The 230,686-nt window shown below is 46.0% G+C and carries 213 protein-coding genes, 2 tRNA genes and 1 pseudogene (1 of these 216 running past the window's edge); 105 read left to right on the forward strand and 111 right to left on the reverse strand.

Annotation, left to right across the window (positions count from 1 at the left end; all coding sequences use genetic code 11):
- Positions 1–136: 136 nt before the first annotated feature.
- The 5 genes from CWM47_RS02965 to CWM47_RS02985 all read right to left on the reverse strand — a co-directional run bounded on the left by CWM47_RS02965 (position 137) and on the right by CWM47_RS02985 (position 5,692).
- Positions 137–556 (reverse strand): DoxX family protein, encoded by a 420-nt coding sequence (locus CWM47_RS02965; protein WP_100986287.1) that lies wholly within the window; start codon positions 554–556, stop codon positions 137–139.
- 392 nt (positions 557–948) lie between these two features.
- Positions 949–1,227 carry a hypothetical protein gene (locus CWM47_RS02970; protein ID WP_100986288.1) on the reverse strand — a complete coding sequence of 93 codons (279 nt, stop codon included), beginning with the start codon at positions 1,225–1,227 and terminating at the stop codon, positions 949–951.
- Between the two features lie 166 nt (positions 1,228–1,393).
- Positions 1,394–1,810 carry a BLUF domain-containing protein gene (locus tag CWM47_RS02975; RefSeq protein ID WP_100986289.1) on the reverse strand — a complete coding sequence of 139 codons (417 nt, stop codon included), beginning with the start codon at positions 1,808–1,810 and terminating at the stop codon, positions 1,394–1,396.
- 396 nt (positions 1,811–2,206) lie between these two features.
- Positions 2,207–4,531 (reverse strand): FdhF/YdeP family oxidoreductase, encoded by a 2,325-nt coding sequence (locus tag CWM47_RS02980; RefSeq protein ID WP_100986290.1) that lies wholly within the window; start codon positions 4,529–4,531, stop codon positions 2,207–2,209.
- An 84-nt stretch (positions 4,532–4,615) separates the two neighbouring features.
- Positions 4,616–5,692 carry an App1 family protein gene (locus CWM47_RS02985; protein WP_100986291.1) on the reverse strand — a complete coding sequence of 359 codons (1,077 nt, stop codon included), beginning with the start codon at positions 5,690–5,692 and terminating at the stop codon, positions 4,616–4,618.
- 144 nt (positions 5,693–5,836) lie between these two features.
- Here CWM47_RS02985 and CWM47_RS02990 point away from each other — a divergent pair, with 144 nt between their 5' ends.
- Positions 5,837–6,709, forward strand: coding sequence for a diacylglycerol/lipid kinase family protein (locus CWM47_RS02990; RefSeq protein WP_100986292.1), 873 nt, complete (start codon positions 5,837–5,839; stop codon positions 6,707–6,709).
- A gap of 47 nt (positions 6,710–6,756) precedes the next feature.
- Here the strand turns inward: CWM47_RS02990 and nudK are convergent, their stop codons facing one another.
- Positions 6,757–7,347, reverse strand: coding sequence for a GDP-mannose pyrophosphatase NudK (gene nudK, locus CWM47_RS02995; protein WP_100986293.1), 591 nt, complete (start codon positions 7,345–7,347; stop codon positions 6,757–6,759).
- A gap of 53 nt (positions 7,348–7,400) precedes the next feature.
- Here nudK and CWM47_RS03000 point away from each other — a divergent pair, with 53 nt between their 5' ends.
- From CWM47_RS03000 to CWM47_RS03040, 9 genes and pseudogenes are all read left to right on the forward strand, one after another.
- On the forward strand, positions 7,401–8,153 hold the full coding sequence (locus tag CWM47_RS03000) for a DeoR/GlpR family DNA-binding transcription regulator (RefSeq protein WP_100986294.1): 753 nt from the start codon (positions 7,401–7,403) through the stop codon (positions 8,151–8,153).
- A 3-nt stretch (positions 8,154–8,156) separates the two neighbouring features.
- Positions 8,157–11,996 (forward strand): hydantoinase B/oxoprolinase family protein, encoded by a 3,840-nt coding sequence (locus CWM47_RS03005; RefSeq protein ID WP_100986295.1) that lies wholly within the window; start codon positions 8,157–8,159, stop codon positions 11,994–11,996.
- Between the two features lie 160 nt (positions 11,997–12,156).
- On the forward strand, positions 12,157–12,573 hold the full coding sequence (locus CWM47_RS03010; RefSeq protein WP_100986296.1) for a lysozyme inhibitor LprI family protein: 417 nt from the start codon (positions 12,157–12,159) through the stop codon (positions 12,571–12,573).
- 40 nt (positions 12,574–12,613) lie between these two features.
- Positions 12,614–13,093 (forward strand): helix-turn-helix domain-containing protein, encoded by a 480-nt coding sequence (locus CWM47_RS03015; protein ID WP_100986297.1) that lies wholly within the window; start codon positions 12,614–12,616, stop codon positions 13,091–13,093.
- Between the two features lie 11 nt (positions 13,094–13,104).
- Positions 13,105–13,586 (forward strand): annotated as a pseudogene (locus CWM47_RS40160) (transposase).
- 102 nt (positions 13,587–13,688) lie between these two features.
- On the forward strand, positions 13,689–13,991 hold the full coding sequence (locus CWM47_RS03025) for a hypothetical protein (RefSeq protein WP_157815886.1): 303 nt from the start codon (positions 13,689–13,691) through the stop codon (positions 13,989–13,991).
- A 202-nt stretch (positions 13,992–14,193) separates the two neighbouring features.
- Positions 14,194–15,621 carry a hypothetical protein gene (locus tag CWM47_RS03030; RefSeq protein ID WP_100986300.1) on the forward strand — a complete coding sequence of 476 codons (1,428 nt, stop codon included), beginning with the start codon at positions 14,194–14,196 and terminating at the stop codon, positions 15,619–15,621.
- 308 nt (positions 15,622–15,929) lie between these two features.
- A complete protein-coding gene (locus CWM47_RS03035; protein ID WP_100986301.1) occupies positions 15,930–16,667 on the forward strand; it encodes a hypothetical protein in 738 nt (245 codons plus the stop codon).
- A 14-nt stretch (positions 16,668–16,681) separates the two neighbouring features.
- Positions 16,682–17,272, forward strand: a complete 591-nt coding sequence (locus CWM47_RS03040) for a hypothetical protein (RefSeq protein ID WP_100986302.1) — start codon at positions 16,682–16,684, stop codon at positions 17,270–17,272.
- A gap of 514 nt (positions 17,273–17,786) precedes the next feature.
- Here CWM47_RS03040 and CWM47_RS03045 read toward each other — a convergent pair.
- Both CWM47_RS03045 and CWM47_RS03050 read right to left on the reverse strand, forming a co-directional pair.
- On the reverse strand, positions 17,787–18,566 hold the full coding sequence (locus CWM47_RS03045; RefSeq protein WP_100986303.1) for a UPF0489 family protein: 780 nt from the start codon (positions 18,564–18,566) through the stop codon (positions 17,787–17,789).
- Positions 18,567–18,676: 110 nt separating this feature from the next.
- Positions 18,677–19,390 carry a hypothetical protein gene (locus CWM47_RS03050; protein WP_100986304.1) on the reverse strand — a complete coding sequence of 238 codons (714 nt, stop codon included), beginning with the start codon at positions 19,388–19,390 and terminating at the stop codon, positions 18,677–18,679.
- 820 nt (positions 19,391–20,210) lie between these two features.
- On the opposite strand from CWM47_RS03050, the gene CWM47_RS03055 reads away from it, so the two are divergent.
- From CWM47_RS03055 to CWM47_RS39055, 8 genes are all read left to right on the forward strand, one after another.
- Positions 20,211–21,134 (forward strand): M12 family metallopeptidase, encoded by a 924-nt coding sequence (locus CWM47_RS03055; protein ID WP_100986305.1) that lies wholly within the window; start codon positions 20,211–20,213, stop codon positions 21,132–21,134.
- 134 nt (positions 21,135–21,268) lie between these two features.
- Positions 21,269–22,192 (forward strand): M48 family metalloprotease, encoded by a 924-nt coding sequence (locus CWM47_RS03060; RefSeq protein ID WP_100986306.1) that lies wholly within the window; start codon positions 21,269–21,271, stop codon positions 22,190–22,192.
- Between the two features lie 27 nt (positions 22,193–22,219).
- Complete coding sequence (locus tag CWM47_RS03065; protein ID WP_100986307.1) at positions 22,220–22,921, forward strand: hypothetical protein; 702 nt, start codon at positions 22,220–22,222, stop codon at positions 22,919–22,921.
- Between the two features lie 172 nt (positions 22,922–23,093).
- A complete protein-coding gene (locus CWM47_RS37970; RefSeq protein ID WP_157815888.1) occupies positions 23,094–24,470 on the forward strand; it encodes a pYEATS domain-containing protein in 1,377 nt (458 codons plus the stop codon).
- Between the two features lie 620 nt (positions 24,471–25,090).
- Entirely contained in the window at positions 25,091–26,113 is a 1,023-nt protein-coding gene (locus CWM47_RS03075; RefSeq protein ID WP_240625684.1) for a DUF3871 family protein, read from the forward strand.
- 469 nt (positions 26,114–26,582) lie between these two features.
- Positions 26,583–29,732, forward strand: a complete 3,150-nt coding sequence (locus CWM47_RS03080; RefSeq protein ID WP_100986309.1) for a TrlF family AAA-like ATPase — start codon at positions 26,583–26,585, stop codon at positions 29,730–29,732.
- A 274-nt stretch (positions 29,733–30,006) separates the two neighbouring features.
- Entirely contained in the window at positions 30,007–32,661 is a 2,655-nt protein-coding gene (locus tag CWM47_RS03085) for a metallophosphoesterase (protein WP_100986310.1), read from the forward strand.
- Between the two features lie 480 nt (positions 32,662–33,141).
- Entirely contained in the window at positions 33,142–35,358 is a 2,217-nt protein-coding gene (locus CWM47_RS39055; protein ID WP_100986311.1) for a nucleoside hydrolase-like domain-containing protein, read from the forward strand.
- 296 nt (positions 35,359–35,654) lie between these two features.
- On the opposite strand, the gene CWM47_RS03095 is transcribed toward CWM47_RS39055, so the two are convergent.
- The 3 genes from CWM47_RS03095 to CWM47_RS03105 form a co-directional block, all read right to left on the reverse strand.
- Complete coding sequence (locus tag CWM47_RS03095; protein WP_100986312.1) at positions 35,655–37,088, reverse strand: TolC family protein; 1,434 nt, start codon at positions 37,086–37,088, stop codon at positions 35,655–35,657.
- Positions 37,078–40,284 (reverse strand): efflux RND transporter permease subunit, encoded by a 3,207-nt coding sequence (locus CWM47_RS03100; protein WP_100986313.1) that lies wholly within the window; start codon positions 40,282–40,284, stop codon positions 37,078–37,080. Before CWM47_RS03100 ends, CWM47_RS03095 begins: the two co-directional genes overlap by 11 nt.
- 177 nt (positions 40,285–40,461) lie before the next feature.
- On the reverse strand, positions 40,462–41,544 hold the full coding sequence (locus tag CWM47_RS03105; protein ID WP_100986314.1) for an efflux RND transporter periplasmic adaptor subunit: 1,083 nt from the start codon (positions 41,542–41,544) through the stop codon (positions 40,462–40,464).
- A 449-nt stretch (positions 41,545–41,993) separates the two neighbouring features.
- On the opposite strand from CWM47_RS03105, the gene CWM47_RS03110 reads away from it, so the two are divergent.
- The 3 genes from CWM47_RS03110 (at position 41,994) to CWM47_RS03120 (ending at position 49,642) form a co-directional block, all read left to right on the forward strand.
- Positions 41,994–42,695 carry a response regulator transcription factor gene (locus CWM47_RS03110; protein WP_100993711.1) on the forward strand — a complete coding sequence of 234 codons (702 nt, stop codon included), beginning with the start codon at positions 41,994–41,996 and terminating at the stop codon, positions 42,693–42,695.
- A gap of 560 nt (positions 42,696–43,255) precedes the next feature.
- The gene (locus CWM47_RS03115) at positions 43,256–46,636 is read left to right on the forward strand and encodes a carbohydrate-binding protein (RefSeq protein WP_100986315.1); all 3,381 of its coding nucleotides are present in this window, start codon (positions 43,256–43,258) and stop codon (positions 46,634–46,636) included.
- A gap of 288 nt (positions 46,637–46,924) precedes the next feature.
- On the forward strand, positions 46,925–49,642 hold the full coding sequence (locus CWM47_RS03120) for a carboxypeptidase-like regulatory domain-containing protein (protein WP_100986316.1): 2,718 nt from the start codon (positions 46,925–46,927) through the stop codon (positions 49,640–49,642).
- Between the two features lie 100 nt (positions 49,643–49,742).
- Here the strand turns inward: CWM47_RS03120 and CWM47_RS39060 are convergent, their stop codons facing one another.
- The 10 genes from CWM47_RS39060 to CWM47_RS03170 form a co-directional block, all read right to left on the reverse strand.
- Entirely contained in the window at positions 49,743–49,955 is a 213-nt protein-coding gene (locus CWM47_RS39060) for a GDCCVxC domain-containing (seleno)protein (RefSeq protein ID WP_100986317.1), read from the reverse strand.
- A 20-nt stretch (positions 49,956–49,975) separates the two neighbouring features.
- A complete protein-coding gene (locus tag CWM47_RS03130) occupies positions 49,976–50,479 on the reverse strand; it encodes a DUF6691 family protein (protein ID WP_100986318.1) in 504 nt (167 codons plus the stop codon).
- 3 nt (positions 50,480–50,482) lie between these two features.
- The gene (locus CWM47_RS03135; RefSeq protein WP_100986319.1) at positions 50,483–51,055 is read right to left on the reverse strand and encodes a YeeE/YedE family protein; all 573 of its coding nucleotides are present in this window, start codon (positions 51,053–51,055) and stop codon (positions 50,483–50,485) included.
- Between the two features lie 177 nt (positions 51,056–51,232).
- A complete protein-coding gene (locus tag CWM47_RS03140; protein ID WP_100986320.1) occupies positions 51,233–51,433 on the reverse strand; it encodes a DUF6132 family protein in 201 nt (66 codons plus the stop codon).
- The gene (locus CWM47_RS03145; protein ID WP_100986321.1) at positions 51,417–51,653 is read right to left on the reverse strand and encodes a hypothetical protein; all 237 of its coding nucleotides are present in this window, start codon (positions 51,651–51,653) and stop codon (positions 51,417–51,419) included. Before CWM47_RS03145 ends, CWM47_RS03140 begins: the two co-directional genes overlap by 17 nt.
- A gap of 138 nt (positions 51,654–51,791) precedes the next feature.
- The gene (locus CWM47_RS03150) at positions 51,792–52,427 is read right to left on the reverse strand and encodes a Crp/Fnr family transcriptional regulator (RefSeq protein ID WP_100986322.1); all 636 of its coding nucleotides are present in this window, start codon (positions 52,425–52,427) and stop codon (positions 51,792–51,794) included.
- Positions 52,424–53,554, reverse strand: a complete 1,131-nt coding sequence (locus CWM47_RS03155) for an Ig-like domain-containing protein (RefSeq protein WP_240625685.1) — start codon at positions 53,552–53,554, stop codon at positions 52,424–52,426. Before CWM47_RS03155 ends, CWM47_RS03150 begins: the two co-directional genes overlap by 4 nt.
- Complete coding sequence (locus tag CWM47_RS03160) at positions 53,538–54,650, reverse strand: hypothetical protein (RefSeq protein WP_100986323.1); 1,113 nt, start codon at positions 54,648–54,650, stop codon at positions 53,538–53,540. Before CWM47_RS03160 ends, CWM47_RS03155 begins: the two co-directional genes overlap by 17 nt.
- Before the next feature lie 206 nt (positions 54,651–54,856).
- A complete protein-coding gene (locus tag CWM47_RS03165) occupies positions 54,857–55,456 on the reverse strand; it encodes a YceI family protein (RefSeq protein ID WP_100986324.1) in 600 nt (199 codons plus the stop codon).
- A 112-nt stretch (positions 55,457–55,568) separates the two neighbouring features.
- Entirely contained in the window at positions 55,569–58,181 is a 2,613-nt protein-coding gene (locus CWM47_RS03170; RefSeq protein ID WP_100986325.1) for an outer membrane beta-barrel protein, read from the reverse strand.
- A 254-nt stretch (positions 58,182–58,435) separates the two neighbouring features.
- Between CWM47_RS03170 and CWM47_RS03175 the strand changes: the two genes are divergently transcribed.
- From CWM47_RS03175 to CWM47_RS03185, 3 genes are all read left to right on the forward strand, one after another.
- Positions 58,436–59,503 (forward strand): sensor histidine kinase, encoded by a 1,068-nt coding sequence (locus tag CWM47_RS03175; RefSeq protein WP_100986326.1) that lies wholly within the window; start codon positions 58,436–58,438, stop codon positions 59,501–59,503.
- Positions 59,500–60,264 carry a LytR/AlgR family response regulator transcription factor gene (locus CWM47_RS03180; protein WP_100986327.1) on the forward strand — a complete coding sequence of 255 codons (765 nt, stop codon included), beginning with the start codon at positions 59,500–59,502 and terminating at the stop codon, positions 60,262–60,264. Before CWM47_RS03175 ends, CWM47_RS03180 begins: the two co-directional genes overlap by 4 nt.
- Before the next feature lie 88 nt (positions 60,265–60,352).
- Positions 60,353–61,585, forward strand: a complete 1,233-nt coding sequence (locus tag CWM47_RS03185) for a TlpA family protein disulfide reductase (RefSeq protein ID WP_100986328.1) — start codon at positions 60,353–60,355, stop codon at positions 61,583–61,585.
- A 99-nt stretch (positions 61,586–61,684) separates the two neighbouring features.
- Here CWM47_RS03185 and CWM47_RS03190 read toward each other — a convergent pair whose 3' ends face one another.
- On the reverse strand, positions 61,685–61,906 hold the full coding sequence (locus tag CWM47_RS03190) for a VF530 family protein (RefSeq protein ID WP_100993713.1): 222 nt from the start codon (positions 61,904–61,906) through the stop codon (positions 61,685–61,687).
- Positions 61,907–62,331: 425 nt separating this feature from the next.
- Here CWM47_RS03190 and CWM47_RS03195 point away from each other — a divergent pair, with 425 nt between their 5' ends.
- A complete protein-coding gene (locus CWM47_RS03195; RefSeq protein ID WP_100986329.1) occupies positions 62,332–64,971 on the forward strand; it encodes an MGH1-like glycoside hydrolase domain-containing protein in 2,640 nt (879 codons plus the stop codon).
- A 138-nt stretch (positions 64,972–65,109) separates the two neighbouring features.
- On the opposite strand, the gene CWM47_RS03200 is transcribed toward CWM47_RS03195, so the two are convergent.
- Positions 65,110–66,246 carry a glycerate kinase gene (locus CWM47_RS03200; RefSeq protein WP_100986330.1) on the reverse strand — a complete coding sequence of 379 codons (1,137 nt, stop codon included), beginning with the start codon at positions 66,244–66,246 and terminating at the stop codon, positions 65,110–65,112.
- 74 nt (positions 66,247–66,320) lie between these two features.
- Here CWM47_RS03200 and CWM47_RS03205 point away from each other — a divergent pair, with 74 nt between their 5' ends.
- Positions 66,321–67,343, forward strand: a complete 1,023-nt coding sequence (locus CWM47_RS03205; RefSeq protein ID WP_100986331.1) for a Gfo/Idh/MocA family protein — start codon at positions 66,321–66,323, stop codon at positions 67,341–67,343.
- A 65-nt stretch (positions 67,344–67,408) separates the two neighbouring features.
- Here the strand turns inward: CWM47_RS03205 and CWM47_RS03210 are convergent, their stop codons facing one another.
- Positions 67,409–68,734: an ABC1 kinase family protein gene (locus tag CWM47_RS03210; RefSeq protein WP_100986332.1), complete on the reverse strand. Its 1,326-nt coding sequence runs from the start codon at positions 68,732–68,734 to the stop codon at positions 67,409–67,411.
- Between the two features lie 97 nt (positions 68,735–68,831).
- Entirely contained in the window at positions 68,832–69,488 is a 657-nt protein-coding gene (locus CWM47_RS03215) for a TetR/AcrR family transcriptional regulator (protein ID WP_100986333.1), read from the reverse strand.
- 144 nt (positions 69,489–69,632) lie between these two features.
- Here CWM47_RS03215 and CWM47_RS03220 point away from each other — a divergent pair, with 144 nt between their 5' ends.
- Both CWM47_RS03220 and CWM47_RS03225 read left to right on the forward strand, forming a co-directional pair.
- Positions 69,633–70,160 (forward strand): hypothetical protein, encoded by a 528-nt coding sequence (locus tag CWM47_RS03220; RefSeq protein WP_100986334.1) that lies wholly within the window; start codon positions 69,633–69,635, stop codon positions 70,158–70,160.
- A 165-nt stretch (positions 70,161–70,325) separates the two neighbouring features.
- On the forward strand, positions 70,326–71,771 hold the full coding sequence (locus CWM47_RS03225) for a hypothetical protein (protein WP_100993714.1): 1,446 nt from the start codon (positions 70,326–70,328) through the stop codon (positions 71,769–71,771).
- Between the two features lie 102 nt (positions 71,772–71,873).
- Here CWM47_RS03225 and CWM47_RS03230 read toward each other — a convergent pair whose 3' ends face one another.
- Entirely contained in the window at positions 71,874–73,370 is a 1,497-nt protein-coding gene (locus CWM47_RS03230; RefSeq protein WP_100986335.1) for a glycine--tRNA ligase, read from the reverse strand.
- Between the two features lie 90 nt (positions 73,371–73,460).
- On the opposite strand from CWM47_RS03230, the gene CWM47_RS03235 reads away from it, so the two are divergent.
- The 4 genes from CWM47_RS03235 (at position 73,461) to CWM47_RS03250 (ending at position 77,343) form a co-directional block, all read left to right on the forward strand.
- The gene (locus CWM47_RS03235) at positions 73,461–74,762 is read left to right on the forward strand and encodes an AAA family ATPase (RefSeq protein WP_100986336.1); all 1,302 of its coding nucleotides are present in this window, start codon (positions 73,461–73,463) and stop codon (positions 74,760–74,762) included.
- Positions 74,762–75,238: a hypothetical protein gene (locus tag CWM47_RS03240; protein ID WP_100986337.1), complete on the forward strand. Its 477-nt coding sequence runs from the start codon at positions 74,762–74,764 to the stop codon at positions 75,236–75,238. The genes CWM47_RS03235 and CWM47_RS03240 overlap by 1 nt, the downstream gene beginning before the upstream one ends.
- A gap of 43 nt (positions 75,239–75,281) precedes the next feature.
- Positions 75,282–76,271, forward strand: coding sequence for a helix-hairpin-helix domain-containing protein (locus CWM47_RS03245; RefSeq protein WP_100986338.1), 990 nt, complete (start codon positions 75,282–75,284; stop codon positions 76,269–76,271).
- Positions 76,272–76,506: 235 nt separating this feature from the next.
- Positions 76,507–77,343 carry a polysaccharide deacetylase family protein gene (locus tag CWM47_RS03250; protein ID WP_100986339.1) on the forward strand — a complete coding sequence of 279 codons (837 nt, stop codon included), beginning with the start codon at positions 76,507–76,509 and terminating at the stop codon, positions 77,341–77,343.
- A gap of 116 nt (positions 77,344–77,459) precedes the next feature.
- Here the strand turns inward: CWM47_RS03250 and rlmD are convergent, their stop codons facing one another.
- On the reverse strand, positions 77,460–78,905 hold the full coding sequence (gene rlmD / locus CWM47_RS03255; RefSeq protein WP_100986340.1) for a 23S rRNA (uracil(1939)-C(5))-methyltransferase RlmD: 1,446 nt from the start codon (positions 78,903–78,905) through the stop codon (positions 77,460–77,462).
- 68 nt (positions 78,906–78,973) lie between these two features.
- Here rlmD and CWM47_RS03260 point away from each other — a divergent pair, with 68 nt between their 5' ends.
- Positions 78,974–81,229 carry a T9SS type B sorting domain-containing protein gene (locus CWM47_RS03260; protein ID WP_100986341.1) on the forward strand — a complete coding sequence of 752 codons (2,256 nt, stop codon included), beginning with the start codon at positions 78,974–78,976 and terminating at the stop codon, positions 81,227–81,229.
- Positions 81,230–81,307: 78 nt separating this feature from the next.
- Complete coding sequence (locus CWM47_RS03265) at positions 81,308–82,117, forward strand: SDR family oxidoreductase (protein ID WP_100986342.1); 810 nt, start codon at positions 81,308–81,310, stop codon at positions 82,115–82,117.
- 85 nt (positions 82,118–82,202) lie between these two features.
- Here the strand turns inward: CWM47_RS03265 and CWM47_RS03270 are convergent, their stop codons facing one another.
- Positions 82,203–82,946, reverse strand: coding sequence for a tetratricopeptide repeat protein (locus tag CWM47_RS03270; RefSeq protein WP_100986343.1), 744 nt, complete (start codon positions 82,944–82,946; stop codon positions 82,203–82,205).
- Between the two features lie 54 nt (positions 82,947–83,000).
- Between CWM47_RS03270 and CWM47_RS03275 the strand changes: the two genes are divergently transcribed.
- Positions 83,001–83,073, forward strand: a tRNA-Lys gene (locus CWM47_RS03275).
- A gap of 48 nt (positions 83,074–83,121) precedes the next feature.
- On the opposite strand, the gene CWM47_RS03280 is transcribed toward CWM47_RS03275, so the two are convergent.
- Positions 83,122–83,532 carry a DUF3127 domain-containing protein gene (locus CWM47_RS03280; RefSeq protein ID WP_100986344.1) on the reverse strand — a complete coding sequence of 137 codons (411 nt, stop codon included), beginning with the start codon at positions 83,530–83,532 and terminating at the stop codon, positions 83,122–83,124.
- Positions 83,533–83,703: 171 nt separating this feature from the next.
- On the opposite strand from CWM47_RS03280, the gene CWM47_RS03285 reads away from it, so the two are divergent.
- A tRNA-Leu gene (locus CWM47_RS03285) sits at positions 83,704–83,785 on the forward strand.
- An 83-nt stretch (positions 83,786–83,868) separates the two neighbouring features.
- Positions 83,869–84,147: a hypothetical protein gene (locus tag CWM47_RS03290; RefSeq protein ID WP_100986345.1), complete on the forward strand. Its 279-nt coding sequence runs from the start codon at positions 83,869–83,871 to the stop codon at positions 84,145–84,147.
- Between the two features lie 59 nt (positions 84,148–84,206).
- Here the strand turns inward: CWM47_RS03290 and CWM47_RS03295 are convergent, their stop codons facing one another.
- From CWM47_RS03295 to CWM47_RS03325, 7 genes are read right to left on the reverse strand one after another with little or no spacing between them, the layout of a single operon-like run.
- On the reverse strand, positions 84,207–85,661 hold the full coding sequence (locus tag CWM47_RS03295; RefSeq protein WP_100986346.1) for a hypothetical protein: 1,455 nt from the start codon (positions 85,659–85,661) through the stop codon (positions 84,207–84,209).
- A 9-nt stretch (positions 85,662–85,670) separates the two neighbouring features.
- Positions 85,671–87,233: a hypothetical protein gene (locus CWM47_RS03300; protein ID WP_100986347.1), complete on the reverse strand. Its 1,563-nt coding sequence runs from the start codon at positions 87,231–87,233 to the stop codon at positions 85,671–85,673.
- A 2-nt stretch (positions 87,234–87,235) separates the two neighbouring features.
- Positions 87,236–88,711, reverse strand: coding sequence for a hypothetical protein (locus tag CWM47_RS03305; RefSeq protein ID WP_100986348.1), 1,476 nt, complete (start codon positions 88,709–88,711; stop codon positions 87,236–87,238).
- Complete coding sequence (locus tag CWM47_RS03310) at positions 88,712–89,881, reverse strand: hypothetical protein (protein ID WP_100986349.1); 1,170 nt, start codon at positions 89,879–89,881, stop codon at positions 88,712–88,714.
- On the reverse strand, positions 89,878–91,785 hold the full coding sequence (locus tag CWM47_RS03315; RefSeq protein WP_100986350.1) for a hypothetical protein: 1,908 nt from the start codon (positions 91,783–91,785) through the stop codon (positions 89,878–89,880). The genes CWM47_RS03310 and CWM47_RS03315 overlap by 4 nt, the downstream gene beginning before the upstream one ends.
- A complete protein-coding gene (locus tag CWM47_RS03320) occupies positions 91,767–92,420 on the reverse strand; it encodes a hypothetical protein (RefSeq protein ID WP_100986351.1) in 654 nt (217 codons plus the stop codon). The genes CWM47_RS03315 and CWM47_RS03320 overlap by 19 nt, the downstream gene beginning before the upstream one ends.
- A gap of 48 nt (positions 92,421–92,468) precedes the next feature.
- On the reverse strand, positions 92,469–96,923 hold the full coding sequence (locus tag CWM47_RS03325; protein WP_100986352.1) for a tape measure protein: 4,455 nt from the start codon (positions 96,921–96,923) through the stop codon (positions 92,469–92,471).
- Between the two features lie 236 nt (positions 96,924–97,159).
- Here CWM47_RS03325 and CWM47_RS03330 point away from each other — a divergent pair, with 236 nt between their 5' ends.
- Positions 97,160–97,804: a hypothetical protein gene (locus CWM47_RS03330; RefSeq protein WP_100986353.1), complete on the forward strand. Its 645-nt coding sequence runs from the start codon at positions 97,160–97,162 to the stop codon at positions 97,802–97,804.
- Positions 97,805–98,141: 337 nt separating this feature from the next.
- On the opposite strand, the gene CWM47_RS03335 is transcribed toward CWM47_RS03330, so the two are convergent.
- The 4 genes from CWM47_RS03335 to CWM47_RS03340 form a co-directional block, all read right to left on the reverse strand.
- Positions 98,142–99,938: a hypothetical protein gene (locus tag CWM47_RS03335; RefSeq protein ID WP_100986354.1), complete on the reverse strand. Its 1,797-nt coding sequence runs from the start codon at positions 99,936–99,938 to the stop codon at positions 98,142–98,144.
- Between the two features lie 121 nt (positions 99,939–100,059).
- Positions 100,060–100,221: a hypothetical protein gene (locus CWM47_RS37975; RefSeq protein WP_157815889.1), complete on the reverse strand. Its 162-nt coding sequence runs from the start codon at positions 100,219–100,221 to the stop codon at positions 100,060–100,062.
- A 1-nt stretch (position 100,222) separates the two neighbouring features.
- Positions 100,223–100,378: a hypothetical protein gene (locus tag CWM47_RS37980; RefSeq protein ID WP_157815890.1), complete on the reverse strand. Its 156-nt coding sequence runs from the start codon at positions 100,376–100,378 to the stop codon at positions 100,223–100,225.
- Between the two features lie 59 nt (positions 100,379–100,437).
- Entirely contained in the window at positions 100,438–100,938 is a 501-nt protein-coding gene (locus CWM47_RS03340; RefSeq protein WP_100986355.1) for a hypothetical protein, read from the reverse strand.
- A gap of 129 nt (positions 100,939–101,067) precedes the next feature.
- Here CWM47_RS03340 and CWM47_RS03345 point away from each other — a divergent pair, with 129 nt between their 5' ends.
- On the forward strand, positions 101,068–101,277 hold the full coding sequence (locus CWM47_RS03345; protein ID WP_100986356.1) for a hypothetical protein: 210 nt from the start codon (positions 101,068–101,070) through the stop codon (positions 101,275–101,277).
- Positions 101,278–101,291: 14 nt separating this feature from the next.
- On the opposite strand, the gene CWM47_RS03350 is transcribed toward CWM47_RS03345, so the two are convergent.
- From CWM47_RS03350 to CWM47_RS03395, 10 genes are read right to left on the reverse strand one after another with little or no spacing between them, the layout of a single operon-like run.
- Entirely contained in the window at positions 101,292–104,783 is a 3,492-nt protein-coding gene (locus CWM47_RS03350) for a RodZ family helix-turn-helix domain-containing protein (RefSeq protein ID WP_100986357.1), read from the reverse strand.
- A 53-nt stretch (positions 104,784–104,836) separates the two neighbouring features.
- Positions 104,837–105,337 (reverse strand): phage tail tube protein, encoded by a 501-nt coding sequence (locus tag CWM47_RS03355; protein WP_100986358.1) that lies wholly within the window; start codon positions 105,335–105,337, stop codon positions 104,837–104,839.
- A 15-nt stretch (positions 105,338–105,352) separates the two neighbouring features.
- On the reverse strand, positions 105,353–105,760 hold the full coding sequence (locus CWM47_RS03360; protein ID WP_100986359.1) for a hypothetical protein: 408 nt from the start codon (positions 105,758–105,760) through the stop codon (positions 105,353–105,355).
- Complete coding sequence (locus CWM47_RS03365) at positions 105,757–106,254, reverse strand: hypothetical protein (protein WP_100986360.1); 498 nt, start codon at positions 106,252–106,254, stop codon at positions 105,757–105,759. The genes CWM47_RS03360 and CWM47_RS03365 overlap by 4 nt, the downstream gene beginning before the upstream one ends.
- Complete coding sequence (locus CWM47_RS03370; protein ID WP_100986361.1) at positions 106,245–106,568, reverse strand: hypothetical protein; 324 nt, start codon at positions 106,566–106,568, stop codon at positions 106,245–106,247. The genes CWM47_RS03365 and CWM47_RS03370 overlap by 10 nt, the downstream gene beginning before the upstream one ends.
- Complete coding sequence (locus tag CWM47_RS03375) at positions 106,562–106,882, reverse strand: DUF6706 family protein (RefSeq protein WP_100986362.1); 321 nt, start codon at positions 106,880–106,882, stop codon at positions 106,562–106,564. Before CWM47_RS03375 ends, CWM47_RS03370 begins: the two co-directional genes overlap by 7 nt.
- A gap of 27 nt (positions 106,883–106,909) precedes the next feature.
- Complete coding sequence (locus CWM47_RS03380) at positions 106,910–107,119, reverse strand: hypothetical protein (protein WP_100986363.1); 210 nt, start codon at positions 107,117–107,119, stop codon at positions 106,910–106,912.
- Complete coding sequence (locus CWM47_RS03385) at positions 107,119–108,201, reverse strand: major capsid protein (RefSeq protein ID WP_100986364.1); 1,083 nt, start codon at positions 108,199–108,201, stop codon at positions 107,119–107,121. Before CWM47_RS03385 ends, CWM47_RS03380 begins: the two co-directional genes overlap by 1 nt.
- Positions 108,201–108,599 (reverse strand): hypothetical protein, encoded by a 399-nt coding sequence (locus tag CWM47_RS03390; RefSeq protein ID WP_100986365.1) that lies wholly within the window; start codon positions 108,597–108,599, stop codon positions 108,201–108,203. Before CWM47_RS03390 ends, CWM47_RS03385 begins: the two co-directional genes overlap by 1 nt.
- Before the next feature lie 3 nt (positions 108,600–108,602).
- On the reverse strand, positions 108,603–109,247 hold the full coding sequence (locus tag CWM47_RS03395; RefSeq protein WP_100986366.1) for a hypothetical protein: 645 nt from the start codon (positions 109,245–109,247) through the stop codon (positions 108,603–108,605).
- Between the two features lie 306 nt (positions 109,248–109,553).
- Between CWM47_RS03395 and CWM47_RS03400 the strand changes: the two genes are divergently transcribed.
- The 12 genes from CWM47_RS03400 (at position 109,554) to CWM47_RS03455 (ending at position 118,826) form a co-directional block, all read left to right on the forward strand.
- Entirely contained in the window at positions 109,554–109,823 is a 270-nt protein-coding gene (locus CWM47_RS03400; RefSeq protein WP_100986367.1) for a hypothetical protein, read from the forward strand.
- Positions 109,824–109,827: 4 nt separating this feature from the next.
- Entirely contained in the window at positions 109,828–110,628 is an 801-nt protein-coding gene (locus CWM47_RS03405) for a hypothetical protein (RefSeq protein WP_100986368.1), read from the forward strand.
- Positions 110,628–110,996 carry a hypothetical protein gene (locus tag CWM47_RS03410; protein WP_100986369.1) on the forward strand — a complete coding sequence of 123 codons (369 nt, stop codon included), beginning with the start codon at positions 110,628–110,630 and terminating at the stop codon, positions 110,994–110,996. The genes CWM47_RS03405 and CWM47_RS03410 overlap by 1 nt, the downstream gene beginning before the upstream one ends.
- Entirely contained in the window at positions 110,993–111,583 is a 591-nt protein-coding gene (locus tag CWM47_RS03415; RefSeq protein WP_100986370.1) for a hypothetical protein, read from the forward strand. The genes CWM47_RS03410 and CWM47_RS03415 overlap by 4 nt, the downstream gene beginning before the upstream one ends.
- A 5-nt stretch (positions 111,584–111,588) precedes the next feature.
- Positions 111,589–111,981, forward strand: coding sequence for a hypothetical protein (locus tag CWM47_RS03420; protein WP_100986371.1), 393 nt, complete (start codon positions 111,589–111,591; stop codon positions 111,979–111,981).
- 3 nt (positions 111,982–111,984) lie between these two features.
- The gene (locus CWM47_RS03425) at positions 111,985–112,473 is read left to right on the forward strand and encodes a D-Ala-D-Ala carboxypeptidase family metallohydrolase (protein ID WP_100986372.1); all 489 of its coding nucleotides are present in this window, start codon (positions 111,985–111,987) and stop codon (positions 112,471–112,473) included.
- A gap of 18 nt (positions 112,474–112,491) precedes the next feature.
- Complete coding sequence (locus CWM47_RS03430) at positions 112,492–112,908, forward strand: hypothetical protein (RefSeq protein WP_100986373.1); 417 nt, start codon at positions 112,492–112,494, stop codon at positions 112,906–112,908.
- Between the two features lie 13 nt (positions 112,909–112,921).
- A complete protein-coding gene (locus tag CWM47_RS03435) occupies positions 112,922–113,677 on the forward strand; it encodes a terminase small subunit (protein WP_100986374.1) in 756 nt (251 codons plus the stop codon).
- Positions 113,677–115,263 (forward strand): hypothetical protein, encoded by a 1,587-nt coding sequence (locus tag CWM47_RS03440; RefSeq protein WP_206170600.1) that lies wholly within the window; start codon positions 113,677–113,679, stop codon positions 115,261–115,263. The genes CWM47_RS03435 and CWM47_RS03440 overlap by 1 nt, the downstream gene beginning before the upstream one ends.
- Before the next feature lie 12 nt (positions 115,264–115,275).
- Positions 115,276–116,727 carry a phage portal protein gene (locus CWM47_RS03445; RefSeq protein WP_100986375.1) on the forward strand — a complete coding sequence of 484 codons (1,452 nt, stop codon included), beginning with the start codon at positions 115,276–115,278 and terminating at the stop codon, positions 116,725–116,727.
- Complete coding sequence (locus CWM47_RS03450) at positions 116,727–116,927, forward strand: hypothetical protein (RefSeq protein ID WP_100986376.1); 201 nt, start codon at positions 116,727–116,729, stop codon at positions 116,925–116,927. Before CWM47_RS03445 ends, CWM47_RS03450 begins: the two co-directional genes overlap by 1 nt.
- Before the next feature lie 282 nt (positions 116,928–117,209).
- Complete coding sequence (locus tag CWM47_RS03455) at positions 117,210–118,826, forward strand: ADP-ribosyltransferase (protein ID WP_100986377.1); 1,617 nt, start codon at positions 117,210–117,212, stop codon at positions 118,824–118,826.
- Here CWM47_RS03455 and CWM47_RS03460 read toward each other — a convergent pair.
- The 5 genes from CWM47_RS03460 to CWM47_RS03480 form a co-directional block, all read right to left on the reverse strand.
- Positions 118,812–119,003 (reverse strand): hypothetical protein, encoded by a 192-nt coding sequence (locus CWM47_RS03460; RefSeq protein WP_100986378.1) that lies wholly within the window; start codon positions 119,001–119,003, stop codon positions 118,812–118,814. The two genes, CWM47_RS03455 and CWM47_RS03460, sit on opposite strands and share 15 nt — an antisense overlap.
- 77 nt (positions 119,004–119,080) lie before the next feature.
- Complete coding sequence (locus tag CWM47_RS03465) at positions 119,081–119,350, reverse strand: hypothetical protein (RefSeq protein ID WP_100986379.1); 270 nt, start codon at positions 119,348–119,350, stop codon at positions 119,081–119,083.
- 7 nt (positions 119,351–119,357) lie between these two features.
- Complete coding sequence (locus tag CWM47_RS03470) at positions 119,358–120,203, reverse strand: toll/interleukin-1 receptor domain-containing protein (protein WP_100986380.1); 846 nt, start codon at positions 120,201–120,203, stop codon at positions 119,358–119,360.
- Between the two features lie 35 nt (positions 120,204–120,238).
- Complete coding sequence (locus tag CWM47_RS03475; protein WP_100986381.1) at positions 120,239–120,493, reverse strand: hypothetical protein; 255 nt, start codon at positions 120,491–120,493, stop codon at positions 120,239–120,241.
- A gap of 93 nt (positions 120,494–120,586) precedes the next feature.
- Entirely contained in the window at positions 120,587–120,805 is a 219-nt protein-coding gene (locus tag CWM47_RS03480) for a helix-turn-helix domain-containing protein (RefSeq protein ID WP_157815891.1), read from the reverse strand.
- A 50-nt stretch (positions 120,806–120,855) separates the two neighbouring features.
- Here CWM47_RS03480 and CWM47_RS03485 point away from each other — a divergent pair, with 50 nt between their 5' ends.
- Positions 120,856–121,215: a GIY-YIG nuclease family protein gene (locus CWM47_RS03485; RefSeq protein ID WP_100986383.1), complete on the forward strand. Its 360-nt coding sequence runs from the start codon at positions 120,856–120,858 to the stop codon at positions 121,213–121,215.
- Between the two features lie 207 nt (positions 121,216–121,422).
- Here the strand turns inward: CWM47_RS03485 and CWM47_RS03490 are convergent, their stop codons facing one another.
- The 3 genes from CWM47_RS03490 to CWM47_RS03500 all read right to left on the reverse strand — a co-directional run bounded on the left by CWM47_RS03490 (position 121,423) and on the right by CWM47_RS03500 (position 124,263).
- The gene (locus CWM47_RS03490; protein ID WP_100986384.1) at positions 121,423–122,406 is read right to left on the reverse strand and encodes a hypothetical protein; all 984 of its coding nucleotides are present in this window, start codon (positions 122,404–122,406) and stop codon (positions 121,423–121,425) included.
- 127 nt (positions 122,407–122,533) lie between these two features.
- Complete coding sequence (locus CWM47_RS03495) at positions 122,534–123,814, reverse strand: Y-family DNA polymerase (protein ID WP_100986385.1); 1,281 nt, start codon at positions 123,812–123,814, stop codon at positions 122,534–122,536.
- A 2-nt stretch (positions 123,815–123,816) separates the two neighbouring features.
- On the reverse strand, positions 123,817–124,263 hold the full coding sequence (locus tag CWM47_RS03500; RefSeq protein ID WP_100986386.1) for a LexA family protein: 447 nt from the start codon (positions 124,261–124,263) through the stop codon (positions 123,817–123,819).
- 99 nt (positions 124,264–124,362) lie between these two features.
- Between CWM47_RS03500 and CWM47_RS03505 the strand changes: the two genes are divergently transcribed.
- Entirely contained in the window at positions 124,363–124,569 is a 207-nt protein-coding gene (locus CWM47_RS03505; protein ID WP_100986387.1) for a hypothetical protein, read from the forward strand.
- A gap of 90 nt (positions 124,570–124,659) precedes the next feature.
- A complete protein-coding gene (locus CWM47_RS03510; protein ID WP_100986388.1) occupies positions 124,660–125,757 on the forward strand; it encodes a T9SS type A sorting domain-containing protein in 1,098 nt (365 codons plus the stop codon).
- Positions 125,758–125,900: 143 nt separating this feature from the next.
- Here CWM47_RS03510 and CWM47_RS03515 read toward each other — a convergent pair whose 3' ends face one another.
- From CWM47_RS03515 to CWM47_RS03535, 6 genes are all read right to left on the reverse strand, one after another.
- On the reverse strand, positions 125,901–127,718 hold the full coding sequence (locus CWM47_RS03515; protein WP_100986389.1) for an ATP-dependent nuclease: 1,818 nt from the start codon (positions 127,716–127,718) through the stop codon (positions 125,901–125,903).
- 296 nt (positions 127,719–128,014) lie between these two features.
- The gene (locus CWM47_RS03520; RefSeq protein WP_100986390.1) at positions 128,015–128,215 is read right to left on the reverse strand and encodes a hypothetical protein; all 201 of its coding nucleotides are present in this window, start codon (positions 128,213–128,215) and stop codon (positions 128,015–128,017) included.
- A gap of 21 nt (positions 128,216–128,236) precedes the next feature.
- Positions 128,237–128,686: a YopX family protein gene (locus CWM47_RS03525; RefSeq protein ID WP_100986391.1), complete on the reverse strand. Its 450-nt coding sequence runs from the start codon at positions 128,684–128,686 to the stop codon at positions 128,237–128,239.
- Entirely contained in the window at positions 128,683–128,856 is a 174-nt protein-coding gene (locus CWM47_RS37985) for a hypothetical protein (RefSeq protein ID WP_157815892.1), read from the reverse strand. The genes CWM47_RS03525 and CWM47_RS37985 overlap by 4 nt, the downstream gene beginning before the upstream one ends.
- Entirely contained in the window at positions 128,853–129,320 is a 468-nt protein-coding gene (locus tag CWM47_RS03530; RefSeq protein ID WP_100986392.1) for a hypothetical protein, read from the reverse strand. Before CWM47_RS03530 ends, CWM47_RS37985 begins: the two co-directional genes overlap by 4 nt.
- Positions 129,317–129,562: a hypothetical protein gene (locus tag CWM47_RS03535; protein WP_100986393.1), complete on the reverse strand. Its 246-nt coding sequence runs from the start codon at positions 129,560–129,562 to the stop codon at positions 129,317–129,319. Before CWM47_RS03535 ends, CWM47_RS03530 begins: the two co-directional genes overlap by 4 nt.
- Positions 129,563–129,629: 67 nt before the next feature.
- Between CWM47_RS03535 and CWM47_RS37990 the strand changes: the two genes are divergently transcribed.
- Positions 129,630–129,788, forward strand: coding sequence for a hypothetical protein (locus tag CWM47_RS37990; protein WP_157815893.1), 159 nt, complete (start codon positions 129,630–129,632; stop codon positions 129,786–129,788).
- Between the two features lie 98 nt (positions 129,789–129,886).
- Here the strand turns inward: CWM47_RS37990 and CWM47_RS03540 are convergent, their stop codons facing one another.
- Genes CWM47_RS03540 through CWM47_RS03550 form a run of 3 tightly spaced genes read right to left on the reverse strand, consistent with a single transcriptional unit; the run spans position 129,887 to position 131,906 of the window.
- The gene (locus CWM47_RS03540; RefSeq protein WP_100986394.1) at positions 129,887–130,417 is read right to left on the reverse strand and encodes a hypothetical protein; all 531 of its coding nucleotides are present in this window, start codon (positions 130,415–130,417) and stop codon (positions 129,887–129,889) included.
- Positions 130,418–130,441: 24 nt separating this feature from the next.
- The gene (locus CWM47_RS03545; RefSeq protein WP_100986395.1) at positions 130,442–131,170 is read right to left on the reverse strand and encodes a hypothetical protein; all 729 of its coding nucleotides are present in this window, start codon (positions 131,168–131,170) and stop codon (positions 130,442–130,444) included.
- On the reverse strand, positions 131,139–131,906 hold the full coding sequence (locus CWM47_RS03550) for a hypothetical protein (RefSeq protein WP_170069400.1): 768 nt from the start codon (positions 131,904–131,906) through the stop codon (positions 131,139–131,141). Before CWM47_RS03550 ends, CWM47_RS03545 begins: the two co-directional genes overlap by 32 nt.
- 48 nt (positions 131,907–131,954) lie before the next feature.
- On the opposite strand from CWM47_RS03550, the gene CWM47_RS38730 reads away from it, so the two are divergent.
- The gene (locus tag CWM47_RS38730; RefSeq protein ID WP_170069401.1) at positions 131,955–132,098 is read left to right on the forward strand and encodes a hypothetical protein; all 144 of its coding nucleotides are present in this window, start codon (positions 131,955–131,957) and stop codon (positions 132,096–132,098) included.
- Positions 132,099–132,303: 205 nt separating this feature from the next.
- Here the strand turns inward: CWM47_RS38730 and CWM47_RS03555 are convergent, their stop codons facing one another.
- The 7 genes from CWM47_RS03555 to CWM47_RS03580 all read right to left on the reverse strand — a co-directional run bounded on the left by CWM47_RS03555 (position 132,304) and on the right by CWM47_RS03580 (position 135,266).
- A complete protein-coding gene (locus tag CWM47_RS03555; RefSeq protein WP_100986397.1) occupies positions 132,304–132,630 on the reverse strand; it encodes an HU family DNA-binding protein in 327 nt (108 codons plus the stop codon).
- 25 nt (positions 132,631–132,655) lie between these two features.
- Positions 132,656–133,390: a hypothetical protein gene (locus CWM47_RS03560; protein WP_100986398.1), complete on the reverse strand. Its 735-nt coding sequence runs from the start codon at positions 133,388–133,390 to the stop codon at positions 132,656–132,658.
- A 28-nt stretch (positions 133,391–133,418) separates the two neighbouring features.
- Complete coding sequence (locus CWM47_RS03565) at positions 133,419–133,781, reverse strand: hypothetical protein (RefSeq protein WP_100986399.1); 363 nt, start codon at positions 133,779–133,781, stop codon at positions 133,419–133,421.
- 134 nt (positions 133,782–133,915) lie between these two features.
- On the reverse strand, positions 133,916–134,377 hold the full coding sequence (locus tag CWM47_RS03570) for a hypothetical protein (protein WP_157815895.1): 462 nt from the start codon (positions 134,375–134,377) through the stop codon (positions 133,916–133,918).
- 48 nt (positions 134,378–134,425) lie between these two features.
- Positions 134,426–134,758, reverse strand: coding sequence for a hypothetical protein (locus tag CWM47_RS03575; protein ID WP_100986401.1), 333 nt, complete (start codon positions 134,756–134,758; stop codon positions 134,426–134,428).
- The gene (locus CWM47_RS37995; protein ID WP_157815896.1) at positions 134,758–134,934 is read right to left on the reverse strand and encodes a hypothetical protein; all 177 of its coding nucleotides are present in this window, start codon (positions 134,932–134,934) and stop codon (positions 134,758–134,760) included. Before CWM47_RS37995 ends, CWM47_RS03575 begins: the two co-directional genes overlap by 1 nt.
- On the reverse strand, positions 134,931–135,266 hold the full coding sequence (locus CWM47_RS03580; RefSeq protein ID WP_100986402.1) for a hypothetical protein: 336 nt from the start codon (positions 135,264–135,266) through the stop codon (positions 134,931–134,933). Before CWM47_RS03580 ends, CWM47_RS37995 begins: the two co-directional genes overlap by 4 nt.
- 145 nt (positions 135,267–135,411) lie before the next feature.
- Between CWM47_RS03580 and CWM47_RS38000 the strand changes: the two genes are divergently transcribed.
- Entirely contained in the window at positions 135,412–135,567 is a 156-nt protein-coding gene (locus CWM47_RS38000; RefSeq protein WP_157815897.1) for a hypothetical protein, read from the forward strand.
- Here CWM47_RS38000 and CWM47_RS03585 read toward each other — a convergent pair.
- From CWM47_RS03585 to CWM47_RS03595, 4 genes are read right to left on the reverse strand one after another with little or no spacing between them, the layout of a single operon-like run.
- Entirely contained in the window at positions 135,564–135,836 is a 273-nt protein-coding gene (locus CWM47_RS03585) for a helix-turn-helix domain-containing protein (RefSeq protein WP_100986403.1), read from the reverse strand. The genes CWM47_RS38000 and CWM47_RS03585 overlap by 4 nt on opposite strands.
- The gene (locus CWM47_RS38005; RefSeq protein ID WP_157815898.1) at positions 135,833–136,009 is read right to left on the reverse strand and encodes a hypothetical protein; all 177 of its coding nucleotides are present in this window, start codon (positions 136,007–136,009) and stop codon (positions 135,833–135,835) included. The genes CWM47_RS03585 and CWM47_RS38005 overlap by 4 nt, the downstream gene beginning before the upstream one ends.
- Positions 136,006–136,767, reverse strand: a complete 762-nt coding sequence (locus CWM47_RS03590) for a phage antirepressor KilAC domain-containing protein (RefSeq protein WP_100986404.1) — start codon at positions 136,765–136,767, stop codon at positions 136,006–136,008. The genes CWM47_RS38005 and CWM47_RS03590 overlap by 4 nt, the downstream gene beginning before the upstream one ends.
- A gap of 2 nt (positions 136,768–136,769) precedes the next feature.
- Positions 136,770–137,012, reverse strand: a complete 243-nt coding sequence (locus CWM47_RS03595; protein WP_100986405.1) for a hypothetical protein — start codon at positions 137,010–137,012, stop codon at positions 136,770–136,772.
- Positions 137,013–137,122: 110 nt separating this feature from the next.
- On the opposite strand from CWM47_RS03595, the gene CWM47_RS03600 reads away from it, so the two are divergent.
- From CWM47_RS03600 to CWM47_RS03630, 7 genes are all read left to right on the forward strand, one after another.
- Positions 137,123–137,818, forward strand: coding sequence for an XRE family transcriptional regulator (locus CWM47_RS03600; protein WP_100986406.1), 696 nt, complete (start codon positions 137,123–137,125; stop codon positions 137,816–137,818).
- 43 nt (positions 137,819–137,861) lie between these two features.
- Positions 137,862–138,395: a DUF4468 domain-containing protein gene (locus tag CWM47_RS03605; RefSeq protein WP_100986407.1), complete on the forward strand. Its 534-nt coding sequence runs from the start codon at positions 137,862–137,864 to the stop codon at positions 138,393–138,395.
- A 48-nt stretch (positions 138,396–138,443) separates the two neighbouring features.
- A complete protein-coding gene (locus CWM47_RS03610) occupies positions 138,444–139,280 on the forward strand; it encodes a hypothetical protein (protein WP_100986408.1) in 837 nt (278 codons plus the stop codon).
- 121 nt (positions 139,281–139,401) lie between these two features.
- Positions 139,402–139,914 carry a hypothetical protein gene (locus CWM47_RS03615; RefSeq protein WP_100986409.1) on the forward strand — a complete coding sequence of 171 codons (513 nt, stop codon included), beginning with the start codon at positions 139,402–139,404 and terminating at the stop codon, positions 139,912–139,914.
- Between the two features lie 50 nt (positions 139,915–139,964).
- Entirely contained in the window at positions 139,965–140,231 is a 267-nt protein-coding gene (locus tag CWM47_RS03620) for a hypothetical protein (protein ID WP_100986410.1), read from the forward strand.
- A gap of 204 nt (positions 140,232–140,435) precedes the next feature.
- Entirely contained in the window at positions 140,436–140,912 is a 477-nt protein-coding gene (locus CWM47_RS03625; RefSeq protein ID WP_100986411.1) for a hypothetical protein, read from the forward strand.
- A gap of 2 nt (positions 140,913–140,914) precedes the next feature.
- Complete coding sequence (locus tag CWM47_RS03630; RefSeq protein WP_100986412.1) at positions 140,915–141,841, forward strand: hypothetical protein; 927 nt, start codon at positions 140,915–140,917, stop codon at positions 141,839–141,841.
- A 6-nt stretch (positions 141,842–141,847) separates the two neighbouring features.
- Here CWM47_RS03630 and CWM47_RS03635 read toward each other — a convergent pair whose 3' ends face one another.
- The 4 genes from CWM47_RS03635 to CWM47_RS03655 all read right to left on the reverse strand — a co-directional run bounded on the left by CWM47_RS03635 (position 141,848) and on the right by CWM47_RS03655 (position 146,122).
- A complete protein-coding gene (locus CWM47_RS03635; protein WP_100986413.1) occupies positions 141,848–143,170 on the reverse strand; it encodes a site-specific integrase in 1,323 nt (440 codons plus the stop codon).
- Between the two features lie 431 nt (positions 143,171–143,601).
- Positions 143,602–144,033, reverse strand: a complete 432-nt coding sequence (locus tag CWM47_RS03640) for a hypothetical protein (RefSeq protein WP_100986414.1) — start codon at positions 144,031–144,033, stop codon at positions 143,602–143,604.
- Between the two features lie 118 nt (positions 144,034–144,151).
- Complete coding sequence (locus CWM47_RS03645) at positions 144,152–144,568, reverse strand: hypothetical protein (RefSeq protein WP_100986415.1); 417 nt, start codon at positions 144,566–144,568, stop codon at positions 144,152–144,154.
- Positions 144,569–145,141: 573 nt separating this feature from the next.
- Positions 145,142–146,122 carry a helix-turn-helix transcriptional regulator gene (locus CWM47_RS03655; protein ID WP_100986417.1) on the reverse strand — a complete coding sequence of 327 codons (981 nt, stop codon included), beginning with the start codon at positions 146,120–146,122 and terminating at the stop codon, positions 145,142–145,144.
- Positions 146,123–146,275: 153 nt separating this feature from the next.
- On the opposite strand from CWM47_RS03655, the gene CWM47_RS03660 reads away from it, so the two are divergent.
- From CWM47_RS03660 to CWM47_RS03675, 4 genes are all read left to right on the forward strand, one after another.
- Positions 146,276–146,635: a DoxX family protein gene (locus tag CWM47_RS03660; protein WP_100986418.1), complete on the forward strand. Its 360-nt coding sequence runs from the start codon at positions 146,276–146,278 to the stop codon at positions 146,633–146,635.
- 60 nt (positions 146,636–146,695) lie between these two features.
- On the forward strand, positions 146,696–147,067 hold the full coding sequence (locus CWM47_RS03665) for an antibiotic biosynthesis monooxygenase family protein (RefSeq protein WP_100986419.1): 372 nt from the start codon (positions 146,696–146,698) through the stop codon (positions 147,065–147,067).
- A gap of 45 nt (positions 147,068–147,112) precedes the next feature.
- Positions 147,113–148,030, forward strand: coding sequence for an NmrA family NAD(P)-binding protein (locus CWM47_RS03670; protein ID WP_100986420.1), 918 nt, complete (start codon positions 147,113–147,115; stop codon positions 148,028–148,030).
- A gap of 401 nt (positions 148,031–148,431) precedes the next feature.
- Positions 148,432–149,700 (forward strand): LamG-like jellyroll fold domain-containing protein, encoded by a 1,269-nt coding sequence (locus tag CWM47_RS03675; protein ID WP_100986421.1) that lies wholly within the window; start codon positions 148,432–148,434, stop codon positions 149,698–149,700.
- 81 nt (positions 149,701–149,781) lie between these two features.
- Here CWM47_RS03675 and CWM47_RS03680 read toward each other — a convergent pair whose 3' ends face one another.
- Together CWM47_RS03680 and CWM47_RS03685 are read right to left on the reverse strand one after the other, a co-directional pair.
- A complete protein-coding gene (locus tag CWM47_RS03680; RefSeq protein WP_100986422.1) occupies positions 149,782–150,207 on the reverse strand; it encodes a YybH family protein in 426 nt (141 codons plus the stop codon).
- A gap of 29 nt (positions 150,208–150,236) precedes the next feature.
- Positions 150,237–150,635 carry a VOC family protein gene (locus tag CWM47_RS03685; protein ID WP_100986423.1) on the reverse strand — a complete coding sequence of 133 codons (399 nt, stop codon included), beginning with the start codon at positions 150,633–150,635 and terminating at the stop codon, positions 150,237–150,239.
- Between the two features lie 1,609 nt (positions 150,636–152,244).
- Here CWM47_RS03685 and CWM47_RS03695 point away from each other — a divergent pair.
- From CWM47_RS03695 to CWM47_RS03710, 4 genes are all read left to right on the forward strand, one after another.
- Positions 152,245–155,451 (forward strand): SusC/RagA family TonB-linked outer membrane protein, encoded by a 3,207-nt coding sequence (locus CWM47_RS03695; RefSeq protein ID WP_240625686.1) that lies wholly within the window; start codon positions 152,245–152,247, stop codon positions 155,449–155,451.
- A gap of 30 nt (positions 155,452–155,481) precedes the next feature.
- On the forward strand, positions 155,482–157,257 hold the full coding sequence (locus tag CWM47_RS03700; RefSeq protein ID WP_100986426.1) for a RagB/SusD family nutrient uptake outer membrane protein: 1,776 nt from the start codon (positions 155,482–155,484) through the stop codon (positions 157,255–157,257).
- Between the two features lie 404 nt (positions 157,258–157,661).
- Positions 157,662–157,940: a DUF7710 domain-containing protein gene (locus tag CWM47_RS40615; RefSeq protein WP_100986427.1), complete on the forward strand. Its 279-nt coding sequence runs from the start codon at positions 157,662–157,664 to the stop codon at positions 157,938–157,940.
- A 36-nt stretch (positions 157,941–157,976) separates the two neighbouring features.
- Positions 157,977–158,375 carry a cytidine deaminase gene (locus CWM47_RS03710; RefSeq protein WP_100986428.1) on the forward strand — a complete coding sequence of 133 codons (399 nt, stop codon included), beginning with the start codon at positions 157,977–157,979 and terminating at the stop codon, positions 158,373–158,375.
- 116 nt (positions 158,376–158,491) lie between these two features.
- Here CWM47_RS03710 and CWM47_RS03715 read toward each other — a convergent pair whose 3' ends face one another.
- From CWM47_RS03715 to CWM47_RS03735, 5 genes are all read right to left on the reverse strand, one after another.
- The gene (locus tag CWM47_RS03715) at positions 158,492–159,466 is read right to left on the reverse strand and encodes a YihY/virulence factor BrkB family protein (RefSeq protein ID WP_240626008.1); all 975 of its coding nucleotides are present in this window, start codon (positions 159,464–159,466) and stop codon (positions 158,492–158,494) included.
- Between the two features lie 480 nt (positions 159,467–159,946).
- A complete protein-coding gene (locus CWM47_RS03720) occupies positions 159,947–160,783 on the reverse strand; it encodes an aminotransferase class IV (RefSeq protein WP_100986430.1) in 837 nt (278 codons plus the stop codon).
- 129 nt (positions 160,784–160,912) lie between these two features.
- Positions 160,913–161,341 (reverse strand): nuclear transport factor 2 family protein, encoded by a 429-nt coding sequence (locus CWM47_RS03725; RefSeq protein WP_240625687.1) that lies wholly within the window; start codon positions 161,339–161,341, stop codon positions 160,913–160,915.
- A 272-nt stretch (positions 161,342–161,613) separates the two neighbouring features.
- Positions 161,614–161,979, reverse strand: a complete 366-nt coding sequence (locus tag CWM47_RS03730; protein ID WP_100986431.1) for a nuclear transport factor 2 family protein — start codon at positions 161,977–161,979, stop codon at positions 161,614–161,616.
- Between the two features lie 162 nt (positions 161,980–162,141).
- On the reverse strand, positions 162,142–162,735 hold the full coding sequence (locus CWM47_RS03735) for a Crp/Fnr family transcriptional regulator (protein ID WP_100986432.1): 594 nt from the start codon (positions 162,733–162,735) through the stop codon (positions 162,142–162,144).
- A gap of 226 nt (positions 162,736–162,961) precedes the next feature.
- On the opposite strand from CWM47_RS03735, the gene CWM47_RS03740 reads away from it, so the two are divergent.
- From CWM47_RS03740 to CWM47_RS03755, 4 genes are all read left to right on the forward strand, one after another.
- The gene (locus tag CWM47_RS03740) at positions 162,962–163,558 is read left to right on the forward strand and encodes an NADPH-dependent F420 reductase (protein ID WP_100986433.1); all 597 of its coding nucleotides are present in this window, start codon (positions 162,962–162,964) and stop codon (positions 163,556–163,558) included.
- Positions 163,559–163,785: 227 nt separating this feature from the next.
- Entirely contained in the window at positions 163,786–164,826 is a 1,041-nt protein-coding gene (locus tag CWM47_RS03745; protein WP_100986434.1) for an alpha/beta hydrolase family protein, read from the forward strand.
- 24 nt (positions 164,827–164,850) lie between these two features.
- Positions 164,851–165,708: an alpha/beta hydrolase gene (locus CWM47_RS03750; RefSeq protein WP_100986435.1), complete on the forward strand. Its 858-nt coding sequence runs from the start codon at positions 164,851–164,853 to the stop codon at positions 165,706–165,708.
- 189 nt (positions 165,709–165,897) lie between these two features.
- Entirely contained in the window at positions 165,898–166,290 is a 393-nt protein-coding gene (locus CWM47_RS03755) for a barstar family protein (protein WP_100986436.1), read from the forward strand.
- A gap of 29 nt (positions 166,291–166,319) precedes the next feature.
- Here CWM47_RS03755 and CWM47_RS03760 read toward each other — a convergent pair whose 3' ends face one another.
- Positions 166,320–167,312, reverse strand: coding sequence for a hypothetical protein (locus CWM47_RS03760; RefSeq protein ID WP_100986437.1), 993 nt, complete (start codon positions 167,310–167,312; stop codon positions 166,320–166,322).
- A gap of 274 nt (positions 167,313–167,586) precedes the next feature.
- Here CWM47_RS03760 and CWM47_RS03765 point away from each other — a divergent pair, with 274 nt between their 5' ends.
- Entirely contained in the window at positions 167,587–168,249 is a 663-nt protein-coding gene (locus CWM47_RS03765) for a hypothetical protein (protein ID WP_100986438.1), read from the forward strand.
- Between the two features lie 183 nt (positions 168,250–168,432).
- The gene (locus tag CWM47_RS03770) at positions 168,433–170,358 is read left to right on the forward strand and encodes a glycoside hydrolase family 97 protein (protein ID WP_100986439.1); all 1,926 of its coding nucleotides are present in this window, start codon (positions 168,433–168,435) and stop codon (positions 170,356–170,358) included.
- 101 nt (positions 170,359–170,459) lie between these two features.
- Here the strand turns inward: CWM47_RS03770 and CWM47_RS03775 are convergent, their stop codons facing one another.
- Entirely contained in the window at positions 170,460–171,791 is a 1,332-nt protein-coding gene (locus tag CWM47_RS03775) for a DUF2254 domain-containing protein (RefSeq protein WP_100986440.1), read from the reverse strand.
- Positions 171,792–172,062: 271 nt separating this feature from the next.
- Between CWM47_RS03775 and treS the strand changes: the two genes are divergently transcribed.
- On the forward strand, positions 172,063–175,428 hold the full coding sequence (treS, locus tag CWM47_RS03780; RefSeq protein ID WP_100986441.1) for a maltose alpha-D-glucosyltransferase: 3,366 nt from the start codon (positions 172,063–172,065) through the stop codon (positions 175,426–175,428).
- A 352-nt stretch (positions 175,429–175,780) separates the two neighbouring features.
- Here the strand turns inward: treS and CWM47_RS03790 are convergent, their stop codons facing one another.
- Together CWM47_RS03790 and CWM47_RS03795 are read right to left on the reverse strand one after the other, a co-directional pair.
- Complete coding sequence (locus CWM47_RS03790; RefSeq protein ID WP_100986443.1) at positions 175,781–176,212, reverse strand: DUF1810 domain-containing protein; 432 nt, start codon at positions 176,210–176,212, stop codon at positions 175,781–175,783.
- A gap of 45 nt (positions 176,213–176,257) precedes the next feature.
- Positions 176,258–177,586 carry a rhamnogalacturonidase gene (locus CWM47_RS03795; protein WP_100986444.1) on the reverse strand — a complete coding sequence of 443 codons (1,329 nt, stop codon included), beginning with the start codon at positions 177,584–177,586 and terminating at the stop codon, positions 176,258–176,260.
- 201 nt (positions 177,587–177,787) lie between these two features.
- Here CWM47_RS03795 and CWM47_RS03800 point away from each other — a divergent pair, with 201 nt between their 5' ends.
- The 5 genes from CWM47_RS03800 to CWM47_RS03820 all read left to right on the forward strand — a co-directional run bounded on the left by CWM47_RS03800 (position 177,788) and on the right by CWM47_RS03820 (position 187,409).
- Positions 177,788–178,174 (forward strand): DUF983 domain-containing protein, encoded by a 387-nt coding sequence (locus tag CWM47_RS03800; protein ID WP_100986445.1) that lies wholly within the window; start codon positions 177,788–177,790, stop codon positions 178,172–178,174.
- Between the two features lie 538 nt (positions 178,175–178,712).
- Complete coding sequence (locus CWM47_RS03805) at positions 178,713–179,453, forward strand: response regulator (RefSeq protein WP_100986446.1); 741 nt, start codon at positions 178,713–178,715, stop codon at positions 179,451–179,453.
- A gap of 36 nt (positions 179,454–179,489) precedes the next feature.
- Complete coding sequence (locus CWM47_RS03810) at positions 179,490–182,891, forward strand: PAS domain S-box protein (RefSeq protein ID WP_100986447.1); 3,402 nt, start codon at positions 179,490–179,492, stop codon at positions 182,889–182,891.
- A gap of 56 nt (positions 182,892–182,947) precedes the next feature.
- Positions 182,948–184,048, forward strand: a complete 1,101-nt coding sequence (locus CWM47_RS03815; RefSeq protein ID WP_100986448.1) for a hybrid sensor histidine kinase/response regulator — start codon at positions 182,948–182,950, stop codon at positions 184,046–184,048.
- Positions 184,049–184,625: 577 nt separating this feature from the next.
- Positions 184,626–187,409 (forward strand): PAS domain S-box protein, encoded by a 2,784-nt coding sequence (locus tag CWM47_RS03820; protein ID WP_170069402.1) that lies wholly within the window; start codon positions 184,626–184,628, stop codon positions 187,407–187,409.
- Between the two features lie 479 nt (positions 187,410–187,888).
- Here CWM47_RS03820 and CWM47_RS03825 read toward each other — a convergent pair whose 3' ends face one another.
- Together CWM47_RS03825 and CWM47_RS03830 are read right to left on the reverse strand one after the other, a co-directional pair.
- A complete protein-coding gene (locus CWM47_RS03825) occupies positions 187,889–190,021 on the reverse strand; it encodes a M3 family metallopeptidase (protein WP_394341979.1) in 2,133 nt (710 codons plus the stop codon).
- 152 nt (positions 190,022–190,173) lie between these two features.
- On the reverse strand, positions 190,174–190,680 hold the full coding sequence (locus tag CWM47_RS03830) for a hypothetical protein (protein ID WP_100986450.1): 507 nt from the start codon (positions 190,678–190,680) through the stop codon (positions 190,174–190,176).
- A 197-nt stretch (positions 190,681–190,877) separates the two neighbouring features.
- On the opposite strand from CWM47_RS03830, the gene CWM47_RS03835 reads away from it, so the two are divergent.
- Entirely contained in the window at positions 190,878–191,798 is a 921-nt protein-coding gene (locus CWM47_RS03835; protein WP_100986451.1) for a bestrophin family protein, read from the forward strand.
- A gap of 121 nt (positions 191,799–191,919) precedes the next feature.
- Here the strand turns inward: CWM47_RS03835 and CWM47_RS03840 are convergent, their stop codons facing one another.
- Positions 191,920–193,191, reverse strand: coding sequence for a dicarboxylate/amino acid:cation symporter (locus CWM47_RS03840; protein ID WP_100986452.1), 1,272 nt, complete (start codon positions 193,189–193,191; stop codon positions 191,920–191,922).
- 136 nt (positions 193,192–193,327) lie between these two features.
- Positions 193,328–193,855, reverse strand: coding sequence for an acyl-CoA thioesterase (locus CWM47_RS03845; RefSeq protein WP_100986453.1), 528 nt, complete (start codon positions 193,853–193,855; stop codon positions 193,328–193,330).
- A 229-nt stretch (positions 193,856–194,084) separates the two neighbouring features.
- Here CWM47_RS03845 and CWM47_RS03850 point away from each other — a divergent pair, with 229 nt between their 5' ends.
- Genes CWM47_RS03850 through CWM47_RS03860 form a run of 3 tightly spaced genes read left to right on the forward strand, consistent with a single transcriptional unit; the run spans position 194,085 to position 195,956 of the window.
- On the forward strand, positions 194,085–194,534 hold the full coding sequence (locus tag CWM47_RS03850; protein ID WP_100986454.1) for a DUF2147 domain-containing protein: 450 nt from the start codon (positions 194,085–194,087) through the stop codon (positions 194,532–194,534).
- 42 nt (positions 194,535–194,576) lie between these two features.
- Positions 194,577–195,713, forward strand: a complete 1,137-nt coding sequence (locus CWM47_RS03855; RefSeq protein ID WP_100986455.1) for a flavin-containing monooxygenase — start codon at positions 194,577–194,579, stop codon at positions 195,711–195,713.
- Positions 195,714–195,770: 57 nt separating this feature from the next.
- Complete coding sequence (locus CWM47_RS03860) at positions 195,771–195,956, forward strand: CsbD family protein (RefSeq protein ID WP_100986456.1); 186 nt, start codon at positions 195,771–195,773, stop codon at positions 195,954–195,956.
- Between the two features lie 79 nt (positions 195,957–196,035).
- Here CWM47_RS03860 and CWM47_RS03865 read toward each other — a convergent pair whose 3' ends face one another.
- The 3 genes from CWM47_RS03865 to CWM47_RS38010 all read right to left on the reverse strand — a co-directional run bounded on the left by CWM47_RS03865 (position 196,036) and on the right by CWM47_RS38010 (position 198,518).
- Positions 196,036–197,379: a Gfo/Idh/MocA family protein gene (locus CWM47_RS03865; RefSeq protein WP_100986457.1), complete on the reverse strand. Its 1,344-nt coding sequence runs from the start codon at positions 197,377–197,379 to the stop codon at positions 196,036–196,038.
- Positions 197,380–197,482: 103 nt separating this feature from the next.
- A complete protein-coding gene (locus tag CWM47_RS03870; RefSeq protein WP_100986458.1) occupies positions 197,483–198,346 on the reverse strand; it encodes a sugar phosphate isomerase/epimerase family protein in 864 nt (287 codons plus the stop codon).
- A 28-nt stretch (positions 198,347–198,374) separates the two neighbouring features.
- Positions 198,375–198,518 (reverse strand): hypothetical protein, encoded by a 144-nt coding sequence (locus tag CWM47_RS38010; protein WP_157815899.1) that lies wholly within the window; start codon positions 198,516–198,518, stop codon positions 198,375–198,377.
- 101 nt (positions 198,519–198,619) lie between these two features.
- Here CWM47_RS38010 and CWM47_RS03875 point away from each other — a divergent pair, with 101 nt between their 5' ends.
- From CWM47_RS03875 to CWM47_RS03915, 9 genes are all read left to right on the forward strand, one after another.
- Positions 198,620–199,936, forward strand: a complete 1,317-nt coding sequence (locus CWM47_RS03875) for a TolC family protein (protein WP_100986459.1) — start codon at positions 198,620–198,622, stop codon at positions 199,934–199,936.
- An 83-nt stretch (positions 199,937–200,019) separates the two neighbouring features.
- On the forward strand, positions 200,020–201,117 hold the full coding sequence (locus tag CWM47_RS03880) for an efflux RND transporter periplasmic adaptor subunit (protein WP_100986460.1): 1,098 nt from the start codon (positions 200,020–200,022) through the stop codon (positions 201,115–201,117).
- Positions 201,118–201,181: 64 nt separating this feature from the next.
- Entirely contained in the window at positions 201,182–202,432 is a 1,251-nt protein-coding gene (locus CWM47_RS03885; RefSeq protein ID WP_100986461.1) for an ABC transporter permease, read from the forward strand.
- Between the two features lie 105 nt (positions 202,433–202,537).
- Complete coding sequence (locus CWM47_RS03890; RefSeq protein ID WP_100986462.1) at positions 202,538–203,230, forward strand: ABC transporter ATP-binding protein; 693 nt, start codon at positions 202,538–202,540, stop codon at positions 203,228–203,230.
- The gene (locus CWM47_RS03895; protein WP_100986463.1) at positions 203,211–204,236 is read left to right on the forward strand and encodes a sensor histidine kinase; all 1,026 of its coding nucleotides are present in this window, start codon (positions 203,211–203,213) and stop codon (positions 204,234–204,236) included. Before CWM47_RS03890 ends, CWM47_RS03895 begins: the two co-directional genes overlap by 20 nt.
- Positions 204,237–204,252: 16 nt before the next feature.
- On the forward strand, positions 204,253–205,041 hold the full coding sequence (locus tag CWM47_RS03900) for a LytR/AlgR family response regulator transcription factor (protein WP_100986464.1): 789 nt from the start codon (positions 204,253–204,255) through the stop codon (positions 205,039–205,041).
- 118 nt (positions 205,042–205,159) lie between these two features.
- Complete coding sequence (locus tag CWM47_RS03905) at positions 205,160–207,961, forward strand: M16 family metallopeptidase (RefSeq protein WP_100986465.1); 2,802 nt, start codon at positions 205,160–205,162, stop codon at positions 207,959–207,961.
- 183 nt (positions 207,962–208,144) lie between these two features.
- Positions 208,145–209,575, forward strand: a complete 1,431-nt coding sequence (locus tag CWM47_RS03910) for a leucine-rich repeat domain-containing protein (RefSeq protein WP_100986466.1) — start codon at positions 208,145–208,147, stop codon at positions 209,573–209,575.
- Positions 209,576–209,693: 118 nt separating this feature from the next.
- Positions 209,694–210,614 (forward strand): EamA family transporter, encoded by a 921-nt coding sequence (locus CWM47_RS03915; RefSeq protein WP_100986467.1) that lies wholly within the window; start codon positions 209,694–209,696, stop codon positions 210,612–210,614.
- Positions 210,615–210,700: 86 nt separating this feature from the next.
- Here CWM47_RS03915 and CWM47_RS03920 read toward each other — a convergent pair whose 3' ends face one another.
- From CWM47_RS03920 to CWM47_RS03930, 3 genes are all read right to left on the reverse strand, one after another.
- Positions 210,701–211,468, reverse strand: a complete 768-nt coding sequence (locus CWM47_RS03920) for an SDR family NAD(P)-dependent oxidoreductase (RefSeq protein WP_100986468.1) — start codon at positions 211,466–211,468, stop codon at positions 210,701–210,703.
- Between the two features lie 35 nt (positions 211,469–211,503).
- The gene (locus tag CWM47_RS03925) at positions 211,504–211,884 is read right to left on the reverse strand and encodes a VOC family protein (protein WP_100986469.1); all 381 of its coding nucleotides are present in this window, start codon (positions 211,882–211,884) and stop codon (positions 211,504–211,506) included.
- 93 nt (positions 211,885–211,977) lie between these two features.
- Positions 211,978–213,684, reverse strand: a complete 1,707-nt coding sequence (locus CWM47_RS03930) for an IlvD/Edd family dehydratase (RefSeq protein ID WP_100986470.1) — start codon at positions 213,682–213,684, stop codon at positions 211,978–211,980.
- 110 nt (positions 213,685–213,794) lie between these two features.
- Between CWM47_RS03930 and CWM47_RS03935 the strand changes: the two genes are divergently transcribed.
- On the forward strand, positions 213,795–215,228 hold the full coding sequence (locus CWM47_RS03935; protein ID WP_157815900.1) for a serine hydrolase: 1,434 nt from the start codon (positions 213,795–213,797) through the stop codon (positions 215,226–215,228).
- 9 nt (positions 215,229–215,237) lie between these two features.
- On the opposite strand, the gene CWM47_RS03940 is transcribed toward CWM47_RS03935, so the two are convergent.
- Both CWM47_RS03940 and CWM47_RS03945 read right to left on the reverse strand, forming a co-directional pair.
- Positions 215,238–216,719, reverse strand: a complete 1,482-nt coding sequence (locus tag CWM47_RS03940; protein ID WP_100986472.1) for a serine hydrolase domain-containing protein — start codon at positions 216,717–216,719, stop codon at positions 215,238–215,240.
- 105 nt (positions 216,720–216,824) lie between these two features.
- Complete coding sequence (locus tag CWM47_RS03945) at positions 216,825–218,051, reverse strand: serine hydrolase domain-containing protein (protein ID WP_100986473.1); 1,227 nt, start codon at positions 218,049–218,051, stop codon at positions 216,825–216,827.
- Between the two features lie 429 nt (positions 218,052–218,480).
- On the opposite strand from CWM47_RS03945, the gene CWM47_RS03950 reads away from it, so the two are divergent.
- The gene (locus CWM47_RS03950) at positions 218,481–219,341 is read left to right on the forward strand and encodes a lytic transglycosylase domain-containing protein (RefSeq protein WP_240625689.1); all 861 of its coding nucleotides are present in this window, start codon (positions 218,481–218,483) and stop codon (positions 219,339–219,341) included.
- Positions 219,342–219,478: 137 nt separating this feature from the next.
- On the opposite strand, the gene CWM47_RS03955 is transcribed toward CWM47_RS03950, so the two are convergent.
- Entirely contained in the window at positions 219,479–220,330 is an 852-nt protein-coding gene (locus CWM47_RS03955; protein WP_100986474.1) for a CvfB family protein, read from the reverse strand.
- 291 nt (positions 220,331–220,621) lie between these two features.
- Between CWM47_RS03955 and CWM47_RS03960 the strand changes: the two genes are divergently transcribed.
- The 3 genes from CWM47_RS03960 (at position 220,622) to CWM47_RS03970 (ending at position 223,426) form a co-directional block, all read left to right on the forward strand.
- Positions 220,622–221,437, forward strand: coding sequence for an MlaE family ABC transporter permease (locus CWM47_RS03960; protein WP_100986475.1), 816 nt, complete (start codon positions 220,622–220,624; stop codon positions 221,435–221,437).
- An 83-nt stretch (positions 221,438–221,520) separates the two neighbouring features.
- Entirely contained in the window at positions 221,521–222,276 is a 756-nt protein-coding gene (locus CWM47_RS03965) for an ABC transporter ATP-binding protein (protein WP_100986476.1), read from the forward strand.
- A 121-nt stretch (positions 222,277–222,397) separates the two neighbouring features.
- The gene (locus CWM47_RS03970; RefSeq protein WP_100986477.1) at positions 222,398–223,426 is read left to right on the forward strand and encodes an MlaD family protein; all 1,029 of its coding nucleotides are present in this window, start codon (positions 222,398–222,400) and stop codon (positions 223,424–223,426) included.
- A 2-nt stretch (positions 223,427–223,428) separates the two neighbouring features.
- Here the strand turns inward: CWM47_RS03970 and CWM47_RS03975 are convergent, their stop codons facing one another.
- The 3 genes from CWM47_RS03975 to CWM47_RS03985 form a co-directional block, all read right to left on the reverse strand.
- Positions 223,429–224,448 carry an MBL fold metallo-hydrolase gene (locus CWM47_RS03975; RefSeq protein ID WP_394341980.1) on the reverse strand — a complete coding sequence of 340 codons (1,020 nt, stop codon included), beginning with the start codon at positions 224,446–224,448 and terminating at the stop codon, positions 223,429–223,431.
- A 74-nt stretch (positions 224,449–224,522) separates the two neighbouring features.
- A complete protein-coding gene (locus CWM47_RS03980) occupies positions 224,523–225,014 on the reverse strand; it encodes a methylated-DNA--[protein]-cysteine S-methyltransferase (protein ID WP_100986479.1) in 492 nt (163 codons plus the stop codon).
- A gap of 132 nt (positions 225,015–225,146) precedes the next feature.
- Entirely contained in the window at positions 225,147–226,382 is a 1,236-nt protein-coding gene (locus tag CWM47_RS03985; protein WP_100986480.1) for a PQQ-dependent sugar dehydrogenase, read from the reverse strand.
- 294 nt (positions 226,383–226,676) lie between these two features.
- On the opposite strand from CWM47_RS03985, the gene CWM47_RS03990 reads away from it, so the two are divergent.
- The 3 genes from CWM47_RS03990 to CWM47_RS04000 all read left to right on the forward strand — a co-directional run bounded on the left by CWM47_RS03990 (position 226,677) and on the right by CWM47_RS04000 (position 229,501).
- Positions 226,677–227,522, forward strand: a complete 846-nt coding sequence (locus CWM47_RS03990) for a serine O-acetyltransferase (protein WP_100986481.1) — start codon at positions 226,677–226,679, stop codon at positions 227,520–227,522.
- A gap of 98 nt (positions 227,523–227,620) precedes the next feature.
- The gene (gene cysK / locus CWM47_RS03995) at positions 227,621–228,529 is read left to right on the forward strand and encodes a cysteine synthase A (protein ID WP_100986482.1); all 909 of its coding nucleotides are present in this window, start codon (positions 227,621–227,623) and stop codon (positions 228,527–228,529) included.
- Between the two features lie 102 nt (positions 228,530–228,631).
- Positions 228,632–229,501, forward strand: a complete 870-nt coding sequence (locus tag CWM47_RS04000) for a YitT family protein (protein WP_100986483.1) — start codon at positions 228,632–228,634, stop codon at positions 229,499–229,501.
- Between the two features lie 56 nt (positions 229,502–229,557).
- Here the strand turns inward: CWM47_RS04000 and CWM47_RS04005 are convergent, their stop codons facing one another.
- Together CWM47_RS04005 and CWM47_RS04010 are read right to left on the reverse strand one after the other, a co-directional pair.
- A complete protein-coding gene (locus CWM47_RS04005) occupies positions 229,558–230,151 on the reverse strand; it encodes a TetR/AcrR family transcriptional regulator (protein ID WP_100986484.1) in 594 nt (197 codons plus the stop codon).
- 223 nt (positions 230,152–230,374) lie between these two features.
- Positions 230,375–230,686 carry the 3' portion of an SAM-dependent methyltransferase gene (locus CWM47_RS04010; RefSeq protein WP_100986485.1) on the reverse strand. Its footprint extends 456 nt past the window's final position, so only the last 312 of its 768 coding nucleotides appear in the window; its start codon lies beyond the right edge, outside the window; it ends in the stop codon at positions 230,375–230,377.

Here is a 230,686-nt window from a genome sequence, read left to right on the forward strand (position 1 = left end):
ACGAAAATCGATTTCTTACTTTACTATCTTTATATAAAGTTACAAAACCGCTCGTGAATACATGCAAATTAGCTCTATAGCCACGGTTTGCATGTATTCACGAGCGGTTTGCGAATCTGGCAGGTACTTTCTTTCTTTACAGAGATCGAATAGGTGTGTTTACCGAAGCATTTGGTTGGTCTAATGCAGCTTTGGCTGCCAGCTTTTTATGATAAAAGACATACGAGCCAGCGCCAACAAGAATGATAACCAGCATGGGTAGCCAGTCGCTGGGGGCTTTGCCGATGCTGTAGACGGAATAGGTTGCGCCCAGCAAATCGAAAAATAAGCCCGCATACGCCCACTCCTTAATGCGTGGATATCCCGGAATCAGTATGGCAAATACACCCAGCAGTTTGGCAATGCCCATAAATGGAATCAGATAGGTTGGATACCCCATTTCCCTGAATCCCTGAACCGCCATCGGAACAACCATAATATCGGGTATGGCCGATCCCAGCATAGCGAAAGCAAATAGACCCGTGAAGATCCAGTACCAGACGTTTATCTTTTTCATGGTTTCATTGGTAGGGGTTACAGACTAATTTTTGCCGTAATAAATCAAGCAGTTAGTGAACGAACAGAACAAATTTACCGCTCTTAACGAACATTAATGAGGTATAAACAAGGCAATATACGGGGTGATTTACGACATTTTCCAGAGACATGTATAGACACGGCCGGGCAAAAAATACCCGTACCCGCTTACCTATAGGCAATAAGCGGGTACGGTACAAGGCAACTACTATGAAAAACTAACCAGACTACTTACCAGATGGCTAACTCTTATCGTCAGTATAATTTAGATATGAATTAAGGAAAGCACAAGAACAGTATAAGCACGGTAAAAAAACAAAAACAGCTATCTGGTAACTACCTTAAAATGAACAGTATAAACACTAAACCTACTTATGACAAATCGCTTAATTTGATATGATCCACATACATCATTAACCGGTCTGAACAGCCAGCCCCATCGGTAAACGAACCTACGTAATAGGGCTCCCACTGTGCTCCTTCGCCCCGGCCAGCAGGCCAGCTATAATAAATCTCAACAAAGTGGTCGCCCCAGTAATAGAGCCTGAAAAGATGGCCCATACTTAGTCGTTCTGCCACAAAACGCCCTTTAATTGGGATTAGTACGACTTTTTCTGGGATAGAAAATTGGTTGAACTGAGACATGTTCATCACGACAAAATGTTAAAAGGTTAAAACTTGTTACATGTACGGATAATAGGGTATCGTCTGACCAAATCACGAACCGATTCAGTCTGTTGAAAACTTTTAAATGCCAGTGTTTCTGTCAGGTAGATAATGCCTGCTGAGTGAATAGCCAGGCGGTATTGGCTTCGTATTAGTTTCGGTAATTATTTTTATAAAAAAGCTGTACCAGTGCCAGTATTATATTGTCTTTATGGGGTATCTGTAACGATGGATTATCATTAAACGGAATCAGCTTTTTCAAGTGGTCAAACTGAATCGTTGTTGACGTTTTATACCCCATAAACCAATCCGGGAAATACCTTTTTTTGACTGGATTGGCGTACAGCTGAATCAAGTGCTTGTGTCGACTATCCCGGCTAATGGTTTCATAAGCATTTTTCACGTTTTCTTCCTTCCCTTCCAATACCTCAATGACACTACCATTGAAGTATAGTAAAACACCGGTAATGCCCAACGCCCGATTGTTTTTTTTGCTTTCATGCATGATATGGAGCAACTCGTCATTGTGCACTAGAAACGAACTGAGGTAAACAATGCAATAGTCCATCAGGCTGCTTTATCGGGTGATTGATAGACCAAAAATATCGCCACCCCTGCCATGTTAACGTGATGGCCATCAGACAATAGTATGACTAGCGTCATATATAATCAAGCCAAACACAATATGTATGTGCCTGTAACGAATGTATTTATACGTAAAACAAGATTAAATTCTTCAAATAGATAAAAATTAAAGCTCTTTGCTCTATAATTAATTTATCCTTTGGTCACTTAAAGTTATTTTATTTATAATAGTAACAACCTAATCGTTGATTTCTAAACACATTGACAAATTTTTATAAACTTATCGTTTCATCATTTACTAATCTTAAACTCCAACTAGTCAAGCTGTCCGGATGCTTCCTTGTTCTCACACATGTTTTAGTACTCAAGCTGCTTTTCGTTATTGATCAACAGTTTGCCTGGAATCCTCCATTACTGCCGGGGTTACTCGAATGACAATCGACTTTGAGGTGGGCGTGTTGCTTTTTTCGGCTATCGAATCAATGGGCACCAGCACGTTTGTTTCGGGGAAGTAGGCAGCCGCACAACCGACCGGAATATCGTACGGAACGATAATGAATTTATGAGCCGTACGCTGTTTTCCGTTGTAGTGACTGTGCAGATCCACGACCTGTTTTTCTTTAAAGCCCAGATTGGCTACATCGTTCGGGTGCATAAATACCACCCGCCGTTCATTGTAAACACCTCGATAGCGGTCGTCATTTCCATACACGGTTGTATTGAACTGGTCATGACTCCGAATGGTCATCAACAGCAATTCGCCGGTTTCCAGATCGTGATGGTTGGGCGTGTTTAGTGTAAAATGCGCCTTGCCGTCGTTCGTCTTGAACTCCCGAACGCGCGGCCCGTTGGGAATATAAAATCCGCCCGGTTTGCGCACCTGCTCGTTGTAGTTGTCGAAACCCGGTATTGTCTGTTCGATAAGGTCGCGGATGCGATCGTACTTGGCAACAAGACTATCCCAATCTACACGATCAGCTTTGACACCCAGGGTTACTTTTGCTAGTCCACCAATAATTGCAATTTCGCTTTTCAGGCTGTTAGACACGGAGTCTACAACCCCATGCGACTGGGCGACAACACCCGTGGTACTCTCACAACTCACAAACTGAACGCCGGTGGCTTGTATGTCGCGGTCGGTGCGACCCAGGCAGGGCAGAATCAGCGCCGTTTCGCCATGATGCAGATGGCTTCGGTTTAGCTTGGTCGATACATGTACCGTTAGTTTACAATTCTTCAGCGCATCGGCGGTATAATTTGTATCCGAAACGGCCATAGCAAAATTACCACCCAGGCCAAAAAACACCTTTGCCTTTCCCTCATGCATGGCCTTTACGGCGGCCACTGCGTCAAACCCATGGTTGCGGGGTGGCTCGAAGTTGAACACTTTTTTAAGGGAATCAAGAAACTCCGGTTTAGGTTTTTCCCAGACACCCATCGTACGATCGCCCTGTACGTTGCTGTGCCCGCGAATAGGACTGGCTCCTCCCCCTTCAATGCCAATACTGCCTTTGAGCAAGAGTAAATTAATAACCTCATTGATCGTTTCGACAGAATTGCGGTGCTGGGTCAGGCCCATTGCCCAGCAAATAATCAACTTGGGCGTAAATTTGAACAAATCGACCGCTTCCCGAATCTGAGCAACCGTCAGGCCGCATTGAGCCGCCAGGTCGTTTAGTTCAAACTGATCCAGACTTTTTACAAATGCGTCATAGCCGGATGTGTATTGCTGAATGAACGACTGATCCAGCACCTTGCCGGGGTTCTTGGTCTCCTCTTCCAGCAGTATTTTGCACATGGCTTTCACAAGCGCGAGATCGGAGTTGATGCGCACCTGCAAAAATACATCCGTCATTTTCTGAGCCCCGAACAGCATATCGCGAGGACTTTGGGGGTCCCTAAAGGCCAGTAGGCCCGCTTCATGCAACGGATTTACGGCAATGATCTTGGCCCCATTCCGTTTAGCTTCTTCTAAAGGCGTTAACATGCGGGGGGAGTTGGTACCGGGATTCTGCCCCATAATCATGATCACATCGGCCTTTTCATAGTCTTCATATTTGACCGATGCCTTTCCCAACCCAATCGATTCAGCAAGGGCCACGCTGGTCGATTCGTGGCACATATTCGAACAGTCGGGCATGTTGTTTGTGCCAAACATCCGGACGAATAACTGATACAGGAAAGCGGCTTCGTTGCTAGTTCGGCCAGAGGTATAAAAAATGGCTTCGTCGGGCGAATCCAGCGCGTTGAGCTGGTTGGCAATAAGCTGAAAGGCATCGTCCCACGAAATAGGCTCATAATGTATCTCGCCGGGTTTCAGGATCAGCGGCTGCGTGAGTCGCCCCTGCTGACTCAGCCATAGATCAGGCTTCTGGAGCAACTCATTTACCGAATAGCGTTGGAACAAAACCGGTGATGCGGTATGACTGGTCATTACTTCATCGGCAACAGCTTTGGCTCCGCTTTCGCAGTATTCAGCAATTCGGGAGCGGTGGCCATCCGGGTCAGGCCAGGCACAGGAGGGACAGTCGAATCCATCCTTCTGATTCATATTGATCAGTGCTTTCCAACCGCGAGCGGCATCTGTCCCCTGAAGAACTTGCTTAAACGATTTAAGGATAGCGGGCAAGCCAGCAGCTTCTGTATAAGGTTCGTCGACTTCGAGTTTGCCGGTCAGTTGTTCCGGGGGCGTATTCTGGTTCATAGGCAGGCAAAAACAGGTTCCGGCTGTTTCATTTAACTCGACGTTATCGTTATAAAGAAACAGCCGGAACCTGTTTCGGTCTTGTCATCTGCCCACCAGCCCAATAGCAATTGAATGTTTCCGGGCGTCGGCACTATGAACGAAGTAGCAGGAAGCAACTCCCTGTTCCTCTATTTGTGCCATTAAACTCTGCGTTCGGACTTTATGTTCGATGTGAATTTGCCGTATATATACACACCGGATTTGTTGAGAATATTGCCGGACAATAGACTCATAAATGATCGGATCTTCCTGCGAATCGTCGCCAAGCAAAATAAACTGACGAGTTGGGTAGGTGTCAATAATCTGCACAATCCGGTCGAACTTCGTATGGTGCTTCCCTTTGCCCGTTTTCAGCACTTGCGACAATCGCTTAAGTTTGCTCAGGCGGTATACGCCATCGGGAAGCCCATTTTTTTGCGAGAACTCCAGAATGTAATCATACAGATTCCATTCACTACTCGACACGTAGAAAAACGGATTGGACACATGCAACCCATTATCGGCTTCGGCAAGCATTTTATAATGCGCAACAACGCCGTCGAAGGGCATGCGGCTGTGGGCGTTTTCGGTCAGTAAAACCAGGAGTCGTTTCGTAATCGTGGCCGAATGTGAAACCAGGAAAGTATCATCAATATCTGATATACACATGTACCGCGTTGGGTGTGGTATCAGCACATGGCCTTCGCCCTCAGCCAATACCGCTTCGGGTGTAAGGGTTTGCGATATAAGTTGAACAAGCACCCGATGCCATCCGGGCGACAATGAGCTAGCCAGCGGCAATTCGACCTGAAAACATCCATCGTTATCAGCAAGAACCTCCATCACCTGCTCTCCATACCGTACCCGAACCAACGCTTTTGCATAAGGGCGCACCAAAAACAGGCGAATGACAGCCAGCAGATTGACAAAATCAATATCCCGGTATTTTCGCCGGGGCAGGGCACTCCGGCGAAAAACATGCCCATACACTTTTAGGTGTTCATCGTTCCCAAAACCACGATAAACTTTCACCACTGGCCTGTCTGTCAGTCGCAGGAATTTCAAAAAATAGAACTTCACCTTAGCCTTCAGGCTTATTTTTCGCTCATCGGGAAAAGGGGGTTGACCAAACTCCTTCATATTACTTGAAACTTACCTTTTGATTCGTAGTTAGTAAGATATTCGTTGTTTTTGGTGCTCAGACAGTGTTAGTTAATAGCATTGCTAATGTCTTTGCCGACAAACGCTTACTCGGTACCTATTAACCTGTAATTCACTCATAAGTTGATATTTTTATTTGCAATTAACCCAGTTTCGGGTGGCAATGATAAAACTAGTTGGGAAGAGGGTATCCGCAATCACTTTGCAGACACACCTCATGTCATTCATCTGTTCCACCTCAACGGCAAAACAGATGATACTACGATTCGGCAGCAAATTGAGGAACACAAACCCGACCGTGTAGTGGCTGTTGGGGGCGACGGAACGATTAAACTCGTGGCAACTGCCCTCCTGAACACAACTATTCCACTTGGTGTATTACCGGCAGGTTCGGCCAATGGCATGGCTCGCGAACTGGGTATCCCCCCCGACGTGGAAGGCAGTCTGGCTTTGCTGACCGATGGCGTTCCCAGAGCAACAGACATTATCTCCATCAATGAGGGGGACATTTGTTTACATCTGAGCGATATAGGACTTAATGCGCAACTGGTCAGGTATTATGAGCGAAATAATTTGCGGGGCAAGTTAGGCTACCTGCGGGGGGTCGTGAAAGTGCTACATAAACGGCGATTAATGCGTATATCAATTACTGTAGGCGATGAGTGCGTACAGCGTGTTGCGTTTATGGTTGTGCTGGCAAATGCCCGGATGTATGGCACAGGGGCCGTTATTAATCCCGAGGGAAACCCTTTCGATGGCCAATTCGAAGTCGTGATTTTCAGGCGCTTATCTTTTTGGGAAATCATTAAACTTTTCTGGCGGTACCGACCCTTTGACCCCCGGAAAATTGAAATTTATCCGGCTACATCCGTAACAATTGAGACGCACCGCCGAGCCTATTTTCAGGTAGATGGCGAATATCGTGGACGGATTACAACCTTGAAAGCCGAGGTCAAGCCAGGGGCGGTACAAATCCTGGTTCCTGAGGAAAAGTGATATGTTTCCTCATAACCAGGCAACTCCGTTCCAACGGTAACAGGTTCTCAAGGGTGCGCCAACTGCCTCAATCTCAAATACTGCAATAGCATGATCGTTTTGCCGTCCATAATTTCGCCCCGGTCAATCATCGCCATTGCCTGACGAACAGACAGTTCCAGGATGTCAATTTCTTCTTCGTCGATACCGCCCCCGACATGGCGTTCGGTATCTGCGGAGTATTCGGCTACATAGAAAAATAACTTTTCTGTAACCGAGCCGGGACTCATATACGCTTCCATTACTTTTTCTACCGATTGAATCCGGTAGCCGGTTTCCTCTTCCGTTTCCCGCCGAATGGCATCATCGGGGTCTTCGTCATCCAGCAGACCCGCGCAGGTTTCGATCAACATACCCGTTGGATTCCCATTCACAAAAGTGGGCAGGCGAAATTGTCTTGTCAGGATAACTGTATCTGTTTTAGGATTGTGCAGCAAAATCGTTGCGCCGTTTCCTCGGTCGTAAGCTTCACGTTGCTGGCTCGTCCATTCGCCATTTTTACCCAGATAGTTGAACGTAAACCGCTTGAGGACGTACCAATTGTTCGACAGTAATTTCTCTTCCGTTATTTCTACACGTTCGGTATATTCAGAAAACATTTGTTCGATATTGTTTAAATTTGTTTATTTTTGAGCAAAAGAACTTAATTCTCATGAATTTCCAACACAGGAAGCAGATTATTTTACAAACGGTCGATGAGCAGGGTTCTGTTGACGTGCATGAACTTGCCGAAATTCTACAAACATCAGAGATGACCGTCCGGCGCGATTTAGTACAACTGGCCGCTTCTGGGTTACTTTTCCGGACGCGCGGTGGCGCCATGAAAGTGAGCCTGGCAACCGACCAATTCCGGTTTGAAAACAAAGCAGCTGTCAATGCCGAACGAAAGGATTACATCTGCCAACTGGCCGCCCAGGAGATTCAGGAAGGCGACATTATTTTTATGGACTGCGGCAGTACCTTGTTTAGACTGTGTCAGTTCATCCGCAACAAGCGCATAACCGTTATCACGAACTCGCTGCCGGTGGTAGCTGAGTTGATGTCGTCTGAGGTAACTGTCAATTTGGTGGGTGGCGAAGTTGATAAAGAACGACAGGCGATTCACGGTTTAATGGCCGAAGAACACATAGCCCGCTACCGGGCCAACCGGGCGTTTATGGGTGTTGATGGTATTTCTCTTGAACACGGCCTGAGTGCAAACAGCGAAAAGGAAGCTAGTATAGCTATGGCCATTGCCCTTCAAACAGATAAAGTTTACCTTCTCTGCGATTCCTCGAAATTAGAAACCAACAAATACCTCTATTTTGCGCCCCTAAGCCTGTTTGATATATTAATTACCGATAAAGAAGCCAAGCCGGATGTAATAGCGGCTTATCGACAGGCGGGTATCACGCTGATTAATTAACCCATGTACCAAATCTGGATTGATACCGGTGGCACCTTTACGGATGGCCTTGCCCAATACCCTGATGGCACCATAAACCGCGCCAAAGTTCTGAGCAGTAGCCGACTGCGTGGACAGTTGATAAATGGAAAACTCATTGCTCCCTGGCTTAGTGCCCCCATTTTCGATGGCTATCAACTCCGTGTCATCGGCACGGGAGAGACATATCTAATCACTTCACTAGGTTCAGATGGCATCCTCACGCTCGACCGGCCTTACACAACCAACACCGATACTGTTACAGTCGAGCTATTTACTGGCGAAGAAGCGCCTGTTTTAGCCACTCGCCTGTTAACGAAAACGCCCTTAAACCAGCCATTTCCACCTTTAGAAATGCGACTTGGCACCACTAAAGGCACTAACGCCCTACTCGAACGAAAAGGCGGTTGTGTGGCCTTACTCGTAACAAAAGGCTTTAAAGACTTACTCAAAATCGGGACACAGCAACGACCCGATCTTTTTCAATTAGCCATTCCCCCCGCCGAAGTCCTCTATGATTCCGTTCTGGAAGTCGATGAGCGGATGGCAGCCGATGGTCAGATTTTGAAACCGCTATCAGACCAAACCCTAACGAACCTGGTTGAGCAACTTCAGCAAAGCAAGCCCGATGCCGTAGCCATTTCGCTCCTGAACGCGTACAGAAACCCGGCGCATGAACGGAAGTTATATGCGGCTCTACACGCAGCCGGGTTTGCCTATATTACCCTCTCAACCAGCGTATCGACAGCACCGCAGTATGTGTCGCGCACGCAAACCGCAGTAGTCGATGCTTACCTGACACCCGTTATGCGGTTGTATCTGGACAATGTGCAGCAGCAACTTGGGGGCAGTCCCGTACGCGTCATGACCAGTTCGGGCGGACTGGTTCGGGCGGATCTGTTCCAACCGAAAGACAGCTTATTAAGCGGTCCGGCAGGGGGCGTAATTGGCGCAGTCACTGTATCCGACAGCATCTTGCTGTCGCCGTTAGCTACCACCGACAACAAGATGCTGTCGGATACATCAGGCATCTTAACCCTCGATATGGGCGGCACCAGTACTGATGTTGCTAGAATCCACGGCGGTGGGCTAGATTACCGTTTCTCTACGAAAATTGGCCCCTTCGATTTGCAACTCCCATCACTCGCCATTGAAACCGTTGCGGCCGGGGGTGGGTCGATCTGCTGGTTCGATGGCAAGCAATTACGGGTTGGTCCGCACAGTGCGGGGGCAAGTCCGGGCCCGGCCTGTTATGGCGCTAAAAATACCGCCACTGGCAAACCACGGTTAACCATCACCGACGTCAATTTGCTGCTGGGCAAACTTCACCCGAAACAGTTTGGCATTCCTATTTTCCCAAAGGAAGCCAAGACAGCTTTGACGGAAATCGTAACGCAAATCGAATCGACAGGTGCGATTGCTTCACCAATTGACGTGTTGCGCGGCTTCGAGCATATCGCCAACGAGATTATGGCGGGGGCAATCCGGAAAATTTCGGTAGCGCGTGGGTTCGATCCAAAGGAATATACCCTGCTTGTCTTTGGTGGTGCCGGTGGTCTGCATGGATGCGCCATTGCCCGATTGCTGGGCATGGAACGGCTCTTGCTGCCCTTCGATGGCGGGTTGTTAAGTGCGTATGGCATCGGCCAGGCGCAAATTGAGCGGATGGCCGCCCAAACAATTTTACAGCCTTTATCGGTAATTGACGGTAAACTTGCCGATATACGCCAAACTTTAATAGACTCGGCCACCACAAATCTTCGGCAGGATGTTGACGAAGGCATTTCCATCAAGACCAAATCCGTCTCTGTATTTCTGCGCCTGTCGGGTCAGGAAGCGACTATTGATGTGCCGTTTAGTAATCGGTTAGCGGAGGATTTCGAGCAAACGTACAAACACCTCTACGGTCATTTTCCCAGCGATGCCAATGGTCAACCGCGTTCTATCGAGGTTGAAAGTATACGCGTGCTGGTGAGTACATTTTCCGACGAATTGCCCCTAAGTGATTCACCAGTAAGCCACCGACACGCGGTACCCGCATTTGAAACAGATGCTTATCCGGTTTACGACTGGACACAAATGCAGGAAGGCGATACCTTTCGTGGCCCCGCTTTACTCCTGAATACAACCTCGTCGGCCTTCATTGAACCCGGCTGGCGGCTGGTCGTACAGGCGAACAAAAACGCTCTGGTGGATTATATTGCTGATATCGAGGAAGTGGGCGAAACGCAGGCGAACGAGGTCATTCAACTCGAACTATTCACGCAGCGATTCCGGGCTATTGCTGAGGAGATGGGTGCTCAGTTACAACGCACCGCCTTTTCGGTGAATGTGAAAGAGCGGCTCGATTTCTCCTGTGCGCTGCTCGATGCCAACGCCGAGCTGGTCGCCAATGCACCCCACATCCCCGTCCATCTTGGTAGTCTGGGCGTTTGTGCACGGCTGGTTCTGGCTAAAATAGCCATCGGGCCGGGTGACGTCGTGATCACCAATCACCCGAAATATGGGGGTTCTCATTTACCGGACGTGACCTTGCTTAGCGGTGTTTTTACGAAAGAAGAAATGGGTAAAGATCCCCAGTTGATCGGCTATGTCATCAACCGGGCACACCACGCCGAAATTGGCGGTAAAGTGCCAGGATCAATGCCCCCCGACGCCGTTTCGCTTGTGGAAGAAGGCGTCGTACTGGAACCGATGTATGTCGTAAAAGCTGGTGAATTTTTATGGAAAAGTACGGAAAACAACGTTGGGCTATCCACTTATTTCACCGATGCCCCCTACCCGACCCGCGCTCTGGTCGAAAACCAGGCCGATATTGAGGCTGCGCTGGCATCGCTAAAAGCAGGCGAAACTGCCCTTCGTTCACTCGCTCGTCAACATGGTTTATCAACCGTGAAGCATTACATGGCGAGGTTGCAGCAGTCAGCCAATGAGGCCATTCTATCGGTATTGAAACCGCTCAACGGCCAAACGTTTTCTGCTGAAGAATCCCTTGACGATGGTCATACGATTCGCGTAAACCTTTCGATTTCAAATAGCCGATTGACGATTGATTTTTCGGGAACGTCGGGCGTTCATCCCAATAATTTAAACGCAAACGTGTCGATTCTCTATAGTGCGGTGCTGTATGTGCTTCGGCTCTGGTGCGGAAAAGAAATTCCTCTGAATGAGGGCCTAATGGCTCCTGTTGATCTGATTTTACCCGAATCGTCCTTCCTAAACCCAATTTTCCCGGAGGACACGTCTGCCTGCCCGGCTGTTGTGGGAGGCAATACGGAAGTGAGTCAGCGGCTGGTCGATACCTTGTTGAAAGCACTCGGGCTGGCAGCCTGTAGCCAGGGAACGATGAATAATTTTCTGTTCGGCAGATCGGCCGTGAATTCAACGAGCTTCGGTTATTACGAAACAATAGGCGGTGGTGCAGGGGCAACAATGGGTGCCAATGGCCGCTCGGCAGTGCATCAGCACATGACCAATACGAAACTCACTGACCCCGAAGAATTGGAACGTCGCTACCCGGTGCGGCTGCATGAGTTCAGCATCCGCAGTGGTTCTGGCGGAGCCGGACAGTGGCGCGGGGGTGATGGCATTGTGCGCGAAATAGAGTTTCTGGAGCCAGTTCAGGCCACACTTCTCAGTCAGCACCGGGTGGTTGCTCCCTATGGGCTGGATGGTGGTGAGCCGGGAGCAGTGGGTCAGCAAACCTTGGTTCATGTTGATGGTCATGAAGAAACGCTACCCGGTATTTTCACCAGAGCCATGCAAACAGGCGAACGCATCCGAATAGAAACGCCGGGGGGTGGGGGTGCTGGCAAACTAGCGTAGCGTGGACGTCTCGTCCGCACAGCCGTAGGCTAAATTAAGATTACTTTTTTAGCCTTCAGCTGTGCAGACGAAACGTCCAACGCTACGACCGACCATCCAAGCACGAGCACCGCGTATTTATAAGTCCATTAGTTATAACTAATTTTTTATCCATACTCACATGAAAGTACTTTTTAAACTACATAAGATTCTCACTGTCTGTCTTTTTTTGACGTTCACTACCATTTCGCTTGGCCAAACACAGTCAGCAATGAACAGTGCTCAGGCGCAGACATTTCAACAGGCTGATAAAGCCTTCAATGTAGTTTATCAGAAGATTTTGAAGCAATACAGCACAGATAAGGAATTCATAAAAAACTTAAAAACAGCGCAACGAATCTGGGTTCAGTTTCGGGATGCCGACGTAAAAATGAAGTACTCCGACCGACCGACCGGGTATTATGGCAGTATGCAGTCCTTTTGTGAGTCAAGCTACCGTACCGAACTCACCCAACAGCGAACCAAAACGTTAACCATCTGGCTAACGGGTATTGAGGAGGGTGACACCTGTGCAGGATCCGTAAAAACGAAGGACTAAGTAATCACGCAAATTTAACTTTCATTTATTAACTTGCAGTATGAGCCGACCAAAACGCTGCATCTCCTTGTCTGACACCGAGAAACTTACTTTACAGGAAGCCATCAAAAACCACCCTAAGTACGAGTTTAGACGGGCTTGTCAAGCATTACTTTGGAGTCATAAAGGCTTCTCGGCCAAAGAGGTAGCAGGCCACACCGAAGTCTCCCAGCATTCGGTTGGCAAGTGGCTTTCTGCCTGGCAAGAACTGGGTTTGGTCGGGCTCATGCGCCAAAAAGGGCAAGGCAGAAAACCCATTCTGAACTTGACCAACAGCCTTCATCAGCAAGCCTTGAGTCGAGCCGTTACGGCTCATTATCAGGATGCCGAGCGGATTAAAGCCGATCTACAAACGGCTTTAGGCCAGTCCATGAGCCGTGATACAGTGAAACGATTTCTAAAAAAAATGACTACCACTGGCGACGCATCCGACGTACAACCAAACCCAAACAAAATGCCCAAGCTTATGCTGATGGGCTAAGTCGGTGGCAAATGCTCCTAACCCTGTGGGTGTGTGGACTGATCGAGCTATACTTTGCGGACGAAACGGGCATTACTCTTCAACCCTATGTACCTTACGGTTGGCAAAAGAAGGGGCATCAGGTGCAGATTATGTGCCGTACAAAGAGTAAGCGCCTGAATCTGTTTGGCTTGATGCGACTAGACAATCATTTGACGGTGTATTATTGGATAATGGTCCAATTCATCGCTGTCAGGCTGTTTACGACCAACAGGCCAACTGGGAAGAGCAGGACATGTACCTATTCTTTTTGCCGACTTACAGTCCGCACCTGAATCCGATCGAAATTCTGTGGCGGTTCCTAAAGTATCGGTGGTTGCAGAAGCTCCATTACAGTTCATGGAGTCGTCTGAAAAAGGCCGTTTTTGCTATCATTCGTTTATTTGGTCAAGAATATCGGATCTGTTTTGACGGGTTAGTGAATCGAAATAAAGTGAAGTTTAATTCTGCGTGATTACTTAATTACTTACCTACAGCAATTAAAGATCAAACGTACATTCTAAAATTTAATGATAATCTAGTGTTTACTAATACTGACGCGCGTATGCCTGTGAGTATGTTATCTTCAAAAAGACAATCACTTAATCAAAAGGAGTGGCTTCCGCGAGCGATTGAGCTTAAAGCGACTGGTATGGCCCTAATACCAATTTCTAAACAATTAATAGATGAAGGACATACTAATTGTGGTAAGTCAATTGTGGGTATAGAGTTGAGTAAGCATTACGCCACGCAGCAAGACAAGGGGAATAAACCTTTGTTTACGATTGATGACATAGACTTTGATGCGCTCAATGAATATAATGAGGACGATGAGGACTTCGAGGATATACACGCCTTCTTAGCTACCAAAGATCAATAGATTTTCTAGTTTAATTTTTGTCCATCCATCCATACATGCTATAGATATGGATGGAAACTTGATTGCTTACCAAAAGATGTATATGCAATCACAAAAGAGAAATAATAGCTAATGATAAGTATCGCATAACTTATGTTGACTATAAAATAAGTATAAAATATTCTTGCATATTTCATATATTTTTCGTAACTTTATAATAGTTATGAACATTAGTAAATCAATTTGTATTCCTATTAATTTGGACTTAAAGGAACTTATATTACAAAATCCTCCCCGTTTCAGTTATAGTATTGACACCTTTAAATACATCATAGATCTAATTTTAGAGCTTCCTTCATGGAACAATGAATTATTTGAAACAAATGAAATACCATACGTACCAATACATGCAATCACTCTTCAGAAAACAGTTTGGAATTATGACGAGTATTTTCGTTATCTATTAAATACCGGAATCTTAGAGTGTGATAACTACTATTTGCCTAAGGTTAAGTCAAAAGGTTATCGTCTTACATCCGTTTATCGTACTAAACTGAAGGAGGAACGTATCACAGCACCTAAACTTCTCAGTCGAATCAAACAAATCACCAAGCAGCGAAACGCTAATGCATTTGAACTGTATCCAAATCTTACAGGCTGGTTTGAAGGTTTGGAAATTAATGCTACTGCGGCAGTTCAATATTTAGAAGGCTTATATATACAGGATGTTGAGAGTGATAGAGGATCAACCGAAATGGCTAATATTCGATATGCAGCTAGGAATAGTATGGTTAGTCGAATTTCTAATAAGAATTTTCTTTACGCAGTAGACAATTGTGGCCATCGCTTTCACACATGCCTTACCAATCTGAAGAGTGAATTAAGGTCTTATTTGTCCTATAAAGGACATCCATTAGTGTCAATAGATATTAGTAACTCTCAACCCTATTTAGCAGGGTCTTTATTGAATCATCATTTTTATGAACCAGTTGCGGATGATTGTAGAATCAATTTGTTCAATCTTCCTTCAAACCTAATAAAGGAGATAAACCCATTAATACGAATAATAAAGCAATTTAATTTATCTTCTTCTTTTACTTCTCTATGTTCTGGGGGTGGCCCCTTCCCTATGCTAGTGAAATCAACAGATGATAAGCAAATACCAGACATTTTATTATACCTAGATTTAGTTCAATCAGGGAAGTTTTATGAATACATGCAGGAGCTTACCAAACGCTCACAAAGTCAAGATAAAAGTAAATTATCAAGAAAAGAGATCAAGGAAATGTGTATGACAGTATTTTTTGCTAATCCTAATGATCAGAATAAGTACTTCAAGCTGCAACGTGATTCATTCAGCTCATTGTTTCCAACTGTATATAATATTTTCAATATAATAAAGTCTCGTCAATACAATACGCTAGCTATTTTATTACAAAGTATTGAATCCGAATTAGTTTTGAATAAAATTTGTACTCGAATAACGAATGAGCGACCCGATCTACCCATATTTACAATTCACGATTCTATTTGCACAACAATTGGTAATGAAGGATACATTGAAGCAATCATGAATGAGGAGCTATATAATGCAGTTGGAATGAAACCACATTTTAAGAAAGAATATTGGGTCAATAATATAATATCATAGCATGCTGTGATAGCATTTAAAGCTATCACAGCATGCTATGTCAATAAAATGCATATATTTGCTCAACAACAACATATAGTGTCTTAAATGCCCTAAAAACGACTTATAACAATATATCATATTATTAGCGTTGAGCTTTTCATCCTGCCAGCCGAAACCTGAGAAATTTCAAACAGAGCAGGGAAGCGAAGTCTCAACGTCTACGGTCACACGTAGACGTTGCTTCGTTTTGCTTTGTAGGCTTCTCAGGGCCTCGGCTGGCAAACAAGTGACGTTCTACGTGTTTTTCTTTTTTACCATACTAAAAAATGGCTCATATCAACAATATAACATATGAGAAAAAAGCTAAGTCTCTTTGGCAACTTACAGAAAGAATGCGTTCTGTTTTATTTAAGGATGGAGAAGATAAATTTGAAGAGTCACTAGCACCTAATCGTCTTTACAATATAGATATATTCAATAACAGTAAAATAGAACATCATATTGAAAGTGATATATTATTAGCTATTTTAATTTATAAAGTATTAAAGGAAAAAAGTGTATTAAATAGCCAAAAAATAATAGATTTTTACTTTGAAATTCTCTGCAATTCTATAATAGATAATGTAACAATACTAAGTACCACAGCATTTGCAAAAAGTACTATAGCTGCAAGTACTGATATAGATTTAATATTTGCGTTAAATAAAATCAAAGCTAAGGGACGAGTTCTAAAAAAAGATACCCCTACTAATCAGAAAATCGACATATATACACCAGCGATCAAGACACTACGAGATATTGAAGTTTGTAAAAGAATACCCTTAGTTCGAAATGACTTAGCTTCATTTATTAATGAACGCTTAAAGTCATATTCCATAGAATTAAACTCCTTATTTAAAAAATCAGCTTATCCTTTTGTAATTTTTTGTTTTTTATATGAAAATCCACTTTCAGAGGTATATGTAGAAGTTTCGGATTTTTGGCAAGTTCATAAATTAGCTAGAACCATTAAAAATATTCATTCAGTGCTAGAATTAGAAGTACCTGATATTTGTGAGTCATAACTAATAATTAACTAATGAGCATGAATTTATATTTTTTTTATATTGGCTTCTTAGTAATTATTGTTATTCTAAGGTTAGCTTACAACATCTCAAAAGAATCAAATCATAAAAATGATTTGCCGAGATTAAAGCTTCAAACTCCTATTAATACAGCTATAATTGATGAGAATCTAGATTTAGTTATTGGAAAAATGTATGATGTAAAAAAGAACGGAATCTATTTATGGACATTCAGCAAGAAGATTACAGGAGAATGTATTAAATGTATTTCTTTAGTTTTAGTATTTAATACAGAAAAAGTCATTAAAGCTGAGTATGATGCTATACTCGAATTAGGAGGGGTTGGTGATCGTGAAATATTTACCAATATATCAAATCAAGAGTTTAATAAAGATTCGCCCGACATAACTTCTTACAATTTGAATGGAAAAAATGTAAATGCTCGTTTCAGAATAGAAAAAGGCTCGTATCTAGAAATTGATGGTTATATTACCACCTATGGTTTAAGTCTGAATATTATATATAGTGTTGTTGATTATATTCAAGGCGATATTAATAAAACGATGATGTATGAAAATGCAAATTTCGAGTTTATTGAAGTTTAAATTCTACAGTTTTATACAAATAGGCATCAAATCTGATTACAGTCATTAGATTTGATGATTTAAATACTTTTATTTAGTGACTATTACTCCTAAATATCATATACGTATGTTTTAACTCCCTGGTGTTAGAAATACGTCTATTACCCTCTAAGTCTCTTCCACACCGTTTGTTTATAAAAAGCAAAACCAATATCCTAAAAATTACACAGATTGTAAATTTTGCAAAGCTTACAATTTAATTTTTAAGCGCAAATGTCCTAATTATTAAAATAAATTTATTTTAATATCATACCCCTACCTACTAATACTTAAGGCTTTCTTAATCCTATATCCTTTCAATCAGAGAAAAACTGTTTCAACACGCCAATAACCAAAATTAACTTGAATATACTTATACGCTAATTTATGATCAAACTAAACTGTAAAGACTTACATTTCCTTAAATCTCATATAGCTATAGCTTACAAATGTATTAGATATAAAAGCACTAAAATTGATATTAATATAAAAATCTTTATTTATTACTGTCAACATATTGCATAATTGTTGGTATAAGGTCATCAGAAGTTGTTGGCGTGAAAGCAGGGGATTGTGTTAAACAAATGAAATCATAATTGCCAGAACTATGAAAATTATTATATATTATCTGTTTAAAAGGAACGCAAGGCTCTAAATGTAGAGGAACACTTTCTTTGGCCGCCTTTATTAAATCTCCATAGAATATTAGCGTCTTCATTTGAGAAGGACTGTAACTTTTTAACTCTAAAGAGTTACTAGAAAAATCGAAATCTTTAAAGAAGAATCGTGGCAAGTCATTGAACCAGGCTTCATGATTAATATAATTAATAGTTGAAATCCAACGGCACGCAATTGCAAATGAGAGAAAATTACCCGAGGTCAATCGCTTACTTTTACTCCGAATTTTTGGATAGTATCTCTTAAGGAGCGGCTGATTAAGAATATATGAAGATATATGGTAAAAGCTAAAATCTCCATAACCTAAATCTGCATGTGCATCAACGTGATCAATTGAAAATTGAAGTTCGAAGTTATGCTTCTCCTGTAAGGATCTAAGAAAGTAAAATAATTCATCATGATGAGTGAATAAATTACCAGGGATTTTCTCATTAGGGTTTAGCCCACAATTATTTTCCAGGAAATCTTTTACTTGTTTCTTTTCCCATGGAATGAATTTAGTTTTGTTCAACCTTCTTTTACCTTTTAACTTTTTATCTGTAGCCCTTTCATTGATAAAGAAATCAAGGTCAAGATCTAAAATTTTTAATTCTATCATAACTATTTAAAAAAAGGCTAATATGCAAATTTTATAAACGTTACAAAGTATAATTGAAAAACGAATTCAAGAGCAATAATTGTACGATTATTTAAGTAAAAATGTAAATTCTACTTTACAGAAAGTATATTGCGAAATTGGCTTTGAAGATTTGACAAAATAGGAGGTATAACTTCTTGAGTTTTTTTTCTAACCTCATCAAGTAAACCTTTTTTAATTAAAAACTCTGTATTGCCGTAGTTCTTACTGTCAAGGTAATCCCAGTGTACGTCTCTGTAAAGATTACTAAGATTGTCAATATCTACACATATTGATTCACTAAAAAATATTCTGTTATCAGTAAAGAACTCAATAAATGCGTTAAAATCTTTTGTAGCCTTATTTATTCGCTCTTGCTCCTCCTTTTCAGAATCTGATACAACAAACTTCATAAGTGCGGTCATATCATTAAAAGATCGATTTAACCTAGAAATGAGTTTGTACAATTCGGCGATAACCAGACTTTGCTTTTCATAAAGCTTTGAAGTTTTTAAATTGATAAGATTTAGCTCACTTTTATGAGTTTCTAGTAGTCTATTCAAGTTATTCTTATAAACTTCTGTTTTTTCTGCTAATTCATTCCTGTACATTTCAAGCTGTTTATTAAGATCTAATCTATTATTTTCTAAAGATTTACTTAGTTCTAATTTTTTAACCTCAATAGCTTCTCCAAAAAAGTAAACGATGAGCTGTCTACCAAGAAAAATGACAATCAATAATACAACCGCTACAGGTACAGTACTTACTCCTAACTCTGCTAGGAATGGAATCCATCTAAAATCCATTTTAAATATGTTTAATTACAAATATATAACAATTATTAATTCTAGGCCATAAATTTAGAAGCAAAAAAATTGGTTTTGATATCGACTTAATTAGTTACAGTCATTATCTTAAATCCGTTTTCTGTTGGATTTTAACGTAACGAGCTTTTAGTTGGCTTACGCGTCGTCAGGTGAACGAGTAGTAAACATTGCGTATAGCTATAGACTTAAGTAAATCTGATAACTGATAGTCTTTTTTCCAAAAACTGTATGCCTCTAGTCTTATATATGTCTATATAAGACTCCCCGGTTTTAATTACCTCCCTAGCCCTAATTTTTACATTCATCTACCCCCTCTGTTTATTAGGCAGAAAATGAGCTTTTTTAAAATTGCATAGATTGTAAACTTTGCAAAGTTTACAATTAGATGTTTAGTGCACAATCTGCTAGGCTGCTGAAGCTAATTATTTGAATTTCAAGCTCTTATTTCCAATTTCTGAAGCTCTGTCAAAGCTATTGTCTTTGGGCTAGTGTAAAATTGATCTAGCGTGCTGGTGGTTACTTCAAAGATTTCCCTTTAATCCATATTGAGCGTATCAAAGCTATTTTTATAATGGTGGCTTAGTAAACAGAACAAATTTAGATCTGATTGTCGATTGAGGTCAATTTTATAAGTGCTGGTTATTCCATATCAAGGTAGGGTGAATAACTAAGTTAAATTTTTTACTTTCATTATTTGTAACTGGATGCTAACAAATGAATTTTGATTTCCAAAACGGGAATTTTCCCGTTTTTTAGCAGGTTGCATTATGCGATATTGCGGTGAAATTATCAATCAGCTATGAACAAATTATTAATCTCTTATTTGCTATTCCTATTTGCATGTTCAAATAAAAGGGAAGGCCAAGAAAATAGTTCCATAGACTCTGTTGTCAGTTTATCATCCGTTCATAGTAAAGGAGATTCTATACATGACGAAGCGGACGATGTGACTAATAATTTTTATGAAGGGTACTTAATGGAGAACCCAACTGAAGATTCAATAAAAATATTACTTAATGGAGATCCTGACACTACAATATTATACGGACAAAAATATAAGGGGCAATTTTTGTTTGAAGGAGATATTCTAATTGACTACCCCGATACGAATGCAATGGGCTTGGCTGAAGGAATTACTACTATGAGTCGAAAGTGGTCAAAGCCGAATGGCGTTCTGACTATCCCTTATGAAATAGCTCCAAACTTCCCTGATCCTGACAGAACTAAGCAAGCAATGGATATGTGGTCAAAAGAGGTAGGTGTTGTTTTTAGAAAAAGAAAAAGTACAGACCCTCATTCTATATTTTTTGTAGAGACATCTGAAGGCTGTTTTGTAAACCAAGTAGGAAGATCAGGCGGAGAACAGCCTGTTAGCCTTTCATCCGAATGCAAGGTAGGTAACATAGCTCATGAAATTGGCCATATTTTAGGGCTGTTTCATGAGCAGTCGCGCTCTGACAGGGATAAATATGTAGAAATTGATCCAAAACAAGCAGGAGGACGAGCTTCTCAGTACAAATTCGCAAAGGACACAGACCCAAATGGCCGTCCAATGGATATGGGTAATTATGATTTCAATTCTATTATGCACTATCCCGAGAGAAGTTATTTTCGCGTTAAACAACCTTATCGAGTTAAACTCAATTTCGGCATTCCTGGACAGAGAGACAGTTTAAGTCAAGGCGATATTAAAGCAATTAAAGCGATGTATTCACTCCCATGAAATTACTATTATTTACCTTATCGTGCTTATTTGTGTCAATTTGTTTAAGAGGGCAAGATAACTGTTCACGGTTACAATTTTGTAGTCATGCATCCTCAGATATTACAACTAATAGAGTACGAACTTATTTAAATATGCCCTCTCGCAGCGATTTGATACAAAATGTAAATAATGCACAAAAAATTGTCAATAGAATTCTTTGCCTTGCTAAATCATCTTCTGTAGCTATAGCTGTTAGAGCTGCTCCATGTCCAAACGCAATTGCTGTTAACTGTGCTGATAAAAAGTATATACTGTTTAGTACAGACTATTTAGAGCAAGTTATGAATTCAGCCGATAGTAGTGTAATATATGGAATTTTTGCCCATGAGGTTGGGCATCTCATCAGGGGCGACGCCTGGCTTGGGGGAAATAGGAAGCATGAAGCCGAGTTAAATGCGGATAAATTTGCGGGCCATATAATGGGACTAGTAAATTTCCCAAAGCAAGTTGCAATTTCTACATTAACTAATGTGAATGTGGACTCTACTAAAACACATCCTGCAAAAGTAAAGCGCGAATTAAAGATTGAAGAGGGGTGGATTAATGGACAAGCGAATCGTAAAAAAATTGATACTACTTCATTAGAGTACATTATGGCCTGTAAATTAGATTCAGACAGCCCATTTAGAATTAGTTATGGATCACTTATTGAGTCTAAGAATAGCCATAAACTTTACCAAGTGCAATGTGCTATTCAAGGCGATAGCGGTAAGTTGAAAACGATTAAAAGTATTACGTACTTTCTTCACCCTTACTATTTTGAGGAAAATTCGTTGAGATATGAAGGTAATCAAGTATTACCGTTAGAAATTTGGGGATCGTTCGAATTAAGAGCATCTGTAGTTTGTGTAGAGGATGGGGTTACCAATGAGTATTTATTAGGAGAAACCATACTTGTTATTGATAAAAAAACAGGCAAAAGGGTAACAAAATTAGATATCACCGATGTATATGCTGATGATATCGCTACTGATAGTAGAAGAGAAAAAAAAGTTCGGCTAATGCCACATAATTAGTATTCACATTCAAAATAAATCAAAACAATGTTCAAAACATTTTCCTTTGTTATAGTAGTAAGCCTTTTAACTTTAAGCTGTAAGAATGACTCAGATCAAGAACCTACAGAGCAGGAAGCGCAGGCTACTTTTGATGCTATAAAAGCAGATCCTTTATTAGGTTCAGTGCCTAAATTTAAGGAAAGCATAAATGATTCGGATTCGTCACAACTTGCTCACCTCGTAAATGAAGCAGCTCCAGTTTGTTCTGCTCCACAAAGCATTAGTAGCCTAAATAGTGGAACAGATTTCAAGGTCTACAAATTTGACAAAGATTTAGCGGCTAGTGCAACAGCTATGGGATTTACTGGCAGCATCGGAAAGAAAGAGATGGTATTTATCGAAGACTATATCCGATACAGTTTCGTAAACTGTGCTGGTAAACGGGTTAAAATGGGTATAGGATTAAGATGCTTTATTCATGTGAAAAGCCTCAGGGGAAAACTTGCAACAACATCATTACCTTCAGTCGCAGCAAGTGTTGAATTAGGTAGGGCTAATGCATCTTTTGAACTTAAAGCTTTGGGATTCGGCATTGATGGTGATGTATTAGCAGATGGCCTACAATCCTCAGCCGGAGAATATAATGTTGACAATTTTGGGAAACTTGCCGTTACTTTCAATAACACTCTCAAACTACTTAAATCAGGCAGTAATCTTAATATTAGCCCTGTTGAATTGCCCGAATAAATAATATTGCACACATGTTTGAAAATTCGGTAAGATCAGATTCTCGGTAATTAGGAATTAACCGTAACATACTAGTTTCAATTTTAACTGAGATGTGCCCAAGTAGTCATACTAATTTTACTTAGCTTGTAAGATTAGTGTGACTACTTAATAGTACTTAATATTCTTATCTATGAGAAAGCTATTTCTCCTCATGACTTGCATTTTAGCACCGATTTATGTGGCTGGGCAAGGATATTGCGATAGATTAGAGTTCTGTAGTCATTCTTCATCAGATATGACATTTGAGCAAGTGAAAAGTTTTTTTAGCGACAACGTTGCTAAGCCTTCAATAGAATCTGGTCGAAGGATATACAATCTAGGATCCTCTACAGAGTCAAGGACTCCTCCATCACCACATTTAGTTTCGAAAAAAGAGCATAGAAAGCAACCCCTTGACCCAAATGGAGCGGCCCCTGTACGTGGAGCTATTTCTGAGAATTCTATACTAAATATTCCTTCCCAAAACCGTATTTTAGAAAATATTAATACTGCACAAAGGATTGTAAATCGAATATTATGCTTGACCAACAATCCTGACATCAAAATAAATGTGAATACACATAGGAATTGTCAAAACGCAGTCGCAGTTCATTGTATAGAAGGAGATTATATTTTTTATAGTACAACTTATTTAGAAAAATTAATGAGTTCCGCAGATAGTAATATAGTATATGGAATTTTTGCGCATGAGGTTGGGCATCTTATAAGAGGAGATGCTTGGATTGGAAAAGAAAAAAGGCACCAAGCCGAGCTTAACGCCGACAAATTCGCGGGGCATATAATGGGTCTGATGAATTTACCACAGGAAATAGCTATCGCGTCGTTAAACGACGTTGATGTAAATATTACCAAAACACATCCTGCAAAAATTAAACGTGAAGCAATAATTGTTAAAGGGTGGTTAGAAGGGCAGGCAAATCGTAAAAAAATTAACTCTGCTTCAGTAGCTTATCTTATGGAGTGTAAATCAGATGATGATAGTCCTTTTAGAATATACTATCTAATGCAAGGTAAATCTGAACAAAAGACAGGTTTTTATAATATTGCATGTCAAATTGTGGGCACTCCTGAAAAACTAAGAACTATAAAAAAAGTTACATATTATTTACATCCTTCTTCTTTCGAGAAGAATTCAGTAAAGTACAAAGGTAATCAAGTCCTATCCTTGGAAATATGGGGATCTTTTGAACTTAGAGCATCAGTTGTTTGTGAGGAAGATGGTATTGTAAACGAGTACCAGTTGCAAGAAAATTTAGCTATTACAGATGGAAAAGGTAGATCAGTAGATAAAGGATTTGTGCCAGATGTGTATATCGATAATATTGATTTCATGGATAAAAAAGAAGCTAAAATTTCTTTGGTGCCTTTAGTGAAGGAGGTTAACTTTCCCTCTAAGCTCCTCCGCCCTTCAAAGAGATCAAGAATTAAATCAAAACCAGAAATGTCACCAAACGAGGAAAATATTTTTGTGGATCCTACAAATACTAAACCGCCTAAAGATTTATGAGTGGATATTCTTAAAAATAGAAAAAAATGGAAAGTCACTACTCAGACTATAGAGGCTGTAGCTACAGATGTAATTGAACTCAATTACTGTCATTGAAGCTGATGAAACATAGACTTATTTTCGATTACGTTTTTACCAAGTACTATATATGTTTATTCGAAACTACTTGGTTTTGATAAATTCCATGTCCTTAAAACTGTAGTTACCTACACCTATCGGTTTGCTGACAGAAAATACAATATTTTAAAGTTGTTTAGATTGCAAAATTTGTAAACCTCACAAATTTATCTTCCCCAAGTACGCTGTGTATTTATAGATGCCTCCCCAGTATTAATTACTCGCCCCACATTAACATTGACCTCCTATCCCCCCCGTCAGTTTATAGGCAGAAAAATTCAATGGTTCAAATTTAGCCATGTAAGCTTTTTTTTGAATGCAATATAAAACACTGTTTTTCGACGGTCTTCTAGTTAGCAGTAAATTTACTCTGTTTATGACATTATAGCATTTTATTCTTTCTGTTTAACTGGAAGATAGATATTGCTATAGGTTTTAATCAAAATGACTAGAGGTTAAACGGTCATACTAATTCATTTTTCACATTTTAACCCCTTTCAATCATGTTGTCAATAACAGATTATGAGATCCAGCCTTCTAGATGGCAAATCCCTGAGATGGATGAACCCTTAAAAGCAACAGTAATTAACGAAGCTCCTTCAAGTGAAGGAGCTTTTATTTTGGCTAATACATTACCAACTTCCTTGAAGGAAATTCAAGAGCATCACATTATTCCTGTTTACAGTAAGGATAATGAGCCATTGATTAGTCATTGTGACTTTATTGAAGCAGCTGTTGAGACAGTCCAAAGGCTTTTTCCATTTGAGACAATTTTAAATCCAGCTATTCGCATATCACATCCTATTAAAGGCAGGATTCCATCAGCTCGTAACAAGCCAGCTAAAGACCTTGAGGATTGGGAAAAGACGCTTTATTATGAGCGAGCAGCTTTCGCTATTGAAATTCCATCGCTTAATGAAACGATTGACGGTAATACATTATCACTGACGATTGGTGGTGTTAAAGCTTATAACCTCGATAGTTTACACCAGAAGAAAGGAGTTGACGAGCATTTCAAGCTTTTTATTGGTTTTCAGAATAAGGTCTGTACGAATCTATGTGTTTGGTCAGATGGCTATGTATCAGATTTACGGGTGAAGTCTATTGATCAGTTGACCAAAGCCATTATAGATTTAGTCGTTCGCTATCAAGCTGAGAAACAATTACAAGCCTTATCACAGCTAACAGATTATTACCTTACTGAACATCAATTCGCTCAATTTATTGGGCGCTGCCGTCTTTATCAATATCTACCACAAGTTCAAAGAAGTGAGATACAACTATTGTTGATGGGAGATCAACAGGTAAGTTGTATAGCCCGTGATTATTATAGAGATCAATCGTTTTGTCGAATGCCTGATGGGACAATAAACTTGTGGAGATTGTATAATCTTTTTACAGGAGCTATCAAAAGTAGTTACATAGACACTTACTTAGATCGGAATGTCAATAGCTTCGCACTTGTAAATGGTCTTTTACAAAGCTTGCAAGGTTTGCAAACTCCACAAAACTGGTTTTTAAATTAAACTATTTTACAAAGGCTCTGAATACCAAAATTTAGAGCCTTTGTTATTTTTTATGTAACACAATTGATCATTAATTTATAAGGGAATCACGTATTTTTGATTAATAACCGTATATAATCAATTTATGGATCCTTTTTTTGTTGCTGATTTTCTTAGTTGATATTGGCATAAGCAACTAACAATCAATCTCTTAATAAATGATTGTATGTTATTGTTGCACAGTAGTATTAATTATTTGTGTTATATGTATGTTTGTAAATATCAAATTAAGTACCCCTAGATGATTTGTAATCGAAAACAAACATCTCAGACACATAATTTCATATAACAATATAAACTTATTCAATGCACTCAATCTGCACTTGTTTTACTCTTCATAGCGATAGTGTAAAAATTAATGCATTTCAAGTGAACCCATTGAATGTGATACATTAGTTAATAAATTCAATATAAAATTACACCTACAATAATGTCTTCTGAAAAGCTAGGCTCTATATGGAGAAAATGGGATCTTCATGTGCATACACCTTTTTCATCTTTAAACAACGGTTTTGGCACAAATTGGGATTTATATGTCAAAGCATTGTTCCAAAAAGCCATAGCAAACGATATATATGCAATAGGAATAACAGATTATTTTACTGTAGATGGTTACAAAAAAATTAAAACAGAGTATTTAGATGACTCTGAAAAAATGAAATCTTTATTAACCGACGAAGAAATTTCTAGAATAAAAGAAATAATAATACTACCAAATGTCGAGTTTCGTCTTGATATTTTAATTACAGATAAAAATAATAAAACCAGTAGAGTAAATTTTCACGTAATATTTTCTGAAGAAGTACCCATATACCAAATAGAAGAAAACTTTTTACACAATATAGATTTCATAGTAGAAGGCCAACCGCAAGGTTTAGATCAAAAACGTAAGCTTAAAGTGATTAATTTAATTGAACTTGGGCAAAGTTTAAAAAAACAGCATAGCAAATTTACGCAATCTTCACTAATAGTTGGCATGACAAACGCTAGTGTAAATTCATCACAGATATGTGAACTGTTAGATAATAATTTATTTAAAGATAAATATCTATTAGCTATACCTAGTGATGAGGATTTAAATCGTATAACATGGGATGGACAAGGCCACAACACAAGAAAAAATTTAATTCAAAAATCAGATTGTCTCATGACATCTAATGCCAATTCTATCGAATGGGGATTAGGCAAAAAACATAAAGATGTGCAATCATATATAGATGAATTTAAATCGATAAAGCCATCTATTTGGGGAAGTGATTCTCATGACTTTGACGAATTATTTCATAAAAATAAGGATAGATATCTATGGATAAAATCAAGTTTAAGTTTTGACGGATTAAAGCAAATTAAACATGAACCAAAAAGGGTTTATATAGGTATAGAACCAGAAAGCAAAAGGCACATTGATTTAAATCCATCATTATATATCGAAAGATTATCAATAAAGAAAACTTCTAATTTACCATCAAACGAGGAGTGGTTTAATAATCTTGATATTACATTAAATCCTGGTTTGGTTGCCATAATTGGAAATAAAGGTAGTGGTAAGAGTGCTATTGCTGATATAATTGGTTTGTGTGGTAATACAAAAAATGTTAAGAATTTTTCTTTCTTGACTGACCAACGTTTCAACATGCCGCCTGAAAGAAAGTCACAGTACTTCGAGGCTACAATGATGTGGCGAGATAAAATAGAAAATAAGTTCTCGCTATCACACAAAGCTAGTGAGTTTGAAAATGAACGAGTAAAATATCTACCGCAAAGCTTTCTCGAAAAACTTTGCTTAGGTGAAACTGAAAAAGAATTATTTGAGAATGAACTAAGAAAAATCATTTTCTCTAGATTACCAATCGAGAAGAAATTAGGCAAAAGCTCTTTAAATGAAATAATCACTTTCAAATCTGAAATTCATAGACAAGCAATTGAGCAAACTAAGGGAGAACTAAATTTATTAAATAAAAGAATAATCGAATTTGAAGCCCAAAATCAATCTGAATATAAACAAAGAATTTATGAAGATATAAATGCTGTTAATAAAAAATTAATTGCTTTATATGAAAAAATGCCAGTTGAGCCTCGTTCTAACTTAGATAAAATAAAAAATACAATTAAAACAGATGCTACACAACAATTAGAGTCACAAAGAGTAATACTTGAAAGTATTGAATTGCTGATTAATAATATTATACAAGAGAAGGAAAGTATTTTCATTGAGGTTCAAGAGCTACAAAATTCAATTAAATTTTTTAAGTCTTTTAAAATACAAACAGATAGATTAATATCCCCACAAATTAATTTGTTAAAGGGCTATTCTATTGATATTGGTGATGTATTTAATTATAATGTCAATACATCACCAATTGAAGAAATTTTGATTTTTAAAAAAAGAAGGTTAGAAGAAATAAATTATCTAATTAAGCCTAACGCTTCTTTTTTCAACAACTATAATGATAAAATTTATTTAGACCCCTTAGAAATAGAAAAGCCAACTAGTTTATACAAAATTAAACAAGATATCGAGAGTTATATTTCTGACCTACAATCAGAGTTGGACTTACCAGCCAAGGAATACCAACTATATTTGAGTAAGTATAATACATGGCAGCAAGAAATAGATATTTTAAACATTGAAGCAAACCTACTTGAAAAGCGAAGAGAATATGTTGATATAATACTTCCTCAAGCTTTAGCTAGTCATTATAAGGATAGAGTTGAACTTCTTACGAATTTATTTTACCAAAAACAAGAAATAATAAAAATATATAAAGAATTATTTGAACCCGTAACATCATTCAAAAGTGAATACCATTCACAACTTAAGAACTATAAAATAGATTTTGATGCAAATTTTAGTATCAATCAGTTTATCGAAAAATTTGAAAGCTATATTAATTTTGGCAAGTCTGGCAGTTTTTTTGGAAGAGATCAAGGTCTAAAAAAACTTAATCAGATATTGGATAGCTATGATTTAAACTGCGTAGATGGCTTGATATCATTTTTAGATGATTTAATCAAAAACTTTTTGATTGATCATAGAACAGAGGATTTCATTCCCAAATCCATCAGTTCTCAGCTTAAACAAAATGTCAGGATAGAAGATTTTTATGATTTTATATTTAATTTAGAATACTTAAATCCTAAATTTCAATTAAAATTAGGTGACAAGGAAATAGAATCTCTTTCACCAGGTGAAAGAGAAGCTCTATTGTTAATTTTTTACCTTTTGTTAGATAATGATAAAATACCACTTATAATAGATCAACCTGAAGAGAACCTAGATAATCAGAGCATATATTCAATTTTAGTACCTTTCATTCAGGAAGCGAAAGAGCGTAGGCAGGTTATACTGATAACCCACAATCCAAACTTAGCAGTCGTTTGTGATGCAGACCAAATTATACATGTGAAAATAGATAAATATTATAAGCATACGATTTCATGCACAACAGGTTCTATTGAGAATCAGAGCATAAATCAATTATTAATTGAAGTCCTCGAAGGTACTTTCCCTGCATTTGACATAAGAAATCAACGCTATAATATCACTAGATCACGTATGCTATTCAATTATTTAACTTAAATTGTTTGCTATAACTTGTCTCGAAGTCTTTTTTTACAGTGTATTAATTCTAATTGCTAGTGAATTATTTAACAATAAGTACACTATATCTAATAAGAAACAAATCATTGAGCATAGCTCCAAATATTGGAGCTAAATTGTAAACTTAAAATTAAACGTAAACTTGTTTGATATCCTTTGACAAAAGATATTCAATTGGATATTTTATCACATGAGATATCAATAAATTAAATTAATTATTGTTAAAGGAAATAAAATTAAAGTCAAACCTAAAATGAGAATTATCCAACTTTCTGATATTCACTTGTCTAGTAGCAATATAGCTGAATTGCGCAATTATTATTTAGAAGCTTTAATAAATGATTTAGATAAATTTCATAACGATAAACCAATTGATATTATTTTATTAACTGGCGATCTTGTGGATAAAGGAGGTGAAAAACTAGGTGATTCTCCTTACGAAATTTTTAAGGAAATTTTTATAGATAAAATTCAATCTAAATTCAATTTAAACAATAATCAAATATTATTCATTCCAGGCAATCACGATATACAGCAGGAGCATATTGACGACGATATCGAATTTGCTTTGACAGCAAAATTAACTAAGGAATTAGCGAATGAAAGACTTAAACAGCAAAGAGATAAGATTATAATTACAAATAAAAGAGTAGAAAAATTTAAAGAGTTTGAAAAATCATTTCATAAAGATAGAGTTGATTACATCTTTTCATATAACGAATCTTTAGCAATATTTGAATCAGATGGACTAAAAGTTGGATTCGCTCTTATCAATGATTCGTGGAGATGTTCTCCATCGCTTAAAAAAGAAAACCATTTTATAGGAACAGATCAGCTTTTTAATTCTAAATCCATTTTTGAACAGAATAGTACATTAATTAATATAGCAGTATTCCATCACCCACTTGATTCATTTAATAACGACGAATTAGAGAGTATTAATAATATATTACAAAATCAAAAATTTGATATTGCTTTTTTTGGGCACATTCATCAAAACAATTATCAGGTTATTAAATCTTCTACAGGCGGTTTATTAATGATTAATGGCAGATCAGCTTTTAATAATTCAAATGAATTACAATCTAAATATCAACCTGGATACAATATTTTCGATTTAGATATTAATAGTAAAAGGTATACATTATATGCTAGGAAATTCATACTTTCTGGATTTAGATTTGAAAAAGACGTTGATTCACTACCAAATGGACAAAAATCTGGTGTTCTAGGACAATCATCTTACCATTTACTAAATAATGAAACTCAACAATATGATGTAAATCTACCAAGTGCTTACAGTGCAGATGTAACTAAAATAGTTACACTTTTGATTGGTGATTCTTTATATCCCAAAAAGTATATTTTCGTAAGAGAGTTAATTCAAAACTCTGTTGATGCATGTAACAGAATCAAAGGAAAATATCCAAGCTTAACGCCTAAAATTATTGTTCATATAAATTTTCAGGAAAACTCCTTTGAGATAATTGATGAAGGAGATGGCATGAATAAGAGAGTGTTAAGAGAAAATTTTGCAATAATTGGGAAAAGTATTAGTCAAGAATTTAACCAGGGGCTTAATCAGAACAATTTAATATCTCAGTTCGGAATAGGCTTTATAAGCACCTTTATTGTAGCAAAAAGTATATATATTAGAACTGAAAGCGAGGAAGATGGTTTGATAAATTTTGAAATTGAAAACGTTTTTGAAGGATTCACTTATAATCCCTTACCGACTTGGGAAGCAATAAGACCAAAGAACACAGGAACATCAATTAAAGTATTTTTAAAACCTAATTTTTTCGCTGCACAAGGATTACAAGATGTTACACAATATTGTAGACACATATCAAATTTAGAATATTACTTTAATGGTCAACCACAATCACGATATGAATCTTGGAATACAGAGGGTGGAAAATATTTTTTCAATTTAGATGATTTAAGGTATACATGTAGAATATCTCTCGGAACTCAATCCAATAATTTTATAGCATCAAATGCTGGTTTTTATATTAACACCAATTCAACACAGTTATTACCACCTTATTTTCCGTCAAATATTAGTGGTGAAGTTAATTTCACTCCTAGATCTATTGATTTTGATTTATCTAGGACTAATATTATGGAATCTGCAAAATCAATTGATTTTAGAAGAACAATTTCTGTTACTGTCAAAAAACTTTTTAGAGAAGCTATTGATTCAAAAGATACCGAACTACTTCCATCAATATTAATATATTTACAATACTATTTAGCTTATTTTGATATTAATTTCCACACAATGAATCAATCTTATTTAGACTTTTATTCAAAAAAAGAATTAATACAAATATGTTGTGAATCATTAACTTTTGAATATAAATATTCATTTAAAAGTTTAAAAGATATATTAGTTTTATTGAATCACTATGGAATTAATACTATTTATATTAACACTGATAATGGGCTAAATGAATTAATATCAGTTTACTCGAAATATTTAAATGGTATCGGTAATTTCATTTTTCGCCCACTTGATGTGGTTGCTCCGTTTTTGAATAACTCTCAAAATTTCAATACATTTCAATCCATGCAAGTTATTGCACTTGAGTATGGAATGCAATGTATAAACATCGGAAGTATTGTTCATCAAGAAATTGATAAAATACTTATTAGAGCTGAAATAGTTCCGAAAAAATTGTCAATTTGTATAGATAAAATTAAAGATACAAATTCTATTGAAGTTAAATTTGCTCAATTTGGTACAGATTTTAAACTTCTTCTGATTTCATATCAAATTTATTATATAAATTTCGATCATCCATCATTCCAAAGCTTACTAATTAATATTGAAGGATATTCAGATGAAACCATAGATATATATGTCCATGGAATACTTGAACTTAACTTAGGCTTAAGAATTTAGATCTTTAATGTGTAAATATTAATGCAAATCAGCGTTATTATCCACAATGCTTTTTTGGAATTAGGCGGAAATAACTTAAATATATGTTATCTTTTAATTAATCTGTATTAAAGTTCAACCATAGTGTTTAGCTCATAAATAACAGCTAAACCTTCTACTATTTGGTTCGAGTTTTCAACTGTTGGGACTACTAAAAGTTAAAAAAGCCCGCAAATCATATTGATCTGCGGGCTTTTTGTTTTACTGTTACTCAGGTAGCCGCCGTTTGGCGCATATACAAAATAAGAAACAACTAAAGCATTTGATCGGCATTCGTTGCGAAGTATATATTGAGAAGTAGATCTCTTTTATTAGGGCTATTATCGGGATGAAAAGAAGTGCTCGTCTTCTAGCAATGTGCTTTCTTATCTTTCATAGTCTCTATATTGGCTGACTTTTACCCCTACTCTGGCCTTCAATGGTTTTAATGAGAAATCGACTATGAAAAACGTGCTACTGGGTTTCCTGCTGGCCCTGTTTCCCTTCACACTTATTGCTCAGAAACCCGTGCCGGTCAAACCGCGCATTCTTATTAGCACCGATATTGGCGGCACAGACCCCGACGATAATCAGTCAATGACCCATTTCCTGATGTACTGTAACCGGTTTGAAACAGAAGGACTTGTTTCATCTCCCTCCTATGGTTATGGTACGAAGCAGCATATTCTGAACATGATTGACCTCTACAAGAGCGATCTTCCCAAACTGAGCCAACATCAGAACAACTATCCTAAACCTGATGCCTTGCGGGCCGTGTGTAAACAGGGGCGACAGGGTGCGGCTCCCTTTAAAGGCTATACCACAGCCACCGAAGGGTCGGACTGGATCATACACTGTGCCCATAAAAAAAGCGAACAGCCTTTGTGGGTGCTTGTTTGGGGTGGGTTGGAAGATCTGGCACAGGCGCTGCACGACGACTCTTCGATCCAGACCAAAATCAAGGTTTACTGGATTGGTGGACCTAATAAAAAGTGGAGTGCAAATGCCTATGCGTATATCGCACAGAACTTTCCGAACCTGTGGTTTATCGAAGCGAATGGATCGTACAACGGCTTCTTTTCGACGAATGGCTTACCTGATAGCCTCAGTAACAGCAACTATTACGACCGATATATACGCGCTGCCGGTCAGTTGGGGAAAGATTTCAAGAACTATTATAAGGGCAATATCAAGATGGGCGACACCCCTTCATTGCTCTATATGATGGATGGCAATCCAAACGACCCGCTCAAAGAAAGCTGGGGCGGTAGTTTTGAAAAAATTAACCACAGTCCACGAACCCGGTTTACCCGCAACACCACACTTGCCGATACAGTCGGTGTATATTCGGTAATGGAGTTTCACCTCAAAGGGCCCAAAATCAATATTCGGGCTGATTCTGCCTGCATTACAATGACCGTTCAGGCCCAGATTGGTGAGCAGAAATGGCCGGGTTATTACCTGGGCAATGGCAACTACGCAATCAAGTATGTTCCCAAACAGACTGAAACACTGACCTATACGATCAGCTCACCGATTCCAGGCTTCCCTCCACAGAGCGGTAAATTTGTTGTAAACAACACCTGGCCGGGCAAACGCAGTACCAATGATTTTGTGTTAGGTACGCACTGGTACTCCGATCGGAAAGACTTATCGCTTTTTGATGACAGACAACAAGGCGGCAAAACGGTACTCAAATGGCGTAGTGCCGTGTTGCTGGACTGGGCAAGGCGTTGGGCATGGTTGTATGATGCCCAACTTAAACCAACTGGTGGCCGGGATACGTCATTTACCGTAAAAGGCTCTTACCTGCGTGAAAAGAAAAATTACCCAGACATCAGCCTGGCCGATTCAACGTTGCCAGCGGGAATCCGTGTTGACAAAGCGATTACATACAGCAAACCCATTGCAGGAAGAGAACTTAAACTTGATGTCTTTGCACAGCCCGTTGTTTCCGGAAAAGCTCGTCCGGCTATTGTCATGATTCACGGGGGAGGCTGGCGTTCGGGCGATCGGTCGCATAATAACACGCTGGCTGGTCAACTGGCCGCCAAAGGTTTTGTGGCCGTTCCGGTCGAATACCGCTTGTCAACAGAAGCCTTATACCCGGCCGCTGTACATGATATTAAAGCGGCCATTCGCTGGGTGCAGGCCAATGCGAAGAAATACGGCGTTGACCCCAACCGAATGGTCGTACTGGGTTTTTCGGCAGGGGGACAGTTGGCCGCGCTGGTAGGCACCACCAACGGGCAGGCAACATTTGACGGGACAGGCGGTAACGCTCGTTATTCGAGCGCTGTACAGGCTATTGTCGATATTGACGGGGTATTGGCGTTTATCCATCCGGAATCGGGCGAAGGCGATGACTCGAAGTCGATATCGGCAGCTACCTACTGGTTCGGCTATTCCAAAACGAAGCGGCCCGATTTATGGCAGGAAGCATCAGCACTTAACCATATTGACAAGCATACGCCCCCAATTTTATTCCTGAATAGTTCTGTTGAACGTATGCACGGCGGACGCGACGATTTGATAAAAAAACTCAATAATTTCGGTATCTATTCCGAGGTACACACCTTTCCCGATGCACCCCATACATTCATGTTTTTTAACCCCTGGTTTACACCAACCCTGACGTATATCACAAATTTCCTGAACAAGGTCCTGCCTGCAAAATAAATGGTCTATGATGGCTCAGCAGTGAATTATTGAAGCTGTTTTAGGGTATGTTTCCGAACGAGCTTTTGTCATCCCGACGAAGGAGGGATCTTCGGTAGTAGTGTTTTTTGTTCCTACCGAAGATCCCTCCTTCCTCGGGATGACAAAAACCACTTATTACCAACTCATTTATGAAAGTTTAAACAGCTTCGTAGAGAAATGAGCCTTAATTGATCATTTTCCTATTCAACTAATGCAGTCAGCCCCAAATTCAGTGAATTTGGGGCTGACTGCATTTTCCTTATATGTTCACGTAGTTACCGCCAACCGCCACCCAAAGCCCGGTACGTATTAACCTGGGCATTTAGTTGCTGCACTCTGGTATCGATCAGTTCCATTCTGGCTTCCAGCACATCGCGCTGGGTGAGCAGAACTTCCATATAATCGGCTCTGGCAGAGGTAAATAACTTGAGCGATATACCGGTCGACTGCGTCAATGCCTGTACCTGGTTGTTTTTCTGGACGTACTTTTGACTCAGGTTATCCATGTTAGACAACTGATTGGCCACCTCGATATACGCATTCAGCACCGTTTTTTCGTAGTTATAAACAGCCTGTATTTGCTTTGAATTGGCGCTTTTATAGGCTGCCGTGATAGCATTCTTATTAACCACCGGCCCGGCAATACCCCCTAACAGCGAAGCAGCCAATGATTCAGGCGCGTTTAGCAGATACAGCGGATTGTAAGACATGAATCCTAAAAAGGCCGAGATATTAAGCGAAGGGTAAAAATTTGCCCTGGCCACGATTACATCCAGTTTGGCAGCTTCCAGGTTTAATTCAGCCTGTTTAATGTCTGGCCGATTCGCTAATAACTGCGTTGGCAGACCTGGGTTAACTTTAGTAGGGGTTAACTCGCCAAAACCCTGCGAATTCCGTTGGACATGTTGCGGGAACCGACCCACCAGAAAGTTAATCCGGTTTTCCGTTTCAACAATACGCTGCTGAATTTCAAATTGAAGACTTTGCGTTTTGTATACTTCGGCCTCAAACCGGCGAACGGCCAGTTCGGTTACTTTGGCGGCCTCTTTCTCCTGCTTTGTAATATTCAGGGCGTTATTCAGTATGACAATATTATTCTGAATAATACTCAGTTGGTTATCATACGCCATCAACTCGTAATAGTTAGTGGCGATTTCGGCGACCAGATTCGTAACCTGGAAGTTTTTTCCTTCAATAGAGGCCAGATAACTGTATACAGCTGATTTTTTAGAGTTCCGCAGCTTGCGCCAGATATCCACCTCCCAACTGACAGTTGGACCAAAATACAGATTTGGCAAAATAGTAGGTGTTTTTACACCCGGTCTTATTTCCGTGTAATCATCAGCGGCTCCCTGGCTGGTGTAACGCGACACCTTGTCGATCCCAGCCCCCCCGCCAAGACTAACGAAGGGTTTATAGGCCCCCGCTCTGGCTAACACCTCATTATTGGAAACCTGAATTTCCTGTAACGTGATATTCAGCTCCTGGTTGTTATACAAAGCCGAGTCAATAAGGGTAGCCAGATTGGAATCGGTAAAATAGGCCCTCCAGGTAGCTTGTGCCGAGTTTGTTGAGTCCTGCGAGTTGTAGAAACTCACAGGGACTGATTTATTCTCTGTTTTCTGAACCAGGCGCGGCACGTTGCAGGCGGCATTAAGCCCCACCATCAGCGTGATACCAGCCCAATTAATGATTTTTCTATTGCTCATCGACTTCAATTTCTTCTGGTTGTGGAAAAATATCAACTGAGTGAACCAGATTTTCGGTTAGCGAATCAGCTTCTTCGTCTTTAATCATCTTCCGACCATCTGCCAGACTACCAAATATGTAGTACAGTCCGGGGATGATGATGACCCCGAAAATGGTACCGAACAACATACCACCCATGGCAGAGGCACCAATGGTACGGTTACCGATAGCGCCTGCACCCGATGCACTGATCAACGGAATCAGACCGGCCACGAAGGCGAACGAGGTCATCAGGATCGGACGGAAACGAACTCTGGCCCCTTCAATAGCTGCATTCAGGATCGTATCACCCTGTTGTCGCTTTTGAACGGCAAACTCCACGATCAGTACGGCATTTTTACCCAACAGACCTACCAGCATAATAAGACCGATCTGGGCATAGATGTTGTTTTCCAGCCCCATCAGCTTCAGTAGCAGGAACGACCCGAATATCCCAACCGGTAACGAGAACACTACGGCCAGCGGAATGATGAAACTTTCGTACTGGGCGGCAAGCACCATGTAAACGAAGGCCAACACGATCAGGAACACATACAGCGATTCGTTTCCGCGAATGGATTCGTCATACGACAAGCCTTCGAAAGCGATATCGTAACCTCTTGGCAGAGTTTTTTTGGCAACTTCCCGGATGGCCTGAATAGCATCTGCCGTCGTATATCCTTTAGCCGGTAGGCCCTGAATAGCCGCTGAGTTGTACAAATTGAATCGGGTAATTTCGTTTGGTCCCTGTCCTTTTTTAAGCCTCATGAAGGCCGAATAAGGCACCATTTCTCCCGCGTCGTTTTTAACAAACAGCTTTAGAAGATCAGATGGGAGCCTCCTGAATTTAGGATCGGCCTGCACATACACTTTAAAAAACTGGTTATACTTTGTGAACCCCTGTTCGTAAGTACTACCAATCATGATGTTCAGGTTATCCATCGCTTTCCCGATAGACACGCCTTTTTGCATGGCCAGGTTATTGTCGATCTCCAGTTCGTATTGCGGATAGTTCGCGGCAAAGAAGGTAAACAAGCCGGTTAGCTCTTTACGTTTGCCCAAATTTTGCATGAACTCCTTGTTGATCTTATCGAACTCACGGTAGTCCGTATCGGTCGTTTTGTCCAGCAAGCGCATGGAAAAACCGCCCGATGTACCAAAGCCTGGGATAGCCGGTGGTTCGAAAAATTCAACGACCGCGCCAAGACCTCTCGTTTTTCCTTCCAGTTCTTCCATGATCTCCTTCACGTTCTTGTCACGATCTCCCCAGGGCTTGAGGTTGATCAGACACGTACCGGCATTGGACCCACGACCTTCGGTCATGATCTCGTAACCAGCCAGAGAAGATACCGATTCGATACCCGGAACTTCTTCGCAAATTTTCTGAAGCCGTCGGGAAACCTCGTTCGTTTTTTCGAGGGTAGAGCCCGGTGGCGTCTGGATGATGGCGTAAATCGTACTCTGATCTTCGTTCGGAATAAAGCCTGCCGGTAAAATTTTATTCACCAGTACTATTCCCGCGCAAAAGCCAATTAAGATGGCGAACGTAACAAATCGACGGCTGACAATTAATTTCAACAAGCCCACATACCAGCCGGTCATTGTATCGAAACCCTGGTTGAACTTATCCAGCGTTCGGGTTAATACGTTTTTCTTTGGCGGATGTCCATTATGATTTTTCAGCAACATGGCGCACAAAACAGGCGTCAGTGTCAGGGCGATCAGGGCCGAAATCACAATGGAGCTAGCCATCGTAATCGAGAACTGGCGATAGAATGTACCAACCGGTCCCGACATGAAGGAAATCGGCAGGAACACCGATACCATCACCAGGGTAATGGCGATAATGGCCCCGCTAATCTCACCAAGCACTTTTCGAACCGCATTAAACGGGGTTATATGCGGCTCCTCTTCCATTTTGGCATGGACGGCCTCCACCACCACAATCGCATCATCGACCACAATACCAATGGCCAGCACCAGGGCAAAGAGCGTAATTAAGTTGATGGAGAGCCCAAACGCCTGGATGACAAAGAACGCTCCGACCAGCGATACCGGAACCGCGAGAATCGGAATGAGCGTAGAACGCCAGTCGCCCAGAAAGATGAATACAACGAAGGCTACCAGAAAAAACGCATCCCGCAACGTATCAATTACCTGCTCGATCGAGGCATCCAGGAAGTTAGAAACGTCATAGCTGATCTTATAATCAACCCCCGGAGGAAAGGAAGTTTTCATAACTTCCAGCTTCTTCTTCACCTCTTCAATAACATCGCTGGCATTACTGCCGTAGTTCTGCCGCAAGACAATAGCCGCCGACGGGTGACCATCCAGATTAGAATAAATATCAAAGAACTCACTACCCAGTTCCACTCGGGCTATGTCCCTTAAGTGGATGCTTTCCCCTTGTGCATTAGCCCGGATAATGATTCCTTCATACTCTTCCGGTTTGTTGTACCGGCCTTTATACGTAAGCACATATTCCAGCGATTGGGCTGCTATTCCGGAACTTTGACCGATCCGGCCTGGTCGACCAATGATACTCTGCTCGCCAACGGCAGTCATCACTTCCTCCACGGAGATGTTGTAGGCCCGCATGCGTTCAGGGTCCAACCAAAGACGCATAGCATATCGCCGACTACCTAATATTTGCGCTCTGGCTATTCCTTTTGTCCGTTGGATTTCGGGGATCATTTTAACCGTAGCGTAGTTGAACAGGAATTTTTCGTCAATACTCTTTTGCTCGGAGTACAAGTTGACGTACATCAACATACTGGGCTGTACAGGCGAAATGATAACCCCTTCTCGCTGAACCAGTTCAGGCAAAAGCGGCATAACCTGATCCACCCTTGTTTTTACCCGGATAACGGCAACATTGGGGTCGGTACCCGGTTCAAAAATAATACGGAGGGTGGCTTCACCGGCACTTGTAGCATCGGTGGCAATATACCGCATATCCTGAACGCCATTGATGGCCTGTTCCAGCGTAATAAGCGTAGATTTTACTAGTACATCGGCACTGGCTCCGGGATAAGCAATGAATATATTTACCGTCGTCGGAGCAATATCGGGAAACTGCGATATAGGTAACTTTGTGATAGCCAGTACCCCGATAAAGACAATCATGACCGATATCACGATAGCGAATACAGGTCTGCGTATGAATTTACTGAACATATCTTAATTGAAATGAATAATGAATGACTTAAAATGAATTAAAAATGTAGAATGAAGAATGCATAATACATGAAGCGAAATGCATGTATGATAAATAAGAGACTGATTTACAGAGTAAAACTATTATTCACTCTACATTCTACAATATTCATTCTACACTCTCCATTATTCATTCTTTTACTCAGCGTATAGCCCTAAATTCGAGATAACAGAATCAGGTTTTGCGAACTTGTAATGTATTTTTTCGTTTTCACGCACCTGACGTAAGCCTTCCAGCAAGATCTTGTCATCTTTAGTCAGACCGGAGCGAACAACGAAAATGTGCGGCATCTCTGCGGCTATCGTTATTTCTCTTGATCTTATCTTGTTATCCTTGTCCACTATGTAGACATACTTCTTTTCAAGCACCTCGAACGTGGCTTTTTGAGGAATAATCAGGGCGTTCTTAAGCGGCAATGTCATTTGAATATTGCCCGTTTCGCCGTGCCGTAATAGTCCGCTTGGATTTGGAAAAGTGGCCCGGAACGCAATGTTCCCCGTTTCGTTGTTGAAATCGGCTTCAATAGTTTGAACTACACCCGGATGGCCATAAACCCGCTGATTGGCCATGAGCAGGTTTACGCTACTCATGTTTTCTTCCTGCATATGGGTTTTGTAATTCAGGTACTCAGCTTCTGGCACGTTGAAATACACCCACATTTTACTGTTGTCGGAGAGCGTGGTCAACAAGTCGCCTTCATTAACAAGGCTTCCCAACCGGACCTGAAAGTGGTCCATGATCCCGTCGAAGGGCGCTCTTACCTCTGTGAAGCCAAGGTGTATCTGAGCAACAGATACTTCTGCTTTTGCTTTATCCAGCTTGGCTTTGGCCAGAGCTAATTCGTTTTTCGAAACGATATTACTATCGGCCAGTAATTTTGTGTTTTTGAATTCGACGTCAACGTAATTGGCTTCGGCCTGGGCTTTCAGTAGTTCAGCCTGATACTGTATAGGCAGAATTTGAAACATAAGCTGCCCTTTTTTGACGTACTGCCCTTCGTCCACGAAAATTTTCTGCAGATACCCCTTTTCCAGTGCTCTTATTTCGATGTGCTGGATAGACCGAATTTGAGATACGTAATCATTTGTGATTGTGGTATCTTTTTTCAGTGGGCTGGTCACCAAATAGTTGACTTCTTCTTCCTTCTCTTCTTGTTTTTCAGCACAGCTTGTCAGGCCTAAGATGGCGCACAAGCTTACGAGCATCAGCAATCTATTCATAACTATCCTATTTTTTATACGAAACCAATTTGGGCGGTATGCCATAAATCACGCTTAATTTATACTCAGGTTATTGGCGCCTTCGTCGCATTGAAGAAGGCCTTGCTGGTCAGAAAGAAGTCGAAGAGCTTAGTCGCCAATGGGCTTAGGATTTATTAATACAAAGGTATTTTACCCATAGGCGGGGTACATTAAAAAAAACTTAAGGACCGATTAGAAATTCTTTAAACAATTAGATTTATAGGATAATACCGGGGATTATACATGTTTTCGCAAATTTCATATCATTTACATTGTACTATTTTAACAATAAATTGTTAAAAGATCAGTCTTAATAAGGCCAAATTAAAGGCCCATGAAATCAATATTAAAAGTGGATTAGAACTTTTTAATAGGTTTAAATGAAAGGCTTAAGTTGAGTAATTTGGCAGTGCTTAAACGTTATGATCATGCGAATTTTAATTGTTGATGAAGATATAAAACTGGCATACTCTCTAAAACACAGCCTTAAAGAGTATGGCTTTAGAGTATCCATAGCGCTGGATGGGGCCACCGCTCGTAAGCAGGTCGAGTTTGGTGGTGTCAATCTGGTTATACTGGAAACTAATTTGTCAGATATGAGCGGCTATGAGCTATGTCGTGACATCCGCGCTCATAATCATCAGCTCCCAATAATTATCCTTACCACTTACGGAACGATTGAACATAAACTGGCCGGTTTTGACGCCGGGTCGGATGACTATATTGTCAAGCCTTTTGAGTTCAGGGAGTTGCTGGTCCGGATTAAAGCTAGTATCAAGCGCAGTTATCAATCCTATGAGCCTGGTTTAGGTGAGTCAACACTGTTAACAATGGCCGACTTAACACTGGATTTACGAACAAAGACTGTAAATCGGGCCGGTAATAAACAGATCAGTGTGACACCCCGTGAGTTTGCTATTCTGGAGTATTTCTTGCGCAATCAGGGAACGGTACTGAGCCGCGAAGAAATCGCAGAGAATGTATGGGATATGCCTATCGATGCAGGTGCCAATCTGCTTAATGTATATATTAATTCGTTACGTAAAAAAATTGACAAGGATCACGATATAAAACTAATTCACACCAGAAAGGGAATTGGTTTTGTAATGAAAGAATATACAAATGTCTGAATTTTTACTGGTCTACAGTCTGTGTGAAAAAATCCCTAAACTATTCACGCAGGAATAAAAGTAAATTTTATCCACAGAGGCACAAAGGGCACAGAGATCTAATAATCCGATAGTCGACTATCGGATTATTAGATCTCTGTGCCCTTTGTGCCTCTGTGGATAAAATTTTACTTAGCGCCCTAATTTAACACGTTGACTCGGTGAGCCAAGCAAATCCTATTTAAGATGATGCATTACACTAAGTAAGGCACTTGAGATTGTTATAGCTTGATTTTCGGGAAGTGTGCTATAGTCTACGTAGAACTCTCCCAGAAGGCGATTCTGCCTAAAGTTTAAGTAACTGCTTATTGACAGTTAAATTACCTGTTTCACCAATTACTTGATAATCAAATTCATCGCATTGATTTTCTCATCAAAAGAATAGTTAGTAAAAGAACTAAACAATTTTTAAACCAATATAATAAATTTTAAATACATAAATATACCATTAAATTGAAAAATAGGTAGATAATTTGTTATAATTTTACAGTTTAAGTAACAAACCCTTCACCGTAACCTGTATGATTAAAAGTCTATTTTCTATTCTACTGATAGCTTTTTTCTTACCCAGCTATGGGCAACGAGTCCTTGTCGGGAAGTTTGAGGCAGAGAGTTTTATAGCCAAACAGGGCGTAAGTACAGAAATAACAGCCGATACTGATGGAGGTATGGATGTTGGCTGGATTGCCGACAACGGCTGGATGGATTATGCCGTTCAGGCCCCAGTTGCCGGGTACTATACATTCAACTTTCGGCTGGCAAACGGCTTTAGCGATAATGCCACGCTACAGTTGAGAGCGGCCAACGGAACCGTATTCGCCCAGATTCTTGTGCCGCGCACGGGGGGTATGCAGAGCTGGAAAACTGTAGGCGTAACCGCCTTGCTTCCTGCCGGTACGCAGACCCTCCGATTGTTTGCTCTGAAAGGCGTTTTTAGTATCAACTGGTTCAATGTGCGGGGACCCAAAGCATTGCCGGGCCGGATTCAGGCAGAAGACTATGACGCTATTAACGATGTTCGCCCCGAAACCACGCTCGATATTGACGGTGGGCAGGATATGGGCAATATCGACGATGGCGATTGGCTGGACTTTAATGTTAACCTTGCCACGGCAGGCACATATACAGTCAATTTTCGAGTGGCCAACAACTACGGCAACGGACTGATCGAGTTCAGAAATTCCGCCGGTGCCACGCTGGGTCAGGTAGGCATTCCCCGAACATATGGCTGGCAAAACTGGACAACGGTTAGCCTGACAACCAATCTGTCAGCGGGAAACCAGTTGTTGCGGATAGTTGCCGTCCGAGGTGCGTTTAACTTCAACTGGTTCGAAGTTGTACGGCCCGCTCCTCCATTGCCTAAACCAGTTCTCACGTTTGCGGATTTAGCTGCTAAAACGGCGGGCGATGCCTCATTCAATCTGGCAGCTACAAGTACAAACACTCAAACGCCCATTACGTTTACCTCATCCAATCCACAGATTGTTTCGGTTTCGAACACCAATGGGGTATGGAAAGCAACGCCCCTTGCGGTGGGCTCGGCTACAATTACGGCCTCGCAGGTGGCCAGCACAACCTATGCAGCCGCCGACAATGTGACCCGTACGCAGGTTGTTCAGGCCGTTCCCTCTGTGGTGCTGGGCAGCAAAATTACCCTCGACCCCAAGCGGTGGTATCAGCTAACGAATGCCACCTACGGTCTGGATCAACTGTTTGATGGGGTAACCAACGTAAATGTTCTGACGGGCTGGGGAAAAGTGCTGGACAACTATGACGCCTATTACCCCCTGCTCAACGGCGAAAAAATGACCCTAGAAAGCATTAAGTTCTTCGACTTCGAGGGTATTTTCAAAGATAAACCAATGACCCTGTCGGTCATTACCGATACGTGGCAGCGAATTCCTATTGCGACCTTCACCGGGGAGATTTATAACGGCTGGGTAGGCCCTTATCCCGGCCGTACACTGGCAGGAAATGCGTTGTTTAAACTGGATGCTTCGGTTTCCAATATCCGGTATCTGGTATTGACCATCCAGAGCGGTATGCCCACAGAAATGGAGTTGTATGGCTCCTATACCCCTCCTACCGCAGTAGCAACGCCCATTCCGAAAAAAGCCATTAAGCTACGGGATATGTTCGGAGTCAACGCCTTCGAGTGGAATTTTGAGGATGGAAATTCGCCCTGGCAGATCAATGAGCCGAAGATGAACATGGTCAAAAGCTTTGCCGGTATTCGGCATTATATGGATTGGAGCAAACTCGAATCAGCGCCGGGTGTGTATTCCTATAATCCAACTATTTCGGGTGGCTGGGATTACGATGCGATGTACCAGCGGTGCAAAGACGCCAATATAGATGTTCTGGCCTGCCTGAAAACACTACCTACGTATATGGTCGACACTTATCCCACCGATCAGCGAGATTACGAGAATGTGCCGGTTCGATACGGGAAAGATTTCGCCAATCCGCTGTCATATATCGAACAGGCCAAAGTCGGTTTTCAGTATGCAGCCCGTTATGGCCGAAACACCGCCGTAAACCCGGCTTTATTGAGCGTTAACCAGACACCCCGATGGACAAACGACCGGGTCAATACCATTAAAATCGGTCTGGGATTAATCAAGTATATCGAATGTGATAACGAACGCGACAAGTGGTGGAAAGGCCGCAAAGGCTACCAGACGGCCCGGGAGTACGCAGCCAATTTATCGGCGTTTTACGATGGCCATAAAAATACAATGGGACCGGGCGTTGGGGTGAGAAATGCCGATCCCACCATGAAAGTTGTGATTGCAGGCCTGGTAAGCGGCCCGGAATATGTGCGGGCTATGATCGACTGGTGCAGGGAATTTCGGGGGTATAAGCCTGATGGCACCGTTAATTTATGCTGGGACATCATTAACTTTCACATATATGTAACAGACGATGCCAGTCTGTCGCAAACAGGCTCGGCAACCCGGGGTGCAGCCCCGGAGGTAACAACGGACAATTTGAGACTAACGTCGTTCGTACAAATGGCCCACGATTATGCCTATGATATGCCCGTCTGGATTACCGAAGCAGGCTATGACGTGGCACAGACCAGCCCGTTAAAAGCCATTCCGATTGGTACCAAAACGGCCTTGCAAACCCAGGGCGACTGGATTTTACGCATGTGCCTGTTTAGTGCCCGCTTAGGCATAGAAAAGCTGTTTTATTATGAGATGTATGACGACAATTCGGCTGGTGGTCGCTTTGGTTCATCCGGTTTGGTTGAGTCAAGTCCAACGCTGGCCCGCCGACCCGCTGCCGATTATATGTATCAAACCGCGAAACTGTTTGGCGACTATGTGTACAAGGAAACGATTAATAAGGACCCCATTGTTGATCGTTATGAAGCCAATGGCAAGTCAGTTTATGCCATCGTAGTCCCTGATGAGAAAGGCCGAACAGCCCCTTATACCCTCAGCTTACCGACAGGATCAACCGCCCGAATCTACCGCCCGAAATCGGGTGCTGATGACATGGCTGTGGAAGAGGTGCCCATTTCAGGTGGTAAAATCACCCTCACCGCAACAGAAACACCCCTGTTTGTTATGGCTGTACCGGTTTCAGGAGCGCGCGAAGCCACTGAACTCCCTGAAAGTGCAGAAAACCCAAGCCTGCACACAGCCCTAACCGTTTATCCTAACCCGGCGTCGAACAGTTTTACGGTTACCGTCAATAATAAGAGTTTGGCCGATCTGGAGTTGACGCTCTTCGATGCGAACTTGGGTAGGCTGCATAAGCAATTAACTATCCAGAAAAACGATCAGATTATGTCACATTCCGTCGACCTGTCTGAGTTGCCAATGGGGACCTATATCATTGAATTTAAACAGGGAATGGAACGTGAATTCCGTAAACTGGTGAAGGAGAACTAGCGTTCCTTCGAATAGCCCTTCTCAGACTCCTTTTTTCAACCACCTGCTATTCTATTACAATAAGGTTTTTTAACCACAGAGACACAAAGAGCACAGAGGTTTTAGGGTGAAGAGTAACCCCTGAATCTCTGTGCTCTTTGTGTCTCTGTGGTTAAAACAGTTTAGTTAGGTAGAACACTATCGAAACTTCAAATTGGCTCATGCAGGCAAAATTAAATTCTGCAAGATGGGTCAATCGTCCGATTCGCTGGAAATTGGCGTATATTTCTCTAGGGAAATTGTTCTGATATGAAGCTGTGTACGTTAATTTTTCTATTCGCTGGCATTGCCACCTGTCTATTTGGGCAAACAGGTAAACTTTCGGGTCGCGTACTCGATGCGAAGACGCTACAGCCACTCCCCTTCACCAACGTGTACATAAACAATACAACCATTGGTACGTCGGCCAATGCATCCGGTGAATTTACGCTGGTTAACCTGCCCGTTGGCACCACCGAAATCGTCTTCTCATTTCTTGGCTATATTCCGCAAAAGCAAAAGATTATTGTAAGTGAAAAGACCATTAGTACAATCACTATTCAGCTAACTCCTGATGCGCAACAGGTATCAGAAGTACAGGTAAAAGCGGGTCGGGATAAAGCCTGGGAAAAACAACTTAGGCGTTTCGAGCGGGTTTTTCTGGGCAATACGTCCAGTTGCAAAATTCTTAATTCGTGGGTATTGAATTTTACAGAAGAAGCTAATTCCATTACGGCCAACGCATCGCTTCCGCTGGAAATTGAAAACCGTCTGCTAGGCTATAAACTCTTCTTCCAATTGAAAAAATTTGGCTCCTCCAGCACTGGTTTTTTCATTGTAGGTGATGTACGGTTCACAGAATTAGAAACCGCCGATGCATCAACAGCTTTAAGCTGGACGAAAAATCGGGAACAGGCTTATCGTGGGTCTGTAAAGCATTTAATGAAATCAATACTCGATAAACAAATAGCCAGACAGGGTTTTTCAGTATATCGGGATAAAATAAACGGAAAACTCCATAACACGAACTTTACTATTGATCTTCAGCAAAACCTTATTCCTTATGATACAACGGCCATCGTTACGGCCAGTTCAAGCGTAAATGAATACCGAATTTCCATGAAAGAAAAAATGGAAGTGATTTATACAAATGACTTTACGCAAACCAGTTTTTATACAGACTTGCCCAATCCTGTTAGCTGGCTCGATGCAACAAATGGCTATGTGCTGGTCAACAAAGAAGGCACCCTGCTCAACCCAACCCAGGTCATCATAGCGGGCACGATGGCCGATGCTCGTGTTGCCAGTATGCTGCCGCTCGATTACAAACCGGGTAGCCGAATCGTTATCCAGTCTCCAACCAGCTTATTGGCAAAAAAGCTACAGGAAAAAGTATACCTGCACACCGACAAGCCCTATTACTACCCTGGCGACAATATCTGGTTCAGTGCCTACATGACCTACCGAACGCCCGGTTTGATGGATACACTTAGTAAAGTACTTTATGTAGACTTAATTAACGTGTCTCGAAAAACGAGCAAGCAACTTATCCTTAAACTCGATAGCGGAAGGTCGGCCAGTGCGTTCAAACTACCCACAACAATAGCCCCCGGTAATTATATTCTGAGAGCCTATACGCAGTGGATGAGAAACTACGGAATAGACCAGTTTTTTTATAAACCAATTAGCATTCTACCGCTTGATCAGGGTGTCGTTTCCACTTCGTCTAAAGCTATTTCAGATGCTGTACTAAAAATTTCATTTGATAAAGATATTTATAAAAAAAGAGACAAAGTAAATATGGTTTTCAGCCTTGATTCAACTGAGCAAACTGATATAATGAAAGGCACTTTTTCGGTATCGGTAGTTGATGAAACAGTCGCCAGCCCGTTCGGCGAATCAACATCCATAAAAAGCAATTTTGAATTACCTGATTTATCGCAAAACACACCCCCTCAACTCAACTTTCCTATCGAAACCGGCATTACCATTCAGGGTGTTTACCAGGATAAAAAAGGGAAAGGAAAGAAAACAACATTCACGTTACTACCCGAAAATCTTGGCGGTATTTATCCGGTAACTACAGGATCTGTTGGCCAATTCTCATTGACAAATTTATCCATCTACGATAGTACAAAATTTGTTGTTCAGCCAGCAGATGGCAAGATTCGACTATTCGGGAATGATGTACCCGAATTACCCGAAAACTTACCGGCATTTTCGTTACCGCAGACACCCCTAAAAACACCCCATGTTGTTTATTCACTGGACAGCCTTCAGGCAAAAATACTGGAGGCCGTTACGGTATCGGCAAAGAAAATAGTCAAGTATGAAAGTTCGTATGGGCAACCCGACCAGATAATTACAGGAGAAAGCATAGAAAGTTATGCTACCATTGCCGAAGCCATTGCGGCTAAATTGCCTTCGTATAAACTAATTTATGATCAAACGAACTGGTATCTGATCTGGGCCAGAGCCAGTGTGCCAACCAGCACCGATATACGCACTGGCTCTTCGCTGGCTTCGCATGAGCCTACTTTGTATGTCAATAATGTACTGGTAGTTGGGGAAACCACAGGCGACAGGCTGATGCAGTTAAACCCAAGTCTCATCGACCATATAGAATTGAACGGAATGATAACGTCCAATCAGGGGGCAAACGGCTCAAGCGGCCTTATCAATGTATTCACCAAACGAACTTCAGAAGTCAATTCGAAGCCCTTATCGGTCCTAAAAGTTCGGGGATTCGATCGTGAAGTGCCCTTCATTTCTGTCAATTATGAGCGTTTGACACCTACTACCGACATCCAGGATTATCGCTCAACATTATACTGGAATCCCCGTATTAATCTAACCTCTACCCTGCCTTCTGCTGCGCTTTCCTTTTTCACATCCGACCAGACAGGCACTTACCGCGTGGTTGTAGAGGGTATTACCAACAAAGGTAATGCGATCCGATCAGAGGCCAGAATCAGTGTAATAAACTGACTAGCAGAGCATTGAAAAAAAAGCTCAGCTCTTTCTATTTCCAGCGTTGAACCATCTGTACCTTAGGCATGAACGCGGTATGTCCAACGCTTTTGCCATGTCAGCAACAGGTCGCGCCCGAAACCTGCTTCGGAGGGCAGGGCACAGTACCGTAGCTACAAAATACACAGCAATCGCCGTTAATAGGCCTGAGAACGCTATGACAGGATTGGCACTCATAGAAATACATACAGGCGTCTGTGGGCATATTTTCTGTATGGCTGGCTTTGCAAACCGGACAGGTAAGGATAGAGCTAGTAAGAATTGTGCTCATTGATTAATGCCATAAATGAGTCAATCGGGTAATTGCTTTTCAAAATAGCCGTACAACCAGGTACCCGCCACAGCACTCAGTAGCGTAATCAGCACTACGAGATAGCCACTGCCAATTTGAGCAAATAAAGGCCCCGGACAAGCCCCGGTAATTGCCCAGCCAAGCCCAAAAAGCAACCCGCCGTAGATTTGCCCTTTATGGAATTTTTTCGGCGCAATCACAACCGTTTCTCCCTGCAAGGTTTTGATATTGAATCGCTTGATCATAAATATCGAGAGCATACCCACGGCGATTGCACTTCCGATAACCCCATACATATGAAAGGAATCGAAACGAAACATTTCCTGTATACGAAACCACGAAATGATTTCGGCCTTCACAAACACTACGCCAAAAGCTACGCCCACCAGCATGTATTTCAGGTTGCCTGACCAGCTTTCGGCTTTCTTCATTTCGTTGGGCGCGTCGCAAACAAACGGTTGTTCGTCCACCCCGGAATCTGATTTACCTGTTAAGTTTGACATAGATCAGACAAGTTTAAAAATGAGCGGAAGCAGCAGGTGCGTCATCACGAATCCACCAATCATGAAACAGATGGTAGCCAGTAGCGATGGCCATTGCAGATTCGATATTCCCATAATCGAGTGGCCCGATGTGCAACCGCCCGCCCAACGGGTACCAAATCCGACAAGGAAACCTCCGATCACGAAGAAAAACAATCCCTTACGTGTGAAAATATTGGCCGGAGCGAACAAATCAGCGGGCATCAGTCCTGAAAAATCCTGAATACCAAACGCTTTTAAGGCACTTACTGTAGCTGGAGCGACCTCGATTTGATTAGGGTTTTGCAGAAAATGAGTCGCCAGAAAACCCCCTAATAATATACCTGTCACAAAAAAAAGATTCCACGCTTCGCGCTTCCAGTTGTAATTAAAATAGGAGATATTCAGCGGCAGGCAAGCGGCACAGATATGCCGTAATGACGAAGAAATACCAAACGATTTATTACCGATCAGCAACAGCGTCGGTACGGTCAATCCAATAAGTGGTCCGGCAACATACCAGGGCCAGGGTTGACGGATGATTTCAAGAAAGGACATATAAAATTTTAGAACTGATTATCGGTTGGTTTTTTGGATACTGTGTTTTCTTTTTTGCTTTATCCAAAAGACTCGCTGATTGGTAAGTATATTAACTTTCAATGCTACCTCATCAGTTCCAAAATCAACTCACGGTACAGGGCTTTACCCATCATCAATAAAAACGATACAACGTCTTCACGTCTGTTTCGAGAATGAAGCGGCCAGATCGGCTACCAGATAGCCCATTAACATGCCGTAGGGAATCATGGTTTGCCAGTTGGATTTAATGGGGCAGGTTCCTGAAACACAGCCAATCTCTTTCCAATAGAAAAATGCGATAACGGCACCTGCCAGCGCCCCCAAAATACCCCACTTGTAATTACTTAACCTCTTCATAGTCAATTTCGTCTACACGAGAATCCTCTTTCATTTTCCCAATTTTAGGGCTGCATCCGCCAGCTCCACAACCGGTATTCAGGAGTACCTGCAGCACGAAAAAACCACCCAGCAACCCTATCAATGGCTGGTGGTTCATAAACGACTGATACAGTATAATACCGCCCATAAACAGGCGAAGAATACGCATAAAGCCCCAGGGTTCGAGTAATGCTTTCATAGGGTATATAAACAATTTTTTACTATCTCCTCATTGATGATTTTCATGTCCTGATTCCATAAGTAGAGATAAGTAGTGGGTAAAAGTAGCCTGCCTCAACATACCTTTCTGTGACTAAAGTTACAGAGGCTTCAGGCGTTAAAGCATTTCGATTTTGTTCCGCATGAGTTGAATTTTTCCCTCCTTCTCCAGTTGCTTGAGCAGCCGGGAAATAACTTCACGGGATGTTGCCATTTCCTGAGCAATCTCCTCGTGAGTAATTGTCAGTTTACGACACTGGCAACTTTCGACTTTCTTGTGCAGATAAGTCAATAAGCGCTCATCCAGCTTATGAAAGATGACCTCGTCAATAGTTGCCAGCAGGTTGTCGAATCGTTTTTGGTAGGTTTGAAAGACAAACTGTTTCCAGGACGAGAAACGGCATATCCATTCGTCAATCTTCTCAACCGGAATGGCAATGAGTTCTGTTTCTTCCTCAACCACGGCCGTAATTTCGCTCTGTTTACTCCCCAGACAGCAGGTTAGGGACATAGCACAGGTGTCGAGTTCTCCCAAATAATACAAGAGCGCTTCCCGACCTTCTTTATCAGGTCGCATAATTTTTACCGACCCATTCAGGATAAATGGCACAGATCGGATGTATTCACCGGGCCGAATCAAATAGGCACCCATCGGCACTTTCTTGTATTGCCCGTATTTGATCAGTTCATCCAACAGGGCTAATTCAAATTTTCCCGTCAGTATTTTTTGTAAATAATCGGTTGTGATGTTCACGGTGGTGTATTAAGAACAGAAAAGTGGATGTCTATAAATGGTTCCGCTGTCAGGCTACCATCGTTTCGGGTTAAATCGCGGTCGAAAGGACGATTCAGGTTATTACCCGCCAAGTCCTCCAACCTACTCTCAATTCGCAATATGTAGGTTCCTGACGTCCAGCCCCCGGCGGGTGTAAAGTTAGCCTTCCTTTCTTCATCTTGCAGTTGCCATTTACCTTTAACAACGCTCCCCTTTTCGGTAAATACATGCAGCGTTTCGGTCAACATACCATGATCAAAGGGCTCACCAAAGGATACGTCAAGCGGTTTTAGCCTGTTTAACGGAGCATGTACTTTCCATTTTACAGGCTTTGGCGACAGGCTATCCCTTGCAGTTGTCACGAATACTTTTGTTGTAGATTTCCTTAAAGTTGCCCCCTGTTGATCAGGCCAGGCGTCAGAAACAACAATCTGGTAGTGATTGCCCGCCTGTAAAGGAGTGCCAAGTTTTTTATTTGGCTGCAAATCGCGTTTGATTCGGCCAGGGTCCAGCCAGAGCGTAAGTATCGTACGTTCTGCATTCCAAAGTTCAGGCTGGAGATTCAAAAAGACGCCGGGCAGCGTATCAGCTTCATTTTTTACTAAGGAAACGTACTTCTGTGATTGCCCTTCCCGCATGGGTCGGGAAAAATACAGGTAGATCTTCAGTTGGTTTTCGGGTAGAGAATCCTGCAACGGATAGATGGCCAGCAATTCTGGTTTGTCATCAGCCTCAAGTGTCGGAATGCTCGTATCACCCACTCGTTTGCCGTTCAACCACACACTATACTGTAGCCCGCGCGTAAAAGGGATTAGTGGTGTGAAAATGACTTCGTCGCTTTCCTGCCGAAAGCTCCCCAGTATTGCCGTCTCTCTGTTGGCTAAACGAACCGAAAGCTGTTGACCCATAGAATTGGCCGAAATCGGGCCTAAAAGCTGACCGGGAATAGACAGGGCAACCGCTCGTTTTTCATGCCAACGAATTTTGATCCCCGTTTCCTCTGGCGATGAGCAGGCGACGGTTAGGAGGTAGACAAAAAAAATCAGGCCGTACGACGCGCACGACCTGATTTTTTCGAGCGATAGACTCTTATAGGTATCGGTCATTTGAAGTCCATAAATCTAAACTACCATCCGAGCGACGTTGTAACAAGACCATGCGGCTGTCGTCCAGTTTGTCAAGCTGAATTACGTTTGTCAGGGGCAAAGACACAAAATCCACACCAGCCGTAGCAAAGTTTTCTACTACGGGCGTCGTGAGCGAACCCTGATATGCTTCCAGATTCTTGAAGCGCACCTTGAAGACCGGGCGGCTTGAGTTCGACATGACCAGAAAGGATTCGTCTCCTTTCTTCATCGTGACCATGTCCAGCGGTTGGTTTCCACTTCCCATCTCGGCAACAGTCCGGCCTTTCACATGGCTTCCGGCTTTCAACTCATCGAGCGGGAACAATACCAATGGTGTGCAGGTATAGCTGGCCAACAGGTATTTTTTGCCGTTTATTACGGTTGTTGTAAAGGTCTTGATGGGGGCCATCGTTTCGTATTTGCCGTGGGCTGCATGGTAAATTTCGAGCGATGCCTGATCCTGAGCGTTCGTAAAGGGGAACGGAATACTCCGGAAAGTCGAGCCAAATTCCTGATTCGATAAGCCACTTACCATAACTTTTCCATTGGCATAGCCCATGTCGGAAATAGCCGCTATGCGTAAGGATTCACCCCGCCGATCTTTGGCGTCTTCAGCAGGCGCATTGGTCAGCGCGAGGGTCGAGAAGGGAATGGCATCCAGCGAAACAGCGGTAATTTTGTTCCCCTCAATTTTGAGTAAAACCGGGGTGCCATCACTATGTTGAACGGCGCAATAGACATTTTTCGATCTCGGATTTACCGCAATATCCTGAATCGTTATATTCTTAACCTCTGTTCCTAAAAGGGCCGCAATTTTCTGATCAATATTTTTGATCTCAACCGGTGCCGATTTTTCGACCTGTACGGCGTCTTTAGTATCAATGGCAAAAACCGTAGCGCTCAATCCATCGCCAATAAACAGAACTCCGTCAGGGCCGAACGTCAATGCATTTATGGATTTAATGGCGGGTTTCCCCGTAACAAACCCATACTGATTTTTAATGGGGCGGGTAGTTGTCGCCAGCAGAATAAGCCCGGCTAAAGCAACCGCGAGTATTGAATAAGCTTTTTTCATGTTTGTAAAAATTAGTGTTTCATGAATCCGTTGACTAGAGAGGCAATGTACACATAACCCCCTATTTTTCAATCTGTTTCGATCGGATTTTTAACTATCCCTGTACCGGCTAGCCATTTATTTACATATGGGCTGTAGGACTAAAAAACAATAAATCCCCTAACCGGATAATACATCAGTCAGGGGATTATAAATCGGTTGGTTAGTTACTTCTTTTCTGCTAATGCGGCATCCTGCCTGGTAAACTCGCCATTAACTTTAAGTTCGATCTCATCGCTGACAACCACAACCGGGATTGTACCCACGCTGAAGTCAGACCGCTTAATTGTACCGCTCGCTTTAAAACCAGCTTTTTCCTGTTCTTTACCACCCATACCTTTCATCGCTACCGGACCAGCCATAACAACATTCAGGGTAACTGGTTTCGTTACGCCGTGCATGGTCAAGTCGCCAACTAGTTTGTATTGCTTTCCTTCGACTTTTTTAAACGATGTGCTCTTGAATGTCAACGCTGGAAATTTGGCAGCATCAAAAAAATCAGGGCTTTTGAGGTGTCCATCCCGACGTTCGTTGTCAGTATTGATGCTGTTTACATCAGCAGAAAGTTCGAAAACTGCATCTGATAAATCCGCTTTGGACGAGGTGATTTTGGCATCGAATGTTTTGAAGTTACCATCAACATCCGACAGTAAATTGTGGGTAAGGGTAAACCCAACCCGCGAGTGGGCTTTGTCGACCGACCATGTCTGGGCGTAGGTTGCAGATAATGTGAACAGGCTTACAATGGCTACAAATAATGTTTTCATGCGTAAATAGATAGTTAAGTGAATGAAAAAGGAAACTGAATTAAACGGATTAAAAAGAAGGGTACGTATTAGACTAGTCTGCTGACCTAGTTCAATACATGGCTTACTAAACTTATCTTGGTCGGGCAGCCGGTGGCGCGGCCTGTTGATCGCCACCGCCCTCGCCTTTCACGTCGTCGTTACTCACCGACTTTGCCTTCCGACGCTGTTCTTCAAAAGTCATTTTACCGATGCGGTATGAGAATGTTAGTTTAACATTTGAGTTATACAGATGATTAACATTCACCTGCGTCAGCAACGGAGAGTTTAGGGTTGTGCGCATGGTTACACCATTCCCGGCGAAGTTCTCGGCCGCCAGGCCGATACTGCCGCGCTTATTGGCAATGTCTTTTCTAACTCCCACCGAGTACATGTAAAAACTCCCCATCGTGCCCTGTAACTGTGGATTTGGTCCCCGGAAGAAGCTGAATACCTGAGCGCTCCAGCCTTTATCCAACTGTAATTGGCTCATCAAACGTCCGCCTATGCTAACCCCGGAATTGCTGATCGTAATCGACTTGCCATCCGCGCCCGGCGTCAATCCCTGCATGTACATGTAGTAGCCATCAATACCTCCATTAACACTCCATTTCGATGTTATGCTGGTATTAAAGAACACATTGGCCCCAACTGTCCGCTGAATACCAATATTCTGGAAGGTTGTAATGATACTGCCCGATGGGAAGCCCGACAGTGTATCAGCAGGAATTCGGATCTGGCTGATGGCGTTATTGGTCAATCGGCCAAATACTGCCGCATTCAGGTAGGTTTTCTTGATGGTTGAGCTAATGCTCAGTTCCATATTATCGGTTAGTTCGGGGCTCAGTGTTGGATTCCCCACGTTGATATTCTGCGGGTTAGCCGCATTCGGGTTCGGGTTCAACTGTTGCAAACCCGGCCGTTGAATCCGGCGGTTGTAGGCAGCTTTCAGGGTGCTTTTGTTCAGCGTTTTTGACACGTTGATACTCGGCACCAGATTGCCATAATTCGGAATAGCCAACGGAGTTGTCTCATTTGCCTTAGCCGAAATGGTTGTTCGCTCATAGCGTGTACCCACCTTAAAGGTGAATTTACTTGGCGTTACGTAGGTATAGGATATATAGCCCGCAGCGATATTCTGGCTGTAGGCAAGTGATCCCGATGGATTCGTTGGATCGAAAACTAACTCTCCGGTGCTGCCCGCTACCTGATACTGATAATGGCTGTCCACCTGCCGCATGATGGCTTTCCCGCCAAATTCCAGCAATTGGTTTTTACGAAGGGGTGTCTGGTAATCGGTTTGAAACGTTAGTTCTTGGTTCGTGTTATTGTTCAGATTCCGCTGACGACCCGTCAATTCGCCTGTTTGCCCTAATATATCCGCATAAAAATTATTCGTCAATCCCGTACGGCTGAACTGCGTCGAGATACTCCACTCCTGTTGAGGCTTGAAGGTGCGGATATAATCGAGGTTCATATCGACCGAATTGGAAAGGTCTTTTCGATTCACATCCCGGTTGGTCATGCTCAACAGCGCTTCGTTGGCATAGGTATTGGTTAACTGCGTTTGCTGTTGAATGAAATTCCGGCTGCCGTACCGAATGTTGGCCGACAGCGACTGGTTTTTCGCCAGGTCGTAGTCGAACCCCATGGTGTACTGGCCAAAAATTGGCTTGTCGAAAGCTGTACCTATTTGGCTGGTACGCAGGGCAGTTGTTCCTGTCATTGTTGTTTGATCTAGCGTAGAGGAGGCTCGGTTGTACATGGCCCGTCCAAAACCACCAAGGGTAATGCCGAGTTTACCCTGCCGATACGATCCATTTAAACCCAGGTTGGAGGCACGAAGGCCAACGCCCGCATCGACGTTGAGTGTCAGGCCGTGCAGTGTATTTTTCTTGGTCACGATGTTGATAATACCGGCGGCACCTTCGGCGTCGTACTTGGCCGATGGGCTGGTGATCACCTCCACCGATTTAATCATGTCGGCGGGCAGTTGTTTCAGCGCGTCGGCTACGTTGGCCGCCACAATCGTAGACGGCTTGTTGTTAATCAACACCCGAATATTCTGGCTGCCCCGCAGGCTAACGTTCCCATCCAGATCGACCGACAGCATCGGCACGCGCTTCAGCACATCGGACGCATCGCCCCCTTTGGCTGTCATGTCTTTATCGGCGTTGAAAACGAGCCGATCAACTTTTTCCTCGATAAGCGCGGCCTGCCCCGTTACGGTCACTTCGCCCAGCAGCCGAATATCGGCCGGAATTTTGACCGAGCCCATATTCAGGTCGGTTCCCTTGACAACGGTGAACGGTTGTGAGTCTTTGTTTTTATAGCCAATAAATGAGTATTGAAGGCGAAAATCGCCCGGAGCCAGCTTACCCAGCGTGAAGTGCCCTTTAACATCGGTAGTCGTACCGTCGATGGGCTTATTGGTTTTCGTGCTGATAAGCGCAATGGTTGCAAACTCAACCGGTTTGCCGGTTGTTGAATCCACCAGAATACCGGAAACTTTGCCGTTTCCTTTTGGCGCATCTTCGGTAACACCCGTAAATTCAGCTTTTTTGCGTCCGTTGTCCTGCCCGCCAAAGCCACCTGGACCACCGGGACCACCACCAGGAGGGCCAAATTGAGCCGATGCAGTCTTGGTGTGTGTCAAACCACTCCAGAGCCCAATCGTGAGTAAAAGAAGTATAAATTGCTTAGTCATTGTCGGTTGTCATGCTAATGAACAGGTCAAAGCAACACCTATTCCAGTAGGCATAAAAATAGAATAGACCGTAGGGGTATAAACGTCGATAGAGAGCCCTTTTTTGCCGATAGAACCACAATCGTGTTAAGCGAAGGGGTTCCGACTCATTCTATCGACTGGATAATCCCCGCTATCGGCAAATTCGGGCTAACCGACGATTGACAGCCGAGATATCTGATATTTGATGTAAACTTGTCGTGTTTCAACTCAGTATGGCTACTCCCCGATTTCCACGCCGATATGTTACCCTACTCAGTCATGTACTTGGCTGGGGTTTGCTGGGCTATCTGCTTTTTTTCTTCCAGTCTTTCAGCAACGAAATCCGAATGCCCACTTTATTCTGGGTTCGGCAAAGTATTTTTTTTAGTATGATGGTAGGGATATTCTACCTGAATTCGCAGATTCTGGTGCCCAAATTGCTGCTACAGGATCAAACCAGCCGTTACCTGACTACCCTCCTCGGTGTCATTCTTTGTATACTGCTAATTCTATGGGGCATTGAAACCTCGCTCAACTTACCAATACTGATTCACAGGGCTTTTCATCCGGACGGTAAAGGTCAACCTAAATTTTATGGCTGGATTCAGCCGAATGTATTCACGATGCTGCTGGTATTGGGCATCAGCACTAGCCTTACACTGCTGCAGAAATGGCAGACTGATACCAATCTCCGGCTGGCGCTGGAACAAGCCAAAACGACCTCTGAACTGTCGTTTCTGAGAGCGCAGATCAATCCGCATTTCTTTTTCAATACACTGAATAACATCTATGCCCTTACGTTGCTCGACGTGGAGACGGCCCGTGAAGCCCTTCACCGGCTCTCTCGCATGATGCGCTACGTGCTTTATGATACCCAAACAAGTACAACTTTACTGAGCAAAGAACTGGCGTTTGTCAATGATTATATTCAGCTTATGCAACTGCGGTTAACAGACAAAGTTACTGTTACGCTCACCCCGCCCAACCCTCTGAACGACAGACCCATTGCCCCAATGATTCTGCTTCCTTTCGTAGAAAACGCCTTCAAACATGGGGTGAGTGCGCTGCATCCGAGCCAGATTCATATTGCTATTCAGCAACAGCAGAACCAGTTACTCCTCAATGTTCGGAATACCCTTTTTCTGGACAAAACGCCCTCTCTCGAAGCGGGAAACGGCATTGGACTAACGAACACCCGCCGACGGCTCGACCTGCTTTATCCTGGCCAGTATGCCCTACAAATCAATGAGCATACTGCCGATGGCGAATATCAGGTAAAACTAACCCTCGATCTGTCATGACACTTTCCTGCATTGCCGTCGATGATGAACCACTCGCATTGGGGCTGGTTTGTGCTTTTATCGATAAAACACCTTTCCTGAAGCTGGCTGGTCGATATAGCAGTGCTGTAGAGGCTTTACAGGGTTTGTTGTCTGGGCCTGCCGTTGATGTTATTTTTCTGGATATCCAGATGCCCGACCTTACGGGACTCGAACTGGCTCGTGTACTGGAACGGAGTAATCGGGGCGCACACACGACCCGCATTGTGTTCACAACGGCTTTCGATCAATTCGCCCTGGACGGTTTTCGCGTCGATGCCTTGGATTATTTATTAAAGCCTTTTAATTACGAAGAGTTTTTACGGGCAGCCAGTAAAGCGCGTCAGTATTTCGATCTGGTTCACCGGGTCGACAGTACACCGGTAGCAGTTCAGTTACCTGCCCCAGCCGAGGTCGTCGACGATTACTTATTTTTGAAAGTTGAGTACCAGTTAGTTCGCATTGCCTACAAGGATATTCTTTACATTGAGGGACTTAAAGATTACGTCAAACTCTATCGACAAAGCGACCCTGATAAGCCTCTGTTGTCGTTAACAAGCCTGAAATCCCTCGAAGAAAAATTACCATCCAATCAGTTTATGCGGGTACACCGATCGTTTATTGTCGCGTTGAACAGCATTAACGCCTTCACCCGTAACTCTGTGCAAATCAGGTCAGCCCTGATTCCCGTCAGTGACCAGTACAAGGATGTTTTTGGGCAGTTTATCAGCCGCTGGCTATAAGGATTAAAACCGCACTGGCTGATTTTTCGGTTTGGAACGATGTTTGCCCGTTGTATGCATTAGTTTACTTCCTTACACGAATCCGTCTATGAAACTTTTCCGTTATACGCTGTTGCTCTGTCTTTTAGGGCTTGGACAGGTATTCGCACAGTCGATCTATCAGGGGCCGCAGGCCGACGCTATATTTACAACAGCGACCGAAAAAGCATTTCTGACCGATTTCAACGCGAAATTCAAGACCGATTTTGACGCTACCGGTCAATATGCCAAACTCAATAACACAGGTCTGGACGCTTGGGAAATGAGCCTTTTCGACGCCCGAAAAGCGCAGTCTGCCTTTTTTGAAGGATATCCACAGGCTGATCAATTTTCTGAACAGTTTAAACAGTATATCCAAGCCTGCATCCGCTGGAATTTCTGGCATCTGCTGCTAGCCTACCCTATTCTTCGGGGCAATACACAAACTGCCCAGGCGAGCCTGATGTCGCTGCCGTCTGTTATGGTCGAGGAATTGAGTAGCCTTAATGTAAATGATGAATCGGCATTGCTGGCTGAGTCATACCAGAACTTCCTGTTTTTTTACGTTACCTACTTCAATTCTAAAGCCCGGAATTTTGTAAAATATACCCCAACCGACATCCAGGCCAGCCTGCCCGACAAAGCAGCTTACGCACGTCAACACCTGACAGGGAAACCTTATCAATATGCGCTGGCCAGGGTGCTGGCCGAAAACTGCGATAAGGCGCCCCCTTCTTCGGTTCGAAAAGTATTTGATTTATTGAGCAAAACGCCTGCTGCTGAAAGATATGTGACGGCTGTCAAAGCCCGTTGTGGTGAGGTGATGGCCCGCAAAGACGAACCCATTGTGGCAGCTGCTAAAAAGAGAGAAATTAGTCCTAATACTTTTTCCTTTGCTAATCAAAACGGAGACCAAATTACGTTCGATGACTTTAAAGGGAAAGTTGTGTACCTCGATGTATGGGCCAGTTGGTGTGGACCCTGCCGGGCCGAGTTTCCGTTTTCCAAACAGCTTCAGGAACGCCTGACAGCGAAACAAAAAGAGAAGATCGTTTTTCTGTACCTATCCATCGACGAGACTGAGGAAGTTTGGAAACGTGCCTTTGCGACACTTCAGCTAACGGGCGAGCAGGGCTGGTCGAAAGGGGGATGGCGATCCAGAGTCGTGCAATATTTTGGCATACAGGGCATACCCCGTTACCTGTTGATCAACAAAAACGGGAAAGTTGTTGATGAGAATGCCAAACGCCCCAGCCAGACAGATGCCGTCCTGCAGGATATACTAAAGCTGGTGGCTGAGTAACTAATAGAACACAAATGGAACACGGATTTTTATGATCCTTATGATTAAAAATGATCAAATCTAACTGTTATCATAAAGATCATAAAAACCCGTGTTCTTTTAGTGACGGTCCAACATCTGCATATATAATTCTTCGACCTGTTTACGAGCCCAATCGGTTTTGCGCAGAAACGTCAGGCTCGATTTAATACTGGGATTGCTCACGAAGCAATTAATCTTAATTTTCTGCCCCAACTGCTCCCATCCATAGTGATCAACCAGTTCGTTTAGGATCGTTTCGAGTGTTTTTCCGTGCAGTGGATTATTTGGTTGTGGGTTCATGCTACAAAAATCGGCAATAAAGCCATCGACTGTATTATACAATTGATAAGACTCTTGCATAAAACAACTCCGATCTGGCAAACATCCCCCAAAAAGAGGTGCTGAATATCACTGTATATTAATGACTTAGGCGGTTAGTGCCAGAACAAAATTTTGTTTAATGTGACATACCGGAAAAGTCCGCAGTCTAACCTATTAACGGGAAATTAAACTTTTTTTATTTTTTAATATGATTTGGCAACATACCACTAGCAACCGAAGTTATTATGTGTTAAATGCCAAATTGACAAAAGAATTGATCTAGTAAGTTGAACAAGTCCAGTAGATTTTTGCCATAAATACTCGGTGTGCATACTATCTTTGATTGTTTTTAGCACTCACTTGATCATCCTACCTACCGTAATAGCTGATATTTACTGATTATTATGCCTACTGCTGAACGCGAACGTATTTACGAACGAGCCGACAATAAAGGTTGGAAAAAATGGGGCCCTTACCTTTCCGACCGCGCCTGGGGCACTGTTCGGGAAGATTACAGTCCATATGGTGATGCCTGGAATTTCGTTAGCCACGATATGGCCCGTTCCCGCGCTTACCGCTGGGGTGATGAAGGTATCGGGGGCATTTCAGATAACAAAGGCCACATCTGTTTTGCCCTGGCTTTCTGGAATCACAAAGACAATATCCTGAAAGAGAGGCTCTTTGGCCTCAACGGACCCGAAGGCAATCATGGCGAAGACGTGAAAGAACTGTACTATTATTTAGACAGTACGCCCACGCACTCATACATGAAAATGCTGTATAAATACCCGCAGCAGGAATTTCCTTACAACCGGCTGGTTATCGAATCCACCCGAAGAGGACGGCAAGAACCCGAGTTTGAGTTGACTGATACGGGCATTTTTGACCAGGATGAATATTTCGACATATTCATCGAATATGCCAAAGACTCTCAAAACGATTGGCTGGTGAAGATTACGGCGCATAACCGTTCAGCCGTTGATGCTCCTTTGACTTTGCTGCCCACTATCTGGTTCCGCAATACCTGGTCCTGGGGCTATGAGCAATACAACTCCCGCCCCATGCTCAATGGGATTGCCAATAACCAGATAGAGGTGAACCACAAGCAGTTGGGTAAGTATAAGCTCTACTGTGAAGAGGCAGATGCACTGCTTTTCTGCGACAATGATACGAACTCCGAACGGCTGTATGGCAGGCCCAATGCGTCGAAATACACTAAAGACGGAATCAATAACTTCATTGTATCAGGTGGCAAAAAGGGCTTTATCAACCCGAATCAGATTGGCACCAAAGCCTCAGCCCAATATAGCCGGAATGTATCGGCGGGAGAGAGTGTAAGTATTCGGCTGCGGTTCAGTGAGCAAACTACCCTGTCGCAACCCTTCGCCGATTTTGACAAAATCTGGGACAATCGCCTTTCTGACGCCGATGCGTTTTATGCTGACCTACAAAAGAATGTGCTCGATGCCGAGTTACGGGCCATTCAGCGCCAGGCCTACGCGGGCATGCTTTGGAGCAAGCAGTTCTATTATTACAACGTAAATGAATGGCTGAAGGGCGACCCTAAAATGCCGGTGCCATTTCAGGGTCGTGTCTATGCGCGGAATGAAAACTGGCGGCATATGTATACGGCAAACATCCTGTCGATGCCTGACAAATGGGAGTACCCCTGGTTTGCGGCCTGGGATCTGGCGTTCCATACGCTGACGCTGGCACGGCTCGATGCGCACTTCGCCAAACGGCAGCTTGCGGTTATTTTACGTGAGTATTATATGCACCCAAATGGCCAGATTCCGGCTTACGAGTGGAATTTCAGCGACGTTAATCCGCCCGTTCATGCCTGGGCAACCTGGAAAGTATACGAAATAGATAAGGAGCAGAACGGCGTTGGCGATGTCAATTTCCTGGAACGGGTATTCCATAAACTGCTGCTGAACTTTACGTGGTGGGTAAACCGCAAAGACGTATCCGGCAACAACATCTTTGGTGGTGGCTTCCTCGGCCTTGATAATATCGGGGTATTCGACCGGAGTCAACCGCTGCCTATGGGTGGGCGCATTGAACAGGCTGACGGTACAGGCTGGATGGCCATGTACACGCTGAATATGCTGCGGATTGCGTGCGAGATTTCGCTCACGCGGCCTTCTTATCAGGATATGGCCAGCAAGTTCTTTGAGCACTTTTTGCACATTGCCTCGGCCATGAACAACCTTGGTAAGCAGAATATCAGCCTGTGGGACGAGGTAGACCAGTTCTACTATGATGTGCTGCACATGCCCGATCACAACGCCCGTTTGCTGAAAATTCGCTCGATGGTGGGTCTCATCCCACTTTTTGCCGTGGAGATTCTGGACGAATCACTGCTGTCGCAACTGCCTGATTTTAAACGCCGTGTTGAGTGGGTACTCACAAACCGCCCTGATCTGGCTTCGCTGGTTTCACGCTGGCACGAGCCGGGTAAAGGCGAAACACACCTGCTGAGCTTGCTGCGTGGCCACAGGATGAAAATGATTCTGAAACGTATGTTCGACGAAACCGAGTTTTTGTCGGATTACGGCATTCGAGCTTTATCGAAATACCACGAAAAAACGCCCTATCAGTTTGAGCTGAACAGCGAAATTTTTCAGGTTCGTTACGTAGCCGCCGAGTCGGAGATGAGTATGTTTGGGGGTAACTCAAACTGGCGCGGTCCAATCTGGTTTCCGGTCAACTTCCTGCTCATTGATTCTCTATTGAAGTTTTACCAATACTACGGCGATGATTTCGAGGTTGAATACCCAACCAACTCTGGTCAAATCATGAGCGTAAAAGAAGCCACATTGCTCGTTATTCAACGGCTTCTGAATATTTTCCAGCGTGACAAATCGGGGCGGGTTGCGGCTTTTGGTGCTGACAAAAAAATGCAGGACGACCCCCATTTCCAGGGGTTGTATCTCTTCTATGAATATTTCAACGGCGACAATGGCATGGGACTCGGTGCCAATCACCAAACAGGGTGGACGGGTCTGGTTGCCGATCTGATCGAGTATCTCTATAAATACTAAACCCAGCCGCAGGCGTTAGCGGCAGGTATTGAGAAGTAATAACAGGAAGCCGGACTCGTTAGTCCGGCTTCTTTTTTCTCTTTACATCGGCTAAATCTTTTAATAAAATAATGATGGGAGAAGTCCTATAAACAGCTATTACATGGTATTATGCCAGATAGTCGAAACCGTCCGTATGAGTTGAAAGGTCATCTGTTTTACATAATCGGCGGCATTCGCGATGGCGTCGTCTAAACTAGCCGGGCCAGGCATAATAGAAAATGCGCTGGTCAACCCTAAGGTAATTAACTCATCCGGTGTTAGTTGCAGCGATCCGCACAAAGCAATTACAGGGACGCGCTGCTCATTTGCCAGGCGTGTAATACCCGCAATAAGTTTACCCTGCAACGTCTGATTATCGATTCGCCCCTCCCCCGTTAGTACAAGATCGGCGCCAGCCATTTTTTCGGCAAGTTGGGTATGCTTGATTAACAGGTTCACACCTTCGGTCAGGTGGGCATTTAAGAACAAAACGGTTCCGGCACCTAATCCCCCCGCAGCTCCGGCACCGGGCATCATGGCCAGATTGAGGCCAAATTGTTTATGAATCAACTCAGCCAAATGCGTCATTCCTGCATCCAGAACGGGCAAATCGTCAGGTTTTGCTCCTTTTTGTGGCCCATAAATAAACGTTGCACCCTGTTGGCCAACTAGCGGGTTCGTAACATCACAGGCGACGTCAACCACGCCAGCCCAGGGAGACTCAGGCGGCAGTATGGACCGAATGTCCGATAAATTTCCGCCACACGGGCGCATTTCCCGGTCCGATTCGTCCATAAACCGCCAGCCCAACGCAGCCGCCATGCCCGTTCCGGCATCGTTGGTAGCACTGCCGCCAATACCAAGAACAATATGATTAACACCCTGATTTATTGCCTGTTGCATCAACTCACCAGTACCAAATGTATTGGTCTGAAACGGATTATAATCTGATGGATGAAGGAGCCGCAATCCCGATGCCTGCGCCATTTCGATATAAGCCGTTGTCCCGTCGCCCGAAATTCCATAACCCGCGTCAACCGGTCGACCAATCGGATCCTGAACGGTAGTGGTATACCAATTTCCTCCTGTAACCTGTGTTAACACTTCGGCGGTACCTTCTCCCCCATCCGCCATCGGCACCGCGATCACCTCTGCCGTTGGGTTTGCCAACCGGATGCCTTCGGTCATGGCGGCACACACTACCGAAGCCGTCAACGAACCTTTAAATTTATCAGGAGCCAGTAAAATCTTCATCGGTAAAAAATTGTGTCTATTTGGGTAAGTGAGTAAGTTGTCAGCGAATTAGATTTACTGCCATCTCTCTTCCTATGACCCTACTGAAAGCTGCCATCATTGGCGGGGGCAATATTGCCGATAATAACCACATTCCTGCACTAATCCAGTTGACGGAACAAGTAAAGCTTGTAGCGGTGTGCAGTCGCGATTTGACGAAAGCCCGCGCTCTAGCCGACAAACATGATATTGCACATGCATTTGACAGCACCAGCGAAATGTACCATCAATGTACACCCGATCTGGTTATTATCTGCACGCCCAATAACCTGCATTACCCGCAAACGATGGAAGCGCTGAACCATAACTGCCACGTTTTCTGCGAAAAACCACCGGCTATATCCGCCCAAAACGCCCGCGACATGTCAACGCTGGCCGCTCAAAAGGGCTTGACGTTAGCTTATAATTTTCAACTCCGGCAAACGAGCGAGTGGAGTTTACTAACACGCTGCCAGAGTGATGGTCTTTTAGGCAACATTTACCATATAAAAGCCCATTTTCTTCGTCGGCGGGGCATTCCGGGATGGGGATACTTTACTGACAAGGGCATGCAGGGTGGTGGGGCATTAATGGACCTGGGAGTTCATGTGCTCGATCTGGCTCTGTGCGCACTGGGCTATCCTGCACCCGATCAGGTAATTGGCAATACGTATGATTTTATTGGCAAAACCGGCGGTAAAGGACTGATGGGTGCGTGGAATCCGGAAGCGTTTGGGGTTGAAGATGCCGCGATGGCTTATCTGACCTTTCCGAATAAAGCATCAATCATGCTCTCGGCATCCTTTGCGCTGAATACACAGGTCGATAAAGACCGGAATCTGGAAATCTTTGGCAGCAAAGGAGGTGTCAAACTTTTCCCTTTTTCCTTGCACACAGAACTGGCAGGTGAATTAGCCGATGTTCAATTCCCGTATCTGGAGGAAGTCGACATACAACTGAAAAATACCTCGGCTTTTCTGGACGCCTGTCAGGGCAAACCATCGAACGTGTGTACCGCCGAGCAAGGAGCGATTTTACAGGAAATTGTTGAGCGAATTTATCAATCGGCAGAAAAGTAAGCTGCTATAAATGGCTTAATGTAGCGTGTAGTGCGGTTGGCCACCCGCGCTACACGCTACAAAATCTAAACCACTAATTTTGCTGAACGAAGCCACTCGGGCTTGGTGGTCACAACGTTGGCTTTCAGTTCGTTCAGCATAGCGTAGAGTCCGTAATAGGTGCGGTTTACATATAAACCATCCTGCGAACCCCGCGCTACTTTTGAGTTTTTCAGCTCCTGCACATTTGCTAGTCCTTCAGCAAATGCATAAACCCGACTAAAGTAACTATCATCGCCAAAGTCGAATGATTCAACGGCAAACGGCTCAGCAAGCATCCGGGTCATGTCAATGAACAAGTCGGAGAAAAACTTGCGTTCTTTCGGCGAATCGGCATCGGTCAGGAATTCCAGATTCTCGAAAATTTCTTCGGTCAGGACAGCGTCTTCCAGCGTATCGGGGTTAACAAGCCGGAAATAATTATCATAATAAAAATCAGGAATGACTTTTACACAGCCAAAGTCAATTACGCCCATGGTGCCATCGGCCCGCATCAGGAAGTTGCCCGGATGTGGATCGGCGTGAACTTGCCGGAGGGTATGAATCTGAAAATCATAGAAGTCCCATAGGGCTTGTCCAATCAGGTTTCGAACCTCCTGTGAGGGGTTCGTTTTCATGAACTCTTTCAGGTGCATACCTTCGAGCCAGTCCATTGTCAGGATACGTTTCGACGATAACTCCGGATAATATTTCGGGAATACAAGGCCAGGAATGTGCGCACAAGCTTCCGAAATTTCGATGGACCTCTTTAGTTCGAGATCATAGTCGGTTTCTTCCAGTAACTTCGATTCCACCTCGCCCATGTAGCGATCAATGTCACGCTCGTTGAGCTTCAACAGACGAACAGCCAATGGTTTGGCAATTTTCAAGTCCGAACTCACGGCATCGGCTACGCCCGGATACTGTACTTTAACGGCCAGCTTTTTCCCGTCTTTATAGGCCTGATGCACCTGGCCAATACTCGCAGCATTGACGGCCTCGATAGTAAACGAATCGAACAACTGCGAAGGTGTTTTACCGAAATACGTTTTGAAGGTCTTGACAACCAGCGGACCCGACAACGGTGGTGCTGAATACTGCGCCATTGTGAACTTATCGGAGTAGGCTATCGGTAACAAGCCCCTGTCCATACTGAGCATCTGGGCCATTTTCAAGGCAGAACCCTTTAATTCGCTCAATGCATCATAAATATCGGCGGCATTATCCTTGTGGAGTTCATCTCTCGACAAATTCGGATCAAGTAATTTCTTGCTGTAATGCTTGATGTAATTACCCCCAACTTTTACCCCAGCCTTCATGAACTGACTGGCACGCGCAACTTTACCTGTTGGAACGGATGTTTGAATCTTCATTTGTGATGAGTGATTGAGTGAATAGTGATTGAGTAAATAGCTCGCAAAAATCAATTGCTATTCGTTCAACCACAGCGACAGCGAACCGCAACTTCGCCTACTTATTTTGATACATGAATTTGGCGAAATCAAATAGGGTATCCAGCGGGGAACGACCGATGAGATCGAAGGCCGTGTTTACTGATTTTTCAATTGCAGAGTCAGTTTTCTCGAAATTTTTACTCACGTCACGTACCCAGAAATCAAGCAAATAGAGTGTTTGTCCCCACAATGCATTCGGGTAACGGTCGGTTATAAACGGGCGGGGTTCAACTTCTTTACTCTCCCGGCCTTCGGCCAGCAAATCGCGGGCATAATCAAAAAACTCGTCCTTGAAGGCAGTTAAAACAGGTATTTGAGGAGTCATTGCCCGCAAGCCTTTCCCCCGACTATCTGCCTTGAATCGTCCATAACTGTAGACCACAAAACTGCGTTGGGATTTGAGTAACTCGATCCAGGTGTAATAGAAGGCCAATAACTTTTCCCGAACTGAGTAACTCTGATACGTTTCATCGGCATCAACGGTGGCTTTGGCGTCTGTAAAAAACGTCAGCCATATATCAGCTTCAATAGCATCGAATGATGTGTAGTGGGTGTAGAAGTCAGCCTCGGCTATTTTCAGTTTCTTGGCAAACTGGAACACTGAGGTGGGTTGTTTACCGTTTTCAAGTACGTACTCCGTGTACGCTTTGCGAATTTTTTCGAGCATTTCCATACACAAAGACAACGGCAGGTGTAACAAAAAAGTTTAAGGTCTTTACACATCTAAAAGCCCGATAACTTCCTGTATTTTTGTCTTACTTAAGCGATCAATAAAAAAATTAAACTGAGTACAAACAACTGTTTTACTGTAACTGTCATGAATAAACTAACAATGTGGTTCTGTTGTCTTTGCCTGCTCATCAGCATTCATAGTTTTGGCCAATACGGTGGCATGGGTGGTGGCGGTTATGGTGGAATGGGCGGCCGTCGAATGGGTGGCGGTATGGGACAAAACATGCCGAGTACCCCTACAAAAGCATCCATACCGAACATAGCCGGTGATATGGCCCAAAAAGAAACCAAATGGCTTAAAGAAAATCTGGAGTTAACAAAAGAACAGGCTAAAGCGGTGAAACAGCTCAACAACGAGTATGCCAGCCAGCAACAGGATGCCGTGAAGGATATTATCGGTACGGGTGGTGGCCGCCCATCGCCCGAGACGATCAAACAGGTGAAAGACGTGATGTTGATGTTTAACGAAGAAAAAGAAGAAAAGCTAAAGCCAATTCTTACGCCTGAACAATGGACACTGTATCAATCCAAAAAGGGGGATATGCAAAAAGAAATTGGTGGCTGGCGCCCCCTGGCACCGAAGACAGATTCGCTGACTAAGGCGGTCAATTAGTCCTGATAATTGCCAGGAGGGATCGCTTCAGTCGATTAGTATTTCAGTTCCACGATAAATTTTCGGTCATGGTTTAAGTCCCGATACTGAGCTTTTACGTAGATGTAGTTGTACGAATGTGCTTATGATTAAGCCATCCTAACTCTCATCTAGCCCGTTATGCTCATGAAACGCTTATGCACTGTCTTCTTTTTACTGGTAATTGGATCAATTGCCAGTCTGGCTCAGCCAGCCCGCAACACCGCTCAGGCTATTCAATACATTAAATTAGCGAATACACTTAGGGCCGTCGACAAATCAGATGAGTCGATAAGCCTCCTTAAACGGGCTATGCCAGCCGTTAAATCGTCCAATTTGTATTGGGAAGCTGTCACGAACGAAATGCTGGGGCTCTCTTACAGCGATTTGCGCGACAGCACCACGGCCCTGCACTATTTGGAGATAGCCCGCGATCAATATTTAAAGCTCAAATTTGTGGCCAGTGCCTGGGGCGTAAACGAGGTAGCTCGAAGCCTGGCCAACAAAAATTTGTATGCGGGTATACAAATCGGCACGTCGTCCATCAAACTCGCTATTCTTAAAACGCAGTACGAAACAGATTTCTACGAGAAAGAAATCAAATCGACGGTCGACATTGCCAATCCATCGGTTACCTTGTTCGCTGATGCATCCGGGTCGTTTCGGCCGAGTCAGGACGCCTTGAAAGTATGCCTGGATTCGATTCAACGCTACAATATTCCCAACGAACGTGTCTTTATCGTACTGAGTAATGACGTTCGGGAGGAGCTTGCCCGCAACCCGGAGAATAGCAAGAGGCTATACGATCAACTGGCAAGGGTGCTGCCCAACAGCAATCTTAAAATCGATACAACATTAACCGCCAGCCGGGAGGCTGAGTTGTTCACGATTGGCGCTATTCCCCGTAAAGTCTGGCCCACAACCTCGGCGCTGGACATCGGCAACAATAGTACGCTGGGTGGTTATTTTGATCCAGGTACCGGTCCGAACAACAAAACGTTTCATGGTATAGATATACCTGTTGGCCTTAACTCGCTGGTTAGCCAGATCGAGAATAAGCGCTCACTTAACATGGATGCGTTCAAGCGGGAAGCACAGCGGGTTATCAAATCCATTGCAGACAGCGAACTTCCTGCCCGGGTTGGTACCAGCAATCAGGGACTTCAACAACGCAAAACAGTGGGTGTGGGTGGCGACATAGCCTGGGCCCTCGTAACGTACTTACACCCTGAGCGGGCGGGTGTAACTGCCGTAGCTATCACAATGGATGATGTAGAACGCTTTAAAAAGATGGCATTAAGTGATTACAGGGAACTCACAAAACCCAGCTTGAATGCCATAGCAAACCCCGCAATTCGGGCTCACGCTGAACAGGATATTGCTACAATTCAGAATCAACTAAATGAGAAACAGCTCATTGCTGGAGCCTTGTGGCTTGAATCGATTATGAAAGCCTATACATCCTCGGCTTCGCCAAAACGTTTTGTGTTTGTTCGAAATGCGGATGTTGGCTGGGTAACCGGTAAGTTTCTGGAAACTATCAATTTTGAGTACGAATCAACGATTGCCAAAGGTTCTTTATATACACGGTAAAAACATACATAAGGATCGATACAACAACAGCCATCCCGCATTCTAGGTAATTGCCTAAAATGCGGGATGGCTGTTGTTTGTCTTTATAGTCGTTTACCGGTTTTACATCTTTTCCAAAACCCGCTCCATCGAAACTTCCTGGCCAATCATGGCTTTTAGCTCGGCAATTGGAATACGAATTTGCTCGGTTGTATCGCGATAGCGAACCGTAACGGTATTGTCTTCCAGGGTTTGATAATCCACAGCGATACAGAACGGTGTACCGATCAAATCCTGCCGGGTATAGCGTTTGCCGATGGCGTCGCGCTCTTGGTACACCACCCGGAACTCCGATCGGAGACTCTTCACAATTTCTTCTGCTTTTTCGGGCAATCCGTCTTTGCGAACAAGCGGGAATACGGCCGCTTTGATCGGTGCCAGTGCCGGATGCAGTTTCAGATACGTCCGTTCTTTTTGCTGATCCCCCTCCCCTACGGTCTCTTTGGTAAACGCGTTGCAGAACACCGCCAAAAACAGACGGTCGGCCCCAACGGATGTTTCGACCACATACGGAATGTAATTCCCATAAGGCTTGCCCGTGGCGGGGTCAATATCATTATCGAAATACTGCTGTTTTTTGCGGCTAAGTTCCTGATGCGCTTTCAGGTCAAAATCGGTGCGGGAGTGAATCCCTTCCATTTCGCGGAAACCAAACGGAAATTTGTACTCAATATCCACGGCGGCATTGGCATAGTGCGCCAGTTTTTCGTGGATGTGGAATTTGAGTTTATCGGCAGGTAAACCAACAGCCTGGTGGAACTTCATCCGGGCATCGCGCCAGGTTTCATACCACTGCATTTCGGTGCCGGGGCGCACAAAAAACTGCATCTCCATTTGTTCGAATTCGCGCATCCGGAACGTAAACTGCCGGGCAACGATCTCATTCCGGAACGCTTTACCAATTTGGGCAATACCAAATGGAATCTTCATCCGTCCGGTTTTCTGCACATTCAGAAAGTTAACAAAAATACCCTGCGCCGTTTCGGGGCGAAGGTAAATAAGGCTGCTGTCTTCGGCCAGAGAGCCAACCTGCGTCGAGAACATCAGGTTAAACTGGCGCACTTCGGTCCAGTTATCCGTACCCGAAACGGGGTCTTTGATCCCCTCGGCAATGATCAGGTTGCGAACACCTTCGAGGTCATTATTGCCTAGCAAACGGCCCATTTCCTGCAACAGTGCTGTACTTTTAGCTTCGTCACCTGCGTTGGCATAGGCTTCGGCTTTAAGCTCCAGAAGCTGGTCGGCGCGGTATCGTTTTTTGGAATCGCGGTTGTCGATCATCGGATCGTTGAACGAGTCCACGTGCCCTGATGCTTTCCACGTCAGCGGGTGCATAAAGATCGACGCATCAATCCCGACAACATTGTCGTGGAGTTGGGTCATGGCCTTCCACCACAGCGATTTTAGGTTATTTTTCAGTTCAACACCATTCTGACCGTAATCATACACAGCCTGCAGGCCATCGTAGATTTCGGAAGATGGGAAAACGAAGCCATACTCTTTGGCGTGGGAGATAATATCTTGTAAAGTTGTTTCCGGGGAAATTTTCTGCTCTATCATAATCAGCTACTGATACCGCAAAGATAGCGTTTGCGACGAAAATCCCTGAAAATGGCTAACTTTCGGCAGTGACTTTATTGACTGACAACTATGCTTATCAACTCGCTCGCCTTAAAGAATTTTAAATGTTTCGAAGAACTCGACGTAAAATTTGCACCCATTACGCTCTTAACTGGAGCAAATAGCAGTGGTAAGAGTTCGTTGATCAATGCGATTCTGGCAGTGTTGCAAACGGAGCAATTTCCGTTTTACCTATCTCCGAATGGAAAGTATGTAAATATGGGCAGTTTTGAAGAGATAGTATTTAATAAAGATTCTAGTAAAAATATATTGTTAGAATTTCATTTACAGTCTCGTCAGCTTAATAGATTATATTTTAACACTATTTGGAAAAACGACGATAATGGATTACCTACTTTACAAAATTTGGACATAAAAAATAAGCGTTTAGAATTATCTATTAGACTAAAGAGTGAAAGATATTTTATCAATATGACTTTACTTAAGGATAAACTTTTTTCGGAAAATTTATTAATTAAGTCAATAAAAAATATATCTAAGAATGAGTTTTCAATATCTAAAGAAGGTAATTTAGTTTTTAATGATGTAGAGTTTTCTTCGGCAGATAAAATGATCAAAAATTTTATTTTACCTGTCTTAGATATTTTCCGTTCTGTCAATATAGGGGGTATAGGAGTATCCTCGATCGCTTTAGGGTATCACTTGTTTAACTACATAGGATCTTTTCGTTTACCACCAGAAAGGACTTATTATCAGAAAGCAAAAGCCCAAGAGAAAATTGATCCTGATGGTAATAACTATATTGATCAAATTATAGAATGGGAAGAAACAAGTCCTGAGAAATTAATAGAACTAACTGAAGTGATGCAAAAAATAGAGCTTTTCACTGAAATTAGGTCCAATAAGAGCAAGGGGGGACGTTTTGAGCTAAATGTAAAGATTTCTTCAAAATCTAGTTATACTCCATTGTCAGACGTAGGATTTGGAATTAGCCAATTTTTACCAATTATAGTAGCTGATTTACAATTACCTAGAAACTCCTGCCTCGCTATTTCCCAGCCAGAAATTCACCTCCATCCTAAAATTCAAGCTCAGTTTGGCAATTACTTAGCGAATCAAATTAACCGAACTGAAAAGCAATATATTGTTGAAACGCATAGCGAGTACTTGCTTAATAGAATACGCCTTTTATTAGTTACTGGTGAATTAAAACCAAATCAAGTGAGAGTACTTTATTTTGAGAACGATGGAGTAAAAAGCACTGCTCATGATGTAGAGTTCGCTACCGATGGGCAAATTAAAGGAGCGCCACAGGGATTCTTTGATACCTATGGAATTGATGTAATGGACATTGCCATGAATGCACACTAATGGAAAATCCCACCGCAGAAGAATTAGAAAAAATCTTAAAAACTGATCTGTTTGTTGATACCAACGTCGCAAAGAACTTTAAAAATCCACTTGACCCGGAGTATAAAAAACTACTTCAATGGCTGAGAACAATTGGCTGCTGGGTAGTTTCAAAAAAATTACTGGTCGAATATGGCCGAAGTAATCAAAACATCGCTGTTTTGACCGACTTATTACAACGCCAGGGGCGACTCAAAGTCATTGACAACGAATCCCATAATAAACTGATTTTCACAAAGCTTACAGAAAGACGTCTGACTTGTAACGCAGAAGATCGTTGGCACTTGAAAACAATTTTACTTTCACATCGTAAAATCGCTATCGTTATCGACGTGGCTTTGCGCAATGATATTAATAATCATCCGATTCTTGAAGGCATAAAACCTCAAGCCGTGGCCCGGCCAGAGGAGATCGACTATCAAAACTACACAATTTAGCCACATATAGTTACCTGATTAGACCACTCTACGTCTAAGGGGCATGTTTGCACGCCTTCACGCCCTCATCCGTGATTATTTCGGATTTTCGCATAAAGAGACTAGAGGTTTTCTCGTCCTTATTTTTCTGACGGTACTCTGTTTATTGATTCCGTTTGTATACCGGTTCATTATCCCCAGTCCCCCCGTCGATACGTCTGTAACCGACCTGCGCAAACTCGATAGTCTTGTGGCGTTGATGCAGGCAGAAGAAGCCAAACAGCTTCAGTTTGGTGATCGCTTAGGTAAGGAGAAGACAACTGCCGAACGGTTCAGCGAGCCTAAACTATTTAATTTTGACCCCAATACGGTTAGCGTGGCGGGTTGGCAACAATTGGGACTGCCTAAATGGATGGCCGAACGTATTGAAAAATACCGCAGCAAAGGTGGCCAGTTCCGCCGGAAAGAGGATCTGCTCAAAATCTATGACTTTCCACCCGACCTATACGATCAACTCGAACCGTATATTACACTGAAAGAAACGCCCCGATCGAGCCAGTTTAACGATAATCGTTTTGGATCAAACAAATCTTACCCGAACGAACCCTATAAAGTCAATGACCGGCCTGTCTACCCGGAACGACCCGCCAAACCCGTCCTCCAACCATTTGATATTAACACGGCCGATACGACTCAATTGATCGCCCTCAAGGGCATTGGCGCCACCCTAGCCGGGCGCATCGTTAAATTTCGGGATGCGATGGGCGGTTTCATTTCGACAGACCAGTTTCACGAGATTTACGGCCTCGACTCCCTTGCGCTTTACGAATTGCAGAAATTTGGCAAAATCCGGTCGGCGGTGCACAAGATTCCCGTGAACACGGCTTCGGCAGAGGAACTGGATCGGCACCCGTTTTTATCCCGTAAGGAAGCACAGATCATTGTCAATTACCGCGAACAACATGGCGCTTACACGTCGGCAGAATCCTTGAAACCAATCCGGATTCTGGATGCAAAAACAATTGAGAAAATTGCCCCTTATCTGGAATTTTAGAGGTCTATTTCCTGACGTTAGAACACTGATTTTTTAGGGTCAGGACAAGTAGGATATGCTATTTTAAGTATTTACGAAAAAAGGTCCAAAGACAAAAAAGATTCACAGCAAAGTCTCCTTTTGCTCTTAAAAATTATTTTTAATCATAAAAATCTGCGTTCCATTGGATTAAAGTATTGGTAAATTGAAAGCCGCATTTGCTTAATTTAAACTGGCTAATGGCGTTCAGAAATACATGACAAACTTCCTTAAAAATTCAATTGGGCTTTACCTGAGTTTATTGCTCTGCTTTTCAGGACGAAGCATGGCGCAACAATCCATCGTATGGCCAAACGGCGCAAAAGCTGCGATTTGCCTTACCTACGATGACGCCATGAGCAGTCAGCTTGAACAGGCCGTTCCCGTTCTTAATGCGCTCAACTTAAAAGGCACCTTCTTCCTAAACTCTGTTGGCGATGATCGAATGGCCGATCAATGGCGGCAAGCAGCGTTAAAAGGGCATGAACTGGCAAATCACACCTTATTTCACCCCTGTCTGGCGGCAAAAGGATGGAAAGCTGCCTGGGCATTAGACAACTATACCTTCGATCGTGTTTTAAAAGAAGTTCAATCCATGAATACACAGTTGTATTTACTGGATGGCAAGAAGACCCAACGCACGTTTGCCTTCCCTTGCGGAGATACTACTGCCGGGGGCGTTTCATATCTGGATACGCTACGTCGGTCGGGGATGGTGAGTTATGGGCGTATGGTAGGTGATGCGAATTCAGTCGTTACAGATTTCGCATCGCTTGACCTATTGCAAGTGCCCTCAATGGCTGTTCAGCCCACGAACACCGCTGCCGATTTAATTGCTTATGCCGAGAAAACTGCCCAGAAAGGCGGCCTAGGCATTTACCTGTTTCATGGCGTTGGTAGCCAATGGATTGCCGTATCGGCTTCGGAGCACAAAAAGCTTGTAAAGTACTTGGCCGGCAAAAAGCAAACGTATTGGGTAACGACCTTTCAGGAAGCGATGGACTATGTTTCCAAATGGAAGAAAAGTCATCCGTCTGCAGTTGGCACTAAATAACGTGCATACTAACCGTCTACCTAAGCAATTCTGCTTGTTCTCAAAAACTAGTGCCCCGCAGAAACGGACCGTCTCTGCGGGGCACTAGTTTTTCGTAAAAAATCGAGGATATAAGCCTACCGCTTCGTCAACACCACAACGTTTTCGACGTGGTGTGTGTGGGGAAACATATCGACGGGCTGCACACTCGTTACCGTATAGCCTTCATCTAATATACCTAGATCGCGGGCCTGCGTGGCCGTGTTACAACTTACATAGACAATTCGTTGGGGAGCCGCTTTAAGCAGTTGGCGCGTTACGGCCTCATCCATACCAGCACGGGGCGGATCGGTAATAACAACATCCGGGCGACCATGCTTCTCAAAAAAGTCATCGGTTAGAATGTCTTTCATGTCACCCGCTACAAAGGTCGTGTTGGTAATTCCATTCACCTCGGCATTAACACGGGCATCGGCCACCGACGCTTCTACATATTCTACCCCCACAACGTGCTTGGCCAGACGAGCCACGAAAAGAGCGATAGTCCCGGTTCCGGTATAAAGATCATAGACCCGCTCCTGCCCTGTTAGTCCGGCAAACTCCCGTGCCACTTTATACAGGTTATACGCCTGTTGCGCATTGGTTTGGTAGAACGACTTCGGCCCGACCCGAAAGGTTAGCAATTGGTCGTTACCAGCGTCCATCTGCTCCTCTATATACCCCTTACCGGCCCAATTGACAACTTCCTGGTCCTGATAGCTGTCGTTTTTCTTGGTGTTCAGAATGTAATTCAGCGATGTAATCTGCGGGAACGCAACCAGCAAATGGTTCATCAGGGCATCCAGCAACTCCGGGTTGTCCTGAGCCACCTGCAACGTTACCATTACCTGCTGCGTAGTATCGGCAGTGCGGATAATAAGCGTCCGCAGATAGCCGGTATGCAATTTTAGATTATACAGCGTGACACCGTTCTGAAAAACAAACTCATTCACGGCCAGCCGGATAGCGTTAGATGGGTCGGGCTGGAGATAGCAGTGGTTAATGGGCAGCACCTTATCGAAACGACCCGGTACGTGAAAGCCCACTGCCCGCTGATCCATCGGCTCGTCGGTTCGCACTTCAGTCGAAGTCAGCCAGCGACCTTCGGCGCAGGTAAATTCCAGTTTATTACGATAATACCGGGTAGGGCTGGCCGCAAGTATAGGCAGAATAGCTGGCAACCCTACTTTACCGATACGCGTCAGGTGGTCAACGACCTGCTGCTGTTTAAAGCCCAGTTGTTCAGGATACTGAATATGTTGCCACTTGCAGCCGCCACAGGTACCAAAGTGTTCGCAAAAAGGCTCCGTTCGCAAGGGAGACCACTCCTGAACGCGCTCGGCAACGGCTTCGCGGTATTGCTTTTTGGTATTGGTAATGCGTAGATCGACCACATCGCCCGGTGCCACGCCCGGCCCGCCGGTGGGATTTTCAACAAAAATGACACCATCCTCAGTACGCACTATGCACTTCCCTTCGGCGGCAACGGCATCAATACGAACGCCAGCCAACCGTTCGGGTATTTTATGAATCTTCCTACGCATAAGTCCTAAAAAACCGCTAATTTAAGCAGTCGTTTTCGGACAGACCCTATACTCAACTGATTCTGCTTATGCCGAACCTGTACCGTTCCTTTTTTCTACCTCTCTTTTCGATCATCATCTTTCTGGCAATGAGTCAGTTGGCTCACGCAACACATATTGTTGGGGGCGAACTCGAACTGCGTTATCTTGGCACTCAGGGGCAATACACGCATCGCATCAATCTTAACCTCTACTTCGATGTCGTTAACGGAAATCCGGGCGCTGATGATGGCTTAGTATCTGTTGGTATTTTCGCGAAACGCACCAATCAACTTATCGGGTATGTTGTACTTAATCGCATCGGCAGCGAATACATAGCCTATACTAAACCTGCTTGTACGAATGCGAGTTTGAGTACACGGCTTATTCGGCATAGTATAGACCTGACGCTCGATCCCAACGTTTTCAACGATGCTGGCGGGTACTATATGACCTGGGAACGGTGTTGCCGCAACGGCACAATCACTAATATTGAAGCACCGGCAGCTGCCGGGTCAACATTTTATCTGGAATTTCCTGCGGTCGTGAGCGGCCAGACCCGCTTTGTCAATTCATCGCCCGTATTCACCATTCCAAAAGGCGATTACGCCTGTATTGGTCAACCTTTCACGCTGGATTTCAGTGCTAAAGATTCTGATGGGGACAGCCTGACATACGCTCTTGTGACTCCATATAACGGTTTTAGCACATCGGCAACCCCAAATCCCGGCGCAGTCACACTTAACTCCACGCCTTATTTTATATCCGGGCCTTATCCGCTTGTTCGCTGGAAAAGCGGCATTTCTACAGCTAATGAAATACCGGGAACGGTGCCCTTACAAGTTAATGCCCGTTCGGGTTTACTTAACGTGACACCTAACCAGGCGGGCCTTTTCGTCTTCTCGGTTGAAGTAACAGAATATAGGGCTAAAAAGGCAATTGGACGTGTGCGACGTGATTATCAGGTGTTGGTGCTGGATTGCCCTAAAAACAATGCGCCAAATCTTCTCTTTAAGCCCGACGGACAAAAAGAATTTTACAAACAGGGAACCGTATTAACGATTGCCGAAAAAGACACGAACTGCCTTAGTTTGTTCATCACCGATATTGACCCGAATCAACGCATTACGGTTACCAACATGAGTGGTTCGCTACCCGGTCTCACGCTTGCCCCCGGCAATCTGCTCACTCGAACCAGTCACGATACCCTTCAAGTCAAGTTCTGTTTCGGGCGGTGCGTTGGTGGAAACGGCACCCCCATAACACTACTTATTCGAGCTACTGACGACGGCTGTCCACAGGGGTTAAGCGACACGATAAGCGTGCGGCTGAATATCATTCCATCACCGAATAACAAACCACTGGCGGGCACCGATTTGCCAACCAACAAAGCCAGCGTTTCGGTGGGGGCATCGCTCACATTCAATGCCTTCGGAAAAGACATTGACAATGATAACATAACTATTCAGGCAGTTGGCAGAGGGTTTACACTCGCACAGGCAGGCATGAGTTTTGGTTCGGCATCGGGCATAGGTACGGTGTCACAACCCTTTACCTGGAAACCAACCTGCACGCAGGCAACGAGGGCTGAATACCTGGTCGATTTTATCGTGACTGATACTCGCTGCAATCGAAACCTGCGCGATACTGTTACGGTAAATCTGGCGGCAATCGGCCTGCCCAGCCAACCACCCACAGTTCGAACAACGCTTGCTCAACAGGTAGTTGAGTTAGTGGTTAGCCCAGGTGACTCTGCTGGACGCACTCAGTTCGACGTGTTGGGTAACGATCCGGACCGCGATACCCTAAAGCTAACCGCTATTGGACAAGGGTTCGATGTTAAAGCTGCGGGTATGACATTCACCGATAAATTTGGTCTGCCCACCCTGGAATCACCATTTGCCTGGAAGCCAACCTGTGAGTTGATGGCGGGTAAATTAGAAGCAACCTTCGTCGTGGATTTTGTAGCTGATGACCGCTCCTGCCAACCAAATCATGCCGCTGTAACAACCGTCACGTTCCACGTAAAAAACCCGTCCTTTAATGCTGACATTAAGGTTCCGAATATTTTTACGCCCAACGGTGATGGATTCAACGATTATTTTGCGGTCAGGAACTTGCCCGAAAATACCTGCGACGAACAGTTTAACTCTATTGAGGTAACAAATCGCTGGGGCCAAACGGTGTATAAATCATCAGATCCTAAATTTCGCTGGTACGGCACCGATGCTGCTGTTGGTACCTATTATTACCTGCTGATAACGTCAAAGCGAACAGTTAAAGGCACCGTTACATTAATGCGGTAATTGCCGGTTGAACGAACGCAGTTGCTACGTTTAACTAGCGGCAACTGCGACTAATTCTTTATCTTCGCGGTTGCAATTATGAAAGATAAAGTAGTTCTCATTACCGGTGCTTCGTCGGGAATTGGTCGTGCCTTAGCCTTTGCCTTTGGGCTCGAAGGGGCAACCGTTGTTATTTGTGGCCGTAAAGCCGATGCCCTTCAGGCAGTCAGTAACGAATTGCGTCAGGCAGGTATCCATGTTCTCGCTCTAACTGCCGACGTCAGCGTTGAAGCTAATGTTAAGACACTGATCGAACAAACTGTTACCAGTTTCGGGAAAATTGATATTTTAATCAATAACGCAGGGGTGTCCCATCGCTCTATGCTAATTGACACGGAGCCAGTCGTTATTCAAAAAGTGATGGACATCAATTTCATGGGTACCGTGTATGCAACCCGCTATGCCCTGCCCTATATTCAGCTTGCCAAAGGGTCCATTGTTGGTATTTCATCCATCGCGGGTTACAGGGGGCTACCCGTTCGAAGTGGATATTCGGCCTCGAAGTTTGCCATGAATGGGTTTCTGGAAGCGGTTCGGACGGAGTTACTACACACGGGTGTCCATGTACTCACAGCCTGTCCGGGATTTACAGCATCCAATATTCGTTTCTCAGCCCTTGATGCCCATGGGCAAGCCAAGGGCGAAACGATGCGCGATGAGGGTAATATGATGACGGCTGAAGAATGTGCCGACCACATTTTAAAGGCGGTAAAAAATCGCAAACGCGAACTTGTCTTGACAACCCAGGGCAAGATTACAGTTTTTCTCAACAAGTGGCTCCCTACGTTAATGGACAAACTCGTCTACAATACCCTGGCAAAGGAAAAAGACTCACCACTTAAACAATGAGTGAATGAACGGATGAGTGATTGGGTGAATGACCAAGTAGCTATTTAAGCCGTTAAAAAGCCTATATTCTTACAACAGTCTGCTTCTAAATTATCCAGACACTATCTCTCCTGATAAAATAGAGGTTATTGTGCCAGAGAACCCGCAGATAGATATCCTCTGTACCCAGGATGCTAACTTTATTACCCTTGCCAATAATTTCGGCAACGGGAGCCGCTGCCGAAGGGTCGGTACGAAGCAGCACACGGTCGTGGTTGATAATACCCGACTGTATTCCTTCCGGGAGGTTGGTAAAGATGAACAACATCAGTAGATACATAAATACCACCCATTTTTGTCGGGCCAATATTGCCTGTTTCCTAAGCGATTTGAGTATAAGAACGGTAAACACATACACCGCAGGAAGCATCAGAAACAAAAGAAAATAGAGACCATATTTCCGATAGAAAAGGTAGAAATAATTTAGGTCGTCAGTTTCGTAACCACTCAGGTTATTGGCCCGAGCGATGTCGTTCATTCGTCGCAACACAACATCGTCGGGGTGGCGTTCAAAATATACGTCCAGGTAATAAAGTAGCCGGGGTACATCATTTTGTTTTTCATAAGCACTGGCAAGTTTTAACAGCATTGGATCGGTGGCAGTATGGCCCTCGGCTAATGCGTCTTCAAAGATTCTTGCTGCTTTAAGCTGATCACCAGCCGAAAATAGCGAATCGGCTCGCCGAAGGGAGTCGGATGAAACTATCTGTGCCTCAGCGAGTCCTGACAAAAAATAAAAAAATAGGCTTATTTTAAGAGGAATGGCTTGGAATGAACGGAATAAGGCCATAATTTTGCACCACAATTAAGAACAATGACCCATAAAGGGGCTCAAAGTTCACCCGATTTGGTAGCTCAGCTGGTAGAGCAATACACTTTTAATGTATGGGTCCTGGGTTCGAATCCCAGCCGGATCACGTAATGAAAAAAGCCGCTGTTAGCGGCTTTTTTCATGTTAACCCTACTTAGAAAGGAAGGTCATTACTTTCTTCTTCAAAAGCAGAGTTGAACGACATTGCAGCCGGTTGACTCGACTGCGCCGGACGCGACTGTTGTGCTGGTGCCGACCGGGGGGCAGCAGGTGCAGAACCGCCTTCACCTTCCCCTAATTCGATACGAAACGCCCGCAGTTCGGTGTACCAGCGATCATTATATTCGCGTGACTCAGCGCTGAACGTTGCTTTGAGTGTATCACCGGTTGCATATTGTTTTAAATCTGCAACTTTATCACCCCAGGCCGTCAGACATACTTTTTTGGGGTATGATGCATCCAGTGTTTCAATAACAAATTCCTGCTTACTCCAGGGGCCTTTCTGGCTTTGACCCGATACTTCGGGCAGTACTTTTATAAGTTTTCCGACTAATTCCAGTGCCATACTACTTGGACTTTTAAACGTGATTTAGAAAGATAAAAGTACGAAAATTTGCCCGTTTTTGGGCCATACTTTACCAAAAAACTAAAAGTTTCTCAGCGGCATTTGGCATAATATGACAAGATCGCTATCTTTGCACCCGGATTCAACGGCATGACCGTAGATACAGTAAATGGCCATGTGGTGAAATTGGTAGACACGCCATCTTGAGGGGGTGGTGCTGCAAGGCTTGGGAGTTCGAATCTCCCCATGGTCACACAAAGAATAAAGCAACGCACTGTATATCAATTGATTACAGTGCGTTTTTGGTTTTCTTACTGCAACCTTACTGCAACACACATGCTGCGTCCTGAATCAGAGGCCATTAACAAACGGTTTTTTGAGGCCATTGATGAGCTCGTAAAACGGCGCATCATTCGGGGCAAAAAAACCTTTGCCACGCGCTACGAACTGAACTGGGGAAATTTCTACAAACTTCGGAAAAACCCGGCCATGGGCTTCGAACTTTGTTTTCTGACCTGGCTGGTGCGGGACTTTGGCATCTCGTCCCAGTGGTTACTAACGGGTGAAGGCGAGATGTTTGCCAAACGAGTGGTTAATCAAAAAAGCCCGGTCTGATGAAAAGACCGGGCTTTTTTGATCAATTTATTGACGAACGCAATGAAGCCAATCGATCATTAAATGGTTTCATTATAAAGATACAGCTTGCTCCCCTGGGCCGATAACTGAATCTGTTTACCCGGCAGAGGCTCCAGGGTGATCGTCTTTTTGCTGTTTTTAGGCCGACTAGGATCGAACACCCACACATCGAGCGCTGAGCCTTTTACCCGGTACATGGCATCAGCCCGGCCGCGTCTGCCGTTGACCGAATAGGCCCCATCATTGGCCGAAGCATGCTCCAGAATCGTGGTACCATCGGTTTTAGGATCGACCCAACCCGATCCTTCTTCCTGATAGCGGCAGTAGCGCCAGGGTTCACCTGCGGTTCTGGTGCAGAGCGAATAATAATAAGCCGCTTCAGGACCCGCATCATGCCAGCGCATGGGCTCATCAGGATAGCCATCAGCCGTCTCCGGAGCCGGAGTGCCATTCACAAAAGGCATCCAGGTTGAATTGGAATCACCCGATCGCATGCTCATCGGATCAACCCCGTAGTGCGTCCGCTCGTCGAAGGGCAGATACCCGATCGTGCGACAGAACCCGATACAGAAGACGTTACCAACTAAATAATCATAGTCGATTTGCGGATGCTTGTTGAAGGTTCTTACGGTACCCACATTGCCGATGCGCCGATCGACATAGTAACCATTGTGCTGAAAGCCATCGTTGCCATTCAGCCCCTCGATGTGCGGCCACATCACAAAAATCAGCTTCGCCGGTGGTATGCCGGGTGTGGCTCCCATACCGAGCGCCATCACCTCGGCCGCAAACGCTTTGTTATAATACCGACTGGCGTAGTTGATCTGATCAGCGTAATGCTTGATGATTGCCCCAACGCCTTCGGGTTCTCTGGTCGTGAAGTAATCACAACTGGCACGGGCGGCAGAGACACTGGCAATTTTGGCTTTGAAGAACGGATCGTTTGGGGCCTTGTTGCTACCATCGCCGGTCTGGTACTGCCAGGGGTCGCCATTATAGACGTCCCAGGCTCCATACGTACCGTAGTTACGATAGGGCAAACCAGCCCCGTTGTTTGCGGCCGCATACATGGCCCGGCGCTTATTATAAAACCAGCGAAACTGAATCAGGTGGTGATCCGAACTACCCCAGGGATTGCCCTCATAAATTTCGTTGGCCTCCGCATAACATAAAGGAAGCGTCATGGCTACATTTTCACAGTCCTGCTGGGTAAGTTGCGAAATAGCCTGTCCACTGGTGGCGGGTGATTTGCCCGAATTGCCCCAGATGCTGGAGTGAATCCAGTTAATCTGTTTTTCGTTACTAGCCGCCGTGTCCATGACTGCATTGACACTGGCTTTGCCGACAATACTGTCAGAGGTAATATCAGTACGTTTGCGTACGGCAAAATGCTGTTTTCCCTCGGGCAGGGTAAAATTGGGCGCTTCTTTCTGCGCCCTGGCGATCCAGAAATCAGTTGGCGTCAGCCAGGAAGGTCTTGTTGCGAGGCTCATAGATAACAATTAGTTGGCTACCGGCGCGGGGCCGATGGTTATGTTTGTCCAGCCTTTGCCGGTCCAGTTAATGCCGTCGTTGGGATTGATGTTGTTGGGCACAATGGCCACCATTACACCCACGTCATCGCCGGGATTAAAGTCGTAACCAGTCGGAAGGCTCGTGCTTGGCTGCTGACCCGAAATCCAGTAGTAGAGTGTAGAGCCCGAGGGTACCGATGGCGTCGCCAGGTTGGCGATCCGGGCTTTGCCCGATGACCACTGCACCGAAGGGGTCAGCAGACCCGCTCCACCCGATACAATTTGCTGAGCAGCGATGCTGGCGCTACCCGAGCCGGGTGTTACCGGCGGGTTGGTTTCCACAACTGGGTAGATCTGGGTTCTGGCTGTAGTTTGACTGGCTCCACCGGGAACGTTTACACTGATCTCCTGAAAAGCCGAATCGGCCTGGCCTTTGGCTTTGAATTTAAAGGTGACTACGTCGCCCGCCACCGAGTTCACACTGCTGCTATGGGTGTAGTTTTTTGCATCGCCCGTGATGCGCATATTCTCAGTATGTTGCGCATAAGGAAAGCCGAATGCCTGGGATTTACTGAAAAGAATCAGGTCATCACTGTTCGATACGTTAAACCAGACATACACCTTGTTTTCGCCCCAGGGATCGCCAGCGCGTGTCCGGATCCAGCGGGCATCCATAGCAATCACGGCTCCCGAAACCGCTGGGGGTGGCGTGACTACAGGCGGGGTGTCTGAAAGCGTGATAACCTGGTAGTCGGTGTCTGCATTGGCAATGGTCAGGCTGCCATACTTGGTTTTGCCCAGGTGCTCCAGCTTGAAAACGTGCAACCCTTTGGCCGGGCCCGTTGCACTATCGTAGCGATACCTCGTCTCTAGATTCGCCACATTGGCGCCGAAATAGCGCATCTGTTCGCGGCTGGCGTGACCAGTCGTATCCGTATCGGTCAGGAGGGGAAGCGTTGTTTCGCCCGCATCGGGACCCGAAAAGACCGTAATTTTATCATCGGCTGGATTGTAGCGAGCCACCAGGTACGGGGTAGCCGTCGTAACAACGACCGTAAATGTTTTACTGGCCGTGCGGTTATCGGACTGAATAAGCTTAAGCGTAACCGTAAAGCTGGCCGTTCCGGGGGGTGGTGTGCCACGCAGGGAGAGTTTGTTATCGGAAACCGACACACTCGGAATCAGCCACGAGGGGATGCCCCCGCTGTAGTCGATACCGACAATCGTTTTGCCATTATCAGCCGTGCCCACCTCGTTATAGTACAGACTTATCGAGTATTCGGCACTGGCAACAGCGCCAGGCAAACTAGCGAGTGTCCAGACCGGATCGTGTCCGTCCGGCGGTGTTACCACACCGCAATCGGTGGAGAGGTCAGCAATATTGCCGGTGTAGCGGCCAAAGCCTGATCGGCGGGGTGATTCGATATCGTCCACGTTGAGGATCACCTCCGCTGGCACGATATAATAGACGAACTGGCTGCCCTGATCGGTAGTGGTCAGTACTGGCTCTGAAGCTAGTCTGTTTAGTTTGATAACAATAGTTCTGGCCATAGCTAGTTGCGTCTTACGTTACCGGTGATCGTGTTGTTACTGCCCTGATTGAGTACCCCGCCGTTCACCGTATCGGTGTAGGAATTTCCACCCAGGCCCGAGGTCGTATTATTAATGACCGTACTGTAAGTGGTGCCGGGTCCCAGCCAGATGGCCTGTTCAACACCGGATGGCTTCATCGAAAACAGATTCGAACTGATCTGCATGTCCAGGTTGAGCCCGAAGCTGGCCACGATGCCGTAGACCGTTCCCGAGCCTACCCGGAAGTACTGGTTGTTATGAATCTGCACTTGGGCCACGTTGTAGAGGTTGGTGCCAATGGTGGTGCTGATGCTGTTTAAATAAATGATGTTATCGCTCAGGCCGATCTGCACGTAATTCTCGATGGCCACCCCGAAATCAATGGCGTTGATGTGGCACTGGGTGAGCTGGATACCGGGCGGTACGTAACTGTTCAGTGGTATAGTACTCGTCGCGTCAAGGCCTTTGGAGACGCCCACGAAATCACACCCCCGCAGTTTTACCCCTTCAATGCCCGGCTGCGAAGCGCTGACGATGCTCACCCCTGTTTTGGCATCGTATACCTTCACATTGTCCAGGGTCGGACTGACCGCGGCCAGGGAAGAGGTATAATACGAGCCAATGAATTTGCTTTGCCCGTTGCCACGCATGATGTTATCCTTCTGCACGAACTCCAGGGGATTCTGACACCAGATGCCAAACTTCCATTCGTGGGCAGGCGAGAACCGCGAGATGGTCACCCCCGTCACGGAGCCGAGTTTCTGGGCATATCCCCCCCGCAGTTTGATAGCGGCCCCAGTCGTCATGTCCACGCCGGCAATCAGCGTCAGGTCCCGGATATCGACGATACCGCCCCCGGCGGCATTGGATGTAAAAACGAGCAGATTCTTATCCGCATTCATGCGTATGGCGGCTGAGGGCGATTGGCCCCGGATGCGCATGGAACCGGTGTTGATAACCGCTAAGCTGTCATTGGCTTCATACAGGCCGTTGGGTACCAGCAACGGTACGTTGCTCGACAGCGCCCGTCGTAATGCGTCCGTATCATCCAGATTATCGTTCGGAATGGCGCCAAACTGGGTGATGGGCACTTCGCCGTTATGCACCAGCTTAAAGCGCATGTTACTGGCCGTCACCAGCACCGTGCCTCCATTGTCGGGCGTTGACGTATCGGTTGGGTCATAGACGAACGTCCCCTGCCGGTATTTGTCCGTCAGGTTAATCGAGACAGGCATAGCCAGGCTACTGTTAGCGCGAAGACTCGTTAGACTCATGTAGGGCGTTATGGCTACGGGAGTGGCCGTGCCGGTTTTGCCCCGTTCGGTCAGAATGCCGTCGGCTCGCCTACCCAGGTTATAGATGCCCGTAGCGCCCGAATTTTTGGGGCTTGGTCCTAACTGAGCCAATCCGGGCAGGGCGGTAAGCAGTAGGAGAATATGGAGTAAATAGCGGCTCATCTAGGAAGCGAGGTTACGTTTTTGAAGGTGTAGTTGACCGGTGAAATCACTGGCCCCGGTGATGGTGAAGCCGGTCGTACCGGTAAAGACAATACTCATATAGTCGAAGGCATTGCGGTACTCCGAATCGGTCAGCACCGGGTAAATCAGATTGCCCGAAACTTGCAAATTATGCGACTGCATGACCCCGATCATGGACGGTGTAATGTCGATATCCTGATAGGTCAGAGCCTCTCCCGACGGCGGAGCCGCGTCGTAGCAGTAAATACCCAGTACGGGCCGCGAATCCCCATCCATGCCATTTGAATAATCAATACTGTCCAGGTAGGCAGTCAGGCTGGGGAGGATGTAGGCAAAGACCTGATCCCGGCTAACCAGCACCAGTTTACTCTCGCCCGTATTGACATCCGTCTGGGGGGCAAACAAACCCGTGATGGAACCGGTATTAGCCAATAGCCGGGATAAGCTCACGTCCTGAAACAAGGCCTTCGCCTGACCGGCGAGCAGCTTTTTTATACCCTGCACGATAAAGTCTTCGCGCAGAAAACCCGCGACACGGCCCGCATCGTCAGAAAAACCAGCCAGCCCGTCCGAGCGGATTCCGGCAAAGAATTTGGTGACGATATTGGAAAATACGTCGGTCCACTGGGCGTAATAACCACCGGTGGCACCCGTGTTCCCCCGCCAGATCAGGTTGTTGCCGGCTCCGCTTATCAGAAGGTTCATGGCCGCTTCCAGATTAATCAGTTCCGATAGGCGAATGGCCAGCCCCGCTTTGACAGCGCCGAGTTGGGACGGATGGTCGGCCGTATCGACGGCGGCTTCCCAGGTAAGCTGCAAGAGTGATTTTCCCGTACTCGTATTAACGCTGCCTTCATTTCCTCCAACTGATCCATCCGGTGTTGCCGAAATAACCGATCCGCTGGGCAAAATCTCTAAAGCGGCTGCCAGCTCGGATTCTAGCGAACCGGGTTCGTAAGCAGTTATAGCAGCATTGCGGGCATAAAGCCAGTAGAGTACACCCGTTTGCAGCTCACTGCCCGACGGATCGGTGGTAAAGGCCAGATCCGCGGTCCAGTCTTGCCAGGCACTGAACACGCCATTTTGTTCGAGTCGGTATTGCCAGCCGGGGCCGCTTGCGGTGCCTCTGGGAACAATCGTGTAGTTCATCCGGGTAGAAAGGGTTTTTTGCGACCGATGCCCGAAATGCGGCCGATCAGTGTCTGAACGTCCAGGGTGCCCTGGCCGGGGGTGCCCTGATAGATATCCACCAGCAGCTGATGCCGCACCGGATTGTTATGCGCCAGGTTCATAAAACCCGTTGGCAGGGCCGTGGCCGTCAGCGTATAGGTCATTGCATGGGCAATGGGTCTGATCTGATCAGCAATTGATTTTGCCACGTCCTGCGGCAAACTGGCCGGACTGCTGGCGGGAGCCGTGGGGTCATTGAGCCCGCCGGTTGAAATCAACGTTTTGATTTTGGCCTGCTGCGAGAGCACCCGTTGCACTCTATTGACCTTTCGGATATCGCCCAGCGTGAGCGTGTACTTATATGGCATGAGCACGTCGCGGGTGAAGGCCGTTATTCTGGCCAGCCGGTCGATGTTCAGATCGGTATCCACCAGCCGGATGGCATCGCCCACGGTAAAGAAATTGGGCGGATTATCCAGCGGAACGGGACCAAAATCATTGGCTTTTCCCTTCAAATACAGCTCATCGATTGTCAGAGCATATTCGATCGAGGGCGCTCCGTTTTCGGCCAGCCAGGCCTGGCCCGCTGCGAGCAGTTTCTCCTCAGCCGCCGTCACGTAGGAATCGGGCATGAGCAGATCAATCAGCGTGTAGGTGTCACCGACACTGATTTTGAACGGCGAGGCGGGATCGGTTGCCGGGAAAACCAAGCCGTTTTCGTCGGTGTATGCCTCTAGTTGCAGAATGAAGTTGTTGGTAAAATACTTGATCAGATAGAAGCTATAGCCCGCCAGTTGCCCGGTCAGAAACGAGACTTTAGGCTTTACGCCTGGTATCTGGTATTTGAAGACGGGCTTGGGGTTGCCAGCAGAATCAATTACCACATGATCGACTTCGAACGGATCAAAGCCGATGCCGAGGCTAGTGAATGCCAGCGAATCAACTACTTCGGCCACCGTTCCGCTAAACGTGGGGTAAATATCTTCAAAGACAACGGTGCCTTCGATTAGTCCATACTGAGCAATTGCCGCCGAATCATCTACATACGAATCCCAGGGCGATGCTGTAGGCGATGGGTTGGCGTTGGGAAGTTGGAGCCGCGTTGCAAAGTTCCGATAGCCAGCGGGCAGATTCTTACTACCCCCAAATACGTAGGCCCGGGTGAAAAACGGTGTCTTATCAACGGGCCGGCGGGTGAGCTCATAGAGGCCATTGCCCTGTCCATACTGATACACATCAGACTTAATACTACCAGCAGGGCCGATAGAAAGGATCCGGTTTGGCGCATCATTGGGCCTGTATTCAATACTGAACTCAGTGCCATACTCATCGCACAAGCGTTGTAGCACGGTCAGGCAATTCTCATTCTCGAACGAAAGGGTTTTTACGGCCGTGAGCGTGCCATCGACCGGCTGGCCCGGAACGCCCGTCTGGGTGCTTTCTCCCGGCACCGTCACAGACCCCAGCCCCCAGGCTCCCGAGAACACCCGGACCATGTTGGCAAAGAGCACCTGCGCAAAAAAAGCCAGATTACCCGTCAGACTGAACGTACTGCTCAGGGCATTGCCCAGCACATCCGTATCGAAGAACATTACCCGGATCAGGTGATACTGCGGCCCTTCCAGCACCACCGTGTAGCTGAACTGATGCTCGCCGTGTTTGGTCTCGGAAGGCAGGGTGTTGATGGTGTAGAGCTGGCCGAAAATGGGCAGCGTATCACCAATACCGATATCGAGCACAGCGGTCGAATCAAGCTCCAGCGTGAGCGTATCGCCGGTCAATAGATCCACCCGCTGCTCACCGTCCGATAGGCCGCGAAGCGCAGTCAGACTTAATAAGGGTAGCTGGGTACCATCCGGTTTTCTTAGTACAAGCGGGGCCATAGGTCAGTCAGGTTGGTTTTTTCTTGGACGCTCATGCGCTCGAGTTCTCCCGATATGATCAGGTAGTATTTGGCCGTTCCGGAACCGCCATACGAATGGGTCAGGGTTTGATTGGTTCCCTGCATCTGGGTTTTAGTCCCGTCTCCCCAGTAGAGGGTAATGGGCGTTGGGGCCGTCAGGCGAATGCTGGCGGTGGAGTTGCCCGTACCAATCAGTACATACTTGACCGGCTGGGGCTCGATCAGACTAAGGGTAAACTCGCCCACCATGGCCCCGTCCCGCCACTCTTTTTTAACCGACAAATTTCCTTTGGCGTAGACCTCAAACACCAGGGGTTTGCCCGTAACGGGAGTGAGCTTGAGCCGCTGGGTGTTTGAGCGGACCAGTTCAGTCAAAAGGCTGTTGAACTGGGTAATGAAACTATCGGCACTGGGCGCTACCATCCAGCTCTCGAGGGTAATGGTTCTGGCCTGAAAGCGGGGGCGTGAGAGGTCCACTACTTCCCCATGTGCATCCGGCCAGTCGACACGGAACGGATCCTTTAGCTCCAGCCCGTCCACAACACCCGATGAGCGGGTCACATGAATGCCCAGTTGAGAAAAAGGAACCGCGTTAATTGAATAATTTAAGTCCATCAAACACTATCTTTATACTTATATTATAAGCACTTACAAGCCAAAAATTTATAATGGTGTACCGCCAATTCCCCGCGTCGGGTCGTTGGCAATCTGCTGAAGTCGTTTATCTATCGATTTCAGGTAATCGGTATTGTCGGCAGTACGGCCAGTATTTTTCTCAATGCCCGACAGAACGATCAGGGATTGACGAATGGCTGCATTGGTATCGGCATCGATGATGCGCATGGCGTTAAACTGGCCCTCGAGTACATTCGCCGTCGATTCACTAATTCCGGCGATAGCATTCGAGACCGAATTGGGATTCTTCGAAGCTGAACTGCCCGATGTCGGCTTCAACACATCCAGTCCCGAGGCTTTGGCCGCATCCTGAAACTGTTGAAGCCACTGGTTAAAGAGGTCCAGCGCACCTTTGGAATTGTCGGTAAACTTCTGAAAGTCATCAATCACGTTCCCATCGCCCCCGTCAGCGACGTTAAGCGATTTGGTCAGATCGGCTTCAAGCTGGGTAAAGAGGCCATTGAAGGCTTTGGAAAACAGCATCTTGGTCACCAGATCTTCCAGAATCGAGCTGACCGAATCACGGAACGCTGCGGCTGCATCGGTGCCATCCTCAAAGGCGCCCACCAGTGAATCACGCAGTTTATCGCCCAGCCCCGAAGCCAGATCTGATACAATGCCCTTAATGGCCTGCCGGGCCTCATCCATCTGCTTCTGCCAGTCGATGGTCGACTGAAGAAGCTGCTTGGTCTGATCGTCGACTAAACCCTGATCGATCAGGGTCTGGGCCAGACTGGTGTTGAGCGTATCGACCCCATCGGCCGTTTTCTGAATCAGGTTTGGGTACAGATTAAGCAGCGAGGAGAACTCGTCAACCTTTTTGTTCGAGCTAAAAAAGCCAGCGATGCCGCCCACAATGCCGCCCACAATCGCACCTACTGCAGCGCCAGCTGGCCCACCAATGGCACCAATGGCCGCGCCCGTAGCGGCTCCCGACCCTACAGTTTTCAGGAATGTACTCGAATCGAAATAGCCCTGAAGGCCCGCTTTGGCTTTGCCCTGATTGAGCTTTTTCAGACTCTCCTGATACTTGAGCTGGGCATCATCGAACTGTTTAAAGGCGTCCGTTAATTCACCCGTATAATCTTTTACGAAGATATTCTCCCTCGCTTTGGCCTGGGTACCCAGCTGCTGGTTTAACAACAGATTGTACTGCTGCTGTTGGGCAATGACCGCATTGTAATAATCCAGTTCGGCTTTTTTGCGCTGGGAAGCGGCCGTGGTGATGGCGCTAAACAAGCCGATCACCCCCTGAATGGCATTACTATAGAGTTCGGACTTTTCGATGCCCTTTTTAAACGAATCGGCAATCAGGCCCACGTTTGACGAAAGGGCTACCAGGGCTTCACCGGCCTGGGCCGCATCGCCCCCCATACTGATCAGACTCTGACCGAACTGATTAATGACCGACGCATACTGATTGACTATGGCAATATCACCCTCGCTGAACTGCTTTTGCAGGGCGTTGAGCTCTTTCTGAGCCTTTTTAAAGGCTTCACTGTTTTCTCCAAATAAGGTTCTGGCGCTTTCAACGACGGCCTTCTGGTTATCGATCTGGATTTTTAGGCCCTTTCGACCCTCTTCCAGAATGACTTTGGTAGTCGTTTTGTAGGCCTCCGTTTCTTCCAGTTTTCGCTGTTGAAACTCCTGAAGCGCCTGTTTTTCAGCGGTGTTAATGACGCCCAGCGCGGTCAGGTAAGCCGCTCCGCGTTTGTCTGCATACTGCTTATCCAGCGCTACCCGCTTATCGGCAAAATCGCGCTGAATGGCCAGTTGCTGCTGACCCGAGGAGGCATAAGACGTCAGGAACTGATCCAGCTGCTGACGCAGTTGCTGCTCGACCTGAACGGTCTCTTCGGCCAGCTGGCGACGGATGTCAAAGTCGTCTTTGGAGAGCGGCTTGGTTTTATTTAGCTCATCCTGGCGCTTTTTAAGCTCGATCAGATACTGTGATAAACTGCCCGCTTCAGTCTGGGCGGTGCGTAAACTCTCATTAAAGCGATCAATACTGGATTTTTTGCCCGTTACCTGATCCCGCTCATCGATCAGGGCCGATAGGTTCAGCGCACTTTTCTCATCGAGTTTGCCCGATTTGCCCCTCGCTTCAAGTTTTTGAATCTGGGTATTCAAATAATCGACGTACGACTGGCCGGATTTTAGTAACCCCGCAAACTGGGCATCCGCCGCCTGCTGGCCATAGGCCGAAACCCACTTGGTATAGAGCTCATACTTGGCTCGTTTGTCACTCAGCTCCTCATCGAAGGATTTAAGGGCAGTGGCTTTTCTGGCCAGCTCCAGTTGATTCTCCGCATTGAGCTTAATGGCATTCTGCCGGGCAATCTCAGCCGTATTGTCCTTGGGCGTTTTGCCCAGGACCGTATCGACTTTCTTGATGATATTCTCCCAGTAGGTCACCGAGCCATAGGGGCCCACCTTATCGGCATTGCGGGCCGCTTTTTTCTCCTCCGCCGTTAGAACACCACTGAGCTTTCGGTGCTGAGCTTCGAGTTTGTCAATATCGGCCCGAATTTTGGCGTTCTGGGCATCGGAATTAGCGGTCGACAACGACTCTTTTTTGAGTTTGATCTCCTCACCCAGCTGCTCAATAGTTTTGCCCTGAACGGCCTGTACTTTGGTTTCGCCGGCGGTGAGTTCAGCCAGCTGCTTTTTATAGTCGTTCAGACTACCCTCGGCTATTTTATAGCCAAAGCTTAATTTGTCTAAACCTGCCATCAACCGCTCCTGCCGGGCGATGTTGGCTTCAATTTCGGCTTTTGAGTTGGTGCCAGCGTAGATATTTGACAGCGCCTGTTCGACCTGCCCCACCACCTGATCGGCTTCCCGTTTGGTTTTCTGAGCCGCTTCCAAATTCTTCCGGGCCAGTACCAACGGCGAGTCCGCCGTAAGCCCCATACCGATTTGTTGCCGCCCCGTTTTACCCTGATTGGCAATCAGATCATCTTCCGCTTTTTTGAGTTTTTCGGCCGCTTCGGTTTGCTGATCGTAGGCTTCTTTGGCTTTATTCTGACCCGACTCCAGCTGGATTTTCTTGCGCAGCGAGATTAGGTACTGATTGACCGCACTGGTCAGATCAACCGTTTTAGCCCGCTGAAAGTCAAGTCCCGCCACCACATCGGGAGCTACCGATTTTAATTTCTCGTAAGCTATTAACCGCTCCGATTCAGCAACGTTCTGATTGCGAATCACCCCGATCAGAGTTTTAATCTCCCCGCGCTGTTTGTTGAAATTCGAGATGGCTTCTTTGCCCGAATCTGCTAGAATCTCCTGGGATGACTTGAGCTTTTTGGTCTCATCCTCAAACAGCACCACGTAGGTGACCAGGGCGGCCAGGGCCGTGCCGACCAGCACGTACGGATTGGCCAGCATCGTGGCGTTCAGGGCCGCCTGGGCCCGTGACAGCAGTGAGGTGGAGGCAGCTAAGCGTAATTGGGTTGCAGTGAGCGTCGTTCCTGACAGACTGGCCAGCCCCTGCTGAAGGGCCATCGTTTGGGTAAAAATCAGGTTGGCCCGCTGGGCGGTAGACACTAGCAACAAAGCCGCCCGGTAGGAGCCGTAGACCGTCACGCCCACCTTCAGAATATCAATGATATCCTGATAATGCGTAACCACATCGGTCGCCGTGTTGAGCAGATTGGCAATAATGCCTTCGTTCTTCTTGCCAATCTCATTGAGCACAGCATCGTAGGCATCCCCCAGCTTTTCTTTCAGTCCCAGTAAACTCTTGCTTTGGGCGTCGAGGGTTCCGGCAAAAATACCGGAGCCCGATGTCATGCCTTCGATGGCCTTTTTAACCTCGGCAAAACCGACCTTTCCATTTTCGACCAGGGCCCGCACCTTGTCTTCGGCAACCCCAAACTGTTTGGCCAGCTGCGCAATGAGCGGAATACCTGACCCAACGAACTGATTCAGATCCTGAGCAAACAGCCGTCCCTGGGTTTTGGTCGTCCCGTAGAGGTAGGTGAGCCGCTCCAGAGGCAGGCCCAGTCCGGCGGATATATCGCCCAGGCGTTTTAGGGCCGGAATGATTTCGTTTACCGAAAAACCGTAGGCGAGCAGTTGTTTCTGACCCTGACCAATATCCCGAAGCGAGAAGGGCGAGGTAGCCGCAAAGGCCACCCCTTCTTTTAAAAAGGCATCCGCTTTGCTCTTGGAGCGAAGCATGGTCGTAAAGGCTATTTCCAGCTGCTGGAATTCACCCCGGACCTTTATAATCTGTTCGGGAAGGCCCGAAAGGGCCTGAAACGAGAAATAGCCGGCGGCTAATTGGCCTAAACGCTTAAAGGAATCATCTATCTTGGCACTTTCACGAGCGACGGTATTTGAAAATCCAAGCACCTTCCTTTCAGATTGCTCAAGCCAAGCCCGAAAGTTTACATCATTGATACTGGCATTGAATGAAAGTGCTCCATCAACTGAATTCATTTCGACCTTGCCTTAAAAGTGCTTATAATTTAAGCATTAAAGGTAATAAAAACCTTTTATTAATAGATAGCGTCAAGAAGGGCACTGAGCAATTGACTATCAATTCATTAAAGAAAAATATAGTCAAAAATTATGTTGCTCAGACGAATAGCAATACCGACTAAGTACTTATCTTAAGTCAATTTTTATCCAGCCAATAGATTTAGACGATTAATAAACACCTTAAAACATTGGATATGCAATACTCTGTTTTTACGCACGGGACGGCTGTTGAAGCAGAAAACCTTTCTGTTCTGACAGGATTTGTGAAAGTTGGCTGGGGAACGGTAATTTCATTGAAAGAACCGCCTAAAAGTACAGTTGGTAATCTTGACGTTAGAGATATGCAGGGTCCGGGAACTTGGTTTCATATACCCCTGACGTCTACCTTAACGACCTTTGGGCGATCGAATCCTTACTTGGTTAGCGTCACCCTATTAATCGAAACAAAATACTGTCGTATAACAGACATACATGTTTACGATGGGGCCGAGATTGTTGAGGAATTTGGCGGTACTTCCGGAGATCTTTCCCAGTCAAGAAACAGTAAGGACATAAACCCAGACAGTCCTCTTGCGATACCGGAAACATTTAGCAATACCAAAATACTGGTAAGGCCCCATAAACTCTTTTCCGCCATTGGCATATCATTTTTTGCGACTTCGTTCGAAGATGACTATAAAGATGAGAATGGAATAAAATTTAGAGGTCGTTATCCCCAGGCGACCTTGATCGTTTCGGGTGCTGGTGCTCAGTATATGGTGGCAGACCCTCTTAAAATACCGTTGTCTGACAGAATAGCAAAAGCTTTCGATTCTATAGTACGTGTATTTAAACCCTAGAATATAGGACTTAAGGCCTAATAATCAATTGATTTCTGTTTTACCATTACCTCATTAAAAACTCACCAATAAAGCGTTTGCAACTAGGCCATGTAATAGTACTGGTTAATACATAGTTTAAGTGCCTTATAATGTTTGCCTACAGCCGCAACCTACTTGGTTGCGGCTGTTTTTTTTATTCCGGTACGTACTGCCAAAGATAGCTGTCGCGTGAAGTTTTTGGGTAAAATCGCCGGGTTTTGCCGTCCCACTATTGGCCATTACAGGCATTCATTATTGATGTTTTCCCTAGCTCCAATACCTTACTTGCCCACTTATAATATACAGAAATTTTATTTCATTTCTTTTTCCTAGCAGCCACTATGTATTCAATTATCGGTATATCAAAGCTAAGTGTTACAAAGGTATTTTCTCTTTTATAAAGGTTTGTGTTAAACGGCCGGGCTAACCCCAGATTGAAACCTAAACCGTTAAAAAAGGTAAGCCCTACATTGGCACCTATAAAGCCAGATGAAAAATTACTATCTGTCCTTAAATTAGCCACGTTATACAGTACGCCCGATGCATATATACTGAAATACATGTCAGCGATAAGCGGCTCTTTTCTTGGAATTAATGTTGTATAATACGTTCCCCAAAATCTATAGGTTTCCCCAGGCTGGAAAGAATTAACATATTTCCAATCAGCAACTTTGACCCTAAGGCCAATCTTTTCAGACGCTAAATATATATTTTTAAGGTTTGTTTTATTTTCACTTAATTGATTATTATATAAAAACAAACCATCATTTATACCGATATTGAAATAGGGCCTTGGTACTAAGGCCAGATGACCAATACTGCTTTTTCTAGCTATATTATTATATTTTTGATCTAGTGCCTGAATTAGAGACTCTATGTCTACATACAATACACCACTTTCACTTGGTGTGGCTTCCTTATACTCAATTAAGGTATAATCTAAGGTAAAGTTAATAACATTAGCTGCTGTATTATTTAAATCAGTTTGTCTGAGTAAACTGATTAGGTTGATTAATAGCTGTTTGTAGTTATCATATTGTTTTTTATCTAACTTATTTATATCAAATCCATCACTCTCTAATCCACTTACTAAGATATATATACGGCTAATATAGAAAGCGAAGTTATTGAGCTCGCCTATCTTACCGGTGAAGATTTGAGCAGTTAACTCTTCCATATTTTTAAAAAGACCTATATACTCTGGTGTAGCCTTAATATTTGTTTCTTTTTCATCAGTGTTATAAAGCCGCTTAAACTTACTATCTGATTTCCACCAACTTTTAAAATTGTCTTCATTTCTTAAACTAGAAACAAATAATTTTTTATCAGTAAAGGTTTTACTGGCTCTCAAGTAATCAAAAGAAAAATCTATTAAGAAATTTATCAAATATTGTTTAGTGAATGCTTTATTCGATAAAGATTTGTTCTTATTACTAATTACTTCTTTCTGCTGTTGAATCTGTGATTGCTGCTGTTGATACTGCACTTGCTGCTGCTCCACTTGATTTTTATTAGCCTCATTTGTTTTAGCAGGATCCTTTTTTATCTGATTAAATTGTTCATTTAAGAATTCAGATGAGGCTAATGAAAAATTTATATTTTTATTTGTTTCAACAAGTAACAAATCACTTATGACTAATTTTTCATTAGTTGGTATTTTTTGGTCATTATCAATTTTTGCAATTATTTGTAAATTATCAATAAAGTCTACATGGTCTGGATTTTTTGGATCCCCATACTTTTCTAGCAAAGCCGCTGTATAGCTATATACTAAGGCAAATTCTATTAAACTATTCGTTGTTTTTTGAGTAATTATTTTTTTATTCTTCTCCAAGGTCAAATTTCGCATTGTATTATATATGTAGTAATATAATACGAAGTTCTTTTCTTTATCACTAGACTTGATGAAATTATTTATAATAAGATTTTTAAAAATCCTTATCTGTACCTCTTCTTGTTTTGCAGCAATTATATCAGATAAGATTTCGGTATTAATTGTACCTTTTGTGAAACCAAATCCATTACTACTATACTCAAGTTTTTGACTAAAACACTTTTCATTAATCATGAAAGTAAAAAGCAAAAAGGCAAACAAGATGGTAGAGGTTCGCATAATTAATAATTTGACTTAAATGAAAATATGAGAATTGTTCAGTGCTGCAACCTACCAAGTTGTAAAAATTTAAAAAACGGGGAAATCACCCTTTATTAGTTGAAAATATTATATATGGTATTTATTGGCCCAGCCGTTTGAAGCTCTCATCGATGCGCGAGGTTTCCCGGACGACAATACTGGAAAAGCCCAGCACGCGCCGTTCGGCCTGATCCAGCCAGGTGCGAAAGTTGACATCATTGATTCCTGCGTCAAAAAATAGAGAGCCGTCGGACGTTTGCATGCTATACGGGTAAATTCTTTAAAATCCTCTCAGCCACTTCTTTGGTCAGCGGCTGCTCGGCCTGCTCATCGGTCTTCTCCTTTTTTTTGCTGGCTTCATACCCCGGCGCATCGATCATCATGCGTTCCAATAGCCCCCACCGAATGCCCCAGTGCAAATACTGCCAGCTCCAGTGGTAGTGGGCGCAGATGCTGCCCCGGGTGCCGAAGGGGCTTTTCAGGCCCGTGGTTTTGCCGGAGTCTCTATCCGTACCGGCATTGTCGTCCGTTCCTTTGCGGACATCAATCGAATAGAGTTGATAAAATCCCCGATATTGCTCAAACTGTTAATGACCAGTACCAGCCTCAGCAGCGTCTGGGGCGTCAGGTGCCACAGTAAGTAGCGACTCAACAGGCCCGTGCACAGCCTGATTCTCCACTGACTGTTCAGAATGGCCATGGCCACGATGCGGGCGCAGCGGGTTACGTGCGCACGGGTCAGGTGTTTGGTCTCGCTCAGCCAGTCGGCTGCCAACCGCTCTTCGCTTAGGTCCAGGTGAATAAATTCCGCACTGAGCCTATCAAGCGTACCCAGATAAGGCTGTTGAAGCAGAAAACTCCGATCAGGCTTGCCAATATACCGCAGTAGGCTCCGTTTGGGCACCGAGAAGCGCATGCCCCGTTCGATCAACACATCCAGTTCCTGCTTTTCGGCCACTCGCTCATCAAAAGATTGCATAATTAGTAGGGTAGGCAGGTGACCTTTATGGCCATTTGCATTCTAAAAAGTATACTGTTACAAAAACTGATCTTCATACTGTTACTTATACTGATCTTGTTACTGTTGTTACTGTTGTTATTTTAATGGATGAACTGGAATTCCGACTGGGTGGAGCTGGTCGGAATTTTTCTTTGGCGGGCTGACCGGATTGACCCACCGGACGGCGGCCTCACCCAGCTGACGCTTCATCTCAAAAAAGGAGCAGATAGCTTCCCCGAAGGTGTCAAACCGGTAAGTCTGCGTGCATCCGTCAATCTGGATTTGGTAGGGATACTCAGCGTTCCACATGATCATTAGAAGCTAATCCAGTACTAATTGGTAATGGTTAAAGTTGACGCTTTTGCTGTATTCGGTATGGCCGAATCGCTGTTGGTACCCGTCGTCAGTTGAATTGGCCGGGTAATCGTGGTATGATAACTGCCGGTGTTGAGCGTGTAGGGCACGGTTACATTCCGGGTCGTATTGTTCATGAAGATACTGCCCAGAATAAACGGGGTATTATCATCCACGTAGCTGCTTCCGGTGTTATGAAACACGAGGTAGGCGTTAAAACTTTCCGGAAAGTTCTCGTCCTGAATCACCGGCTTGTTGGTCGGCACGTTCCCGTTCAGCGTATTTCTGACGACTCGCAGGTTCGTTGAAATCGTACCCCAACTCGTTGTTACCCCGTGCTGGATGGCCTGAAGACCAATGCTGGCTCCATTGACCAGATCGGTTTCCGCCGAAACCGTGTTATCATTGATATTCAAATTGATGACCGGCGTAAACTTTCGTTTGGTCGCGCTTAGTACTTCCTCAATGGCGGTAATGTCAATCGCGCCCGAATTGGTCAGTACATTGTTGGCTATATCGCCCCCGTACTGCGGAGCGTGGTACATCGTAATCCCTCTGGCTTCATTGTCGAAGCTATTGTTAACAATGGCATAGTTCTCCAGGCCCCAGTTAAAAATCGCATACGTAGACGTTCCATCCGGCACAATCGCCCACGGACTACTAACGGTTAACACGGTAGCAGTTCGACTGGTAATCGTTCGCCACTGCCCAAACCCCGTACCCTTTATAATCATGACGACCGGAGCCTGATCAAACGTTGTCGGCCAGGCTTTGGTCGCATCCGTTAGTGTCGTGGTGGTCGCGCTACCCACGGTCCCCTGATCAAAATCCGGGTTCGTCGGCTGTTCGGCAAGGATGGCTTCCCCATCATTCAGGTTTCGGGGTACCGTGCCGTTGGTCGTTTTGAATGCGTTCCGGGCAATGTAGGCACCTTTGACGTTATTAATAATGACCTTGTGAACGTCGTCGGTGGTATTGATTTTGCCAATCGACAGGTCCCGGTCAAACACGTTGTTTTCCAGAAACACATTTTTCGCTTTGTCAGCGTAAATGTGCATCGTCATACAACGAATGGTTGTACCAATAACACTCAGGTAATTGGTTGACGCGTTGCGGATGGCTCCGTGCAGGATCGTATTCGGGCCGTTAACCAGCGTACTGTTTTTGACAATGATTCGGCTGGAGTTGTTAAACTCAAACCCATCCTGTTTGCCCTGATTCCAAACGACATCTTTTATAAAAAAGGTTTGACCATTGACCAGCCCGGCACTAAACCCACTGGTTGCCGTGCTCAGGTTTGTCAGGGTCAGGTTGTATAAACCCGCATTGGATTTACTCCCATCAAAGTAGACGACCTTACTAATACTGGTTCCAGCCCCGCCATACTGAAGGATTGTACCCGCCGTACTGGTCCCCATCAAGACCACATTGGCAGGCATATCAACCCCCGCGAACGGACTACCGGTGGCCGTAAGGCTATAGACGCCATCGGGCAACACCAGACACCCGCCCCCGGCACTACTTCGCGTATTTAAGGCCGAATTTAAGGCCGATAAAAAGCCGGTTTGCTGGGCATTGAAACCAGTAAGGGTAGTCGAATTGGCACCGGTACAGACCGGGAAGCGGTTCGAAAAACCAATTCCTAAACCGAAATTGTCGGTTGTACCCACAATGGCAGTGACACCGGTAGCCGTATTACCCGTTTCATCTATAACCTGAGTTTCGGCTAGTGACCCCCCGACACCATTGGACACAAATACACTGTACGTTTGCCCTACTGTAATGGCTAGAGGGCACGTTACATTGATTTTGTAGGGGTCTGATCCGGTAGCTACATACGTACCGTTTAGGCTGACCCCATTCGTTTGCGAGACAAACCGGATGGTTGGGGTATAACCCGGAACAATCAGGTTTCTGCCCTTGATTGCTAACGGCCCACCCGCATAAATGTCAGGCGAGTTGAAATTTGTGGCTCTGGCCCGGTTTATATGGCGGCTGTAAGATTTGCCTGTTCCTGACTTAATAAAGAACGTATAAACGGCATTGGCAGGCAAGGCCGGAAATCCCGGCAGCCTGACCTTCACGAAGTTGGTCGTCTGGCTGACAATGGGTAGGCTAAAGTACGGGGTTTGGTCATTTAGTGATGCCTGTACCGTGACATTCGCCGGAAAGGCACCCTGTATACTGACTTCTTCACCGGGCAGGGCCGTTTCATTATGCCAGAATATTTGTAAGGCCGAATTGAGCGTCAGGCTGGCCGTTGACGTTGGCAAGGCGCCGATCAGCGAGTTGGTAAGCAACTGATTCGTATAGTACTGGGTAGCTAACGTATTAACCGTATCGACTGCAGCACCAGTCGGTGCCGCTACGGTTGTTACACCGATCACCCGACCTTTGGAATCCCGGACTACCGACGTAATCATCTGCCCTATTCCACCTACGGTACCAGCCGTACCTACATCGCTAAGAGCCGCATCGGGCAAAGGACCCGTATGATTGGCCCGGTTTTTCAGGTTGGCGTCCGTATCGTTGGCTGTAGCGCCACTGGCAATAGTACCCAGCTTGGTTTTCTCGCTGGCTGTATAGGCTTTATTATTCGTTCCATCAGGTACAACGTCCTGATTCAAGGTGCCCAGCGTTTTATCCCCTTTCAGGTACTGTGCCGAGGTGCCTGTTGGCAGGGCTGGCTCTTTGCCAGCGACAATACCTAGATCAGCTGTTCGGTTGCTGTTATAGGTGCTAGCCGGCAAGGCCGATGCCGCCGTAGCCGTGGCACTATTGGCCGTGCTCAGGGCGGTGTTGGCAGTTGATTGGGCGGAGGTAGTTGCCGCCTGATCAGTCGTCCGATTGGTCGAATAGGTTGATGCAGGCAGGGCCGCACTGGCTACGGCGGTCGCACTGTTAGCCGCGGTTAGTGCCGTATTGGCGGTGTTTTGCGCATTCGTGGTCGCGGCCTGATCCGTGGACCGATTGGCCGTGTAGGTGCTGGCAGGCAAGGCGTTACTGGCCGTTACCTGCGCAGTTGCCACGGCCGTGCTCAGGCTATTCGCTTTGGTGGTCAAGGTGTTGAACCGTGGGTCGGTATAGGCTCTTGATGCCACCACAGCGGTATCCACCGTAGCCGTACCCGATGAGGGAGATACCGTCGTGGCGACCAAATAGGCCAGTACTGTTGCCTCAACAGTGGTACCGTAGGGCGTTCCGGACTGATTGAGCAGTTTGGCTGGTGGGTAATAGTCGGCCGTGCCGTAAATTTCGACCGTTACCAAAGAACTGGTAAATGCCCGAACCGACACCGCTGAAGCGGAATACTGCTCGGGCTTATTGCCCAGCGAATCGGTCCGCAAGATGTTATCGCCCACCCGGTAGAGCCGGACGGCTCTGGGCTGAATGCGCTGGGCGGTGGCGGCCAGACTACCCAGCAGAAAGACAAACGTAAACAGGAACTGTCGATGAAAAAAAGGGCGCATGGCAGTGTAAAAATAGGCATCCGGTAGGTTTTACGATACCGGATGCTGGTGGATTATTCTCCGAACTGAATGACACCCACACCCGTTTTGGTGGGTTTAAGGGCCGTAATGGTCACCGCAATCACAAACAGGTTGGTGCGCGATAATTCACCGTCCAGTTTGGCCGTGACTGACCCCCGGGGAATGATAATAATGAGTCCATCGGCGGGGGTGATCTTGACCGTTTTCTCAATGGTCGGCAGTGTATCAGGCCGGTTCCAGATCTTGTTGGGCGAAGTGCCCGCAGCGGTGCCACCGAACAATTTGGCCATCGTGTCCGTATCGGGGTTGGCAATCGAGAAGGTCAGGGTGATATCACCCGCTTTACTCTTCTCATAAACGGCCGCATCCTGCTCTTCGACAAAGAACTGGGTTTTTGTTGGATCGGCTTCATTGAGCTTGCCTGTGCCTTCGAGCGTGAGGCCATACTGGGTCAGACCCGTGGTACCGGGCCCGCCGTCACTGGCCACATCGGCAAATTCAATCTTGGCAATACCTATCGTGTATTTTCCCATGATCAGGAATGATGTTTAAGATGGAAAGAATTGAAAATCAACGCGGACGTTGATGTAATGCATGGGAATTTCCTCCGCCGGAATGATGGTGATACTACCCAGGGTGAAGCTGTGCGTCTGGGTGAAGGACTCGCTAAGTATCGTAGCCGCCTGCCCTTCGAGGTACTCCAGTCGGGCCGTATCAGGCACTGGCTGAGAATTCCCGCCAACGGTGATCAGCAGATCAGGCACGTAGATATTGACATTCGCCGTACCCAGCTGCACCTGTGACCCGTTTACGGGTAACCCGTTAATGACGATATCTTCCAGCGTCGACCCGTTGGGCCTGCTCATCTTGTAGAGCGAGCCGGTGACTAAACCGGTCAGGGCTGTAACTGACACATGAGCGTAGAGGATGGAGACCATTGTCGAAGGCGTTTTCATCGAGCCTGTGCGTCTAGTTTTAAGCTTCTCAGCAGTTTAGGCAGTTCGGTTTTGGCCTCCTGCTCGGCACTGGTGAGTACATCCAGCCCCCGACTCTCCACCGACACCGCGTAGTTCATGCCCGCTACCACAATCAAGACGTACCCCTGGGCATATTCTGCGGCCAGTCGTTTGGCCATGGCCAGTCCCGCAACAGCTCCCGAAAGACCGCCCCTGGTGGAGCGGAATTTGCGGTTGCCTTTTACGGCTACGGTGATCTGGGCGGTGGGCCTGAAATTCGAGCGGACCACCACGCCGTATTTCAGGACGAGGTAGCCGATGGAGTTTCTCAGGTTTCCCGTCTGATCGCGGTAGGTGTTGGTCGAGCGGCCAATGTTTACGCACTGCTCCCCCAGATAAAACAGGGTATTCAGCACCGCTTTTTCCCAAGTCTGTAGCTTTTTTTGAATCACCGAATGAATGTCATTCCGGGAAAAATTAGGCGTTAGACCCATAGCCTGGAGTGGAGCTGGCCTTTGGAAAACCGCTTGACCCTTCCCGACACGCGAACCGTATTGCCCTCCCGAACCTCGATGGGTGTTCCCTCAGATAAAACCGGGCAATAGGTCGGCAGCTGAATCAGGGACGCAAATTCCGTGACCGTTGAATCCTCGAGCGTTAGGGTCTGACCCGCTGCGCTCTCCTCATCCCGACAGGGAGCGGTGTTGACCCAGACGGAGCTACTGGCCAGAAAGTTACCATTGGCATCTTTAATGGCCCCGCCCGACTGGGTTTGCACCCACAGACTATATGGATACTGTTTTACCATAGATTCGATCGGTCAACAACCGATGGTTCACTGGTGGCAGTCAGTCCCAGATCAGATCGAAGTTGGTTGCAGTACACCTGCACAGCCGATCGATCCCACTTGAGGCTCATGCCTCCTTCCGTTACATCCGGCATGGCCAGCAGATCAGTCAGCACCGAGAGAAGAGCCGTTTTGACCGCTGCCGACTGCGCTTTGCTGTAGGTGTCCGGCCCGTTGAGGTCTTGATCAACTAAAAGCGTGTCCAGGCGAACGGGGGTTAGCTCAATCGAGTAGACGGCGAGTCTGTCGGTGATGGTCTCTGAAATGCTGGCCATGACGAGGTAGAAAAAGGGAGTTAAGGCTTACTGGGCTGGTGGCGGAGTTTGCTCGGCTGGTTTTTCGATCTCTATCAGCCCACCCGCTTCGAGTTTGGCCAGCCGGTCAGCGTTAAAGTCACTGACGTCATCGCCTACCTCGTAGACCACATCGAAGTTGTTGATGCAGCGAAACTCAGCGATCACCGTGGCTTTGGGGCCTGGGGCCCCTTCCGTTTTTTTGTCTTGTTTAGCCATTATGCCTGAACTGTTTTGGTGTCGAGCGAATAGATTTGATCGACGTTCACAATAACCGGTACCACGCGTGCCTGCGAGCTGGTAAATTCAGCCAGCGGGTCATTCTTGCCAAATTTTGACACCAGAATGTAGTTGCCTGACTTCTGGTAGGTCACGCCCGAAACGGGACGATTCTCCTCCGCCAATCGGGCGTAGGTAAGCGTACCTACCTGCTCGCTGTTGAGAAAGACCATCATGCCATCCTGCCAGGGTTTAATGGGCGTCTGCACACCGTTTTTCTCATAGCGGACCGTACGATCGACCACTGTGAACGTGCACCCATAGCGGGTCGAGAAGAACTTTGTCATCTGATCCCGGTCCAGTGAAGGAACGTTGGTGCCCGTGAAGCCTGCCGAGAAGGCAAACAGATCCTTGATCTGTTTGGCATTCGAGAGGTAATTTAGCGCCGTCGAATCCAGCATGATGTTGGTGATGACGTTGCCATCCGCTTTGGCTTTAGCCAGTACCCGCTTGATATCGTCGTCGGGCGTAGCGGTTGTAGCCGATGACCACAGGACCGCTACGCCGAATTTATTGGCCGTGTAGTAGCCGAAATCAACCCGGATACCCGTTCCGACATTCTCGGTATCTTCAATCAGGGTTACCCCAGTTGACAGACCACGTAAAAACATTTCTTCATTCCGCTCATCGATACCGCCGATCACTTTTACAACATCGTTGAAGAGTTTAGCCACGATCTGGGCGTCGGTTGCCCCCTGGGCAATGAGCGTGTCGAGGTCTGTCAGCTGCTTCTCGTTGAGTTGCAACTTCATACCCAGTTTGGGAATATCGCCACTGAAACGGCTGATCGAATCGCGCTTTTTAAGCGGCAAAGCCGAATCCATGGCAACCACATCGGCGGCTACCAGCGTGTTCTGGGTGTTGATCGATTCCCATTTACCGGTAACGCTCAGATCCTCCGTCAGCATCGTCTTATGCAGATAGGTAGGCCCGTTGGTCGAATTGTTAAGCGTTGCCGTGGTGCGCAGTACGATGCCTGGAAAGTACTTGGCTACCCACTGGAGAAAGAGTGACTGTTCCATTAATCAGCGCGGAATAAAATGAGTGGAAGCGCTGCTTTCACAGCCGTCAGAATCGTAGCGATGTCCATGGGCGTAGCCGATGGATTCACGGTTCCCCGGACCATAATGGCCGCCATGGGCCGTTTGGTCGTGACCGTTGCGACTAAAATGCCGGCATAGACGTGGCCGGTGGGCAGGGCCTGATAGGCCGTTGCCCCGGTGTTGACGGGCATGGGCTTGAAATTGCCCGTACTCGTCTCCTGAATGATGACGTGCCCTGCCTGGATGACCTCGGCCTGGGTATAGGAGGTGACATCCAGTGAGCGACCGCCCTCAATGGTTTCCAGATTCTTTTTGATAACGATCGACTCGTTACCGGTCAGAATCTGCGAACCCGTATTGGTGAGGTTTGTGTACATAACTTACTTAGACTTAGCGTTTGGCAAAAGAATTGACATGGCACTGTCCAGCTCCTGATCGGTAGCTGTTTTACCTGTAGCTGTACTCGAAGCCACAATCGGCCGCCGATTCAGAGATAAACTCGTATTGGCTTCCTCCTGAATAAATTCCGCCGAGTCCGTCTTGACACCTTCCAGAAACGAGGTAAAATCCTCATCCTTGTCAAACTTCATTAAGCCGAAGTTCTTCAGGATCATGTTCTTGAATTTGTCAGGGGCGTCCTTGAGGGCTGTTTCCAGTTGTGATTTGCGCGTGTCGGCTGATTTGCCCATCTCGATTGCCGCGATCTTAGCCGACAGAGTATTGTTCTGTTCGATAAGTGCTTTGGCCCACGCTGGGGTATCATCCGGTACGGGTGCAGGGGCAGGAGCGGGTGCAGGCGGGTCTGCGGGCTTTTCTTTGGCTTTGGCGGCCGCTTCGGTTGCCCGGCGATCGGCCTCTGCCTGAAAGGCTTTTAGCATCCCCTCTACGGCCGTCACTGCCGCATCAATTTGATCCTCGGATGTTACACTGGTTTCCAGATAAGCCAGTATCCCATCAATTGCCTTATCACTGAAGCCCAAGTTTTTATACTTGTTCACCAGTGCCAGTCTAATCTTCTCTTTCATGATCTCACCCGCTTTGTTTACAGAGTAGTGACTGCAAATATATCATACCTGCTTATAATGAAAGCACTTTTCCACTATTTTTACAATATCTAATTGACTATCAATCAGATACTTAACCTTAAATTTCTCAAGTTTATGTAAGCGAAACTAATTAACTACGAGCCCGGATTTTCAGCCTTGAAAATCACCCGGATTTGTCTCACGCTCAGGGCTATACGCCATAGATTTTACGCCAGAAACTGAGCGGGAAACTAAGCCACTTTTCAAGCAGGATTTAACGCAGAAAACTAAACATGCACTTTGGCTATGGAATTGCCTAATCGCTCAAAATTCATTCCCTTTTCGCTCACCATCGTCGATGTGGTGGAGATGATCAATGCGGCTACGTTGGTCATAACCGGCTACAACATCGGCAACAGTGCGGGCTGGTTTGCCATCAGCACCGGGGCTATTTATGCGATCGGCAAAAAGTTTGTCGAACTGGCAAAAGCCAAAACGCCGTTTGAACAGTCCACGCCTATCCTGCCCACCCGGATCGAGACCGACCCGGCCACCTTCGAGCTGGCTAAACCCTAAAGCGATGCTGAATTTCTTTAGCCAGTTCGGCCTGATGGGCAAATGGTTTACCCGGATCATTCTGGGCGTCGGCATCTTTTTGCTGCTGCGCTGGGTATGGATCTGGTTCTGGTATTCGCCCGAGAACTGGAATGGGACGGCCGAATCCTATAAGCTACAGGCGGAGGCCTTCAAACGGCATATCGATACGCTGCAAGCGGATTCGACCAATAAGCATCTGGACATCATTAATCTGGAGGGCGTCATTGTCATGAAGGATTCGGCCCTGGCCAAAGCGGGTCGTGAGTACAGAAAACTCGAAGGGGAGATTCAAAAGGCCCTGGCGTACGGAGCTGGCTGGAAAGACAAATTTACCCGTCAGGTAGCCTCATCCGACAAACAGGTGGAGATCATGACAAATCCCCAGCGGCAGCAGGCTTTACAAACGGCTCTTGAGAAAAACGGGACCCTTCCCCTTTCGCCCGTTCTGCTCACCTTCAACTCACCCATTGTCGTGAAAGCCTCCCTGCAAACGGCCAATCGGGAAAAGATCCAACGCGATATCATTGACACGCTGGGCAATTCAGTCGGTCACTACAAAGCCGCCACCGAGCGGCTGGGTTCGGGGCTGGTCATGGCAAAAGGCGGCCTTATCGATCTGAGCAGGCAGGCCCAGGCTAATCAAAAGGGCGGCATACCCATCCTTCGCCACCGGGCCGTCAAACAGAATAAGCAGATTCAGGCCAAAGCGGACACGCTGATCAAGAAAATTGATGAGGTGAGTGATCTGGAGAAAGACCTCAACAAAAAAAGCTATGAGAACTAATGGAATGGAAAGCGGAATATGGCCTGATCCTTTTTTTGGCGTTTGCCGGTGTGACCTACCGCTTAACTCAGGGGAAAAATGATGAATCAAGCTCCATCCTGGCCCGGCTCTACGCCCAGTTTTACGCCTGGTTATTTACCGCCGTAGTCAGTATTGGCCTGCTGATGATGCTGTGGAGCTGGAATTTAGTGATCGTCTGTCTGGCGACGCTTTTGCTGAGTCCGGTCTCCGAACGATTTATCTGGCTATGGATGAAGGGCCAAAACTCATCCAACACAGTACTCCAATACATTAAGCGCTTCCGTAAAACCTGGAGTGCCATGGAAAAAAACGACTCAACGAATGAAAACAACGAAACCGAATCATGAACTACGAAACGACTATGAGTTTTGCCTTAACCTGCCTGGCGGGTCTGGCCCAGTACGGGGCCTTACTACTTAATGTGGAGACCAAATCAAAAATCTGGAAACGGGGCATCTGGATTGGCATGATTGGCTGTGCCTACAGTGCGGGCGGCTTTGCCCTGCCACGGGTCGAGCTCTACCCCTGCATGAGCTTCATTATTTCCGTCACCGTCATGCTCTGCTGCGTAGTGCTGTCCTATCTGGTGGCTCCCCTGCCCGCAGGCTTCACCCAGATTCAGTTAGCTGAGCGGACCGAGCTTCGGCATAATACCATTCGGCAGCTGGGCATTGGACTGGCCGCTACAGTCGTACTGGCCACCGGGGTAGCCTTTATGCAGGGTCAAAGCGCTGATAACCGGATCCAGCTGGGTTTTGCGGGCGTGGTCTACCGGCTGGCCGATGAGGTGAAATCACTCCATGAAGCCGTGACCACGCTGACGGGAAAAGTCAATAAACTCGAACAAAAGGTAGATGCCCGGGCGGCTAAGGATTCCATTGCGGCTAAGCGGTCCATTCGCAATCAGGAAGAACTTTTAAAGCGTAAACGATAAGTCGTATGTATCAAAACAAGCAGTTTCTCAAGCAGCTTCAGGCCCTGCTGATGGCCCATCCCGATATGACCTGGGAGTCGGACGGATCCGAACCCATGCAGCCCGTACGGCTGGCCTGGCACCGACTCTACGATAAAACCAAAAGCGGTTATACCCGCTGGGGGCAGGAGCCCGATGGGGATGCTGAAGATCGGCTCACCTATCAAGCGGATAATGATGTGGAAAATGGCCACATGGCCGATCTGAAAGCTATGTTTTCAGGAAAACAGCTGATCTCCATCAAACGAGAGCAGATAGGGCAGCCAAACCCTGAGCATCCCATCTATTACGATCTTTACATTCTGGCCCGCTTTGGCTGGTGGTACGTGGGTTTTCGGACTAAACTCATCGAGACCTAGACGATGCTGACGACTCCGCAACCCTACCAAAATTTTGGCCCTCTGCTCTCCTATCAGCAGGCGATCAAATCCGACACGGCTATTCGAAAGGGTATTGACAATACACCCTCTCCGGCCATTTACGCCAACATGCAGCGGGTGTATCAGGATTTTTACGTACCGATCTGTGCTCACTTTGGCCGCTTGCCCATCACTTCGTTTTATCGGTCCCCAAAGCTTAATGCGGCCATTGGCGGAGCCAGTAAATCGGCTCATCTGTACGGCTGTGCCATCGATATTGATTGTGATGGACTTTCGACCGTCACCAACAAAGCGCTCTTCGACTGGGTACGGAGAAATCTTCTGTTTGATCAGTTGATTCTGGAAAACCCCGATGCCCACGGCAATCCCGCCTGGGTGCATGTAGCCCATAACCGGGATGGGCAGGCTGAGAGGAACCAGGTCATGAAAATGGTTTGGGTGAAGGGCAAACAACTTTATGAGTACCTGTAATTAACCAGCAACCGCAACATGCAGCACTGCGTCGATAGAACCATTTCATCCTGTTTTCACTACCTGGGCACTCACTCCAAGCCCATGCTGGATGCCTTTCTGACGGCCAACGGAGGAAAGCCCGCTGAGGAGCTAACCAATGGCACGGCCATCTTCTCCTCCCAGTTCAAAATCGAGGAACGGCTGGTGTACGTCAAGCCCGGATCGTGGGTACAGGTCAAAGGCAAAGGTCAGTTCTTTACCCACACCAACGAAAAGTTTTTAGAGCGTTTCGCCCTGGTGGAGAAAAATAAACCCACAGCTGAGCCTAGTCAGCCGGTCAAAAAAGAAGGTGTGCTGGCCGGTCTAAGCCATGTTAATGCCCCGCTATGGCTCAGCAAGCTCATGAGCCGACAGCCGGGCAGAAAAACCACCTCAAGTAAATTGAAAAAGTAAATTAAAGTCACTTATGACGGCCATTCAGCAACGTTTTGTACAGGAGTATACTGTCGATGGCATTGGTGCCGCTGCGGCTGTACGGGCGGGCTACAGTAAAAAAACGGCTAAACAGAAAGCCTACGAACTACTGCAAAATGAGGAAATAGTCAACGCCATTAAAGAACGCTGGGTATCGCTGGCCATGACGGCCGAAGAAGCGACCAAACGACTTTCGGACATTGCCGCAACCCGTCTCAATGATTACATCACCGTCGAGGAGGTCTGGGATACACCGATGATTAAAAAACATCTCTCAGTCCTTATCGCTGAACTGCAACTGGAGCTAGACATTGAAGAGGAAGTAGCCGACCGAACAGGGCTATTCGATGGCAATGGGGAAACTTCCAAGAAAGACAAAAAACTGACTGAAGCGCAGGATGAATTCTTTCTGGAACAGGCCAAACGAAAGCGTCAGATCGTCCGCTACGAGGTCGAGCTGGAAAAGAACCCCATGGCGTACCGATTTGTGAAGGGCGAACCGATCCTCATCAAAAAACCCAGTGTCAACCTCATCGAACTGGCCAAGGCTCAGGAACGTGGCAACATTAAAAAGATTTCCTTTAATGAACGGGGACTGCCCTCGGTCGAAGGCTATGCAGCCGACAATGCCATGCAGACGATTCTGAAGCTAAACGGCAAACTCATCGACCGGCAGGATCATACCACGAAGGGGGAATCGCTCAACAAAGGATTTTTGGATTTTCTTAAAAAAGTCAACAGGGCCTGATGACAGCACAGCAGAAAGTAGAGCTGGAAGTCGCCGGGGAAGCCGCCATGCGGGCCTTCACCTCCGACTGGTGTTTGTTTGCCCGGGAAGTACTGGGGGTGAACCTCGACGGCGAACAGGAGGACATTCTGCGTAGTGTTCAGGTCAACCCACGTACCAGTGTGGCGTCGGGCACGGCCCGGGGAAAAGATTTTGTCGCCGCCGTGGCGTCGGTGTGCTTTATGTTTCTGACGCCCACTTTCGATGAAGACGGGGAACTGGTAGGCAACACCAAAGTAGCCATGACAGCGCCAACCGATCGGCAGGTAAAAAACATCATGATGCCCGAGATAGCCAAGCTGTTTAGGCGGGCTAAAAAGAATGGTGTATTACTTCCGGGCAGGCTCAACGTGTATGATATCCGCACTGATTACGAGGAGTGGTTTCTGACGGGCTTTAAAGCCAGTGAGCACGATCATGAAGCCTGGTCGGGGTTTCACGCCGTCAACACCATGTTTGTGGTCACCGAGGCCAGTGGTATATCAGATGATACGTTCGGGGCCATTGAAGGAAACCTGCAAGGCAATTCACGCATCCTGCTGGTGTTTAACCCCAACCGGACGGTAGGTTATGCCGCCAAATCGCAGAAGGGCGATCGCTGGAGCAAATTCCGCCTTAACTCCATGACGGCGCCCAACATTGTTCAGCGCCGTCAGGTCATTCCCGGTCAGGTCGATTACAACTGGATTTTGGATAAGCTGGAGAACTGGTGTGAGATTATTCCCCTCAGCGATGTCAAGGAGGAAATGGATGATTTTCTCTTCGAAGGCGTCTGGTATCGGCCCTCGGATATCTTTCGCATCAAGGTCCTCGGCAAATTTCCTAAAGTCGGTCAGGATAGTCTGATTCCCGAGCAGTGGATTGAATCGGCTCAGCAGCGGTGGGTCCGCTACCACAAAACCAAACGCGTGGAACAGTATCCAAAACCGCTCCGGTTGGGCGTCGACGTGGCCGGTATGGGCCGCGACAGTTCGGTATTCTGCTTTCGACACGGCAACATCGTTCCCGAATTCATTAAAAGCAATTCAGGTGGTGAAGCTGATCACATGGAGGTAGCGGGCCGGGTGGTGCGTATTCTCAAAGCCAACCGAAAGGCGTTGGCCTTCATCGATACGATTGGTGAGGGAGCTGGAGTCTATTCGAGGACCAAGGAACTGGGCTTTGACGAGCGGGCCCTCTCGTGCAAATATTCCGAATCGGCCAGTGATGAAGACACCGGGGATCCGCTTACCGACATCACCGGCGAATACACCTTTGCCAACATGCGGGCGTACCTGTTCTGGGCCGTCCGCGACTGGCTTAATCCGAAGAACTATGCCGAAGGCACCCTGGAGATGTATTTGCCGATGCTGCCCCCCGGTGATAATCTGATCGAGGAGGCTACGGAGATCAAATGGAAATTTCAGTCCAACGGCAACATCATCATTGAGCCTAAGGAAGATATCAAAGCCCGGCTGGGCCGCTCGACGGATGAATTTGACGCCCTGGCCAATACGTTTTATCCCGCCCAAAGCTTCGAACCACAGGATTTATCTGGATTTTTTTAACGACACAACTCCATGAATGTAACAGACCTTAAAAAGCTTCTAACCCCACAGGCTGACCAGCAAGCCGACATTGCGGCCATTGTTCAAACCCTTAAAGCCCGGCAGGAGCCACTTGACATTGCAGAGTTTGTCAAACAGTACAATCCAGCCAACCATAAAGCGCTGGATAAGACCATCCGAAAGGACAAGCTGATCAAGCGACCAACGGGCAAAGTATCGGAGGATGGCAAAGAGGAAACCCAGACTTCGTATGTGGCCGTTAACCGGCAGGTGTTTCCTCTGCAAAAGCTGATTGTGGAACGGGCCGTGTCATTTTTGTTTGGCAACCCCGTTAAACTTAATGCGGAGGCTAAAAGCGATAAACAAAAGAAGGTAGTGGCGGCTATAAACCGGATCCTGTATGACAACAAGATCAATTCATTCAACCGGCGTATTGCCCGCGAAATGTTCCGCTCTACGCAGGTGGCTGAATGCTGGTTTTCGGTTGAAGGGGATGAAGCTCACAGTGATTACGGCTTTGAGACCAAATTTAAGATTCGGTGCGTGGCGTTCAACCGGTGGGACGGGAACGAATTTTATCCGCTTTATGACGAGACCGGTGATTTGATCGCCTTTAGCAGGGCCTTCAAACGCCATGATGATGAAGGGCGAACCATCAATTATTTTGAGACATACACCGCTGCGGAATTCATACTGTGGTCCCAAAATAATGGCACCTGGGAGCAGGCTGACCGGATCGCGAACGTCATTAAAAAGATTCCGGTAGTCTATGGCCATCAGGAACAGGTCGAATGGCAGGATGTGCAGTGGTCGATTGAGCGACTGGAGTATTTGCTAAGCAACTTTGCCGATACCAACGATTACCACGCGGCTCCCAAAATCTTTATCGAAGGAAAAATCGATGGCTTTGCCGCCAAAGGCGAGCCCGGACAGATCATTCAGGGAACCAAAGACAGCAAAGCGTATTACCTCAGCTGGAATCACGCTACGGATGCAGTCAAGCTGGAGATCGAAACCCTGTTGCGGTTTATCTTCTCCTTTACCCAGACACCGGACATTAGCTTTGACAGTGTGAAGGGCCTTCGTGAGATTAGCGGAGAGGCCCTGAAGATGCTGTTTTTGGATGCGCACCTGAAAGTGCAGAATAAACGGGAGGTATTCGATGAGTACCTGCAACGACGGGTCAATATCTTAAAATCATTTGTGGCCTTTATGGCTGTTGATTTAAAAAAGGAATCTTCTACCCTACAAATCGAGCCCGAAATTCAGCCCTTTATTATAAACGATGAAAAGGCCACCATTGATAATTTAATGGCAGCTACGGCGGGCAAACCCATCATCTCCCAAAAGTCAGCCATTGCCCAATCGGGACTCGTCGTCGACGTCGATGCGGAATACAAACAAATTCAGGAAGAGGAAAAGATAGCCCGCTCCTTTGACATCCTCAACCCGTCGACCATTTAATGAAAATAGATAACGCTTTCGGTCTCAAACAGACGGTCTATCTCAAAACCGATAAGGACCAGCTTCCCCGCCTGATTACGGCCATCAAGATCTGTCCGGATGGGCTGTTGTATGAGGTTATTTCCGGCATAACCAGCTCCTATCATTATGATTTCGAGCTATCGGATGCCCCGGATGTGATGCTGTCCTCTACCAACTGAGAAAATAAAAAAGCCTACGCATTGGTAGGCTTTTTCGTGGGGTGAGCCTAGTCATAATCGACAGCACAAAAGCTTATCGGCTCATTTGCCAACACCTGTAAACAGGATTTTTACGTTAGCGAAAATTTCCCCCTCAAAAGGAGCCTGTAGTCATAATCGTTGTTCGTGCACGTTCAACGGCTTGCCTAAAAGTCCTATTTTCTATAGCGTGAGGGACGCTGTTCCTTTTCAGGATCATTGCAAATATACAATAGACAATAACGCAGGTCAATAGTAAATTTCATGAGTAACCGCAACCTGACGCCCGACGAGTGGGACAAACTGCACTTTGCCCGAACGGAAGAATACTCCCACCGGGTCGAGCTCATCTACCGATCAATTCTAAAAGAAGCGGCCCGGCTGGCCATTGAACTGAAGGTAGATCCGGACAAAGCGTTTTCCTTCTCTTCCTTTCCGGCGACCGCCCAGCGCGTCAATGCCCTGATGAAATCGCTCTCGAATCAGCTGCTGGTGACGATTCAGAATGGACAAACTAATGAATGGAATCTGGCCAATGACAAGAACGATACGCTGGTGGGCACACTCAGCCACATTGGCCTCTCGCAAGACACGCTGAGCCACTACATGGGCCGCAACCTGGAAGCATTGTCCGCCTTCCAAACCCGCAAAACGAATGGGCTGAACCTCTCCGATCGGGTAGTCAAGTACACCGGTCAGTTCAAACGGGAACTGGAGATGGGCATCGATGTGGGCCTGGGCAAAGGTATCAGCGCCGATCAGCTGAGCCGGGACCTCAGGGCCAATCTGAAGGAACCCGACCGGCTGTTTCGGCGGGTCAGATCCAAACATGGCAGTCTGGTCCTCTGCAAACACGCCCAGGCCTATCATCCGGGAAGTGGAGTCTATCGTAGCTCATATAAAAACATGATGCGGCTTACCCGGACGGAGATCAACACGGCCTACCGGGAAGCGGACTTTCAGCGCTGGCAGAGTTTAGACTTCGTGGTGGGCATCGAGGTCAGGCGGAGCAATAACCCCTACGATTGTGATATCTGCGGACCACTGGCGGGCAAATACCCCAAGGAGTTTAAGTTCATTGGCTGGCATCCCCAGTGTAGGTGTCATGCGGTGAGCATACTGGCCAGTCCCGAGGAGATGCGCCTGCTCAACAAACAGATCCTGGCTGGTCAGGATCCGTCGGGCTTTGAGAGCGTCAATCAGGTCAGTGCCACGCCGGCCGGCTTCGATGCGTGGGTACAGACAAACCGGGACAAGCTGATCAACGCGGTTAAACTGCCGTTTTTCCTATCGGATAATAAAGCCTTCTTTGATCTGAGTAAACCCGCTGCGCCCTCATCGGAACAAATCCTGCTGGCCGATGAGACGTTCAAAAAAGCGATGGAGGACATGAACCAGCGGATCGGCATCGGCCTGCCTGCCAAACTCTCATTGGTAGAAAAGGCGGCCGTCAACAACTATACCCGATCCATTTATTATGATCTGAACCGGTACCTGCGCGGGGTGAGTGTACCGAATCAGGAACTGGTAGAAGCGATGAGTGAAACGCTGTCGACGGCCCTTGCCAAACTGCCCTCCACCAAAAAACGAGTGTACAGGATTGCGGATTATTCCTCATCCGACATTGAGGCCATCCGGCAGGCAATGCTTAAGAAGCTACCGTTGAGTTTTCCTTCTTTTACCTCCACGTCAGTGAATCCGGGCCTGATCTTTGAGGGAAATGTCCGCTTTGTCATCACCGGCAAGCGGGGCAAAAACATCGTCAAACTAAGTCACTTTCCCGGTGAGCAGGAGGTTTTGTTTGATAAAAACGCTAGCTTTCGGGTTGACTCGGTGACTAAAGGCGTTGACAAGACAATCATTGAATTAACGGAACTCTGATTCGCTCTGCATCCGGTCTTTAATGGACCGCCGGCTAACATCTTCCGCCTGCCGCTGCTGTGGGGTCAGCGATTCCCGGCGCTTCTGTTCAGCTTCCGTTTCCCAGGCATCCCACTGGGCCAGCATGCCCGCTTTGGGGCCACCGTCTTTATCGGCATAGGGGTTTTTGGTATTCATAGACTGGTTTGTTTAATGGAGATAACCCCCTTTCTATAGAACAAATAAATAGGCTGTTTTAGTCGGTAGTTTACCGATTATCCCTTCAAGGGTACCTCCACTAGTACCTTGTGCGTACAATCCCCTTTCAGGTAATCAACGCCCAATACTGCAATGGCCCTCCCCTGCTGGGTAGTCAGCTTGTCAATACCTATGTAATCAGATCGATTCTCCACCAGAATGTCGATCACTTCAGTATACCCTTCTTTGACTGCCCGGTTAATGGGTTTGTCCATCCGGGCATCTTTCAGGCGTTTTCTAATGGCCTGAATGGTCTGTTTGATTTTGCCTTCTGAAATACTATTCATAAATAAATTAAATCTGAGTGGTTCCAGGATATTTTCGTTTAGTCCCCAGTTTAAAATTGGCAAGTACATTTTTTACTGTATTATCCATAACATCTTTTCTAAAGAACTTTTTAATATCGTTATCGATCAGGTTTAGAAGTATTCCTACTTCAGGTATTGATCCCGTGATTTCAAAATGGTGTTTTATTATTTCGTTAAGGTATATCTCTAAATCACTTTGTTTAAAAGTGTTAAATTCTGCATTTGATATAGTTACAGTAGGGTCTATTTTCTCCAGCTGTCTAATACGCTTATCAAATCCTCTTACAGTCAACAATATTTCGCTTAAAATATCTTTATCTTTTCTACTTTCGACCTTTTCTGGCTCGGGCGTTTCATTTAGAACCTTTGCAAAATCAGCTTCAAACTGAGGCCAATACGTTTCGAAAACACGTGCAAAAACTTCGGACGTAAGTTGCCCCTCTTTTAGCTGAAGGTTAATTGTTTTAGCCAGTGCATACAATCCAGTTTTATCGGGAGAGGTGGCATTAAGCTGCGAAAGCGGCGGCATCAAATCCTGCGGCATCAAATCCACTAAAAAAGGTATAACCCTACTGGTAGAAAGTCCTTTTGTCAAGGCTCCAGCTTCGAAGAGTATCCATGGCTTATCTTTATTTTCTTTTGTCAGGCAAATAATACCGATAGACGTTTCGGACAGCTGGTTACCAATTTCCGTAAACCAAAGCGAGCCGCTCTCTATATCCTGCGTGGATACCCACGGATCCGAAGCCTGAAGCACACATTTTAACCATACTTTAAATATTTCAGCAACATGCTGACTTCGAACGCCTGACCAACTAATAAAGACTTTCATGAGGATTGATTAACGGGTGAATAGGAAAAGTAAAGTTAATTCAACTGACTTGGATACGCCACAAACGTAGCCTGGTGGTTATAATCGATCAGCATGAGCATATACCGAAGATCCGTAACGGTACCAATGCCCGGATTGAAGCCGTGAAAGAAGAAAAGCCCAGCTTCCACCGATAAGCGACCAGTTACCCCTTTGTAAGCGTAGCGGGTCTTTCGGCCACTCAGTTCGACAAAGCCCAGGCTGATCAGAATGTCATGATTGATTTCCATGAGTAAATAACGTTTCGTCATCCGTATTGATGTTGTCGAGATAGAAATGAATTCTTCGTTTAACCTCATCGGATTCTATCGCAAATTAATACGCTAAGAGTATATTATCCAAATTTATTGAGAGATATTAATTATGCTTTGCAATTTCTCTTTTAAAAGCCGGTTCTCCTCAATCAACCGGCATGCGGCAACTATTTGATTAGAAACCTCTTTCTTACCATTTTCCAGTTCTGAAACCCTAACCTGTGGTTTTTGATAGCCTAGTATTTGGCCAAATTCTTCTTGGCTTAAACCTAGCTTGAGGCGTAGATTTTTAATCTCAAACCCTTTCATATTATATACTTTTAGAGTATGTTTGTTGTGCAAATATAAGCAACGTAAATATGAAAACATCCCATATATACCTACTTATAGACCCACGAACGGGTGATGAAAAATACATTGGGTATACCAATAAATTGAAACGTCGGTTATACCAACACGTTAACGGCGCTAACTTAAAACCTTACTTTCCGAATACTGTCAAGCGAAACAACGACCCAGACTTATGGATGTGCAATACAGAAAAGTCAAAGTGGATACGCGAACTATTGAATTTGGGTCTTACGCCTACCATTCAACTATTGGTAACAGTCGCCGATAGCCACAAGGCTTACTATGAATGGTTTTGGGGACAGATTTATGCTGATGCTATACTAGTGAATGATAAGCCATTTAACAAAGAATCTATAACGGGCATCTGAATTTGACAATCAAATAAATATAGTATGGTAAATGCAAAAAGCCCGTTTCGTGATGAAACCGGGCTTTTTTACATCTGGCAAGATTCTATAAATGGCTCCTCCGTTCGAAGTTTAAGGTCACGTTCCACTTCGGATTTGAACTCTTCCAGCCACTTAACTTTACCCGGTATACTGTTTAAATTTTAATTGAGCTCATAGGGCTAAGGATTATTTGACTTTATTAATAATCATTAGCCATAATTCTCTCCAAGTAGGCAAAACATCAAGCCGTCTGGTATCTACAGATTTAAGCGTCTCTATGTATTCTTTTAAAGGTACTAGTTTGGGGCTTTCTGAATTATAGGCATTATGCATTTCAGAAATCATAGAATGTAAAGCACTAATATGCGTCTTATTCTGGTGGACAATAAGAATCTGTCTATTGATTAGGTTTTGTGCCTCCAGTCTTAAGCTGGCAATTTCATTAACATGATCAAACTCTTCGAATAACTCCCGAATTGGATAAAGGAGTAGATTGGGTATTCGTTGATGATCATGCCTATCCTTACGGTCCATTAGGGCCCAAAATCTGTTTAGTAAAGAATTAAATTTTGTACTTATATCTTCATGCCTACCCTTCAAATCGTACTTAGCTAAATTACGTCTAACTTCTTTACACTGATTCACAAACTCATTCATTGCACCGGCCTGCTCCACTCGCAATCTTTCCGTATCAGAAGCTACCTTATTGTGGTGTTTTTGAAATTCAATTAATGAGTTATCCAGGAAATCGAATAATATAAAAATGTTAGATATATCATCCCCTGGTATTCGATTGATAGAGGCATGATAATAGTCTTCTTGGGTGATCTTATTGGCAATTCGTTGTATACTAACAGGGGGCTTTTCTGTGATTGATGGTATTTCCAGTGGATCTTTGGCATGCTCGGTATATATTCCAGGCATAATCTCAAACGTAGTGCCCAATGACAGTACAGCATCGTTAACTAAAAATTGCAAATACTTAAGCCGACTTTCTTCTAATTCTGACTTGCGTTGTCTTTCATTTTTGATTTGGTCTACTTGCCCTCGCCAATAGATGTATAGTGGAACTCCAACGGCTGTTATTACGGTAAGAAATTGAAAAAAATAGTCCCAAAATTTACTTTCTTCAGCTGCAGCAAACTCGCCAAATTGAAAAATAATGTTCATACTTGATGGTGTGGACGTTAATAGCCTTAATTCAGAAAGAATTTTAACAGATAAACTTAGGTCTGTATACCATTAAAATAAATATTATACAGATAAAGCGTTCTCCTAGTTCGTAGTAAAATGAAAATTAACGGACGCTCAATATGTCATTCCACTTTGTTGTGTAACACGGAGATAGATACTTACGATTTTGTTCCCAGTCGGGACTGAAACTCTGATTGGCCAGCCGAACGGTTCCCCGGCCGTGGCGTTGATTGAGCCGATCCATCACGCCCGAGAGTTTGACCAGCCGCTCATCGGGCCCATCGATGAAAATTCCCTTTTGCCGGTAATCACTCGGCACAAAGCCCGATAAAATAATCCCTACTTTCTGATAGGCATAGCCGAACATAAAAATAGACTTCAGTACCGACTCGCCGTAGCGAACGAGTTCTACCGGACTAGCCGTCGGATGGGGCAAGGTAATCGAGCGTGAATTATAGTACTGCTTGGCGGGCTGGCCATTAGGGGATTTTTTGAACCGGTTGGTGTGCAGAAACACCGTCAGGGTACTGCACAATGAATCCTGCTTGCGAAGCTTCTCACTGGCTTTAATCAGATACGTGGTCATCGCTTCGGTAATGGTTTTGAGATCAGGCACCAGTCGACCGAACGAAGGAGCCGTGCAGATCACTTTTTTGGGCGGCTGGCCCACCTCCAGCATTCGGCAGGGAAACCCACGCAGTTCGTGAACAAGCCGGAGTCCGTTGACGGTCATGACCTGATTGATCCAGTCGTCATTGGCATCGCGCAGCTGGGCAGCGGTGGCAATCCCATTTCGCTTGAGCATACCAGCATACCGACGGCCCACGCCCCACAGATCACCCACGGGAAAGCCGGAAAGAACCTCCTCGATGAACTCGGGTGTATCCAGTACGCACACTCCGTTTAATTCGGGTCGTTGTTTAGCCGTTCGGTTAGCGACCTTGGCAAGCGTTTTGGTTTCGCCAAAGCCGACGCTGACCGGAATCCTCAGCCACTGCTGGGCCGTGGCGCGAATGGATTCACCCAGCCCCCGGTACGTTGGGTACAGTCCTTCGTAACCATCAGCCTGAATGAACGCTTCATCAATGCTATAAACCTCCACATCCTCCACAAAATGCGTGAGTGTGCTCATGAGCCGTGCACTCATATCGCCATACAAGGTGTAGTTCGAGCTAAACACGGCGACGCTATGCTGATCGATCAACTCCGCCAGTTGAAAGAAGGGTGCCCCCATTTTGATGCCGAGCGCCTTAGCCTCGTTGGAACGGGCCACCACGCACCCGTCGTTGTTGGAGAGTACCACGACGGGCCGACCGATCAGGCTCGGATCGAAGCTGCGCTGACAGCTTGCGTAAAAATTATTGGCGTCAACAAGGCCCAGCATGATCAGAATTTTTGAAGGTTATAGGTCACCACGCCAGTGACCGAGAAATTCTCGCCCGGATGCACGTAAATGGGTGTGTAATTGGAGTTAGAAGATTCCAGCACGATCATTTTGTCCACGTACCGAATGCGTTTGACGGCGTGGCCCCCATCATACCAGACAATCACGATTTTACCATCACTGGGCGTTCGCGAGCAGTCCACGATCAATACATCGCCCGGCTCGATACGATCGCCAATCATGCTGTCACCGGTCACGCGCACAAAATAGGTCGCTTCGGGGCTGGTTATGCACAGGTCGTTAAGATCACAGACTTTATCCAGATAGCTCTCAGCCGGTGAGGGAAAGCCACCCTGAACGAGCGAAGAAAAAAACGGCATCAGGTAGCGGGTGGAGGCAGTTACCTTCACCATTGCGTCTGGCTCAAGGTGGTCTATCCTGTCAATCATAGCGGGTCATTACGTGACAAAACGCTATATTATACTTTTGTTATATATATTGCAACTATGGTATAGTGAAAAATATTTTTGATATAGGGCTAACAAGCGATGAAAACAGTAATATCGCCGGGTGACCGGGTGCGGGTAATTAAACTGGTGAACGGTTATGGGCGGGGTTATTATGCGGGTACGGTGCTGACCTGGACCAAATCGGGAAGACTCAGGGTCAAAGCGGACAGCGGTACTGTAGCTGTTGTGTCGGGTGATTTAGTCAAAAAGATAGCCGATGGAGTAGCTAAAGACGTCAATGCATAAAAACGGGGTAGATCTATATCGTAATGGTCTTTTTGAGTCTGTTGACCGTATTATGCATTGATCCACTCGTTTAAACATTGTATCCCTTTTATGGTAAGAAAACTTTTACTTATAATTCTGTTGGGTCTCTGCACGGGCTATTCAACTTTTGCTCAGGATCCGTTTGTAGGTATACCCGTTATTAACCCTCCCGATCTGGTTACCGGCCATACCGCTGTTGTTACTTTCCCGTTTGGCAATGCGAGTGCAAACCCGGTTTCCGTTGACAAGGCGGATCAACTTGTCTACACGTTTATTGTATTACCGTATGAATGTCTTAGAGTAACTAGTTTCAGTCTGACAGCGTCTGCAGGTGCAACCTATACCCCTGATAACCTAATTGTGACCTCAGACACCGTTTTTATTCCTTATAACCCCCCTATAATTACTTTTGGAGGTAATGTCACCCGGTTCACCATAAAACAAAAAGATACTTCTCTGCCCATACCTGGTCAGGCTACTTATAATTTGGTTATATCCATGCTGGCTATTGCCCCTTTTTACAACGGTGCTTATGTGCAAGGAGCTGTGACCTCTAGTGGAATCAGTACAAATATCCCCACCAATGATTACGGGACAACTTCAGTTAGAATACAGGGCCCTATGCCCGTATCGTTGGTTTCCTTCACCGCAAAGGCTCAGCCAGATCATTCTGTTAAGTTGGCGTGGACAACTTCCTTGGAAACCAACAACAAGGGCTTTTTGATTGAGCGCAGCAAAGACCTGAAAGCCTTTGAGAAAGTTAGCGAGCTAAGTGAGGTAGCTGCCAACAGTCATGCCGAGCAGCATTATTCCTTGACTGACCAGTTCCCTTATACGGGTACCAGCTATTACCGACTGACTCAGATTGATCTAGGTGGTAGAACAACAAGTTTCCCAGTCGTATCGGTGGTGTTGCGAGACGGTGCCTATGGCGTATTCCCCAATCCAGTTCTTAGTGACCAGCCATTTCGGGTGAGTATGGATGAGCCCGAAACGGCCAGTGTGAATATCTACGGGGCGGATGGCCGGGTAGTGCCGTTTCAGAAAGTGAGTGTAGAGCCGAACAAGCTATTGTTGAAAGCGTCGGGAAAGCGCGCCAAGGGTGTTTACATATTGACGGTTGAAGAACGGGGTCAAACTCGCAGGCATCGGTTAGTGATTGACTAAATTCTTTACGCTGACTGGATGTTTATTCTTGTGAGAGCGAAAGCTTAAGCGCAGAGCGGATACCGGAACGTTATGAGTCGTTTCCAGCGATCTGGTTAAGAAGGTGGCTATCTAGAAGGAGTCGTTTATTAAATAAAAGCCTATCATCCTATATCTTGTACACTTTTAAAAGCGTCTAAGATATCAACAGATACTAACATCGGAATTTCATCTATTATTTTATTAATTATTTCAAGTTTTAAAGCTTCCTCCTTTCCTCTCTTGATCTCATGAAGTTTAGGAAATGCTTTAATAATTAACTCTTCCAAATCATGACCTTGAAATTGCAAATACCAAATTGGAATTTCTATTTGTAAATTGTTTATTAGTTGAACGGTTTTTTTTTCACCCGCTTGAGCTGATGCTACTGATTGCACTTTGTCTACTATAAAGTCTGATATCGCTTGAAGTCTTCCTACAGGCAATGTCTTGAAATCTGTATGATTTTGATCATTCTGTAGACCCAAATCACTCCTATCTATAAGTTTACTTCGTAAAAGTAAAGCACCTACCAAAATGGGATCTAACAGGTAGCTTTCAATACTATATCTATTACCATCTCCTAAAACTTTTATGAAATCATTACTTTTATTAGTGCTATCATAATCTATTATTCCCCAAACAAAGTTATTGCCAAATTTTCTTAAAATAGTCGTTATGTTTTTTACTTGGTCACAATTTGGAACTTTGGTACCATTTTTATCTGTCCTACTATCACCAGATGATATAAAAGATAAAGACACTTCAGGCATTAAGAGATATGATAATTTTTGGTATAGATTTTCATAATACAAAACATCATTAGGACTTTCTACAAATACTTGTCTTCTATTCTCATAATTAATACTAAAGGAAGGGACACCTGATGTAAGTATTTTTAGCGCCTTATCTTTAGTGACCTTCTGAACTCGTTCACCAGTTTTATTTACAATAAAAATACTTTCCTCTGGTGCAAATGCAACTGTAGAGGGAGAATGTGTGGTGAGAATAACCTTAACACCTTTTGCGGCCAAAAAGACATTTTGAATGACATCAATAAATTGTTTGGACATAGCAGGGTGAAGCGAGGCATCAGGCTCATCCATTAATAATAGTTTTGGAAATGTAAGGTCAAACTCAGAGTTGTACTGGGCTAGAGCTAAAGACATCAATATCTTTTCGCCTGAAGAAAGTTCGCTGAATTCAACCTCTGCTTTTGTTAAGTTATTTGTTAATTTTATTTCAAATACGTCATCTCTACGATAGACGCTTGGTGTACTAATACGATAGTCTAACCGAGCTTCTGAAATTATTTTATTGGCGAAGTCCCAGGGAGCTTCACCATAAATAGCTATAAAATCTTCTTCTTCTAAATATGGATAATTATCAATTTGATTATTTTCTTTTAAAAACTTACGGTAGCGATTTTCGTCAAGCTTATCTTGATAGCTTTTGAATAGTAGTGAGAAAGATTGATGAAAAATATCTGTCCCTTTAATGCCAGCATCTAATGGTATATGAAATAAGTAATCATCTATCGTTAAATCTATTATATTCTTTTGGGCAAGTATTGATATTTTTCTTGCTGTTTTTTTGTCTTCATCTGATAACATTCTATCAAGATGAGGCGGAGCCATAAATCCATCATCGGTAAAATACTTTTTAACTTGGTTAAATCTTTGCCAGTATTCTACTACAATTTGCCTTGCAGCTTCTTTTGTTGTAATTCTATTGCTATTTGGAGCAAGACTTTGTGATGTAACAAATTTCTTAGGATTAATTTCTATACCATCATCATCATATACCGTCGAAATCTCCTGTTCAATACTATTAAGTAACTGAGTTTTTCCAGCCCCGTTTAGGCCAGTTAAAATTACTAAATTAGGGAGTTCGATAGCAAAAGAATTAAAAGATTTAAACTTCTGCTCTAATATTAATCTCATATATTTATAGCATAATTGGGTTAAAATGACACTTCATTGTGAATGATCTTAAAAGCGAATTATTATAACACTCTACTGTGTAATCAATATGTCTTTCCAGCGCATCATAGGCTGGGGTTTGACCCACTTACTGATCCAAATAAGATGATCTCCCCCTTTCCTCATTAAATAACCGGTTTTGATTGGTATATCGTTTAGAGTAGATCTTGTGGTAAATTAAAGGAACTTGTTTCCTACAGCAGTTACTCCTTGGGTGGCTGCTGTTTTTACAATACGTGGGTATTGAGCTTACCAGGTTACTGTTCATAGAAAAATTCCTGAAACGCTTCCTTGACCGATTTGCCCTCAGCAAAGTAGTCCTCCCGCAGACTTTTCCAGTCAGTGTTATTGATCGAGCCTTCAATGAAGTTATCGGCCTGCTGCAAGGCGATAAACGCATCCCGATACTCCAGCCAGTTGGTGATGTTTTTCTTAATCACCGGTACCACATCGGCCACGTGGGCAAAGCGGGCATCATCTCAACGATCAAACTCCTCCTCATCCTGATGCTCGGGAGCGATCAGGGTATAGTTCTCAAAGATGTTGCCCACTATAACCGCATCGGGTAGGGTCGATAAAATTTCCAGATTATAGAACGTTTCAAGCTCATTTGCGTGGTATTTACTGACTAGACCAAAAGCCCCGTTTATAAAGCCAATAGCGTTGTACTCGAAACTCTGGCCTTTAACAACGCCTAAGTCCTCAAACGTGGATTCAATGATGTGGCCTTCGTAGATCTCTTTTCCATTCTTATCGGTGATGCCGGTGAACTGGAGCAGGTGGCAATCACTTCGTTTTACAGGATCTGCTACCGTAGAAAAGCCATCTGAGTCGGCTTCAAAGATTCTGTAGGTGTCAAAGCCGTAGACCCGGAAGAGTCGTTTGGTCGGGGTATGCCAGGCCATAAATTTGATAGGTCGCTGATTCATTTGGGAATCTGTCTTAATAGTTTACGTCGAATACTATTGGCCTTCTCCAGATCGACCAGGCTAATGCCCGTTCGCTTACGCAGGGAGGGACTGGCCATGTAGAGCTCGATGCCGACCTTGAGCAGGTAGGCGGCTGTTTTGAGGTCATTGGGGGAAGGTGATTTGCTCATCGCTTTTTTTGCTTGATTTTGGGGGTAGGCGGGCAATAGTAACAACTCATAATGGGCCGAATCCAGACCGGATCCCCGTTCTCTGCCACCTCATCCGATTTTTCCCAGCCAAAGCCCCTCATCCGATCATCGTGGTGCACCTGGGGGATGTGGCTGGCTTTGCTGACATGCCCACAGGCTTTACAGCGAAACTTTTCCCAGATCGTGCCCGTCGGCTTTGGTTGAAACAGACCACAGGCCTGGTAACGGCTGTTATGGTCGGTCTTGGGGGAGGAAGAAACTTCACGCTTTTCACACTTGGAATAACTTTTGGCGTACTGTCTGAAAAACTGAAACTGGCAGTCCTTACACTTTTTTCCCGCAGGCCCCTCCCCATACACCGGAATGAGCGGATTCGTTTTGGGCTTGCCGGGCTTGCCCGATTTGACGGGCATAGGAATCTCCTCACCAAACAGGTTTTTCATGGCTGTTTAGGGGTTGCGGGTTTGCGATAGCCAAAGGAATACACCATGAAGCCCAGTGATTCAGCCCGTTTGTCCAACGCATCCAGAACGGCCTGAAAGCTGTTATCCATTAGCGGATGAGGGGACTGGCGTTTGTTCCAGGCGAGCACCGTAATGCGCACCTCGTTCAAATCCATCCAGTCGTCGATGGTGCTGATTTCAGCTTCGAACTGGTCAAGTGTTTTAATGCTGGAGAAGATCATCGTTATATTGTTTACTACAGTTGATGGCAGGTATGTGACGCTTCCCCGCCCAGTCAGTCTATTGTATATGACACGCACCTACGACTGGCTTCTGGTCTCCCTGCTTGGGCTGGCCTACACCTTGATTGACGCATTGGAACCCGAGCAGATAGGCTCTGAGAAGCAAGACCCGGATTGGCTAATGGGCTATTCGGGCAATAGTTCCAAGTCCTATATTCTCCCATAATCCTGTTCTGGTAGTCCTGCACGGTTTTGACGAACGCCCAGCGGACAGATAAGCAAACATGGGCTCATTACCTGTTGGGTAAATCGCTGGTTCTTGTCTTATTTACCCATCGGTAACAATTCGCCGGGGTACGTCCAGTTCATATCGGCCTCCGCCTGGGTAATTTCTTCCGGAGTGGCGAAGCGAAGTCGCCGGCCTTTGCACTGAGCGCCTTTGCCCGACAGGTGGTAGTTGAGGATCTGGGTGCTGAGTTTATAGGCATTGGCTACCTGGGAGACCGAATCGAAAAAGCGGCCCGTGTTCAGACAGATCACGGGTCTGGATTTAGCGTTTCGAGCGGGCCGTGGCCTGGGGGCAGTGGGTTCCGCAGACGGCAGGGTCACTGCGGTCGGCTCGAGCGTGTCCACATCGTAGCTGGCCGGCACTCGAAACCCTTCATTCAGCGCCTTGTATTTCTCCATCTGGTAGCGCACGTGGCCGGGTCTGACGTAGATCACCCCCGATTTGATGGGCCCAAAATGAATACAGGGAATCAGGTTTTCGATACTGGATTTGGGCAGGTGTTTTTCCCCTGCCGGAGTGTAGGGTTTGAAACTGGAGGTTCCAACCCGGTTGGTTGTTGCGGGCATGATGAAAAGTTGGTTTATGGGGATTTAGTCACTAAATTGATTTCGCCGGGCCTTTTCGGCTTCCACAATGGCCAGTACATCCGGTATATTCTGGGCCTTTGCCCTTTTCTCCAGATCATCCAGAATCTCAAATTCGATGTCCTCGGCGTGCTCAAGGAGGTAAGCCGAAAACTGTTTATCCGAACTAACAGGCGTACTGATGTCGGGCGTACGCTGTAGTTTGGCCCGCTGGATGAACAGCTTGATTTCTTTTACTTTTTCCTGACCCAGACTGCCCAGCAGGTTATTACCCGCCTGAATCATGTCCGATTTGTACTGCCGGTTCTGATCTTCCCCCCACTGGGCTTTTTCGGCCAGATACTTCTGAAAAAAATCCGATACGACCGTGCCGTCAATCCGATTGAAGATGGGCCCGTAGCGCCCTGCTTTTACGCGCTTGAGGCACAAAATCAAATCTTTTAGCGTCTCATTCTCAAACTCGCCACACCACACCAGCGCGTATTCGAACAGCTGACGGGCATCCATCCGAAGGGAGGTATTGAGCCCGTCATTGAAGAGTTTCAAAATGGCGCAGACCAGCTTGAGCACCGTTGGCTTGCCATGAAACCCAATGACCTGCTGCACCGTAGAAGCGGTAGCGGCCGTGGACAGCGTAATGGTTTCCTGAAGGGCGATCAGGGCCATGTACGATTCCTCCGAAAGGGACTGGGCTTCGCTGAGCTTAAGTGCCGAAGTATTTTTCAGCGAGTTCATCAATTCCAGTTCCGGTTTGGGTGCCGCTTTGCTGATGGCCTTTTTTTGAGCGGCCGGCGTGGTTAACTCCTGATTGTTGTTCACGATCTTGCTGGGCTTGAAGTTTTTTTCCGATCCACCGCTGACAATGCAAAATCAATTCAGCGTCGTTTTTTTTACTTAGTTCGTCAGCCGTCCATTGTTCCAGGACAAAGCATTGAATCCACGTCTGGGCAAACTCCCCTTTCAAATTCAAGTGGGAACTCAGCTTGAAGAGCAGCCGGCTGTGCTGTTGAAGTTTTTGCGTGAACCGCTCGAGCTCCGCAAAGTCAGCCGGTGACAAATCGGGGGAAGGGGGCGAGCGGAAAGAGGGGTTGGGGGTATTTTTTTTTGCGTCAGCAACTACTTCCTCCACCTCAACTTCCAAAATTTCGCTTTCCGCCCCTTTATTAGAGTTTAACTTATTCTCTTCTTCTATTATATTCTTATACATCGGATTATTTTCCGATGCCCCATCGGATTCTGATCCGATGGCCTCCGGATTTTTTTCCGATGGTTCGGATTTAAATCCGGAGGTTTGGGCTCCTTTCGGGCTACCCATCGGATCAGAATCCGTACCATCGGATTTTTTTCCGATGGCACTTTCGATAAGGTAAGAATTTGGACATAGTGCATACCAACTTTGGTTGTGTTGTTTGTTTTTGGGATGTGCTTTTAGAAATTCTTTTTCACAGAGCGCCTTCATCCGGCGGTACATCGTGTCGGGTTTTATGCGCAGAATGGGCAACTGCTTACAGATATTCTCGTGCTGAAACCAGTAATAGGTAACCCCCTCATCCACCCAGGACCGACACGAAGCCGAAAAATTCAAACAAAAGTCAATAATCGCCCCATCAACCAGATCGAGGTCGAAACCATGCTCAAGGATGGCCCGCTGGTTGATATTTAGATCGAACTTCATGTACCCTTCTCTTCGTTAAATTTCCCATTAAGTGCTTATAATTAAAGCACTTAATGGGCGTATCATTCTCTAACGGTCCAGTCTATACGCTACTTAATTTTGATGAGCTGATAGTTCTCATCGACCATCGGTGCGGTGAACACTTCATAGGCCATCACAACCTGAAGCAGCGCATACCCTACCCAAAACCAGATCATGCCGGAGACGAGTTTGGCAGGCTCGTCGACTGACGAACCCGCTGGTAGAACTCATCGGATGGATTGAAGCGGGGGGCCGTATGGGCCGGAATCAGCAGCGTTTCACCTTTAGCGATGTTGCGGGCTTTCTTGGCCGCTTTTCGGGCCGGCACGAAGCTGCCAAAGCCCCGAAGGGTAACGGCATCCCCGCCGGCCACGGTAGCCGTCACCACCTCGGCAAAGGCATTAAGGACTGCTTTGACCGTGGTCTTATCGACATCCATAAGGGTCTCATCTTTATCGATGGCCCGTACTATTTTCTGGGCAAGCTGATCTTTGGTCATAGAGTTGATTGAATTAAATTGAAAGTTATTTATCGATGATCACGAAGGGTTCAAACACAGGCCGCTGTTCATCAAACAGGGCCTTTACGGCATCATCATAGAATTCCTGAAACGTCTCCGATACCAGGTAGATCAAAACCGTTCCGTTGTTTGGCTCGATCTCAATGGTCAGATCAACTGGCGCAGGCTCATACCCCTCAAACAGGGGCACCATCAGCCGGATGTTCATGCCGGTGAGTGATGACTGGGCCCGGGTGAACTGGCGATTCTCTACGGTTCCCTGCCGATCGTTCTGGGCCTTGTGCTCAGTGTCGGTCTTGACCTCAAAGTTTTGCAGGCCAATGACCAGCTTCTTATGATCCTCCCGTAGAGCAAAATAATGGGGCACGAACCGGATCAGGGTTAACAGGTCCGAATGCTTATGGCCACGACCATTGATGTTTAGCGAGCTTAAAAAGGGGTTGATGGTCAGCTTGCCCACCACCGTGATGGTATCCCGCTCCTGTTCCCCGGCGACCAGGGTAATCGACAGATCGCCTTCGTTAAATAGTACGTGGCACTCCTCTGCCGGGTATTGATCCAGCATCTCATTGACCGACACAAACCGTTTGGCCACAAACTCAGCCGGGGCCTTAAAGTTGCCCGAAAGACTGATGGGTTTGGGCACGTGAATGGGTTCGGCCTGGCCATGCCGGATAATGACCTCATTCCCCGAGGCTCCCTCAAATTTGATGTGTAATGACTCTTTTTCCTCTGCCATGCTTGTAATTGATAAAAAAGTGAATTGATTAATCTTCTTTGATCTGCCGGGAATTAAACCGGATCTTGTACTGGCGACGCTCGTCAATGGTCATGGCCCGGGTGTGAATCAAGAGACCGTCTTCGCCGAAATAATCCACCGTAGCCTCATCCTCGTTATAGTATTCCGATGCGTTGACCAGTTCCATCTGGTAGCCCTGCCGAAGCGTCTGGAGGTTGTTCTTTTTCTCCTTGGCAATGCCCTCCGTTTTCTCCTTATAGATGCCTTTGGCGGCATCGAGCTGCTCTTTAGCCACGATCACATCAATATCAATGGTGGCATTTCGTTTCTCCAGCTCCGTGCGCTGTTCATCCGTCAGTTTGACGGGTAGTTTAAACTCCTGTTGGTACATATTGACGTTGGTTAGAATTTACACCTCCTTATCTTTTCGGGCTTTTTCGCGGCCTTGCCAATCCTGAGCTTCCTGCCGGATTAGCTGTTTACGGACTTTCTCGGCCAGTAATTCAGCCTTGTGTGCGCTGTTTTTCATTGGTGTTGCCGCTCGAGTAGATAAAATGCATGGTACTCTGAATCGTAACCTATCCCCAATGACTCGGCGTGCTTTTTGTACTTGCGCCACAGGTCCTTTAGCTCATCCTCGCCCAGAAAAGTAAGCGTTTGCATAGCCTGCGCGTGATCATGCCACTCAGCTGGATCATTGGCATTGAGCTGATCAATTTTATTCTGCCAGTCCAGTAAAGCCTGCGAGTGCTCCGCTAGCTGCTTTTTGGTGTAGCTTAGTTTAGGTGTTGCCGGCAGAGTGGAAGCTTCAACAGGCAATGGCAAACCCGCCTGCTGCATGATGGCGTTGACCTTCGCTTTAGCCGGGGAATGGTCGAGGGGTTTAGCCGGGTCAGTCGAGGGAGCGGGCGCCTGGGGAATCTCTTTGGTGATAAGGAACTTAGAGCCAAACAGTTTAGGATAGAAGGTACGGGCCCCCTTGGCCATGGTCAGCTGATACAAAAGCTGCTTATCCACCGGTGAGCGGTGAGTTACCTATTCCCGTTTAAGGAGGGCCTGCCCACAGATCTTTCCACCCGCAAAAAAATTAAGGTCGCACACCTCTTCGCTGCTGGTAACGATCTTTACCTCGTAGCCGTCCGATCGGTTAATGACCCTTTCGATCAACAGGGGTTCAATGATCACTTTGCCATCGGCAAGAATAACCCCGTGCAGACTCTCGGTAACCGTCAGGCTCAGTACAGCACCAAACAGGATCTTCGCGTAAAGAACCGGCGCGGGCTCTTGGCCAAACAGACCCGACTGGGCCAGATTTCTGGCCAGAATATCAACCTCCGCATGGGAGGTTGGTTGTAAAAGCGGATGCATCAGCGTCTAAGCGTTTTTAAGGTGTCGTAAATCGGAGTCGAAAAATGATGCCGGTGGTGAGGAACACCAAAGCGTGCGGAAAACTGCATCAGGTACACCTGAACGCAGAAGATCAGAATCACCATGATCAGGGCTGGAATCAGGTAATTGATCAGAAAGCGAGACAACCGGCTCATCGCTTGAGTACGTTAATAAGCCCATATACGATCCACGAACCTACGCTGGCGATAACGCCCCTGGCCATAAGAGACACCCGGTCATAAATCGACTGGGGTTTATGAACCGGTTTGGCCGATCGCACGGGCCTAACCGGCCGCTCCATCGACAGCACCAGTTTTCGGTTCAGGCCCGGCATCGTATTTTCGACCTGGCAGGTCAGCTCACTGACGGTGTGGTCCGCGATGAGCAGTAAGGTCGTTTTCTGACCAGTCAGCCGCATCATTCGGCGGTATTCAGTGGCCATTTTGAGCTTCAAGGCGGCCGGGTTGGACAGATGGTTCTTTTTCATTAGGTTTACGATTGATATAACTTTGAAATTCTGCACTGACCCCGGACACCTTGTCTGGGGTTTTGTCTTTTATGGGGAAAGGGATAATTGTAAGTGGTTGACTTTGTGGGGATTAATGCATTATTTTGAGTGAATTATATTGATTATGGATCGTGTACGGACCCGGCTCAATGGGCCGGGTTTTGTCTTTTGGCGGGTAGAGAAGAAGACCGGGAGCGAAACACTCCCGGCTTACTTTTTTCTATCCACACCATTAATCGGAGTTACCCGACCACATACCCCTTCGGGTTGTATTGGTTAGCTTTTGCGCCGATGGGCGGCAATGAAGCTGTCAAGTTCTTTTTGCGTGATCCACACCCGGCTGCCGTATTCAGAGGGAGTGATGGCTCCGTTCCTGATATACTCCTTCAGGGTTGGATACGACACGTGCAAATACGCAGCGGCCTGTTTAAGGGTCAGCGGCTGGTTACCCGTAGCCGCCTTTTGCGCTTTTTCAAGTTGCAGCCGGGCCGCTTCCAGCGTGGCTTGCAGGCTGATGGCCAATTCTGAATCCAGGGCGATGTAGCTCATGCGGGTACGCCTTTTTTAATGTTGTCAAGCGTGGATTTACTGATGCCAAACTTTTTCATGATGATGGCCCCGCAGGCAGTTTTCATAGCCCCCGGAACAGCGATTAGTTTCTGGTATTCGGCGAGAATCTTCTGTTGTCGCCGGGCCTTTTTTTTCTGGAAGGCTGTCTTCATAGCGCATAGGAGGGCTGATTAACGGCAGGTAGCGCTGGGCTGAGGGTTGGATTGAGAAGCGAATGAATGAACTGACGGCCGGTTTCAGTCCAGACCAATAAATGCTCCGTTCGATTGGTACCGTCCCGCCCCGGATGGTGAAACGTGCGCAGTTTGGCATAGCCTTTGCCATTGTAGGCCCGGTGCAGATTCCAGATACCCGACTGTTTATACTGGACTCGCTTATCACGTAGCAGTTTGTTGAGCTTCTGGGCCGTCATTCCCAGATCCTGGGCGACTTTGGTCGTGGTTAGCTCCGTCGCACTCAGCAGCACCGCTTCGGCGTAGTCCGCCTTGGGCTTTAGCTCGGCATTCTCAAAGGCAAGCGCCTGTTTCTCCCTCTGTTCGGCAATCCACCGCTGGGCCCGTTGAATGGGATCCTCAATCTGGTAAGAAGGTGAGGGTTCCAGTGACTTAATGACTAAATCCTCCGCCCAGTCCCGAAACCGTTTAGCCCGCTCCGACTTGATCAGAAAACCCAGTCGAACAACCCCTTTCTTCGTCCAGTACGTATCTGCCTGATTTCCTACGGCGTGACTATTTGTCACGCTGACGAAATGCTTTCCTTCAATCAATTCCTCCGAGTTTCTGGATTTATGTTGACGAATAGTACTACCATCAACGCCAAATCCATCAGCAACCTCAGCCGTTGTTAACGCCCATTCATGCACCTGGTGCGGACGGACATTGAGCGTAATGTTGTCGAACTGGATTTGCATGATCAAAGGGCTATCCGGGCAGCTTTACGTTCGTTGTCAATCTTCCGATCTGCTTCAGCCCGTTCCAGGCGGGTAATGCCTTCACAAAAAGCATCATACGTAGGCTGAGTGACGTTCTCAAAGCGCATGACCTTTTGGGCTGCCCGTTCCGAGATGCCACCCAACGCAGCAGCAGCTTTTATGCCTCCTTCCGTTTTAGCCAGCCGCTTACGAAGGGATTGCTCGATTTGCTTGCTTACTATCATCACTTATATATATTTGTGTACATTCAAACGTGCATTTGTCCGTTTGTCAGAATTGTGAATCAAAGTAAATCACAAATTTTCACATTTGAAAGAAATTGTGAAAAATAAATATGAGTTTAGCACACTTAATAAAGCAAGGGCGCAAAAATAGAGGCTGGACACAGCAGCAGTTAGCCGACGCATCTGGAGTCAAAAGAGAAATTATAGCAAAAGTTGAAACTGGAAAAAGTGGATTTGGTGCTGATAATCAGAAAGCAATCGCTGATGTATTCGGAATTTCACCAGTAATGCTGGAATTTGTAAAATCTGATTCACAAATTATCACAAAAGATAAACAGAGTTCGGAAGTAGCGAAGAACGTTAAGCCGTTGGTTTATTTTTCACAACTTCCTGAAAAAGACGCCGATCTTTACATCCCCTATTACGATGTTGAGATTACTGCCGGCCGCATTGAACTGTACTTTGATGATGTTGATGAGATTCCGGAAGGATATATTTATGCACCCCAGTACCGGGATTGTATTGCCTGCAACGTGAAGGGAGATTCGATGTATGACCGGATATTTCCCGGATCAAGATTATACGTCTACCACCTGCCGAATAAGAAGTACATTGATTTCGGGCAAATTTATTTGGTCGTTCTGGATGGGTATCGCTTGCTCAAGTACGTCCACCCCCACCCTAGTGACGAGACCAAGATTGTCCTCTCCTCTTATAATAAGCACTATAGCGATTGGTCAGTAGACCGTGTTGATATTTTGAACTTGTTTTTGGTAAAAGGCTATGAGAATCAAAATGCTATTTAATAGTATGGATATTTGCCTACGCAAACCTTAAACCACACCCTACATGAAAATACTGTTTACTCTCCTTCTTTTTTCAGTATGCTTACCCTTAGTTCAAGCTCAAAAGAATTTCGTCGAAAATGGTAAACTGAATGGCATTCTACCTTTAGATGAGTCAGGGAACGTAGTATATCAGATCGTCAAATCGGTTGAGGGAGTAAGTAAAGATGAACTCTATAAGCGGGGCCGAAAGTGGTTTGTCAAAAGTTTTTCATCAGCAAAAGATGTTTTACAGGTAAGCGATGGCCAGAGCGGAGAATTGTCTGCTCAGGCCATCACTCCACTGCTTACTAAAATCCTCCGCGTAACGCTCGACACCGATCTGAGCTATACGCTCCTGACGGAGCTTAAGGACGGCCGCTACCGGCTCACCTTAACCAATGTTCGGCTCAACAATCAGCCCCTGCCTCTTTTTAAATTACCCTATATCGGGACTACGCAGACCATGTACACCACGCTCTACACGTCGGTGGATACTCACCTGACGGGTTTACTGGCTTCTCTGGAAAAGGCTCTACAAACAGCCGATGATTTTTAATTTTTCAAGTCTTACCCCGATTCCTTACTACTTATTTTTCCACAACACATGAAATCATTCTTTACTTTACTTCTGCTGGCCTTGCCGCTCTTCGGTTTCGCCCAACTGGATACGATTTACACCAACACCGAAAAGATTGCCTGTACGGTAAAGGAGGTTACTGCTGACGCTGTCCAGTTTGTTTACCCCGGCGAAACGTTATCAAACTCATTGTATAAAAACACAATCAGCAAAATAGCTTTTCGATCTGGAAGGACTCAACTCTTTTCTGAGTCAACATCGTTAAATACGATACGCTCCATCGAGGATTTTGACAAGGTGACAATCACCCAGGTTGAGGGTGATACAAAGGGACTTTTTAAACTCGGTGAAGTAAGCTCATCGGCTCGTGGGGGATCTGTTTATTCCAATGTCGATAAGGTAAAGGAACGAGCCATGAAAAAATTAAAAATGGAGGCCGCTATGCGGGGAGCCAATCTGGTTTATATGGCTTATCAAAAAACAGATGGTAATCAGTATGGGGGTTACTTTCAAGCTGCCAAAGCTGCTGAAACGATTTATACCGGCGTAGCTTATTCAAACGTAATGCCGAATAAGGATGAATTCCTAAAAAGAATGTCTGGAATTTCTAAAGTGGTTTCTCCACAACAGATCGTATTAATGAAAGGAATGTCAATTTCAAAATCAGAGTATGAAACAATAAACTTTAATGTGCCCATTCTTATAAATAGATCTTATATAGAGGGTGGGCAGATTTATTTAGAGGCAAAAATACAAGGATTTGAAGCTACGAGCTTTAGAGTTGTTCGGTTTGACGATAAATCATTTTCCCTATTAAATGAAGACAAAAAGAAGGTTGTAAATTTCATAGTACCATTTAATTAGATCTTTAAGGAAATATATAAATTACAAGGACGGATTTACCATTAAAGGTTATATGTTCTTACTACCCTTATCGGATACCTATAAGCAAAGTTAATATCAAACTTTATTGAAATATTTTTTTATGGAAGACTTTCTACCAACAATTAGAGAAATAATTTCGGGATTAGTTTTAGCTGGTCTATCCTGGACAGGGTCTTATATTTGGAATAAATATATTAGGCGTATCAACATTCGACAATTACCTTCATGGGCTACCTATGGATTAATTATTTACGCTTTTTTATCAATTACAATACTAGCTTTTCAGTATTATCAGCTACATAAACCATTAAAAAAGCATATCAATGAAGTTTTTGATCATCAAACAGTTGTTCTTGATGGCAATTCTTATCAAAATTGTGTTTTTAATAATTCTTTGTTAGTGATAGAGGGTGTTAGGCGATTTGAACTCTCTAGTCCAGTTCTATCTAATACTCAATTTAAACTTGACAAAAGAGCTAATATTGGTTTAAGTATTTTATTAATGATGAAAGAAGATAAGGCAATGGAGCCAAATGTCATGAATTTTTTTGAAAGTCTTAAATATGCAAAAATTAATGATAGTTTACCCGGCGTAACAATAGAGGATCTTTAATGAAAAGCTTTACCAAATCACAATTATTTTTAAAAATAACTGCTAAGTAAATGAGCATTCCATTAATTGAATTAGAAAACAAAAAAAATGAACTTGAAAATAAAATTGCGAAGGCAAAATCTTTAATAGATCAATTGGGAGAAACACTAGAAAAAGATGTTAATAATATATCCAAAAGTGAAGAAATAATTAATCTGAAAAATCAAATATATCGTGATATTGAATTTCGCAAAAAACAATGTGAAGAATTTGAACAAACCTATAACGCAATTTTGGATGAAATTAAACTCGAAAAACTTTTATTTAATTTAGATTAATAAATAGAATTTTTAAGTTATCAATCATCCTCAATAATAACCCCCATCGCTGAATCCAGACCCTCCCTTCAAAGCAGTTCATTTACCGCTGTGATTGATGGAAACAAAATCTCATTTCCAAGTTAAAATTTAATTATTGGCTATACAAAAGAATGATTTAGCTTAAAACTTATTGAGTTTTCAATAACAGCCACACCATAAGATATGATTTTGTACTCAACAAACGTTTTCTTAAAATATCATATTCAACAAAAATATTTTAATGACGTTCATTATGTCTGGTGTAGCGAACTCTTTGATAGTAAAACTGCTTCTATTTATTCGCCAGGATCACTAGTGCCGCCAAGTTCCAATCCAGCAGACATATATCGACAATTGAAAGCAGATGTTTCAGGTGGAGATTCGCATAGTGCTAAAATTGTTGAACAACGAGCTTCAATTATAGCCCGGGCAACTGAGTGGGAGATAAATGGCGTAATTAATAGTTTGGTTAAAGATGACATTATTTATATTGCGACCAATGGTTCTATTAACTATTGGAGACCCTTAATATATGTAATACCCAAAGCGCCATTGATTACTCGCTTACATACCGTACCAGCAAGCAAGTGTGCTGGACTAGGTACAGAATATATAATAAATGATTTAAACAGAGCTGAATTTGATATTATCGAATTATAATTATGTTACAATCATTAAGAAATATAGAGTCGGTAAAAGCTCAATCTGTTTTGGCTGATATTACCATTTCTTTTCTACCCAATCCTTATGAAACTTCCTATATAACTAATTCTTTTGGAGATATACACAAGTTAGTTTTACAGGAGGTAAGAAAAAGGACTTATGTTAAAGAAGATGACAATTCATTAAAAGCTCGAACAAAAATACTCTCATTTCTAACAACTGAAATGACAAACCTTTCGTTAACGCCTGAGCGAAAGAAGAAAGCAAAGGAGCGTTTGGGCGATATCGGGATCTTACCAATACATGATTATAAAGTGAAATTTACAAACACTTTTAAATCATTTGAGGATATGGGAATAAAGACTTCTCATATTTCTAATGCTATATTAAGATCAGACAAATATTTTCACGTTGAGGATATTAAAACACCGATAAGTTTTTTTACAAAAAAGATTAATACTGAATTGCCGGAAGATGTATTCATTCTTCTGATAATTACATCAAGGGAAAAAGCTTCGCTCGTGGTTAGGGGTGCTTGGCGAGTTTATTTATCGGAAGTTAATGCATCAGATGACTATAACCCCTATCAATTGTTTCTAACATTTCTAGAAAGATATGGCTTGACAATACGTGTATCAAATTCGGATTGGGCAAAATTTATACCGTTTGAAGTGGTAACTTCACAATCTGAAAATTTACCTTATCTAGTAAAATATCAAAACCTCGACACCAATACTCAACAATTTATGTCATGTGCGGTTGTCAAGAAAACATCTGTTATAAATGTGTATGAAGTGTTTTGTATTTATTCTGTTGACATTGATATGTATCAGCATGATTTAAGAAAACATGGTATCGAGTTTTCAAATAAGTTTGATATTAGAAATCAGTTTGTTATTCACACCGAAACATTTCAACTACCCTAACTTTTCTTAATCCTCCCCAAAAATTGCCCCCATTGCTGAATCCAGCCCTTCCCGATCGAAGCTGTCCAGATACCGCTGAGTGGTATCGAGCTTGGTATGACCCAGGGCCTGCCGGATATCATCAATCGAAATGTTCTTTGACTCCTTCATCATCCGACGGGCTTTATCGGCAAAGCTGTGGCGGGCCGTGTGGAACGTTAGCCGTTCGGCAATTCCGGCTTTTTTAGCCAGGGTCTTTAGCTCGCCATTGATCTCGGCCTGCACACTGGAGATATCATTATACAGCTGAATGGCCAGCTCCCTGGGCATTTTCTTTTTCTGCTCGTAACTAACGTACGAAGCATAGTCAGCCTCATCCGAGAGCACGCCAAACAAATAGCTATCAGTCGTCGTACCGGGCCGTTTGAAGAGCTCAATGATGCCCCTGGCTTTTTTGTTAAGCCTTGTCGACATAAATTCACCGGTTTTGCTCATCTGGTACTCCAGCCGTTCACTACCCGTCTCCCCCACGATATTCGAATACCGTAGCTGCAGCACATCTCTGGAACGGATGCCCCCCATCTGGTAGGCAAACAGATAGAGCCACTTGGCCCGAAAGAGCCAGACACCTGCGCTATAGGTTCGGCCCAGCGTATCGGTTCGGGGTGCTTCCACGTCAACAGATTCCAGGGCGGCCACCTGTTTATCACTGAGCTTTAAGCGGGGCGCTGGCTTTTCGACGGGCATATCAAAATGCAGAAACGGATCTTTGTCCAAAAGCTCCAGCTTCATGGCCTCCAGGGTCATTCGCTTGATTCGGGCAAAATAGGTTTTCTGGGTGCCGCCCATCATGCCCTCCGCCTGAAGTTTTCGCTTGAAGCGGTTGAGCAGGTCCAAATTAATACTGGTTAGGGGAATGTCTTTTCCCGCAAACTCGACAAAACTGTGCAGCCTGGATTTAACGTTTCGTTCATACCCAACCGAGTTGGTACCCACCTCCGCAATAATGCGGTCGGCGAAGCTGCCCAGCGTCCAACCCCCATTGGGCCGATTGCCCGTCATGCGCTCCACCAGGCCGGTTCCGGTGGCCACGCCCGTCGCGTTGAGGTCCAGGTGTTCATCTTCAGCTTTACGGAGCAGGTTTAACAGCGTCAGGTTAAACGCTTTTCGTTCGGGGTTTTTACTGATCCAGTTGCCCCGGTCGGCGTGGGGATTGAATTCGCCTAACTTTACCGAGATCCCGGTTTTAACCCGCCTGGATACCCGGTCTGCCACGATGCGAAGGAAAATATCGTAGGTGCCGTTTTTTCTGGGCTTATTGTTGAGGCTGAATTTGTAGGTGATGCGCATGGCTAAATGTAGTTTACTGCAACATTTACTGCAACATTCCCTTTTGTTTATTTTCTACTATCTTTACTAGCGCACTTTACAAACTTGCTTAATCGCCTTTAATTGATGTGTTTAGCTTAGTTAAGCGCAAATGAACCTAATATGTTGTAACTTCCCCATGGTCACACAGAAAAACAAATAATGCGCTGGTAACGAATAAGTTACAGCGCATTATTTGTTTTATAACCAGAACATTACTGAAACTTATGGTGGTGGACATACACAACAAGTATAACTCGTGCCAGCACCAAGCACTACCTATATAATGACTGTGGCCAAACTCCTCAAACGTTTCCTGAGTCTGGAACCTAAACACCCTATTCTTCGAGCACAACTAAAAAGACTGACCCACCAGGCATTTGCTTTTTGAAGTCGTTCGCTGTCCATGTTGACTAATGAATTAAGCTTGTAGAGTAGCCTTTTATCGTGATGGTCTGGCTTCTTGCAGGCGGTATATTTCTGAGCCTGCTTTTACGGTCAAAAATTGACAGAAGATATCGCTTCTGCGTTTTCAAGTCGTCAATAACAAGTTCTTCTTCATACTCACCAACCAGGTATACGTTAGCTCTATCAATGTTCCGGGTCAGCAATTCCTGTTGTGTTTCTCGGTCTAAAATAAATTCGTACTGCAAATTTTTTCCCTGGAATACCCTGGCCCTAACGCTGCCATGGGGTTCCAGTTTGATAATGACTCTCCCGTTTAAGGTTTGTACAACGGTCGAACGATCAACACTTGAGGCTTCCTGATAGGAAGCCAGCGTGAAAAGTGTGAGTATGCAGACCGATAAAAAAGATGACCTACGGTTGAAGAGAAACCCTTTCATAGTCGACAATAGTTAAAGGTTTTAAATTTCAGAGGCCAATATAAACAATACATTAATACAAACTAAATTTATAGTTTTAGTGGATATTATAGACGTTTGATTGTGTAGAGTATCGTTATCATTTAGAGGAACTATTCGACCGTTCGCCTAACTGACTTTTACTTTGTTTGATCAAGCCTTGTTGATAAGCTCGTTTCATCAAGGGAAGATACCGTTTCTGGAAATCCGGTTTCGCATGCCAGACGATCAGCCAGGCGGTTAAAGCCCCCTGCTCACCATACTCTCGTTGAGTAGGCCAGCCAAATGTCTCGACCAATTTACGGAGCAGCACTTGGTTGGCCTGATCATTGGCAACCATTTTATGGCTAAACAATTGCTGTTTGCAGGTTAAACGGGATCCGTTCTCCAGACTATCCCGGTATTGTTGATCGATCTGATAAAGCTGCTTGAGTAAGTTTCGACGCTGAACCAGGGAATAATGCTTGATAGATACCGAACTATCTGTATCGGCTATTCGACTAGTCAATTCGAACATTACGGTATGACTGCTTACAGGCAATTTACCTTGGGCATCTAAAGGAGAACCAGCTACTAAAAGAAGTATTACCGATACACTTATGTTTCTGATACCTCGCATGGCATTCCTGGTATGTAATCAACACTATCTGAAGCCGGGAAAAAACCATAATGGCAATATTACCCAACCTAATAGCTCAACGAATAATGTTTACCTTCGATTGCTTAACTGTATTACCGAAATAGAGGATCGTATTGCCTGGTTAGTGGAGTACCAACTATACCTCTATACACAGTGGCCTGTTTTATTCTTTTGGATGCGTTTAAAAAAAGCATGATACAAGCCGCCCAGATAAATCACGGTCTGCCATTTCGGTTGTTAAAATGTTGAAAACTTTATCACATACTCAAACGCGAATGTCAATCTGAGACGTTGATTCGTGAGATGGCAATTTGCGACATTATTTGACTCCAGTAGGTAGTCGTGTAATCCTATCAGCCATCGTCGTTTAAAAAGGGCATTTCAAGAGACGGCTTGTTTTTAATACCTGTCAAGTGGCCCGCCACCGCGGTACAGTTCGTAGCCTACGATTTACCTGTCTAATGCGAAGCGTTTTGGCTTAGCACCATAGTGTTTTTCGAACAACCGGCCGAAATGACTCAGATTACTGAATCCCAGCCGGTGGCCTGTTTCTGATACAGAATAGCCCGCCTGTCGAAGTAAACGCCCCGCTTCGGCCATCCTGGCTTGCTGATAATAGTCGTAGATGCTCTCGCCGAATACCTGCCGGAAGAGGGCCGTCAGTTTGGAGGTACTCATGCCAACTGACTGAGCCAGTTGGGTCAACTGAGGGGGTACACTCAAGTCGGCAACCACCGCGGCCCGAACCTGGCTCAACCCGTCGGCATCCGCCCGGTGAATAGGCCGCTGGTGGCGGGTATCCCGCGTCAGTAACCGCTCAAACAGCCAGCAAATCAGTGTCTGTACCTGTAGCCAGATGCGAAGTTCGGCCAGGTCTTCTCGGGTATCAACAGCAACGAGCGTCCTGAGGAGTTGATGCGCATCGGCGCTCAGCGTTTCGTAAAACAAGAAAGCCTGAGTGCCCCTCAAGATCTGCTCCACCACCCCATTCACGCGGCTAAGTCGAAGCAGGTCATGCAGTGCAGCGCGGTTCATGGACAGCACCAGGAATACGATAGGACGACCCGTCGGGAAATAGAGTTCCGAATTAATGTCCGGCGAAGTAACGCGAACCGAGTAATCCGGGCGATGAGTAGTGGATGCCGGGTCTTTGGCATCGGTTTGCTCACCCCCGTGGTCACTGGCTTGAAAGAGTAAGTTGACTCGATCAGCCGTGTTATCGGCTGCCATGCGTCGCAAAATCAGTTCATCGGCCAGGGTGTACTGATGAATTAACAATGAGAAACCGGGGGCCAGTCTCACGCGCCTGATCGAGCCAACCCCTAACCAGTGCGGTAACGTGACAGTATGATCCAGCAAGGCCGTGCCGATATGCTGGGCGAAAGCCGCCAGAAAGTCAAACCGTTCATCAGGAGAAAATTCGAAGACCATGACAATTGGAGCTGGCAAGATTGGTCGATAAGACTATTTTTAGCAATAATACGACTATTTTACCTGTATAGATAAGCCCACCTTTGTGATGGCGTCAGCAGGTGCTGCCGGTCGCCAGTCAATACACAGCACCAGACGAATCGACTCAACTAAATGGAAACGACACCTGTAATCTATTGGATTACCACCGGCCTGCTGGCCGCAGCCATGACCTTCTCGGCCTATGCCTACCTCACGCAGCCCGTGATGAAAGCGACATTCGAGCACTTAGGGTACCCGGCCCACTTCCGCCGGCAACTGGCCGTAGCCAAGCTGCTGGGGGCAGTCTTACTGATAGCGCCGGTAGGACCGTTACTCGAAGAGTGGGCTTACGCCGGCTTTGCGTTTACCTTTATTTCGGCTTCGGTGAGCCATATTGCGATGAGCGATCCGTTGTCCGAGCGCGTAGTTCCACTGGTTATACTGGTGGTGCTGGCAGTGTCTTACGTGACCTACCACAACGGCCTGCTCTGAGCCGATAATGCAATCCGTCAGATTAACAACTAACTTTCACAAGTCAACTCAATCAATGCCATGCTCAACGTACAGGAACTAGATCAATTTGTGGCGCATCAGGACCAACTCAAAGACGACAATCAGGGGCCGGTCGTCCTGGTAAATATTTTTCATGTGGCCCCCGAAAAAGGCGACGATTTGCTGGCTGTCTGGGCCAATATCCTCCAGACGTTCAAGTCCCAGTCCGGGTTTATTTCGGCCCAGTTTCACCGGGGAACGGCGGGTAGCGGCACGTTTCTGAATTACGCGGTCTGGGAAAGTACAGCTGCTTACCGGGCAGCTTACGAAAATCCGGCTTTCCGCGAACGGCTTCCCGCTTACCCTGAGTGGACAACGGCTACCCCGCATCTGTTCCGTAAAGTAGCCATCGAAAATGTTTGTGTCGCTTAGTTAAATCAATTATTAGCCTATTATAAGGCTTTATCGAGGTATAGTATGAACAAGACAATAGGGGTGGCGGGTGCCACGGGCGATCTGGGCCAACGAATTGTTCGGGCGTTGGTGGCCCGGGGTGCCGACGTTCGGATACTGGTCCGCGCCAGCAGCAGCAGCACGACCATCAGCGAGTTAGAAAAACTGGGGGTTCAGGTCGTTACAATCACGAATTGGACGGTGCCCGAGCTAGCCGAAGCCTGTCAGCGGCTTTCCTGCGTGGTATCGGCGTTGTCGGGCCTGCGGGATACGGTGATCGATACTCAGAAAATCCTGCTCGATGCCGCTGTGGCTGCGGGCGTGCCCCGCTTCATCCCGTCCGACTATTCGATTGATTTCACCAACCTACCGGCGGGTCGCAACCGTAATCTGGATTTACGACGGGAATTTCATGCGTACCTCGACAAGGCGCCGATTGCTGCCACGACCATTTTTAACGGTCCCTTTGCCGATATGGTCACCGGGCAAATGCCGATCATTCTTTTCGGCTTAAAACGGGTAATCGTGTGGGGCAATGCCGATCAGCGCATCGACTTTACGACCAAAGATGATACGGCAGCGTTCGCGGCAAGCGCGGCTCTGGACGATGCGACACCCCGTTTTTTGCGCATCGCCGGGGATGAACTTAGTATTCGGGAGTTGACGACGGTGGTTAGCGAGGTTACCGGCCAACCCTACCGGTTAGTTCAGCTGGGCGGGTTGGGCGTCCTCAGCACACTTATTCGTATGGCCCGATTTGTCGCTCCCGGATCTGACGATGTGTACCCAGCCTGGCAGGGAATGCAATACATGCGTGACATGCTCGATGGGCGTGGTAAAGCCAGCGTTCTGGACAACAATCGTTATTCGGGCATACGCTGGCATACGGTAAAAGACGTACTGGCCGCGTATGTCGCTAACTCTAATCAATCAGTAGCGTAAGGCTCATGTGCGGGACCAAGGGACAACTAGTAACGTATATGGCTGCAATCCCAAAAAGAATAGTCGCCAAAAAGACTTTCCAGGGCGAACCCGAAGGATGGCATCAATGCTCTGTTTAGATGAGTGTTTAACGACTGCGAATGCTACCAGGTCTACTATTTACACAATCTCCGGAAACGCTCCCTCCTGAGACGAACGAGTGTTCATGCATCTGCTCGATTAATTGGGCATTTTTTTAAAACCGCTTCTATGAACTGCTTGAAAAAACTCAACTTGCTGGTCTCGTCTTCTGTTTGACAGCTGTCAGATAGAACTTGTTTTTGTCTTACATTTTGTAGTACTTAACCTACAAGAGATTAGTTAACAAAAAAGAAACCGTTACAGAGGTAGCGACATTCGTAATGTCAAATACTGTTAAGTACATCATTTTTTTTTCACTCTGTTTTCTACAGAAAAGATCGTTTGCTCAAGTTGATCTTCAGAAAGGTTTACTCGCTTGTTTCTCTTTTGAAGGATCAGCAAGAGATCTAACGGGTAATGGACATGATGGGATCACGGAAAATGCAGATTTGGTCTCTGACCGCTGTGGCAAGGCTAAAGCTGCTTACCAATTTAACAGTGATGCAGAAATCGAACTACAGAATCCAGCTTCTTTGGCAACTACCTATTATAGCTATGCTCTATGGGCAAAAAGCACTCGCAACCCCAAGACAGGGGAAGTCTTGATTTTGTATTCTATCGGCTCGCCAGGAGGTGATCAAAATATATCAAATAGTAATAACTCGGCCTTAAATGGAGCCTGCATCGGTTGGGCGGGATGGGGTTATAATACTACTAATAATGGTGACGTGTCTTGTCTTAACACATTAGGAAGCACACCTACTCTTAATCAATGGTATCACACTGTTTTTACCCGTGATAATCATGACAAAAAATTATATGTAGATGGTAAATTAATTAATGCCGCTCCCTCCCATGACGATGCTTTCTATGGCATCGGCACGTTGAAGGCCAAAATTGGCAACCGAAATGCCAACGGAACACAAAATTATTTTAACGGCATAATTGATGATTTACGAATCTATAACCGAGTCTTAAATGCAGATGAGGTAAAGGCTTTATATAATCAGCAATGTCAACTAGTTGATATTATTTCCCCTTCAACTAGTTGCAGCAATCAAAACATTGTTTTTGTCGCAAAAGGAATAGCAAAAAGTTATTCCCCTACTTATCAATGGCAAGTAAATGGTCAATTAGTGGGGAGTAACGATTCTACATTAAACTATAATTTTTTGCCAAGGCTTAGTAGTTATTCGGCTCAACTAGCCGTTGTAGTAAACTATCAATTAGGTTGCAGTGAAACCTTTCAGACAAGCGATGAAATTACGATTGTTCTTAAAGACTGCTCAACGACTCCTGTTTATATACCCACGATTTTTACCCCAAATGGAGACGGCTTAAACGATACCTGGCAGTTATTCAATGTTACTTCCGTTCTGGAAGTAGTTATCTACAATCGTTGGGGAGAACTAGTTTTTCACTCAAATGGGTACGGGACTGCTTGGGATGGTACATATGAAGGATCCCCTTTGTCAACTGGTTTATATGCTTATAAAATACAATTAGTAGATGGTTTTGTCCATACTGGATCAGTCATGCTTACCAGATAGTATTTCATAATTCGGATAAAATCTACTTTTGCTACAGCCACTGCACTTATACAACAGATAAAGAAGCCATTTGCTGAACAGCTAAAGCCTGAGATCCATTAGAGCTTGTCCATTCTTGGGGTCGAAAGGAACCGAACTGTGCTCATGAGTAATCAACCATTCTTGCTCTCTTTTCTGATAGCAAACTGTTGCCCGCCAACGCATATTGATGGTATTACCTGTGCTAGTCATTCCATTGACGTGGTTAATTGAAGTGCAGTAAGCTAACGTCTCACCAGTTACTACGAATAGGTTCTCAACGTCAAAAGTGATGTCTCCTGGAAACTGAGCTAACCAATCCTGGAGTCGTTTACGACACTCTTCAAGACCTGTTTTCTGTAAAGAATTGACCACATCGAAGGAAAGAATATCGGGAGCATACTGCCGCATGGCAGTCTCAATATCCTTGTTACGGATAGCCTTCTCCTGTTGGCGGACTAATTGCTCAATGTACTCTTGATTGTTCATGAGGGTTAAGAGATTTGGCTGAAGAATGCCTATTGTGGTTTGCGATAGAATACATTCCAACGATGATCATCCAGATCGGCAAAAACCAAATTATACCCCTCCGGAATTTCGGTTGGCTCAGTAATAATCGTGCCTCCAGCCTCAACTACTTTAGCGCGCCATTCGTCCACAACGGTTTTACTTTCAGCTGCAAGTGTAAAAAGGATTTCTGAGCCGACTGGCGGGTTGGATACGGTATTACCAACGTTCTGAGCAAAGCGATCATATTCAAAAAAATGAATTACAAAGTGATCCTTGCTAAAAATGAAACTGGCTACCTCGTTGCTTTCATGCGGCCCATTGACTTTAAAACCCAACTGCTTAAAAAAGCGGTGAGTTTTTTCGATGTCTTTTACGGGCATGTTTGCCCATACTTCCATTTTTGCCATCCGATAAAGAATTTAATTTAAGGACACGACTCTAACTATTTACTTGTACTGAAAACACCTCAATAATGTTTTTCGTGTATGCTAAAAAACAAGCAAAGTACAACTAGTACGGGTTGCAACATATGACATCACCACCTGTACATTTCCCAGACCTGTTGTATAACTAACGTGGCTGGTGCAAAAGTCTGGATGGATTTAAGATGCTTTATTCAGTACATTGTTTCCGGCTAAAAAGCGACCTATACTGACCCCTTTTTTGGGCTTACTAATGCCCTAAAAGACTTTTGCAACAGCCACTATAATTATGTTATTCAACTATCAGAACATTTTGATATCATCAATCTGTTTTTCAATAGCGGAATAATTAAACGTCTCGTCAATGTCAGTAACGATTGTCAAAGCTATACTGCACCTAGTCCTGTTGCTGTTTTTCGTAATCGTCTTGCTTTGGATATTGTTCTTCTTTCACGGCACAGGACTTAACAGTTTACTTATTCCAGATAATTTACGGTGGCATAGAGGTGCCAGTAGTCAAGCCAATAAATTCTGGTACGTTCTTTCGTGCGTAATCAGTTATCTTGAGTGGTTTGGATTAATGTGGCTAGTCAACAAATTTAATTACTGGTATGGTCAAGAATGGTTAAGGCCAAGTCAAATGCATGTTGCTAAAACTGCCACTGTTGTAGTGGGCCTAATCACAGCCATTTGTGTAGCGGCTTATTATATCACATCAGCTGCGGCTCTCTGAGCTAGTTCAAGTGTGTTGTATAAGTGAGGTGGCTGTTGCAAAAGTAAATGGGTCGCTCCTTTGGTCAGGTAGTAGCCCGTATTTCTGCGTATTTCGATATAGAAAACAGAGGCAAACTGCCTCATAATTGGTCGATTCGGACTTTTGCCACAGCCACAAGGCTATAGAATTATATAGTAGAAATTAGTTTACAGAATGGTCAAATAACAAGATTCGAATACAAACAAGAACAGGAAGAACCTCCGCATCTGGGGTATCATTCGTTTGGGTTTCTTCAAAAGATAAATCCTGAGCGCTCTTCTTCGCTTGTTCTGCATATGGCCTACTTAGTACGTTTAAATTTTGCTTATAGAACCCTATAAGCGACTATTCGCGATGGAGATTTCAGCGGTTTTAGCTCTGTAATAATATTTGAAATGTTAGAATTGTCATGCATTTCGTAGTTAGGAGACCACACGCGTCATTAGAATATACCGTACTATTATTTTAATTTATTTTAACATACTAGAATAATATTTGGCCGCTTTGTCTAAATTCATACTTTTGCTAATAATTGACAATATATTCATATAACATTGTTTTATCCGAATAATTAATAGTACTACCACAGTATGATGGCTTTTTAAAGGAGCTAATACTCATGTAATGGCATAGTAATAAACCACGCCACGTCCTTCAGTACAAGACTCATTCTGCCAATTAATACAACCGACTAAACAGGTAAAAAGCATGCTTAAACAACTATATCTCCCTAAAGAGTGGCCTAACCTTAGCGTGATCATTCTAACATTACTGATAACGTTGACTGGTAAAGCCACCTCGTATGCACATACCGGTCATGGACTATTTACACGTCACAGGATGTCCACTTGTAAAGCCTATGCAGCGACGGCCTATCCGATTACCGGGCGCGTACTGGATGATACGGGTTCCCCACTTCCTGGCGCATCGGTGGTGCTGAAAGGCAGTGTCAAAACCGGTACCACAACCGATGGCGAAGGAAAGTTTACACTGAACCTGCCTGAGAGTCCCGATCCCGTTCTGATTATTTCCTCGATTGGTTATGCCACCCAGGAAGTAGTCTTGAGCAATCGGACTACGGTGGAAATCCGGTTAGTAGTCGACGCCAAATCGCTGGGCGAAGTGGTGGTCATTGGCTATGGTACCCAAAAGAAAGCCGATCTGACCGGATCGGTAGCCGTGGTCGATATAAATGAATTGAATCAGCAACCAACGGCCCAGATAACCGATCAGTTACAGGGCCGTGCATCGGGGGTTACCATCCAAACATCAGGCCAGCCCGGTCAGGCTCCCCAGGTGCGCATTCGGGGGATTAACACGTTCGGTAATAACTCCCCTCTATACGTGGTCGATGGCGTACCAACATCCACGATTAACGACCTCAACCCGAATGATATTGCCTCCATGCAGGTACTCAAAGATGCTGGTGCAGCGTCAATCTATGGCGCACGTGCCGCCAACGGGGTCATTATTCTGACAACCAAACGGGGAAGCAAGAATGAAAAGGTTAAAGTTAGTTACGATGCCTACTACGGATCGCAGCGGGTTAAGCAGGGGAACGTCTGGAACATTCTGTCTCCGCAGGAAATGGCCAACCTCAAATGGGTAGCCTTAAAAAATACCAACCCCAACGACCCGATCAATGATGCCCAATACGGAAACGGGGCTACTCCCCTACTGCCTAATTACATTGCGCCGGCGGGTGCGCAGACCGTAGATGAGTCGATTTATAATGTTAATCCAACTTACTCGAATCCAGATGATGTCAATAATTTCAACCGGATTGTCAAAGCCAATAAAGAAGGCACAGACTGGTTCCATGCCATTTTTAGACCGGCACCAATAAGCAGTCATAACCTGTCGGTGACAGGCGGCAGTGATCGGGGAAGCTATTTGTTTTCGGTTAACTATTTCAATCAGCAAGGCACCTTACTGGATACGTACCTCAAGCGCTACACGATTCGCTCCAATAGCCAGTATAATGTTAATAATCACATCCGGCTTGGCGAAAATCTGGCGTACTCGATCACGGATAATCCCCAGATTTCTATTAATGATCCCGGCGGAACCATTGGCATGGCCTATCGGTCACAACCCATTATCCCGATTTATGATATTCGGGGAAATTATGCGGGTGGATACGGCCCGGGCCTTGGTGATGCCTTCAACCCGGTAGCTATGCAGGCCCGGACACTCAACAACCGGGGCTTATCCAGTCGGCTTTTCGGAAATGTATTCGCCGAAGTTGATTTCCTGAAACATATTACGGCCCGTACCAGCTTCGGGGGTGAAGTTGCCTCATCCAGCTATCATTCGTTTTCTTACCCTCAATATGAGAATGCGGAAAACGCCAAAACGAATTCCTATAATGAGAATGCCAGTAGCGGTAATAACTGGACCTGGACCAACACACTAACCTATCGAAATAGTTTTAAGGACATCCATAACCTGACGGTATTGGTGGGAACCGAAGCGTACAAAAACCACTACCGGGAAGTTGGTGGAACTACTCTGGGCTACTTCTCCTTCGATCCCAACTATGTCAATTTATCAACAGGCTCGGGCACGAAGAACAATTATAGTTCCTTTAGTCAGGATGCCTTATTTTCATTCCTGGGTCGGGTAGACTATAATTTTAAGGAACGCTATCTGTTGAGTGCTACACTCCGGCGCGATGGTTCGTCACGGTTCTTAAACTACCAATACGGTTGGTTTCCAGCCATGACCGCTGGCTGGCGCATCTCCGGAGAGCAGTTTATGCAGGGGATCTCCTGGTTGGATGACCTGAAAATCCGGGGGGGCTATGGCGTAATGGGAAATCAGATCAATGTCGATCCGGCGAATGCCTTTACTACGTATGCCAGCAGCCGTGGGTCGTCCTATTATCCGATCACCGGCTCCAATTCAGTAATTAACGAGGGATTTGAGCGAAATCGAATCGGCAATCCGGACGCGAAGTGGGAAAAGAACGCCAACGCGAACTTGGGTATCGATGCATCTTTGTTCAAGGGAAAACTTCAATTATCCGTTGATTATTACCGCAAAGACATTCGCGATCTACTCTATGCGCCGGAGCGCTCTGGTACAGCAGGTCAGGGCCAGGTACCGTTTGTCAATATCGCTCACATGAAAAACGATGGAATCGACTTGTCGGCTACGACCGACTTTGATCTAACGCGAGACCTGAAGTTAAATACAACGCTAACCTTTACCTCGTATCATAATACCATTGTCAGTATTTCGAATGATACCCCCTATTTTGATGAACAATCGCTTAATTTCAACGGAAGCTACGTTGTGCGCAATGCTGTCGGCCACCCGCTGAGCCAGTTCTTCGGCTATCAGGTAGCTGGATTCTGGAATTCCCAGGAGGAAATAAATGCGGCTAATACCACCCTTCAACAAGCGACCAGCGATCCGAATGCGGTCTATCAAACCGACGTAGCCGTTGGCCGTTTCCGTTATGCGGATACCAACGGCGATGGAAAGATTACGGACGATGACCGAACATTTCTGGGCAACCCAAACCCTAAATTTAGCTACGGGCTCAACGTGGGGGCAACATTTAAGAACTTCGATTTCAGCATCTTCTTATACGGCGTATCGGGCAACAAGACCTGGAATAACTTGAAATGGTGGCATGATTTCTCCAGTTCGTTCTACTCAGCCAAAAGCCATACTGCTTTGTATGACTCCTGGACACCCGATCACCACGATGCCAAAGCGCCCATTCAGGAAACGGTAGGTTCCTTTAGTACGGCTAGTGTACCCAACTCGTATTTCATAGAGAAGGGAGGGTATTTACGGGCCAGAAACGTTCAGGTAGGGTACACGCTCCCCGGTACTATGCTTCAGAAAATAGGCTTGACAAGGCTCCGAATCTATGTACAAGCAGCTAACTTATTCACCATCACAAAATATACAGGTATAGATCCGGAACTGACAGGTATAACGAATACGGCCAATAACAACACCAGTATCGGTATTGATACCGGTGTTTATCCAAACCAGCGCCAGTATCTGGTCGGCCTTAATCTCTCCTTTTAGTCGTTAGTCCAACTTCTCAAAAACTGAAACATGAAACGGTTTTCCTATACTATTCTTGTACTGACCAGTTTAACCGGTGGTACGTTCCTTTATTCCTGCAAAGACGATTTTTTAAAGCAACCCGCACTTGGGGCGTTGAGTGATCAGGTCCTGACCGATGCGAAAGGGGTGGAAACGCTTTTAGTAGCCGCCTATGCGGCTTTGGATGGGCAGGCCAGCGATGCAACTGCCTTCGGCGGGGGCGGGGCCTGGGAAGCCTCTCCCGACAACTGGATTTACGGCAGTCTGGCGGGGGGCGAAGCCCATAAAGGCAGTGACGGGTCCGATCAGGCCAGTATTGACCCGATTGTCAAGTTCACTGCCGATCCTAGCAATGGCTTTTTTAATAGCAAATGGAAAGCCGTATTCGAAGGTATCACCCGTACGAATAGCGTTCTACGGATTTTAAAGGGCGTAACCGATTTATCGGATGCTGAAAAGGCAAATATTGAGGCACAAGCCCGGTTTTTGCGGGCTCATTATTACTTCGACCTGAAGAAGATGTTCAATAAAGTTCCCTGGATCGATGAGACGACAACGAACTTTAATCAGCCGAATACAGACGATATCTGGCCAAAGATCGAAGCCGATTTCAACTATGCCTTTAAAAATCTATCTGAAACACAGGCGGACATAGCCCGGGCTAACAAATGGGCTGCTGGCGCTTACCTGGCCAAAACGTATCTGTATGAACATAAATATGCCGACGCGCAGGCGCTTTTTACGCAGGTCATTAGTCAGGGCAAAACAACGAATGGACTGGCTTATGGTTTACTACCCAAGTTCTTCGATAACTTTAATCCTGCCATGGAAAACGGCCCTGAATCGGTCTTTGCCATTCAGAATGTAGCCAACGATGGCACGAATACCATCGCGAATGCAAATCAGGGCGACATGTTGAACTACCCGTATAACGGGCCATTCAGTTGTTGCGGATTTTATCAGCCTACGCAGGATCTGGTCAATTCGTTCCGTACGGATGCCACGGGACTTCCCTATCTGGATACGTATAATCAACACGCCGTCAAAAACGATATGGGCATAACATCCATTCAACCTTTTACGCCGGACGCCGGACCAGTAGACCCCCGCTTGGACTGGACGGTTGGTCGTAGGGGACTGCCGTATCTGGATTGGGGCAATCACCCAGGTCAGGATTGGGTACGTGCGCAGAGTTACGGAGGACCTTATGCGCCCAAGAAGAACATTTACTGGCGAGCCACGCAGGATCAATATTCAGATCAGAACAGTTGGGCTCCGGGCAGTGCCATCAACACGATGCTGATTCGCTTCTCGGACGTATTGCTGATGGCCGCCGAAGCCGAGGCTCAGGTTGGGAATTTAAGTAAAGCCCAGGACTATGTTAATCAGGTACGCAAACGGGCCGCCAACAAAGAGGGCTGGGTTTACAAATACGCTAATGAAGCTGACCCATCAGCCGGATTTTCGACGACACCAGCCGCCAATTATTCCGTTGGGTTATATCCGGCAAGTACGTTTGCTAGCCAGGGGAAAGACTACGCGTTGAAGGCAATTTATTTAGAACGGAAATTAGAGTTGGGTATGGAGGGACACCGTTTCTTCGATTTGGTTCGGTGGGGTATTGCCGAGCAAACCCTGAATGCCTATTTCGTATATGAATCGACCATTTCAACGGATATCCGGGGTGGTAAATTTGTCGCTGGCACTAAAGACTATTACCCAATTCCTCAACGCCAAATCGATTTAAGCGGTCAGGGTGTGCTGACCCAAAATCCAGGTTATTAATAGAAATTCACCTAGCTTACGGCAAGAAAACAGATGGTTAGTTTAGCCCAAACATTCTATTGATAACGTGCATTGCGTTTACTTTTTCAAACCTCAATTAGACCTATGAGAAACGTTCCCCTGCGTGGCTTAAGGAAGGGTCAAGTTTCGATACGACGCTGTTTTGACCTGATTTTTCTGCTCAGTACAGCGCCAATATGTGGTTTGCCAACTCAAATTAGTTACGATTTAATGACTAGTTAGATGCGTTGTCAATTAGAGGGCCAATCCGATACATTCCTTGGTTGGCCTGACAAGTTTGAAATTGAGGGGGAAACATTTATTATTTACCCCACGCTAAAATTGTATGATAAAAGCCAAATCCAAATTAATACTTGACATAATTTAGATTACAGAACCGAAAAATGGAGGGTATAACCGGGATTTGGGTCTTCCATGGGGAAGGTGGTCGATTCTCTAGTGGTGTGTTTTCCAGTAAAGCAAAGGCGGAATACTGGATTAGTCAACATCAGCTTTCAGGTATGCTTACTCTATATCCACTCGATACAGGCGTATACGATTGGTCGCTTGAAAAGGGTTATTTCGAGGCAGAGAAAGAAGCGGACCCCAAGGCCACTTTCATTCAGCGGTTTACTACAGCTAGCCAAGAACACTACCATTATGAAGATGGTAAATCAGGCTAGCTGGTCAACCTAATTACCGCTTATACAACAGTTGAAATGACCCGTCTTCCTATCAATGACAGCGATTATAAGCTGATTCAACAAGCCCGGGATTTGATCGCCCTTCGGCATAAACCTGACATTCATGCCGTCAGCTCAGTACTCAGAACTAAGGCAGGAAACGTCTTCGAGGGCATTCATTTGGAAGCTTACATTGGCCGAATAGCTGTCTGCGCAGAAGCGGTTACGATTGGCACAGCCGCTACGCAAGGCGATAGTGATATTGATTCAATTGTAGCTGTCTATCATACCGGGAAAATAGTAGCTCCTTGTGGTATGTGTCGAGAGCTAATCTCTGATTATGCGAGTGATGCCTTAATAATCTTAGAAGATAATTCAGGTATTTTCAAAACGCCGGTCCTCGATCTCCTACCAATGAAGTACGAGAGAGAGTAGAACTATTTTTAGAAGCGAGCTTAGTCTTCAAACTGCCTTTTTTCTTAAATATATCTCTTAACATAATCCGTCGCATACGATCCGGAGCATACGGCTATGGTTGGTCAGTCACCCGTTCAGGTGGAGGCCTGCGACACTTTTTGCTGGGTGGGGATGTTGCTTACCTCCCGTTCCCGCTCCGTCTGTTCAATATAAACCGCATTTTCGGCCGGTTCAATCTTAATGCCGAATTGGTTGGCGTAGGCCTGGGTAAACTCGGCCCCAAAATATAAAATGGCCGCTGTGTAATAGATCCACGTCAGGATCACAATCAGCGAGCCAGCCGCGCCGTAGGTCGATTCGGTGCCGGTCGTCTCGATATACAACCCAATCCCATACCGGCCCAGCATAAACAGCAGGGCGGTAAAAATAGCGCCCCATCGCACATCCTTCCAGCCAATCTTAGCATCGGGCAGCACTTTAAAAATGACGCCGAACAGCACCGTTACCACGGCGGTGCTAAGGGCAAAATTAAGTGCACTGATCAAATATACACCCAGACCCGGCAAGAAACGCGTCAACTGATCGCTTAGGGCCAGCACAACCCCGTTGACGACCAGCGATACCAGCAGAAGAAATCCCAGACTCACCACCAGGGAAGACGACAAGAGTCGATCTTTGATTAGTTTGAGCCAGCCTTGCTTGGGTTTGGCTTTAACCCGCCAGATCAGATTGACCGAATCCTGGATTTCCACGAAGATGCTGGTAGCCCCGATCAGTAAAGTAATAATACCAATGACCAAAGCCATACTGGATTTTCCCGACAGGCCCACATTCTTGATCATATCCTGAATCTGCTTAGCAGCCTGATTGCCCACCAGGCCATTAAGCTGGCCAAAGATCTGGCCCCGGATAGCTTCTTCACCCAGAAAGATACCAGCTAGGGCAATCATTAGCACCAGTAGAGGGGCTAGCGAAAAAATGGTATAATAGGCCAGGGCCGCACTAAGCTTCAGACAGCGATCATCCATAAACCCGTTGGCCGCATTGCGCAGCACGGCCCAGGCATTTCCCCAGAATCCCTTTTTATCCGGTTCTGGGGGAGCGGCCATGGGAATGGAATCGGCAAAGAGGTTTTTGTAGAAACGGGTCAGTAGCGTACTCATGCGGGTAAGGGTTTGTGATGAATCAAGTGACAGGCTATTCCGAAAGGCTGAAAACCAACACGCCGACATAACCCAGCCAAAGCCGGGTTGTTCCAAAAACAGGGCGAAACCTCGTCAAGCGGTCCGTATCGATAGGATTTCGGTCGGCAGGGCAACCCCTCTGGAAAATAAGCTAATAAGCTGATAAGACGGGTTGAGGACTCAGGAACAGCCTAAAACTAGGCATCTTTGTGATTTATGTTTTTCCTACTTCGCTACGAAGGGCTAGAAGCAGCCTGGTCTACTTTTTGTTAACTCACTTTTATTGGCTCATGACTGTGTAAAGCCATCCCGACAAAAGACTCATAAAAACGCTCCTGATTGAGACGAAGGAGCATGCATGTATTTGCTTCAAAATATGGACGATTAATTTAATAATCTCTTTTACTACCTGTTTACGGCTACCCGTTGCATACCCTCCCTTTCCAGAAAGAGAGCCTGCAGCTTTCGGGTCACTGGTCCCGGGTAGGGTTGGGGTAATACGTGCTGATCAATTTGGCGAACCGGCATAATCCGTTGGTTGCTGGAGGTAATAAACACTTCGTCTGCCGCAAAAACTTCCGCTAGCTGAATGGCTCGTTCTTCGACGGCAAAAATTCCCTGACAGACCGATAAGACATGTTTTCGGGTAATGCCCGGTAAGATACCAGTGGCAGCCGTACTCACCGTTTGGTTTTTAACGATAAAGACGTTGCTCCGCGACGACTCTGAGATAAGGCCGTTCCAATAGTATAAATAGTCATCCGTGGCCTGACGCTTTAATTGTGGCAGCATTTGGATGGGGGGCAAGTAACTGAGCGTTTTAACCCCCGGAATCTCCCGATGATATTCGTAGGACATCAAGCTTACCCCCAAGGCGGCATCGGGGAAACTGAATGGACTGGCCCAAGCCAGCAAATTCGGTTGCTCAGCCGGGGTAAACCCATCCGCTGAATAGCCACCCGTCAGAATCATTTTAAGGCCCAATAGCTCATGCGGGTTTAACTGAATCAACTCGGCAATCAGTTGCTGCAGACACTCCCGGCTTTCGGGCATCTGTAAACCCATGACCTTGGCGGCCTGCTCAAAACGGTCCAGGTGGTCATCGACGAAAATGGGGTGGCCTTTTACAACCCGCAAAAAATCAAAGATGCCGTACCCCCGCAGAAAAGCCAGGTCAGTGACCTGAAGGCGGGTCTCTGCCAGGGGTAGGAACTCACCGTTCAAATAAGCGTAGGCGTCCATGTCAATAAACTGATTATGATTTGTCTGTTTTCCTAACCCCTATCTGGGTTCAGAGGTAGGGCGTTTGCTTTTCAATACGGGTTCAATGGAACGAATTGGTTCCAGTAGGGTAAAATTAGTCATCCCTTACTATCTCCCGGCCAGATCAGCGATTCCGTTCGGAAACATGCTTTTGGCCACCTGTGCCATATCCAGTGCCTCTCGCAGTAGTTTAATCTTACCCTGTTCAGCTATTAATCGACCCATATACGTTTGATGGTAAGGCCGACCGGTTGCCGCCACTTGACACCGGACATCGTATTCCCCAAAAGCCTGATCGGGCGTATCGATATGGATCCGAATATTCTCAAACTCAAAACCAGGAAAGGTTTTGGGCAGGTTTTTCAGGAATTGGTAGAGGACGTCTTTTCCGTGCCATTGCCAGGGCATCCCCAGCGTAGCTAAATAAGGTAACTCAAGGGTGGCATCCTCCGCGAAGAGCTCAATCGCCTTGTCGGCATCGTTAATCGAATGAAGATAATCTAGCAGCAGTTCTTTTGCGGTTTTCATTGAATTCATGGCCTTGTTTGGTTTATAGTTGTACGAATGAATTGAGTCGTGGGTACCCCTTTGGCACGCACTCGCTCCCGAAGCACGGGGCTCTACGTGATCCGATTAGATCGTTTTACCTAGTGGGGGCAGTTGTCTTGTCGGTACGGCCAACTTAGTATCGATGGTTGATCGCGTGTTTTTTCTAGCGGGTACTTTTGGCGCGGGACAAAACCGGTTGAGTCGTGGGAAACAGGTATGGTAAGCAAAGACAAGCGACGAATGGTATCCTCTCTAGTACCTTACTGGTTTTTCTTTCTATCCAGAAAAACCAGCAGTGACTGAATCTTCCCCGCTTCGAAGGTAAAAATGTCCTGGCCCGTAACCCGTGCCGGATCAGCGGGTGGTCCGAATTGCCAGTTCACTCGGGCTATGTTATGATGCGATTCGACGGGTGTCCGTTGCGCAAAGCGGTAATCGGGTCGTTCAGCCAGCAGATCGCCAATATAAGCATCGATGTTTGGCAGGCCATCAAATCGGTAATGAGCAATGACTAAACTATCCTGACTGTATAACTTCTCGATGGCCGCTCTTCGGGTTAACCCGTTTCGGTCGCTCCATACGGTAAAGTGCTCCGCGATTAACGTATTTATTTCGTTTTCTTCCATGCCAGTTGATGGGGTCAATGTTGTGCTTAGTCCGTTTGTTTAGGCGCAAAGTTGCGGCTATCGGATAAGCTCATCATTGACATTTATCAAAAAAGAAAGAAACCCAACTATGGCTGGTGAAAAGTAGCCCGAAAGCGGTTCTGCTAGTCGCCGTACGGGTGCTTATCGCTTTCGGGCAACCTTATTCCTCATTCGGCTTAGTGTTTCGGCACTGATGCCCAGATAAGACGCAATCATACTTTGCGGCAGGCGAGTATTGAGGCTGGGGTACTTCCTTAAAAAATGAAGGTATTTTTCTTCCGCACTGTAACTGATGGCGGCATGAATACGTTGCTGAGCGGCTATAAACCCCCGATGTAAGATCTCGTTGACCATCTGGTCAAACAAGGGTATCTCCCTTCGAAGTCGCTCAAAATGTTCTTCTTTGATGATGACTAAGACAGAATCTTCTACCGCGTCGATGTTAAAGGTAGATGGCTTGCCCGAAAGGAGGCTTGCCCGGTCTCCGGTCCACCCGTTCTCTACCGCAAAATTGAGGATATGTTCCGTGCCTTTATCATCGACGGAATAAATGCGTAAACAGCCACTGGCCACAAAAACATTCAGTTGCCAGACGTCTCCTTGCTGCAAAAGAAATTGTTTCTTTTTCAGCTTTTTTATCACGCTGTATAACCGGATGTGCTCCAGTTCTTCCTCCCGGATAGCGATTTTGCTTTTTATATAGCTGGCTAATTCATCAAAAGGCTCAGTATTCATCGAATGCCTCTTACTGGTAAACTTAGTAAAGATACATGAAATAAACCCGTTCTGGAAAGGAAGGGTGCGCTAATTCCAGCACCCATAAATTGCCTTGGCTGGATCAAGACGGCCGCGGGTGAATCGCTGTGCGTTTGCTTGACATTGGTCAAAAAATTATTTGATAAATGTCATCGGGTTCTGGTGGCTCAATCCATCAACTTTGCCGCAACAAAATGGTACTACAATGAAAAAAACAGTTGGGATTATAGGAGCGGGTAACCTCGCCCAGACCGTCGCTACGTATCTTATTCGCTCTGGCTATGCGGTTACCTTGAGCAATACAAACACCGACAAGCTTTCGGCAATTGTCCGTTCCCTGGGCACGGGGGCAACAGCAGGTTCAGTAACCGAAGCGGCCGCTGCCGACATTGTCTTTTTAGCCCTTCCCTGGTTGAGCGTACCCGAGTTGGCTAGTCGCATCAATTCATGGGACAATCGGATCGTTGTGGATGCGACCAATCATTTCATCAGTCCTGATTTTCAGGTTGCCGACTTAAACGGGCGCACTTCTACCGAAGTGGTCTCGGACTATCTTCCCGGGGCCCGAGTGGTCAAAGCCTTCAACACGCTTTACTTTAAGCTTTTAGAACAGCCCCCGCAACAAACCGGAGGCAGACGCGTGCTTTTCCTGTCAGGCAATGATCCGGAAGCGAATGCCGAAGTAGGTAGTCTTATTGAGGAATTTGGTTTTGCGGCCGTCAATTTAGGCTCCCTTTCGGTGGGTGGCCAACTGCAGCAGGCTAAAGGCCCTCTTGCTTCCTTGAATATTATTAAAGTTTAAGTTTCCATACTGTTTTCGTAGGCATATGCCTACGAAAACAGTGGGCTGGTAGTAAAATCAAGTGTCCCATAAAACCCTCATTTGTGAGACGATAGAACATTCATCATTGATGAAGTGGGCATTTAGTAAGACAGTTTATATTTACTTGCCCTTATTTAACAAATCTTAACTTGGAGACAAAAGTCTGGCCGTCCACCTTTGCTTGACCACTGAGACCGTCTAAGCTTGTGAAGTTCTTCCAGATTTCCGCTTACCTAATTTTCTCGGCAATTAACAGCCTGTATGCCCAATCTACGCCACGGGCGGTTGGGAGTTATGCCGTCTTTACCATTCCTTTCGAGGGCGATTCGGTCACATTTGCCGTCGTTGCTAAGCCTGGCGAGCTGAAAGCCAAAAAGTCGGTTTTTTTGTTTCGACAAGGTTCACTTCCAATTCCACTTTTCACTATCAATCCCAAAAATAATCGGCCTTCGTTAACGGAGTTGCCGATTAGTTGCTACGATCATGAATCGGACTACTATAGCATCATGATTGCCAAGCCAGGTGTTCCAGTTATTGAGAATGATGCCTATTTAGATACCTTGTTTACTACGCGAAATAACCCTAAACCAGCTATGTATCCACCCCAGTACCAGGCTCATAATTACCTGGACTACTATGTACGTCAGACTAACGCAGTTCTGAAATTTGTGCTTCAGCAACCCTGGGCTGATGCTAAACGAGTGGTGTTGGCGGGTGGTTCGGAAGGGTACGGTGTGGCGATCAAGACCGCTTACGCCAACCCTACAGTGACTCACTTGATTGCTTTTTCCGGCTTTCTGGATGGTCGCCAACAAGGCATTATACGGGAGGAACGGATGAAAGGGTATACAGGGGAATATACACAGGAGCAGGCGCAGCAAAGTGTAGAAGGATTACAGCAACAGTGGAGCCAGATTTGTGCTGACTCCTTAAACACATCGGCTAAAGTGGGGGATCCAAATCGGACGCACTATTCGTTCTCGATTGACTTTAGAGGCTATCTGCTGGCATTGACGATACCCATTTTAATCATCTATGGTACGGCCGATATAGGAGCTACCTCGAATGATGTTTTACCGCTTGAATTTGCCAAGCGGGGCAAGAAAAACTTAGAAATCAAAGCTTATCCCAATCACGATCACACCTTTTACAAGCTAACGTTTGATGATAAAGGCAAGGTCATCAGCAAAGTTTACAACGGGGTAGCCGTTGAAAAAGATTATTTTCAATGGTTAAAGGAGCATTAGGCGGATTGATTACCTAATCATTTTATGAAAACAATTGTCCTGCTACTAACGGCTGCATTTAATAATCGGCCAATGAGACTGTATCATTTTCTATTCTTCTGCTTGCTAGCCTTGACCACTAAGGCCTATAAACCAGAACCGGAGTATTGGACACGGCCTGATTCACTAGGATTGACATACGTTGAGAAGCGATTGATTACGCCGGATAAAGCACAATTACTGTCGTGGTTCTTACCGACCTCCTCACTAAAACCGTTAAAAAAGACGTTAATCATTGCGTATGCCGCCACCGGTAACATGGCCAATTGTGTCTATTACGCCAATGAGTTTTTGAAGGCTGGCTTTGATGTTGTGTTATTTGATTATCGCGGCTTTGGCCATAGTTCCCCCTTCGAGATAGATCCTAAACGCTTGTACTATACTGAGTTTGTAACTGACTTTCAGACAGCCATTAAAGCGGCTAAAACGCAGTTCCCGACCAACAAGGTCGGGGTTTTATCGTTTTCACTAAGCACGCTTTTAGCGACGCTGGCTTATCAACAGGAGTCCTTTGATTTTATGATCGGTGAAGGGTATGTACGTGATCCAATCGCTGTTGTTGCATACTGGAAGCGGGTAGCGGATCGGGAGCTTACTTTACCTACAGGAGTGGAGGCTTATCCAAATGCAACTCGTAAGCTGAAGTGTCCCTTGCTACTACTTGCCGGCACCAACGATGAAATAACCCCACTTTCCACCAGCCAGGCGGTGGCTGCACAACGACCGAATCGCAGCCTTTTGACTTATGAGGGCGATCATTTGCAAGGCACCACTGTGTGGAAAGAGAGGGTGTTTGCTGATGGCTACGTTCGGCGAATCAAGGAGTTTGCAGAGAAAATTTGACTTCTTATCAAACGCTTCCATATGAGACGAATGAGAGTTATATACTCGTAAGTTGGGCGTTACAGGCGATGTATAACAGGCCAGAATTTAACGAAATAAACAGGTAGTATGCAATGGCTTATACTTGCCAGATACTAAAGAATTACTGACCTATAAAAATCCTGGCATTTACAGGACCAGAATTTAACTATGGTCAAACGGATAGAAATTGATGGCAACTCAATCAACGATATAGCCTCCTTTTATGAGGAGATCAACCGGGTATGTATGATTGGAGAAAGCTGGTTGATCGGTCATAGCCTCGACGCGTTCAATGATTTGCTGTTTGCGGGCTATGGCACCCTGCAAGGAGCCCAATCGGTTGAGTTAGTCTGGCATCATATGGATCATAGCCGGAACGCATTAGGCTATCAGACGACCCGAGCTTATTATCTGGAAAAGCTGCGGCCTGGATCGCCCTATAATAAAATCATGTTTAATGAAAAGCTGGAAGCCCTTGAGAGAGGCAATGGCGAAACGTACTTTAACACTATCCTGTCCATTATTGCCGAGCATCCAAACATCAAATTAATTTGTGATTGACGGTGACTTTTATCTTGTTAAAATAAGAATTAATTAACGATAGTTATCTTCTTTCCAAAATCCGAAGGGAAGTAAAAGTTCATTCCCGTTTGAGACTGTAAATCAATCAGACTGTTGGCTGTTTCAACGCTAATCATCCCAATTTCTTCTCGTAACTGATTTACCTTTTCCAACTCTTTGCGGGTCAGAGAACTGATCAGATGGCCAAAATGCTTTTCCTGTCCACTACTGGTGGAAGCTATATACCAGTCATCTATTCGCACAAATTCCTCGGGGGTTAATTCACCTGACTCGATTGCCCTCAACAGCTTTGGTCTGATAGCTGGATACAGGCTATCGTTCAGGTTATAAGTTCTACTAATCGAATTATGGTGACTCAGGATAACGGATGCCCAATACCTATTATGGATTAACCTTTCCCCAGGATAGCCATAGGCATTGATAATCCGCCTAAGTTCGGCGAATTGCTTCTCGCTATGAGGAGCAAATTTCTTTTCGGCATACCGGTCCTGTCGTTTGGCGCTGAACGTAAATAGAGCTAAGAGTGCTTTTCGCTGGTCCTTGTTGAACATTCGTTTGACTATGCTCCGCAGTTCCCCGTTTCCGCTCTTTTGATAAACGGATTGGAGTGAATCACGCTGTTTTTCAACCATCTCCCATGCAGGATTGCGTTGCAGGTTCTTAAGAAAGTTAACTTTCTTGACCTCTTTCAACTTCCATCCGGCAGCCATTCCCTTTTTCAGGTAAATAAACGCGACTTCTTGTTTCCCAAGTTGTAGCGCCAATTGTGTGGCTACTTTATAGTCTTTCAGGAACACAAAGCGGTACGACTTGAACACCTGTTCGTAGAGGTCCAGCGCTTCCTTGTAGTCTTGATGGGCAATCCGTATATGAGCCTGAGCGATAGTCCGATGATAGGCGCTATAATTTTCTTCACTTGATACCGGCTGTCTTTTATCTGAAAACGTCTGCAGAAAGCCAGTTGAATTGAAAGCTAAACAAAATGCGAAGATATAGTTCATGGTGTTCCTGTTTATCACAGAGACATCAGCATAAATGAATCGGTTGGAACCTGTTAAGTTTATTTAACAATTTAGGTTCAATCCTGAAAATGTAGCCGCTTCTTTTTTAAGACTAACAGCGCCAATACTACCTTTGAGCCCAGTGAATGATAGGCGGTTGCCTGCCTAACTAGACTTCTTCGTGAAAAGTCAGTCAATCTTCGTAATCCGTCAGCAGAACCGCGATTTCGCTAACCTACTTTTAACGTATAGTTTAACTCTTCTACCAACGTCCATGTTTCTAGGTCATTTTGGGGTCGCATTCGCTACTAAGCCCCTTCAACCACGCGTCTCATTAGGAACTTTGTTTCTGGCGACACAACTCGCCGATCTACTCTGGCCAACCCTGTTACTGCTGGGTGTTGAACGGGTTCAAATTCGCCCCGGTCTGATGGCTGCTTCACCCTTCGACTTTATCTTCTACCCTTTCTCCCATAGCCTGTTAGCTCAACTACTGCTCGGCTTGCTATTAGGCACTATCTATGGCCTAATCCAGCGTAATTGGCGTGGAGCGTTGCTGGTGGGCTTAGTAGTGCCTAGTCACTGGTTGCTGGACCTGATAGTCCACCGCCCCGATCTCCCTCTATACCTGGGGTCATCACCCAAACTGGGGCTGGGCCTGTGGAACAACTTACCTGCTACGCTAGCCCTCGAAGTAGGCTTGCTCGCTCTGGGCCTCTGGCAGTATGCCCGCACCACCCGGTCCCGAAATCGTACCGGTCGTTTTGCGCTGTGGGGGCTGGTTTTGTTTCTAGTGGCAATCTACTTAGGTGCGGCCTTTGGCCCACCGCCGACCGACGTATCCACCCTGGCCTGGAGTAGTCAGACGCTATGGCTGACCGTACTGTTGGGCTATTGGGTAGATGCAAATCGAGCGCCAGTGGGGAACATTGGGTAGTTAAGAACGAATACTGGCTGAGAAGTCGATTGAAAACATGTAGCCTGTCACCCTCGGAGTTAGTAACGCATCAACAGAGTAAATTTTGCAGGAAATAGCCTCTATTGACAATAACCCCCTTTAGTGCCAACCTGTGTTTTTCAAGGGCCGCCCACGTTGGCTCTAAGTACCCCGAACAGAAATATGATCAATGGATTGATGTACAAAGTGCTGCCCGTTTTAGCCGGTGCAATTTTTCTTTTCAGCGGTTTCGACGCAGCGAGCCAATCGATGGACCTCAGTTCGAAGCTTGGACCAAATAAAATTACCTTGTCGTTGACCAAAAATGGCGAATTGCGGTACAGGGTAACACGCCGGGATAAAATCATAATCGCCGATTCTCCGCTTGGCCTCACCTGCGACGATCAGAATTTTACGTCCGGGCTCTCCCTCGTTAGCGTTTCACCCACCGAGGTAAGAAGGGAGATATACAATTTGACGGTAGGCAACGTCAAAACGATAAATCATGCGCTTGAACGTAAAAGTATAACGGTCAAAAATAGGTCGGGCGCGCTCATGATCATTGATTTGGTGAACGGACAGGAGGGCGTTGCTTTCCGCTACCGGTTTCCTGATCAGGATAAGAAACTACGCGTAATCAATGCCGAGATTACAGGATTCCAGATTGAAAAAAAAGCCAGGGGCTGGTTGCAGCCTTATAACAAAGCGGGAAAGGTTACCCCAGGCTATGAAGATTTTTATGTCAACATACATCCCGGCGACTCAATCAGTAATCCCCGTAACCCATCTGTAGGGTGGTGCATGCCTGCTCTTTTCCAGGTAAATGAGAAGAAAAGCTGGGTTTTACTAGCTGAATCCGGAACGGATGGGTCGTTTCCAGGTTGTCATCTGCAACCCGACTCAAAGGGTGGGTTATACAAGATCGCTTTTGCTGAAAAAGATGAAAAATATAACCTTCCTTTGGGCAACGACAACCGGCCAACATTCAGCCTTCCCTGGACGATGCCCTGGCGGGTAATCATCATGGGTGATCAGGCCGGGGACATCCTGCTGTCAAGCCTGATTACGGATTTGGCTCCTGCCTCTAAACTTGACGATACATCCTGGATCGAACCGGGAAAAGCCACCTGGTCATGGTGGTCACATCCCGAGGATCAATCCCCTGACATGTACAACACATTCACGGATCTAGCGGCCTCTGTCGGGTTTGGGTATACACTGTTTGACGCTGGCTGGGAGAAAGCCAACGCAGAAGGGGGCATCATTGCCAAGGCGACAGCCAAGGGCATCAAACCCATGGTGTGGGCCTATTCAGCTGCCTATTTCGACGCAGAAAAACGAAGATCGAAATTTAAAGAATTGGCGGCTATGGGCGTCAAAGGGGTTAAAATCGACTTCTGGTGCTCAGATCGGCAGGAGGTGATGGCCTGTTTCCAGTCACTTTTTGAAGATGCCGCCAACGAGCATTTACTGGTCAACCTGCATGGCACAACTGTTCCCAGAGGCTGGCATCGAACCTGGCCAAATTTCATGACAGCCGAAGCGGTATTAGGAACGGAACATTATTTTTACGAAGCTAGATATCCGGCTTTAGCCGCCGAACAGAATACCGTATTGCCATTCACCAGAAATGTAGCCGGTCCAACAGACTACACCCCGTTTGCCCTGACCATCCGAAAATTTCCCCGATTGAACACGGCGATTCATGAGCTGGCTACGGCTATGATCTATACGTCGGGGATTATTAATTTTGCGGATTCAAAAGAGATATTTGATTCACTCCCTTTGCCGGTTCGACAATTATTGAAAGACATGCCTGCAACCTGGGATAAAACGGAAAGTATTGTTGCTGAGCCAGGGGAGCAAATAATCCTCTCCCGGCAGAAGGACCGCCTTTCTTACATTGTAGGAATCAATGGTACGAATAAAGCAGTACCAGTCAAACTGAATCTGGTCAAGTATGCTAAGGGCTTTTCTAAATTCAGAGTCATCAGCGAAGGCGAAAATCCATTGATGAGCTTTAAAACGGAAACATACCCAATCACGTCTACCTGGCAATACGTTTTTGCGCCCAAAGGAGGCTTTATTATCCAGTTTACAAATGAGTAAAACCGGTTGAGGCAGGCATTACATCGTCACATTGTCTATCACTACTCTCTTCTCTGTGAAGCTTAAATTTGGCTTGAATTTTAGACATTACGACTTGTCAATTATGGCCACGTTTCCATGAGTTTTTTGTATAATTCCTGAACCTGTTTCTTCTCGTAGTCGGTGGTCAACGTTTCTTTCGCATAGGTCAACAGCAAGCTTGCCTGTTCCCTCAGTACAGGCAAGCGGTCACGGGAACAGGCCGCTGAGGCTACCAGCGCAAGGGCTCTCAATAATCGTCGGAATACGGCAAAGTTTCCTTTGGCATTGATTCGGGGTAAATCGAAGGCCAGCCGCATGTAGCTCTCAAAATCGTCGGCACGGACCAGCACACGCAGGTGTTGCCCGTCGGAACGTAGCCGCGCCGGAAACTCGCGTTTGGCCAATCGTTCACCAATGGCCCCCAGGTAGTCAATTGCCATAATAGCCGTAGTTGTGTCATTAATGCCGGGAGAAAGGGCTTTCAGTGTAATATCGACCAATTGCTGAATGCCAAACCCTACATCCTGCTCGATGTTACGGTGCCGACCAATGCTAACATAGTTCATCAAATCATCTGGCCAGTCGACTTCCGTTGGGTCGGGTCGTTCCATGCCGCTACGCACGCTGAATAGCACGGTACCGTTGCCTACGAAAGCGCCCATCGGGCGTTCAATACGCAAAACCACGCGATGGCGTTTTGCCCAATTCAGCAATTCCTCAGTATTAATCTGTTGCAGATAACCCGTTTTTTTCGAGAGAACGGGTTGCCAGCCAACCTGTTCGTCGGCATAGGCCAGGGCGGCTTTGGCTTTAGCCGGATCATCGATGGGTTGGCCAAACTGCTCGGGAAACAGATCAATAATAGCGTGGTCGATTTCCTGAAAAACACGCTGAACAATGGTGCCTGTCTGGAGTGATTCGGCAATATGATGAATAAAGAAAATCAAGGCAGCCACACCACCCAGGGCTAACAGTAACCCAACCAGTACCGCCGTGGCCGGAACAAACTTAATTTCGTCGGTTCCGCGAATAGTGCCAAGAACAATCAAACAGTAGGCAAATACACTTACGAAATAGCCCATAACAACCTGATTGACACGGTCGCGCATGAAATTTCGAAGTACTCGGGGCGAATACTGGCTGCTAACCTGTGAAATCGTTGCCAGTGTAAGCGAAAAAGCCAGCGTGGCAACGGTGAGCATGGAACCTGCAATGGCTGAGAGCATGCCTCTGGCTCCATCGGCGCCGTTGCCAAACAGAAACGGATAACGCTTGGCCCCCTGCCAGTTTGTTGTTGCATCAAACTCCACCAAGCCATAGGCCATGCCAAAAGAGGTCAATACCATCAGACCCGGCACAAACCAAAGTGATTCCTGAAGTTGCTGCCAATACTGACGAAATCGGGTATTCATGTAGGGAAGAAGTTTTGTAAAATATCAAACCCGCCCCATAGTAATTAGTTATAGCACTGTAAGAAAAGCTTAAAAAAACACAAACTAATCCGGAAACGAATTTATAAGGCTCCCAGATTTTAACTTTTGTACACCTGATTTGTGCAGTCACTTCTAATTAATTTCTAAGCAGATTGTAAGCCAAATTTCAGGTCAAGGCAGGAGATTGTTAAAAATTTGAGGGTCAGCACAACTACTAATCGGTCTGGTAACTATTTAGCTCAACGCAACCATGATAAACAACAAGCAGGAATTACCCGATAATCTCTATTGGTATAAAGATGCCATTATCTATGAATTACACATCAAAGCGTTTTGCGATGGAAATGGCGACGGAATAGGCGATTTTCAGGGATTGCTTGAGAAATTAGATTACCTCCAGGAATTAGGCGTTACGGCCATCTGGCTATTACCATTTTATCCATCGCCCCTGCGCGATGACGGCTATGATATTGCCGATTATTATAAAATCAATTCCTCCTACGGAACCATCGACCAGTTCAAAACCCTGCTTTCCGAAGCCCACCAGCGGAATCTGAAAGTCATTACCGAACTGGTCATTAACCACACCTCCGATCAGCATCCGTGGTTTCAACGCGCCCGAAAAGCGCCCAAAGGATCGCCCGAACGGGATTACTATGTCTGGACCGATGACCCTACCCAATACAAAGACGTTCGGATCATCTTTCAGGATTTTGAAAACTCCAACTGGACCTTTGATCATCAGGCCCAGCAGTACTACTGGCACCGTTTTTTCCACCATCAGCCCGACCTGAACTTCGACAACCCGCTGGTAAAGAGTGAGATAATTAAACTTATTGATTTCTGGTGCGAGTTGGGTGTCGATGGTTTCCGGCTGGATGCCGTGCCTTACCTGTTCGAACGCGAAGGCACTAACGGTGAAAACCTGCCCGAAACACATGCCTTTCTAAAAGAACTGCGTAAACACATCGACGACCATTTTCCGGGCGTAGCCTTCCTGGCCGAAGCCAATATGTGGCCCGAAGACTCGGCGTCCTACTTTGGTGAGGGAGATGAGTGCCATATGAACTACCATTTTCCGGTCATGCCCCGCATGTTTATGGCCCTGCAAATGGAAGACCGGTATCCTATTACCGATATATTCGATCAGACGCCCGCTATTCCGGACAATTGCCAATGGGCCATTTTTCTTAGAAACCACGACGAACTAACCCTCGAAATGGTGACCGACGAAGAGCGGGACTATATGTATAAAACCTATGCCAAAGACCCCAAAGCTAAAATTAATCTCGGCATTCGGCACCGGCTGGCTCCACTTCTGGATAACAATCGGAAGAAAATAGAGCTTATGAACAGCCTGCTGTTTTCGCTGCCGGGCACTCCGGTTATCTACTACGGCGACGAGATTGGGATGGGCGACAATGTATATCTGGGCGATCGCGACGGGGTTCGTACGCCCATGCAATGGTCGCCCGATCGTAACGCCGGGTTCTCCAAGGCAAACCCTCAAAAACTTTATCTGCCCACTATTCTCGACCCGGCCTATCACTATGAATCGGTCAATGTTGAAACGCAGCGGGCTAATACCTCGTCGTTGTTCTGGTTCATGAAGCGGATGATTAATTTGCGCAAACGGCACAAGGCGTTTGGGCGGGGTGATATGAAATTTCTGCCCGTCGAAAATCCCAAAGTGCTGGCGTTTACCCGTACCTACGAGGACGAAACGCTGTTGATCGTGGTCAATCTGTCGAAGTATGCACAACCGGCCGAGGTGGAATTAAGTGACTTTAAAGGCTATGTTCCTGTAGAGGCATTTAGTAAAAATTCGTTTCCGGCCGTTCCCGATAACGAATCGTACTTTTTTACGCTGGCTCCCCATGATTACCAGTGGTTTGTGCTGGAGAAGGTCGCATCGACAACAGTCAACCCATTATCATTGCCAACGCTCAACGTAGCTATCTGGAGTCAATTGATGAATCATGGCACCCGCGAACGACTGGAAACAAAAGTCCTTCCCGATTATTTACTTAAAGTCGACTGGTTCAGCGAGAAAAAACGAACCATGCGGAGCGTGTCGATTCTGAATTATGCGACACTCCCCCTGACTGAAGAGTCGGCTTACATTCTCCTGCTGGAGGTGTCGTATGAACAGGGGTTACCTGAAATTTTCCAGTTGATCATCGCCTTCGCCAGTGAACCACTAGCCACCAAATTAACCAATAACTGTCCGCAGTCGGTACTGGCCAAACTGGAAGTTAGTCACCAGATGGGAATTCTTTGCGATGGTTTATACATACCTGAAATTCAGCAGGCACTGCTCCACCAAATGGCAAGTGAAAACACACGCTCAAGTGGAAATCTGCTCTTTCAGCGTAAGCCTGCTCTAAGTACGTATGTGCAGACACACAGCGATATAAAATCGAAACTGATTACCGATGGTAATGGCTATGTGTCAATTGTTTACGATGCCTGTTATCTGTTAAAGCTTTACCGAAAGGTAGAGCTGTCCATCAATCCTGATACTGAACTCACGCGGTTCCTGTCCGAAACCGCCCAGTATGAATACGTACCTGCCTTTGCCGGGTCTATTGAACTGTTGGCTTCCGGCGAGCCGGTCATGTTAGGTACGATGCAGGTACTGGTGGCTAAACATGGCGATGGTAAAAGCTACGTACTGGATCGAGTCAACAATTTTATCGAACGAATTCTGGCACGGGACAATAGCCAGCTGGCAACGGCTATGGCGGCCCGGCGCGGTACGTTAAGCCAGCCAGTTGCGTATAGCAAACTACCGGTCGAAACGCAGGAACTGCTGGGAAGCCGGGCGGCTGAACAGGCTCGGTTATTGGGTATTCGTGTAGGGCAGATGCACCTGGCTATGGCCTCCGAAAAGGACCTGAAGGACTTTGCCCCTGAAGAATTTTCCCTTCATTATCAACGCTCCCTGTTTTCAGGCTTACAGTCGCTGGTTCGTGAAAGTTATCAGAGCCAGAAACGAAACCTGCAACGGCTACCCAGTGACATTCGGCAGGACGTTAACCAAATGCTGGACCGCAAAGACGATGTATTAACGACACTCAAACGGATCTACGCGAAAAAGTTAGATGCTACGAAAATCAGGATTCACGGGGATTTGCAGCTGGAAAAAATTCTGCTGACAGGCAAAGACATTGCCATTCAGGATTTTGGTGGTGACCCTAGTCGTAGTTATAGCGAACGGCGTTTAAAGCGGTCGCCCCTGCGTGATGTAGCGTCTATGATCCGTTCGTTTCATTACGTAGCTCACGAAGGCTTTTTGAGGAATAACCAGGTGTCAGTCGATGAAACCACACAATTGATACCTTATGCTGAATTCTGGGCGCACTACATGAGTGGTTTTTTTGTCCGGGCTTACCTGGAAACGGTTCAGAATAGCTCATTTATTCCCAAAAGTACCGACGATCTGCAAATGATGCTCGAAACGTATCTGCTCGAAAAAGCCATTTCCGATCTGAATTACGAACTGAATCATCGCCCCGACTGGGTGCGCGTACCCTTGCAGATGATCAAGACAATCATTGCCGGTCAGCCTACTCAAGAGGTACTGGCTACCTATGAAGCCCAGCCTGCAAGCTAGTTTTTTGCAAGCTACCCACCGTAGCAACTACTTTATAGAAAATGCATTGAACCCGTATTAGTTAAGCTGACTCCAAACTGGAGTCAGCTTTTTTTTGACAAAACGAGTGTACCCGGCAGGTGCCGGTAAGCACCAATAATCAGCTTGGAACGTTGCCTGGTGCCTTTCAGTTGGGCCATCCGGGCAATAAATTGGCACCTATTATTTGTTTCTTGATATCGAATTCTGTTGGTCAGCTTGTCTTTAATTTGACGTTTGTTCTGCACTAAGTCGATGCGATTTTCTGACAATTCGCTAGACGTATTGACCTCCGGTTACTGAGGGTTCCAGTATCCGATTTCAACCCTTCGCCCTAAGGGACATCGTTTATAATAGACAACGTGCGCTGATCAAGTGCTCCCTCATAGTATTTGTTTAAAACAGCCTGAAAAACAGGATCTGCATTGTCCAGAGAGCTAAACAACGTCATGCTCGACTTTAATTTCATATCATCTGGACTACCAAGTAGTTGATTGGCCGATTTACCGGCTACGCCAAGTAAGGCATTTGAAATTTCAAGCAGCCGACTTCCCAGGATTGGATGATCCAGGTAGGCTTTGGCTTCCCGTTTATCGTTCAGGGAATAAAATTTCGCCGTTTCACTGATACCAAGACCTTTAATTTGTGGAAATATATACCACATCCAGTGGCTCTGTTTTCGTCCGTTCTTTATTTCCCTTAAGGCTGTGGAATAATCGTTTATCTGGGCGTCTAAAAATCGCTTCAGGTTTGGTTCTGATTGCATAAGAGATCCGTTTTATGACGGTAAACTGAGAAGAGTCAATCTTGTTTAGTCCATGATCCTGTGGTTGACGTTCACATTTTTGAGCGTAAATCCATTAACAACTTTTTTATTGATAGCCGCGTTTTTACTCTCAACTTCGAAATTTTCAAACGTAAAATTTGAAAGCTTGTCGTACTCTGAAATAGCCACGTCGAAGAAGGTATCACAGCGAAGCTCGATATTTTTGAGGCTCACATGGTCGCAGTAGGAAAGAGGAACATCCGGTCGTCCCTGTAAATCAAAAAACTGTGTCCAGGGCTTTACATACAGAAGGCTGTGCGCCTGGCCTTTTATGTTTTCAACCAGAATGTATTCGTAAAGCTGTGGTGTATCGGGCCTCATCTTAAGCCATAACACCCGGCTAGCCTCCTTCACAAAACAATTTCGCATAACGATGTTTCGGTTATGAATCGCTTCACTCCCACAGGTAAGCGCCGAATGGCAAAACCCGAATTCACAGTCTTCGATGATGATATTGGTATTCGCGCCGTTGCTCGGCACACGGTCGGCCCAGGGGCCTTTGCCGCCTTTCAGCGCAATTGCGTCATCATTAACCGACATATAGCACCCTTTAATCAGTACGTTTGTGCAGGCGTCTATATCTATGGCATCCGTACTTGGTGCTTTCACCGGCTGGTAGGGCGAATAAATATGGGCATCCAGAATTTTCACATTCTGGCATTGATAATAATGACTTGTCCAGAAACCCGAATTATGCAGGTTTACATCCTGAACCTGTACATTGTTGCATTTCCAGATAAACACAAGGCGTGGGCGGGATACCTCCAGATTCGTGCAGTTTGGATCTTGTTTTCGTCTGGCCCAGAACGCTTCCCAGAAGCGCAACCCATTCCCATCTATCGTCCCTTTTCCTGATATCGAAAACCCATTTACCTGGTAGGCATTAACCAAGGCCGCGAAGTAATCCAGGCTTTGCCCTTCCATTCGGGACGGTAATTTTGGGTAGTCGGCAATGTTGTCAGAGCCTTTAAGAACGGCCTTTTCTGCCAGGTGCAAATGGGTTTTGTTCTTGAAAAATAAAGCGCCACTCATAAATGTACCCTTCGGGATCACGATGACACCCCCACCCTTCCGGGCTGCGAGATCAATCACCTTCTGAATAGCGTCGGTCTGAACAAGTGTGCTGTCTGATTTTGCGCCAAAGTCAGTAATGACATACGTCTTTCCAAGTTGCGCCAGGCTCATTTTCAGGGTAGTTGTAAACCAGCTGCTGATCGGACTGCCATCCGGAAACGATGGCTTCATCACTTTTTGCGCAAAAAGTTGTTCGCTCAGGAACAACATACACATCAGGGCCACTGCTATTGATTTCATATTTAATTACGTTCTGCCCAAAATATTTATTGATAATTCAGCAATATGCTCATCTTTTTGACATCGTCTTTCATACCCATTCCCTTACAATAAGCCCTTGATGAACAAAAACCCATAAAGTTAGTAGTCATAGCAGTAGAACGTTTGGTTCAGTTGAGGGCATATCACAGACGAAGTACAAGTTAATCGAGGAGCAAGAACATGGGTAAAGGAAGTAAACTCTATAGTATTTTTTTCAATAAATGTCCCCGTTGTCAAACTGGCAATTTCTTCGCCGTCAACAACCCCTATATCCTTAAGCGATTTGACAAAATGAATGATCAGTGTCCCTGCTGCGGGGAGCGATTCAGCCGCGAACCTGGCTATTACACGGGCGCTCTTTATGTGAGTTACGCCTACTACGTGGCCCTGATTGTGACCTGCTTTGTTTTATTTGAGGTAATTATGGATATGAATCTGACAATTTTTCTACTCATTTTAGTGGCGCTTATCATTCTACTGACCCCACCCGTTTTCCGCCTGGCTCGTTTGACCTGGATCAATTTTTTCGTTTCGTTTGATCCTACTAAACCAACTCATTGCCCCTAACGGACGTGCCTTATATTTTCTGAATGAGGAAACTAAACGTATATAAACGAACCGATCGCCTATTCAGGTAAGCTAATAAGTATATTTACACCCTTTTGCAAGCAAGTAAATATACTTATCAGCTAAAATTATCAATGTTATAAGACCATATATATAATTTTCTATAAACTTAAGATATTGATTAGTACTCATTTATACAATTAATAGAGTTTATTATAAAATAAATCAGTGTTATTTAGCTATAATTCTTATTTTTGTTGATAAACAATTAACTATAAGTTAATCAATATTGCTTAAAAGTTAATTACTCAACATTGATCTTAACTTGGTACAAATCCATATAATCGAGGCATCTCTGCTTGCTTATATGGATTTCTTAAGTCAGTGATACGACTGATTTTTCTCTTCTCTTACTCAACGTACTTAACGGATCAATTCAGAACGCTGGTGTAGACCTGCTTTTTGCACAGTTCGTTTGTGTACACCGGTTTCCACCAGGCCTATATATAAATTCGCTCACAGGCGTACTAACCACTTTATGCCGGTTAAAATACTTTATATTGAAGATGATTTACTTGTACGTGAAAACGTAGCTGAATTGCTGATGCTCAGAGGCTTTGACGTCTCCTTAGCCTCTGATGGAATGGAGGGAATTAGGCTAATCGATCAGGTAGTACCTGATTTAATTTTATGTGACATCTCCATGCCGGATATAGATGGTCATCAGGTGTTGACATCCACTCGTAGCATTCCCGCTTTGTCACATATACCGTTCATCTTTTTAACAGCAAAAGCGGATATGATTGACCTACGCAAGGCTATGGAGTTAGGTGCCGACGATTACTTGGCCAAACCTTTTTCAATCAGCGGCTTGTTGGCCGCCATTGCCACCCGATTGAAAAGAGTCGAACAGCAAGGCCGAATAGCCTTGTCAACTAATTTTTTAACTACAGTTAAGGGCCGCAATGAGCGTGGCTATATGCTGTTGAAGATCAACGAGTGCCGTTGCTTCAATACCCAAAAGAGGGGCTATTTTGTCTGGCATTCACGGGGCCTTTTTCATCTCAGTATTACCCTCGATAAGTTAATGCAAGGACTTGATCCTCAGCAATTTTTCAGAGCTAACCGGCATTTTATTTTACACCGCAGCAGCATTCTGGAATATAACTATTGGGAGAAAGGCAAGTATTGCATACAAATAAATAGTACTGGTAACACTCAGGAAGTGATTTTACCCAAGGCCCGGTTTAAAGCTTTTAAGAATTGGCTACAAGGCTAGCCTACTCTCTATTACCGCTACTATACTATATAGATTATGAATCAGGATAGAAATCTATTTAAACTAGGAATTGATAACTATTTACAGGGTATTGCTATAGTTAAACCGGTTAGTTGTACGGGGAGTGAAATAACCGGATTTTGCTGTCAGTATGTCAATCCGGCGTTTGCCCGGATTCTTGCTAAATCAACTAACCAGTTAATTGGTCAACCGATTGGCAAGCTATTTTCGAATGAAACAGATACTGAACTCATCAATGAATTACAATACGTTTACCAGACCGGAGAACCCCGACAGTGGCTCCACTATGATCAGGGGAGGTGTCTTGGAATGGCATTACTTCGGGTAGACGAACAGGTTATGATTAGCCTGCAGGATGTTAGTGAACAAAAACGGGTGGAACATGACTTGAAGCGACGGTTGGAAATGGAGGCCATCAGTTCGCGTATTTTACACAAGCTACTCAACCTTGACGACTACCAGCTGGACAACACAATTGTTGATGCTTTAGAGCAGGTTGGTCTACATATTGGTGCCGGACGGGCATCCGTTTTTTTGTATTCAGATGATTACCAGCGAGGCAGTTGTAACTATGAATGGTGCGCGCCCACGATGCCATCCCAAAAGAGTGCTATCCAGCAAGTACCCGTAACGCAATTTGGCTGGACTTACAGGCAAGTGGAACAAGGGAAGCTTATTCATGTAACCGTCGACCAGCTACCGCCCGAAGCCGGGCAGGAAAAAGCAATTCTGACTAAAGCACTGATTTATTCAATGACCCTTGTACCCCTGGTGCATCAGGGAAAAGTGCAGGGGTTTATTGGCTTCTACACGGTGAAGGAAACCCATACCTGGGATAACCATGACGTTTCGCTGCTGGAAACATTAGCCACTCTGCTCACAAGCCTGCTGCAACGACTTAAGAAAGAAACCGCCTTCGTCCGGGCAAACCAGCGGCTGGAAGGATTAAATGAAATCGATAAAGCATTACTAAGTTATCGACTAAATAATCAGTCTCCCCTATCCATTGCCATGAAGTACCTACAATTCATGGTTCCCTTTGATCGATTAACCATACTCCGGCTAGATGCTGACGCAACTATAACAACGGTCCACTACACCGTGACCGATGGGACGATGACTGTCTGTTCTGATGAAACCACCGTTCTTTCGATCCCCGGCTTTCAGGATCAATTTCCGCAGCCAGACGACCTGTTCGACTATCCCGACTTGCAAATTCATGCTGGCGGCCTGTCCGATACCTTGGATCTATATACGCAGGGATTTCGCTCGGCGCTTCTTATTCCTTTGTTCTATAAACAAGAATGCATTGGTGCGTTCCTTATGGCATCTATAAGTCCTTATTTTTTTACCGAGGAGTACAGCCAGATTGCCCGTGAGTTAACAGGTTCGTTGAGTATGGTCTTATATCAGCAGCAGTTAACCGAACAGATCAATCACCAAACGAATCAATTGACACAGCAAATTGATGACCGAAAGCGAGAGATTTCTCAATTGTCTAATTTACATAAAGCGATTCTGAAACATGCCGGCCAGGCTATTATCTCGACAAACCATGAAGGGATCATTCAGACAGCCAATCAGGCCTGTGCCGAATTACTGGGGTTTGAGATTGAAGAACTCATTGGCCGGACCACTCGGTTTGAACGGGATTCGCCAGAAAGTCCACTTAAGTTCGTTACCTACAAGCCTGATGACCCAACCTGCCCACCCTTGAACAACAACCTGGACGAACTAACGGCTCAGGGCTATTTTATATGTGAATGTGACGTTGTAGGTCTATTTGGCCAACGGATACCCGCTTTATTAACTACAAGCAGCTTACATGATGAAGACGGAATCTTACTGGGGTATGTAGGTATCGCTACAGATATCTCTGCATTGAAAACAGTGGAGGCCCGGTTACACAGTACTAATCAACGTCTTGAACTGGCTACTCAGGCCGCGTGCCAGGGCATTTGGGAAGTTGATATGGAAACCAACCTGCTAAGCTGGGACGATCGGGTTTGGGAAATTTATGGGATGGAGCCAAGCCAAACACCGGTTGAATTTCCGGATTTTTTAGCCTTAATCCATCCCGATGATCTTCCGGATTTTATGGATCGTTTTCAACACGACTTAGATAGCGGGTCGATTGCGAACGTGACCCGCATCATTCGTCCAGACGGGGCCGTTCGCTATGTCCAGGCAATCGGGCACGTAATCTATGACCGGCAGGGGAAGCCCATCCGTCAAATTGGTATTATCTGGGATATCACGGCGCAAAAAGAGGCCGAAAGAGCCATTCAGGAAAGCGAACAGCGCTTTAGAGAAATTGCCGAAAATGTTGATGAGCTTTTCTGGGTGCATCAGGCCGACCCATTTAAACTACTCTATGTGAACCCCGCTTTTGAAAGACTGTGGCATATGAACCCCCACTCGCCTGAGAAAAAACTTAGTTCATTATTAAAAATAATCGAACCGGAAGACCATACGGCCGTTCTGGCGTTGATTGACCAATACAAAGCGGGGCAGGAAGGTCAACTGTATTTTCGGTTAATAATAACGAATCAACCCATTCGCTGGCTATTTGTTCGCACGTTTATCATACGCGATGCGTCCGGTAAAGTCATTCGTCATATTGGTATTGCAAACGATGTAACCATCCATAAGGAAAAGGAATTGATTTTAGAAAAAGCACTTTTGCGGGAACAGGATCTGAATCAATTAAAATCGCAATTTGTTTCGACGGCTTCTCATGAATTCCGTACGCCACTAGCCACCATTCAGTCGAGTGCCGATTTAATAAAGTTGTATCTGGACATGCCGTTTGAGAACTCCAGCATTCAGGTGAAAAAGCATCTGGCAGTTATCGATAGGCAAATTGAACAGTTCAATATCCTGCTAACCGACATTCTGACCATTGGCACGATTGAATCAGGCAACGTAAAATTCAAACCGACCTGGGTCGATATCAAATCTGTATGCCAGGAAATCATAACTACTCACTTCAGCCAGTCAAACCAAGATAGCGTTCAGCTGGTACAGGAAGGAACGCCCCACCCCGTGTTTCTTGACGAAAAGTTGATTCGTAATGTACTGGTTAACCTGCTCTCGAATGCGGTTAAATTTTCGAACACACGCCCCTGTTTGCGCATCTGCTTTGAGCATGACCGCCTGCTTCTGGAGGTTAAGGATGAGGGAATTGGCATACCGGCTAAAGATATCTCAAATCTTTTTCAGGCTTTTTACAGGGCCAGTAATACAAACGCTATTCCGGGTACCGGCCTGGGGTTGGTAATTACCAGACAATTTATTGATCTGCACAAAGGGCATCTGGACATCCAAAGTGTAGAAAAAAAAGGGACCACCTGTACCGTTACGTTGCCAATCAAACAGGCGTATGAAGTGGAGGTAACTTCAGTCGTTCACGCCTGACCTTAACCAAAACATGTCAATCAGATACGGCACCAAAACTAATTATAGTAAAACCAATGGCTATTCAACTACTTGTTATTGAAGATGATCCCCAGATTAATGAAAACCTGGAGGAACTACTAACCCTTAAGGGATTTCAGGTTGAAACGGCAATGGATGGTATGCAGGGCATTGGTAAGGCTCTGCTACACCCGCCGGATCTGATCTTGTGTGACATTATGATGCCGGTCATTGATGGGTATCAGGTATTGAAGATGGTCCGCAATAACCGACTGACAGCCAACACCCCGTTTATATTCCTGACCGCGAAAACGGAATCAGCCGATATCCGACAAGGTATGGCACTGGGAGCTGACGATTACCTGACCAAGCCCTTTACATATGAGCACCTAAAATCGGCGATAGACAGCCGTTTACAGCGCGAAGAACTCCGCAGAATCGCTCTGAAAGCACAAATCGAGACCTTTCGGCATAACCTGATGGCTGTGTCGAGTCATGAATACAACACGCCACTGACCAGTATCATTGGTTTTTCCAGCATATTGATGACCAGGCATCAGCAGTTGAGTGACGCAGACACTGAGATGATGGCCAGAATGATCAATTTAAGCGGCATACGGCTCAAACGATCACTGGACAATGTTCAACTGATGGACGTTTTGCAGCGGCTTAACCCCACTCACAGTGCCTATAGCACGTATACCACTGGTAGGACGTCCATATCATCGTTACTCATTGCCGACTATGTGCTGGCTGTTGAGCAACGACAGAGCCGCCAGATTTCATGTCAGTTTGACGTGGAAACAGCTCAAATCGGCCTTTCGGAAGCCAATCTCAAAACCTGTCTGGACGAATTAATTGATAACGCATTCAAGTTCTCGCAGGTCGACCAAAGCATCTTGCTGCGGGGAGAAATCGTTGATGCCGGCTACCGTATTACCATTACCAGTCAGGGTCAGCACTTCAAACAGGAAGACATCCCTCACATTTCGCCCTACAAGCAATTTGATAGAGATTACTACGAACAACAGGGCTTTGGGCTGGGCTTGTCTATCGTCAAAAAAATTATTGAGCTAAACCAGGGACAGCTAACGGTGAGCAGTGCTTCACAGGGAGTGACAACGGTAAAGATCGACTTACCGACGTTGATTAATTAAACTATCTATCCTTTCGACAGAAACTGATTATGAACCTAGGCATTTATTTATCAGCCGTTTATCTCTCCTATTTTGCTTACTCAACGAAGGCCTGTTTTAGTTCTAGTACACAGTTTATAACTTCATGAAAGTCAATAGCTTATCTAACAAATATGATTTATTATCCGGTGATCTTGTCGATCTTCCAATTGGGGTAATTGAGTGTGAACTGTCCTCTGATATTATATCCAGCCAACATTTAGTCGTTACTTATTGTAACCCCTATGCATCGGCTTTATTAGCGATTAATTATAGTCCACCGAGTCCATTTTTTTTCGATACGAATCCGTATTTAAAATCACTGGCTCAATCTGTTTACGCTGTTTTGAAAACGAGTACTCCGCACATAACTGAGTCGTATGTACCGGAAAGAGGCCGCTGGATAGAGAGCTCGATTTATAGACATACTGAAACATGCCTTATTTATCTAAAAGAGGTAACGTTTAGGAATCCAGATAAAATCAGGCAGTTTGGCGGGTTACCAGCGGAGAAGGCAAGTAATTTATTAAATAACCCCAATGGGCAATCATCGTTCATTGTGCCAGTTGCAACTTACCAGGATGAAGTTCATCAGCAGTTACTGGTAAAGGCCAACGCACTGGACAGAAGCAACCAGTTGTTACAGGCGGTCATCAATACCAGTCCTACAGGATTAGCGTTGTTGAAACCTATCTATGTCGATCACAAGATCATCGACTTTGTCTATTTGGTAAACAATCCAAAAAGTGCTGTAATTACCGGTTTAAGCCAGGATGCCATGATTGGGCAATCGCTGTTAACCCTGTTTCCACACCTGCTGACGAGTGGCGTATTCGACAAAATGGTCACGGTTATTCAAACTGGCGAAAGTCAGCAGTTTCAACTACTGGATAAACTGCCAACGGGGGCATTTTGGGGTGACTTTTCACTAGTACGAGTGGAAAATGATCTTTTGTTTTCGGTCAACGATATTACCCATACCAAACAGATAGAAGAAGAACTTCGGCAAACCAACGCCAATCTGGAGCGTAACGTAGCCGAACGGACAACCACAATTCAAGAGCTTTCAGCCATAAATCGGGCTATTTTACAATATGCCGGCCTGGCCATTGCCGCTACCGATGTACATGGCATAATCCAATTGGTAAATCCTGCTTTAGAAGAATTTACGGGTTATAGCGCCGATGAGTTGGTTGGCAAGGTTAAACCGGGAGCCCTTCGCGAACCGAATGCCCATAATTATCAGATTGATCAGTTAAAACCCGACCTGAACAAGCCTGAAGTGGCTGGAGAGGCTATTATAACGGCCTATATTGAACAACATGACTTTATACGTCGGGAAAATACACTACTAACCAAAGACGGACAATTAATTCCGGTGCTGTCAACCATTAGCGGTTTCTATGATGACCAAAAAAACTTATTGGGCTTTGTCGATATCATAACAGACATTTCGAATCTGAAGGCTGTTGAGCAGGCGCTCATCAAAGCCAACGAACGGGCTCAATTAGCGATACGTGCCGGGAAGCTGGGTATTTGGGAGTGGAACCTGGAGACCAATGAGTTTACGCTGGATGACTTTTTCTACAAACTTCTGCATATACCCAGCTCGATTAGAATTCAGCATCTGGATGAGATAAAGCAATTGGTACATCCGGGCGACATGCTCTTTTTTAATCAGTATGAACAGGCTGTTCGAACAAGTAAAAGCCCGTTTAACCTCGAACTTCGGGTGATTAACCCAATCAGCCGGATAACCCATTATATACGGGTAGACGGGATAATGGCCCAGCCTATTGACGGAGCAAACAGTAGAATGGTGGGTATGATTCGGGATCGCACCCATAAGCGCATGTCGGAACAGGCTTTACAGGCGAGCGAAAACAAATATCGGTCACTGGTCGGCCATATGAAAGAGGCCGTTTTCCAAACCGATTCCAATGGTCTATGGACCTATTTGAATCCTGCCTGGGAGGAGATAACCGGGTTTAGCGTTGACGAATCGATAGGACAGCTTTTTCTGAACCATGTTTTAACCGACGACCAGGCACGCAATCAGGCATTATTTGAGCCAATGATTGCTCGTCAGAAAAAATTCTGTCGGCATGTAGTCCGCTACAGGCACAAAGACGGAGACTTTCGCTGGATCGACGTATTTGCGCAGCTAACGCTGGATGATCAGAATCAAATCACCGGAACTGCCGGCACACTGACCGATATTACCGAACGCAAAAAGGCAGAAGATACATTACAGGAAAGTGAACAGCGGTTCCGGGAAATTGCCGAGAACGTTGATGAGCTTTTCTGGATACGTGATAGCAATAACCCTCAGTATCTTTACATTAACAGGGCTTTCGAGCAGTTAAGTGGTATTCCGCTGGAGGAGATATATGCCAATCCACAAATTTTCTTATCCACTATTCTTGAAGAAGATCGACCCTTACTCATACGTGCCTTTACGAAACCAGAGCCAGGACTGCGGTTTCAATTCAGAGCCCGGCATCAGGACGGGAGTCTTCGCTGGCTAAGTGCCCGGTTGGTAGGGATTCAGGAAGGTAACAAAGCGCAAACCCGCCTGATTGGTATTGCCACTGACATTACCCCACTCATAGAGAAAGAACAAATTCTAAAAGATTCTCTCGAGAAGGAGCAACAGTTGAATGACCTCAAATCACAATTTATTGCCACGGCCTCGCATGAATTCAGAACTCCTCTCACGGCCATCAGCACCAGTATTGACCTACTGAAATACTACGCTAATCTGGAGGCAGGTAACCCCATAACACCGGCAATTAATAAACATGCGAACAACATCTCTCTGAAGGTCATGGCGCTTAATGAGTTAATTGTCGATACATTAACGATCAGTAAACTGAATGAAGGAAAACAGGAGGTAAACCTGGAGTTAACTGATTTAACTGACTTAGTGGAGACATTGATAGCACTTGATTTTTGTGATAGGCCGGATAAACGGCAGGTCGCTGTTCAGACGAAAGGACAGGCTACTGATGCGATCGTTGATAAAAAACTAATGGTACACGTTCTGACGAATCTGCTTACAAATGCCTTCAAATTTTCAACGGGAAATCCAGTTTTAACCATTCGCTACGAACCAGAAACGTGTAGTATTGACGTAATGGATAATGGCAGAGGTATTCCTAAAAAAGACATCCCTAATTTGTTTAGCAAATTTTTCAGAGCCAGCAATGCGAAAGATATTAAGGGAACTGGCCTTGGCTTGTCCATCTGTCTGGAATACATCACCCTACAAAATGGTGTTATTGAGATTGACAGCACAGAGGATGTTGGTACCACGTTCACCGTTACGCTACCGATTGGCTAGATACGAACGTTTGTGTTGAGTCTTTCCAGTTCGCAAAAGAGCTCAAAAACAGCATGCCAACTAGCTGACAGCCCGCTTTATCCTCGTCCAATTTTTATAGAAAAGACCAGTATTTACTTATTAGTAAATATACTTGCTTCAACAAATCATTTTAATTACAATTTAATTGATCAGGGTTAAAACGAATTTGATTCGACCATACTTTTATGTCGTACAAATACTCAGTTTTAATACACAGTATCAATCGGCGTAGGCGTGTTTATCCTACCGATAAGTTATCAATAATATGAGTCAGTTTGAGATCATCTGCTCGTTTGTCTGGCAATTTGTAAAGAGCTTGTGGCCCTTACTGCTGATTTTTGCCATACTGGCTTGCTTAAAGTGGCTGGTTTTTAGCTAGATAAGATTATTAGTAAAACAAAGCGGAGATAGCCACTAACTGGCTATCTCCGCTTTGTTTTACCAGGCTTAAAACTTGTTTACAAAATCAAACCACTGCGTCGTAACATTGCTTTAGGCGAGGGTTCGCGCCCCCGGAATTTCTTATAAAGCTCCATTGGCTTCTCACTACCGCCTTTTTCCAGCACATTTTTGCGGAAACTGTCGGCAGCTGCTTTATTATCCAGACCTCCTTTTTCTTTAAAGAACTCAAAGGCGTCGGCATCTAAAACTTCACTCCATTTGTAGCTGTAATACCCCGCCGAATAACCACCCGCAAAAATGTGGGAGAAAGCTGGACTAACGGCGATTCCGTCAACATGGGGAAATAAATTAGCAACAGAATCCACCCGGCTTTCAACCTGCGAAATAGTTTCGCCGGAGGGTTTCTGTCCGTGGTAAAACATATCGATCAACCCCAACCGAAGTTGACGAAGGTTGGCCATACCGGCCATAAAATTCTGGCTGGCACGAATTTTCTCGATCAACTCATTTGGGATGACCTCACCCGTTTGGTAATGCCTTGCGAAGAGCTTTAGGGCTTCGGGATCGTAGCACCAGTTTTCCATCACCTGCGAGGGCAGTTCAACGAAATCGCGGGGAACGCTGGTGCCGCTTAAGCTTTCATATTTTCCGTTAGCCAGCATACCATGCAGCCCATGGCCAAACTCATGAAAGAGTGTCGTGACCTCATAGAAGGTCAGCAATGAGGGCTTGGTATCGGTGGGGCGGGTGAAATTGCAGACATTGATAATATGCGGCCGAATGTTTTCACCATTCTCAACTTTTTGCCCCTGAATATCATTCATCCAGGCACCACTGCGTTTTCCGGTACGAGGGAAATAATCGCCGTAAAAAACAGCTAAAAACTTACCGTCCTTATCAAAAACGTCGAAGGTTTTTACTTCCGAATTATACACCGGAATATCGGTGCGCTCCTTAAAGGTGATGCCATAGAGCTTGTTGGCTACCGTAAATGCACCGTCCAGCACATTTTCGAGCTTAAAATAAGGCTTTAACGTTTCGTCGTCCAGATCGTACTTTTCTTTCTTGAGTTTTTCGGCATAATAGCTGTTGTCCCAGGTTTGGATTTTATCATCTGCAAAGCCGTGTGCTTTGGCGTAGGTCGTTAGCTCCAGAAGCTGGCGTTCGGCGGCTGGGCGGGCATAGGTTACCAGTTCATCCAGAAAACTCTGCACTTTATTTCGGGAACCAGCCATACTTTCTTCAAGCACAAAATCGGCATGGGTTTTATACCCCAGCAAGTTAGCTCGCTCGTAGCGAAGGTTTACGATCTTGTTGATATTGCCCGAGTTATCGTTTTTATCGCCGTGAAAGCCACGTCCGTTATAGGCCATGAACAGTTTTTTCCGCAACTCCCGATTATCGGCATACTGCATGAACGGGCCGTAGCTTGGTGCCTGCAAAGTAAACACCCAGCCTTCTTTACCCTTTTGCTTGGCCGTCTCTTTAGCTGCGTCGCGGGCAAAATCGGGTAAACCGGCAAGGTCTTTCTCGTCCGTTACCACCATCGCATATTCGTTGGTTTCGTTCAGGACATTCTCGCCAAACTGGAGCGATAATTGAGATAGCTCCTTGTCAATTGCCCGCAGACGTTCTTTCCCTTTTTCGTCCAGATTGGCTCCATTCCGGGCAAACCGTTTGTATGCCTTTTCAAGTAGCATACTACTCTCAGCATCCAGTTTCAGGCTGGCCCGTTGCTCATAAACCGCTTTTATACGGGCAAACAGTTTTGCATTTAGTGTAATGTCATTGCCATACTCACTCAGCATTGGCGACACTTCCTTCACAATTTTCTGAAGTTCGGGCGTTGTTTCGGCGTTGTTTAAATTGAACAGTACCGATGTCACCTTATTGAGCAAATCGCCGGAGCGTTCGAGGGCAACAATGGTGTTGTCAAACGTTGGGGTAGCAGTACTGGCGACAATGGCATCAACGTCTTTGCGTCCCTGAGCCAGTCCATCTTTGAGGGCAGGCAGGTAATCGGCATTTTTTATTTTGTCGAATGGGGCCGTTTGGTGCGGTGTCGTATAAGACGACATGAATGGATTTTGGGTCATTTTAGGTTGTGTGGGCGAGGGCTGAGCCAACGTCGCAGTAGCGGCAGCAACCAGCAACACGCCCGTTTGCTTGATTCGTTGATGGACTAACATTCTGATTTGCGTAATGAGTTTCCGGGAAAAATACGAAACAACGACAGATTTTACAATCCTATGTTGCTCAGGCGGTTGTTGCACAGGGTAAGTGGAAATACAAAAATAGCCGCCCAATCTGGACGGCTATTTACTCCTCTCTCTTCTTTTAATTAATAGCCGTACGGCCTGTTGCCTGAGCCACGACCGTTACCGTATCCTCCGTTTCCATAGCCACGCCCCCGGTCTGCCATGCGTTCATAAGGTCGCATGCGTTCGATAACCCGGTCGCGTTGCTCAGGTCCAAGTACCGCCATCATATCAATAAATTGCCGTTGACGTGCCTGCCGGAAGAAATCGCGCTGGCGAGGATCACGGGCATCGATGTTTTGGGTTTGTTGGCTGAACCGATCCCGAATTCGGCGAATTTCGCGTTCCTGCCGGCGGGTTAAATTCAGTTCACGATCCCACCAGTCCAGATGACGGTCAAATTTGTAATCGTCATAATCATAATTGTAATTTGGCTGGCCATAGCCTGGCTGGTTGTAGCCGGGTTGTTGATTATAACCCGGTTGCTGCGGGTAGTTGGTATTGGGTGAAGGATAGCCATACCGTTGTCCCATGGCACCAGTGGTAAGTAAAGCAACGAGGGTGGCGGCAGTGAGCAATACTTTTTTCATGGTTATGAACTGTTTCAGGTTGTATTTGGCCTTTTGAACAAATCGCCCACGAATGGTTTAATTAATTCTTTAAATAAATCTAAAATTGATCATCATTAAGCGATAATAGGGGTAAAGTCGAATTTGTAATTAGCTGATTTGTACCTTAGTTATCCATCACATTACTGATAAACGTTCACTCAATTATTTTTTATACCGTGGTTATTTACAACGCTAAAGACTGGCTTGGGGCTCTCCGGCATTTTCATACCAGTTATGTTATACAGGTACTTTTGAAACGGGTAGTCTACGTGTGCGGCTATGGCTCCCTCATTACACTGATAGACCAGCATTGGGTCAATGTTGAGGTCCCGATTGACGGAACGTTCTTTTCATTACTGGGCATTCTGCTGAGTTTGCTACTTGTATTCAGGACGAATACCGCTTATGATCGCTATTGGGAAGGGCGTCGGCAATGGGGGATACTGGTTAACAACAGCCGAAACTTTGCCGTCCTGATGGACTCGCTCCTCCCCGAAAAAGACATTGAAAACCGGCTTTTCTTCGCCCGCACGCTATCCAATTTTGCGATGGTACTAAAAGGGCATTTACGAACAGGTATCGACTTTGCCGATCTGGAAGAAACAGGCGAAGGAGATCTGGCCCTATTGGTTCCCTACAAACATGTTCCGAGCCGGGTGGCGGCCTTACTATTGCGTCGTGTACAGTCTTTAAAACGCCAACGTGTGCTTAGCGAAGAGGACATGATCACCATTAGAAGTTACCATCAGGCTTTTCTTGATATAACGGGCTCCTGCGAACGGATTAAAAATACGCCGATTCCCTTTTCTTACAGCTTTTTCATCAAGCTTTTTATCACGTTGTACCTATTGCTAATGCCCCTTGTGCTGGTGGAAACTTACGCTTATTTTACCATTCTGGCCATCACGTTTGCAGCCTACGCGTTGCTGGGCGTAGAAATGATTGGGGATGAAATTGAGGAGCCATTCGGTTTGGATTGCAATGATTTGCCCCTCAACCAGATTTCGCAGACGATCCGCCGGAACATGCACGAAACACTAACGGGAGAAGTTTTGGCTGTACCCGCTGCTAATGTCGAGTATCAGAAGGTTAATTAGTTATAGTAAGTAAGGGATTTTTTAACCACAGAGGCACAGAGAAAACAGAGCTTTAACGGGTTAATAATAAGTCGATTAAAGCTCTGTTTTCTCTGTGCCTCTGTGGTTAAAAAATCCCTTACTAATATGTATAATCCGCCAACGGGTCTTTATCCTCAAGTTTAACGATACGCTCGTATTTGGCCCGGTCAAATTCACCCTCGTTGTTGGCAATGAAGATTGTCGCAACTGTATTACCAATAATATTTGTGATGGAGCGGGCTTCGGACATAAACCGGTCGACGCCCAGCAACAAAGCCAGCCCTTCGACCGGTATTACTTTTATGGCCGTCAGCGTACTGGCCAGCACGATAAACCCGCTGCCGGTAACGCCAGCTGCCCCTTTTGAGGTGACCATCAGGATTCCGATTATGGTTAACTCCTGACCGATGGTGAGGTCGACCCCAAATACCTGCGCTAAAAAGATCGTTGCCATCACCAGATAAATCGTCGTACCATCGAGGTTAAACGAATACCCTGCCGGAACCACCAACCCTACCACCGACCGCGAACAGCCTAGTGTTTCTAGTTTTTCCATGATCTGCGGCAAGGCCGATTCCGACGAGGATGTGCCAAGCACAATCAGTAACTCCTCTTTGATGAACTTTAGAACTGTCCAGAGGCTAATTTTATAGTAGCGAAGGATCAGGTTGAGGATCACAAAAATGAACAGGATCATTGTTGCATACACGGTTCCCATCAGTTTGGCAAGTGGCAACAACGTACTTAGGCCATATTTCCCAATGGTGAACGCCATTCCACCATACGCCCCGATGGGTGCTAGAATCATAACAACTCCCAGAATATTAAAAAACACTTTTGACAACCGTTCGAAGGTTAAAATCAGCGGCCGGCCGGTTTCGCCCATACGGGTCAGGCCCACACCAAAAAGAACAGAAAAGACGAGTACCTGCAAAATTTCGCCCTCGGCAAAGGCTTTAACGGCGTTGCTGGGTACGATATGAATAAAGAATTCCGTCCAGTCCATACCGGCCCCCTGTTCGGTGTATTTACTGATATCCCCCCCTTTTACGGCCGCTGTTTGCACACCATCGCCGGGCCGAATCACGTTTGCCAGCACCAGGCCAATGGCTAACGCACCGGTTGTTACAATCTCGAAATAAAGCAGCGCCTTCCCCCCTACGCGACCAACCTTTTTAAGATCACCCATATTACTGATTCCGAGCACGATGGTCAGAAAAATAATGGGCGCAATGACCATCTTGATCAGATTGATAAAGATGTCGCCGAGCGGCTTAAGTTTGGCGGCTGTTTCGGGAAAGAAATAGCCCGTCAGGATACCCAGCGTAATGGCAATCAGAACGCGAACGGTGAGGTTATTAAGAAGTTTCATTGATGGCAAGATACATTATAATGGATAATGAAGAATGTATAGTGAAGAGTGTTTCATGAAGAATGAAGAATAATATGTCACTGTCCATTATTTATTCTTCATTATACACTCTTCATTCTTCACTATACATTCTTCACTACACCAGATGCGTCTTCACCACCTGCTGCTTGATTTCGTGAATGCGGTCGTTGAAGTTGAGGCTCAGAAAATCTATGTTTGGAACAAGAATCGTGTCAAGTAGCTCTTTTACCGGCGCATCGTGTGGGATGCGTTTACCCGTAGCGACACTAATGTACTTAGACGTTACCCAAAGCACATTTTTAAGGTGCGTTTTCCCATCGTCGGTCATGATATATTCTGTAACGGTCGTGTCTTCATTTACATAAATCAATCTTGACAGAATGCGTACCCACTCACTTACACGAGCGGGTCGCACGTAAGCAATCTGGTGCTGGTAGACGACCCAGCTTGTTTTCAACTCCTTAAATAACTGACCCGGATTGAAGTCGTACAACTTGGCAACCTGGTCTTCACGAGCGTTGAAATAATAGTCGAAGTACTTGGCATTGTTGAGGTGCTGTAGTGGGTCGCAGTCCTGAAAGCGAATAATCACCCGCGATTCGGTTTCGGTTGGGTAACTGCGGTTTGGATCACGTTTAAACATAGATCAGGATTTTTCTGATTTAAATGATTTTCCAGATTAGTAAAACAGCCTTACACGGCTTTTAACCAATACTCTTCAATTTATTACACATCAACTCACCATACCGGCTTGTTTTCCGGAGAAAATCATGAGAATCATTTCAATCCCATGAATCCTGGTTAAGACAATTTTGTGCAATCTTTACGTTAGTACAACAAAATTGCCTTTTTATTTCAATTCCTGTGCACTTATGAAAACGATACGTTATCTCCTACCCCTATTTTCGATCCTGATTTCCCTCACTGCCTTTGCTCCCGTCGATGACTCCGAAGCCGTTGTAGGCACCTGGCTGAATGGTACGAAGAAAGGTCATGTTCAAATCTATAAACAGGGCGGCACCTATTTTGGCAAGCTTATCTGGCTAGGACAGCCAACCGATCCGGCTACGGGCAAACCCAGAACTGACGTCAAAAACGCCGATCTATCGAAGCGGACTCGGCCATTAATGAACATGCTTCTCATGTACAACTTCAAGTATGATGGCGGTAATGTTTGGAGTGATGGCAAAATTTACAACCCCGAAGATGGCAAAGAGTACAACTGTAAAATGACCCTCAAAGACCCGAATACGCTCGATGTACGGGGCTATGTCGGCATTTCCCTTTTCGGCAAAACACAGACCTGGACGAGGATAAAGTAGGCCGTTTGACGTTTGTGGTTAACCAATTAATACCATCAACCTATGCAAACGATTATTATCGGTGCAGGACCGGCGGGACTGGCTATGGCGGGCCAATTAGCCCATCGAAAACAGCCGTTTACGGTGCTTGAAGCCAGCGAACACATTGGCCTTTCCTGGCGAAACCACTACGACCGGCTCCACCTGCATACGGTAAAAGAGTACTCGGCACTCCCCTATTTCCCTTTTCCAGCCGATTACCCTACCTACATATCGCGTTTGCAGTTTGTCGAATACCTCGAACGATACGCCGAACACGTTGGTATTAAGCCTGTATTCAATCAAAAAGTTGTTAGCATTCAGCAAAATCCGACCGATAAAACATGGCAGGTGCAAACAGAAACGGATCTGTTCATTGCCGAACGTGTTGTTGTCGCAACGGGCTATAACCGGGTTCCTAACCAGCCAGAGTTACCCGGTCAGCGCGATTTCAGGGGTATTGTCTGGCATAGCTACGAGTACCGAAATGGGTCGCCGTTCCGTAATGAAAACGTGCTGGTCGTAGGTATGGGCAACACCGGGGCCGAACTGGCACTCGACCTGCTGGAGAATAACGCCAGACCCTTTATTTCCATTAGGGGCCCGGTCAATATTGTCAGGCGGGATACATTTGGCCGACCGGCTCAACCCACGGCCATTTTTCTGAGCAAATTCCCTAACTGGTTTTACGACTTCATGGCGGGGTTATCGCAGCGGTTCAGTGTGGGCGATGTATCGGCTTATGGGCTCGGTAAACCAAAGCATTCTCCCTCCTACGATACCCGTAGGGGTAAAATTTCGGTCATTGACGTTGGCACGCTCGACCAGATCAAAGCAGGCAACATTACCGTATTGCCCGGTATTAACCGCATAAATAAGAAAACGGTAACGTTCACCGACGGCCGCGAATTACCCTTCGATGCGATCATTCTGGCAACGGGCTATCGGCCGGGTATGTCGGCGATTCTGGGCGATGCTCTATCAGCTAAAGTTTTGAACGAACGCGGGTATCCGAAGAAACTCTGGTTTAACGGAGACGACCTTCAGGGCATCTATTTTCTTGGCTTTTCCATACCTCTAACGGGCGTTCTCTATCACCTTAACCTTGATTCGGAACGGGTCGCCAATCATATTGCCAAAAACAATTTTGTCACGCCTTAGTTATATTAGTGTAATCAGGGTGATTACAAATCATTCAACGTTATAAACACTACGATCATGAACGAGACAACCATTAAAGGAGGCTGGAACGAATTGAAAGGTAAAATCAAACAAGCCTACGGCGACTTAACCGACGACGATCTAACCTACCAGGAAGGCCAGGAAGACGAAATGTGGGGCAAAGTCCAACAGAAGACCGGCAAAACGAAAGACGAAATCCATAAGGCAATTGCCGATTTATAATAGAGTTAGTGAATCAAATACGTAGAAAGGCCGGGACTGAAAAGTTCCGGCCTTTCTACGTATTTAGGGCTGATGTCAATTAAACACTTGGCTCCCAGCCTTTTTCATATTGCCGACTCCACAACTTCATAGCTTCGGCGTCTTTAATGTGTCCATTTTTCGGATCTACAGCAAATGATTTATTGGTGCGGTAGGAGATGTTTGCCAAATGACAGAGCAGCGTACTCTTGGCCCCATCGTCGATCGTTGAATTCTGTTTGGCTTTGCCCCGAACAGCCTCGAAGAAGTTCATCATGTGGAGCGTTGTCATATCGCCCCCGCCCCCTAAGGCCGTTCCCGACTCCGATCCTTTCGCCTTGCTGGCTTTGATTGTTTTACCGTCCCGGCTGAAGAGCGTATACCCATCCCGGTCTACATAAACGCTGCCGTTGGTGCCATAAATAACCGTACCCCGATCTGTACCGTACGTTTTATACCCATTCCGGCTGTTGCCATCCCACTTAATAATTTTATCACCCGGAAACCGGTAAGTGGCATCCATCGTATCGTACACAGCCCAGCCATCTTCGGGGAAATAGCGTTTGGCCGCTTCGACCATGACAAATTCCGGGTATTCGACCTGTAAGGCCCAGCGAGCCATGTCCAACTCGTGCGTAGCATTATTACCGGCTTCGGCGGTGCCGTATTGCCAGCCATACCAGTGCCAGTTATAATCCCAGGTGTCGTGCGTATAGGCAGTACGTGGTGCTGGTCCCTGAAACAAATCCCAATCCAGACCTTCGGGTACAGGTGCTTTTTTCGGAATGGGTACTTCGCCACGTGAATTGGCATAGAACGCAACGGCCTTAAATGCTTTCCCAATAACACCGTTATGAATCTGGTTGATAATGTCAATCGACTCCGGCGAAGACCGTTGCTGGTTGCCCATCTGAATGATCTTACCGTATTTTTTCTGAATTTCCATCAGAATTTCGCCTTCGCGTGGGTTGTGGCTGCACGGTTTTTCGACGTAAACGTGCTTACCTCCCTGCACGGCCAACCAGGTGCCGGGTGCGTGCCAGTGATCGGGCGTGGCGTTAATGAGCACATCGACATTCTTGTCGGCAATGACCTTGCGAATATCATTTTCCAGCTTAGGTGTGTATGTGATGTGTTTGGAAAACTTCTGAACGGCGGCTTCCCGCTGCTTCTTCATTACATCACATAAGTAAACCAGCTCGACGTTGCTTTCTTTTTTCGAAATCGGTTCGTAGTAGGCGGGTAACCGCCGTCCCAATCCGGCAATGGCAATATTCAGCCGTTCGTTGGCACCTATAATTTTGGCATAACTTTTAGCCGACATACCAGTAGCCAAACCACCCAATGTGACACCCGCTGTTCCTAAAGCGGCTTTTTTAATAAACTCTCTACGTGAATTTTCCATTGTTTATTGATTGACTGAATGATTAGTCTTCACCTGAAATTAGTATTATCCAATCCTTTTTCCGTTGTTCTATGCCACGGAACCAACGTACAATTCACCCCTTTTACACCTTCCGTTTGCCTGATCTGGAGGCATCACAAACACCTTTGAAATAACCGACAGATTCGGCAATACCAGCCAGTGGGTCTTTCATATCTTTTTCATATTCTAGACTACATGAGCCATCGTATTTCACCTTGCGCAACATGGCCACAAACGCCGGAATATCGATTACGCCCCGGCCCAACTCGCAGGTAGTGCCTTCTTTTGAAGCCGCCGTGACGTTTTTTAAGTGTATGTCGAAAATACGTTTGGCGTATTTTTCCAGATCCGCAATCGGGTCATCGCCATACCGCTTATCGTGCCCCATATCGAAACAAAGGCCAATGCGTGCATCCAGGTCCTTCACCGCCGTGTATACCGATGTGGCACTCGGAAACAGTTTAATGTCGGGGCCGTGGTTATGTATGGCATACCGCATGTTATACTCTTTCACTTTTGTATCGATGTACGGCAAATCTTCCAGATTGGGAATACCGACTATCAAATTCACGCCCACGCGCTTCGCGTAGTCGAACCCGTTGTCGATGTCCTGTTTCGTTTTCATGTAGATCGGCCCCACGGCATAACCCGTTACGCCCGACTGTTTCAGCTTTTCATGAAACGCCTTAATCTCATCGGCGGTACTGGCATATGGAAGATGAAAGTCCTTAATGCACAAATAATGTACGTCGGTCTTTTTCATCATCTCAAGTGCCTGATCCAGCTTAAAATTAACGAAGCTGAAGCCTGCCATTCCCAGCTTGAATAAATCGTCGGTGGCGGAACCGCGCGTTTCAGGGGCACCGGCCTGTGCTATCCCCGGGCTTATACTGGCCAGGGCCATACAGCCGCTGGTATTTTTCAAAAAGGATCGTCTTGAGGTCATGCTGATTAATAGGAAATCCGTACTCCAATTAAAACGATTCCGGCCTGTTTTCTACTGAATAAGCGGCAGATATGGGGTTGGCGCGTCTGGCGCGGGTAAATACCCGCGCCAGACTCACCAGACTGATACCCGCACCAGACGAAGCCCAAACAGTTTGGACCTGATTTAACACGTAAAAAGATCAGCTTGAGAGGTGATTTTCTCCGTTTCGTATAAACAGGCCTGTATCGTACTTTGCAATTCCGTTCATTTGAGCGTCCATTCGAGAAAAGCATGAATCGGTTTGCCATCATCGGCTTGTTAGTTTGCTCCCTCACTGCCCGCGCACAAACGGTTATTTCTTCGGTTCAGGAAGCGATAACAGTAGCACGACACAACAATCAGGACTTACTAAACGCTCGCCAGAATAGTACCATACAAGCCCAGCAACGAACAGCCAGCCGCGCTGCTTTATTACCCCAGGGGAGGCTCTTCACTAATTTTGACTACAACTATGCCTTGCCTGTCCAGCTCGTGCCCGCCGAATTTCTGGGCGGGAAACCGGGCGAGTTTCGGACGTTGCAATTTGGACTTCCGTATGTGCTGGCGGCTGGTGCCGAAGTGACGGTCCCGGTAATTAATCGACCTGCACGGGCCGATTTAGGAATTGTTGAACAGAATATTCGGATTATAGACGACCAGAATCTGGTATTACAGGATGAAATTTCGACCCAAACGGCCCGCGTCTATCATGCGGTCCTGTTAACCCGCTCGGCCATTGCCATTACCCGACGTAATTTATTGGCCACCGATACATTGACGCAAATTGCCCATGATCGGCTGGAGAAAGGCCTGATTGAGCCGCTGGAATACAACCGAATTCATTCCATCCAGTTAACAACGGCCGATGTTCTGTATCAAAACGAACTGGCCTTTGTCCGGAATCGCAATCAACTCAAACTGCTCCTGGGTCTGACGCTGGCCGACAGTGTAGCCCTGGTCGAGGAATTAGCCATCCGTCCTGCCAGTCTGGCAGTTCCGGCATCGGCAATAACATTCGTTGAGCGGCCACAGATTACCCTGCAACAAGCCCGAATCGAACTGGCACGTTTGCAACTCAATCGCGAACGGCTGCAACGATGGCCAACACTTGCGGCATACGGGCGCTATACCCAGCAGGCCCAGCGAAGTGCCATTAATTTCCTGAGCACCAGCCAGCCATGGTATCAGATTGGTGTGGCAGGACTACAGTTCAACTGGGCATTTTATTCGGGTGGGCTGCGAAACAGCAATCAGGCCCGCGCCCGTCTCCAAGTTAAATTGGCACAGTCGCAACTGGCCTATGAGCAAAACCGGCAACAGGTTGATAATGAAGACGTCCGAAACACGTATAATCAGGCCACTCGGTCGCTGGACCTGAACCGGCAGAATTATGAACTCAGCAATCAGAATGTGCAGATTGCTTTAGTCAAATACAAGTCGGGGCTGTTTGCCTACGATCAGTATCTAAACGTGTTCAACGAAGCGCTGACGGCTCAGAATCGATTCCTGAACAACCTGTCGAATGTATTCATCAATCAAACGATCTTACAGATCAGAACCGGGCAATAACTTCTTAACCAGACCCGTAATTAAGACCGACGTTTCGATTTTTTACACCACGAAGGCAACCCGACTTACGGTATAGCGACACAATGAAAACAAACCTCTCCTTATTTTTTCTTGTTGCCCTTCTTGGCATTTCGTGTAAGTCAGGCACTGACGGAACAACCCCCTCCTACCGGGAATTGACCGAAGCGGTGTATGCGTCGGGCAATGTGTATCCCCGGAATGAATATACCGTTACGGCCGATGCCATCGGTGTGCTGCAACAGCGCCTGATTAATGAAGGTGATTCCATTCACCAGAATCAGTTGTTATTCGTGCTGGAAAGTGCTTCCGAAGATGCCCGCCAGCAGGCCGCAGCCAACGCTTATCGACAGGCGCGGGCCAATCTGGGGGCCAACTCCCCCGTTCTGGCCGAACAGGAAGCCCAGCTCCGAAACGCCCGCACGCGAGTTGCCAATGATTCAATTAATTACAACCGATTTCGGGAGTTGTTCGCCCAAAACGCTACCTCGCGGGCAGAACTGGAGCGGGCCGAATTGAATTACACCCTGTCGCGCAATACGTACCGCGCCCAGACCAATACGCTGCAACGCAGCCGGGATCAAATCCGGCTCGATGTTTCGGCCAATCGAAGCCAGCTGGTAACTACCGAAGTAGCGGGTCGAAACACGCGCGTTCGCAGTTTTGTGGATGGTAAAGTATATGAAGTCTATAAAGACCCCGGCGAAGTTGTCCGGTTGGGCGATCAGTTGGCGCTGGTTGGCAGCGGCAGTAAATTGTTTGCTCAACTGGCCGTCGACGAGAGCGATTTCGGGCGAATTCGGGTGGGTCAGGATGTGTTTCTGAAAGCCGATGTATATCCGAACAAAGTATTTAACGCCCGCGTAAGCAAGATTTACCCCAAACTTAACCGCACCGATCAATCGTTTCGGGTCGACGCCGAGTTCGTTGGCGAACGCCCCGACTCCTATTACGGACTAACTGTTGAAGCGAACATCATCATCAGTCAGAATAAACACGTGCTTACCATCCCGAAATCATATGTAATTGGCACCGACAGTGTTATGATTGAGCAGGACGGCAAAAAGCAAAAGGTAAAATTCCAGAAAGGGGCCGAAAACTTTGATCTCGTAGAAGTGAAGAGCGGGCTGACACAGGCGTCAAAACTAATTCCGAATGAGTGAATAATTGAATGAGTGAATAGAATATAAGCCCCATTCACCCATTCTATCATTCTATAATTTACTTATGGATTTACACATCGCTTCTCAAATTGCCCAAACGCACTTGCTGGCCAAGAAACGCCAGACGCTGGTCGCTATGCTGGGCGTAACATTCGGTATTGCGATGTTCATCACGATGATTTCGTTTATGCAGGGCGTCAACCAGTTTCTGGAAGACTCGGCGCTGGACGCCAGTCCGCATATTCGGATGTATAATGATGTGAACACCCCCAGGCCGGGCCTGATTGAGGAAATGCACCCCGGCAACTTCAACGTGATCTACCACCAGCGGCCTAAAGATGAACAGGCTCGAATAAAAAACGGGATGGCCATTGCCGAACGCATTGAGCGCGAGCCGGGTGTGCTTGGGGTATCGCCCCAGGTAGCTACGCAGGCGTTCTACAACAACGGCCCGATTCAGATTTCCGGGACAATTTCCGGCGTGGACATCGACCGCGAAAACCGGCTTTACAAATTAACAACCCGACTGAAATCAGGTAGCCTGAACACCCTGAAAACGAATCCCGACGGCTTGATTATGGGAAACGTCCTGGCCCGAAAACTCAACGTTCGGGTGGGCGACAAAGTGACCGTGACAACACCAAAAGGTGGTATTCGTGTTTTGCGCGTTGTTGGCACGTTCGGGTTCGGCATTGGCACAGTTGATAATACGAAGAGCTATGGAAACCTCTCAACGGTGCAGGAAATGCTTCAGAAAGACCCGAGTTATATCACCGACATCCATATAAAAATGGTTGATCCTTTACAGGCAATCCCATTTGGCAAGCGACTGCGGGCTGTGTATAACTATTATACAGAAGATTGGGCTACTGCCAACACCGCCATTCTTGCCGGTGAAAAAATAAGGAATATGCTCACCTATGTGGTGTCGATCACGTTGCTGGTGGTGGCCGGATTCGGGATTTACAACATCATGAACATGACTGTCATCAACAAAATCAAGGACATTGCCATTTTGAAAGCCACGGGTTTTGAAGGTCGCGACATCATCGCTATTTTCCTGCTCCAGGCCGCCTTTATTGGCCTCTCTGGTGGGTTGCTGGGTCTGGGAATTGGTTTTGGATTAAGTTATCTCTTATCAATAACGCCATTCGACGCGGGGGATTTTCTGAGTTTAAAAACCTTTCCCGTCATTTTTGCGCCAAAGTATTACATTATGGGCCTTACATTCGGCGTGATCACCACCGTTCTGGCAGGCTATTTCCCATCAAAAAAAGCCTCGAAAGTTGACCCTGTGTCTATCTTGAGAGGATAGGTTTTTTTAATGTATAGTGAAGAATGATTAATGAATAATATCTCAAATAAGTTATTTATTCTTCTTCCTTCACTATTCATTCTCCACTTTTCATTTTTCATTAAAATGTCAACCGTCCTTTCTGCCCAACATCTCAATAAAGCCTTCTACGACCCGGAGAAATTTCAGGTGTTGACCGATGTGACGTTCGACGTGCAGAAAGGGGAATTTTTGTCGATAGTAGGCAAGTCTGGCTGCGGTAAATCAACGCTGCTCTATTTGCTTTCGACAATGGATACCGACTACGAAGGAAAAATTGAGATGGCCGACACTAAACTAACGGGGCGTAGCCAGGATTACCTGGCCCATTTCAGGAATGAGCACCTGGGTTTTGTGTTCCAGTTTCACTTTTTGTTGCCCGAGTTTTCGGCCTTGCAAAACGTGATGTTGCCGGGCCTTAAACTAGGCAAATACCCGGAGAAAGAGGTTGAAGAACGGGCAATGGAAAAACTTCGGCTTATCGGCATGGCCGATTTTGCCCGTAAACCAGCCAACAAATTATCGGGAGGGCAGCAACAACGGGTCGCCATTGCCCGAGCACTCATCAACGACCCAACTATTATTATGGGCGATGAACCAACAGGCAATCTGGACAGAGCCAATACGGAAAATGTCTTTACAATTTTTCACGACCTTGCCAGTAAAGGGCAAACAATTATTGCCGTAACACACGACCCTGACTTTGCCGCCGGAACGAACCGCACTATCGAAATGTCTGATGGAATGATCATTGGCAATCATGAAAATAAAGTTCAATAAATACGTTGAGTTCCTACTTCTCTGGATAGCCCTGGGCGGGTTGGTTGCGCGTCAGTGGATGGTTCCCGACATTACCTGGCAGGTACAGGCATTGCTGTTTGTCATGTCATTTGTCATGTTAAATCTGGTCTGGATTTTCCATTACCAGTTCAACGAATGGCTGAACCAGCGATTACCGTTCGAGAAAAATATACGCTGGCGAATTATTGTACAAGTATTAGGTGGCTGGAGCATTGTTAAAACGGTGGCGATCATCACGGGCTATTTCATTGCCAACCGGTTCTTCCCTCCTGCATTAACCTTACTGAATAAGTTTGGCTTCATTATTATTGGCATGATGATTTTCCTGGTGAATACGGTAATCTGCCTGGGATTCATCGCCAGTCATCTCCTAAAGCGCTGGCAGGAGAATAGCGTTCGGACGGCTCAACTGGAAAAGGAAAAAGTGCAGGTGCAGCTCGACAGTCTGAAAAATCAGGTAAGTCCGCACTTTCTGTTTAATAGTCTATCCTCATTGGATAGTTTGATTGATGACAATCCCGTTCTGGCCCGACAGTTTCTGCAGCAATTATCGAAGGTGTTTCGGTATGTGCTTCAACATAAAGAAAAAGCCCTGGTGCCGCTCGAAACCGAACTGGCATTTATTAAAAACTATGTATCATTGCTGCATACCCGCTTTGATGGTATGTTCATTGTCGAGTGCACCGTTGATAACTGTGCGCTGGAAAAGCAGATTGTGCCTGTAACCCTTCAGATTTTAATTGAAAACGCAATCAAACACAACGTTATCATTGAAGCCCGTCCGCTAACAATCACCCTTAGCGCGAAAGACGACTATTTGTCCGTCACGAATCCTGTTCAACGAAAGCGGCAGGTAGAAACATCGAACCGGCAGGGGTTAGAAAACCTGAAACTTCTTTATAGTTTTTTAAGTGATCGACCGGTAGTTATTGACGAAACCGACACTACGTTTCAGGTACGGTTACCCTTATTAGGGCTTGAGTAGTTTTTTTAAATAAACTATGACTATTCTGCTGATCGAAGATGAACCGCTCATTGCCCGGCAACTCGAAAAACTAGTTCGTCAGTTGGAGCCGGGTGCCGTTATTCACGGGCCACTTGCCAGTGTGCAGAGCATTTGCGACTACTTTAAGGCGAATCAATTAGAGGATCGCCCCGCCCCTGATCTTGTCATAGCCGATATTCAACTGGCCGATGGGGTGAGTTTCGAGGCATTTCGGCAGGTGGGTCTGAACGCACCGGTCATTTTTACAACGGCTTATGATGAATATGCCATCCGGGCGTTCAAGCTCAATAGCATTGATTACCTGCTCAAACCCATCGACCCTGGCGACCTTCAACACGCGTTGGCAAAATTTCATCGGTGGTCGTTAAACGGGAGCTCAGATTTTAATGATCAGTTTCGGCATTTACTGACACATATGGCCACGCCCTCTACTTTGCCCCAATACAAACGGCGATTTACGGGCCATTTTCTCCGACAGATTGTAACACTCCCGCAGGAGGAAGTCGCCTATTTCTTCCGTAACGAATTGATTTACCTACACACGGTTGACGGGAAGAAATTAATTACGGACTATAAAACACTCGATGAACTGGACGAGTTGATTGATCCGGCTCATTTCTTTCGGGCAAATCGCCAGTGTATTATTCATCTCGACGCCGTTGCCAGCTATCGACCGCTTGATAACAGCAAACTTCTTGTGCTATTGAAGAAGCCCAATGAAACGCTGGAACTCCTGGTCAGCAAAGAGAAAGCCGCGACATTTAAACACTGGATGGAAGGTTAGCCCCTGCCGAATACCGTTTATCCTAAATTTTGTTAAGTCACTGTAATAGCCATTGAAAGTCCATTCATTTATTCGTAACTAGACGGTTAGTTTCAAACATCCAACCAACTGTTTATTTATGAAAACCACCCTTACCAAAAGAGGATTGCTGGCCGCTGCCTGGTTCATGGGCAGCCTCACACTCTCTACGGCTCAGGACAAACCGGCAGCCATGCCCGAAGGTGTCACCAAGGGCGCATCTGTTGAAGGCATTACGGAGTATAACCTCAAAAATGGACTTAAAGTACTGCTCTTTCCTGACCCGTCGAAACCCACGATTACCGTAAACATCACGTATCTGGTAGGCTCCCGGCACGAAGGTTTGGGCGAAACCGGTATGGCCCACTTGCTGGAGCACATGGTCTTTAAAGGATCAACCAAGCACACCAACATTCCGCAGGAGTTGACCTCACATGGTGCCCGTCCCAACGGCACCACCTGGCTCGACCGCACCAACTATTACGAAACCTTTGCCGCTACCGACGAAAACCTGAAGTGGGCACTTGATCTGGAATCGGACAGGATGGTGAACTCATTTATCAAAAAAGAAGACCTAGCTACCGAGTTTTCTGTTGTTCGAAACGAGTTTGAAATGGGCGAAAACTCCCCACAAAATGTACTGAATGAGCGCGTTGTGTCGTCTGCTTACCTGTGGCACAACTACGGCAACTCAACCATCGGAAACCGTACTGATATCGAGAAGGTGCCCATCGACAACCTTCAGGCTTTCTACAAGAAATTCTACCAGCCCGACAATTCCGTACTGGTTGTAGCGGGTAAAATTGACGAGTCAAAAACAATGGCGCTGATAAACCAGTATTTTGGTGCTATTGCCCGCCCAACACGGGTATTACAGCCAACCTACAGCCAGGAACCTGTTCAGGATGGCGAGCGGATGGTGACCCTCCGGCGTGTGGGCGATACGAAAGTAGTATCTGCATTATACCATATCATGCCCGGTTCGCACCCCGATTATCCAACGATGGATGTTGTTATCGAACTTCTGACTAACGAACCATCAGGCCGACTCTACAAAGCATTGGTTGAAACCAAGAAAGCCTCGCAGCAATATGGGTACTCGTTCACAACTAAAGATCCTGGCTATGTGTATTTTGCCGCCGAGATGCTGAAGGACAAATCGCTGGACGATGCCAAATCGGCTCTATTGTCAACCTTGGATTCGGTTGCAATTGCAACACCTTCGAAAGAAGAAATAGACCGCGCCAAGGCGAAGTTGCTCAAAGATGTTGAACTGAGTTTCAAAAATGCTGAACGGGTTGGCCTGGCATTGAGCGAATATATTGCCACCGGCGACTGGCGGCTAGGTTTCCTCTATCGTGACGCACTCGAAAAAGTGGCTCCTGCCGATGTAAAACGTGTTGCCAGCTTCTATTTTAAACCGTCGAACCGTACGGTTGGCGTGTTTATTCCCGAACAAACCCCCGACCGTGTCGATGTGCCGAATGCTCCCGACATTGCCGCTATGGTGAAGGACTACAAAGGCCGGGCATTGGTGGCGCAGGGTGAAGCCTTCGACCCATCGCCTGCCAACATCGACGGTCGTACCCGCCGGTCGGAGCAACCCAACACTATTGAGTTGGCCTTGTTGCCAAAATCGACACGCGGCAACGAAGTGAACGCCCGTATGACGCTGCGGTATGGCGACCAGAAAAGCCTGATGAACAAGAGCGCTATCTCTGTTTTCACCGCTTCGATGCTCGACAAAGGGACAACAACCCGCACGCGGCAGCAGATTAAAGACGAACTGGATAAGCTGAAAGCACAGGTTGGTGTATTTGGTGGTGGTAATCAGGTGAACGTAACCATTAAAACCACTAAAGAAAACCTGGCCGCCGTGATTCGGGTTGTGAGCGACATGCTCAAGCACCCGGCTTTCGATGCCAACGAGTTTGACAAACTGAAGCAAGAGCAATTGGCACAGATTGAAGCACAACGTTCTGAGCCACAGTCGCTGGCCTTTACGGCTTTTCAACGGCAAATGAATCCGTATCCTAAAGAAGACATTCGGTATACGTCAACGCCCGATGAAGATGTGGCCGATGTAAAAGCCCTGAAACTGGACGACCTGAAGCAGTTCCACAAAGACTTCTACGGGGCTCAAAACGCAACCTTCGCTGTTGTTGGTGACTTTGATGAGACGCCGATTCGGAAGGTAGTAACCGATGAGTTGGGTACCTGGAAAGCCAAAAAGCCATTCAGCCGGTTGGTAACTCCCTATACTGATATCAAGCCAACGCCACAGAGTTTAGAAGCTCCGGACAAAGCGAATGCCTTTATGGTAGCTGGTGTTAACATACCTTTGCGCGACGATGACCCCGATTATCCGGCGCTGGTACTTGGCAACTATATGTTAGGTGGTGGCTTCCTGAACTCCCGCCTGGCCGTACGTATCCGTCAGAAAGAGGGCATTAGCTACGGCGTTGGTTCGCAATTATCGGCCAACCCACTCGACAAAACGGGTATGTTTATGACCTATGCTATCTATAACCCCGAAAACGCTGAACGCCTGGAAAAAGCCTTCCGCGAAGAAATGGACAAAGCGGTAAAAGAGGGCTTCACCGCCGACGAGATTAAAGCCGCACGTTCGGGCTATCTGCAATCGCGGATGGTTTCGCGGGCGCAGGATCCTTCGCTAGTTGGTACGCTGAACAACTACCTGTACCTGAACCGGACGATGAACTGGGATGCTGATTTCGAAAAGAAAATGGAGAGCCTGACGCCTGAACAAGTCAATGCCGCCCTGAAGAAACACATCGACCCATCGAAGATTTCGATCATCAAAGCGGGGGACTTCGCTAAGGCAGCTAAGAAAACCGCCGAGAAGCAACCCGCTTCGTCGGTAGGTAGCGGGAAGAACTAAGACCGGGATTTTAACAAGATTTGAAGGATTAAACAGGATTGCTACCCGTAATCAGCAGGAATAAGCATCTGAATAGTCAGGTAGCAATCCTGTTTAATCCTTCAAATCTTGCAAAAATCCCGGTCCTCTTTTTATGCAGTTTAACTATAAATATCGTTATTTACCTAAAAAACAAGTTTGACCATGAAAGCCTTATTTCTGTTCGTTCTTTTTGGGTTACTAACACTGCCGGGTTTAGCGCAGGATCGCATCGTTTTACTTCGGGATACCACGCGGCTGCACCTCTCCGTAGCGGAACTGGCAAAGAAATACCCGCTCGCTTTTGCTCGGGTTGCTGGTGAGAAGGGCATTTTCGAGCGTCATGGCAGGCTATTTATGGATACAATAAACGCCATTCATCAACGGTTTTTTACTTTTATCGAACGCAACAAAAAGCGATTGCCCGTTTTGGGAATCATGATTCAGACCGATGAGTTCATTCGCCCGGATGGCACCTACGACCGGGTCTTCTGCGAGTTTTCGGGGAAGGAGCTAACAGATCAGCAGGAAGGCCAACTACTTCAGCTTGTTGCCGAGTGGTATGGCCAGCATCCGTTTCCGATAAAAACCTCTACTGGATTCCGGTGGGGTGGCGCGACGGTATTGGGAAATATACCTCAGAAACGTACCGTTCGTCGGGGCAAAGGTATTATCAGTACGCTGGAAGATGCCGAGAAAACAACCCGCCCCGACACGGTGACTATGCTCGCCTTTAATCAATTGGATCTTACGAGCGTCCCCGAAGTGGTCTATCGGTTTCCTAAACTGGACGAACTTGATCTGTCTAAAAATAGTCTTCACGAATTGCCTGCTCGTCTCACCGCCGACATTCCAACCCTAACACGGCTCAGTGTACTCTACAATGCCATTCCAAACGACAGCGTATTCATCACCCGCAACAAGCATCTGGTGTCCCTGAATCTGCAAGGGAACAAACTGACAAAAATCCCACCGTCGATACGGCAAAACCGTCGTCTTGAAAGCTTATGGATGGGGAATAATAAGTTAACCGAACTGGATATAAAGACGCTGCGCCGTTTACGTCGGCTAAGTGATTTAAACCTCTACCATGTGGGTTTAACGCAGCTACCCAAAACAATTGGTCGGCTAAAACACGTACGGGTACTGGATTTATATTACAACAACTTTACGTCTCTACCCAGCCAGATTGGCCGGATGAAACGACTTGAACAACTGGCTGTTGCTCACAATGGACTTCACAACCTACCGGCGTCGCTGGGAAAACTACGCCGACTTTCCGTCCTTTTTGCCCACCATAATCGAATCAGCCAGCTTCCCGCCGAGTTTGAGCGATTAACTAATTTGCATGTCCTTGATCTGGGTTATAACTGGTTCTCGGTAGCCCCGCCCGTTATAAAGTCAATGTCGTCATTGGAAGAGTTATCCCTGAACAACAATGAGTTAAAGGCATTTCCTGATATGCTCAGAAGCATGAAAGGATTAAAGAAAGTGTATTTAGGCAGTAACCCCCTCTTTGGCCAGGAGGCATTGTCCAGCCCGTATGGCCCGCTGATTAAGGAACTGGAAGCGAGTAAAATGGAAGTTTTATATTAGCCGAATAAAATTCTTCTTAGAATTTTCATAATCAATCTTATAAAGATTGGAAAAGTGCCCTCCTAACGGAGAGGAATACAACGTTTTGGTGTTAGTTCAACATCCTTTAATCTGTTGTATGCAAGCTGTTTCTACACCTGTTCCCACCACACCAAATCGTCTGACACTCTGGGCGAATTTGATTTCTGTTTATATTTTGTGGGGGTCAACGTACATGTTCATTCATTTTATGACTGAACGGATGCCACCCCTTTACATGATATCTGCCCGTTACCTGATTGCCGGAACCCTGTTGTATGTGTATGCCCGGATGACTGGCACGCCCCGACCCAGCCTGGTGGATTGGAAATCATTAGCGGTTATTGGCGTGTTGTTACTGACGGTTGCAAATGGCTGTTTATCAGTAGGCATTCAGTACATACCGAGTAGTATGGCCGCTTTATTAGGCGGCTTAATGCCTGTCTTTTTACTTTCTCTCAACTGGATTTCGTTCGCACATAAACGCCCCAGTAACCTGGCACTCGCAGGTCTGGCCATTGGCTTAATCGGTATTTATCTGCTTGTAAAACCCGACAGGTTGACGAGCACAAGTGGCCTTGATGCTAAATTGATAGGATTTGGGCTGGTGGCTGTCGGCAACTTTTCGTGGGCCATCGGGACGTTGTTAACTCCTCGTCTTACGCTGCCATCGGGCACAATTTCGAGCGGCATCCAGATGATTATTGGCGGGCTTGTGCTATTGCCTATTAGTTTAGCGCTGGAACCTGTTACGCTTTTAAGCATTTTTGACGCCCCACTCAAAGCCATTGGCTCTATGATTTACCTGGTCATTTTTGGGAGTATCGTTGGCTTTTCGTCCTACTCCTGGCTGGCCCGCAATGCAACTCCGCAACTCCTGTCGACTTACGCTTTCGTCAACCCTGTGGTAGCTATGTTGTTGGGTACCACCTTCGCAGGGGAAGTCTTCTCAAGCCAATCGTTCCTCGGTGCCGCCATCGCGCTGGTTGGTGTAGTGCTGATTACGCTGGGGAGGAAGTAGTAGTGAAAGAGCGAAAGGCTGAAAGAGCGAATGGTTAATGTAAACTTTGTTTACCGATTCTTTCGCTCTTTCATTCTTTCGCTCTTTCAGCCTTCAACCGGCGGTGGGCTAATGCTTGTCCAGCCACCATCTACGATTAGACTCTGGCCGGTAATGTGCCGGGATGCGGGTGATACCAGAAACAGTGCCGCATTGGCAATGTCCTCGACTGTGGCCGGGCGGCCCATTGGCGTAATACGCGACCAGATGGGAATGTAAGTCGGATCATCCAGAGTTCGTTCGGTGAGGGTGGCACCGGGCGCAATGGCGTTGACCGTAATGCCCAGGGGCGAAAAATCAATCACTAACTGCTTTGCTAACATTTCCAGACCCGCTTTGGTCATGCTATAGACGGGTAATCCGGGATGCGCCTGATGCCCCACCACCGACGACATAAAGAGGACGCTCCCACCTGCGCCCTGTTTTTTCATTTGGATGGCAGCGGCCTGCGCCAGAAAAAAACTACCCTGTAGATTCAGATTTACGATTTTCTGGAATGCCTCCGGCGTTGTCGTAAAAATGTCGCCAAAAACTGTGATGCCTGCGTTGGCAATGGCGATATCCAGCGAACCGAAGGTATTTACAGCAACATCGACCAATTGCTGTATAAACCCTACGTCAGATGCATCGCCTGAACAGGCGGTACAAGTGCCCCCCTCCTGCTTTATGGTCTCAACTGCCTTGTTAGTTAATGCTGCATCAAAATCATTGAGGAGTATTTTGCCTCCCGCTTTAGCTAATGCGCGCGCAATGGCAAAGCCAATACCCTGCCCTGCACCGGTAATCAACACGGTTTGGTTACTGAAATCAATCATCAAAAAGTTATTTTCCCGTCAACCATATTTTGATACTACTGATCGGTAGGTTCCCAGAGTTCAATTTTGTTACCTTCCTGATCTAGAATCCAGCCAAACTTTCCATAGTCAAATTCCTGAATCTCGTCAATAACGGTCACCCCCTCCAGTTTTAATGTCTCCAACAATTCGGTCAGGTTTTCAACCCGAAAGTTGACCATAAACTCTTTGGTCGACGGAGCGAAATACGTTGTATCCGCCGAAAAGGGTGCCCATTGAGTATACCCTTTCTCATCGGGCGCATCTGTCTTCCGCCATTCAAACATAGCGCCGTATTGATCGGTATTGAACCCTAAATGGCGAGCATACCACTCCCGCAGTTCGTCAGGCTTTTCTGCCTTGAAAAATAAGCCTCCAATACCCGTTACTCGTTTCATAGTGTCAGATGTTTTTTGTATTCGGTATACGGTGACTGATGCGAAAACAGGCTCGCGCCAGCACACCAAATACCGTATACCTAATACCGTAAATCAATGGGAATCTCGTTTCACTTCACTACCTGACCCACCCCGCAGGAAATCAAAATCGGCGCCTTCGTGAGCCTGGGTTACATGGCGGATATACAGATTGACATACCCCCGGTCATAGCCTAGATCGAGGGGCTTAAAATGAACCAACCGGCCAGCCAGATCTTCGTCTGATACGTGTAAATGCAGGCTCCTGTTCTCAACATCGAGCGTGATCAAATCGCCGTTTTGTACAAGCGCCAAATTACCGCCTACAGCCGATTCGGGCGATATGTGCAGCACCACCGTTCCAAAACCGGTGCCGCTCATTCGCCCATCCGAAATCCGCACCATGTCATGAATACCCTGTGCCAGAATTTTGGCCGGAAGCTGCATGTTCCCAACTTCGGGCATGCCCGGATAGCCCTTTGGCCCCACGTTTTTCAGGACGAGAACACAGCTTGGGTCAACATCGAGATTTGGGTCGTCGATGCGGGTTTTATAGTCGTCGATATCCTCGAATACGACAGCCCGACCCGTGTGCTGCATCAGGGCGGGCGTTGCCGCCGACGGTTTTATCACCGCGCCATTCAGGCACAGATTACCCCGTAAAACAGCAACGCCCGACTCCGGTTTAAATGGATTATCGACCGAGGCAATTACGGCCGGATCATAACAATGCGCATCGACGCAGTTATCGCCAATCGATTGTCCATTTACGGTAAGTGCGTCGTTGTTGAGGACATCCCGTAATTCGCGGATAACAGCGGGTAATCCACCGGCATAGAAGAGGTCTTCCACGAAATGCTCGCCAGACGGTTGCAGGTTCGCCAGCAGTGGTATCTTCGCGGACAACGTATCGAAATCATCCAGTGACAAATCGACACCAACCCGACCGGCAATGGCTGTCAGGTGAAGAATAAAGTTGGTAGAACCGCCCAGGGCAGCATTGACCATAATGGCGTTTTCAAATGCTTTTCGGGTCAGAATCTGCGACGGCTTGACATTCTCTTTCACCAGCTCAACCATCCGAACGCCCGTCATGTGGGCCAGCACTTTACGTCGCGAATCGGCCGCCGGAATGGTGGCGTTATCGGGCAACGAAAGTCCCAGTGACTCGACCATAGCAGCCATTGTACTCGCGGTTCCCATCACGGCGCAATGCCCCTGACTACGGGCCATGCTGGCTTCGGCAGCAATAAATTCGGCCTGACTCATCTCGCCCATCTTAAACGATTCGGCAAAACGCCAGAGGTCACTGGTTCCGATTTTACGCCCCTGAAAACGGCCCGCCAGCATCGGCCCGCCCGACACCACCATGGTAGGAATATCGACGCTGCACGCGCCCATCACCAGCGAGGGCGTGGTTTTGTCGCAGCCGCACATCAGGATAACGCCATCGATGGAGTTACCCCGAATGCTTTCTTCAACGTCCATGCTGGCCAGGTTTCGAAACAGCATGGCTGTGGGTTTTATCTGGCACTCCCCCAGCGACATAACCGGAAACTCCAGTGGAAAACCACCGGCTTCCCAGACACCCCGCTTGATGGCTTCGGCCAGCTCGCGAAAGTGCGCATTGCAGGGCGTTAACTCCGACCAGGTATTACAAATTCCGATAACGGGTTTGCCTTCAAATTCGTGGTGGGGGAATCCCTGGTTTTTCATCCAGGCGCGATATATAAAGCCGTCTTTTCCGGTGCGGCCAAACCAATCTCTAGAGCGTAATGGCATTTTGAGTGAACAATGATCTGTTAATGGTAAAGCTCGCTTACGGCCTGTTTTACTTTGAAAACGAGACAAACTATTTGCTACCTTGCAAATTAACGATGCCTTGTTCCGCTATGAAACGCAAGTATTCTTACTTATTCATAACTGTTTTATACTTATCGCTGTCGAGTGCTTTTTCATTCGGTCAAGCAGTAAGTGATTCGGTCAAAAAGACGATTAAGGAACAGGTAATCGTTCGGATTGACAATAAGTTATCTGTTGGAACAGTAGTCGCTTTCCTGGAAAATGGCAAGGAAACGTATTTTGTATACGGCTATGGTACTAGCAGCAATAAACAGCAACTCAGCAAAAAGTCGGTATTTGAAATTGGCTCCATCAGCAAAACATTCACCTCGCTCCTCCTGGCCGATCTGGTGCAGAAAGGGAAAATTAAGCTTGATGATCCCATTGACAAGTACCTGCCCGACTCAGTCAAAATCCCCGGTTTCAACGGTCACAAGATCACCTTTGCCGACTTGGCCACACACACATCGGGCCTTCCCCGAATGCCGGATAACTTTAATCCCAAAAACCCCGAAAACCCTTACATCGACTACGGTCCTGCTCAATTGTATGCTTTCTTGAAAACGTATCAGCTCAAACGGGCCGTAGGTACGTATGAATACTCAAATTTGGGTGTTGGTTTACTCGGTCATACGCTATCGGTTATTTCAGGGAAAAGCTACGAGCAAATGTTACAGGACGTTATCTGCAAACCTTTGTCTATGAAGGAAACAAGTACCTTAAATTCCAGCCCTTCCTTAACGACCGGATATGCTGGTGTTACGCCTACGGCCCACTGGGATTTTGACGTAATTGCTGGTGCCGGTGCCATTCGCTCCAATGTCGAAGATATGATGCGCTACATAAAGGCCGAAATGGGCCTGCTTTCTTCAGCCTTAAAACCAGCGATGGACCTCACCCAGCGGCCAATTCACGATGCAGGAAAAGACATGAAAATTGGTCTTGGCTGGCATATTCGTTCGGCCAATAATGATGAGATCATCTGGCATAATGGCGGAACAGGTGGTTACCGAACATTTGCCGGATTCAGTAAGAAAACGAATAAAGCCATCATTATTCTCAACAATTCGGGGCAATCGCCCGACGATCTGGGGTTTTATTTTTTCAATCCGAACACGAAAATCACCCCTGTAAAAAAGGCGATAACGCTGTCGAAACAAATTCTGCAATCGTATGTAGGCGTCTATCAGATAGCGCCCGGCGCTGAATTTGACGTGAAACTTGACGCCGACCAGCTACTGGTTAAATTATCCGGGCAGGAATTCATTGACGTCTATCCTGAATCTGAAACCCGGTTTTCTACCGGGTTGTGGACGCAGCTATTGTGTTTTCCAAAAACGAAAAAGGCGAGGTTAACAAGCTTGTTTTATTTCAAAACGGCCGGGAGATACCAGCCGTGCGGAAATAATTTAACGTACACCCGTTTAATCGATGTAACGGGAATAATCGTCATGTACAACGGAAAGGTATTCCGTTGTACATGAACTACTTCACTACTTTTTCTCCGCTACAGCCTCCATCAACAAAGCATACGCTTTATCCAGTGCCTTGCCACCGGCCCTTGCGCCTTTATAATGCCCCAACCGAACCACAACCAGATCATGCGACGGAATCATCGCAACCGATTGCCCTCCCGCGCCCAGCATCATGTAGGACTCTTTGGGGATTGGTCTCGCACCATCGCCATTTATCCAGAATAAGCCTCCATAAATTGGCCTACCGTCGGCTATCCAGGGCTCTGCCAATGTACTCACGAATTTTGTAAACCCGGGAGCCAGAATCCGTTCGCCGTTCCAGACGCCGTCCTGTAAATACAGGTTCCCCAGCCTGGCCCAGTCGCGGCCTGATGCAAACTCGTACCCCTGAGTCAAAAAGTTGCCGGATGGATCAGCTTCCATCACCATAGTACGTACCCCAATTTTGTCGAACAACTGCCGTTGTGGGAAGGTATGATACACCTCGCCCATTTTCTCAATGCCCAGGCGGTTCAGGTAATTTGTGAGTACAGGATCGCAGTTGCGGTAGCGTCCTACTGTATTGGGAAGCCACTGCTGGGGTAGATTGGCCGCATAATCGAACGAATTACCTGCATCAGTGTATAAATACAAATGGTCGGGGTAGCCGACAGCCGGGTCGTAGTCGGGGTCCTGGGGTGCCCGGCAATACAATCCGCTGGACATATGCATAATGTCCATAATTCTGATTTTGGCGCGCGGATCGCCTTTACCCTGCCACTGCGGAATGGGAGCTGGCTGGTCCAGCGTATATACCCCCTTGTTCACCAGAATACCCATCAGTGTTGCCGACAGACTTTTCCCCATCGACCAGCTTTCGAGGGGTGTATCTTTTGTAATACCATCGCCGTAGCGTTCGGCAATGATTCGCCCTTTGTAGGTCACCACAAAAGCGGCTGTCTGGGCATCGGCCGTTTCAAAAGCTGCCTCAATCGCTTGCTTTACTTTAGCCATATCAACTTCAGCTGGCATTGCGCTGGTTGGCAGTATATCGCCCATCGGCCAGGGAGTGGCGTTTGCACTGGGCAAATTGCGGGGCACGTTCATCGGTTTATAGGCCAGCGCGTTCTTGCCTTCGGGCAGTGTTACACAACCCTGATCGCCGGTATAAATGGCCGTTCTGGTAACGCCATTCGGGATCGTGATCGACACCGATTTTTTCGTAAAGTCGATCACGGGTTTGCCCACTTTAGCCCGTTCTTCATACGGACTTGTAAAATACCCGACATTCTCTGCCGCAAAGTCGGGCTTGAGGCCCGTAATGAACACCGCCGAACACATAATTTTGGCGTAACCCGACGTGTGGTGCGAGAGCGCATCGCCGGGTGGGGCTTTGTAAGGTGTTTTCAGATCCAGCTCAGCCGCCCGCGTCAGCATTTTTTCCCGCACTGTTTGGGCTTCACCAGGTAGCGCGCCTAGCATAATAAATGCGAGGGCAAAAAGTTGTAGCGTCCGATTCATGTTGATAAAGGTTCGTGTTTGATCAATTCTATATATTGAGGTTACGTGGTTTCTCCACTGTCTTGCATTACCGAAACGTTCCACTTACGACTTGACTCATATAACTTATTTCTGAAACGCATCCAAAACCCGTTTTACAATACCATCCATCGCCTTCGTATCGATCCAGCGAACCACCATAACCAGCTCATGCTCCGTATCGACATAGATCATGTTGGTACCATTGCCCAAATGATAATAGCTGGTGGCCGATGCCGAAGGCAACAGTTTTTTGTCGGTGTTGAGAAAGTAGTTCATGTAGCCGTAGGTAGGCTGAGCAGTCGTTGGTGTTCTCGACTGGTTGATCCATTGTTCAGAAATCAACTGCCGACCGTTCCAGTTGCCCTTGTTGAGCGTCAATAGACCAAAGCGGGCCATATCGAAGGCGTTTATGAACATACCCCCGCCCCAATGCCCGCCACCGCTTACCGATTGCACGGCCTGTCCATCCAGCACAATCCATGAATTACGGTAACCCATCCAGCGCCAGGTATTCGACGCGCCGATAACATCCATTATGTTTTCCTTTAGCACCTGCGGCAGCGGTTTGCGCCAGACGCTGGTAGCCGCCAGTGCCAGCGCATTTACCCGAACGTCGTTGTATTCATAGACCGCACCGGGCAGGTTCCGTTTACGGTTGAGCCATTTGGCCGGATCGGCATCAGGGCGGTCGGCCCAGTCGGGTTTGCCCCAAAGCGTCCCTTCCCAATCGCTGGTCTGGCGCAGCATATGGTCCCAGGTTAGGCTGCGATTATGTGGCGTCTGGAATGGGGTGATCAACTCGGGTTTACCAAAGTCATCGGCCGAACGGGTAACGGGTTGATTGTAGAGTTCGATAGGCGGCACGTAACCCGCTACCGTATCGTTTACGCTGTTGATCAGGCCCTTATCGACCGCTAAACCAACGACGGTCGACAAAAAACTTTTGGTAACACTATGGGTAATGTCGACCCGTTGCGGTTCGCCCCACTCGGCCACGATATAGCCTTTGTAAACGATAACCCCTGTTGGCTCGCCCCGATCGGCAAAGGGGCCAACGGCATACCCAAACGGTTCTTTACCGAACGACTGGTAATGCGACTGCTCCATACTTCGGGGATTCTTTATCTCATTCTCGCGGTGATAAGAGATGGCTTCCTGAATTTTCGAAGCAGCCAGACCCATTTCGGCAGGCGTTTTACGGAGCCATTCGTGGGTTGTCGGGAAATAAGGGCTTGCTTTGGGGGCGGCTTTCTTTTGGGCAACGGCTGACGTACTGAGCAGGACAAACAGGAAGAGTAGCTTTGAGGCCATTTGACGATGAGGTTGTATTGTGTAATGCACTCAATAAACAACATTTTCGTCAATCTTACTGCTACTTTTCAGAATGGCATTCCGGTTCCACTTAACAAATCATCTTAACTCGAATATGTTCTATTTTAAACTTGTTAAACTGTCTGACATAATTCAACACTAGTCGTTACGAGTCAATAGCGTTTTTATGGCTATATGGCCTGAAAAACCGCAAATTCAGCCCGAAAACTTGAACCCGTTTACCTAACTTATCCCGGCTGATTCATCTAATCCGTTCAACTCATAAATGAGTGAGACTCAGTCAATTTCAAAAAAATAATTACTTGAAAGAGCCTCAACTTATTAACAAACTCTATTTAAAATATTGATTATCAAGGCACTAAAAAATACTTAGAGCCGTTATACCCTAAGTACCAACCAGAAAAAGTTTTGTTTAAAAAAGTTGGATTTCCTTTTTTGATGGCCCTTATTCGCCCGGCTGTCACAGTAGCGGCTAAACTAATTGCTCCAGGTATTGGCTCCTCAGCACTCCCCAATTTTCACGCGTCTAAAAGCAGTGCAGTAAGCCAGTCAGACGCCACCACGCTTGCAAACCATCGGGCTGACATATCGGCCATTCTCAAGCCCGTATCGCTCAGTTCACCCGAACTTCCTCTACTTGACGTCGACTTCTGTGGCGAGTGCCTACCCCTCGATCAAACCGATGTTGTTGATCGCTGGAAACATGTTTTCTCTCTATTTCGTACACACGCCAGCGACCTTGGCAATCTTCGTCAGCGGGCCGACGCGTTCTTCCCAATCATCGACCCGATTCTGGAGAAATATGATATTCCTGATGATTTCCGTTATATACCATTGGCCGAAAGTGCCCTGCAACCTAAAGCTATTTCCCGCGCCGGTGCGGCTGGTTACTGGCAATTGATGCCCGGCACGGCCCGTGCCCTGGGTCTTAAAGTTAGCGGCAGAACCGACGAACGTTTCAACGTGCTCAAAGCAACAGATGCCGCCTGCCGGTATTTGCGAAAGTTGTATGACCAGTTGGGTTCCTGGTCGCTGGTGGCGGCTGCGTATAATGCCGGACCGGGGTATATGAAGAACCAGCTTAAGCGGGACGACCACCGGGACTATTACCGAATGACGCTCCCCCGGGAAACGCGTTATTACCTGTATCGGGTGCTGCTGTATAAAGAAGTTATGTCGCGCCCTGACGATTATTCATCCTTTCTAACGCCTGTTCAGCAAACGGCTTATCAACCTTTTAGTCGACTTGCCGTTGAACGCATCAGTTAAAGTCATAAAAAAAAGGGTTAACCACAGAGACGGTCCGCCGTTGCGGCACAAAGGCCACAGAGGGCTTTTTTCTCTGTGGCCTTTGTGCCGCAACGGCGGACCGTCTCTGTGGTTAACCCTTTTTTTGTAATTAACATTTATACCAACCGAATACCCGTGTCTTCAATGACAATTTTCCGTTCGCGGTATAACGTGCCAATCGCTTTTTTGAACGTCTTTTTGCTCATCTCCAGCGCGGCATGAATTTCCTCGGGAGGTGTTTTGTCCGTTAGTGGCAGGAACCCATTCTCCGCTTTAAGGGTAGCCATGATCCGTTGCGCATTGGGTTCTACATTCTCGAAACCGGTACGCTGGAGACTAACATCAACCCGGCCATCATCGCGAATGTGCTTAATGTACCCAATCAGCGGGTCGCCGGGACGAACGGTACGAAAGATTTCATTTTTATAGATCAGCCCCCGAAAGCGGTTTTCAATAATCACATTCACGCCGAGGTCTGTTAGTTCATAGGCAAGCAATTGAACCTCTTCGCCCACTTCCAGATCAAGCACATCCGGGTCCAGGAAGTGGTTTACTTTACTCGACGCAACCAGGCGATTCGTGCTTTCGTCCAGATACATAAACACGACATACCAATGGCCAACTTCCATAGGCCAGGCCTGTTCACGGTGGGGTACCAGTAAATCTTTCTCCAGACCCCAGTCCAGAAAGGCCCCGGCAGGCGTTATAGCTACTACCTGCAAGGCGGCAAATTCATTGCGCTGGATAGCAGGTGTCAGGGTTGTAGCGATGGGACGATCTTCGGAGTCGGTATAAACAAACACGTCGATATCATCGTCAACGGACAGTGTGTCAGGTACGTATTTGTTTGGTAAAAGTATGTCGTTACTAAAATCCTGCGTTTCTCGGTCCGACAGGTCGCCAAGGAAGTAGCCAACGGTGGTTTGGCGTAAGGCGGTCAATGTATTTATTCGTCCAATATTGATCATAAGAATAGACAATCGTCAACCAATAGCAAGCGGCTGGACGATTTACAATACAAAGGTCGTTTTTTTATGCAGATGCTACTCCCATTTTTTCCGCTAGATTCTGAGCGAAGTCTGTCAGCAGGTAGGAGATGCAGGATCTGGGGGTATTTTTCTGCACCTGTAGGTCTTTTTTGACAAAAAAACACCGTCAAACGTATAATCTCCTTCACAAATTAAACCCTATTCGCCTAAATCAGTTAGTAGTTTATATCCGCCAGGCATAATCCCTGCGGCTTTCCCTCTCTTGTTTGAATGCAGTCTGATACTACGAAGTCCACCAATTCTACATCTGAACGGCCCGTTGTGACCCGGCGGCTCGACAACTTCTTTTTAGGTCTGGCCGATGTGGCATCGTTTATTGGCCGCTTCTTCAGGGAAGCCGTTATGCCGCCTTATGAATTCAAAGAAATCATAAGGCAGTGTTATGAAGTCGGTTTTAGGTCCCTCCTGCTGATTTCAACTACCGGCTTCATTACGGGTATAGTGTTCACAAATCAGTCGCGCCCCTCCTTATCCGAGTTTGGGGCTACCTCCTGGTTACCGTCGCTGATTGCCATTGCCATTGTGCGTGCGCTGGGTCCACTCGTAACCGCCCTGATTGCGGCTGGTAAAGTCGGGTCCAGCATTGGGGCTGAGTTGGGGTCAATGAATGTAACGGAACAAATCGACGCAATGGAAGTGTCGGGCACCGACCCGTTCAAGTTTCTGGTTGTCAGCCGTGTCATTGCCACCTCTTTCACGATTCCCCTGCTAACGATGTATACTATTTTCGTCGGCTTGCTTGGGGCGTATATAAACGTCAGCCAGAATGAACAGACCAGCTTTGTGTCATTTATGCAGGAGGTTTTTGGGGCCATCACTTACTTGGATATTTTCGCATCTATCCTTAAATCAACTGTGTTTGGGTTCACCATCGGTATGGTTGGTTGTTATAAAGGTTATCATTCATCGAAAGGCACCGAGGGTGTAGGTAAAGCTGCCAACTCGGCCGTTGTCACATCGATGTTTTTAGTATTTATCGAAGAACTCCTTTCGCTGCAAATTATAGGTGCTATTCGCGGAAGCTAAGCGAAAGAATGAAAGAGCGAAAGAGTGGCTTGCGCATCAAATTTCGCTCCTTCGCCCTTCACTCTTTCACTCTTTTAACTAATATGACACCATCCACTGAACAAGTTATTTCGATAAAGGGGCTACGGAAGTCCTTTGGTGATTTGCACGTGCTGCGAGGGGTTGACCTGGAAATGACACGTGGTGAAAATGTCGCGGTATTGGGTCGTTCCGGTACCGGTAAGTCTGTTTTGATTAAACTGATTGTTGGCTTACTCAAACCAGATGCAGGAAAAATCATCGTTCTGGGGCAGGACGTTGAAAAATTACAGGGCCTGGAATTAGATCAATTTCGGCAGAAAGTAGGCTTTTCCTTCCAGAGCAGTGCGCTTTACGACAGTATGAGCATTCGCGAAAATCTGGAATTTCCGCTCATCAGAAATGTACGAAATTTAGGAAGAGCCGACATTGACAAGGCCGTTGAGGAAGCCCTCGATAGTGTTGGCCTTTCGCAAACGATCAATCAGATGCCATCAGAACTTTCGGGAGGACAACGAAAACGTGTTGGTATTGCCCGAACATTGATTTTAAAGCCCGAGATCATGCTCTACGACGAGCCCACATCGGGACTGGACCCGATTACGAGTATTGAAATCAACAATCTCATTAATGAGGTGCGTGAACGATTTGGTGCAACGTCGATCATAATTACCCACGACCTGACCTGCGCTAAAACCACCGGCGACCGGGTAGCCATGCTACTCGATGGGAAGTTTGAACGGATTGGCCCATTCGATGAAGTTTTCGCCGATCCAGATGAGCGGATTCAACAGTTTTACAATTACAAGTTTGTCAATTAAACAGAATAGCGCGTTTACGGTTTTCAATATATGGTTTATGGTCAGCTATATATAAAAAGTACTTCTTTGAAAGCCTGTTTCGCGCTAGCTACCAAAAAATCAAGAACTGAAAACCACTAATATGAGTACAGAATCAAACAAACGCTCCGTTGTTGTCGGCATTTTTGTCCTGGCGGGCATTGTCATTTTCGTTGCCGGAGTGTTTGTACTGGGCGGACAACAAAAGCGCTTTACAAAAAGCATAAAACTAATGGCTGTGTTCAAAGACGTAGCTGGCCTGAAAGTTGGTAATAACGTCTGGTTTTCGGGTGTAAAAATTGGCACCGTCAAGAGAATCAGTTTCTACGGCAATGCGCAGGTTGAAGTCGATATGAATATCGAGCAGAGTTCGCAGCAGTATATCCGCAAAGATGCCGACGCTACCATTAGTTCTGATGGACTGATCGGCAACAAAATCGTTGTTATAACGGGCGGAACAACCAGCCACCCCGAAGTAGAGGACGGTGACCGAATTAAAACGTCGGCAGCGCTGAGTTCAGATCAGATCATGGCGACCTTGCAGGAAAACAATAATAACCTCCTCAAGGTAACCAACGACTTTAAAGAATTGGTGGGTAACCTTAGACGGGGCAAAGGCACCGTGGGTGCCGTGTTGACAGACTCACTGGTAGCCGAGAACTTTAAAAAGGCGATGCGCAACCTCGAACGAGCGTCTGACAACACTGTTAAAGTTACTGGCTCGGTATCGCAGTTTGCGGCCAAACTCAATACAAAAGGTACGCTGGCTAATGAGCTGGTAACGGATACCACTGTCTTCCGCCGACTCAGTCGTTCAGCTACGCAGCTTGAAAATGCAGCGGGTGCCGCTAACCAAACGGTTGGTACACTGAGCCAGACATCGACAAACCTAAACCGGGCGTCCGAAAAACTGAATAATACCAATAGTCCGCTGGGCGTATTGCTCACCGATCAGGAAACAGCAAACAACCTGCGGACAACGTTAAAAAACCTGAGTCAGGGCACGGTGCTGCTTAATCAGGATTTGAAAGCTGCTCAAAACAACTTCCTGTTGCGGGGCTTTTTCAAGAAGCAGGCCAAAGAAGCAGCCAAACAGAAAGCCGACAGCACAGCGGCAGCCGTAAAGCCATAAGCTTACTTAAACACCATCGGGTGTCCTTCTTTTGGCACCAGAAACTTGTCTTCAGAAATTTTCGAGGCTTGTAAAGCTTTTCGCAAATCGTCGGCGGGCTCGAACAAGCCATCATCACCCTGTTGAAACGTGCCAAAGTGAATACCCACCGATTGGGGTTGGTTCAGGTCCAAAAACGCCTGAACGGCTCCGGCAGGTGACACATGCACGGGTGCCATAAACCATTCGGGTCGATACGACCCAATGGGCAACAACGCCAGTTTGATTGGGCCGGTCGCTGACTGCCGGGCTTGTTCAGCAATCTTTTTAAAATGCGGCCCATAGCCGCTGTCGCCACAGAAATATGTTGTCCCAAAGCTTGTATGGAGCAGGTAGCCGCACCATAGGGTCTCTTCACGGTCGCCAATTCCCCGATTGCTGAAATGCTGGGCCTGCGTGCAACTGAGCGAAAGTTTATCGTTTATTCGTAATGTATCGTCCCAGTCGAGCTCTCGGGTAGTTCGTCCGTCCACCAATTTTGGTAAATACGAGACGCCGAGGGGTGTAACGAATAATGGATCAAATGCTTTTACCAGTTTTTTAATCGTGGGTAGATCGAGATGGTCGTAGTGATTGTGGCTTAACAAGACGACATCTATAGGTGGTAACTCGTCTAGCCTAAGTCCCGGTGGTCGTTTACGCTTGATGCCTAACCACGATGTTGGTCCAACCCGCTCTGACCAAACAGGATCGGTCAGGATATTCAGACCGGCAGTTTGAATCAGGAAGGTGGAGTGGTTCACAAACGTGAGTACCAGACTATCACCTTCAATACGCGTGGCGGGCCTGGCGCCTATAAACGCATCGGGTTGCTCGGGCCACGGACCCTTGTCGCGGTGCAGTAACCATTTTAATACCCCACCCGACGACCGTTCGGGCATGCCGGGATTAAAGAATTTCTTTCCATCAAAATGATCGGTAATCGGTCCCTTGTAACGGGGAGCGCAGGAGAAAATGGTCAGAAGCAGGCTTGAGAGTATCACTATAGATAGTGCAGAAGGTATTGAATACGGGGTCATACTTGACTAGTTAAATCGCTCACGACTTGTCGAATGTATTAAAATAATGACAACTGGTTAGATTTTATTAAAGCACCCTCATGCTCTAACAGCCATTGTTTACGCCAGAGTCCACCCGCATAGCCTGTAAGTGAGCCATCGGAACCAATGATGCGATGGCAGGGCACTACAATCCAGAGCGGATTACGACCATTAGCGGCTGCCACAGCCCGAATTGCCTTTTCATCACCAAGTTGTCGGCTGAGTGTCAAATACGAAAGGGTTGTACCAAATGGAACAGTCAGCAACGCCTTCCATACCGTTTGCTGGAACACTGTCCCTACCGGATTTAAGGGAAAGTCAAACGACTGTCGCAGTCCGGCAAAGTATTCCTTAAGTTGCATTTCTGCCAGACGAACAGGTTCGACCAGTTTGCTTTCAATTGTGTTCTCATTGATCGAAACGTCTTTGCAGGAGATCGCAGAAACACCATGCTCATCACCCGTAATTCGGACTAAACCAAGTGGCGATTCAAAAACGGTTGTTGTCATTATGAACGGTGAATTTTGAGGAATCAAGATACAACTCAACGGTCGATAAATGATAAAACGATAAACGCCATATCTTTAAGATATGGCGTTTATCGTTTTATCATTTATCGACCGCATCAAAAAATCGGTCAATTAATTCCCGACCAGTTTCAGAATTTTACCCGTTCCCAAATCGCAAAGGTAAATTTCCTTTTTTTGATCCTCACCAAAGGCAGATATCGAGCCAGCCCGTGCTATGATTTCCTGGTTAGTGCCTGTTTTCATATCATTTGGTGTTAACGCCCACAGGCGCCCGCTGGCATAGTCGGCATAAATATATTTTCCACGAAGGGCCGGGTTTGAGGCACCCCTATAAACGACTCCACCCGTGATGGAAACGTCGCCATTACTATGGTTATACTGCCAAACCGGAGGAATCAAATCGGCAGCATTTGCATTGTTATCTTTCGCATTGAAATCGGCATTAGCTTCTTTTATACGCCAGCCGTAGTTACCTCCTTTGGTAATAATATCCACCTCCTCAATGACATTTTGACCTACATCCCCCGCCCACAAACGACCTTCATCATCAAAACTGATACGCCAGGGATTCCGTAGGCCATAAGCAAAAATTTCTTCACGATAGCCGTTCGAATTTCCCTTGAATGGGTTATCAGCCGGAATACCGTAGTTGCCTTTCCCGGTGCTATTCACATCTACACGTAAAATTTTGCCCAACCAGCTACTGCGATTTTGCCCGTTGTTTTGTGGGTCGCCACCGCTGCCACCATCACCTGTAGACACATAGAGATAGCCGTCTGGCCCGAACAGTACTTTACCGCCATTATGGTTTGAGTAAGGCTGCTCAAATCGAAACAAAATCACTTCCGAAGCCGGATCCGCTTGAGAGGCCCCGGCAGAAGGAGCCTTGAATCGGCTCACAATCGTTTCCCGAGGATTATTCTTGGTATAATTAACATAGAAAAAGCCATTGGTTTTAAAGTCAGGGTGGAAAGCCAGCCCCAGCAGCCCCATCTCACCACCTGAGGCAACCTTATTTTTGATGTCCAAGAACGTACCGGCGGTTGCGGTATTTGCATCATTTTCGAACACCCTAATACGCCCCTCCTGCTCAACGACAAACACTCGATTTGTTCCGTCATTGGCGTATGTATACTCTACGGGCGATGAAAATGTCAACTTCGGATAGGCGTTAACAACCTTGGCGGTCAGCGCAGTTGAACTACCTCCGGTTGAGTCAGGCATCATTAAGTTAGACTGCTGTTTTGACTGACATGCAGAGGCTACCAACCAGGCCACGCCCGACGTAGCCGTCAGCGAAATCATAAACGCAATGATCGTTTTACTAAGCATGATTATTCGTTTCATTTGTATCTATGTTTTTCTATGCAAATCAAGTTCCAATAAATGCCTCCGAACTTTGCGGCCCGCTTTTTGTTTAAAAATCAACGAATTCAATGTGTTTAAGCGATCTATGTATACGTTTAACGAATAAGCAACTTGTGTAGTGTTTCCACAGTGTGGGGCATCTTTTCTACCAGCAGGCAGCCCTGCGAAAAAAGGCGCTGAGGCAGATGAACCTGTAAAAGGCAATTTAATACGCAGATGCCTTTCGTAAGGGACAAACATTGATTAAGCAATCCGATATAGCTATAGACAAACATGACTACTGAGACCAGTACTTTTCTTGATCACCTGCAAACCCAACGGGCACGCTATCGGTATAAGCTTCCTTCGCGACCTGATGCCGGACGATTTATTGATCAGTTGATGCGGTTGCTTTTTCCTGTTACACAGGATTGCAAGTCCATTTCGCAACACGTTGAAGAAACTTACCAGCATCTCAATGAGCAACTTATCTGTCTGTTGCATCCATTAGAAAAAAATCTGGAAGAAAGCCCGACGGTCATTACCGAACGCTTTTTTGAGCAATTACCCGGAATTTATGACAGCTTGCTGTTCGACGCCCACGCCATTGCCGATAATGACCCGGCGGCTGTTGGTATTGAAGAAGTAGTTGCCGTGTATCCAGGCTTTTATTCAATTGCTGTTTACCGAATTGCCCACGAGTTGCTTAAACTCAATGTTCCCCTCCTGCCTCGTATGCTTACTGAATATGCACACGGCCAGACGGGGATAGATATCCATCCGGGAGCAAAAATTGGCAAGTCGTTTTTCATCGATCATGGTACAGGTGTCGTCGTTGGCGAGACCACGATCATTGGCGATAACGTTAAAATTTATCAGGGGGTAACCTTAGGTGCTACGCACGTGGCGAAATCTATGGCGCAGAAAAAACGGCACCCAACCATTGAAAATAATGTGGTTATCTATGCCAATGCCACCATCCTTGGTGGGTACACGGTTGTCGGCCACGACTCCGTAATTGGCGGCAACGTCTGGCTAACAACCAGTGTTGAAGCGCACTCCCTCGTATTCCACCAAAACCAGACCGATATCCGGATGAAATCGCTGGAATCCACTGAGCCAATTAATTTTGTCATTTAATGTAAAAAACGTAATTCGTAGCGTCTCCTAACAGGTCGGCTTTATGGCTGGCGCAAAGGAGACGCAAAGTATTACGTCTCTACTAACAACTCCCCCATATGAAAGCTACCTCCATTCTCGACACCATTGGCAATACGCCCCATGTACGCATCAATCGCCTGTTTCCGGGTTATGAAGTCTGGACCAAACTAGAGCGGGCCAATCCGGGAGCCAGCATAAAAGATCGGATTGCGCTGGCAATGATCGAAGATGCAGAAGCAAAAGGCATTTTAACGTCAGACAGCACCATCATTGAACCAACATCAGGCAACACTGGCATTGGACTCGCGATGGTGGCGGCTGTGAAGGGGTATAAAATAATTCTGGTCATGCCGGAATCCATGAGTATCGAACGCCGAAAAATTATGGCTGCCTACGGTGCCGAATTTGACCTGACACCTCGTGAGAAAGGGATGAAGGGAGCCATTGAACGCGCTCACGAACTGGTTGCGCAAACCCCTGGTGCCTGGATGCCCCAGCAGTTCGAAAATCAGGCAAATATTGATATTCATGTAGCAACAACGTCTCAGGAAATCCTGGCCGATTTCCCTGATGGTTTCGACGTTTTGATTACCGGCGTTGGTACAGGCGGCCACATTACAGCCGTAGGTCAAGTATTGAAACAGAAATTTCCGAACCTGAAGGTCTATGCTGTTGAACCGGAACTGTCGCCGGTTATCAGTGGGGGCGCCCCCGGTCCTCACCCGATTCAGGGCATTGGCGCAGGCTTTATTCCTCAGAATTTACATACCGATATTCTAGACGGTGTTATTCAGGTAAGTAAAGATGAAGCGTATGAAATGGCTCGACGATCGGCCCGTGAAGAAGGCACTTTTGTCGGTGTTTCATCCGGTGCATCGCTGGCTGCCATCGCAAAAAAACTACCTGGACTTGCCCCCGGCAGCCGAATCCTGACATTCTGCTACGATACTGGCGAACGCTACCTTTCCATCGAAGGATTGTATTAAGTCATTGGTCATTAAGTTATTGGTTATTAAGTTGCTTGCAGTTAATAACCAATAACTTAATGACCAATAACCTAATAGCCAGGAACCACCACTTAACGCTATATGATTACTCAAACTTCCTCTTATCGACACATAAAAGATACCGTTTTTATTGTTGCTGGCGTACTCAGTGCCGGCATGGGTATTAAAGGTTTTTTGCTTTCAAGTCATTTTATTGATGGGGGCGTCACCGGGATTTCGATGCTGCTGGCCTCGCTCATAAGTATACCATTGCCTATCTGGCTGCTGGTTATCAACCTGCCATTTATTGGGTTGGGCTATCGACAATTTGGTCGACAGTTTGCCTTAAAAAGCACCCTTGCCATTACGGGCTTATCCATCAGTCTGGCTGTTATTCCTTACCCCGATGTGACGCCTGACCTTTTACTGACAGCCGTTTTTGGGGGATTCTTTATAGGCGCGGGCATTGGGCTTGCCATGCGGGGAGGGGCGGTACTGGACGGGACAGAAATAGCGGCCTTACTTATCAGTCGGAGTAGTCCGATTTTGAAAGTGAGTGACGTCATTTTAGTACTCAACGTGCTGATTTTTGGTGCTGCAGCCTTCTTTCTGGGAATAAATCCTGCACTTTATTCGATGATTACTTACTTCGCGGCTTCAAAAACAGTTGATTTCCTCATTCACGGTATTGAAGAATATACGGCTGTGCTGATTATTTCGAAGCAAAATGAGCTCATTCGGGAGCGAGTCATTGAACGTGGCTGGGGCATAACGATCCTGAAAAGCCAGGGAGGGTATGGTAAACATGGAAGTCACCTTGAGGTTGACAGTGTTTTGTATACTGTCGTTACCCGACTGGAAATCAGCCGACTAAGAACAATGGTACTCGAAGTAGACCCTAAAGCATTCATCATTCAGCATAGCGTCGATGATGTAGCCGGGGGAAAAGTAAAAAGCCTGCCCATGCATTGATCACTTGATCTTACGAGGCATTCCCGTAGACATATAGCCGGGAAACTCGCTATACGTCACCTTAAATCCCTTACAAAACGGCGCATTGTTTCCCGGTAGATTTGTTCGGATTGGTCGAGTGATTGCTCGTCTTTGAGAAGCATAGCCAGCATAATTGTGCCGTGCGATACCGACCACCATTGAAAATAAAGTTTCTTGATGCTCTCCTCCGCTTTTGGAATAAAGGAGAAAATGGCTTCGCGCACAATGCGGCTTACGGCCTGCATCGTTTCGGACTGGTAAACGGGCATGGTGCAATAAGCCCCGTCCAAATTAAACATCACCTGATAAATCTCCGGCTGATGCCGGGCAAACTCCCATTGAACCAGGGAAATTTCATAAAGCCGCTTTTCGGGGTCGCGGTACAATTTCAGGATGCGCTCATATTCCATGTACAGATGTCGGAAGCCCTCATTCCGAACTTCATCTAACAAGATATCCTTACTACCGAAGTATTCATAAACTATTGGCGCACTATACTCAATGGCATCAGCTATTTTACGTATTGAAACGGCCTGCCAGCCTTCCCGGCGGGCAATAGACTTGGCCGTGTTAATGATACCAGAACGGGTTTGCTCTCGACTACGTGGCTTGCGTTCGATAGTTTCCATAAAAATTTCGGGTAATCAGTATACAGTTAACGGTGTTAAATCGACTGAAATCTACGGATTTACATGGAAAGAATGCAATATTCCTTGAAAAAGTTAAATAAGTTCCAACCCAAACCCAATAACAACCTGACATACAACGTATTATACTTTTCTACATAGTTTTGTATACATACACCTAAAATAATCAAAACTAAAATATTTATATAAAGTGCTCATTAAGAGGTCACTTCTTCTTAGCTAAAATCCATACGGCTTCGTCGCCCAAGGTGAATTGGTCCCCCTCTATTGTGCCATAACAGTCAAGAACAGTAAAGCCTGCTTCGGTAAACAACTGTCGGAGTTCGGCCAGCGTGTACACGTAATGTTGGGCTGTTCGGGTTTGGGTTTCACCTGCCCGCACATAGGTGAGGTGCGAATCAATCCGGCTTTCGAAGGGGACGTATTCGTTTTCAACCAGAAATAATATAGGTTCATCTTCTCCATCACCAACCGGTTGCCAGTTACGCGCCTGGTATTCAGGCAATACCGATTCGGC

The organism is Spirosoma pollinicola, assembly GCF_002831565.1.
Lineage (GTDB): Bacteria > Bacteroidota > Bacteroidia > Cytophagales > Spirosomataceae > Spirosoma > Spirosoma pollinicola.

Bases quoted from the DNA above. Each gene is read 5' to 3' on its own strand.
- CWM47_RS03270 (WP_100986343.1), bottom strand. From the start codon at position 82,946: ATGGCCTTATTCCGTTCATTCCAAGCCATTCCTCTTAAAATAAGCCTA.
- CWM47_RS03115 (WP_100986315.1), top strand. From the start codon at position 43,256: ATGATTAAAAGTCTATTTTCTATTCTACTGATAGCTTTTTTCTTACCC.
- CWM47_RS03205 (WP_100986331.1), top strand. From the start codon at position 66,321: ATGACCCTACTGAAAGCTGCCATCATTGGCGGGGGCAATATTGCCGAT.
- CWM47_RS03595 (WP_100986405.1), bottom strand. From the start codon at position 137,012: ATGATAGTAAGCAAGCAAATCGAGCAATCCCTTCGTAAGCGGCTGGCT.
- CWM47_RS03245 (WP_100986338.1), top strand. From the start codon at position 75,282: ATGTTTGCACGCCTTCACGCCCTCATCCGTGATTATTTCGGATTTTCG.
- CWM47_RS03480 (WP_157815891.1), bottom strand. From the start codon at position 120,805: ATGAAAGGGTTTGAGATTAAAAATCTACGCCTCAAGCTAGGTTTAAGC.
- CWM47_RS03195 (WP_100986329.1), top strand. From the start codon at position 62,332: ATGCCTACTGCTGAACGCGAACGTATTTACGAACGAGCCGACAATAAA.
- CWM47_RS03625 (WP_100986411.1), top strand. From the start codon at position 140,436: ATGATTTTGTACTCAACAAACGTTTTCTTAAAATATCATATTCAACAA.
- CWM47_RS02975 (WP_100986289.1), bottom strand. From the start codon at position 1,810: ATGGACTATTGCATTGTTTACCTCAGTTCGTTTCTAGTGCACAATGAC.
- CWM47_RS03250 (WP_100986339.1), top strand. From the start codon at position 76,507: ATGACAAACTTCCTTAAAAATTCAATTGGGCTTTACCTGAGTTTATTG.
- CWM47_RS03925 (WP_100986469.1), bottom strand. From the start codon at position 211,884: ATGAAACGAGTAACGGGTATTGGAGGCTTATTTTTCAAGGCAGAAAAG.
- CWM47_RS03850 (WP_100986454.1), top strand. From the start codon at position 194,085: ATGAAAACGATACGTTATCTCCTACCCCTATTTTCGATCCTGATTTCC.
- CWM47_RS03340 (WP_100986355.1), bottom strand. From the start codon at position 100,938: ATGCAATCTTTTGATGAGCGAGTGGCCGAAAAGCAGGAACTGGATGTG.
- CWM47_RS38000 (WP_157815897.1), top strand. From the start codon at position 135,412: ATGGATCGTGTACGGACCCGGCTCAATGGGCCGGGTTTTGTCTTTTGG.
- CWM47_RS03635 (WP_100986413.1), bottom strand. From the start codon at position 143,170: ATGCGCATCACCTACAAATTCAGCCTCAACAATAAGCCCAGAAAAAAC.
- CWM47_RS03355 (WP_100986358.1), bottom strand. From the start codon at position 105,337: ATGGGAAAATACACGATAGGTATTGCCAAGATTGAATTTGCCGATGTG.
- CWM47_RS03190 (WP_100993713.1), bottom strand. From the start codon at position 61,906: ATGAACCCACAACCAAATAATCCACTGCACGGAAAAACACTCGAAACG.
- CWM47_RS03600 (WP_100986406.1), top strand. From the start codon at position 137,123: ATGAGTTTAGCACACTTAATAAAGCAAGGGCGCAAAAATAGAGGCTGG.
- CWM47_RS03910 (WP_100986466.1), top strand. From the start codon at position 208,145: ATGAAAGCCTTATTTCTGTTCGTTCTTTTTGGGTTACTAACACTGCCG.
- CWM47_RS03415 (WP_100986370.1), top strand. From the start codon at position 110,993: ATGAACTACGAAACGACTATGAGTTTTGCCTTAACCTGCCTGGCGGGT.
- CWM47_RS03430 (WP_100986373.1), top strand. From the start codon at position 112,492: ATGCAGCACTGCGTCGATAGAACCATTTCATCCTGTTTTCACTACCTG.
- CWM47_RS03760 (WP_100986437.1), bottom strand. From the start codon at position 167,312: ATGAACTATATCTTCGCATTTTGTTTAGCTTTCAATTCAACTGGCTTT.
- CWM47_RS03265 (WP_100986342.1), top strand. From the start codon at position 81,308: ATGAAAGATAAAGTAGTTCTCATTACCGGTGCTTCGTCGGGAATTGGT.
- CWM47_RS03865 (WP_100986457.1), bottom strand. From the start codon at position 197,379: ATGGAAAATTCACGTAGAGAGTTTATTAAAAAAGCCGCTTTAGGAACA.
- CWM47_RS03935 (WP_157815900.1), top strand. From the start codon at position 213,795: ATGAAACGCAAGTATTCTTACTTATTCATAACTGTTTTATACTTATCG.
- CWM47_RS03645 (WP_100986415.1), bottom strand. From the start codon at position 144,568: ATGTTCGAATTGACTAGTCGAATAGCCGATACAGATAGTTCGGTATCT.
- CWM47_RS03100 (WP_100986313.1), bottom strand. From the start codon at position 40,284: ATGTTCAGTAAATTCATACGCAGACCTGTATTCGCTATCGTGATATCG.
- CWM47_RS03045 (WP_100986303.1), bottom strand. From the start codon at position 18,566: ATGATAGAATTAAAAATTTTAGATCTTGACCTTGATTTCTTTATCAAT.
- CWM47_RS03165 (WP_100986324.1), bottom strand. From the start codon at position 55,456: ATGAAAACATTATTTGTAGCCATTGTAAGCCTGTTCACATTATCTGCA.
- CWM47_RS03180 (WP_100986327.1), top strand. From the start codon at position 59,500: ATGACACTTTCCTGCATTGCCGTCGATGATGAACCACTCGCATTGGGG.
- CWM47_RS03300 (WP_100986347.1), bottom strand. From the start codon at position 87,233: ATGGCCAGAACTATTGTTATCAAACTAAACAGACTAGCTTCAGAGCCA.
- CWM47_RS03370 (WP_100986361.1), bottom strand. From the start codon at position 106,568: ATGGTAAAACAGTATCCATATAGTCTGTGGGTGCAAACCCAGTCGGGC.
- CWM47_RS03040 (WP_100986302.1), top strand. From the start codon at position 16,682: ATGAGCATGAATTTATATTTTTTTTATATTGGCTTCTTAGTAATTATT.
- CWM47_RS03710 (WP_100986428.1), top strand. From the start codon at position 157,977: ATGACCCGTCTTCCTATCAATGACAGCGATTATAAGCTGATTCAACAA.
- CWM47_RS03695 (WP_240625686.1), top strand. From the start codon at position 152,245: ATGTCCACTTGTAAAGCCTATGCAGCGACGGCCTATCCGATTACCGGG.
- CWM47_RS03330 (WP_100986353.1), top strand. From the start codon at position 97,160: ATGCAATACTCTGTTTTTACGCACGGGACGGCTGTTGAAGCAGAAAAC.
- CWM47_RS03525 (WP_100986391.1), bottom strand. From the start codon at position 128,686: ATGAATCAGCGACCTATCAAATTTATGGCCTGGCATACCCCGACCAAA.
- CWM47_RS03425 (WP_100986372.1), top strand. From the start codon at position 111,985: ATGCTGACGACTCCGCAACCCTACCAAAATTTTGGCCCTCTGCTCTCC.
- CWM47_RS03395 (WP_100986366.1), bottom strand. From the start codon at position 109,247: ATGAAAGAGAAGATTAGACTGGCACTGGTGAACAAGTATAAAAACTTG.
- CWM47_RS39060 (WP_100986317.1), bottom strand. From the start codon at position 49,955: ATGAGCACAATTCTTACTAGCTCTATCCTTACCTGTCCGGTTTGCAAA.
- CWM47_RS03530 (WP_100986392.1), bottom strand. From the start codon at position 129,320: ATGAAAAACCTGTTTGGTGAGGAGATTCCTATGCCCGTCAAATCGGGC.
- CWM47_RS03700 (WP_100986426.1), top strand. From the start codon at position 155,482: ATGAAACGGTTTTCCTATACTATTCTTGTACTGACCAGTTTAACCGGT.
- CWM47_RS03065 (WP_100986307.1), top strand. From the start codon at position 22,220: ATGTTCAAAACATTTTCCTTTGTTATAGTAGTAAGCCTTTTAACTTTA.
- CWM47_RS03140 (WP_100986320.1), bottom strand. From the start codon at position 51,433: ATGAAGAGGTTAAGTAATTACAAGTGGGGTATTTTGGGGGCGCTGGCA.
- CWM47_RS37990 (WP_157815893.1), top strand. From the start codon at position 129,630: ATGACACGCACCTACGACTGGCTTCTGGTCTCCCTGCTTGGGCTGGCC.
- CWM47_RS39055 (WP_100986311.1), top strand. From the start codon at position 33,142: ATGAAAAACGTGCTACTGGGTTTCCTGCTGGCCCTGTTTCCCTTCACA.
- CWM47_RS03235 (WP_100986336.1), top strand. From the start codon at position 73,461: ATGCTTATCAACTCGCTCGCCTTAAAGAATTTTAAATGTTTCGAAGAA.
- CWM47_RS03880 (WP_100986460.1), top strand. From the start codon at position 200,020: ATGAAAACAAACCTCTCCTTATTTTTTCTTGTTGCCCTTCTTGGCATT.
- CWM47_RS03295 (WP_100986346.1), bottom strand. From the start codon at position 85,661: ATGAGCCTCGCAACAAGACCTTCCTGGCTGACGCCAACTGATTTCTGG.
- CWM47_RS03575 (WP_100986401.1), bottom strand. From the start codon at position 134,758: ATGCATCCGCTTTTACAACCAACCTCCCATGCGGAGGTTGATATTCTG.
- CWM47_RS03005 (WP_100986295.1), top strand. From the start codon at position 8,157: ATGTACCAAATCTGGATTGATACCGGTGGCACCTTTACGGATGGCCTT.
- CWM47_RS03885 (WP_100986461.1), top strand. From the start codon at position 201,182: ATGGATTTACACATCGCTTCTCAAATTGCCCAAACGCACTTGCTGGCC.
- CWM47_RS03400 (WP_100986367.1), top strand. From the start codon at position 109,554: ATGGAATTGCCTAATCGCTCAAAATTCATTCCCTTTTCGCTCACCATC.
- CWM47_RS03560 (WP_100986398.1), bottom strand. From the start codon at position 133,390: ATGGCAGAGGAAAAAGAGTCATTACACATCAAATTTGAGGGAGCCTCG.
- CWM47_RS37975 (WP_157815889.1), bottom strand. From the start codon at position 100,221: ATGCAAACGTCCGACGGCTCTCTATTTTTTGACGCAGGAATCAATGAT.
- CWM47_RS03035 (WP_100986301.1), top strand. From the start codon at position 15,930: ATGGCTCATATCAACAATATAACATATGAGAAAAAAGCTAAGTCTCTT.
- CWM47_RS40615 (WP_100986427.1), top strand. From the start codon at position 157,662: ATGGAGGGTATAACCGGGATTTGGGTCTTCCATGGGGAAGGTGGTCGA.
- CWM47_RS03060 (WP_100986306.1), top strand. From the start codon at position 21,269: ATGCCCTCTCGCAGCGATTTGATACAAAATGTAAATAATGCACAAAAA.
- CWM47_RS37985 (WP_157815892.1), bottom strand. From the start codon at position 128,856: ATGAGCAAATCACCTTCCCCCAATGACCTCAAAACAGCCGCCTACCTG.
- CWM47_RS04005 (WP_100986484.1), bottom strand. From the start codon at position 230,151: ATGGAAACTATCGAACGCAAGCCACGTAGTCGAGAGCAAACCCGTTCT.
- CWM47_RS03075 (WP_240625684.1), top strand. From the start codon at position 25,091: ATGTTGTCAATAACAGATTATGAGATCCAGCCTTCTAGATGGCAAATC.
- CWM47_RS03380 (WP_100986363.1), bottom strand. From the start codon at position 107,119: ATGGCTAAACAAGACAAAAAAACGGAAGGGGCCCCAGGCCCCAAAGCC.
- CWM47_RS03160 (WP_100986323.1), bottom strand. From the start codon at position 54,650: ATGAAAAAAGCTTATTCAATACTCGCGGTTGCTTTAGCCGGGCTTATT.
- CWM47_RS03800 (WP_100986445.1), top strand. From the start codon at position 177,788: ATGGGTAAAGGAAGTAAACTCTATAGTATTTTTTTCAATAAATGTCCC.
- CWM47_RS03870 (WP_100986458.1), bottom strand. From the start codon at position 198,346: ATGACCTCAAGACGATCCTTTTTGAAAAATACCAGCGGCTGTATGGCC.
- CWM47_RS03580 (WP_100986402.1), bottom strand. From the start codon at position 135,266: ATGAAAAAGAACCATCTGTCCAACCCGGCCGCCTTGAAGCTCAAAATG.
- CWM47_RS37995 (WP_157815896.1), bottom strand. From the start codon at position 134,934: ATGAGCCGGTTGTCTCGCTTTCTGATCAATTACCTGATTCCAGCCCTG.
- CWM47_RS03620 (WP_100986410.1), top strand. From the start codon at position 139,965: ATGAGCATTCCATTAATTGAATTAGAAAACAAAAAAAATGAACTTGAA.
- CWM47_RS03185 (WP_100986328.1), top strand. From the start codon at position 60,353: ATGAAACTTTTCCGTTATACGCTGTTGCTCTGTCTTTTAGGGCTTGGA.
- CWM47_RS03550 (WP_170069400.1), bottom strand. From the start codon at position 131,906: ATGTACCGCCGGATGAAGGCGCTCTGTGAAAAAGAATTTCTAAAAGCA.
- CWM47_RS03495 (WP_100986385.1), bottom strand. From the start codon at position 123,814: ATGCTGGGCCTTGTTGACGCCAATAATTTTTACGCAAGCTGTCAGCGC.
- CWM47_RS03590 (WP_100986404.1), bottom strand. From the start codon at position 136,767: ATGCAAATCCAGTTCGACAACATTACGCTCAATGTCCGTCCGCACCAG.
- CWM47_RS03770 (WP_100986439.1), top strand. From the start codon at position 168,433: ATGATCAATGGATTGATGTACAAAGTGCTGCCCGTTTTAGCCGGTGCA.
- CWM47_RS03985 (WP_100986480.1), bottom strand. From the start codon at position 226,382: ATGAAACGAATAATCATGCTTAGTAAAACGATCATTGCGTTTATGATT.
- CWM47_RS03485 (WP_100986383.1), top strand. From the start codon at position 120,856: ATGAAAACATCCCATATATACCTACTTATAGACCCACGAACGGGTGAT.
- CWM47_RS03730 (WP_100986431.1), bottom strand. From the start codon at position 161,979: ATGGAAGAAAACGAAATAAATACGTTAATCGCGGAGCACTTTACCGTA.
- CWM47_RS03435 (WP_100986374.1), top strand. From the start codon at position 112,922: ATGACGGCCATTCAGCAACGTTTTGTACAGGAGTATACTGTCGATGGC.
- CWM47_RS03230 (WP_100986335.1), bottom strand. From the start codon at position 73,370: ATGATAGAGCAGAAAATTTCCCCGGAAACAACTTTACAAGATATTATC.
- CWM47_RS03445 (WP_100986375.1), top strand. From the start codon at position 115,276: ATGAATGTAACAGACCTTAAAAAGCTTCTAACCCCACAGGCTGACCAG.
- CWM47_RS03930 (WP_100986470.1), bottom strand. From the start codon at position 213,684: ATGCCATTACGCTCTAGAGATTGGTTTGGCCGCACCGGAAAAGACGGC.
- CWM47_RS03135 (WP_100986319.1), bottom strand. From the start codon at position 51,055: ATGTCCTTTCTTGAAATCATCCGTCAACCCTGGCCCTGGTATGTTGCC.
- CWM47_RS02970 (WP_100986288.1), bottom strand. From the start codon at position 1,227: ATGAACATGTCTCAGTTCAACCAATTTTCTATCCCAGAAAAAGTCGTA.
- CWM47_RS03475 (WP_100986381.1), bottom strand. From the start codon at position 120,493: ATGACGAAACGTTATTTACTCATGGAAATCAATCATGACATTCTGATC.
- CWM47_RS03085 (WP_100986310.1), top strand. From the start codon at position 30,007: ATGAGAATTATCCAACTTTCTGATATTCACTTGTCTAGTAGCAATATA.
- CWM47_RS03130 (WP_100986318.1), bottom strand. From the start codon at position 50,479: ATGTCAAACTTAACAGGTAAATCAGATTCCGGGGTGGACGAACAACCG.
- CWM47_RS03765 (WP_100986438.1), top strand. From the start codon at position 167,587: ATGTTTCTAGGTCATTTTGGGGTCGCATTCGCTACTAAGCCCCTTCAA.
- CWM47_RS03720 (WP_100986430.1), bottom strand. From the start codon at position 160,783: ATGGACGCCTACGCTTATTTGAACGGTGAGTTCCTACCCCTGGCAGAG.
- CWM47_RS03490 (WP_100986384.1), bottom strand. From the start codon at position 122,406: ATGAACATTATTTTTCAATTTGGCGAGTTTGCTGCAGCTGAAGAAAGT.
- CWM47_RS03855 (WP_100986455.1), top strand. From the start codon at position 194,577: ATGCAAACGATTATTATCGGTGCAGGACCGGCGGGACTGGCTATGGCG.
- CWM47_RS03585 (WP_100986403.1), bottom strand. From the start codon at position 135,836: ATGAGCTACATCGCCCTGGATTCAGAATTGGCCATCAGCCTGCAAGCC.
- CWM47_RS03965 (WP_100986476.1), top strand. From the start codon at position 221,521: ATGACACCATCCACTGAACAAGTTATTTCGATAAAGGGGCTACGGAAG.
- CWM47_RS03455 (WP_100986377.1), top strand. From the start codon at position 117,210: ATGAGTAACCGCAACCTGACGCCCGACGAGTGGGACAAACTGCACTTT.
- CWM47_RS03105 (WP_100986314.1), bottom strand. From the start codon at position 41,544: ATGAATAGATTGCTGATGCTCGTAAGCTTGTGCGCCATCTTAGGCCTG.
- CWM47_RS03335 (WP_100986354.1), bottom strand. From the start codon at position 99,938: ATGCGAACCTCTACCATCTTGTTTGCCTTTTTGCTTTTTACTTTCATG.
- CWM47_RS03640 (WP_100986414.1), bottom strand. From the start codon at position 144,033: ATGAAAGGGTTTCTCTTCAACCGTAGGTCATCTTTTTTATCGGTCTGC.
- CWM47_RS03360 (WP_100986359.1), bottom strand. From the start codon at position 105,760: ATGAAAACGCCTTCGACAATGGTCTCCATCCTCTACGCTCATGTGTCA.
- CWM47_RS03875 (WP_100986459.1), top strand. From the start codon at position 198,620: ATGAATCGGTTTGCCATCATCGGCTTGTTAGTTTGCTCCCTCACTGCC.
- CWM47_RS03050 (WP_100986304.1), bottom strand. From the start codon at position 19,390: ATGGATTTTAGATGGATTCCATTCCTAGCAGAGTTAGGAGTAAGTACT.
- CWM47_RS03630 (WP_100986412.1), top strand. From the start codon at position 140,915: ATGTTACAATCATTAAGAAATATAGAGTCGGTAAAAGCTCAATCTGTT.
- CWM47_RS03240 (WP_100986337.1), top strand. From the start codon at position 74,762: ATGGAAAATCCCACCGCAGAAGAATTAGAAAAAATCTTAAAAACTGAT.
- CWM47_RS03570 (WP_157815895.1), bottom strand. From the start codon at position 134,377: ATGGCCAAGGGGGCCCGTACCTTCTATCCTAAACTGTTTGGCTCTAAG.
- CWM47_RS03375 (WP_100986362.1), bottom strand. From the start codon at position 106,882: ATGGCCAGCATTTCAGAGACCATCACCGACAGACTCGCCGTCTACTCG.
- CWM47_RS03615 (WP_100986409.1), top strand. From the start codon at position 139,402: ATGGAAGACTTTCTACCAACAATTAGAGAAATAATTTCGGGATTAGTT.
- CWM47_RS03120 (WP_100986316.1), top strand. From the start codon at position 46,925: ATGAAGCTGTGTACGTTAATTTTTCTATTCGCTGGCATTGCCACCTGT.
- treS (WP_100986441.1), top strand. From the start codon at position 172,063: ATGATAAACAACAAGCAGGAATTACCCGATAATCTCTATTGGTATAAA.
- CWM47_RS03450 (WP_100986376.1), top strand. From the start codon at position 116,727: ATGAAAATAGATAACGCTTTCGGTCTCAAACAGACGGTCTATCTCAAA.
- rlmD (WP_100986340.1), bottom strand. From the start codon at position 78,905: ATGCGTAGGAAGATTCATAAAATACCCGAACGGTTGGCTGGCGTTCGT.
- CWM47_RS03740 (WP_100986433.1), top strand. From the start codon at position 162,962: ATGAAAAAAACAGTTGGGATTATAGGAGCGGGTAACCTCGCCCAGACC.
- CWM47_RS03000 (WP_100986294.1), top strand. From the start codon at position 7,401: ATGAATTTCCAACACAGGAAGCAGATTATTTTACAAACGGTCGATGAG.
- CWM47_RS03025 (WP_157815886.1), top strand. From the start codon at position 13,689: ATGTTATCTTCAAAAAGACAATCACTTAATCAAAAGGAGTGGCTTCCG.
- CWM47_RS03830 (WP_100986450.1), bottom strand. From the start codon at position 190,680: ATGAAAAAAGTATTGCTCACTGCCGCCACCCTCGTTGCTTTACTTACC.
- CWM47_RS37970 (WP_157815888.1), top strand. From the start codon at position 23,094: ATGAGAAAGCTATTTCTCCTCATGACTTGCATTTTAGCACCGATTTAT.
- CWM47_RS03815 (WP_100986448.1), top strand. From the start codon at position 182,948: ATGGCTATTCAACTACTTGTTATTGAAGATGATCCCCAGATTAATGAA.
- CWM47_RS03795 (WP_100986444.1), bottom strand. From the start codon at position 177,586: ATGAAATCAATAGCAGTGGCCCTGATGTGTATGTTGTTCCTGAGCGAA.
- CWM47_RS03200 (WP_100986330.1), bottom strand. From the start codon at position 66,246: ATGAAGATTTTACTGGCTCCTGATAAATTTAAAGGTTCGTTGACGGCT.
- CWM47_RS03210 (WP_100986332.1), bottom strand. From the start codon at position 68,734: ATGAAGATTCAAACATCCGTTCCAACAGGTAAAGTTGCGCGTGCCAGT.
- CWM47_RS03755 (WP_100986436.1), top strand. From the start codon at position 165,898: ATGGTCAAACGGATAGAAATTGATGGCAACTCAATCAACGATATAGCC.
- nudK (WP_100986293.1), bottom strand. From the start codon at position 7,347: ATGTTTTCTGAATATACCGAACGTGTAGAAATAACGGAAGAGAAATTA.
- CWM47_RS03605 (WP_100986407.1), top strand. From the start codon at position 137,862: ATGAAAATACTGTTTACTCTCCTTCTTTTTTCAGTATGCTTACCCTTA.
- CWM47_RS03555 (WP_100986397.1), bottom strand. From the start codon at position 132,630: ATGACCAAAGATCAGCTTGCCCAGAAAATAGTACGGGCCATCGATAAA.
- CWM47_RS03420 (WP_100986371.1), top strand. From the start codon at position 111,589: ATGTATCAAAACAAGCAGTTTCTCAAGCAGCTTCAGGCCCTGCTGATG.
- CWM47_RS03170 (WP_100986325.1), bottom strand. From the start codon at position 58,181: ATGACTAAGCAATTTATACTTCTTTTACTCACGATTGGGCTCTGGAGT.
- CWM47_RS03215 (WP_100986333.1), bottom strand. From the start codon at position 69,488: ATGGAAATGCTCGAAAAAATTCGCAAAGCGTACACGGAGTACGTACTT.
- CWM47_RS03365 (WP_100986360.1), bottom strand. From the start codon at position 106,254: ATGGGTCTAACGCCTAATTTTTCCCGGAATGACATTCATTCGGTGATT.
- CWM47_RS03725 (WP_240625687.1), bottom strand. From the start codon at position 161,341: ATGAATTCAATGAAAACCGCAAAAGAACTGCTGCTAGATTATCTTCAT.
- CWM47_RS03775 (WP_100986440.1), bottom strand. From the start codon at position 171,791: ATGAATACCCGATTTCGTCAGTATTGGCAGCAACTTCAGGAATCACTT.
- CWM47_RS03155 (WP_240625685.1), bottom strand. From the start codon at position 53,554: ATGACCGATACCTATAAGAGTCTATCGCTCGAAAAAATCAGGTCGTGC.
- CWM47_RS03905 (WP_100986465.1), top strand. From the start codon at position 205,160: ATGAAAACCACCCTTACCAAAAGAGGATTGCTGGCCGCTGCCTGGTTC.
- CWM47_RS03110 (WP_100993711.1), top strand. From the start codon at position 41,994: ATGCGAATTTTAATTGTTGATGAAGATATAAAACTGGCATACTCTCTA.
- CWM47_RS03175 (WP_100986326.1), top strand. From the start codon at position 58,436: ATGGCTACTCCCCGATTTCCACGCCGATATGTTACCCTACTCAGTCAT.
- CWM47_RS03680 (WP_100986422.1), bottom strand. From the start codon at position 150,207: ATGAACAATCAAGAGTACATTGAGCAATTAGTCCGCCAACAGGAGAAG.
- CWM47_RS02985 (WP_100986291.1), bottom strand. From the start codon at position 5,692: ATGAAGGAGTTTGGTCAACCCCCTTTTCCCGATGAGCGAAAAATAAGC.
- CWM47_RS03345 (WP_100986356.1), top strand. From the start codon at position 101,068: ATGAACTGGAATTCCGACTGGGTGGAGCTGGTCGGAATTTTTCTTTGG.
- CWM47_RS03325 (WP_100986352.1), bottom strand. From the start codon at position 96,923: ATGAATTCAGTTGATGGAGCACTTTCATTCAATGCCAGTATCAATGAT.
- CWM47_RS03055 (WP_100986305.1), top strand. From the start codon at position 20,211: ATGAACAAATTATTAATCTCTTATTTGCTATTCCTATTTGCATGTTCA.
- CWM47_RS03715 (WP_240626008.1), bottom strand. From the start codon at position 159,466: ATGGCCGCTCCCCCAGAACCGGATAAAAAGGGATTCTGGGGAAATGCC.
- CWM47_RS02965 (WP_100986287.1), bottom strand. From the start codon at position 556: ATGAAAAAGATAAACGTCTGGTACTGGATCTTCACGGGTCTATTTGCT.
- cysK (WP_100986482.1), top strand. From the start codon at position 227,621: ATGAAAGCTACCTCCATTCTCGACACCATTGGCAATACGCCCCATGTA.
- CWM47_RS03750 (WP_100986435.1), top strand. From the start codon at position 164,851: ATGAAAACAATTGTCCTGCTACTAACGGCTGCATTTAATAATCGGCCA.
- CWM47_RS38005 (WP_157815898.1), bottom strand. From the start codon at position 136,009: ATGAAGACAGCCTTCCAGAAAAAAAAGGCCCGGCGACAACAGAAGATT.
- CWM47_RS03390 (WP_100986365.1), bottom strand. From the start codon at position 108,599: ATGTACACAAACCTCACCAATACGGGTTCGCAGATTCTGACCGGTAAC.
- CWM47_RS03945 (WP_100986473.1), bottom strand. From the start codon at position 218,051: ATGGCCTCAAAGCTACTCTTCCTGTTTGTCCTGCTCAGTACGTCAGCC.
- CWM47_RS03685 (WP_100986423.1), bottom strand. From the start codon at position 150,635: ATGGCAAAAATGGAAGTATGGGCAAACATGCCCGTAAAAGACATCGAA.
- CWM47_RS03505 (WP_100986387.1), top strand. From the start codon at position 124,363: ATGAAAACAGTAATATCGCCGGGTGACCGGGTGCGGGTAATTAAACTG.
- CWM47_RS03095 (WP_100986312.1), bottom strand. From the start codon at position 37,088: ATGAGCAATAGAAAAATCATTAATTGGGCTGGTATCACGCTGATGGTG.
- CWM47_RS03610 (WP_100986408.1), top strand. From the start codon at position 138,444: ATGAAATCATTCTTTACTTTACTTCTGCTGGCCTTGCCGCTCTTCGGT.
- CWM47_RS03735 (WP_100986432.1), bottom strand. From the start codon at position 162,735: ATGAATACTGAGCCTTTTGATGAATTAGCCAGCTATATAAAAAGCAAA.
- CWM47_RS03220 (WP_100986334.1), top strand. From the start codon at position 69,633: ATGAATAAACTAACAATGTGGTTCTGTTGTCTTTGCCTGCTCATCAGC.
- CWM47_RS03810 (WP_100986447.1), top strand. From the start codon at position 179,490: ATGAATCAGGATAGAAATCTATTTAAACTAGGAATTGATAACTATTTA.
- CWM47_RS03955 (WP_100986474.1), bottom strand. From the start codon at position 220,330: ATGATCAATATTGGACGAATAAATACATTGACCGCCTTACGCCAAACC.
- CWM47_RS03290 (WP_100986345.1), top strand. From the start codon at position 83,869: ATGCTGCGTCCTGAATCAGAGGCCATTAACAAACGGTTTTTTGAGGCC.
- CWM47_RS03315 (WP_100986350.1), bottom strand. From the start codon at position 91,785: ATGGCCCCGCTTGTACTAAGAAAACCGGATGGTACCCAGCTACCCTTA.
- CWM47_RS03305 (WP_100986348.1), bottom strand. From the start codon at position 88,711: ATGAGCCGCTATTTACTCCATATTCTCCTACTGCTTACCGCCCTGCCC.
- CWM47_RS03990 (WP_100986481.1), top strand. From the start codon at position 226,677: ATGACTACTGAGACCAGTACTTTTCTTGATCACCTGCAAACCCAACGG.
- CWM47_RS03960 (WP_100986475.1), top strand. From the start codon at position 220,622: ATGCAGTCTGATACTACGAAGTCCACCAATTCTACATCTGAACGGCCC.
- CWM47_RS03410 (WP_100986369.1), top strand. From the start codon at position 110,628: ATGGAATGGAAAGCGGAATATGGCCTGATCCTTTTTTTGGCGTTTGCC.
- CWM47_RS03470 (WP_100986380.1), bottom strand. From the start codon at position 120,203: ATGAAAGTCTTTATTAGTTGGTCAGGCGTTCGAAGTCAGCATGTTGCT.
- CWM47_RS03320 (WP_100986351.1), bottom strand. From the start codon at position 92,420: ATGGACTTAAATTATTCAATTAACGCGGTTCCTTTTTCTCAACTGGGC.
- CWM47_RS03915 (WP_100986467.1), top strand. From the start codon at position 209,694: ATGCAAGCTGTTTCTACACCTGTTCCCACCACACCAAATCGTCTGACA.
- CWM47_RS03515 (WP_100986389.1), bottom strand. From the start codon at position 127,718: ATGAGATTAATATTAGAGCAGAAGTTTAAATCTTTTAATTCTTTTGCT.
- CWM47_RS03405 (WP_100986368.1), top strand. From the start codon at position 109,828: ATGCTGAATTTCTTTAGCCAGTTCGGCCTGATGGGCAAATGGTTTACC.
- CWM47_RS03790 (WP_100986443.1), bottom strand. From the start codon at position 176,212: ATGCAATCAGAACCAAACCTGAAGCGATTTTTAGACGCCCAGATAAAC.
- CWM47_RS03940 (WP_100986472.1), bottom strand. From the start codon at position 216,719: ATGAATCGGACGCTACAACTTTTTGCCCTCGCATTTATTATGCTAGGC.
- CWM47_RS03545 (WP_100986395.1), bottom strand. From the start codon at position 131,170: ATGAACTCGCTGAAAAATACTTCGGCACTTAAGCTCAGCGAAGCCCAG.
- CWM47_RS03890 (WP_100986462.1), top strand. From the start codon at position 202,538: ATGTCAACCGTCCTTTCTGCCCAACATCTCAATAAAGCCTTCTACGAC.
- CWM47_RS03080 (WP_100986309.1), top strand. From the start codon at position 26,583: ATGTCTTCTGAAAAGCTAGGCTCTATATGGAGAAAATGGGATCTTCAT.
- CWM47_RS03015 (WP_100986297.1), top strand. From the start codon at position 12,614: ATGAGCCGACCAAAACGCTGCATCTCCTTGTCTGACACCGAGAAACTT.
- CWM47_RS03535 (WP_100986393.1), bottom strand. From the start codon at position 129,562: ATGATCTTCTCCAGCATTAAAACACTTGACCAGTTCGAAGCTGAAATC.
- CWM47_RS03465 (WP_100986379.1), bottom strand. From the start codon at position 119,350: ATGAATAGTATTTCAGAAGGCAAAATCAAACAGACCATTCAGGCCATT.
- CWM47_RS04000 (WP_100986483.1), top strand. From the start codon at position 228,632: ATGATTACTCAAACTTCCTCTTATCGACACATAAAAGATACCGTTTTT.
- CWM47_RS03665 (WP_100986419.1), top strand. From the start codon at position 146,696: ATGCTCAACGTACAGGAACTAGATCAATTTGTGGCGCATCAGGACCAA.
- CWM47_RS03565 (WP_100986399.1), bottom strand. From the start codon at position 133,781: ATGTACCAACAGGAGTTTAAACTACCCGTCAAACTGACGGATGAACAG.
- CWM47_RS03920 (WP_100986468.1), bottom strand. From the start codon at position 211,468: ATGATTGATTTCAGTAACCAAACCGTGTTGATTACCGGTGCAGGGCAG.
- CWM47_RS03825 (WP_394341979.1), bottom strand. From the start codon at position 190,021: ATGTTAGTCCATCAACGAATCAAGCAAACGGGCGTGTTGCTGGTTGCT.
- CWM47_RS03655 (WP_100986417.1), bottom strand. From the start codon at position 146,122: ATGGTCTTCGAATTTTCTCCTGATGAACGGTTTGACTTTCTGGCGGCT.
- CWM47_RS03980 (WP_100986479.1), bottom strand. From the start codon at position 225,014: ATGACAACAACCGTTTTTGAATCGCCACTTGGTTTAGTCCGAATTACG.
- CWM47_RS03440 (WP_206170600.1), top strand. From the start codon at position 113,677: ATGACAGCACAGCAGAAAGTAGAGCTGGAAGTCGCCGGGGAAGCCGCC.
- CWM47_RS03660 (WP_100986418.1), top strand. From the start codon at position 146,276: ATGGAAACGACACCTGTAATCTATTGGATTACCACCGGCCTGCTGGCC.
- CWM47_RS03900 (WP_100986464.1), top strand. From the start codon at position 204,253: ATGACTATTCTGCTGATCGAAGATGAACCGCTCATTGCCCGGCAACTC.
- CWM47_RS03500 (WP_100986386.1), bottom strand. From the start codon at position 124,263: ATGATTGACAGGATAGACCACCTTGAGCCAGACGCAATGGTGAAGGTA.
- CWM47_RS03860 (WP_100986456.1), top strand. From the start codon at position 195,771: ATGAACGAGACAACCATTAAAGGAGGCTGGAACGAATTGAAAGGTAAA.
- CWM47_RS03310 (WP_100986349.1), bottom strand. From the start codon at position 89,881: ATGAACTACACGATTGTTCCCAGAGGCACCGCAAGCGGCCCCGGCTGG.
- CWM47_RS03225 (WP_100993714.1), top strand. From the start codon at position 70,326: ATGAAACGCTTATGCACTGTCTTCTTTTTACTGGTAATTGGATCAATT.
- CWM47_RS03010 (WP_100986296.1), top strand. From the start codon at position 12,157: ATGAAAGTACTTTTTAAACTACATAAGATTCTCACTGTCTGTCTTTTT.
- CWM47_RS03350 (WP_100986357.1), bottom strand. From the start codon at position 104,783: ATGCGCCCTTTTTTTCATCGACAGTTCCTGTTTACGTTTGTCTTTCTG.
- CWM47_RS03805 (WP_100986446.1), top strand. From the start codon at position 178,713: ATGCCGGTTAAAATACTTTATATTGAAGATGATTTACTTGTACGTGAA.
- CWM47_RS02980 (WP_100986290.1), bottom strand. From the start codon at position 4,531: ATGAACCAGAATACGCCCCCGGAACAACTGACCGGCAAACTCGAAGTC.
- CWM47_RS03385 (WP_100986364.1), bottom strand. From the start codon at position 108,201: ATGGAACAGTCACTCTTTCTCCAGTGGGTAGCCAAGTACTTTCCAGGC.
- CWM47_RS03460 (WP_100986378.1), bottom strand. From the start codon at position 119,003: ATGAATACCAAAAACCCCTATGCCGATAAAGACGGTGGCCCCAAAGCG.
- CWM47_RS03840 (WP_100986452.1), bottom strand. From the start codon at position 193,191: ATGAAACTTCTTAATAACCTCACCGTTCGCGTTCTGATTGCCATTACG.
- CWM47_RS03670 (WP_100986420.1), top strand. From the start codon at position 147,113: ATGAACAAGACAATAGGGGTGGCGGGTGCCACGGGCGATCTGGGCCAA.
- CWM47_RS03145 (WP_100986321.1), bottom strand. From the start codon at position 51,653: ATGAAAGCATTACTCGAACCCTGGGGCTTTATGCGTATTCTTCGCCTG.
- CWM47_RS03675 (WP_100986421.1), top strand. From the start codon at position 148,432: ATGTCAAATACTGTTAAGTACATCATTTTTTTTTCACTCTGTTTTCTA.
- CWM47_RS03030 (WP_100986300.1), top strand. From the start codon at position 14,194: ATGAACATTAGTAAATCAATTTGTATTCCTATTAATTTGGACTTAAAG.
- CWM47_RS03845 (WP_100986453.1), bottom strand. From the start codon at position 193,855: ATGTTTAAACGTGATCCAAACCGCAGTTACCCAACCGAAACCGAATCG.
- CWM47_RS03895 (WP_100986463.1), top strand. From the start codon at position 203,211: ATGAAAATAAAGTTCAATAAATACGTTGAGTTCCTACTTCTCTGGATA.
- CWM47_RS03280 (WP_100986344.1), bottom strand. From the start codon at position 83,532: ATGGCACTGGAATTAGTCGGAAAACTTATAAAAGTACTGCCCGAAGTA.
- CWM47_RS03970 (WP_100986477.1), top strand. From the start codon at position 222,398: ATGAGTACAGAATCAAACAAACGCTCCGTTGTTGTCGGCATTTTTGTC.
- CWM47_RS03540 (WP_100986394.1), bottom strand. From the start codon at position 130,417: ATGCCCGCAACAACCAACCGGGTTGGAACCTCCAGTTTCAAACCCTAC.
- CWM47_RS03260 (WP_100986341.1), top strand. From the start codon at position 78,974: ATGCCGAACCTGTACCGTTCCTTTTTTCTACCTCTCTTTTCGATCATC.
- CWM47_RS03510 (WP_100986388.1), top strand. From the start codon at position 124,660: ATGGTAAGAAAACTTTTACTTATAATTCTGTTGGGTCTCTGCACGGGC.